The 230,686-nt window shown below is 47.6% G+C and carries 238 protein-coding genes, 1 pseudogene, 1 riboswitch and 1 other annotated feature (1 of these 241 cut by a window edge); of the genes and pseudogenes, 220 read left to right on the top strand and 19 right to left on the bottom strand.

Features of this window, described 5'->3' with window-relative positions; all coding sequences use genetic code 11:
• The 5 genes from ccpC to EXIG_RS10320 form a co-directional block, all read left to right on the top strand.
• Positions 1 to 122, top strand: partial view of a transcriptional regulator CcpC gene (gene ccpC / locus EXIG_RS10340; protein ID WP_012370890.1) — the 3' portion only. It extends 769 nt beyond the left edge of the window; the window shows 122 of its 891 coding nt (coding positions 770–891); the start codon falls outside the window, past its left edge; the stop codon is at positions 120 to 122.
• A complete protein-coding gene (locus EXIG_RS10335; RefSeq protein ID WP_012370889.1) occupies positions 106 to 1,218 on the top strand; it encodes an N-acetyldiaminopimelate deacetylase in 1,113 nt (370 codons plus the stop codon). The genes ccpC and EXIG_RS10335 overlap by 17 nt, the downstream gene beginning before the upstream one ends.
• A 221-nt stretch (positions 1,219 to 1,439) precedes the next feature.
• The gene (locus EXIG_RS10330; RefSeq protein ID WP_012370888.1) at positions 1,440 to 2,828 is read left to right on the top strand and encodes a cytochrome ubiquinol oxidase subunit I; all 1,389 of its coding nucleotides are present in this window, start codon (positions 1,440 to 1,442) and stop codon (positions 2,826 to 2,828) included.
• Between the two features lie 12 nt (positions 2,829 to 2,840).
• Entirely contained in the window at positions 2,841 to 3,863 is a 1,023-nt protein-coding gene (locus EXIG_RS10325; protein ID WP_012370887.1) for a cytochrome d ubiquinol oxidase subunit II, read from the top strand.
• A 310-nt stretch (positions 3,864 to 4,173) separates the two neighbouring features.
• Positions 4,174 to 4,842: a potassium channel family protein gene (locus tag EXIG_RS10320; RefSeq protein ID WP_012370886.1), complete on the top strand. Its 669-nt coding sequence runs from the start codon at positions 4,174 to 4,176 to the stop codon at positions 4,840 to 4,842.
• 43 nt (positions 4,843 to 4,885) lie between these two features.
• On the opposite strand, the gene EXIG_RS10315 is transcribed toward EXIG_RS10320, so the two are convergent.
• Positions 4,886 to 5,662: a Cof-type HAD-IIB family hydrolase gene (locus EXIG_RS10315; RefSeq protein WP_012370885.1), complete on the bottom strand. Its 777-nt coding sequence runs from the start codon at positions 5,660 to 5,662 to the stop codon at positions 4,886 to 4,888.
• A 170-nt stretch (positions 5,663 to 5,832) separates the two neighbouring features.
• Here EXIG_RS10315 and EXIG_RS10310 point away from each other — a divergent pair, with 170 nt between their 5' ends.
• Entirely contained in the window at positions 5,833 to 6,051 is a 219-nt protein-coding gene (locus EXIG_RS10310) for a DNA-directed RNA polymerase subunit epsilon (RefSeq protein WP_012370884.1), read from the top strand.
• Positions 6,048 to 7,715: a ribonuclease J1 gene (gene rnjA / locus EXIG_RS10305; RefSeq protein ID WP_012370883.1), complete on the top strand. Its 1,668-nt coding sequence runs from the start codon at positions 6,048 to 6,050 to the stop codon at positions 7,713 to 7,715. The genes EXIG_RS10310 and rnjA overlap by 4 nt, the downstream gene beginning before the upstream one ends.
• Before the next feature lie 56 nt (positions 7,716 to 7,771).
• Here rnjA and def (EXIG_RS10300) read toward each other — a convergent pair whose 3' ends face one another.
• Positions 7,772 to 8,311 (bottom strand): peptide deformylase, encoded by a 540-nt coding sequence (gene def, locus EXIG_RS10300; protein WP_012370882.1) that lies wholly within the window; start codon positions 8,309 to 8,311, stop codon positions 7,772 to 7,774.
• Between the two features lie 377 nt (positions 8,312 to 8,688).
• On the opposite strand from def (EXIG_RS10300), the gene pdhA reads away from it, so the two are divergent.
• The 5 genes from pdhA to EXIG_RS10275 all read left to right on the top strand — a co-directional run bounded on the left by pdhA (position 8,689) and on the right by EXIG_RS10275 (position 13,977).
• Positions 8,689 to 9,771, top strand: coding sequence for a pyruvate dehydrogenase (acetyl-transferring) E1 component subunit alpha (pdhA, locus tag EXIG_RS10295; RefSeq protein WP_012370881.1), 1,083 nt, complete (start codon positions 8,689 to 8,691; stop codon positions 9,769 to 9,771).
• Between the two features lie 3 nt (positions 9,772 to 9,774).
• Positions 9,775 to 10,752, top strand: a complete 978-nt coding sequence (locus EXIG_RS10290) for an alpha-ketoacid dehydrogenase subunit beta (protein ID WP_012370880.1) — start codon at positions 9,775 to 9,777, stop codon at positions 10,750 to 10,752.
• A 98-nt stretch (positions 10,753 to 10,850) separates the two neighbouring features.
• On the top strand, positions 10,851 to 12,149 hold the full coding sequence (locus EXIG_RS10285) for a dihydrolipoamide acetyltransferase family protein (protein WP_012370879.1): 1,299 nt from the start codon (positions 10,851 to 10,853) through the stop codon (positions 12,147 to 12,149).
• A gap of 3 nt (positions 12,150 to 12,152) precedes the next feature.
• On the top strand, positions 12,153 to 13,565 hold the full coding sequence (gene lpdA, locus EXIG_RS10280) for a dihydrolipoyl dehydrogenase (protein WP_012370878.1): 1,413 nt from the start codon (positions 12,153 to 12,155) through the stop codon (positions 13,563 to 13,565).
• Between the two features lie 103 nt (positions 13,566 to 13,668).
• Entirely contained in the window at positions 13,669 to 13,977 is a 309-nt protein-coding gene (locus EXIG_RS10275; protein ID WP_012370877.1) for an SAV0927 family protein, read from the top strand.
• 124 nt (positions 13,978 to 14,101) lie between these two features.
• Here the strand turns inward: EXIG_RS10275 and EXIG_RS10270 are convergent, their stop codons facing one another.
• Positions 14,102 to 15,589: an aminotransferase class I/II-fold pyridoxal phosphate-dependent enzyme gene (locus tag EXIG_RS10270; protein WP_012370876.1), complete on the bottom strand. Its 1,488-nt coding sequence runs from the start codon at positions 15,587 to 15,589 to the stop codon at positions 14,102 to 14,104.
• A gap of 132 nt (positions 15,590 to 15,721) precedes the next feature.
• Between EXIG_RS10270 and EXIG_RS10265 the strand changes: the two genes are divergently transcribed.
• The 3 genes from EXIG_RS10265 to EXIG_RS10255 all read left to right on the top strand — a co-directional run bounded on the left by EXIG_RS10265 (position 15,722) and on the right by EXIG_RS10255 (position 17,334).
• Positions 15,722 to 15,994 (top strand): UPF0223 family protein, encoded by a 273-nt coding sequence (locus tag EXIG_RS10265; RefSeq protein ID WP_012370875.1) that lies wholly within the window; start codon positions 15,722 to 15,724, stop codon positions 15,992 to 15,994.
• Positions 15,995 to 16,228: 234 nt separating this feature from the next.
• The gene (locus tag EXIG_RS10260; protein WP_012370874.1) at positions 16,229 to 16,417 is read left to right on the top strand and encodes a YkzI domain-containing protein; all 189 of its coding nucleotides are present in this window, start codon (positions 16,229 to 16,231) and stop codon (positions 16,415 to 16,417) included.
• Positions 16,418 to 16,554: 137 nt separating this feature from the next.
• Positions 16,555 to 17,334, top strand: a complete 780-nt coding sequence (locus tag EXIG_RS10255) for an inositol monophosphatase family protein (RefSeq protein ID WP_052294397.1) — start codon at positions 16,555 to 16,557, stop codon at positions 17,332 to 17,334.
• 18 nt (positions 17,335 to 17,352) lie between these two features.
• On the opposite strand, the gene EXIG_RS15940 is transcribed toward EXIG_RS10255, so the two are convergent.
• A complete protein-coding gene (locus EXIG_RS15940; protein ID WP_012370872.1) occupies positions 17,353 to 17,523 on the bottom strand; it encodes a DUF5325 family protein in 171 nt (56 codons plus the stop codon).
• 187 nt (positions 17,524 to 17,710) lie between these two features.
• Between EXIG_RS15940 and typA the strand changes: the two genes are divergently transcribed.
• From typA to EXIG_RS10240, 3 genes are all read left to right on the top strand, one after another.
• Positions 17,711 to 19,558: a translational GTPase TypA gene (gene typA / locus EXIG_RS10250; RefSeq protein WP_012370871.1), complete on the top strand. Its 1,848-nt coding sequence runs from the start codon at positions 17,711 to 17,713 to the stop codon at positions 19,556 to 19,558.
• 27 nt (positions 19,559 to 19,585) lie between these two features.
• Positions 19,586 to 19,939, top strand: coding sequence for a YlaH-like family protein (locus EXIG_RS10245; protein ID WP_012370870.1), 354 nt, complete (start codon positions 19,586 to 19,588; stop codon positions 19,937 to 19,939).
• Between the two features lie 138 nt (positions 19,940 to 20,077).
• Positions 20,078 to 21,127 (top strand): PQQ-dependent sugar dehydrogenase, encoded by a 1,050-nt coding sequence (locus tag EXIG_RS10240; RefSeq protein WP_012370869.1) that lies wholly within the window; start codon positions 20,078 to 20,080, stop codon positions 21,125 to 21,127.
• Positions 21,128 to 21,155: 28 nt separating this feature from the next.
• On the opposite strand, the gene EXIG_RS10235 is transcribed toward EXIG_RS10240, so the two are convergent.
• Positions 21,156 to 21,359, bottom strand: coding sequence for a YlaI family protein (locus EXIG_RS10235; RefSeq protein WP_012370868.1), 204 nt, complete (start codon positions 21,357 to 21,359; stop codon positions 21,156 to 21,158).
• A 116-nt stretch (positions 21,360 to 21,475) separates the two neighbouring features.
• Here EXIG_RS10235 and EXIG_RS10230 point away from each other — a divergent pair, with 116 nt between their 5' ends.
• Positions 21,476 to 21,928 (top strand): PNPOx family protein, encoded by a 453-nt coding sequence (locus EXIG_RS10230; protein ID WP_012370867.1) that lies wholly within the window; start codon positions 21,476 to 21,478, stop codon positions 21,926 to 21,928.
• Between the two features lie 39 nt (positions 21,929 to 21,967).
• Positions 21,968 to 23,284: a PhoH family protein gene (locus tag EXIG_RS10225; protein WP_012370866.1), complete on the top strand. Its 1,317-nt coding sequence runs from the start codon at positions 21,968 to 21,970 to the stop codon at positions 23,282 to 23,284.
• Positions 23,285 to 23,357: 73 nt separating this feature from the next.
• Here EXIG_RS10225 and EXIG_RS10220 read toward each other — a convergent pair whose 3' ends face one another.
• The gene (locus EXIG_RS10220; protein WP_012370865.1) at positions 23,358 to 23,819 is read right to left on the bottom strand and encodes a hypothetical protein; all 462 of its coding nucleotides are present in this window, start codon (positions 23,817 to 23,819) and stop codon (positions 23,358 to 23,360) included.
• A gap of 122 nt (positions 23,820 to 23,941) precedes the next feature.
• On the opposite strand from EXIG_RS10220, the gene EXIG_RS10215 reads away from it, so the two are divergent.
• From EXIG_RS10215 to EXIG_RS10200, 4 genes are all read left to right on the top strand, one after another.
• On the top strand, positions 23,942 to 24,220 hold the full coding sequence (locus EXIG_RS10215) for an Fpa/YlaN family protein (RefSeq protein WP_012370864.1): 279 nt from the start codon (positions 23,942 to 23,944) through the stop codon (positions 24,218 to 24,220).
• A 77-nt stretch (positions 24,221 to 24,297) separates the two neighbouring features.
• Positions 24,298 to 25,569 carry an FtsW/RodA/SpoVE family cell cycle protein gene (locus EXIG_RS10210; protein WP_012370863.1) on the top strand — a complete coding sequence of 424 codons (1,272 nt, stop codon included), beginning with the start codon at positions 24,298 to 24,300 and terminating at the stop codon, positions 25,567 to 25,569.
• Complete coding sequence (locus EXIG_RS10205; RefSeq protein WP_012370862.1) at positions 25,562 to 28,996, top strand: pyruvate carboxylase; 3,435 nt, start codon at positions 25,562 to 25,564, stop codon at positions 28,994 to 28,996. Before EXIG_RS10210 ends, EXIG_RS10205 begins: the two co-directional genes overlap by 8 nt.
• Positions 28,997 to 29,099: 103 nt before the next feature.
• A complete protein-coding gene (locus EXIG_RS10200) occupies positions 29,100 to 30,455 on the top strand; it encodes a cryptochrome/photolyase family protein (protein WP_012370861.1) in 1,356 nt (451 codons plus the stop codon).
• A 64-nt stretch (positions 30,456 to 30,519) separates the two neighbouring features.
• On the opposite strand, the gene EXIG_RS10195 is transcribed toward EXIG_RS10200, so the two are convergent.
• Positions 30,520 to 31,413: a COX15/CtaA family protein gene (locus tag EXIG_RS10195; RefSeq protein WP_012370860.1), complete on the bottom strand. Its 894-nt coding sequence runs from the start codon at positions 31,411 to 31,413 to the stop codon at positions 30,520 to 30,522.
• A gap of 325 nt (positions 31,414 to 31,738) precedes the next feature.
• On the opposite strand from EXIG_RS10195, the gene cyoE reads away from it, so the two are divergent.
• From cyoE to EXIG_RS10150, 9 genes are all read left to right on the top strand, one after another.
• Positions 31,739 to 32,671: a heme o synthase gene (gene cyoE / locus EXIG_RS10190; protein ID WP_012370859.1), complete on the top strand. Its 933-nt coding sequence runs from the start codon at positions 31,739 to 31,741 to the stop codon at positions 32,669 to 32,671.
• 65 nt (positions 32,672 to 32,736) lie between these two features.
• Entirely contained in the window at positions 32,737 to 33,768 is a 1,032-nt protein-coding gene (gene coxB / locus EXIG_RS10185) for a cytochrome c oxidase subunit II (protein WP_012370858.1), read from the top strand.
• 34 nt (positions 33,769 to 33,802) lie between these two features.
• A complete protein-coding gene (gene ctaD / locus EXIG_RS10180) occupies positions 33,803 to 35,671 on the top strand; it encodes a cytochrome c oxidase subunit I (RefSeq protein ID WP_026827913.1) in 1,869 nt (622 codons plus the stop codon).
• Between the two features lies 1 nt (position 35,672).
• Positions 35,673 to 36,302, top strand: a complete 630-nt coding sequence (locus EXIG_RS10175) for a cytochrome (ubi)quinol oxidase subunit III (protein WP_012370856.1) — start codon at positions 35,673 to 35,675, stop codon at positions 36,300 to 36,302.
• A 1-nt stretch (position 36,303) separates the two neighbouring features.
• Positions 36,304 to 36,633 (top strand): cytochrome C oxidase subunit IV family protein, encoded by a 330-nt coding sequence (locus tag EXIG_RS10170; protein WP_012370855.1) that lies wholly within the window; start codon positions 36,304 to 36,306, stop codon positions 36,631 to 36,633.
• A gap of 131 nt (positions 36,634 to 36,764) precedes the next feature.
• A complete protein-coding gene (gene ctaG / locus EXIG_RS10165; protein ID WP_041261986.1) occupies positions 36,765 to 37,670 on the top strand; it encodes a cytochrome c oxidase assembly factor CtaG in 906 nt (301 codons plus the stop codon).
• Between the two features lie 18 nt (positions 37,671 to 37,688).
• Entirely contained in the window at positions 37,689 to 38,150 is a 462-nt protein-coding gene (locus EXIG_RS10160) for a DUF420 domain-containing protein (protein ID WP_012370853.1), read from the top strand.
• Positions 38,151 to 38,162: 12 nt separating this feature from the next.
• Positions 38,163 to 38,768 carry an SCO family protein gene (locus tag EXIG_RS10155; protein ID WP_012370852.1) on the top strand — a complete coding sequence of 202 codons (606 nt, stop codon included), beginning with the start codon at positions 38,163 to 38,165 and terminating at the stop codon, positions 38,766 to 38,768.
• Positions 38,769 to 38,776: 8 nt separating this feature from the next.
• Complete coding sequence (locus EXIG_RS10150) at positions 38,777 to 39,034, top strand: hypothetical protein (RefSeq protein WP_012370851.1); 258 nt, start codon at positions 38,777 to 38,779, stop codon at positions 39,032 to 39,034.
• Positions 39,035 to 39,180: 146 nt separating this feature from the next.
• On the opposite strand, the gene EXIG_RS10145 is transcribed toward EXIG_RS10150, so the two are convergent.
• Together EXIG_RS10145 and EXIG_RS10140 are read right to left on the bottom strand one after the other, a co-directional pair.
• Positions 39,181 to 39,531, bottom strand: coding sequence for a YugN family protein (locus EXIG_RS10145; protein WP_012370850.1), 351 nt, complete (start codon positions 39,529 to 39,531; stop codon positions 39,181 to 39,183).
• Positions 39,532 to 39,641: 110 nt separating this feature from the next.
• A complete protein-coding gene (locus EXIG_RS10140; protein ID WP_234944529.1) occupies positions 39,642 to 40,409 on the bottom strand; it encodes an ATP-grasp domain-containing protein in 768 nt (255 codons plus the stop codon).
• 101 nt (positions 40,410 to 40,510) lie between these two features.
• Between EXIG_RS10140 and EXIG_RS10135 the strand changes: the two genes are divergently transcribed.
• From EXIG_RS10135 to EXIG_RS10115, 5 genes are read left to right on the top strand one after another with little or no spacing between them, the layout of a single operon-like run.
• Positions 40,511 to 40,951 (top strand): YlbF/YmcA family competence regulator, encoded by a 441-nt coding sequence (locus EXIG_RS10135; RefSeq protein WP_012370848.1) that lies wholly within the window; start codon positions 40,511 to 40,513, stop codon positions 40,949 to 40,951.
• A gap of 25 nt (positions 40,952 to 40,976) precedes the next feature.
• Positions 40,977 to 41,234: a YlbG family protein gene (locus EXIG_RS10130; RefSeq protein WP_012370847.1), complete on the top strand. Its 258-nt coding sequence runs from the start codon at positions 40,977 to 40,979 to the stop codon at positions 41,232 to 41,234.
• Between the two features lie 54 nt (positions 41,235 to 41,288).
• Positions 41,289 to 41,858: a 16S rRNA (guanine(966)-N(2))-methyltransferase RsmD gene (gene rsmD / locus EXIG_RS10125; protein ID WP_012370846.1), complete on the top strand. Its 570-nt coding sequence runs from the start codon at positions 41,289 to 41,291 to the stop codon at positions 41,856 to 41,858.
• Complete coding sequence (gene coaD / locus EXIG_RS10120; protein ID WP_012370845.1) at positions 41,855 to 42,349, top strand: pantetheine-phosphate adenylyltransferase; 495 nt, start codon at positions 41,855 to 41,857, stop codon at positions 42,347 to 42,349. Before rsmD ends, coaD begins: the two co-directional genes overlap by 4 nt.
• On the top strand, positions 42,346 to 43,344 hold the full coding sequence (locus tag EXIG_RS10115; protein ID WP_012370844.1) for a SepM family pheromone-processing serine protease: 999 nt from the start codon (positions 42,346 to 42,348) through the stop codon (positions 43,342 to 43,344). The genes coaD and EXIG_RS10115 overlap by 4 nt, the downstream gene beginning before the upstream one ends.
• Here the strand turns inward: EXIG_RS10115 and EXIG_RS10110 are convergent.
• Complete coding sequence (locus tag EXIG_RS10110) at positions 43,317 to 44,468, bottom strand: tRNA(Met) cytidine acetate ligase (RefSeq protein ID WP_012370843.1); 1,152 nt, start codon at positions 44,466 to 44,468, stop codon at positions 43,317 to 43,319. The genes EXIG_RS10115 and EXIG_RS10110 overlap by 28 nt on opposite strands.
• 170 nt (positions 44,469 to 44,638) lie before the next feature.
• Here EXIG_RS10110 and EXIG_RS10105 point away from each other — a divergent pair, with 170 nt between their 5' ends.
• From EXIG_RS10105 to EXIG_RS09940, 35 genes are all read left to right on the top strand, one after another.
• Entirely contained in the window at positions 44,639 to 45,148 is a 510-nt protein-coding gene (locus EXIG_RS10105) for a YceD family protein (RefSeq protein ID WP_234944528.1), read from the top strand.
• Positions 45,149 to 45,195: 47 nt separating this feature from the next.
• Positions 45,196 to 45,369: a 50S ribosomal protein L32 gene (gene rpmF / locus EXIG_RS15765; RefSeq protein ID WP_012370841.1), complete on the top strand. Its 174-nt coding sequence runs from the start codon at positions 45,196 to 45,198 to the stop codon at positions 45,367 to 45,369.
• Positions 45,370 to 45,456: 87 nt separating this feature from the next.
• Positions 45,457 to 46,278, top strand: a complete 822-nt coding sequence (locus tag EXIG_RS10100) for a ketopantoate reductase family protein (RefSeq protein ID WP_012370840.1) — start codon at positions 45,457 to 45,459, stop codon at positions 46,276 to 46,278.
• Positions 46,275 to 46,631 (top strand): DUF3397 domain-containing protein, encoded by a 357-nt coding sequence (locus EXIG_RS10095; RefSeq protein ID WP_012370839.1) that lies wholly within the window; start codon positions 46,275 to 46,277, stop codon positions 46,629 to 46,631. Before EXIG_RS10100 ends, EXIG_RS10095 begins: the two co-directional genes overlap by 4 nt.
• Before the next feature lie 25 nt (positions 46,632 to 46,656).
• Positions 46,657 to 48,216: a bacillithiol biosynthesis cysteine-adding enzyme BshC gene (gene bshC / locus EXIG_RS10090; RefSeq protein ID WP_012370838.1), complete on the top strand. Its 1,560-nt coding sequence runs from the start codon at positions 46,657 to 46,659 to the stop codon at positions 48,214 to 48,216.
• 160 nt (positions 48,217 to 48,376) lie between these two features.
• Entirely contained in the window at positions 48,377 to 49,315 is a 939-nt protein-coding gene (gene rsmH, locus EXIG_RS10085; RefSeq protein ID WP_012370837.1) for a 16S rRNA (cytosine(1402)-N(4))-methyltransferase RsmH, read from the top strand.
• A gap of 13 nt (positions 49,316 to 49,328) precedes the next feature.
• Complete coding sequence (gene ftsL, locus EXIG_RS10080) at positions 49,329 to 49,715, top strand: cell division protein FtsL (protein WP_012370836.1); 387 nt, start codon at positions 49,329 to 49,331, stop codon at positions 49,713 to 49,715.
• A complete protein-coding gene (locus EXIG_RS10075; protein WP_012370835.1) occupies positions 49,712 to 51,850 on the top strand; it encodes a penicillin-binding protein in 2,139 nt (712 codons plus the stop codon). The genes ftsL and EXIG_RS10075 overlap by 4 nt, the downstream gene beginning before the upstream one ends.
• Positions 51,851 to 51,954: 104 nt before the next feature.
• A complete protein-coding gene (locus EXIG_RS10070) occupies positions 51,955 to 53,274 on the top strand; it encodes a UDP-N-acetylmuramoyl-tripeptide--D-alanyl-D-alanine ligase (RefSeq protein WP_012370834.1) in 1,320 nt (439 codons plus the stop codon).
• Positions 53,275 to 53,296: 22 nt separating this feature from the next.
• Positions 53,297 to 54,259 carry a phospho-N-acetylmuramoyl-pentapeptide-transferase gene (mraY, locus tag EXIG_RS10065; RefSeq protein ID WP_012370833.1) on the top strand — a complete coding sequence of 321 codons (963 nt, stop codon included), beginning with the start codon at positions 53,297 to 53,299 and terminating at the stop codon, positions 54,257 to 54,259.
• 33 nt (positions 54,260 to 54,292) lie between these two features.
• Positions 54,293 to 55,642: a UDP-N-acetylmuramoyl-L-alanine--D-glutamate ligase gene (gene murD / locus EXIG_RS10060; RefSeq protein ID WP_012370832.1), complete on the top strand. Its 1,350-nt coding sequence runs from the start codon at positions 54,293 to 54,295 to the stop codon at positions 55,640 to 55,642.
• The gene (gene murG / locus EXIG_RS10055; protein WP_012370831.1) at positions 55,639 to 56,733 is read left to right on the top strand and encodes an undecaprenyldiphospho-muramoylpentapeptide beta-N-acetylglucosaminyltransferase; all 1,095 of its coding nucleotides are present in this window, start codon (positions 55,639 to 55,641) and stop codon (positions 56,731 to 56,733) included. The genes murD and murG overlap by 4 nt, the downstream gene beginning before the upstream one ends.
• 61 nt (positions 56,734 to 56,794) lie before the next feature.
• Entirely contained in the window at positions 56,795 to 57,574 is a 780-nt protein-coding gene (locus EXIG_RS10050; protein ID WP_012370830.1) for a cell division protein FtsQ/DivIB, read from the top strand.
• A gap of 229 nt (positions 57,575 to 57,803) precedes the next feature.
• A complete protein-coding gene (gene ftsA / locus EXIG_RS10045) occupies positions 57,804 to 59,108 on the top strand; it encodes a cell division protein FtsA (RefSeq protein ID WP_012370829.1) in 1,305 nt (434 codons plus the stop codon).
• A gap of 38 nt (positions 59,109 to 59,146) precedes the next feature.
• Entirely contained in the window at positions 59,147 to 60,307 is a 1,161-nt protein-coding gene (gene ftsZ / locus EXIG_RS10040) for a cell division protein FtsZ (RefSeq protein WP_012370828.1), read from the top strand.
• 82 nt (positions 60,308 to 60,389) lie between these two features.
• On the top strand, positions 60,390 to 61,166 hold the full coding sequence (gene pgeF / locus EXIG_RS10035) for a peptidoglycan editing factor PgeF (protein ID WP_012370827.1): 777 nt from the start codon (positions 60,390 to 60,392) through the stop codon (positions 61,164 to 61,166).
• Complete coding sequence (locus EXIG_RS10030) at positions 61,153 to 61,824, top strand: YggS family pyridoxal phosphate-dependent enzyme (RefSeq protein WP_012370826.1); 672 nt, start codon at positions 61,153 to 61,155, stop codon at positions 61,822 to 61,824. The genes pgeF and EXIG_RS10030 overlap by 14 nt, the downstream gene beginning before the upstream one ends.
• 201 nt (positions 61,825 to 62,025) lie before the next feature.
• Positions 62,026 to 62,349 carry a cell division protein SepF gene (locus tag EXIG_RS10025; protein ID WP_233550664.1) on the top strand — a complete coding sequence of 108 codons (324 nt, stop codon included), beginning with the start codon at positions 62,026 to 62,028 and terminating at the stop codon, positions 62,347 to 62,349.
• A gap of 2 nt (positions 62,350 to 62,351) precedes the next feature.
• A complete protein-coding gene (locus tag EXIG_RS10020) occupies positions 62,352 to 62,624 on the top strand; it encodes a YggT family protein (RefSeq protein ID WP_012370824.1) in 273 nt (90 codons plus the stop codon).
• On the top strand, positions 62,624 to 63,397 hold the full coding sequence (locus EXIG_RS10015) for a YlmH family RNA-binding protein (protein ID WP_012370823.1): 774 nt from the start codon (positions 62,624 to 62,626) through the stop codon (positions 63,395 to 63,397). The genes EXIG_RS10020 and EXIG_RS10015 overlap by 1 nt, the downstream gene beginning before the upstream one ends.
• A 26-nt stretch (positions 63,398 to 63,423) precedes the next feature.
• Positions 63,424 to 63,945, top strand: a complete 522-nt coding sequence (locus EXIG_RS10010) for a DivIVA domain-containing protein (RefSeq protein ID WP_012370822.1) — start codon at positions 63,424 to 63,426, stop codon at positions 63,943 to 63,945.
• Positions 63,946 to 64,173, top strand: a binding site (T-box leader).
• A gap of 57 nt (positions 64,174 to 64,230) precedes the next feature.
• Positions 64,231 to 66,966, top strand: a complete 2,736-nt coding sequence (gene ileS, locus EXIG_RS10005; RefSeq protein ID WP_012370821.1) for an isoleucine--tRNA ligase — start codon at positions 64,231 to 64,233, stop codon at positions 66,964 to 66,966.
• Positions 66,967 to 67,038: 72 nt separating this feature from the next.
• Positions 67,039 to 67,512, top strand: a complete 474-nt coding sequence (gene lspA, locus EXIG_RS10000) for a signal peptidase II (protein ID WP_012370820.1) — start codon at positions 67,039 to 67,041, stop codon at positions 67,510 to 67,512.
• Complete coding sequence (locus EXIG_RS09995) at positions 67,513 to 68,436, top strand: RluA family pseudouridine synthase (protein WP_012370819.1); 924 nt, start codon at positions 67,513 to 67,515, stop codon at positions 68,434 to 68,436.
• Positions 68,437 to 68,680: 244 nt separating this feature from the next.
• Positions 68,681 to 69,211, top strand: coding sequence for a bifunctional pyr operon transcriptional regulator/uracil phosphoribosyltransferase PyrR (pyrR, locus tag EXIG_RS09990; RefSeq protein ID WP_012370818.1), 531 nt, complete (start codon positions 68,681 to 68,683; stop codon positions 69,209 to 69,211).
• 51 nt (positions 69,212 to 69,262) lie between these two features.
• Positions 69,263 to 70,579, top strand: a complete 1,317-nt coding sequence (locus EXIG_RS09985) for a uracil-xanthine permease family protein (protein WP_012370817.1) — start codon at positions 69,263 to 69,265, stop codon at positions 70,577 to 70,579.
• Positions 70,580 to 70,718: 139 nt separating this feature from the next.
• Complete coding sequence (locus tag EXIG_RS09980; RefSeq protein WP_041261982.1) at positions 70,719 to 71,618, top strand: aspartate carbamoyltransferase catalytic subunit; 900 nt, start codon at positions 70,719 to 70,721, stop codon at positions 71,616 to 71,618.
• Position 71,619: 1 nt separating this feature from the next.
• The gene (pyrC, locus tag EXIG_RS09975; protein WP_012370815.1) at positions 71,620 to 72,891 is read left to right on the top strand and encodes a dihydroorotase; all 1,272 of its coding nucleotides are present in this window, start codon (positions 71,620 to 71,622) and stop codon (positions 72,889 to 72,891) included.
• Positions 72,884 to 73,972: a carbamoyl phosphate synthase small subunit gene (locus EXIG_RS09970; RefSeq protein ID WP_012370814.1), complete on the top strand. Its 1,089-nt coding sequence runs from the start codon at positions 72,884 to 72,886 to the stop codon at positions 73,970 to 73,972. The genes pyrC and EXIG_RS09970 overlap by 8 nt, the downstream gene beginning before the upstream one ends.
• On the top strand, positions 73,965 to 77,177 hold the full coding sequence (carB, locus tag EXIG_RS09965; RefSeq protein ID WP_012370813.1) for a carbamoyl-phosphate synthase large subunit: 3,213 nt from the start codon (positions 73,965 to 73,967) through the stop codon (positions 77,175 to 77,177). The genes EXIG_RS09970 and carB overlap by 8 nt, the downstream gene beginning before the upstream one ends.
• A complete protein-coding gene (locus tag EXIG_RS09960; RefSeq protein ID WP_012370812.1) occupies positions 77,174 to 77,905 on the top strand; it encodes a dihydroorotate dehydrogenase electron transfer subunit in 732 nt (243 codons plus the stop codon). The genes carB and EXIG_RS09960 overlap by 4 nt, the downstream gene beginning before the upstream one ends.
• A complete protein-coding gene (locus EXIG_RS09955; RefSeq protein ID WP_012370811.1) occupies positions 77,902 to 78,831 on the top strand; it encodes a dihydroorotate dehydrogenase in 930 nt (309 codons plus the stop codon). Before EXIG_RS09960 ends, EXIG_RS09955 begins: the two co-directional genes overlap by 4 nt.
• Complete coding sequence (gene pyrF / locus EXIG_RS09950; RefSeq protein WP_012370810.1) at positions 78,806 to 79,504, top strand: orotidine-5'-phosphate decarboxylase; 699 nt, start codon at positions 78,806 to 78,808, stop codon at positions 79,502 to 79,504. Before EXIG_RS09955 ends, pyrF begins: the two co-directional genes overlap by 26 nt.
• Entirely contained in the window at positions 79,501 to 80,145 is a 645-nt protein-coding gene (gene pyrE, locus EXIG_RS09945; RefSeq protein ID WP_012370809.1) for an orotate phosphoribosyltransferase, read from the top strand. The genes pyrF and pyrE overlap by 4 nt, the downstream gene beginning before the upstream one ends.
• 99 nt (positions 80,146 to 80,244) lie before the next feature.
• Positions 80,245 to 81,054: a GNAT family N-acetyltransferase gene (locus tag EXIG_RS09940; RefSeq protein WP_012370808.1), complete on the top strand. Its 810-nt coding sequence runs from the start codon at positions 80,245 to 80,247 to the stop codon at positions 81,052 to 81,054.
• Positions 81,055 to 81,134: 80 nt separating this feature from the next.
• On the opposite strand, the gene EXIG_RS09935 is transcribed toward EXIG_RS09940, so the two are convergent.
• Positions 81,135 to 82,106, bottom strand: a complete 972-nt coding sequence (locus EXIG_RS09935; protein ID WP_041261980.1) for a zinc-binding dehydrogenase — start codon at positions 82,104 to 82,106, stop codon at positions 81,135 to 81,137.
• Between the two features lie 2 nt (positions 82,107 to 82,108).
• Positions 82,109 to 82,600: a lactoylglutathione lyase family protein gene (locus EXIG_RS09930; RefSeq protein WP_012370806.1), complete on the bottom strand. Its 492-nt coding sequence runs from the start codon at positions 82,598 to 82,600 to the stop codon at positions 82,109 to 82,111.
• Between the two features lie 94 nt (positions 82,601 to 82,694).
• Here EXIG_RS09930 and EXIG_RS09925 point away from each other — a divergent pair, with 94 nt between their 5' ends.
• The 4 genes from EXIG_RS09925 to EXIG_RS09910 all read left to right on the top strand — a co-directional run bounded on the left by EXIG_RS09925 (position 82,695) and on the right by EXIG_RS09910 (position 85,738).
• Positions 82,695 to 82,994, top strand: coding sequence for a winged helix-turn-helix transcriptional regulator (locus EXIG_RS09925; RefSeq protein ID WP_012370805.1), 300 nt, complete (start codon positions 82,695 to 82,697; stop codon positions 82,992 to 82,994).
• 40 nt (positions 82,995 to 83,034) lie between these two features.
• Positions 83,035 to 83,724, top strand: coding sequence for a metal-dependent hydrolase (locus EXIG_RS09920; protein WP_012370804.1), 690 nt, complete (start codon positions 83,035 to 83,037; stop codon positions 83,722 to 83,724).
• 206 nt (positions 83,725 to 83,930) lie between these two features.
• Positions 83,931 to 84,830: a DUF4097 family beta strand repeat-containing protein gene (locus EXIG_RS09915; protein WP_012370803.1), complete on the top strand. Its 900-nt coding sequence runs from the start codon at positions 83,931 to 83,933 to the stop codon at positions 84,828 to 84,830.
• Positions 84,827 to 85,738, top strand: a complete 912-nt coding sequence (locus tag EXIG_RS09910; RefSeq protein ID WP_012370802.1) for an FUSC family protein — start codon at positions 84,827 to 84,829, stop codon at positions 85,736 to 85,738. The genes EXIG_RS09915 and EXIG_RS09910 overlap by 4 nt, the downstream gene beginning before the upstream one ends.
• Positions 85,739 to 85,796: 58 nt before the next feature.
• Here the strand turns inward: EXIG_RS09910 and EXIG_RS09905 are convergent, their stop codons facing one another.
• Positions 85,797 to 87,491, bottom strand: a complete 1,695-nt coding sequence (locus tag EXIG_RS09905; protein WP_012370801.1) for an Rqc2 family fibronectin-binding protein — start codon at positions 87,489 to 87,491, stop codon at positions 85,797 to 85,799.
• Between the two features lie 168 nt (positions 87,492 to 87,659).
• Between EXIG_RS09905 and gmk the strand changes: the two genes are divergently transcribed.
• The 13 genes and pseudogenes from gmk to EXIG_RS09840 all read left to right on the top strand — a co-directional run bounded on the left by gmk (position 87,660) and on the right by EXIG_RS09840 (position 100,434).
• Positions 87,660 to 88,277, top strand: coding sequence for a guanylate kinase (gene gmk, locus EXIG_RS09900; RefSeq protein ID WP_234944616.1), 618 nt, complete (start codon positions 87,660 to 87,662; stop codon positions 88,275 to 88,277).
• Between the two features lies 1 nt (position 88,278).
• Positions 88,279 to 88,482, top strand: coding sequence for a DNA-directed RNA polymerase subunit omega (gene rpoZ, locus EXIG_RS09895; protein ID WP_012370799.1), 204 nt, complete (start codon positions 88,279 to 88,281; stop codon positions 88,480 to 88,482).
• Positions 88,483 to 88,538: 56 nt separating this feature from the next.
• Complete coding sequence (gene coaBC / locus EXIG_RS09890) at positions 88,539 to 89,729, top strand: bifunctional phosphopantothenoylcysteine decarboxylase/phosphopantothenate--cysteine ligase CoaBC (RefSeq protein WP_012370798.1); 1,191 nt, start codon at positions 88,539 to 88,541, stop codon at positions 89,727 to 89,729.
• Positions 89,726 to 92,050, top strand: coding sequence for a primosomal protein N' (priA, locus tag EXIG_RS09885; RefSeq protein WP_012370797.1), 2,325 nt, complete (start codon positions 89,726 to 89,728; stop codon positions 92,048 to 92,050). The genes coaBC and priA overlap by 4 nt, the downstream gene beginning before the upstream one ends.
• A gap of 11 nt (positions 92,051 to 92,061) precedes the next feature.
• Positions 92,062 to 92,493: pseudogene (gene def, locus EXIG_RS16075) on the top strand (peptide deformylase); the annotation flags it as partial.
• Between the two features lie 33 nt (positions 92,494 to 92,526).
• Complete coding sequence (gene fmt / locus EXIG_RS09875) at positions 92,527 to 93,447, top strand: methionyl-tRNA formyltransferase (RefSeq protein ID WP_041261976.1); 921 nt, start codon at positions 92,527 to 92,529, stop codon at positions 93,445 to 93,447.
• The gene (rsmB, locus tag EXIG_RS09870; protein ID WP_012370795.1) at positions 93,444 to 94,784 is read left to right on the top strand and encodes a 16S rRNA (cytosine(967)-C(5))-methyltransferase RsmB; all 1,341 of its coding nucleotides are present in this window, start codon (positions 93,444 to 93,446) and stop codon (positions 94,782 to 94,784) included. Before fmt ends, rsmB begins: the two co-directional genes overlap by 4 nt.
• Positions 94,785 to 94,808: 24 nt before the next feature.
• Complete coding sequence (locus tag EXIG_RS09865) at positions 94,809 to 95,543, top strand: Stp1/IreP family PP2C-type Ser/Thr phosphatase (RefSeq protein ID WP_012370794.1); 735 nt, start codon at positions 94,809 to 94,811, stop codon at positions 95,541 to 95,543.
• A gap of 2 nt (positions 95,544 to 95,545) precedes the next feature.
• Complete coding sequence (gene pknB / locus EXIG_RS09860; RefSeq protein WP_012370793.1) at positions 95,546 to 97,471, top strand: Stk1 family PASTA domain-containing Ser/Thr kinase; 1,926 nt, start codon at positions 95,546 to 95,548, stop codon at positions 97,469 to 97,471.
• Between the two features lie 37 nt (positions 97,472 to 97,508).
• Positions 97,509 to 98,414, top strand: coding sequence for a ribosome small subunit-dependent GTPase A (gene rsgA, locus EXIG_RS09855; protein ID WP_012370792.1), 906 nt, complete (start codon positions 97,509 to 97,511; stop codon positions 98,412 to 98,414).
• A gap of 1 nt (position 98,415) precedes the next feature.
• Positions 98,416 to 99,072, top strand: coding sequence for a ribulose-phosphate 3-epimerase (gene rpe / locus EXIG_RS09850; protein ID WP_012370791.1), 657 nt, complete (start codon positions 98,416 to 98,418; stop codon positions 99,070 to 99,072).
• 23 nt (positions 99,073 to 99,095) lie between these two features.
• A riboswitch (TPP riboswitch) is annotated at positions 99,096 to 99,202 on the top strand.
• A gap of 63 nt (positions 99,203 to 99,265) precedes the next feature.
• Positions 99,266 to 99,826: an energy-coupled thiamine transporter ThiT gene (gene thiT / locus EXIG_RS09845; RefSeq protein WP_012370790.1), complete on the top strand. Its 561-nt coding sequence runs from the start codon at positions 99,266 to 99,268 to the stop codon at positions 99,824 to 99,826.
• Complete coding sequence (locus tag EXIG_RS09840) at positions 99,826 to 100,434, top strand: thiamine diphosphokinase (RefSeq protein WP_012370789.1); 609 nt, start codon at positions 99,826 to 99,828, stop codon at positions 100,432 to 100,434. The genes thiT and EXIG_RS09840 overlap by 1 nt, the downstream gene beginning before the upstream one ends.
• Before the next feature lie 65 nt (positions 100,435 to 100,499).
• On the opposite strand, the gene EXIG_RS09835 is transcribed toward EXIG_RS09840, so the two are convergent.
• Positions 100,500 to 101,903 carry an amino acid permease gene (locus tag EXIG_RS09835; RefSeq protein ID WP_012370788.1) on the bottom strand — a complete coding sequence of 468 codons (1,404 nt, stop codon included), beginning with the start codon at positions 101,901 to 101,903 and terminating at the stop codon, positions 100,500 to 100,502.
• Positions 101,904 to 102,045: 142 nt separating this feature from the next.
• Positions 102,046 to 102,234: a 50S ribosomal protein L28 gene (gene rpmB / locus EXIG_RS15760; RefSeq protein ID WP_012370787.1), complete on the bottom strand. Its 189-nt coding sequence runs from the start codon at positions 102,232 to 102,234 to the stop codon at positions 102,046 to 102,048.
• A gap of 283 nt (positions 102,235 to 102,517) precedes the next feature.
• Here rpmB and EXIG_RS09830 point away from each other — a divergent pair, with 283 nt between their 5' ends.
• The 11 genes from EXIG_RS09830 (at position 102,518) to rnc (ending at position 112,695) form a co-directional block, all read left to right on the top strand.
• A complete protein-coding gene (locus EXIG_RS09830; RefSeq protein ID WP_026827974.1) occupies positions 102,518 to 102,880 on the top strand; it encodes an Asp23/Gls24 family envelope stress response protein in 363 nt (120 codons plus the stop codon).
• Between the two features lie 25 nt (positions 102,881 to 102,905).
• Positions 102,906 to 104,579, top strand: coding sequence for a fatty acid kinase ATP-binding subunit FakA (locus tag EXIG_RS09825; RefSeq protein ID WP_438940143.1), 1,674 nt, complete (start codon positions 102,906 to 102,908; stop codon positions 104,577 to 104,579).
• A 91-nt stretch (positions 104,580 to 104,670) separates the two neighbouring features.
• Positions 104,671 to 105,333, top strand: coding sequence for an L-serine ammonia-lyase, iron-sulfur-dependent subunit beta (sdaAB, locus tag EXIG_RS09820; RefSeq protein ID WP_012370784.1), 663 nt, complete (start codon positions 104,671 to 104,673; stop codon positions 105,331 to 105,333).
• 4 nt (positions 105,334 to 105,337) lie between these two features.
• Positions 105,338 to 106,234: an L-serine ammonia-lyase, iron-sulfur-dependent, subunit alpha gene (gene sdaAA / locus EXIG_RS09815; RefSeq protein ID WP_012370783.1), complete on the top strand. Its 897-nt coding sequence runs from the start codon at positions 105,338 to 105,340 to the stop codon at positions 106,232 to 106,234.
• Positions 106,218 to 108,248: an ATP-dependent DNA helicase RecG gene (gene recG, locus EXIG_RS09810; protein ID WP_012370782.1), complete on the top strand. Its 2,031-nt coding sequence runs from the start codon at positions 106,218 to 106,220 to the stop codon at positions 108,246 to 108,248. The genes sdaAA and recG overlap by 17 nt, the downstream gene beginning before the upstream one ends.
• Before the next feature lie 85 nt (positions 108,249 to 108,333).
• Positions 108,334 to 108,903 carry a transcription factor FapR gene (fapR, locus tag EXIG_RS09805; protein ID WP_012370781.1) on the top strand — a complete coding sequence of 190 codons (570 nt, stop codon included), beginning with the start codon at positions 108,334 to 108,336 and terminating at the stop codon, positions 108,901 to 108,903.
• Positions 108,900 to 109,895, top strand: coding sequence for a phosphate acyltransferase PlsX (plsX, locus tag EXIG_RS09800; RefSeq protein ID WP_012370780.1), 996 nt, complete (start codon positions 108,900 to 108,902; stop codon positions 109,893 to 109,895). The genes fapR and plsX overlap by 4 nt, the downstream gene beginning before the upstream one ends.
• 13 nt (positions 109,896 to 109,908) lie before the next feature.
• Positions 109,909 to 110,829: an ACP S-malonyltransferase gene (gene fabD, locus EXIG_RS09795; protein ID WP_012370779.1), complete on the top strand. Its 921-nt coding sequence runs from the start codon at positions 109,909 to 109,911 to the stop codon at positions 110,827 to 110,829.
• Positions 110,826 to 111,557: a 3-oxoacyl-[acyl-carrier-protein] reductase gene (gene fabG / locus EXIG_RS09790; protein ID WP_012370778.1), complete on the top strand. Its 732-nt coding sequence runs from the start codon at positions 110,826 to 110,828 to the stop codon at positions 111,555 to 111,557. The genes fabD and fabG overlap by 4 nt, the downstream gene beginning before the upstream one ends.
• Positions 111,558 to 111,626: 69 nt before the next feature.
• Complete coding sequence (acpP, locus tag EXIG_RS09785) at positions 111,627 to 111,866, top strand: acyl carrier protein (RefSeq protein WP_012370777.1); 240 nt, start codon at positions 111,627 to 111,629, stop codon at positions 111,864 to 111,866.
• A gap of 58 nt (positions 111,867 to 111,924) precedes the next feature.
• Positions 111,925 to 112,695, top strand: coding sequence for a ribonuclease III (gene rnc, locus EXIG_RS09780; protein ID WP_012370776.1), 771 nt, complete (start codon positions 111,925 to 111,927; stop codon positions 112,693 to 112,695).
• Between the two features lie 50 nt (positions 112,696 to 112,745).
• Here the strand turns inward: rnc and EXIG_RS09775 are convergent, their stop codons facing one another.
• On the bottom strand, positions 112,746 to 112,946 hold the full coding sequence (locus EXIG_RS09775; RefSeq protein ID WP_012370775.1) for a DUF1128 family protein: 201 nt from the start codon (positions 112,944 to 112,946) through the stop codon (positions 112,746 to 112,748).
• A gap of 126 nt (positions 112,947 to 113,072) precedes the next feature.
• Here EXIG_RS09775 and smc point away from each other — a divergent pair, with 126 nt between their 5' ends.
• The 85 genes from smc to EXIG_RS09350 all read left to right on the top strand — a co-directional run bounded on the left by smc (position 113,073) and on the right by EXIG_RS09350 (position 198,974).
• Positions 113,073 to 116,642: a chromosome segregation protein SMC gene (gene smc / locus EXIG_RS09770; protein WP_012370774.1), complete on the top strand. Its 3,570-nt coding sequence runs from the start codon at positions 113,073 to 113,075 to the stop codon at positions 116,640 to 116,642.
• Entirely contained in the window at positions 116,639 to 117,643 is a 1,005-nt protein-coding gene (gene ftsY, locus EXIG_RS09765) for a signal recognition particle-docking protein FtsY (RefSeq protein WP_012370773.1), read from the top strand. The genes smc and ftsY overlap by 4 nt, the downstream gene beginning before the upstream one ends.
• 101 nt (positions 117,644 to 117,744) lie before the next feature.
• Entirely contained in the window at positions 117,745 to 118,065 is a 321-nt protein-coding gene (locus EXIG_RS09760; protein WP_012370772.1) for a putative DNA-binding protein, read from the top strand.
• Positions 118,066 to 118,076: 11 nt separating this feature from the next.
• Positions 118,077 to 119,429 (top strand): signal recognition particle protein, encoded by a 1,353-nt coding sequence (gene ffh / locus EXIG_RS09755; protein WP_012370771.1) that lies wholly within the window; start codon positions 118,077 to 118,079, stop codon positions 119,427 to 119,429.
• 94 nt (positions 119,430 to 119,523) lie between these two features.
• On the top strand, positions 119,524 to 119,799 hold the full coding sequence (gene rpsP / locus EXIG_RS09750) for a 30S ribosomal protein S16 (RefSeq protein WP_012370770.1): 276 nt from the start codon (positions 119,524 to 119,526) through the stop codon (positions 119,797 to 119,799).
• A gap of 89 nt (positions 119,800 to 119,888) precedes the next feature.
• Positions 119,889 to 120,398 carry a ribosome maturation factor RimM gene (rimM, locus tag EXIG_RS09745; protein WP_012370769.1) on the top strand — a complete coding sequence of 170 codons (510 nt, stop codon included), beginning with the start codon at positions 119,889 to 119,891 and terminating at the stop codon, positions 120,396 to 120,398.
• Positions 120,395 to 121,123 (top strand): tRNA (guanosine(37)-N1)-methyltransferase TrmD, encoded by a 729-nt coding sequence (trmD, locus tag EXIG_RS09740; RefSeq protein WP_012370768.1) that lies wholly within the window; start codon positions 120,395 to 120,397, stop codon positions 121,121 to 121,123. The genes rimM and trmD overlap by 4 nt, the downstream gene beginning before the upstream one ends.
• Positions 121,124 to 121,235: 112 nt before the next feature.
• Positions 121,236 to 121,589 (top strand): 50S ribosomal protein L19, encoded by a 354-nt coding sequence (gene rplS, locus EXIG_RS09735; protein ID WP_012370767.1) that lies wholly within the window; start codon positions 121,236 to 121,238, stop codon positions 121,587 to 121,589.
• 100 nt (positions 121,590 to 121,689) lie between these two features.
• The gene (lepB, locus tag EXIG_RS09730; RefSeq protein ID WP_012370766.1) at positions 121,690 to 122,229 is read left to right on the top strand and encodes a signal peptidase I; all 540 of its coding nucleotides are present in this window, start codon (positions 121,690 to 121,692) and stop codon (positions 122,227 to 122,229) included.
• 214 nt (positions 122,230 to 122,443) lie between these two features.
• The gene (gene ylqF / locus EXIG_RS09725) at positions 122,444 to 123,310 is read left to right on the top strand and encodes a ribosome biogenesis GTPase YlqF (protein WP_012370765.1); all 867 of its coding nucleotides are present in this window, start codon (positions 122,444 to 122,446) and stop codon (positions 123,308 to 123,310) included.
• A 59-nt stretch (positions 123,311 to 123,369) separates the two neighbouring features.
• Positions 123,370 to 124,122: a ribonuclease HII gene (gene rnhB, locus EXIG_RS09720; protein WP_012370764.1), complete on the top strand. Its 753-nt coding sequence runs from the start codon at positions 123,370 to 123,372 to the stop codon at positions 124,120 to 124,122.
• 13 nt (positions 124,123 to 124,135) lie between these two features.
• Positions 124,136 to 125,014: a TP0910 N-terminal domain-containing protein gene (locus EXIG_RS09715; protein ID WP_012370763.1), complete on the top strand. Its 879-nt coding sequence runs from the start codon at positions 124,136 to 124,138 to the stop codon at positions 125,012 to 125,014.
• Entirely contained in the window at positions 125,011 to 125,271 is a 261-nt protein-coding gene (locus EXIG_RS09710; protein WP_012370762.1) for an EscU/YscU/HrcU family type III secretion system export apparatus switch protein, read from the top strand. Before EXIG_RS09715 ends, EXIG_RS09710 begins: the two co-directional genes overlap by 4 nt.
• 88 nt (positions 125,272 to 125,359) lie before the next feature.
• Positions 125,360 to 126,520: an ADP-forming succinate--CoA ligase subunit beta gene (gene sucC / locus EXIG_RS09705; protein WP_012370761.1), complete on the top strand. Its 1,161-nt coding sequence runs from the start codon at positions 125,360 to 125,362 to the stop codon at positions 126,518 to 126,520.
• A gap of 13 nt (positions 126,521 to 126,533) precedes the next feature.
• Entirely contained in the window at positions 126,534 to 127,448 is a 915-nt protein-coding gene (gene sucD / locus EXIG_RS09700; protein WP_012370760.1) for a succinate--CoA ligase subunit alpha, read from the top strand.
• A 64-nt stretch (positions 127,449 to 127,512) separates the two neighbouring features.
• Positions 127,513 to 128,340 (top strand): DNA-processing protein DprA, encoded by an 828-nt coding sequence (gene dprA / locus EXIG_RS09695; protein WP_012370759.1) that lies wholly within the window; start codon positions 127,513 to 127,515, stop codon positions 128,338 to 128,340.
• 47 nt (positions 128,341 to 128,387) lie between these two features.
• Positions 128,388 to 130,484: a type I DNA topoisomerase gene (topA, locus tag EXIG_RS09690; RefSeq protein ID WP_012370758.1), complete on the top strand. Its 2,097-nt coding sequence runs from the start codon at positions 128,388 to 128,390 to the stop codon at positions 130,482 to 130,484.
• A gap of 3 nt (positions 130,485 to 130,487) precedes the next feature.
• The gene (trmFO, locus tag EXIG_RS09685) at positions 130,488 to 131,792 is read left to right on the top strand and encodes an FADH(2)-oxidizing methylenetetrahydrofolate--tRNA-(uracil(54)-C(5))-methyltransferase TrmFO (RefSeq protein ID WP_012370757.1); all 1,305 of its coding nucleotides are present in this window, start codon (positions 130,488 to 130,490) and stop codon (positions 131,790 to 131,792) included.
• A gap of 171 nt (positions 131,793 to 131,963) precedes the next feature.
• Complete coding sequence (locus EXIG_RS09680; RefSeq protein ID WP_012370756.1) at positions 131,964 to 132,842, top strand: tyrosine-type recombinase/integrase; 879 nt, start codon at positions 131,964 to 131,966, stop codon at positions 132,840 to 132,842.
• Positions 132,843 to 132,855: 13 nt separating this feature from the next.
• Positions 132,856 to 133,407, top strand: a complete 552-nt coding sequence (gene hslV, locus EXIG_RS09675) for an ATP-dependent protease subunit HslV (protein WP_012370755.1) — start codon at positions 132,856 to 132,858, stop codon at positions 133,405 to 133,407.
• Positions 133,400 to 134,770: an ATP-dependent protease ATPase subunit HslU gene (gene hslU, locus EXIG_RS09670; RefSeq protein WP_012370754.1), complete on the top strand. Its 1,371-nt coding sequence runs from the start codon at positions 133,400 to 133,402 to the stop codon at positions 134,768 to 134,770. Before hslV ends, hslU begins: the two co-directional genes overlap by 8 nt.
• Before the next feature lie 16 nt (positions 134,771 to 134,786).
• Positions 134,787 to 135,566 carry a GTP-sensing pleiotropic transcriptional regulator CodY gene (codY, locus tag EXIG_RS09665; RefSeq protein WP_012370753.1) on the top strand — a complete coding sequence of 260 codons (780 nt, stop codon included), beginning with the start codon at positions 134,787 to 134,789 and terminating at the stop codon, positions 135,564 to 135,566.
• A gap of 246 nt (positions 135,567 to 135,812) precedes the next feature.
• Positions 135,813 to 136,178: a flagellar basal body rod protein FlgB gene (flgB, locus tag EXIG_RS09660; RefSeq protein ID WP_234944526.1), complete on the top strand. Its 366-nt coding sequence runs from the start codon at positions 135,813 to 135,815 to the stop codon at positions 136,176 to 136,178.
• Positions 136,179 to 136,181: 3 nt separating this feature from the next.
• Positions 136,182 to 136,580 (top strand): flagellar basal body rod protein FlgC, encoded by a 399-nt coding sequence (gene flgC / locus EXIG_RS09655; protein WP_012370751.1) that lies wholly within the window; start codon positions 136,182 to 136,184, stop codon positions 136,578 to 136,580.
• Positions 136,581 to 136,596: 16 nt separating this feature from the next.
• Complete coding sequence (gene fliE, locus EXIG_RS09650) at positions 136,597 to 136,884, top strand: flagellar hook-basal body complex protein FliE (RefSeq protein WP_012370750.1); 288 nt, start codon at positions 136,597 to 136,599, stop codon at positions 136,882 to 136,884.
• Between the two features lie 28 nt (positions 136,885 to 136,912).
• On the top strand, positions 136,913 to 138,481 hold the full coding sequence (fliF, locus tag EXIG_RS09645) for a flagellar basal-body MS-ring/collar protein FliF (protein WP_012370749.1): 1,569 nt from the start codon (positions 136,913 to 136,915) through the stop codon (positions 138,479 to 138,481).
• A gap of 4 nt (positions 138,482 to 138,485) precedes the next feature.
• Positions 138,486 to 139,493, top strand: coding sequence for a flagellar motor switch protein FliG (gene fliG, locus EXIG_RS09640; protein WP_012370748.1), 1,008 nt, complete (start codon positions 138,486 to 138,488; stop codon positions 139,491 to 139,493).
• Positions 139,477 to 140,202, top strand: a complete 726-nt coding sequence (locus tag EXIG_RS09635) for a FliH/SctL family protein (RefSeq protein WP_012370747.1) — start codon at positions 139,477 to 139,479, stop codon at positions 140,200 to 140,202. The genes fliG and EXIG_RS09635 overlap by 17 nt, the downstream gene beginning before the upstream one ends.
• Positions 140,195 to 141,508: a flagellar protein export ATPase FliI gene (gene fliI / locus EXIG_RS09630; protein ID WP_012370746.1), complete on the top strand. Its 1,314-nt coding sequence runs from the start codon at positions 140,195 to 140,197 to the stop codon at positions 141,506 to 141,508. Before EXIG_RS09635 ends, fliI begins: the two co-directional genes overlap by 8 nt.
• A 13-nt stretch (positions 141,509 to 141,521) precedes the next feature.
• Complete coding sequence (locus EXIG_RS09625) at positions 141,522 to 141,956, top strand: flagellar export protein FliJ (protein ID WP_012370745.1); 435 nt, start codon at positions 141,522 to 141,524, stop codon at positions 141,954 to 141,956.
• On the top strand, positions 141,953 to 142,501 hold the full coding sequence (locus EXIG_RS09620) for a MotE family protein (protein WP_012370744.1): 549 nt from the start codon (positions 141,953 to 141,955) through the stop codon (positions 142,499 to 142,501). Before EXIG_RS09625 ends, EXIG_RS09620 begins: the two co-directional genes overlap by 4 nt.
• 16 nt (positions 142,502 to 142,517) lie before the next feature.
• Positions 142,518 to 143,717 carry a flagellar hook-length control protein FliK gene (locus tag EXIG_RS09615; protein WP_012370743.1) on the top strand — a complete coding sequence of 400 codons (1,200 nt, stop codon included), beginning with the start codon at positions 142,518 to 142,520 and terminating at the stop codon, positions 143,715 to 143,717.
• Positions 143,710 to 144,180, top strand: coding sequence for a flagellar hook capping FlgD N-terminal domain-containing protein (locus tag EXIG_RS09610; RefSeq protein ID WP_012370742.1), 471 nt, complete (start codon positions 143,710 to 143,712; stop codon positions 144,178 to 144,180). The genes EXIG_RS09615 and EXIG_RS09610 overlap by 8 nt, the downstream gene beginning before the upstream one ends.
• Positions 144,180 to 145,016, top strand: a complete 837-nt coding sequence (gene flgG / locus EXIG_RS09605) for a flagellar basal body rod protein FlgG (protein WP_012370741.1) — start codon at positions 144,180 to 144,182, stop codon at positions 145,014 to 145,016. Before EXIG_RS09610 ends, flgG begins: the two co-directional genes overlap by 1 nt.
• Entirely contained in the window at positions 145,013 to 145,249 is a 237-nt protein-coding gene (locus tag EXIG_RS09600; RefSeq protein WP_012370740.1) for a flagellar FlbD family protein, read from the top strand. Before flgG ends, EXIG_RS09600 begins: the two co-directional genes overlap by 4 nt.
• On the top strand, positions 145,224 to 145,673 hold the full coding sequence (locus tag EXIG_RS09595) for a flagellar basal body-associated FliL family protein (RefSeq protein ID WP_012370739.1): 450 nt from the start codon (positions 145,224 to 145,226) through the stop codon (positions 145,671 to 145,673). The genes EXIG_RS09600 and EXIG_RS09595 overlap by 26 nt, the downstream gene beginning before the upstream one ends.
• Before the next feature lie 9 nt (positions 145,674 to 145,682).
• Positions 145,683 to 146,666 (top strand): flagellar motor switch protein FliM, encoded by a 984-nt coding sequence (gene fliM / locus EXIG_RS09590; protein ID WP_012370738.1) that lies wholly within the window; start codon positions 145,683 to 145,685, stop codon positions 146,664 to 146,666.
• A 1-nt stretch (position 146,667) separates the two neighbouring features.
• Positions 146,668 to 147,798 (top strand): flagellar motor switch phosphatase FliY, encoded by a 1,131-nt coding sequence (gene fliY / locus EXIG_RS09585; protein ID WP_012370737.1) that lies wholly within the window; start codon positions 146,668 to 146,670, stop codon positions 147,796 to 147,798.
• A gap of 12 nt (positions 147,799 to 147,810) precedes the next feature.
• Positions 147,811 to 148,176: a response regulator gene (locus EXIG_RS09580; protein WP_012370736.1), complete on the top strand. Its 366-nt coding sequence runs from the start codon at positions 147,811 to 147,813 to the stop codon at positions 148,174 to 148,176.
• Between the two features lie 14 nt (positions 148,177 to 148,190).
• The gene (locus tag EXIG_RS09575) at positions 148,191 to 148,667 is read left to right on the top strand and encodes a flagellar biosynthetic protein FliO (RefSeq protein ID WP_234944525.1); all 477 of its coding nucleotides are present in this window, start codon (positions 148,191 to 148,193) and stop codon (positions 148,665 to 148,667) included.
• The gene (gene fliP / locus EXIG_RS09570; protein WP_012370734.1) at positions 148,664 to 149,332 is read left to right on the top strand and encodes a flagellar type III secretion system pore protein FliP; all 669 of its coding nucleotides are present in this window, start codon (positions 148,664 to 148,666) and stop codon (positions 149,330 to 149,332) included. The genes EXIG_RS09575 and fliP overlap by 4 nt, the downstream gene beginning before the upstream one ends.
• Before the next feature lie 11 nt (positions 149,333 to 149,343).
• Entirely contained in the window at positions 149,344 to 149,616 is a 273-nt protein-coding gene (gene fliQ / locus EXIG_RS09565) for a flagellar biosynthesis protein FliQ (RefSeq protein ID WP_012370733.1), read from the top strand.
• On the top strand, positions 149,613 to 150,380 hold the full coding sequence (gene fliR, locus EXIG_RS09560; protein WP_012370732.1) for a flagellar biosynthetic protein FliR: 768 nt from the start codon (positions 149,613 to 149,615) through the stop codon (positions 150,378 to 150,380). The genes fliQ and fliR overlap by 4 nt, the downstream gene beginning before the upstream one ends.
• A gap of 1 nt (position 150,381) precedes the next feature.
• On the top strand, positions 150,382 to 151,473 hold the full coding sequence (gene flhB / locus EXIG_RS09555; protein WP_012370731.1) for a flagellar biosynthesis protein FlhB: 1,092 nt from the start codon (positions 150,382 to 150,384) through the stop codon (positions 151,471 to 151,473).
• A 14-nt stretch (positions 151,474 to 151,487) separates the two neighbouring features.
• Positions 151,488 to 153,512: a flagellar biosynthesis protein FlhA gene (gene flhA, locus EXIG_RS09550; protein WP_012370730.1), complete on the top strand. Its 2,025-nt coding sequence runs from the start codon at positions 151,488 to 151,490 to the stop codon at positions 153,510 to 153,512.
• Positions 153,513 to 153,515: 3 nt separating this feature from the next.
• Positions 153,516 to 154,586, top strand: a complete 1,071-nt coding sequence (locus EXIG_RS09545; RefSeq protein WP_012370729.1) for a flagellar biosynthesis protein FlhF — start codon at positions 153,516 to 153,518, stop codon at positions 154,584 to 154,586.
• A complete protein-coding gene (locus EXIG_RS09540; RefSeq protein WP_012370728.1) occupies positions 154,583 to 155,437 on the top strand; it encodes a MinD/ParA family protein in 855 nt (284 codons plus the stop codon). Before EXIG_RS09545 ends, EXIG_RS09540 begins: the two co-directional genes overlap by 4 nt.
• 21 nt (positions 155,438 to 155,458) lie before the next feature.
• Positions 155,459 to 157,450 (top strand): chemotaxis protein CheA, encoded by a 1,992-nt coding sequence (locus EXIG_RS09535; RefSeq protein WP_012370727.1) that lies wholly within the window; start codon positions 155,459 to 155,461, stop codon positions 157,448 to 157,450.
• Positions 157,451 to 157,461: 11 nt separating this feature from the next.
• Positions 157,462 to 157,890 carry a chemotaxis protein CheW gene (locus tag EXIG_RS09530; RefSeq protein ID WP_012370726.1) on the top strand — a complete coding sequence of 143 codons (429 nt, stop codon included), beginning with the start codon at positions 157,462 to 157,464 and terminating at the stop codon, positions 157,888 to 157,890.
• Complete coding sequence (locus EXIG_RS09525; RefSeq protein ID WP_012370725.1) at positions 157,883 to 158,491, top strand: chemotaxis protein CheC; 609 nt, start codon at positions 157,883 to 157,885, stop codon at positions 158,489 to 158,491. Before EXIG_RS09530 ends, EXIG_RS09525 begins: the two co-directional genes overlap by 8 nt.
• Positions 158,484 to 158,966 carry a chemotaxis protein CheD gene (locus EXIG_RS09520; protein ID WP_012370724.1) on the top strand — a complete coding sequence of 161 codons (483 nt, stop codon included), beginning with the start codon at positions 158,484 to 158,486 and terminating at the stop codon, positions 158,964 to 158,966. Before EXIG_RS09525 ends, EXIG_RS09520 begins: the two co-directional genes overlap by 8 nt.
• A gap of 13 nt (positions 158,967 to 158,979) precedes the next feature.
• Positions 158,980 to 159,753 carry a FliA/WhiG family RNA polymerase sigma factor gene (locus tag EXIG_RS09515; protein ID WP_012370723.1) on the top strand — a complete coding sequence of 258 codons (774 nt, stop codon included), beginning with the start codon at positions 158,980 to 158,982 and terminating at the stop codon, positions 159,751 to 159,753.
• Positions 159,754 to 159,764: 11 nt separating this feature from the next.
• Positions 159,765 to 160,178, top strand: coding sequence for a hypothetical protein (locus tag EXIG_RS09510; protein ID WP_012370722.1), 414 nt, complete (start codon positions 159,765 to 159,767; stop codon positions 160,176 to 160,178).
• 129 nt (positions 160,179 to 160,307) lie between these two features.
• Positions 160,308 to 161,042: a 30S ribosomal protein S2 gene (rpsB, locus tag EXIG_RS09505; protein WP_012370721.1), complete on the top strand. Its 735-nt coding sequence runs from the start codon at positions 160,308 to 160,310 to the stop codon at positions 161,040 to 161,042.
• 82 nt (positions 161,043 to 161,124) lie between these two features.
• Positions 161,125 to 162,006, top strand: coding sequence for a translation elongation factor Ts (gene tsf, locus EXIG_RS09500; RefSeq protein WP_012370720.1), 882 nt, complete (start codon positions 161,125 to 161,127; stop codon positions 162,004 to 162,006).
• Between the two features lie 110 nt (positions 162,007 to 162,116).
• Positions 162,117 to 162,836 (top strand): UMP kinase, encoded by a 720-nt coding sequence (pyrH, locus tag EXIG_RS09495; protein WP_012370719.1) that lies wholly within the window; start codon positions 162,117 to 162,119, stop codon positions 162,834 to 162,836.
• A 1-nt stretch (position 162,837) separates the two neighbouring features.
• Complete coding sequence (gene frr / locus EXIG_RS09490; RefSeq protein WP_012370718.1) at positions 162,838 to 163,395, top strand: ribosome recycling factor; 558 nt, start codon at positions 162,838 to 162,840, stop codon at positions 163,393 to 163,395.
• A gap of 83 nt (positions 163,396 to 163,478) precedes the next feature.
• Complete coding sequence (uppS, locus tag EXIG_RS09485; protein ID WP_012370717.1) at positions 163,479 to 164,216, top strand: undecaprenyl pyrophosphate synthase; 738 nt, start codon at positions 163,479 to 163,481, stop codon at positions 164,214 to 164,216.
• A 19-nt stretch (positions 164,217 to 164,235) separates the two neighbouring features.
• Positions 164,236 to 165,036 (top strand): phosphatidate cytidylyltransferase, encoded by an 801-nt coding sequence (locus tag EXIG_RS09480; RefSeq protein WP_012370716.1) that lies wholly within the window; start codon positions 164,236 to 164,238, stop codon positions 165,034 to 165,036.
• Positions 165,037 to 165,048: 12 nt separating this feature from the next.
• Positions 165,049 to 166,203: a 1-deoxy-D-xylulose-5-phosphate reductoisomerase gene (locus EXIG_RS09475; protein ID WP_012370715.1), complete on the top strand. Its 1,155-nt coding sequence runs from the start codon at positions 165,049 to 165,051 to the stop codon at positions 166,201 to 166,203.
• A 13-nt stretch (positions 166,204 to 166,216) separates the two neighbouring features.
• Positions 166,217 to 167,458 carry an RIP metalloprotease RseP gene (gene rseP / locus EXIG_RS09470; protein ID WP_012370714.1) on the top strand — a complete coding sequence of 414 codons (1,242 nt, stop codon included), beginning with the start codon at positions 166,217 to 166,219 and terminating at the stop codon, positions 167,456 to 167,458.
• 29 nt (positions 167,459 to 167,487) lie between these two features.
• Positions 167,488 to 169,188: a proline--tRNA ligase gene (locus EXIG_RS09465; RefSeq protein WP_012370713.1), complete on the top strand. Its 1,701-nt coding sequence runs from the start codon at positions 167,488 to 167,490 to the stop codon at positions 169,186 to 169,188.
• A gap of 124 nt (positions 169,189 to 169,312) precedes the next feature.
• A complete protein-coding gene (locus tag EXIG_RS09460) occupies positions 169,313 to 173,608 on the top strand; it encodes a PolC-type DNA polymerase III (RefSeq protein WP_012370712.1) in 4,296 nt (1,431 codons plus the stop codon).
• Between the two features lie 129 nt (positions 173,609 to 173,737).
• On the top strand, positions 173,738 to 174,205 hold the full coding sequence (gene rimP / locus EXIG_RS09455) for a ribosome maturation factor RimP (protein ID WP_012370711.1): 468 nt from the start codon (positions 173,738 to 173,740) through the stop codon (positions 174,203 to 174,205).
• 16 nt (positions 174,206 to 174,221) lie between these two features.
• Positions 174,222 to 175,349, top strand: a complete 1,128-nt coding sequence (gene nusA / locus EXIG_RS09450) for a transcription termination factor NusA (RefSeq protein ID WP_012370710.1) — start codon at positions 174,222 to 174,224, stop codon at positions 175,347 to 175,349.
• A gap of 3 nt (positions 175,350 to 175,352) precedes the next feature.
• Positions 175,353 to 175,622: an RNase P modulator RnpM gene (gene rnpM, locus EXIG_RS09445; RefSeq protein ID WP_012370709.1), complete on the top strand. Its 270-nt coding sequence runs from the start codon at positions 175,353 to 175,355 to the stop codon at positions 175,620 to 175,622.
• Positions 175,615 to 175,917, top strand: a complete 303-nt coding sequence (locus EXIG_RS09440; RefSeq protein WP_012370708.1) for a YlxQ family RNA-binding protein — start codon at positions 175,615 to 175,617, stop codon at positions 175,915 to 175,917. Before rnpM ends, EXIG_RS09440 begins: the two co-directional genes overlap by 8 nt.
• A 15-nt stretch (positions 175,918 to 175,932) precedes the next feature.
• Positions 175,933 to 178,101 carry a translation initiation factor IF-2 gene (infB, locus tag EXIG_RS09435; RefSeq protein WP_012370707.1) on the top strand — a complete coding sequence of 723 codons (2,169 nt, stop codon included), beginning with the start codon at positions 175,933 to 175,935 and terminating at the stop codon, positions 178,099 to 178,101.
• Between the two features lie 36 nt (positions 178,102 to 178,137).
• Positions 178,138 to 178,479 (top strand): 30S ribosome-binding factor RbfA, encoded by a 342-nt coding sequence (rbfA, locus tag EXIG_RS09430; RefSeq protein WP_012370706.1) that lies wholly within the window; start codon positions 178,138 to 178,140, stop codon positions 178,477 to 178,479.
• Positions 178,480 to 178,530: 51 nt separating this feature from the next.
• The gene (gene truB / locus EXIG_RS09425) at positions 178,531 to 179,439 is read left to right on the top strand and encodes a tRNA pseudouridine(55) synthase TruB (protein WP_012370705.1); all 909 of its coding nucleotides are present in this window, start codon (positions 178,531 to 178,533) and stop codon (positions 179,437 to 179,439) included.
• Positions 179,440 to 179,456: 17 nt separating this feature from the next.
• Positions 179,457 to 180,386, top strand: coding sequence for a bifunctional riboflavin kinase/FAD synthetase (locus EXIG_RS09420; RefSeq protein ID WP_012370704.1), 930 nt, complete (start codon positions 179,457 to 179,459; stop codon positions 180,384 to 180,386).
• Between the two features lie 123 nt (positions 180,387 to 180,509).
• Positions 180,510 to 180,779, top strand: coding sequence for a 30S ribosomal protein S15 (gene rpsO, locus EXIG_RS09415; RefSeq protein WP_012370703.1), 270 nt, complete (start codon positions 180,510 to 180,512; stop codon positions 180,777 to 180,779).
• 135 nt (positions 180,780 to 180,914) lie between these two features.
• Positions 180,915 to 183,134, top strand: coding sequence for a polyribonucleotide nucleotidyltransferase (gene pnp / locus EXIG_RS09410; RefSeq protein WP_012370702.1), 2,220 nt, complete (start codon positions 180,915 to 180,917; stop codon positions 183,132 to 183,134).
• A 78-nt stretch (positions 183,135 to 183,212) separates the two neighbouring features.
• A complete protein-coding gene (locus EXIG_RS09405) occupies positions 183,213 to 184,454 on the top strand; it encodes a M16 family metallopeptidase (RefSeq protein WP_012370701.1) in 1,242 nt (413 codons plus the stop codon).
• 64 nt (positions 184,455 to 184,518) lie between these two features.
• On the top strand, positions 184,519 to 185,982 hold the full coding sequence (locus EXIG_RS09400; protein WP_012370700.1) for a UDP-N-acetylmuramoyl-L-alanyl-D-glutamate--2,6-diaminopimelate ligase: 1,464 nt from the start codon (positions 184,519 to 184,521) through the stop codon (positions 185,980 to 185,982).
• Positions 185,979 to 187,238 carry a lipid II:glycine glycyltransferase FemX gene (locus EXIG_RS09395; RefSeq protein WP_012370699.1) on the top strand — a complete coding sequence of 420 codons (1,260 nt, stop codon included), beginning with the start codon at positions 185,979 to 185,981 and terminating at the stop codon, positions 187,236 to 187,238. Before EXIG_RS09400 ends, EXIG_RS09395 begins: the two co-directional genes overlap by 4 nt.
• Positions 187,238 to 187,900, top strand: a complete 663-nt coding sequence (locus tag EXIG_RS09390; protein ID WP_012370698.1) for a M15 family metallopeptidase — start codon at positions 187,238 to 187,240, stop codon at positions 187,898 to 187,900. Before EXIG_RS09395 ends, EXIG_RS09390 begins: the two co-directional genes overlap by 1 nt.
• A gap of 152 nt (positions 187,901 to 188,052) precedes the next feature.
• Complete coding sequence (locus tag EXIG_RS09385; RefSeq protein WP_012370697.1) at positions 188,053 to 189,717, top strand: ribonuclease J; 1,665 nt, start codon at positions 188,053 to 188,055, stop codon at positions 189,715 to 189,717.
• 72 nt (positions 189,718 to 189,789) lie between these two features.
• Complete coding sequence (locus EXIG_RS09380) at positions 189,790 to 191,955, top strand: DNA translocase FtsK (protein WP_012370696.1); 2,166 nt, start codon at positions 189,790 to 189,792, stop codon at positions 191,953 to 191,955.
• A 231-nt stretch (positions 191,956 to 192,186) separates the two neighbouring features.
• The gene (locus tag EXIG_RS09375; RefSeq protein WP_012370695.1) at positions 192,187 to 193,206 is read left to right on the top strand and encodes a BMP family lipoprotein; all 1,020 of its coding nucleotides are present in this window, start codon (positions 192,187 to 192,189) and stop codon (positions 193,204 to 193,206) included.
• A 222-nt stretch (positions 193,207 to 193,428) separates the two neighbouring features.
• Positions 193,429 to 194,148, top strand: coding sequence for a GntR family transcriptional regulator (locus tag EXIG_RS09370; protein ID WP_012370694.1), 720 nt, complete (start codon positions 193,429 to 193,431; stop codon positions 194,146 to 194,148).
• Between the two features lie 128 nt (positions 194,149 to 194,276).
• The gene (locus tag EXIG_RS09365; protein WP_012370693.1) at positions 194,277 to 195,350 is read left to right on the top strand and encodes a BMP family lipoprotein; all 1,074 of its coding nucleotides are present in this window, start codon (positions 194,277 to 194,279) and stop codon (positions 195,348 to 195,350) included.
• 65 nt (positions 195,351 to 195,415) lie between these two features.
• Positions 195,416 to 196,945 carry an ABC transporter ATP-binding protein gene (locus EXIG_RS09360; protein WP_012370692.1) on the top strand — a complete coding sequence of 510 codons (1,530 nt, stop codon included), beginning with the start codon at positions 195,416 to 195,418 and terminating at the stop codon, positions 196,943 to 196,945.
• Complete coding sequence (locus EXIG_RS09355; protein WP_012370691.1) at positions 196,942 to 198,015, top strand: ABC transporter permease; 1,074 nt, start codon at positions 196,942 to 196,944, stop codon at positions 198,013 to 198,015. The genes EXIG_RS09360 and EXIG_RS09355 overlap by 4 nt, the downstream gene beginning before the upstream one ends.
• Positions 198,015 to 198,974 (top strand): ABC transporter permease, encoded by a 960-nt coding sequence (locus EXIG_RS09350; protein ID WP_012370690.1) that lies wholly within the window; start codon positions 198,015 to 198,017, stop codon positions 198,972 to 198,974. Before EXIG_RS09355 ends, EXIG_RS09350 begins: the two co-directional genes overlap by 1 nt.
• Before the next feature lie 100 nt (positions 198,975 to 199,074).
• On the opposite strand, the gene EXIG_RS09345 is transcribed toward EXIG_RS09350, so the two are convergent.
• The gene (locus EXIG_RS09345; protein ID WP_012370689.1) at positions 199,075 to 199,323 is read right to left on the bottom strand and encodes a ferredoxin; all 249 of its coding nucleotides are present in this window, start codon (positions 199,321 to 199,323) and stop codon (positions 199,075 to 199,077) included.
• Positions 199,324 to 199,608: 285 nt separating this feature from the next.
• On the opposite strand from EXIG_RS09345, the gene EXIG_RS09340 reads away from it, so the two are divergent.
• The 8 genes from EXIG_RS09340 (at position 199,609) to EXIG_RS09305 (ending at position 207,520) form a co-directional block, all read left to right on the top strand.
• A complete protein-coding gene (locus tag EXIG_RS09340; protein ID WP_012370688.1) occupies positions 199,609 to 200,622 on the top strand; it encodes a YpbB family protein in 1,014 nt (337 codons plus the stop codon).
• On the top strand, positions 200,619 to 202,052 hold the full coding sequence (locus EXIG_RS09335; RefSeq protein WP_012370687.1) for a RecQ family ATP-dependent DNA helicase: 1,434 nt from the start codon (positions 200,619 to 200,621) through the stop codon (positions 202,050 to 202,052). Before EXIG_RS09340 ends, EXIG_RS09335 begins: the two co-directional genes overlap by 4 nt.
• A 33-nt stretch (positions 202,053 to 202,085) precedes the next feature.
• A complete protein-coding gene (locus EXIG_RS09330) occupies positions 202,086 to 202,289 on the top strand; it encodes a hypothetical protein (RefSeq protein ID WP_148206623.1) in 204 nt (67 codons plus the stop codon).
• Positions 202,290 to 202,360: 71 nt separating this feature from the next.
• The gene (locus EXIG_RS09325) at positions 202,361 to 203,245 is read left to right on the top strand and encodes a MerR family transcriptional regulator (RefSeq protein ID WP_012370686.1); all 885 of its coding nucleotides are present in this window, start codon (positions 202,361 to 202,363) and stop codon (positions 203,243 to 203,245) included.
• A gap of 59 nt (positions 203,246 to 203,304) precedes the next feature.
• The gene (locus EXIG_RS09320) at positions 203,305 to 203,895 is read left to right on the top strand and encodes an adaptor protein MecA (protein WP_012370685.1); all 591 of its coding nucleotides are present in this window, start codon (positions 203,305 to 203,307) and stop codon (positions 203,893 to 203,895) included.
• Positions 203,896 to 204,072: 177 nt separating this feature from the next.
• Positions 204,073 to 205,020 (top strand): D-alanine--D-alanine ligase, encoded by a 948-nt coding sequence (locus tag EXIG_RS09315; RefSeq protein ID WP_012370684.1) that lies wholly within the window; start codon positions 204,073 to 204,075, stop codon positions 205,018 to 205,020.
• 131 nt (positions 205,021 to 205,151) lie between these two features.
• Positions 205,152 to 206,417, top strand: a complete 1,266-nt coding sequence (locus tag EXIG_RS09310; protein ID WP_012370683.1) for a Glu/Leu/Phe/Val family dehydrogenase — start codon at positions 205,152 to 205,154, stop codon at positions 206,415 to 206,417.
• 113 nt (positions 206,418 to 206,530) lie between these two features.
• Positions 206,531 to 207,520, top strand: coding sequence for a YpdA family putative bacillithiol disulfide reductase (locus tag EXIG_RS09305; RefSeq protein ID WP_012370682.1), 990 nt, complete (start codon positions 206,531 to 206,533; stop codon positions 207,518 to 207,520).
• Positions 207,521 to 207,580: 60 nt separating this feature from the next.
• Here EXIG_RS09305 and EXIG_RS09300 read toward each other — a convergent pair whose 3' ends face one another.
• Complete coding sequence (locus tag EXIG_RS09300; RefSeq protein WP_041261650.1) at positions 207,581 to 208,549, bottom strand: asparaginase; 969 nt, start codon at positions 208,547 to 208,549, stop codon at positions 207,581 to 207,583.
• A gap of 151 nt (positions 208,550 to 208,700) precedes the next feature.
• On the opposite strand from EXIG_RS09300, the gene prsW reads away from it, so the two are divergent.
• The 26 genes from prsW to EXIG_RS09170 all read left to right on the top strand — a co-directional run bounded on the left by prsW (position 208,701) and on the right by EXIG_RS09170 (position 229,712).
• Entirely contained in the window at positions 208,701 to 209,360 is a 660-nt protein-coding gene (gene prsW / locus EXIG_RS09295) for a glutamic-type intramembrane protease PrsW (protein WP_012370680.1), read from the top strand.
• Between the two features lie 25 nt (positions 209,361 to 209,385).
• Entirely contained in the window at positions 209,386 to 210,042 is a 657-nt protein-coding gene (locus tag EXIG_RS09290) for a flagellar brake protein (protein ID WP_012370679.1), read from the top strand.
• 77 nt (positions 210,043 to 210,119) lie between these two features.
• Positions 210,120 to 210,791, top strand: a complete 672-nt coding sequence (gene cmk / locus EXIG_RS09285) for a (d)CMP kinase (protein WP_012370678.1) — start codon at positions 210,120 to 210,122, stop codon at positions 210,789 to 210,791.
• The gene (locus tag EXIG_RS09280) at positions 210,788 to 211,387 is read left to right on the top strand and encodes a lysophospholipid acyltransferase family protein (RefSeq protein ID WP_012370677.1); all 600 of its coding nucleotides are present in this window, start codon (positions 210,788 to 210,790) and stop codon (positions 211,385 to 211,387) included. The genes cmk and EXIG_RS09280 overlap by 4 nt, the downstream gene beginning before the upstream one ends.
• A gap of 93 nt (positions 211,388 to 211,480) precedes the next feature.
• Complete coding sequence (gene rpsA, locus EXIG_RS09275; protein WP_012370676.1) at positions 211,481 to 212,614, top strand: 30S ribosomal protein S1; 1,134 nt, start codon at positions 211,481 to 211,483, stop codon at positions 212,612 to 212,614.
• A 123-nt stretch (positions 212,615 to 212,737) separates the two neighbouring features.
• Positions 212,738 to 214,048, top strand: a complete 1,311-nt coding sequence (gene der, locus EXIG_RS09270; RefSeq protein WP_012370675.1) for a ribosome biogenesis GTPase Der — start codon at positions 212,738 to 212,740, stop codon at positions 214,046 to 214,048.
• Between the two features lie 17 nt (positions 214,049 to 214,065).
• Entirely contained in the window at positions 214,066 to 215,091 is a 1,026-nt protein-coding gene (locus EXIG_RS09265; RefSeq protein ID WP_041261645.1) for an NAD(P)H-dependent glycerol-3-phosphate dehydrogenase, read from the top strand.
• 39 nt (positions 215,092 to 215,130) lie between these two features.
• Positions 215,131 to 215,307 carry a DUF2768 domain-containing protein gene (locus tag EXIG_RS15755; protein WP_012370673.1) on the top strand — a complete coding sequence of 59 codons (177 nt, stop codon included), beginning with the start codon at positions 215,131 to 215,133 and terminating at the stop codon, positions 215,305 to 215,307.
• Entirely contained in the window at positions 215,304 to 216,038 is a 735-nt protein-coding gene (locus EXIG_RS09255; RefSeq protein ID WP_012370672.1) for a YphF family lipoprotein, read from the top strand. The genes EXIG_RS15755 and EXIG_RS09255 overlap by 4 nt, the downstream gene beginning before the upstream one ends.
• An 85-nt stretch (positions 216,039 to 216,123) precedes the next feature.
• Positions 216,124 to 216,396, top strand: coding sequence for a non-specific DNA-binding protein Hbs (gene hbs / locus EXIG_RS09250; RefSeq protein WP_012370671.1), 273 nt, complete (start codon positions 216,124 to 216,126; stop codon positions 216,394 to 216,396).
• 142 nt (positions 216,397 to 216,538) lie between these two features.
• On the top strand, positions 216,539 to 217,117 hold the full coding sequence (locus tag EXIG_RS09245) for a heptaprenyl diphosphate synthase component 1 (protein WP_012370670.1): 579 nt from the start codon (positions 216,539 to 216,541) through the stop codon (positions 217,115 to 217,117).
• Between the two features lie 22 nt (positions 217,118 to 217,139).
• Positions 217,140 to 217,847, top strand: coding sequence for a demethylmenaquinone methyltransferase (locus EXIG_RS09240; protein ID WP_012370669.1), 708 nt, complete (start codon positions 217,140 to 217,142; stop codon positions 217,845 to 217,847).
• Positions 217,848 to 217,896: 49 nt separating this feature from the next.
• Positions 217,897 to 218,811: a polyprenyl synthetase family protein gene (locus EXIG_RS09235; protein WP_234944524.1), complete on the top strand. Its 915-nt coding sequence runs from the start codon at positions 217,897 to 217,899 to the stop codon at positions 218,809 to 218,811.
• A 94-nt stretch (positions 218,812 to 218,905) separates the two neighbouring features.
• Positions 218,906 to 219,322, top strand: a complete 417-nt coding sequence (ndk, locus tag EXIG_RS09230) for a nucleoside-diphosphate kinase (RefSeq protein WP_012370667.1) — start codon at positions 218,906 to 218,908, stop codon at positions 219,320 to 219,322.
• A gap of 139 nt (positions 219,323 to 219,461) precedes the next feature.
• Positions 219,462 to 220,235, top strand: a complete 774-nt coding sequence (locus EXIG_RS09225) for a CheR family methyltransferase (protein ID WP_012370666.1) — start codon at positions 219,462 to 219,464, stop codon at positions 220,233 to 220,235.
• Between the two features lie 23 nt (positions 220,236 to 220,258).
• Positions 220,259 to 221,413 (top strand): chorismate synthase, encoded by a 1,155-nt coding sequence (aroC, locus tag EXIG_RS09220; RefSeq protein ID WP_012370665.1) that lies wholly within the window; start codon positions 220,259 to 220,261, stop codon positions 221,411 to 221,413.
• Positions 221,410 to 222,468, top strand: coding sequence for a 3-dehydroquinate synthase (aroB, locus tag EXIG_RS09215; protein WP_012370664.1), 1,059 nt, complete (start codon positions 221,410 to 221,412; stop codon positions 222,466 to 222,468). Before aroC ends, aroB begins: the two co-directional genes overlap by 4 nt.
• Positions 222,459 to 223,712: a 3-phosphoshikimate 1-carboxyvinyltransferase gene (gene aroA / locus EXIG_RS09210; protein WP_012370663.1), complete on the top strand. Its 1,254-nt coding sequence runs from the start codon at positions 222,459 to 222,461 to the stop codon at positions 223,710 to 223,712. Before aroB ends, aroA begins: the two co-directional genes overlap by 10 nt.
• 43 nt (positions 223,713 to 223,755) lie before the next feature.
• On the top strand, positions 223,756 to 225,018 hold the full coding sequence (locus EXIG_RS09205) for a tetratricopeptide repeat protein (RefSeq protein WP_012370662.1): 1,263 nt from the start codon (positions 223,756 to 223,758) through the stop codon (positions 225,016 to 225,018).
• A 28-nt stretch (positions 225,019 to 225,046) separates the two neighbouring features.
• Positions 225,047 to 225,574, top strand: a complete 528-nt coding sequence (locus EXIG_RS09200) for a ReoY family proteolytic degradation factor (RefSeq protein WP_012370661.1) — start codon at positions 225,047 to 225,049, stop codon at positions 225,572 to 225,574.
• Between the two features lie 196 nt (positions 225,575 to 225,770).
• Positions 225,771 to 226,211, top strand: a complete 441-nt coding sequence (locus EXIG_RS09195; protein ID WP_012370660.1) for a DUF2487 family protein — start codon at positions 225,771 to 225,773, stop codon at positions 226,209 to 226,211.
• Between the two features lie 104 nt (positions 226,212 to 226,315).
• Positions 226,316 to 226,822, top strand: coding sequence for a ubiquinol-cytochrome c reductase iron-sulfur subunit (locus EXIG_RS09190; protein ID WP_012370659.1), 507 nt, complete (start codon positions 226,316 to 226,318; stop codon positions 226,820 to 226,822).
• Positions 226,823 to 226,825: 3 nt separating this feature from the next.
• Complete coding sequence (qcrB, locus tag EXIG_RS09185; protein ID WP_012370658.1) at positions 226,826 to 227,497, top strand: menaquinol-cytochrome c reductase cytochrome b subunit; 672 nt, start codon at positions 226,826 to 226,828, stop codon at positions 227,495 to 227,497.
• 40 nt (positions 227,498 to 227,537) lie between these two features.
• On the top strand, positions 227,538 to 228,329 hold the full coding sequence (locus EXIG_RS09180) for a menaquinol-cytochrome c reductase cytochrome b/c subunit (RefSeq protein WP_012370657.1): 792 nt from the start codon (positions 227,538 to 227,540) through the stop codon (positions 228,327 to 228,329).
• A gap of 56 nt (positions 228,330 to 228,385) precedes the next feature.
• The gene (locus EXIG_RS09175) at positions 228,386 to 228,985 is read left to right on the top strand and encodes a DUF1405 domain-containing protein (RefSeq protein WP_012370656.1); all 600 of its coding nucleotides are present in this window, start codon (positions 228,386 to 228,388) and stop codon (positions 228,983 to 228,985) included.
• 46 nt (positions 228,986 to 229,031) lie between these two features.
• On the top strand, positions 229,032 to 229,712 hold the full coding sequence (locus EXIG_RS09170; RefSeq protein WP_012370655.1) for a zinc metallopeptidase: 681 nt from the start codon (positions 229,032 to 229,034) through the stop codon (positions 229,710 to 229,712).
• Between the two features lie 66 nt (positions 229,713 to 229,778).
• On the opposite strand, the gene EXIG_RS09165 is transcribed toward EXIG_RS09170, so the two are convergent.
• Positions 229,779 to 230,666 carry a YitT family protein gene (locus EXIG_RS09165; RefSeq protein WP_012370654.1) on the bottom strand — a complete coding sequence of 296 codons (888 nt, stop codon included), beginning with the start codon at positions 230,664 to 230,666 and terminating at the stop codon, positions 229,779 to 229,781.
• Positions 230,667 to 230,686: the final 20 nt, after the last annotated feature.

The raw sequence follows: 230,686 nt of genomic DNA, 5'->3' as shown, positions 1-230,686 counted from the left end.
TTTTAAAGCGGGACACGTGGATTCTATCAACGGAGTCGATGCTTGAATTAAAACAAGTCCAAGCGTTTTGGGACATTGTCAAAGAAGAAGGAGGAAGTCAGTCAGATGGAATACGCAATTGAAATGCGCCGAGAACTTCATAAAATACCGGAACCTGGTTTTAAGGAGTTTAAAACGCAAGCATTTATCCTTGATCAAATCCGATCATACCCGGAAGATCGGGTCAGTTACGATACATTCGAAACAGGAGTATTTGTCCGTGTGAAAGGATTAACCGGAAATCGGACGATTGGATACCGGGCGGATATCGACGGATTACCGATTGAAGAAGCAACGGGACTGCCATTTTGTTCCGAGCATCCGGGGTTCATGCACGCCTGCGGCCATGATGTGCATGCATCAATTGCCCTCGGTCTGTTACGCCGAATCGTTGAACTGCCGGTCATGGATGATGTCGTTTTCCTGTTCCAACCAGCTGAAGAAGGTCCGGGTGGGGCAGAACCGATGATTAAAAGTCCGCTGTTTGAAAAATATCGTCCGAGTGAGATGTATGGTCTGCATGTCGCACCGGAGTATCCGGTCGGAACGATTGCCAGCCGTCCGGGTGTCTTGTTTGCGAGTGCACGGGAAGTTCATATCACGATTTATGGACAGAGCGGTCATGCTGCGTTCCCCCATTTGACGATTGATACAGTCGTTGCGCAGGCAGCGTTAATCATGCAGCTGCAGACGATTGTCAGCCGCTCGATCAATCCAATGAACTGCAGTGTCATCACGATCGGGAAAGTAGATGCAGGAATTCGGGAGAATGTCATTGCCGGTCGGGCGTTACTCGACGGAACGATGCGGGCGCTTAACGGAACAGATATGGAAAAGTTAGAGCAACGTGTCCGGGATATCATCCGCGGCATCGAAGCTTCATTCGGCGTCAAAATCGATCTGCAGTTCGGAAATCGGTATTATGAAGTCGTCAACGATCAACGCGTCGTTGATAAATTCTCATCCTTCGTCAAAATGAATGCGAATTACATTGAGTGTGATGCTGCCATGACGGGAGAAGATTTTGGTTTCATGTTAAAAGAAATTCCCGGCATGATGTTTTGGCTCGGGGTGAATAATGCAACATCCGGATTACATCAACCGACCTTGAATCCGGACGAAGAAGCCATCCCCTTCGTCATCAATTTACTGGATCATTATTTCCGCGAATACGTCTAAATAAAAGACGTGACAATCGGCTCTTTATTCATGAAAAAATGGATAAAGGGCTTTCATTTTATAGAAGAGAACAGTTTTCGAACGTTTTGTGAAATAAATCACGAGTATATGTGAACAATTTGTTACATCAAACATTTAAAACAGACACAAATGATTATGTTCTCTATGATACGGATATAAACAATATATAGAAGTACGTCTAGAAAGAGGGGGCTATACACATGTTCAATGATCCAGTCATGCTCAGTCGATTATTGACAGGGCTCACATTAGCATTCCACATCATCTTTGCGACGATTGGGGTAGGGGTTCCATTGATGGTACTCGCAGCTGAGTACATCGGTATTAAACGAAAAGATTCAGACTATATTCTTTTGGCACGTCGCTGGACGCGCGGTTATATCGTAACTGTAGCGGTAGGTGTCGTAACAGGAACAGCGATTGGTCTACAATTGTCGCTCTTATGGCCTTCCTTGATGCAAGTAGCCGGTCAAACGATTGCCTTACCGTTGTTCATGGAAACTTTCGCCTTCTTCTTTGAAGCGATTTTCCTCGGTATTTATCTCTACACATGGGACCGGTTTAAAAATCCATGGTTACACTGGTTAATCGGGATTCCCGTCGTCATCGGGGCGACATTATCTGCTTTCTTCATCACGACGGTCAACTCATTCATGAACTCGCCGGAAGGATTCAAAATCGTTAACGGAACGTTGACGCAAATCGAACCGTTGAAAGCGATGTTCAACACGGCGACACCAACGAAAGCAACGCACGTCATCGTATCCGCTTACTTGACGGTTGCCTTCATCTTGGCAGCAATCGCAGCGTTTCATCTGTTGCGCAAGAAAACTTTGTCGGCGGCAGAAACGGCTTATCACAAAAAAGCACTTCGCTTAACCGTCATGGCCGGCTTAATCTTTGCCTTCTCGACAGCATTGGTCGGTGATTTCTCCGGGAAATACCTGGCGAAATACCAACCTGAAAAACTCGCAGCGGCAGAATGGCATTTTGAAACGACAAACGAAGCCGAATTGATTTTCGGTGGTATTTTGGATGAACAGGCGGACGGCAGCTATGAAATTAAAGGTGCTGTCAAGATTCCGTATGCTTTATCCATTCTCGCAGGGGGAGCACCGGATACAGAGGTCATCGGTTTGAATGAATTCGCCAAAGAAGATCAGGCACCTCTGTTTGTCCACTATTTCTTCGATATCATGGTATCGATTGGCATGTACCTGGCTGCCATCTCAGCCTTGTTCATCTTGGCATTCCGACTCAAAAAGTTGAACCCGTACAACAAATGGTTACTGCGCGGTATTTTCATCGGTGGACCGCTTGCCATCGTCTCGATCGAAGCAGGATGGATGTATGCGGAAATCGGACGTCAGCCTTGGACGCTCTATGGTATTATGAGAACGGCTGATGCAGCGACGACTTCGACGGCTGTCGGACCGATGTTGATTTTATTCAGTTTACTTTATCTGTTGCTCGGAACGATTTGTACAGTCGTCTTGCTCCGGATGTTTAAAAATAATCCAGTCGGCAAAGAACTCGCGGACGATCATCACACACGTGGTGAAGCGATGTTTGCGGACGACAACAAATAAGGAGGGAACGAGTTGGACATTCAAACACTTGGAATAACCGTACTTTGGACGTTCCTTTATGGATATCTCATCGTTGCCTCAATTGACTTCGGTGCCGGTTTTTACGCGTTTTATTCAAAATATACGAAACGGGATCATCTGACGAACCGTTTGATTCTCCGTTATCTTTCTCCGGTCTGGGAAGTGACGAACGTCTTCTTCGTCTTCTTCTTCGTCGGACTTGTCGGATTCTTTCCGGATACGGCATATTATTACGGAACAGCTTTACTTGTTCCGGCTTCGATCGTGTTGGTATTGATTGCAATTCGCGGTAGCTTTTACGCATTTGCCAACTATGGTTCGAACGACAGCATGTTCTATACGTTCTTATACGGTGCGACAGGATTGCTGATTCCGGCAGCGATGTCGACGACACTGACAATCAGTCAGGGCGGTTTTATCCGGAAAACAAATGAGACAGTCGAATTCCTTGGGACGAAGCTGTTCACGAACTTTTATTCTTGGACGGTCGTTGCGCTTGCCATCGTATCGGTTCTTTATATCAGCGCGATGTTCCTGTTGTTCTATGCGGATAAAGCAAAGGATGAGAATGCAACACCATTGATTCGGAAATGGGCATTGTTCTGGAGTATTCCGACAATTGTTGTCTGTGCATTAGTCTTCTTCGGACTGAAGAATCAGGCAGCGTGGCATTATGAAAATATTTTAAACGGCAACTGGTGGTGGTTCGCAGCAAGTTTCCTATTCTTCTGCGTTGCTGTCACACTTGTTTACTTGAAGAAAAACTACGGGATTGCTTTCATCGCCGTGATGGCGCAATACGGTGTTGCCTGGTTCGGATACGGATACACACACCTTCCGTACATTCTTTATCCGTACATCGATATCAATAAAGCGGTCGTTAACGAAACGATGGCTACGGCACTTGTCGTCGTCTTCATCTTCGGACTGATGTTATTGATCCCTGCACTGTATTTGATTTTACGGTTGTTCCTGTTTGACAACGATTATGTCAGCGGGAAAAAAGCAAAATAAGTAGAACGTCTATCACGTAATCAGTTCGAGGCTGACTCAAAAGTCGGTTTCTCCAAAGAAAAGGGCGGCAGATTCAATTCTGCCGCTCTTTTCTTGTTTAATGTAGAACTCACGTACTTACGAGACTCCTACAGGAAATGGCGTGAAAGATCAAATGATTTCTTTTGGAGTCGACCCCTTTTTTTGATTAGATTTGTCGGTCGTTTTAAGGTGGGGAGAACCGAAAACTGTATTGTAAAAGCGTTCATAGTAATTTAGAAGTGAATCGGGTACACTACTACTGAAGCAGAAATGTGAAGGAGAGTTGAACATGAATGGAGAGTTTGCGGTAATCGGTTTAGGGCGTTTCGGGGGATCGATTGTTCGAGAGTTGTCGAAAAACGGATATGATGTTTTGGCGATTGATTCGGATGAAGAACGTGTGAATGAATATATGGGGATTGCGACGCATTCCGTCATTGCAGATACGACGGATGAGAACGTTCTAAAGAGTCTCGGAATCCGTAATTTTGATCATGTCATCGTTGCGATCGGGGAAAACATCCAAGCATCGATTTTGACGACTTTAATTTTAAAAGAACTGGGTGTCCAGTCGATTACGGTCAAGGCGACGAATGATTACCATGAAAAAGTGTTGCGTAAAATTGGTGCGGACTTCATCGTCCACCCCGAGCGGGACATGGGGGTCCGGATTGCCAACGGATTGATGAGTTCGAATATTTTAGATTATCTCGATTTATCACAAGAGTTCTCGATTGTCGAAATCAAAGTCAGTGACCGGATGGCGAACCAGACTTTGATTGATCTGGATTTACGAAGCAAGTACGGTGCGAACGTTGTTGCCATCAAGCGGGGCGAGAACGTCATGATTTCCTTACAAGCGGATGAATTGATTGAAAAAGGGGATTACCTCGTCGTCATTGGAGAAAACGATGACTTGGACCGCTTGGAGCGCGCCATTCATAAAGTGAAAAATTAATATCAAAAAAGGCTGAGGAATGATTCCTCGGCCTTTTGAGTAGTTAAATGAGTTGAAATTCCTTGAGACCGTGTTCGATGCCGTCTTCGAGAATATGTTTAGTGACGAAATCGGCGGCTGCTTTTGTTTCTGCAAGACCATTGCCCATCGCGATGCCGGTTCCGACATAACGCAACATTTCTAAATCATTTAACGCATCTCCGAAAGCAAACGTATCTTCGCGCCGGATATTGGTCAGCTTCAGAAATTGTTTGATGCCGTCCGCTTTGGATGAACCGACATTAATGACGTCCATTGCGTTCGGATGCCAGCGGATGAAGTCGAAGGCCTGATAGTTCTGAGTGTACTCGGCTTCTTCTTCAGCAGTACAATAGACAAGCGTCTGGAAGACATCATGTGTCGTAAACGCCTGGTCATTAAAAGCCGGTAAAGGAATATCCAGTTCGCCAAGTGACTCTTGGACTAACTGATCCGACGGTTTCGTTGAAAACCCCTGTGTTTCACCTAGATAAACAAGCGTATGACCATTTTTATGGGCCCGCTCTGTCAAATGCTTAAGATCTGCAATCGGTTGCGGACGTCTGTAAATGACCTCGTTCTGATGCACGACGATTTGACCATTGTACCCAATGATCGTATCGATATTGAGTAATTCGCGGACACCGGATAACATCGCCGGACCGCGTCCGGTTGCGATAGCTACATAGACACCATTTGCTTGTAATTGTTTAATTGCCTGTTTGGTCGACTCGGGAACAAAATGACCATCGTGAAGTAAGGTTCCATCGATATCGAAAAAGACGACTTTCTGATTTGCCATGGTTTCACCTTCTCTTTTTAATTGGCTGTTCAGCCGGATACATGTGGAATTATAGCACAGCGTTAACGTTTACGCCGACCTTGGATTAGGAATAGGATGAAAAAATAGTAGGATATCGTGTATACTAATCTAAGGACAAAAAACAATGGACTGATAAGGAGTTGCTAAACATGATTTTTAAAGTATTTTATCAACCGCTTCGTTCAGAAGCCCCGGTACGGGAACGGACAGAAGTGATGTATGTTGAGGGAGAGAACATTCGTGAAGTGCGAACAGCGATTGACCACCTCATCAAAGAAATTAACGTCGAATTCATCCGTGAGTTAAGCGGCGAATTCCTTGAATATGAAAAACTAAGCCCAGACTATAAGGTTGAAACGTTCGCATGAAGTTCGTTAAAAACCATCAAGCAGCCGTTTTCGCACTCGGCGGCTTAGGAGAGATCGGGAAGAACACATACGTCGTTCAATTTCAGGATGAGATCATCGTCATCGATGCCGGTGTCATGTTCCCTGAAGATGAACTGCTTGGAATCGACTATGTCATTCCAGATTACACATACTTGATCAAAAACAAGGACAAGGTAAAAGGTGTCTTCATCACTCACGGTCACGAAGACCACATCGGGGGATTGCCGTTTTTACTCAAACAAGTCAACTTACCGATTTATGCCGGAAAGATTGCACTTGGTCTCATTAAAGTAAAACTCGAAGAACACGGTTTATTGCGGACGGCCGAGTTGCATGAAATTGATGAAGATTCAATCATCAAATTCCGGAAGACGAGTATTTCATTTTTCCGGACGACTCACTCGATTCCAAACTCGTTCGGAGTTGTCGTCAAGACACCACAAGGTAACATCGTCCATACCGGCGACTTTAAGTTCGATTTTACACCCGTCGGAGAACCGGCTGATTTAACAAAAATGGCGGAACTCGGCAAGGAAGGTGTTCTCTGTCTATTGTCTGACTCGACGAATGCCGAGATTGAAGGCTTTACGATGAGTGAACGTGTCGTCGGAGATACGATTTCAAACATCTTCCGTAAAGCAGAGGGGCGGATCATCTTCGCGACTTTTGCCTCGAACATCTATCGCTTGCAACAAGTCGTCAATGCATCAGTCGAAGCCGGACGCAAAATCGTCGTCTTCGGTCGGAGCATGGATAAAGTCATGATGATTGGTCAGGAGCTTGATTTCATCAAAGCACCAAAGGGCACAATCATTGAACCGAACGAGATGAAACGGTACAAGTCAAATGAACTGACGATTCTTTGTACAGGTTCGCAAGGGGAGCCGATGGCAGCCCTTAGCCGGATCGCCAACGGAACACACCGTCAGATTTCCATCATTCCGGATGATTTGGTCATCTTCTCGTCTTCTCCGATTCCAGGAAACGTTGTTTCCGTCGGGAAAACGATTAACCAATTGTATAAAGCCGGTGCAGATGTCATGTACGGTAAATTGAATGACATCCATACATCAGGTCACGGCAGCCAACAGGAACAGTTGTTGATGCTCCGTCTCTTGCAACCTAAATACTTCATGCCAATCCACGGAGAGTACCGCATGTTGAAAAAACACATGTCACTTGCGATGGATGCCGGTGTGCCGGAAGAAAACTGTTTCGTCATGGACAACGGTGAAGTTCTGGCACTCGATGCCAATGCAGCCGCCATTACGGGTAAAATCCAAGCGAATGCCGTCTATGTAGATGGAAAAGGAATTGGAGATATTGGTAATATCGTCCTGCGTGACAGACGGATTCTTTCAGAAGAAGGACTGGTCGTCGTCGTCGTCACACTTGATTCTAAAACGAATCGTCTTGTTTCAGGACCGGACATCATTTCGCGCGGATTCGTGTACATGCGTGAATCCGGTAACCTGATCAAGGATGCGGAACGTCTGTTGAAACGTTCGCTTGAGCAATCTTTAGCGAACCGAAACACAAAATGGACGGATATCAAGCAAGTCATCAACGATACATTGACACCGTACCTGACTGAAAAAACACAACGTCATCCAATGATCATGCCGATCATCATGGAAGTATAAACAAAAAAGACATTTCCTTATTCTGGAAATGTCTTTTTTGTTACTTCATTCTTATTTTAGAGAGACGAACCATACTCCTTGAAGGGTTCTTTCGGATCGATTCGATCGTAAAACATGATCCCATCCAAATGATCATATTCATGTTGGCAAACGACGGCCTTTAATCCTTTTAATCTTAATTTTACAGGATTTCCGTTATGATCGATGCCAGACAGGGTAATACGCATATAGCGCGGCACATGACCTTCGACTTCCCGGTCAACGGACAAACAACCTTCTCCGCCGGCAAGATACGTTTGTTCAACGGAATGACTGACGATTTTAGGATTATAAATCCCGAACTCGAGAATGTCGTCCCCGTCTTGCAGACGAATGGCAAACATTCGTTTATTGACTCCGATTTGTGGAGCCGCCAGTCCAATCCCGCTACGTAAATCATATTTTTCGGCTAATTCATCGTCTTGACTGTTGGCGAGATATTCCATCATCAGACGCATCGTTTCCTTATCTTCCTCACTGAGAGGGAAGGTAACGTCGACAGAACGTTCGTGAAGCGAAGGGACATCTTCCCGAACGATCTCATTCATGGTAATCATGAACAGCACCCCTTTCATCTAAAAAAATTATAGCATATCAAAGGAGGAATATTAATAACTAACACAGTTGTGAATTGATGAATAGTACAGAAGTAAAGGCGTTCTTCATATGTGATGTCATTCACAAGAACATCCGCTAAAAAAAATAAAACATTTTCTTTGATTTTATAGGTGTTACAGTTTTATACTTGTAACGTAATGAACAAGACATGCTTGCGTGTCTCTTCATGTTAATACAGTTTACTCAACTGGATAGGTACACAGATATATGTTCAAGAAAAGGTCATACGGGACTTCATTTTTTGAACACTATTGGTATGTAGCAAGTCAGTAAGAGGAATATTTCGCTGAACACAGTGAAAGGATGAGGTGAAAAGATGAACTTAAACATGTTTAAAAACGTGGAAGAAAACTTTGAAACATTCCGCATTCTGGATGAGAAAGGTGAAGTCGTCAACAAAGACGCTATGCCGGACCTCTCAGATGAAGAACTTACGGAATTAATGCGTCGTCTCGTTTACACACGTATCTGGGACCAACGTGCAATCTCACTCAACCGTCAAGGACGTCTTGGTTTCTACGCGCCAGTCGCTGGACAAGAAGCGTCAATGATCGGTTCACAATTTGCTTTAGATAAAGATGACTGGATTCTTCCAGGATACCGTGATATCCCGCAAATGGTTTTCCATGGTTTCCCGCTTTACAAAGCATTCTTGTTCTCACGCGGACACATCACAGGCGGTAAGATTCCTGAGGGTGTTAACGTCTTAATGCCGCAAATCATCATCGGTGCACAAATCGTGCAAGCTGCCGGTGTTGCACTCGGCCTTAAGAAAAGTGGAAAAGAACAAGTCGCAATCACGTACACAGGTGATGGCGGATCGTCACAAGGTGACTTCTACGAAGGTATGAACTTTGCCGGAGCATTCAAAGCACCTGCGATCTTCGTTGTCCAAAACAACCGTTTTGCGATTTCTACACCGGTTGAAAAACAATCGATGGCGAAAACAATCGCTCAAAAAGCTGTTGCAGCCGGAATCAACGGAATCCAAGTTGACGGAATGGACGTTCTTGCCGTCTACGCAGCAACAAAACAAGCTCGTGTTGAAGCACTGAACGGTGTTCCGACATTGATCGAAACGCTCACATACCGTTACGGACCGCATACGCTCGCTGGAGATGATCCAACACGTTACCGTACAAAAGATATGGATGATGAGTACCAAGCACAAGATCCACTCGTTCGTTTCCGTGCGTTCATGGAAACAAAAGGTCTTTGGAACGAAGACAAAGAGAACGAAGTCATTGAACAAGCGAAAGCGGATGTAAAAGAAGCACTCGCTCAAGCAGATAAAGAACCAAAACAAAAAGTAACAGACTTCATCAACGTGATGGCTGAAAAGTTACCACAAAACCTGCAAGAGCAGCTTGATGAGTATACAGCAAAGGAGTCGAAATAACCCATGGCACAAATGACGATGATCCAAGCGATCACTGACGCAATGCGCGTCGAGATGAAACGCGACGAGCAAGTTCTCTTGTTCGGTGAAGACGTCGGTAAGAACGGTGGGGTATTCCGTGCGACAGAAGGTCTTCAAGATGAATTAGGCGAAGACCGTGTCTTCGATACACCACTTGCCGAGTCTGGTATTGGTGGCCTTGCAGTCGGATTCAGCTTAACTGGTTTCCGTCCAATCATGGAAATCCAATTCTTCGGTTTTGTTTTCGAAGTATTTGATTCTGTAGCGGCACAACTCGCACGTTTACGTTACCGTTCAGGCGGCACGTACAGTGCACCTGTTACAATCCGTTCACCATTCGGTGGCGGTGTTAAAACACCTGAGCTTCATGCAGATAACTTGGAAGGATTAATGGCTCAGTCACCAGGACTTAAAGTCGTCATCCCTTCAACTCCGTATGATGCAAAAGGTCTTTTGATCGCATCAATCCGCGATAACGACCCAGTCGTTTTCCTCGAGCACATGAAACTGTACCGTTCATTCCGCGGTGAAGTGCCAGAGGGCGACTACACGATCGAACTTGGAAAAGCAGACATCAAACGTGAAGGTACTGACGTGACAATCGTAACGTACGGTGCAATGGTTCACGCGTCACTCAAAGCTGCTGAAGAGCTTGAAAAAGAAAACATCAGCGTTGAAATTATCGATTTGATGACAATCAGCCCGATTGACATCGATACAATCGTTGAGTCAGTCAAGAAAACGAACCGTGTTGTCGTTGTTCAAGAAGCTCAAAAACAAGCAGGTGTGGCTGCAATGGTCGCAACTGAAATTCAAGAGCGCGCAATTCTTGACCTCGAAGCACCGATCCTTCGTGTTGCGGCACCTGACACAATCTTCCCGTTCGCACAAGGTGAAGATTCATGGCTTCCGGACCACAAAGATATCGTCGAAAAAGTAAAAACTGTTTACAACTTCTAAGAGTGAACCGGAAAAAAGGAGAGAGGCAATTCTCTCCTTGCTTCCGTTTTAAAGATAACAATCGACCAGAAGAGTGAAATAAAAGGAGGCTAATTCAAATGGGTTTATTTGAATTCAAATTACCGGATATCGGTGAGGGTATTCACGAAGGTGAAATCGTAAAGTGGTTCGTTAAAGCAGGCGACACAGTAAAAGAAGATGACATTCTTCTTGAAGTACAAAACGATAAAGCAGTCGTTGAAATCCCGTCACCAGTTGATGGCACAGTCAAAGAAGTAAAAGTCGACGAAGGCATCGTAGCCGTCGTTGGTGACGTATTGATCACGTTTGATGTGGAAGGCGAAGGTTCAGCTCCTTCTGAAGAAGAAGCACCGGAACAACCTAAAGCAGCAGACAACGCAAAAGATGTCCAAGACACAGATAAAAAAGTCGAAGACAAGCCAAATGAAGTTCAAATCCATAAATCAGAACGCGTTATCGCAATGCCTTCAGTGCGTAAATATGCACGCGAAAAAGGCGTCGACATCCGTGAAGTTCAAGGTTCTGGTGACAACGGTCGCGTTGTCAAAGAAGACATCGATGCATTTGCAAACGGTGGACAATCTTCAACTGCACCAGCAGCAGAAGAAAAAGCACCGGCAGCACAAGCTTCAGCATCTAAATCTGAAGTGAAACCGTATGTTGCAGCTCAACCTGAGCTCGAAACACGCGAGAAGATCAAAGGAATCCGTAAAGCGATTTCGAAAGCAATGGTCAACTCGAAACATACAGCCCCACACGTTACATTGATGGACGAAGTCGATGTTACGAATCTTGTTGCACTCCGTAAAAACTTCAAAGAAGTTGCGGCAGCACAAGGTACGAAATTGACGTATCTTCCATTCGTTGTAAAAGCATTGACTGCTGCAGCTAAAAAATACCCTGCAATCAACGCGTCAATCGACGATGTGAACGAAGAAGTTGTTTACAAAAACTACTTCAACATCGGTATCGCAGCAGACACAGACAATGGTCTTGTTGTTCCTGTCGTCAAAGATGCAGACCGTAAATCAATCTTCGGATTAGCAGATAACATTAACGACCTTGCTGGTAAAGCACGTGACGGTAAACTTTCTGGGGACGAAATGAAAGGCGGATCGATCACAATCACAAACATCGGTTCTGCTGGCGGACAATGGTTCACACCTGTCATCAACCACCCAGAAGTTGCAATCCTCGGTATTGGCCGTATCGCTGAAAAAGCGGTCGTCAAAAACGGTGAAATCGTTGCAGCACCAGTACTTGCTTTGTCATTCAGCTTCGACCACCGTCTCATCGATGGTGCTACAGCACAAAACGCGCTTAACTTGGTTAAACGTCTGTTAAACGACCCACAACTTCTCATTATGGAGGGATAAGCAATGGTAGTAGGTGAATTCGCACAAGAAACAGATTTACTCGTAATCGGGGCTGGCCCTGGTGGTTATGTCGCTGCAATCCGCGGTGCGCAACTCGGACTTAAAGTAACAATCGTCGAACGTGAAAACGTCGGTGGTGTTTGTTTGAACGTCGGATGTATCCCGTCAAAAGCCTTGATCACAGCTGGACACAACTTCCAACATGCAAAAGGTTCAGATTCAATGGGAATCACATCTGAGAACGTCGCTGTCGACTTCTCAAAAGTTCAATCTTGGAAACAATCAGTCGTCAACAAATTGACTGGTGGTGTCGGTGGCCTTCTTAAAGGTAACAACGTTGAAACAGTCGTTGGGGAAGCTTACTTCCAATCTGAAGATACAGTTCGTATCATCAATGAAGATTCTTCTACACCTTACAAATTCAAAAAATGTATCATCGCAACAGGTTCGACTCCAATCGAACTTCCAGCTTTCAAATGGTCAAAACGTGTCCTTTCTTCAACAGGCGCTTTGAACCTTCCTGAACTTCCGAAAAAACTCATCGTCATCGGCGGCGGGTACATCGGAATGGAACTCGGAACAGCGTATGCTAACTTTGACACTGAAGTTGTCATCTTAGAAGGTACAAAAGATATCCTTTCTGGATTCGAGCCTGCAATGACGCAAGTCGTTAAGAAAAAGCTTAAACAAAAAGGAAACATCACGATTCACAACGAAGCACTTGCACAAAGTGTCGAAGAGACAGAAGAAGGCGTGAAAGTTACGTTTGAAGTCAAAGGTGAAACACAAACTGTCGAAGCGGACTACGTCCTCGTCACAGTCGGTCGTCGCCCGAACACATCTGATCTCGGTCTTGAAATGGCAGAAGTTAAAGTCAGCGAACGTGGACTCGTCGAAATCGACGATCAGTGCCGTACGTCGAACGAAAACATCTACGCTATCGGGGACATCGTTCCTGGGCCGCCACTTGCACACAAAGCTTCATTCGAAGCAAAAATTGCTGCTGAAGCAGCTGCTGGACATCCGGCATACCTCGACTACAGCGCGATTCCTGCGGTTGTCTTCACAGACCCAGAACTCGCAACAGTCGGTTATACGGAAGCACAAGCAAAAGAAGAAGGACTCGACTATATTGCGTCTAAATTCCCTTACGCTGCAAACGGACGTGCTCTTGCACTCAACGAGCCAGACGGCTTCTTGAAAATGATCACACGTAAAGCAGACGGTCTCTTGATTGGTGCTCAAATCGCCGGTACAGGCGCATCTGACATGATCGCAGAGATGGGACTCGCAATCGAGTCTGGTATGACAGCTGAAGATATCGCACTCACAATCCACGCGCACCCTTCACTCGGTGAAATCGCAATGGAAACTGCTGAAGTTGCAATCGGTAGCCCAATCCACATCATGAAATAAGCCAAAAAACCTTAAGCGGGGAGCCGACCGCTTAAGGTTTTTTTGTGTCGTTTAATCTGTCTTTAAAACAGGAAAAGGATAAAAAAAGAAAGGGTGAGACAAGATGGAATCTCAACTGTCGCCACTTGAAGAACTGTATCATGTCTCAGAAACGGATAAAGTCAGGTTTATCGGGATGACAACGGAACAAGCGCGGTACGATTTTGGTGTCGTCTTTACCAAACAGTTTTTCGGGAAGGTGTTAGTTGTCAGTCTCACGAGCGGCCGGGCTGCTTTACTCGATCATACAGATGTTCTCGAGGCGGATGCCATGACGCGTCTGCTCGGGATCGAACCGGTGGATGCCGAGGCGGTCGGAGAATTTTTAGCGACGCTGTTGCCGGATGTACCGAGTTATGAGCAGGCAGATTAAACGAGGTTGACTTCTAAAAGAATAATTCCTGTTTAAACGAGACAAGGGGGCAGATTCGGAATCTGCCCCCTTTATCTATTGGAGAAGCTGACTTTTAGGGTCAGCCGCTTATTATGAACGAAACTTAACGAATTGCATTCGATTGTTGAATGACTTTAATGGTCTCAAGTGTATGATCTTCGAGTCCTTGGACAGGAAGACCGGCTTCGATATTTTCTTTGATGTACGCTAAATTGTCTGTCGTAATCATTTCACCCGGAATGAAAATCGGAATGCCGGGTGGATAGACCATCATGAACTCTGCCGAAATCCGGCCGACAGCGTCTGCAAGTGGAATGGTTTCCGTTTCTTCATAAAAAGCATCACGCGGACTGAGAGCGAGTGCCGGAATGTCGGGTAAGACGATCGAGTGAGAAGATGTTTTAGCCCCTGTATCCCGATGACGCTCTACGAGATCAGCCATTCCTGCAAGCAAGGCATCAATCGTCTCTTCCGAATCACCGGAAGTGATGATCAGCAAGATGTTGTTTAAGTCGGACAGTTCCACTTCGATGCGATGTTCGTCCCGTAAAAATTCTTCGACAAGATGACCGGAGATGCCGAGTCCTTTGACGGAAATCAGAACTTTTGTCGGATCAAAGGCAAATGTCGCACTGGAATGAAGGTCCGATTCACCAAATACTGCGAGATAAGGAAGTTTTGCCAGTCCCATCCGCATCCGTGTCGCCAGTTCGAGCGCGCGACGGTTCATCGCTTCTCCGTTGATCGCGAGATGCCGGCGGGCGCAGTCGAGTGATGCCAGTAAAAGATACGACGTAGAAGTCGTCGTCAACATCGACAGGACAGCTTGTACTTTATCCGGCGAGACGAGACCGCGGCGGACATTCAAGACGGAACTGCCGGTAAGTGATCCTCCTAATTTATGAACACTTGTCGCAGCAAGATCTGCACCAGCCTGCATCGCAGAAAGCGGCATATCATCGTGGAATGCGATGTGAACGCCGTGTGCTTCGTCGACGAGGACGGGGATGCCTTTGCTATGAGCAAGGGTGACGATGCTCTCTAAGTCACCTGCAACGCCGAAGTACGTCGGATTGATGACGAGGACCGCTTTTGTATCCGGGTGAAGACTGAGGGCACGCTCGACGGCGCTTGGTGTGATACCGTGAGCGATACCGAACATTTCGTCAAACTCCGGGTGAATGAAAATCGGGTGCGCTCCAGAAAGAACGATAGCCGACATGACCGATTTATGAACGTTCCGAGGAACTAGAATTTTATCATCCGGACCGACGACACTCATGATCATTGCCATGATGGCGGTCGAGGTTCCTTGAACGGAGAAAAATGTTTCGTCTGCATGAAAGGCTTGGGCTGCTAGTTGATGTGCATCCTTGATGATTCCTTTCGGATGATGTAAATCATCGAGTGGCGCGATATTGATTAAATCGATATCAAGCGCGTTTTGACCGATGAATGATCGAAAAGCAGGATCCATCCCTTGGCCATTTTTATGACCGGGAATATGAAATTGAATTGGTTGACGTTTCGCATGCGCAAGCAGCGCATCGAATAAAGGTGTATCGAGCTGTGTTAAGCTTTTTGTTTGCACCAGATTTCCCCCCTTAAAACCGAATAAAAAAACAATCAAACAAGCTAACTATAACAAGTTTTCATAAGGTTGCAACTGTTTTATGTTCGATTTCGTTGTAAAATAGGAAGCGTCAAGAAAGGAAGTGTCACAATGGCGGTCAATTATCCCATTAATCCGGACTGGTCGACGGACGAAATCGTAACAGTCATCCAATTTTTTAATACGGTCGAAGAGGCTTACGAAAAAGGAATCGATCGAACGTTCTTTTTAAAGGCCTACCAGGATTTTAAAACCATCGTCAATTCAAAGTCGGAAGAAAAACAGCTTGATCAGTTTTATTTTGAAGAGACTGGATGTTCGAGCTACCGTGCAGTTCAGCAGGCAAGAAAACAAACCGATGCTTTGTTACGTTTGAAAAAGTAACGAAATCCGTATCATCAAACAACCTCTTTTCTGACTGTCCAGAAGAGAGGTTGTTTGTTTAGAAAAAACAAAAACTGGTTATATACTACATACAAGACGATATCGTACAACTGTAAAATTTAAAAATAGACACTTTACATCTAAGTTAAATCGTACTATTATGGATTCAATCCACTAATTAGTCGCAATTGTCTGATAACTAAGTTTTTTATCCCGCGAAGGAGTGTGGTTACTGTGAAACAAGTGATTGAAGCATACAAAAGAAAAGATGCAGAAAAACGCATTCCTGTATTGCGCCTTGAAATCGATTATGAACTTGCGACTTTACATGATGCAATTGTAGCAAGTGATACGGAAGCGATGGGTGCCAGTAAGGAACGTCTTGAAAAATACCGCCAAGAGATGGTTCGTCTTGAAGCGTAATCAAGATGATCTTCTTAAAATAGAATAAACGATAATAAAATAATCCCAAAATCAACCAGCGAAATTTTTGTTGGTTGATTTTTTTTGTTATCATGAAAAGGTAGGACGGTCTAAAGGAGACGGAAAGGGTGAGTCGGATGCAAGGGATTGAGTTACATGCGATCGATCTAATCAAGCGGGCGGGAAAGTATATCCGTCAAAAGATGGATCAAGCGTATCATATAGAAGAAAAAACAAATAAAAGTGATCTTGTCACGGAAATTGATCAGCATGTGGAGGATTTACTGATTCGAGGAATTTTGGATCGGTATCCGGATCACCATGTGTACGGAGAAGAAGGACGAATTGTTCGTCCGGATACGTTAGAAGGCACGGTCTGGTTCGTGGATCCGATTGACGGGACGATGAACTTCATTCGTCAAAAACGGTTATTCGCCATCTCGATTGCCATTATGGTAGAAGGAGAATTACGTTACGGATTCGTCTATGACGTGATGGCAGATGAACTGTTTCATGCCATTAAAGGGCAGGGGGCTTACGAAAACGGAATCCGGCTTGCACCAATCAAGGAAAGACCGGTCAATGAAGCGATTATCTGCATGAATGCGACATGGGTGACGGCAAACCGGCGAATCGATTCCAACCTGCTCGCGCCTCTTGTCCGTGATGCGGTCGGTGTTCGGGCAGTCGGTGCGGCTTCACTCGAACTCGCCTGGGTTGCGGCAGGTCGGGTCGACGGATATATTACGATGCGGAACATGCCGTGGGATTATACAGGGGGACAAGTCTTGATTGAAGAACTCGGCGGACGTGTCGGGACAATCGAGGGAGCGGACATGACGTATCTTGAACAAACGAGTGTATTGGCAGGAAGCCGGCAATTCGTTGAGGATGTCTTAACGTACGTGCAAAAATAAAACGCCCCTAGAGGGCGTTTAAGCTTGTTTACGTAAACGAGCTTTCAAGACGAAGCCTACTCCCATTGTTCCGATAGTTAAAAGAAGTGAGACGACAATCATAAGAACGTTTTGCTCCGCGATAAAAATACCGATGGCAGCCATTGAACCGACTGCGATAATGGCTAACAATAAAAAAAGAATCCGCATTTGTCATTTCCCCCTCACGATACATAAACTCGTCTTTAGTTTAGCGTGAATCAGGGACAATGAAAAGGCTTTCGCTGTCATCTTCAATCGAAGTGATTGCCAACTACCAGTCAACCTGTGCTATACTCTTAAAGTTGACCGAAAGTATTAATGGATTATTTAAATGAACAGAAAGAGGTACACACCTATGACAACATTAGTAAGAAACGATTTACGCAACGTCGCGATCATCGCCCACGTTGACCATGGTAAAACGACACTCGTCGATGAGCTTTTAAAACAATCTGGAACATTCCGTGCGAATGAACTAGTCGAAGAACGCGCAATGGACTCAAATGATATCGAGCGTGAGCGCGGAATCACGATCCTTGCTAAAAATACCGCAATTGATTACAAAAATACACGTATCAACATCGTTGATACACCAGGTCACGCCGATTTCGGTGGTGAAGTAGAACGTATCATGCGTATGGTTGACGGCGTTATCCTCGTTGTCGATGCACGTGAAGGCTGTATGCCACAAACACGTTTCGTATTGAAAAAAGCACTTGAACAAGGTCTTCAACCAATCGTCGTCGTCAATAAAATTGACAAACCGATGGTCCGTCCACTCGAAGTTGTTGACGAAGTCGTCGACCTCTTGATCGATCTTGGAGCAGATGAAGATCAACTCGAATTCCCAGTCGTTTATGCATCGGCAGTCAACGGCTCAAGTTCATTTGACCCTGAACTTGAAAATCAAGAAGATACAATTACAAACGTTCTTGATTTGATTCTTGAACACACACCGGCTCCTGTTGACAACAGCATGGACCCGTTACAATTCCAAGTTACAATGCTCGACTACGATAACTATCTTGGTCGTATCGGAGTAGGACGCGTTTTCCGTGGAGAAATCAAAGTTGGAGACAGCGTTTCGCTTTCTAAACTTGATGGATCAATCAAAAACTTCCGTGTTACAAAATTATTCGGATACTTTGGTCTGAAACGTGTTGAAATTGAAGCTGCAAAAGCTGGAGATTTGATTGCAATCGCAGGTATGGAAGATATCAACGTCGGTGAAACGGTTTGCCCGACTTCACACGTCGATCCACTCCCATTACTTCGTATTGATGAGCCGACTCTTCAAATGACGTTCATCGTTAACAACTCGCCATTCGCTGGTCGTGAAGGTGACCTCGTCACTTCGCGTAAAATCGAAGAGCGTCTTGAAAAAGAACTTGAAACAGACGTTTCGCTCCGTATCGAAAACACAGATTCGCCGGACCGCTGGATCGTATCTGGCCGTGGTGAGCTTCACCTCGGGATTTTGATTGAAAACATGCGTCGTGAAGGATACGAAATTCAAGTATCTAAACCGCAGGTAATCATCAAAGTTGAAGACGGCGTTAAAGTTGAGCCGTTTGAGCGCGTTGTCATTGATACACCTGAAGAGTACACAGGTGGTGTCATGGAATCGATCGGTCTCCGTAAAGGTGAACTGACGAACATGCAGACAATGGATAACGGACAAACAAAAATGGAATTCATCGTTCCTTCACGTGGATTGATCGGATACCGGAATGAATTCTTATCTGCAACACGTGGATACGGAATCATGAACCACACGTTCGAAGAATACCGTCCGTTCATCAATGCAGACATCGGTGGACGCCGCAGTGGAGTTATGGTCTCAATCGAGACGGGTAAAGCGACTGCTTATGCAATCTCTGCACTCGAAGACCGCGGAACAATCTTCATCGAGCCAGGTCTTGAAGTTTACGAAGGAATGATCATCGGTGAATGTAACCGTGACGTCGACCTCGCTGTTAACGTTGTTAAAGCGAAACAATTGACGAACATGCGTGCATCTGCGAAAGATACAACAAACGTTCTTAAACGTCCACGTGTCTTCTCACTTGAAGAATCATTAACATTCCTGAATGAAGATGAGTACTGTGAAATCACACCGCAATCAGTTCGTCTTCGTAAACAAGTATTAAACAAAAACGAACGTGAAAAACAAGACAAGCGCCGTCGTCTTGGTAAAGACTGAGCTCTTAACACGTAAGGGGGACTGGCAATGACTGCACAACCTGCCGTTGCTTCTGATTTCTCGAAATTTGATATTCCTGCCGTTGCGAAATTGCTTGGTGTGGGAAGTGACCCGAACAACTTGAGTGCCGGATTTAATGCACTGATGATTACGGTCGTCATCTTGACGTTAATCGTTTTTAAATTAGGTTTTGCGAAAGAGTTAGCCTGGTGGAAATCACTGATTGTCTATTTGTTACTCGCGGTATTTTCTGCTGCTTTAACACTCGTCTTTTGGACATGGCCGATTCCTGAAGTCTTACTTGCGATGGTCGTCATTCTCGGAATTTACCGATTCCGGATGTGGATGGTCAAACGTGAGCGAGAACGAACTGCTTCTTGATCATAAATCAATAAAAAAGTCCCGTTTCCTTTTGGAAGCGGGACTTTTTTGTGTGAAATGAATGGAAACGTAATCCGTGTTCGATTGCAGGAATAGTTTGCGGCAGGTTCGGGAAAAAAACAGCAAGAGGTGATCGAGATGATAAACCGAAGCTTAGGCATTTCGTGTGGTCTTGTGATTGTATTAGCCGGATGTTCGGAAACGACGACTAAAGATTCATCAAAAACAGTTCCCAAAACATCGGAAACGGTCAAAAGTGATATCATTTTTAAAAATTTAAGGACACCATGGAATATTGAGAAAAACCAAGAAGTGTTTTATATTACCGAACGGGAAGGGACAATTGTCAAAGGCACTGAAGGAAACTACAGCCGGACGGATCTCGAACTGACCGAACCGGTTGTTGCGCAAGGGGAAGGCGGACTGCTCGGGATGGCGCTTGATCCGGACTTCTCAAAGAATCGAACAGCATATGTCTATCATACGTATGAGAAGGATGGCGCGCTCTGGAACCGCATCATAGCGATTAAGGAAGAAAAGGAATCCTGGAAAGAACAACGGGTACTGCTCGATAAGATCCCCGGTGCCACGATTCATAACGGTGGCCGCATCGAAATAGGACCGGACGGATTGTTGTATGTCACGGCCGGAGACGCGGCAGTCCCTGAAAACGCTCAAAAACTCTCTTCTTTATCCGGAAAAATTCTCCGGATGAAACTCGATGGAAAACCGGCGGACGGGAATGTAAAAGAGTACATCTACAGTTACGGTCACCGGAATCCACAAGGTTTGGTGTTTGTCGACCAAACCCTGTATGCAACGGAACACGGACAGAACGGACACGATGAAATTAACCGGATCGAACAAAAAAATTACGGGTGGCCGTTGATTGAAGGAACGGAAAAGCAACAAGGGCTCGTCACACCTTGGTATGAAGTGGGCGAAAAATCAATTGCGCCGAGCGGAGTAGCGGAACAAAACGGGAAACTGTATTTCGGGACGCTGGTCGGTCAAAGTCTCCGGTCGATTGAGACGGAGTCGTCGAAAGTGGAACAAATCGTGACGGATCGCGGGCGCATTCGGGACGTGATGACGGACGGGAAGGAACTTTATTATGTGACGAACAATACAGATGGACGAGGAAATTCGTCGGATGAAGACGATGTGCTGGTTCGTCTTAAGCCATAAAAAAACTACTTTGATCATTCAAAGTAGTTTACCATCTTTTTTTAGTTGTCGCCCATGTCGGATAAAGGTTAAAATGTCCGGTTTCTTGGCGCGCGATGGTCCGCTCAGTGACACGTTCATGACATTCATCGCATATGTAGACGCGTACCGGTTTATTTCGCAGTCTTTTTGCTGTAAAGGACCAGTCATCGATGGTTTCTCGTTTATCGCAGATGGTGCATTTGACACGCATGGGAGGTCCCCCTTTTTTTCTTAGTATATCATATTTAAGAATTGTTCAACTTGAAAAAGGGATGCGAATATATAGTATCGAATAGTAATAAAATAAGGAACAGAGGGGGTGGTACCATGGCAAATAAAGTGGAACATCGTCTGAGTGAACAGCAGATGAAGGCATTAACAGATTTACCGCTTGTGTTTTTAATCACACATGATCAGAGCAAAAGCTGGCCGATTACACATGCCATCAGTTGGGTGTATGCAAAAGACGAAACAACGATTCGCTTTGCGATTGAAGCAGATTCATTACTTGTCAAAACGTTAGCTGACCATCCTGTTTTTACACTTATTTTCTTTGCTGATCAGTCGACGTACAGTTTAACATGTACGGATGTCGCAGCCTGGGAAACGACAGCACGCTTACCGTTAAAGGTAGCGCTCTATGAAGGACAGATAAAAGAGGTCCGCGATATCTTATTCTACGGAGCCGCTGTGTCGGACCGGCCGCGTGTGTATAAAACGTACGATGAAGCAGCCGCGATGCAACTTGATCAACAAATTCAAGACATTTTAAAAGGATAACATTCATCAAAACTCGACTCTAAAGGAGCGAACGATGGAATGAAAAAAATATATGTGCTCGATACCAATGTCATGCTACATGATCCATTGTCTCTGTTTCAATTTCAAGAGCACGATGTCGTGATTCCGGCCATAGTCTTAGAAGAATTGGACGGAAAAAAACGAAATATGGATGAAGTCGGTCGAAATGCCCGGGAAACGGCACGGATTTTGGATCAATTGCGGGAAACGGGACACCTTCATGCCGGTGTTCCACTCGGGAACGGCGGAATTCTTCGGGTCGATATTGGAGATTCCATCAGTGAAGTGTCACCGTTTACGCATGAGTCCAACGACAATAAGATTCTGGAACTCGCCTGGTCGATTCACCGGGAACAAAAAGAACAGCAAAGCGGACGGGATGTCATCCTTGTTTCAAAAGATATCCTCGTCCGGGTTAAAGCGGATGCTTACGGATTAGTCGCAGAAGACTATTTGACCGATCACATCGCTGATCTGACCGGACTATATACGGGTTTTGTGGAATTGACCGTCGACCAAGAATACATCGATGCGTTTTATCAGGATAAACGATTATCGGTCGATGTTCTTCCGGAAAAAGTACATCCGAATCAATTCGTCATTTTAAAAAGTAATATGTCAAAAGCATCGGCAATTGCCGTCGTCGATCAGGAATTGCCGATCATCCGGGCTTTATCACTCGATATCGATCAAGTCTGGGGTGTCGTTCCGCGGAACGTTCAACAGCGGATGGCATTTGAACTGTTGCTTCGGGATGATGTGCCGCTTGTCACACTTGTCGGGAAAGCGGGAACCGGAAAAACATTACTGGCACTCGCAGCAGGGCTGTTACAGGTGGAAGATGAACACCGGTATAAAAAATTAGTTGTTGCCCGTCCGGTCGTACCGATGGGGAATGATATCGGATATTTGCCGGGAGAAATGGAAGAAAAGCTCCGGCCCTGGATGCAACCGATTTATGATAACTTGGAACATCTGTTCAATACGAGTTCCGGTGATGAGCTGGGGAACATTTTGGCAGGAATGAAATCGATTCAACTGGAAGCCCTGACTTACATCAGAGGTCGGAGCATGCCGGGACAATTCATCATTATCGATGAAGCGCAAAACCTGACGAAACACGAAGTGAAGACGATTTTGACCCGTGTCGGTGAAAACTCGAAAATTGTATTGGTCGGTGACCCGCAGCAAATTGATCATCCGTACCTGGATGAATATTCAAACGGATTGTCTTATGCAGTCGAGCGGTTGAAAGGTGAAAAGATGACAGGACATGTCAAACTGGTGAAAGGCGAGCGGTCAAGTCTGGCTCGTTTGGCAGCCGACTTGCTGTAAGCTCAACTACAAAAAAAGCCATTCTGTTTCCTTCAAGTCAGAAGAAACAGAACGGCTTTTTGTCGTTTCCGGATTACACGACAGTGATGCGAGTAACGGAGCGGACGATTTGATCACGATAAAGCAGATGGACAGGACCGTCGCTTAAAACTTTTCCGTCTTTTGAAAACTGTAAGTACAGTTCCGGTAACGTACTGAGATTGAGCTCGACTGTTTCTGTTCCTTCAAAGCGTAGCGCGGAGGCACCTTCAAGTGTCTCGGCATTTTGAATGAACGGTGCAAGCGGCATGGCAAACGTTCCCCGTAAGGCAGCATCTTTTTCTTCGCGCGTCATCGGTTTGTTGTGGTCCGTTCGACTGCCCTCTGTGATCCCTTTATCCCAAGCAGCCCCCATCTTGGCATAATAGGCTTCTTGTGCGTTATCCCCGACTTCTTTTCCAATATGGTCGACTTCAATCTTCCGTTCATCGAAGATCCAAACCGTCGGGTCGATTGTGAGTGGATAGCGGACGTTACCTGTAATCGGAAAAATCATCATTATTCCCCCTAAATGTATGAGTCGTGCAAATCCATTATACCGAAACGTTGAATTGTTGGCGAAAGTAAGGTAAAGTTTAGCTATAACAGGAACGCGTCATTTGATGAGGAGGGATTGGATTGTCAACTGAAATCGGGACAGTTCATCGCCAGCGCGCTCTTGAGCTACTAGAAGCGGATTCCCATAAAATCCGCCGGTTGATCGAGGTCCAGCTTGCGAATTTAACGATGCCACAATGTCCTCTTTATGAGGAAGTATTGGATACACAAATGTTCGGATTGTCACGCCAAATTGATTTTGCCGTTCGTCTCGAACTGATTGATGCGAGTGAAGGGAAACAATTACTCGACTCATTAGAACAGCAATTATCTGATTTACATGATGCGGAGACGTGCTGATTTTCTACTCAAACGTGAAATGCGGCGTTTGGGTATTTTTTTTTAGAACTAGGAATTAGAAAAAGGACGTGTACATAATGCAATCGAAGTTTAAGGAAAAACGTGCGTTTTTTGATTATCGCCTCTTCTTCACGATGCTGATCCTGATGGCCATCAGTACGGTGATGGTCTACAGTGCCAGTGTCTGGAACGGCGGCGATTACGCGAATACCTCATTTTTTGAAAAACAATTGATGTTTGACGTGATGGCGATTGTTGTCTTTTTGTTTGTCGCTCATTTAAATCATGAGACGTTCCGAGGACCGCTCGCTCGGTTGGGTTTATATCTCATTACATTCGGGATGTTGACGGCAACTCTGTTTGCTGCCCCGTTGAACGGAGCACGTGCCTGGTTAAATTTTGGGATTTTTTTGATTCAGCCGATTGAGCTGTGTAAATTTGTTCTTGTCATCGGTCTCGCCAACTACTTTGATCAAAAACATAAAGGACAGATGAACGGTGTGATTGGGATTGTCCATCATTTCATTCATCGGCAAATCGCACCCGATTCATCCGGCAAACGGATTTTGCTTAGTTTTACGGACTGGATCTTGATTCCGATGACCGTGTTGTTGGCTCCTTACGCCATTATTATCCGAATGCAGCCGGATGACGGAGGATTGTTTATCCTTCTTTTGATTTCGGCCATGATTCTTTTTGCAGTCGGCTTGCCGCGCGGGTATATCGCTGTTGCCATCGTATTTGCATCAGGAGTCGGTCTGTATGCCTGGAACAATTTTTCCGCCAATCAGATGGAACGGATTCAAGCCATCTTCAATCCATTTTTAGATGCCGAAGGAAAAGGGTATCAACTGATTAATTCGGTCATCTCGATCGCTCATGGAGGATTCTTCGGAGTCGGTTTGGGGAACAGCTTTCAAAAGTACGGTTATCTGCCGGAGCCGGAGACCGATTACATCATGTCAATCATCTCGGAAGAACTCGGATTCGTCGGGGTTCTCGTTGTTCTCGGACTGTTGTTCTTTTTAATGTGGCAAGGGGCGCTGATTGCCCGGCAATCTGCTTCGATTTATTCGAGTATGGTGGCGTTCGGCATTTCGTCGATCATCTTTATCCAAACCGGTATCAATATCGGGGCGATGTCCGGTCTGTTTCCGGGGACGGGTGTGACGTTACCGTTTATCAGTTACGGCGGGTCTTCACTGCTTGTCATGAGTACGATGCTTGGGGTCGTGGCAAATATTTCGATGCAAAACAAGCACCGGATAGCGTATCATAAAGAAGTACAGGAAGCACGAAAGATGAGTGTTACGAGTTCATTACTTAAAGGGGGAGCATCAGTTGACTAAAATCAAAAAGATTCTTGTCGCCAACCGCGGAGAAATCGCGATTCGCGTATTCCGTGCGGCAACCGAACTCGGGATTCGGACAGTCGCTATTTATTCACGAGAAGATATGGGGTCGCTTCACCGGTACAAAGCCGATGAAGCGTACCGAATCGGTGAGGGAAAAAAACCGATCGAAGCATACCTTGATATCGAAGGAATCATCGAGACTGCCAAGAAGGCACAATGTGATGCAATCCATCCAGGTTACGGATTTTTGTCAGAAAATATTGAACTCGCTACTCGCTGTCGGGAAGAGGGGATTATCTTTATCGGTCCCCGAGAAGAACATCTCTACAGCTTCGGTGATAAAGTCCGTGCGCGGACGACAGCCATCGAAGCCGGTTTACCCGTTATTCCGGGAACGGACGGTCCGATCACATCGATTGATGAAGCGTATGCTTTCGCTGAAAAAGCAGGTTATCCATTAATGGTCAAAGCTTCTCTAGGCGGCGGCGGACGCGGGATGCGTGTCGTCCGGACAGAAGAAGAGTTGCCGGAAATGATTGAGCGGGCAAAATCGGAAGCTTTAAAAGCATTTGGTTCAGATGAAATTTACGTTGAAAAATTGATTGAACGTCCGAAACATATCGAAGTTCAAATCATCGGGGATGCCCACGGCAATATCGTTCATTTGTTTGAACGCGATTGTTCCGTGCAACGCCGTCACCAAAAAGTCGTCGAAGTCGCGCCGTGTGTCACGTTATCGGACGAAGGACGCCAAAAGATCTGTGAAGCAGCGGTAACGTTGATGAAGCATGTCGGCTATGAGAATGCCGGTACGGTTGAATTTTTAGTGACACAAGACGAGTCCTTCTATTTCATCGAAGTCAATCCGCGTGTTCAAGTCGAACATACGATTACGGAAATGATTACGGGCATTGATATCGTCCAGACACAAATTCGAGTCGCGGAAGGGGAATCACTACATAGTGACCTGGTGGGTATTCCTGCGCAAGAAAATATTCAAATGTTAGGTTTCGCCATTCAGAGCCGGATTACGTCCGAAGACCCGGAGAACGGCTTCCTGCCGGATACGGGAAAAATCAAAGCATACCGTTCACCAGGCGGTTTTGGCGTTCGTCTTGACGGCGGAAATGCCTATGTCGGTGCTGAAATCTCGCCTTATTACGATTCCTTGCTCGTTAAGATTTCGACACACGGCTTAACATACGATCAAGCCGTTGCTAAAATGAGCCGAAACTTAAGCGAGTTCCGGATCCGGGGAATTAAAACCAACATCCCATTCTTAAGTAATGTTCTGAAGCACCACGCGTTCATCAGCGGAGATTACAATACATCGTTTATCGACGACACAAAAGAATTGTTCATCTTCCCGAAACGACAAGACCGTGGTACGAAGTTGCTGACATATATCGGAGAAGTATCCGTCAACGGTTTCCCGGGAATCGGCAAGATTGAAAAACCGCTTGCCCGCGACGTCCGGATTCCGAAAGATCTTCCGGCTGACTATCAAGCAGGTGCGAAAGCGATTCTTGATACGGAAGGCCCGCTTGGTGTCATCAACTGGCTGAAAGCACAAGAACGGGTTCAATTGACAGATACGACTTTCCGTGATGCGCATCAGTCGTTGCTTGCGACACGGATGCGGACAAAAGATTTAGTGGCAATTGCCGAGGCGGAAGCCAAACTGTTGCCGGAACTGTTCTCAGTAGAGGCCTGGGGCGGTGCAACGTTTGACGTGGCATACCGTTTCCTGTCAGAAGATCCGTGGGTTCGTTTGATGCAGTTGCGTGAAAAGATGCCGAATGTGTTGATTCAGATGTTGTTACGCGGAGCCAATGCAGTCGGCTATAAAAACTATCCGGACAATGTCATTCATGCATTCGTCAAGGAAGCCGCGCAAGCGGGTGTTGATGTGTTCCGGATTTTCGACAGCTTAAACAATCCTGAATCCATTCAGCTGGCCATCGATGCCGTCTTGCAGACGGGTAAAATCGCAGAGGCAGCAGTTTGTTATACAGGCGACTTGTTTGATGCGAACCGTCCGAAATATCATCTTCCGTATTACGTTAAACTGGCGAAACAACTCGAAGCGAGCGGTGCCCATATCATTGCCATCAAAGATATGGCAGGTCTGCTGAAACCGGAAGCTGCCTACGCATTAGTCTCGGCGTTAAAAGATGCTGTTGATTTGCCGATCCATCTGCATACGCATGACGCAAGCGGAAACGGTATTTATACGTACGCGCGAGCTGTTGATGCCGGTGTCGATATCGTTGACGTCGCTGCTTCAAGTATGGCGGGACTGACAAGTCAGCCTGCCGGAGGAAGTCTGATTCATGCCCTCAGTGGTCACAAGCGTCAACCGCTCGTGTCGGCACAAAAATTTGAGCAGGTATCGGATTACTGGCAGGATGTGCGCCACCTCTATCAAGCGTTTGAGCTTGATATGTTAGCACCGAACCCGACGGTCTATGATCATGAAATGCCGGGCGGTCAGTATTCGAATCTTCAACAACAAGCGAAAGCCGTTGGACTCGCGGATCGCTGGTCGGAAGTTAAAACGATGTATGCCCGCGTCAACATGTTGTTCGGCGACATCGTCAAAGTGACACCATCTTCGAAAGTCGTCGGTGATATGGCCTTATTCATGGTCCAACACCATCTGACGGAAGAAGATGTTCTGGAACGTGCCAGCAATCTTGACTTCCCGGATTCTGTCGTTGAATTGATGAAGGGCGAGCTGGGTACGCCACCGGACGGCTTCCCGAAACAAGTCCAAGCGGCAATCCTGAAAGGCGTTGAGCCGTTGACGGAACGTCCAGGGAAAATGATGGAGCCACTCAATTTTGATGCCATCAAACATGAGTTGTTCGAGAAACTAGAACGTCCGGTAACAGAATTCGATGCTCTGGCATATGCCCTGTATCCGAAGGTATTCCTTGATTACAGTTCGTATGTCGCACGTTACGGGGATATCTCCGTTCTCGATACGAGTACGTTCTTCCACGGTATGCGTCTCGGGGAAACCATCGAAGTCGAAATCGAGCGTGGAAAAACACTGTACCTGAAGTTGATCCAAATCGGTCAACCGGACGATCACGGTGTCCGTGTCATCTACTACGAGATGAACGGCGTCCCGCGTGAAGTCGAAGTAAAAGATATCAGCATCAAAGAAAGTTCGTCGAGCCGTCCGAAGGCCGATCGTTCGAACCCGAAACAGATTGGTGCTTCGATGCCCGGCAGCGTCTTGAAAGTCCTGGTCGAACCCGGTACCCGGATTCGTAAGGGAGAGCAGCTGCTTGTGACGGAAGCAATGAAAATGGAGACGACGATTCAAGCACCAGAAGACGGTGAGGTTAAATCGGTTCATGTCAAAGAAGGCGAAGCCATCGCGAGCCAAGATTTATTGATTGAATTCGTGTAATGCATAATATGTAACTTAGGATAAATACAGGGTGACGAAAACAGGCAAAACGCATGGCGGATTGCCTGTTTTTCGTTCATCGTCAGTTGATGGAGGAATGAATATGAATATCATCTGTTGGATTCGAAGTGATTTTCGGCTCGAGGACAATCATATGCTGGCACGAGCGGTCGAGTATCTCGAAAAGGACGAACAGGCAAATGTCGAGTTCGTTTTCTGGGTGAACCCGGACTACATCGGAGAGTATGACGCGAGGCAACAGTATTTTTTCCAGGCACTCGAACATTTCGCAAAAAACTGCAAGACCCATGATATGCCGATCCGTTTCATTGAAGGACAGGAAAAGGATTTTCTCGAAGCAACGGAAATGGCGGATGTTCTGTTGTTTAACGCCGAGTACGTCGAACCGTTCAAGAGCCGTGACGACGGCATCATGAAAAAACGGGGCGATAAAAAGACGGAGCGGTTGCTTGACCGCCATCTGCTTCATCCGCATGCCGTCAAAAAAAATGACGGATCCTATTACAAGGTATTTACACCGTATAAAAATGCTTTTTTGAAGAAAGATGTCGATAAACCGTATCCGGTCAAGCTGAATCTTTTAAAGGAACGTTATCACAAACGGCGGCAGAACAATGCCTTTATGCTGGATTATTTTAAGCGGGCGGCATCAGACACCGACTTCGCGGTCGGGGAAGAAACGGCTCGAAAACGTTTACGATCATTCCTTAAAAATAATTTATCTGCTTATGAGGAGCAACGGGATCTGCCGGCCGTCGACGGAACAAGCCTGATGTCCCGATATCTTCGGACTGGTGAAATCGGAATTCGGACGATTTTTGATGCGGTCCAGCAGGAACAGGATTCAAAAGGAAAACAGACCTATCTGACGGAATTGATCTGGCGGGAATTTTACTACACGATTCTCATGCATTATCCGGAATCCAAACGACTGCCGGTTAATGAACAGTATACGAAGATTGAGTGGGAAACGGATGAGAAGGGATTCAAAGCCTGGGCAGAAGGGAAAACCGGGTACCCGATCGTCGATGCAGCGATGCGTCAGCTCAATACGACTGGATGGATGCATAACCGCCTGCGAATGATTGTCGCATCTTTTTTGACGAAGGATTTATTAGTCGACTGGCAAAAAGGAGAACGCTACTTCCAACAGAAACTGGTGGACTATGAAGCAGCGTCGAATATCGGCGGGTGGCAGTGGGCGGCATCCGTCGGTACGGACGCTGTGCCGTATTTCCGTGTCTTCAATCCGACGACCCAGTCGAAGAAATTCGATAAGGATGGAACGTTCATCCGTACCTATTTGCCGGAACTGAAGGATTTGCCGAAAACATCGATTCATGAACCGACGGAACAACAACGAAAAGACTACGATTATCCGATGCCGATTGTCGAGCACGATATGGCCCGGAAACGAGCGATTGCCCGTTTTAAATAAAGCGTATAAAAAAAGGGAGGCGGATAGTTGAAAAATCCGCTTCCCTTTTTAGTTGAAGGTTTAATCAGCGCAGTCTAGAATCCTTTTTTCGCGTCCGGAATGCATGGTAAGCGAGGTAAGAGATGACTCCGAAATAACAAGTGATCAGGAATGCGTGTAATAACGGAACGTACGTGGCATGTCCACCAAGAACGATCCAGGCACCGGTTGCAACCTGACAAGAGATAAAGAAGGTTGCGAACAACATACCGGTACGCGAGGTCCGGTGTTTCAGGCGAATCGCCGTGTAGTGGACGAACAGCGTATAGAAGAACAACAGACCGGCCAAAATCCGGTGAATCATTTGCACCCACGCTTCGAACGTCATCGTCGGTTGCGAACAGACCGGCCAGCCGACGCAGGCATACGTCGCACCGACATGGCGGACGAACGCTCCGGTGTAAACGACGATTAACGTATAGATCAGTAAGCCGTACAACAGTTTACGCAAGAACGCTGGGACCGATTCCCTGAATTCTTGACCGGAACGCTCCATAATCAAGATCGTCAAGATAAGTAAGGAAGCAAAAGAAATCAATGAGATTCCAAAATGGAGTGCCATGACGAGATCCGACTGTTGCCAAACGACGGCACCTGCACCGACGATGGATTGAATCAACATGAAAATGAAGGCCAGGAAAGCGAAAATCTTGATATCCAGGCGATCTTTGAAAGCGACAAGTGTCCAAAGACACAAGGCGATGATCAATAAACCGACGACTCCTGTTACTGCGCGGTGACTATACTCAATCATCGTTTCGACACTTGGATTAGTTGGAATCAATTCTCCGTGACAGAGCGGCCAATCGGTCCCGCATCCGTTTCCGGAATCTGTTTTCGTGACGGTCCCCCCCATGAGAAGAACGATCATCATCGTGAATGTGACAAATGCTGAAAAAATCGAAAGTTTTCGATTCAAAACGCAGCCACCACCTTTCTAGAGAAAATACATGATACTTGAAATACCTAGCAATAGTATCGCATAAAAAATATCGAAACGCTTGCAATCTTTTAGAAGAACGCTATTCTAATATTAGGTAAATATGGTGAACTGTGAGGTTAATCACATAGAATTCACATTTTGTTCATTATGTCGAAAGTATTTTCATACGTCATGACCTTGAATATGTGGTATCTTTTATAGAGAAAAGGACGTTTCGTGGCGTGTCTGTGTTATTTCTGTGAAGAAAATACGTGAATCCTACGTACAGAAAGAACGCGGACGGTTAGAAGGAGGAAACAACATGGCGAAAGTAAACGGGGAGACCCTGGACATCATGATCGAGCAATCGGATCAGCCGACGTTCAAGGACTATGTCACCCTAGCAAAGATGGGAATCGTTCGTGCGAATCTCATCACCGTCTTCGCAGGTTATGTCGTGGCAGCATCATACTTAACGGATGATGTTCTACTGTACTTGTGGCAGACGAAGTTGACATTATTGTGGACGCTTCTCGGAAGTGGACTGGTCATTGCCGGTAGTTGTTACCTCAATAACTATATCGACCGTGACATTGATTACAAGATGGAGCGGACGATGGGAAGACCGAGTGTAACCGGTAAGATGGATGGGCAACGGATATTGGCATTAGGACTTGGCATACTGGCTACCGGTACCGTCCTGTTGCTGATCGTTAACCATGTCGCGGCAGTTTTCGGATTGATTGGTTCGTTTGTCTACGTCGTCATCTATACGATGTGGTTAAAGCGGACACATACGATCAATACAGTCGTAGGTGGTATTTCAGGAGCAGTGCCACCGATCATTGGATTTGCGGCAGTCACTCCGACACTTCATATCGATGCATGGATTTTGTTTCTCATCATGTTCGTATGGCAACCGCCTCACTTCCTTGCGCTCGCCATGAGACGGACGGAAGAGTACCGCGCTGCCGGTATTCCAATGTTACCTGTCGTCAATGGTTTTGCGATCACGAAACGACAAATTGTATGGTGGATTGCAGTTTTACTCCCATCATCACTTCTCCTTGCGCACTACGGCATCATTTATATGCTGGTCATGGCTGTGCTCGGCGGATACTGGCTCTACATGGGACTGAAAGGTCTCAAAATCAAGGAAGAACAAGCTGAGATTAAGTGGGCTTCGAAGATGTTTTTCTTCTCGCTCTTTTATTTCACGGCTTGGATCGTGACGGTCGTACTCGTTTCTCTCTAAAACGATTTGACATACTTCACGGACACCATTGAAGAAAGAAAAAAATTGGGGAAAAGAAAGTGGGGATGGTTGTGAAAAAATCAGGAAAAATGCTCTTCCGGCTTCTTCCGATCGGTTTGATGGCATTATTGTTATCAGGTTGTGGAATCCCGGAATTGTCCGCACTACAGCCTCGCGGGGAAGGCGCACAAATGCAACTTGAAATCATTAAGCTCAGCTTATGGGTCATGTTGTTTGTCCTTGCGATTGTAGCAGTCATCTATATTTACGTACTTATGAAATTCCGTCGTAAAGCTGGAGACAACACTGTTCCGAAACAAGTGGAAGGAAATCATACACTTGAAATCATTTGGACAGTCATTCCGATTCTCTTGTTAGTCGTTCTTGCCGTACCAACCATCAAAACGACGGTTGAATTAGCAGATGCGAAAGAAGCGAAGAAAAATGAAGTCATCAACGTTACAGCCAACTTGTACTGGTGGGAGTTCGAATATCCAGACAAAGGTGTTTCAACAGGACAAGAACTCGTTATTCCAGTCGGAAAACGTGTCGCTGTCAACTTAACTTCAAAAGACGTCATCCACTCATTCTGGGTACCGGCTCTTTCTGGTAAGACAGATACAAACCCGGGTCTCGATAACGAGATGTGGTTACAAGCACAAGAAGCCGGAACATACTACGGTAAATGTGCCGAGTTATGTGGACCTTCACATGCATTGATGGACTTCAAGGTCATCGCGCTTGAGCAAGATGATTACGATGCATGGCTTAAAGACATGAAATCAGCTAAAGAAGCAGAAACAAAACAATTGGATGCAAAAAACAAAAAGAACTGGACGACTGGCGAGCAAGTTTACGCACAAAACTGCCTCAGCTGTCACGGTGGCGGGAAAGTCGCGCCAAGCTTAACAAACTTTGGTGATCGTCAGCGTATCGCTGGATACCTCGACCATGACAAAGAAAATCTCGAAAAATGGATTCGCAACCCGCAAAAAGAAAAACAAGGAACAAAAATGCCTGGTTTCTCTGAAGATAAGATTAGCGATGAAGAGTTAAGCGAACTTGCAGACTACCTATTGGACAAAAAGCTCCAATAATATTTAAGGGGGAATCATAGTGGGGACACATACTATGGGTATGCCGAAGAAAAAAACCGGCATCATGGACTGGCTAACGACAGTCGACCATAAAAAAATCGGGGTTCTCTATATCATCTCTGGATTGTTTTTCCTTCTGGTTGGTGGCGTAGAAGCCTTAATGATTCGTTTTCAATTGATTAAACCGATGAACGATTTCGTCAGCGGTGAATTATTTAACCAGTTGATCACGATGCACGGTACGACCATGATCTTCCTGGCAGCCATGCCGATGTTGATCGGCTATATGAACGCTGCTGTTCCGCTTCAAATCGGAGCACGTGACGTTGCGTTTCCGTTTTTAAACGCACTTGGTTTTTGGTTGTTCTTCTTCGGGGGAGTTTTGTTGAACCTGTCATGGTTCTTCGGCGCAGCTCCGAACGCAGGGTGGACAGCATATGCTCCGCTTTCAACTGTTCCGGAATCTCTCGGTGTTGATTTCTACTCACTCGGATTACAGATTTCTGGTTTCGGTACACTCATGGGGGGGATTAACTTCCTCGTTACGATTTTGAACATGCGTGCACCAGGTATGAAACTGATGCGGATGCCATTGTTCACATGGACAGCATTCGTTGCATCAGCATTGATCGTTTTCGCATTCCCGCCACTTACGGTCGGATTGTTCCTCTTGACGTTTGAGCGTCTGTTCGGGGCACATTTCTTCGATCCGGCAGCCGGTGGTAACATCGTCATCTGGGAACACCTTTTCTGGATTTTCGGTCACCCGGAAGTATACATCTTGATCTTACCGGCCTTCGGTATCTTCTCTGAAATCATTCCTACATTTGCCCGTAAACGTCTCTTCGGTTACACGACGATGGTCTTTGCGACAATGTTAATCGGTTTCTTAGGATTCATGGTTTGGGTTCACCATATGTTCACAGTCGGACTTGGTCCAGTTGCGAATGCAATCTTCGCGGTTGCGACAATGGCGATCGCCGTTCCGACCGGGGTCAAAATCTTCAACTGGCTCTTTACGCTATGGGGCGGTAAATTGACGTTCCCAGTTGCGATGCTCTATTCGGTTGCCTTCATCCCATCATTCCTTGTTGGTGGTATGACAGGGGTTATGCTTTCTGTTGCTCCTGCCGATTATCAGTATCATGACAGCTACTTCGTAGTTGCCCACTTCCACTACGTTATCGTTGGTGGGGTTGTCTTCGGCCTCTTCGCAGGTCTGTACTACTGGTTCCCACTCATGTTCGGGAAACAGCTCAACGAGTTCTGGGGTAAAATTCAATTCTGGTTGTTCTTCATCGGCTTCCACTTGACGTTCTTCCCGCAACACATTCTCGGTCTGACTGGTATGCCACGTCGTGTCTTCACGTACTTGCCAAACCAAGGCTGGGAAACAATGAACTTACTGTCATCAATCGGAGCAGCCTTCATGGGTGTCTCGACAATCGTTCTTGTCGTATCCATCGTTGCAGCATTGATGTCAAAAGAATACGTTAAACGTGACGTCTGGGGCGACGGTCGTACCCTCGAGTGGACGCTTCCTGTTCCAACTCCAGAGTACAACTTTGCACAGATTCCACTTGTTAAAGGTCTTGACACATACTGGCTCGAAAAAATGGCTGGAAACAAAACGGTTTCGGTTTCGGAAGAAGTCGGCGATATCCACATGCCGAACAACTCGATCCTGCCATTCGTCATGTCAGTCGGTTTATTCCTTGCCGGTCTCGGATTCATTCTTCGCCTTGACTACGGTACAGTAGGTCTGATCATCGCCTTGATCGGTCTTGCGATGACACTCTTCGCAATGTTCCTCCGTTCTTGGATTGACGATGAAGGATACTACATCCCGAAAGCGGAAATCGAAAAAGATCTACGCCTTGAAGCTGAAAAGGAGGCGAAGTAAGATGGGACATCATTCAGTACCAAACAACCCGATCACGGGTATTCCGGATCATGTTGAAAAAGCAACACTTGAGGGTAAGAATAAATATGTAGCCTTCTGGTTCTTCCTTGGAGGAGAGACGACATTGTTCGCTTCTCTCTTCGGGACGTACATCGGTTTGCACAACTCTGGTGCAAAAGAAGGATTACGCAGTTACGATATTTTTGAAATGGGTCTTGTCTTCATCATGACGATGCTCCTTCTCACAAGCTCACTGACAAGTGTTCTTGCGATGATGGCGATGAAACGTAATGATGTCAAGAAAATGAAAATGTGGTTGATCATCACGCTTGCACTCGGTTTAGGGTTCCTCAGCGGTGAGATTTATGAGTTCAATCATTATTACCACATCGGTCACACGTTTACGTCAAGTGCTTTTGGATCAGCCTTCTACACACTCGTTGGTTTCCACGGAGCACACGTCTTGTTCGGTCTCCTCTGGATCTCGACATTGTTGATTCGGAACTGGAATCGCGGCATCACGGTCGTCAACGCACCGAAGTATTATGTTTCAAGTCTTTACTGGCACTTCATTGACGTCGTCTGGGTCTTTATCTTCTCAGTCGTCTACCTCATGGGGATGGTGAAATAAGATGGAAAAACACGAACCGCAATTAACACGTAATCAAGTTGAACTCGAGTTGAAAGCAGATCGCAGCCGCGAGATGCAGTTGCAACTCACGAGTTTCGCTTTGATGATCTTTCTCACACTGATTGCTTTTGGTGCGGTCATGGCAGAACTCATGCCACACTGGGCAGCGGGTGGATTCCTGATCATCATGGCAATCGTTCAAGTCTACTTGCAGCTTTATATGTTCATGCATATGAACAATAAAGGCAACACTTGGGTCAAAGTCATGATGGCACTCGGCATCTTCGTCGCCTTGACGATCGTCGCGACACTCCGTCTTTTGATCTGGTAATCAATTGTGACCATTCTGCTAACGTTTAGCAGGATGGTCTTTTATTTTGGAATCGTTTTATGAGAAACCTTTACAATGAAATAGGGGAACGGTAATCTTAATCTGTAGGAAAAAGGAACGGGGTGAAAAACATGTTAGGCAATTTAAGGGGATCCTTATCACAATTCGACTGGACCGTTTTATGGAGTCCATACTATGCATTACTTTTAATTGGTATATATGTTTTATACGCTGTATTGACGGAAAAAATCCGTCGACCTGATGAAGCGGAGACGACATTAGGACAAAAGTTTTCGATGCTTGCGGCTTTGTTTGTCTATTACATCGGTTTTGGCAGCCCGCTTGATGTCTTGGCCCATATCACGTTCTCTGCTCATATGTTGCAGATGGTCTTCGTGTACATGGTGGCACCGCCGCTCTTGATGATTGCGATTCCAGGGTGGGTGTTCAAACGGTTGTTTGAGGTACCGTATCTTGGACGGACATTACGATTTTTCATTTTGCCGTTGATTGCACTGATTTTGTTTAATTCACTGTTTACGTTTTATCACATGCCCTTCATCTTTGATTACGTCCTGACGAACTATACGGTGCACCGGATTTTCCACGGGACATTGATTTTCCTCAGTATGACGATGTGGTATCCGATTATCGCACCGGTCAATGAAGAAGACAGCTTGTCGGATTTGAAGAAAATGGTTTATATCGTCGCCAATGGTGTTTTGTTGACGCCGGCGTGTGCGTTCATGATCTTTAGTCAAAGTTTCCAGTACGACGCCTATCAGGATCCGGCAACATTCGCAAAAGTATTAGCATACTGTATGCCGAATAATGATTTGAGTGGACTCAACATGGAACGGCTGTTCGGAACAACAAAAGATTTGCTCGAAGACCAGCGTTTTGGTGGGGTTCTCATGAAACTTGGTCAAGAGTTAGTGTATGGGCTGTTCTTTGGTCTGACATTCTTTACTTGGGTCAGACGTTCTAAAAGTACTGCTGTCGATGAAGGTATGTCCTTCTCGCCAAAAGCGGATTAAATTGGGGGAAGTTGGAACATGAGTTATTTGCCGTTGATTTGTGTCTCGTTGATTGTCATCAGTGCGATTTTTGTCGCAATCGGTTGGTTTTTGATTGCGCAGACACGCCGAAATATGAAAGCACACCAATTCGTGATGACGATTGCTGCTGCATTAGCCTTACTATTCTTCATCATGTACGCGTTACGGACGATTCTGCTCGGTAACACGGCGTTTGGAGGACCGGATACGGTCAAACCGTACTACACAGGATTTTTGATTTTCCACATTTTGCTCGCGACATCAGGTGGTGTCCTTGGACTGATGGCTCTGTTCTTTGCCTATAAGAAAAACTTTGCAAAACACCGTAAAATCGGTCCGAAAGCATCGGTCATTTGGTTTTTAACGGCGATTACAGGTGTGATCGTCTACTGTCTGTTATACGTGGTCTACGAGCCGGGAGAGACAACAAATGTGTTCCGGGCCGTCTGGAACCATTAAGGAGGTCTTGATTTGAAGAAAAACAGTTATTTGACTGTCGCCGCAGTCGTGTTGATTTTAGTAGCTGCAACAGGCGGGTATTATTACTTCTTCATGAAAGAAAAATTACCCGTCATCGCGGAGCCGACACCATTTGAATTGACGAATGCAGTCGATGGGAAACAGTTTAGTTCGGAAGATGGAAAAGTCAAAGTACTGACGTTTTTCTACTCGAACTGTCCGGATATCTGTCCGTTGACGTTAAACGATTACCGTAAACTCGAAAAGCAGTTACGTGCGGAAGAGTTGTACGGAACAGATGTCGAACTGGTCGCGGTCACGGTCGATCCGAAAGTAGATACACAAAAAGTATTGAAAAAGTATGCTTCGAACTTTGAAGCAAATGCAAAAGGCTGGAAAGTGTTGACGGGAGATGATGTCGTCATTGATCGTCTGACACGCCAATTGAATTTCTATTATTCAAAAGCAGAAAGCGGCTTAGTCACACACGGTACGCAGATGTTCATACTCGACCGGGATAATAAAGTCCGGGCAATCTCTTCAATGGCAAAAACGACAGACGAACCGGTCGACTTAGAGGAAGTAATGACATCGGTCAAACAACTTGCGAAGGAGTGAATTCCGTGATGGAACAGCAGTATCAAGTAACGGGCGCAGTAACGGTCTCGGTTCAAGCGATTGAAGAACTTTTACTCTGTACAGTCCTTGATTTCGGTGCGACGGTAGCCCGGATCAAACGGTTATCCGGAGATTCGGTTTCGTTCAGCTTGAAAGTCCAGGTCGACGCCACACGGCTTCCGGACTTGTATCACTATTTGCGTGAACAAGTAAACATCCAATTAGGGGAAGATGTGTTGGACTATCTTCAGTTGGTAGCCAAGTAACCGGGACTCCTCGATTTCAGTGGGATATCCGTAAAAAGTAAAGGAGGCACTTTCTCGATTCGTGAGGAGGTGCCTCCTTTTTAGATAATTGTTACGCAATAAAAAAATCAAAATCCACGAAAGGTGAATTTTGATTCGTTGAGTGCTTATTTTTCGAGTGTTTCAAGCAATGCAGTTAAGCGGCGCTCGCAGTCTTTGACGATCTCAGGAGGGAACTCCTCATCGTATTCGACGCCGTGCGGATAGTAATGTTTTCCGAGTAACGGTGTCAACATCCGAACGACTGCTTGACGGTCTTCGATCTCACCTTGGATGGCATAGACCGGAATACGGAGGTAAAATACCTCGCCCGTCGATTGTTTTTCGTATTTCATGTCATACATGGCACGCTCATAATCCCATTGTCCTTCGCGGACGAAACGGTGATGCGCCATAATCGTTTCGAGTAACCCGAACTTCATTTCCTTATTTTCGATTCCGAACTGTTCAAACTTCATGTGTGAATCCCCCTATACCCCAGTTTGCTAGTGTACACTAGTCTTTCCAAGCTATCATACCATAATGAAACTACCGATAAAGAAAAAGTTGTGAAGTCAATTTGAAGAATTCATGAACTTCCGTATTTTCGCTCAACGTATTCAAGAATCGTATCCGGTGCATGGATGCCGAGGTGATTTAATCCTTCTCCGCCGAAGAAAACGTTAAATTCAAGCACATAAATATGACCGTCTCGGAAAATGAGATCAAATCCGGCATGATCGATATCGAGTTGCTTGGCGAGAGTCAGCACAAAATCAAGTGCCTCCTGTGGAATGTTCTCGAAATCAAGGACACCCCCTTGAGCGACGTTATTCAAAAACTCGGTACCTCCGACCCGCCAATAAGCAGCGAGAACCTGATCGCCGACGACGACGACACGTAAATCCTTTTCATTCGGAATATATTCCTGTACATAAAACGTATCATGTTGCGCCACGTATTTATCCCAGTCTGCGTCATTTTTGATCAGATGGACGCCTTGACCCATGGAACTGCGGACGGTCTTGGCGACGAACGGAAAACTGAACTGATCGAGCACACGGGAAATCGTGAATTCGTTTTTTCCGTAAATTTCTGTCCGGGGAATATTGTCGGGAATAACGGTTTTGAAAATCCGTGTCATTTCGATTTTATCGTGCCCTAAATGGAATGTTGCCGCTGACGGGAAAATCGGTTTTTTCATTCCGTAGATAATAGAATGGATCTGCCAATATTCCGGAAACAAGATAACATCTGCCTGGGCGATTTTATTTAATGAATCAAAATGATAATCCGACTTCGCATGCTCGGTTTTGATACCAATCGTCCGGAACATGTTAAATGATAAAAATTGCATACAATTCATTCCTTCCTTCTGAACAAATTATACACAATTCAGCGTGCTAGGAGCGAGATAAATGTTATGATATGATGGTTAAGTTAAGGAGGAGATTCGTTGTGATTTATTCAGATAAAACAATCGACCTCATCAACGCAGCGGAAGACCTTGCATACTCTCTCTCGCAAAGCGAAACAGGTCAAGCATATAGATTAGCAAAACAGGCACGTGCAAACTCAAGACAAGCACAGGACGTCATTCGTGATTTTAACCGCATTAAGGAAGAATACGAATTGGTGCAACGATTTGGCCGGTATCATCCGGACTATCAAACCATCACAAAAAAAGTGCATGAAATTAAACGTGCGCTTGATTTACAGGAAGAAGTCGCACAGTTTAAGAAGGCGGAGAAGCAATTGGAAACGCTCCTCGGACAAGTCAGTCTCGTCCTGGCCGGACAAGTCTCTCCTCAAATCAAAGTACCGACCGGAAATCCATTTTTCGATCAGGGATGCGCAGGCGGGTGTTCGACTGGCGGAAGCTGCAGCTGTAGCGGTTAAGAACGACACAAGGGAGGAACGGTGTGTGATCAAGGATCGAATCGGACTTATCGTCTATGTCAATGCGTTGAAGGCCTCACGTCAATTGCGTCGGTTCGGAAATGTCTATTTCACTTCAAAACGGGAACGGTACGTTTTCTTATACGTTGATTTGGAACGGCATGAACAGATAGTTGAACGGATTACGGAACTGCCGTTTGTCGAGAGCGTCATTCGATCAGAACGGCCGTTCATCAGCGAAACGTATGCGAATAAAAAAGGTAAGATACAAGAAGAAGTCTAACAGGTAGAGCGATGAGGTCATCCTCGTCGCTCTTTTTTGAAAGGATGAGAAGGCATGCGGGTCATATCAGGAGAACGAAAAGGTACACGAATCAAAGCGGTTCCGGGAGATCAGACACGACCGACGACAGATAAAGTCAAGGAGTCCTTATTCAATGTCATCGGACCGTATTTTGACGGAGGGAAGGCGCTTGATTTATTTGCGGGAAGCGGCGGTCTCGGAATCGAAGCTTTATCCCGGGGATGCGATGAAGCTGTTTTTGTCGATCAACATTTTAGAGCGGTTCAAACGATTAAAGAAAATTTACAAACAACACGTTTGACGGAGCGGAGCCGTGTCTTAAAAAAAGACGTGACGGTAGCCTTGGCGGAACTGGCGGGCGAATCGCCCTTTAAATTGATTTTTCTCGACCCCCCGTATGCGAAGGAACAACTCGCAGAGCAAGTGGCCTACATAGAGCAACATGACATGCTGACGGACAACGGCGTTATTGTTTGTGAACATGGATCAGAAACGGAGTTACCGGATGTCATCGGCCGTTTGCAGGTCATCAGACGGCTGCAGTATTCTACGGTCATCTCGATTACATTGTATGAATTTACAGAACTGGAGGAACGAGCATGAAACGAATCGCTATCTGTCCCGGGAGTTTTGATCCCATCACGAACGGGCATCTTGATATCATTGAACGGGCAGCGCCGATTTTTGACGAAATCATCGTTGCCGTATTAAACAATTCCTCCAAGCAACCGTTGTTTTCAGTTCAGGAACGAATGGAGCTGATTTCAGAAGTGACGGAACATTTACCCCATATCAAAGTCGATGCTTTTAACGGGCTACTTGTTGATTATGCTTCGACGGTCGGAGCGGATGTCATCGTCCGTGGCTTGCGCGCCGTGTCGGATTTCGAGTATGAGATGCAAGTCGCGTCCATCAATAAAAAAATGAATGATCAAATCGAGACGTTATTTATGATGACGAACAACCAGTATTCATTTTTAAGTTCATCAATCGTCAAGGAAGCAGCCAAATACGGAGCATCGGTTGCCGGTCTCGTGCCTCCTGCCGTCGAAGAAGCATTACGTCATAAATACAGCGAAGGAGAATTAAGATGAAGGCTTGGAAACCGGCACTGGCTGCTGTTCTCGCAGCGATGATTGCTTTTTTTGTTCCGCTTCCGTATTTCATTTCCTATCCTGGGGACGCGACATCGACAGAGCAACTGATTGACGTCAAAGGGGCGACAAAAGAACCGGGTGACCTGATGATGCTGACGATTGCCCAGCGGCGGGCGACACCCTATTTTCTCGTAGAGAGCCTGTTTCTGCCGTTTGCGGACCGTTCGAGCGTCAGTGACTATCTATATGACGGCGAGTCGGATACGCAGTATGAGAAACGTCAGAAGCTTTACATGGAAGAAGCCCAACATAACGCGACGATTGAAGGGTATGAACTTGCAGGGAAAAAAGCGACGGTCGATTTCAAGGGGATTTATGTCTCGGGAATCATTCCGGATGGTCCGGCAGATGGGAAGTTAAAAGCCGGGGATCAGATTACGACGGTTGGCGATAAAGCGATTACTTCGTTGAGCAGTTTCATGAAAACGATCAGCAGCAAAAAAGCAGGAACGAAAGTAAAGCTGACATACCTACGAAACAAAAAACAACGACAGACGAACATTACCGTCAGTCAGCTGACAAAGGGATCGGAGCGGGTCGGACTGGGAATTTATGAGCCGCTTCCGATATCTTCCGTAAAGACAGATCCGGAAGTCGATTTTAACGTCAAGGATGTCGGCGGTCCATCGGCCGGAATGATGTTCACGCTCGAAATTTATGATCAACTGACGAAAGGCGATTTAGCCAAAGGATATAAAATTGCCGGAACCGGTACGATTGAAGAGGGCGGAAAAGTCGGTCCGATCGGCGGAGCGTGGCAAAAAGTTGTCGCGGCAGACGAAGCCGATGCAGAAATCATGTTTGTCCCGGCGGGTGAAAATTACAAAGAAGCAAAACCGTCAATCCAAAAAATCGAGACGAGTATGAAACTCGTCCCGATCAAGACAGTGGAAGATGCACTAGATTATTTGGAAACACTGCCGGCAAAATGAGCGAAGCGGCGATGTTCTTCAAGCCTGTCATAACGAGCCAAGGGCACAGCGTATGCTGCTGTGACGTGGCTTTCTTTGATGAGCCAGGGATGTTTCTCGAATGTCGAAATGACCGGAATACGCTGTTTGATTTCGCGTAAGGCGAGACGCCCGTTGTCATTGAAGGCCAATGGACGGACGTAGTCGATCCGGTCGAATGCGATATTTTCGAACTCGCTTGATTTAGATGACGTCAACAGGTAGATCAGGACACGCTGCAGGCTGGTCCGGGTGTAACGACGTGTTTTAACAGCCGTCATGAAGTTATCGAACGTCTCGTTTTTACGTGCTCCTTCAATCAGGCGCGGGGCCAAAGAGGAATCGATCCCGTTAAATTGCATTAAATCATCGAGAGGGGTTGTCAGAAGGCGGTGGCGGATAAAAGGATAGTAGGGCTCAAATGAAGCAAAGACCGCATTCCGCAGCGTCTCAGCGGTCAGTTCCGGTAAACCGATCAATGAGTGATGCGTTGCGTGATAAGCACGGATTGCCGTGGCACTCATGATGTCACCGGTGGAAAGATCATGGTAGCCGCTCCCAATGCGTTTTGTCGTGTGCAAGGTGATCGTCGAGGCAGCCCGGGCGTAATAATATCCGAGTGTATTATTTGGTGTCGTCAAGTCCAGTGTCGTCGTCATCTCCCGGAATGCATGACTGGCGGCTGTTGCAGACGATAATCCACGGGCTAACCCTTCCTGCATCAGTTCTTGATAACGCGGAGTCGCTTCCTGATTTTCGGCAGCAGCCTCGATGAACGGCTCCAATTGACCGCATTCACTCCCGAACGATAAACTTTCCGCACCAATCGTCTCGGCAATCGTGACTCCCCCGAGGGCGAACCGGTCGGCCCGTTGGACGGCGAAATAAAACGGAAGTTCGAGGACGAGATCGATTTCGCCACTCGCGACTGCCGCCTGCGCCCGGGTCCATTTGTCTGTAAAAGCCGGTTCACCGCGCTGTGTGAACGTTCCGCTCATGATGGCGACAATCAAATCAGCGCCTGTTTCTTGACGTGCGATTTTTGCTTGATAAAGGTGTCCGTTGTGAAACGGATTGTACTCAGAAATAATTGCAGTCATTCTCATGAAACTTTCTCCTTTGCAAACCGAATTAAGTGCGGTAATATGGATGAAGACGTCCAAAAGTGTTCGTTCTCTAGCGATTTCAGTGTAAAGAAAAAACATTGACAAAACAAGATGTCCTCTCTATAATTCATATTGTTGCAATTGAGGTGATTCGGATGAAATGGTCCCTGATGCAATTGAATAAATTGCGCAATCTGGGTCAACTTCAGGTTAACGAGACGATTGAGCTTCCTGAGCTCATCGCCCTCCATCCGGATATCCGGGCGGTGCAACCTGTGCACGTTCGTGCAAATGCATCGTTTACATCGAATCAATTAATATTCAATCTCCGGATTACAGGCGAAATGACGCTTCCGGATGCCCGGACGCTGAGTGACGTCGCGTACCCGTTCGAGATTGAATCCATCGAGTCGTTCCTGCTCGAGGTTGATGCTGTTCCGAGTGATTCGGATGACATCAACTTACCGAACGGGAATACGGTTGATCTTCAACCACTCGTGCAAGAATTGATTTTACTTCATGTGCCAGTGCAAGTGCATGGGGATGATGAAGAAAATCAGTTGGTTCAAGGGGAAGGCTGGACGGTTCTCTCTGAAGAAGCGCCAGAAGAAGCTGAACCAAAAATTGATCCGCGACTTGCGGGTCTCGCTCAGTTCTTTAAAAAAGATCAGGATTCCTAATCTTTTCATAAAAAGACGAGTGTATTTTTTCAAGGAGGTGGACAACGATGGCAGTACCATTCCGCAGAACGTCGAAAACACGCAAACGTCTTCGCCGTACTCATTTCAAACTCCGTGTACCAGGTATGGTCGAGTGCCCAAACTGTGGTGAAATGAAACTTTCACACCGCGTTTGTAAAGCATGTGGCTCGTACAAAGGTAAAGAAATCGTCAGCAAGTAAGCTGAATGATCGGTATAAAAGCGACCCTAGAATCGAGCAATCGGTTTGACAGGTCGCTTTTTTTGATGAAAGAAGGAGCGTGGACAGATGAGTCAAGTAGGAATCATCGGTGCTGGATCGATTGGATTATTAATCGCATCCTACCTTGCAGAACAGCACAGTGTGACACTCTATACGAGACAAACGACAGGGCATGAAATCAAGATTATCCGGGATAACCAAGTCAGCCGACCTGTAGAGGTGCGGCCGCTTGAACAATTCGAGTCACAAGACTTGGTGTTCGTGACGACAAAGTCGTATGATATAAAAAGTGTGATGCCTTATCTGACGAACGGAAAGATGCCGGTCATGTTCTTACAGAACGGGATGGGGCATGTGAAAGAAGCGGAGCAAGTACCGCAGGCGTTGTTCGGGATCGTCGAGCATGGTGCCATGAGAACGGGACAATACGCGGTCCGACATACCGGAATGGGACGGATCCGCTACGGGCGGGTACCCGTCGCGATGTTTGAAGCGACACCGTTGCAGTTTGAGTATGTTCCGGACATCGCGCAGGTCATGTTAACGAAATTATTCATGAACGCCGTCATCAATCCATTAACTGCCTATTACCGGATTACGAACGGTCAATTACTGGAAGCACCTTACGCTGAAAAGGCACACGGTATTTTTGAAGAGTTGCGGAACGTCTTTCCGGAGCATCCGATCAGCTATGAAGAAATCGAACAGGTCATCAGACGAACCGCGCTGAATCGTTCGTCGATGCTTCAAGATATAGAGCAGGGAAGACAAACGGAAATTGAGCCGATTGTCGGTTTTGTCCTGGAACACGCGGTGAATCCGACACCCTTACTGACTTTTTATTTTAATCAGATTAAATCTCAGGAAAAAAGAGGGGATTCGATGTGACGTGGTTTATTATTTTTCCAATCTTCAGCTTAGTTAGCTTATACCTTATTTTTTTGATGGTCTTTCGCCAACACGGAAAAGCAGTCCGGTTGGCGCTTGATTTAGGTACATTCATCGTATTGTATGGAATTCACGTCGCCTTGATTGCCCTGACCGGTCAAAATTATTTAGGGTGGCTGTTAATCGCCGTCCTCTTGATTTTTGCAGTCAATGCCTTATGGCAACGGATCAAAAAGGTGGATGTGGATTATATACAGATGATTCGACACAGTTGGCGGATTACGATCTTGATTGCTCTTCCGGTTCAGTTGACGCTGTTTGGAATCGGAATTCAACAACTGTTCATTCATTGATTTTGTCAGAAAGAAGGGATTTTGTTTGAAGGTACAATCATTTGACGCCTTGTATGATGAAGATTCATTGATGCAGAAAGCTTCCCGTCAAGAATTTTCGAAATACGTTGATCATATTGGAACAGAAGGAATGCAGGCAAGAAGCGGCCTGTTGCAAGAAAGGCAGTATCCGCATCTGAATGCGCTTGTCGATGAATTGATGCGGCAAAACCCCCGGCTGAACGACAGCCTGAAGGAACGCCTCGAACTGTTGCGGACAGGTGAGGCGCAAGTCGTGATCACCGGTCAGCAAACGGGAATCTTTGGCGGGCCGATGTATGCCGTTTATAAATTGCTGACCTGTCTAAAGGTTGCCCGCCAAACGGAAGAACTGCTGAATCGTCCGGTTCTCCCGATTTTTTGGCTCGCAACCGAAGACCATGATTTTGATGAAATCAATCATCTGATTGTACCGACACATGATTTCCGGACACGCAAACTGGCAATCCAGGCACCGGATTCGATTTCGCGTTCTGTCAGTCGGCTGGCATTTGACCAGACGGCCGTCAAGGATATCGTTCGTCAGGCACTATGTACCGAACGGGAAACACCGTATACAAAAGAGTTACTGGCACTGTCGGACCGGTTAATCGAATCGAGTACGACATACGGAGAGTTTTTTGCTTCGTTCATGGGAGAACTTGTCGATCACGATATCATCTTCTTTGATGCAGATACGGAAGCAGTCCGCCAGCTTGAAATTCCGTTTTTCGAACGATTGATTCAGGACAATGCTGAAATCCGGCAAGCGTTATCGAAAGGCATCCAAGAAACAACCGAGTTGCCGGATACCTTTTTAAACGAAGAAGCGGCCCATCTGTTTGTGGAGGACATCGGACGTGATTTATTGTATCCGGGACAAGATTTTGTGACGAAACAAGGGAAGACCTATACGGAGCTTGAGCTGTTGGCATTACTGTATGCGAGTCCGGAACGTTTTTCAAACAGTGTCGTCACACGACCGTTGATGCAGGATTACTTATTCCCGACACTTGCTTACATCGGAGGACCGGGAGAAATTGCATACTGGACAAGATTACGGCCGTTGTTCCATCACTTCGATTGGACGATGCCGGTGCTGATTCCACGGATGGGAGCCGTCATGTTACAGGCGCGGGACGAGAAAGGACTTCGGCGTCATGGTCTGAGTCTCGAACAGGTGCTTCATACAGGCGTGCCGCTCACACCATTTGACGCGGCGGCAATAAAACGGCATTTGCATGACGCAACCCTCTTAGGAACAGTCCTGGTCGAGGAAGTCACGCGGATCGAACAACAGGAGTTGCGTACGACGGCTGTCGCAACGAAACTGAACAAACAGCTTCAACTTGCCGTAGAGACGATCGTCGATCAAAAGCGGCGTCTCCATGAACAGGCGAATCGTTCGGACCGCGCCTTGCAGTATCAGTTGGCACCCGATCATGCACCGCAGGAACGGATTCATTCGATATTGCCTTGGCTGAACCGATACGGTTTGAATTTAGTTCAGACCTTACGGATGCACTATGAACAAACCGAGGCGGAACAATTGAAAATTATGCTCTAAACCTGCGAAATAAGCAGGTTTTTTTGTTTTTTTAACGAAAGATACACAAAAGTTCAAAAAATCAAGGAAACTGTCTCATTTTCGTAACGTTTTCAAGAAAGAATATGATACATTGAAAAAGAGTAACGTCCAGTTTGGACAGTGAAAGGTGAGGCAGCACATGTTTGAGCATGAAACAGTATTAAAATGGGAGTCCATTAAAGGGCTGAATATCAAACCTGACGGGATTTATGTCGATTGTACGTTGGGTGGAGCAGGACACAGTGAAGAAATCGTCAAGCAGTTGACGACAGGACATCTGTACGCGTTTGATCAGGACGATGTCGCACTGGCACATGCAGCAGAACGTCTCGCGGCGTATGAAGGTCGCTTTACTTTAATAAAAAGTAATTTCGTACATTTAAAAGAGGAATTAGAAGCACGATCCGTAACAAAAGTGGACGGGATTTTATTTGATCTCGGCGTATCTTCTCCACAACTAGACGAAGGCGAACGTGGATTCAGCTACAACTTTGACGCCCGACTGGATATGCGAATGGACCAAACGTCACCGCTGTCTGCGTATGAAGTCGTCAATGAGTGGCCATATAACGATCTTGTTCGGATTTTGTTTACATATGGGGAAGAAAAGTTCTCCAAACAGATTGCCCGCAAGATTGAGAAGGCACGTGAGATTGCACCGATTGAAACGACATTTGAACTGGTCGAGTTAATCAAAGATGCGATTCCGGCACCAGCCCGCCGTAAAGGAGGGCATCCGGCCAAGCGGACGTTCCAAGCGATCCGGATTGCCGTCAATGACGAACTGAATGTTTTTGATCGAGCCGTGTATCAGGCGATTGATTTACTCGCCGTCGGTGGACGCCTATGTGTCATCACTTTCCATTCGCTCGAAGACCGGATGTGTAAGCAAGCATTCAAAGAAAAGTCATCTTTACCTGAGCTTCCGCAAGGATTGCCGATGATCCCAAAAGAATTTGAACCAGAACTGCGTCTGGTGACAAGAAAACCGATTACAGCAGGAGACGATGAACTCGATGATAATCGCCGGTCACGCTCCGCCAAATTACGAATTGTTGAAAAAATGAAGGAAAGTTGAGAGGAGCATTCAAATGGCAGAACCACTTCGTAAACCGATGCAATCCATGGAACCTGTTCGGCAGCAACCTATCCAAGAACCACGTAAGACGGAAGATATCGCACGTCGTGTTGCGGTTCGTCCAAAATATCGTTTGTATCCATTTGAAAAGTTTTTGTACAGTGCGATGATTGGCGGAATTGTCCTCTTTGGCAGTGTGACGATTGGTGCTCATAACGAAGCTTACAATGTCAGTCGCGATCTCGCGAAAGAAAACCAAGTGACGCAAGAGATGAAAAAAGAGAATGAACGTCTTCAACTTGAAGTGACCAACTTAAGCTCTCCAGAACGCATTTACAAGATTGCGAAAGAACAAGGTCTTGATATGCGAAAAGGGAACATTAAGGTGATTCCTAAATGAATCCATTATCTAAATCCCGACGGAGAGTAGCCTTTGTCATGTTGATATTTGCTGCTCTCTTTTTGGTGTTCATTTCACGCTTTTTATACTTATCGACGACAAAAAAATTCCACGGAGAAGACATGTTGGTCTACGCGGAAAAAAAACGTTGGGAGTCGCAATCGACATTATCGGCAGAACGTGGAGAAATCTTTGACCGGCTCGGTTCACCGATTGCGATCAACATCCCGTCCTATCACTTAGTGGCAATCTACCGGTTGGGCGGAGTGAAGGATCCGGACGAGACAGTGGTCGATTTCAAGAAAACAGCGACCGGACTGGCGCCGATTTTAGGCATGTCGGTGAAAGAGCTGGAAACGTATCTGATTGAAAATAAAGATCGGTCTCAAATCGAATTCGGTAAAAAAGGGAATGACTTGACGGTTGATCAGAAAGAACAGATCGATCGGTTGAAGTTGCCCGGAATTCGATTAATCGAGGAACCGAAACGCTATTATCCGAACGGGATTTTCCTGTCGGATACGCTAGGATTCGTCCAAAAAATTACAGAAGATAACGGGCGGGTTGTCTTAAAAGGACAGATGGGCATCGAAAAACAATACGATGAGGCCTTACGTGAATCGTTTGGCTCCCGTGTCTTTGAAAAAGATCGCAGTGGCGGAGAGTTGGTTCAAGGTACGTCAAAAATCTCAAATGAGCCGAAAGACGGATCCAATCTGTATCTGACGATTGATCACCGGATTCAGCAGGCGCTTGAGAAGCAGATGCAGAAGATGTACAACGAATACAAACCGAAAAATGCGACCGGAATCGTCATGGACGCCAAAACAGGTGAAATTTTGGCAATGACGGATCGTCCGTCATTTAACCCGAATTTACGTGATATGACGGATTTTACGAACTTTGCCGTCTCGTCTCGATTTGAACCCGGATCGACGATGAAGATTTTCACGTTGGCTGCTGCCATCGATGCAGGGGTCTTCCGTCCGAACGAACCTTATAAATCAGGAAGTTACAATTACAAGGGGACCGTCATTAAAGACTACAATGATGTCGGCTGGGGAACGATTCCGATGATTGAAGGGGTTTATCACTCCTCAAATGTCATGTTCTCGATTCTGACGGCTGAAAAGCTTGGAATCGAGCGCTATAAAGACTATTTCAAGAAGTTTCATTTCGATCAAAAAACGGGTATAGATATCTCGGGTGAAGTAAACAGTCAATCTGATCTGTCAAAACCGCTGAATACGCTGATTACATCGTGGGGACAATCGACGGCGGTAACGCCGATGCAAATTCTCCAAGGGGCGACAGCGATTGCCGGAGACGGTGAAATGGTCAAACCGCATATTATCCAAAAAGCGGACCATACGGACAAAGCGCCGTATAAAGCCAAGACAGAAGTAGTCGGAAAACCGATTTCCGCGGAAGCGGCAAAAGCGACCCGGGAAGCACTGGACGGTGTCGTCAACAGTAAAATCGGAACCGGACAGATGTACAAGCTGAAAGATTACCGTGTCATCGGGAAAACAGGGACGGCCCAGATTTCCGAGAACGGGAAATACATCCAAGGGCAGTTCATCCACTCCTTTATCGGAATGGCGCCAAAGGATGATCCGGAATTGATCATGTATATCGCGGTCGACCGGCCGTCGAAAAATGAATCGTCGGTTTCCGGTCCAAGCATCATGAGTCCTGTCTTCAAAAGTGTTATGAATACAGCATTACAGTATCGAAGCATTAAACCGGCGACTCAAAAAGAGTCGGTGGATGTCAAAGCGAAAATCATTCCGAGCTACATCGGGAAAAGTATGAATCAGGCGGAAGAGATGGCGAAAGAGCAAGGTGCCGTACCGGTCGTGTTAGGTGACGGGGTCGAAGTCGTCTCCCAAATTCCGACCCGCGGACAGGAATTCGTCAGCGGGGAACGTGTCCTCTTCAAAACAGGACGGACGTTTAAGATGCCTGATATCACCGGGTGGTCACAACGGGATGTCAAAAAGCTTGTCAGTCTCTATGATTTAAAGTTAGACGTGATTGGTAAAGGTTTTGTAACCAAACAATCGGCGCGAACTGGTACACTAGTGAAAGAAAATGGAAAGCTGACGGTGGAACTCGCTGAACCAAAAGAGTAAGAAACAGCGGTCTCCTGATTTCTGCAGTGAAACGAGGACGGACCGGAGTCATTCGTTGACTTCTGTTCGTCCTCGTTTTCTGTAATCGAGTGGAGGAAATAGTGATGGTGACAATTGCACAGATTGCCCAGTGGCTGGGCCTAGAAGAAACCGATACACGGGCTTTAAGAAATTTTGCGACAGATTCAAGAAGTATTCTGACAGAAGGATTGTATATCCCGATCCAGGGAGCACGTGTCGACGGACATACGTTCATCGAGGGAGCAGTTGCTCAAGGGGCCATCGCCACGTTGTGGAAAAAAGGTATTCCGCTTCCGGAGATGGACATCACGGTGCTTGAAGTCGAAGATCCGTTACAAGCGTTACAAATCATCGCCAAACGGTACTTACAACAAGTGGCCCCGAAAGTTATCGCGATTACAGGATCAAACGGCAAGACCTCAACAAAAGATATGATTGAGAGTGTTTTGAAACAGTCGTTCCGGACACATAAAACGGCAGGGAACTTCAATTCAGATATCGGAATGCCATTGACGATTTTGATGATGCCGATCGAGACGGAAGTCGCTGTTCTTGAAATGGGAATGAACGGGTTTGGAGATATCGAGCTGTTATCGAATCTTGCCGAACCGGATATTGCACTCGTGACGAACATTGGGGAGTCCCATGCCGAGCAAGTCGGCGGACGAACTGGAATCGCCCAGGCCAAACTGGAGATTCGCTCAGGATTAAAACCGAACGGTCATCTCTTCGTAGATGGCGACGAGCCGTTGTTAGGAGAAGTGCCGGCTGAACGGATCGGATATCATGCGACCAATACGTACGTCATCGAACAGGCGGAAGCGACGTTCATCGGAACGACGTTTAAATTTGACGGGACGACGTTCAGCATACCGGTCCTCGGTAAACATCAAGTCCGGAATGCAGCATACGCGATTGCGACAGCAAAAGCACTGGGACTTACCGATGACGTCATCCAGGCAGGATTGAATGACGTACAATTGACACCGATGCGGATGGAACGTTTAATGTACGGGCAAACGGCAATCATCAACGATGCCTATAATGCCAGTCCGACATCGATGAATGCGGCGATTGAAACGATTGCAACGCTCGACGGATTTACGAATAAGGTCGTTGTCCTCGGGGATATGTATGAACTGGGTCAACAGGAACGTCTGTTGCATGCCTCTGTCGGGAAGAAGATTGCACTTCCTGTATCCCATGCTATCCTTGTAGGGGGGAAAGGGCGTTATATTGCGGATGGAATTGCAGATCCGACCGTCCAAGTCCAATTTGCGGACACGGTCGAAGAGGCAGCACGTCTGCTCCAACCTTTGCTCGGCCAGCAAACCGTTATTTTGCTGAAAGCGTCGCGTGGACTGGCACTGGAACAAATTTTTACATTTCTAAATGAAACTTAATCCTTAAAAGTAGGTGTTTGCAATGATCACATTATTCATCAGTTTAATTATTGCGTTTTTGGTTGTCGTCCTCGTGATGCCAAAAGCGATTCCTTTTTTACACAGTCTTAAATTCGGTCAAGAGATTCGCGAAGAAGGTCCGGATTGGCACCAAGTGAAATCCGGGACGCCGACAATGGGTGGAATCGTCATATTGCTGGCGATGATCGGCAGCCTGCTTGTGCTCTTAGTGATGGGAGATCTGGACCGGAGCCATCTGTCGTTATTGTTCTTGACGCTTGCTTACGGAGCGATCGGTTTTATCGATGACTATATCAAAGTCGTTAAAAAACGTAATCTTGGTTTAAACTCAAAACAAAAATTAATCGGACAAATTGTCGTCGGTCTTTTGTTTGTCTGGTTGAGCGGCGGATTTTCGAGTCAAGCTACGTACCTGGCGATTCCTTTTACGACATGGTCGATTGACTTCGGTATTCTGTATCCGCTCGTCGCGTTATTCTGGCTCGTCGGATTCTCGAATGCGGTCAATCTGACGGACGGACTGGACGGACTCGTATCCTTTACGGCGATTCCGACATTCCTGTTCTTTGGTCTTTACGGTTGGTTTATCGCGGATGAGCCGGGGGTTGCCTTGTTTGCCTTTTCAGCTGTCGGTGCGTTGATCGGATTCCTTGTGTTTAATGTCTATCCAGCTAAAATCTTCATGGGCGATACGGGATCACTGGCTTTAGGAGCGGCGCTTGCCGGTTTATCGATCTTATTGAAACTGGAATTACTGTTAGTACTGATCGGCATTGTATTCGTTGTCGAGACATTATCGGTCATCCTGCAGGTTATTTCCTTCAAGACGACAGGGAAACGGATCTTTAAAATGAGTCCGATTCACCACCATTTCGAAATGGTCGGGTGGAGTGAGTGGCGTATCGTCGGAACATTTGCTTCGATTAGCTTAATCGTGGCGTTAATTGCCTATCTGTTCGTGTAATTGAAATTCGTGGTCAAGAAAGTGAGCGATTTAATGATGAAGAGTTCTGAGCTGGAGAAGAAAAAAGTATTGGTCCTTGGGACTGCGAAAAGCGGAATTGCGGCAGCGACCTATCTTGTGAAGGCAGGCGCTGTCGTGACGGTGAACGATGGTGGGACGCCTTCGGAAAATGACGTCCAAACGCTTGAATCCTTGAAGGTCGAAACCCTCTTCGGAAGTCATCCGTTATCCTTGTTGGATGGAACAGACTTAATCGTAAAAAACCCAGGGATCCCTTATCAGATTCCATTGTTACAGAAAGCACTGGAGCTTGGCATCCCGGTTTGGACGGAAGTGGAATTGGCTTATCGTTCAACAAAAGCGGACTGGGTGGCGATTACAGGATCAAACGGCAAGACAACGACGACGACGCTCGTTCATGAACTATTAAAACGGGGATCAAAACGTGTTCATCTGGCGGGGAATATCGGTTTCCCGGCAGTTGAGGTTGCCCAGCAGGCAGAAGCAGGCGATGTCATCGTCATTGAGTTGTCCAGTTTTCAATTGATGGGCATCGAATCCTTCTGTCCAGTCAGTGCGGCGTTCCTGAACCTGTCGCCGGCTCATCTTGATTACCATGGGGATGTTACATCTTATGCGGCAGCCAAAGCACGAATCTTTTCAAACATGGATGAAGCCGGACGACTGGTCGTCAATGCGGATGACGAGGAAGTCATGCGCCTAAGCGAAACAGCAGCAGCCGAACGGTTGACGTTCTCACGTCGCCAAGATGCGTATGCACACATCGAAAACGATATGATTTTTGTCGGTCAGACAGAAATTCTCCCGGTCCGTGAGCTGGCGCTCGGCGGTGGTCATAACCTCGAAAACGTCCTGGCTGCCTTGACATTGATTGAACCGTTCGGGATTTCCCTGACAGCGATTCAAGACGTCTTGCGGACGTTTGGCGGAGTAGCACACCGGACAGAATACATCGGTGAGTTTGCCGGACGAAAGGTCTACAATGATTCAAAAGCCACGAACAATGTTGCGACGGAAGCAGCACTGTCCGGTTTTCAATCGCCTATCATTTGGATTTGCGGTGGACTCGAACGCGGTGCAGATTTAACACCGTTGAAAAGTGCGATGACCCATGTCAAACATGTCATCGGACTCGGGGAGACCGGTCAACGCTTCGCCGATTTAGCGACCGAGCAACAGATTGCTTCGACGGTGACACGTGAGATGGAAGAAGCCGTTGCCACGGCATTTGATGTCTCGAAACCCGGGGATATCATTTTGCTGTCTCCGGCATCGGCCAGTTGGGACCAATACAAAACGTACGAAGAACGCGGCGAACATTTCATCCGTTCTGTCCAAAAAGTAGGAGGAATGATGAAATGAGAATCGTAGTTTCAGGTGGAGGCACCGGTGGACATATCTATCCGGCGTTGGCGATGATTCGAGAAATTGAACGTCGGACGCCATGCGAAGTGTTGTACATCGGAACAGAGAATGGACTCGAAGCAGATATCGTCCGTCGAGCGGGTATTCCTTTCGAATCGATTGAAATTTCGGGGATCCGCCGTTCCTTATCGTTTGAAAACGTCAAGACCGGTTTCCGCTTTTTAAAAAGTGTTGTCCGCGTCCGGAAGCTTTTGCGCGACTTCCAACCGGATATCGTGGTCGGAACGGGTGGTTTCGTCTGCGGTCCGGTTTTATACACAGCAGCGAAGATGGGATATAAAACACTCGTCCATGAACAAAACAGTTTACCGGGAATCACGAATAAGTTCCTGGCGCGTTATGTTGACCGAGTGGCCTTGTCCTTTAAGGGATCTGGTCATCATTTCGGCAAAAATAAAGGGAAGACGATTTTAATCGGGAATCCCCGTGCTTCGGAAGTTGCGATGCTGCAGATTGATCCAGTCGAAGAAAAACGAAAATACGGTTTTGAACAAGATCGTCCTCTGATTGTCGTTTACGGCGGCAGCCGGGGGGCACCAGCCATCAATAAAGCAGTCGTCGACATGATTCCCAAGCTGACAGAAACTGACTGGTCGTTATTGTTCGTCACGGGACAGGTGCACTACGAAGACATTCAGGCTCAGCTCGGCACATTACCCGACCGGATTCAATTGCGTCCGTTCATTTATGATCTGCCGTTAATTTTAAAAGCGAGTCAACTGGTCATCTCGCGTTCCGGTGCAAGTACGTTAGCTGAATTGACGACGCTCGGTTTGCCGAGTATCTTGATTCCAAGCCCGTACGTGACGGAAAATCATCAAGAAGTGAATGCTTCGTCACTCGTCGAGACAGGAGCCAGTCTGTTGATTCGGGAATCCGAGTTGACGGGAGACCGATTGTTCGACGCTTGTACGAAAGCAATTGCCGATCAAGCGGACATGTCAAAAGCGTCACTTGCGCTTGGTATGCCAAATGCGGCAAGTGATCTGGTCGATGAATTATTACGGTTGATTCAGCGAAAAAACTAAAGCATTGCAGGAATAGACCGATAAGGTACTGAAATTAAACATAATGGAGGGAGAGGCTTACGTGAAGGAACAACAACCGGCCAGACAGCCGAAGATGGATGCGACTGTCCGCAGCTTAGAAGATAAAATTCCATATGTCCGTGAGCAGCGTCGGAAAAAGGCGAACCGGCGTTTAATCTATGTCCTCATCCTGATCGGTCTATTGATTGGTGTCGTCTTCTATCTTCAATCGAGTTTCTCGCGTGTCGCGACATTTGATGTCACTGGCACCGTGAACGTCAAGAAGGAAGACATCATTCAAGCATCACGTATTAAGGTGAAGGAGACACATGCTTTCAATGTGTCGGAAGAAGCCGTGTTGGAACGGATTGAAGATGTTCCGGGTATTCGCGAAGCGACGATGAAAAAAACGTTTTTACACCATTATGAAGTGGATGTCGTCGAAGAAAAAGAAATCGCGTATGCCAAAGACAAACCGGGCGCCCGGATCGTCTTAGCGGACGGAACGATTATTCCCGGAAAGTCGAAGGAAGAATTGTTTGATGCACCGATTCTAACCGGATTTACGGATCAGTCCTTGGAACGTCTGACAAAGGAACTCGTTAAAATCGAGCCGAAAGTCCGGAGCCGGATTTCGGAAATCGTAGCCAATGACCAGACCGACAAAGGCGGATTAAAGTTATTCATGACGGACGGAAATACCGTCTTATTGAGTACATCGGCTTTTTCTAACTCGTTGAATGAATATGTCAAAGTGATTTCTGCATTGCCAAAAGGTAAAACAGGAACGATTACCATTGATGGGGGTATCTATTTCAAACCATATAAAGGTAAAAAATAGTAAATAACACCCTGTATTAGACGGGTTTGACAAACGTTTGTTTTCATTAGTAGGAAAGCGGACACATCGTCATCAAATCGTAATCTATTAGATGGGTAAGTTAGACAATAACTTCTTTTCGTGAGGTTTTTTATAGTGTAGACTTAAACGAGAAGAAGATTGTCTCGATTCCTGTAAATATAAACAGGAACGACAGGATTAGTATTATGAAAGTGGAGGTGTCACTCCCATGGAAACGAAAGGTACGATTGCCGCACTAGATATTGGGACATCGGAAGTGAAACTCATCGTCGGTGAACTTCTAGGTGGAACACTAAATGTCTTAGCGGAAGGGTCTGCACCATCTGCAGGCGTCAAGCGAGGTGTCATCGTCGACATCGATCAAACAGTAAATGCCATTAAACAAGCGGTTGCAGAAGTGGAGCGCACACTCGGTGAACCGATTGGTGAAGTATATGTAGCAATTTCCGGTGAGCACATCCAAGTCAAGGATTGCCAAGGGATGACATCAATCAAAGGGGAAGATAATGAAATCACGGATGATGATGTGAAGGATGTCCTTCATTCTGCCATGGTGATGCGGATTCCAAACGAATTGAGCGTTGTCGATGTTTTACCTAAAACGTTTACTGTCGATCAGCAGACGGAGATCACAGATCCACGTGGCATGATCGGTTATCGTCTAGAAGTGACAGGGAAGCTGATTATCGGAGCGAAGACGATTCTACATAGCATCAAACGTTCCATCGAACGAGCTGGGTTGGAACTTGCGGGGTATGTGCTGGAAAGTTTGGCCGTCTCACGAATTGCAGCTTCGATTGATGAATTGGAACTCGGTGTCGGAATCGTTGATATCGGACATGAAACGACCACTCTTTCAATTTACGAAAAAAATGATTTAGTGTACTCAACGACACTTTCGTATGGCGGAGATCATCTGACACGCGATTTGACGTATAAAATGAATTGTAAATACCAAGATGCAAAACTCGCCAAAGAAGAATATGGTGTCGCACTGGAAGCACTCGGAGACCCGGAAGAGAAAGTTTCCTACGTGACGATTAACGGAGAACACCGTTTCGAACCACAGACGGAGATCGGTTTTGTACTGGAAGCCCGTCTGGAAGAGATTTTTGAAATGATCCAGAAACGAATGACACAAGCCGGATATGCACAAATGAACAGCGGCATCATTCTTTGTGGCGGCAGTTCTTCCTTACCAGGAATTGACCAACTCGGTAAGCGGATCTTTAAACAAAGCGTGAACGTGTATCAACCATCCAGCTTAGGGATTCGTCATCCGAAGTATGCTGTCGCTGCCGGAATGTTACGCTACGTGCTGTCACGCAGTGCCGTTTCGAAGTCAGGGTTTGACCGGGCGGACGAAAAGGGAATAGCCGCACAAGGACGTGAGCAAGAAGAGTTACTTGCACATCCTTCCCAACCTTCAGTACGCGAAGAGCGACCACAGAAGGAACAGCCTCCAAAAGAGCGGAAGTCATTCAGCAGTTTCTTTGAGAAATTTTTCGGCTAAATAAAAAATTATCAGTAAAAAAATAGGGGGCCCCTTTTATGTTGCATTTTGATGAAATGATGGACCAAGTAGCTAAAATCAAAGTCATCGGAGTAGGTGGCGGTGGTTCAAACGCTGTCAACCGAATGATTGAACATGGTGTCCAAGGCGTAGAATTCATCGCTGTCAATACGGATGCACAAGCTCTAAACATGTCACAGGCGGATGTAAAACTTCAACTGGGAGCAAAACTGACACGTGGTCTTGGTGCCGGAGCAAATCCGGAAATCGGTAAGAAAGCTGCCGAAGAAAGCCGCGAACAGTTGACAGAAATTCTATCTGGTGCCGATATGGTTTTCGTAACAGCAGGAATGGGTGGCGGTACCGGAACAGGTGCAGCACCGGTCATCGCTGAAATTTCTAAAGAAATCGGTGCGTTGACAGTAGGTGTCGTCACAAAACCTTTCATGTTCGAAGGCCGCAAACGGATGCAACATGCTGTTTCAGGCGTGCAGAACTTTAAAGAAAAAGTCGATACACTCATCGTCATTCCGAATGATAAATTGCTTGAAATCGTCGATCGTAACACGCCGATGCTTGAAGCCTTTAAAGAAGCCGATAACGTGCTTCGTCAAGGTGTTCAAGGGATTACGGACTTAATCGCCGTTCCGGGTCTCATTAACTTGGACTTCGCGGATGTTAAAACGATCATGACGGAAAAAGGTTCAGCATTGATGGGTGTCGGTGTTGCAACGGGTGAACACCGTGCGACAGAAGCCGCGAAAAAAGCGATTTCGAGTCCATTGCTTGAAACATCGATCGAAGGTGCAAAAGGCGTCTTGATGAATATCACCGGTAGTGCGAACTTAAGCCTTTACGAAGTAACGGAAGCTGCTCAAATCGTTCAAAGCGCTGCGGACGAAGAAGTCAACTTAATCTTCGGATCAGTCATCAATGACAACTTGGAAGACGAAATCATTGTTACGGTCATCGCAACGGAATTCGAAAACGAGCCACTCGATTTTGAAATCCCGTCAGCACAAGAAATGATGAAAAACCTGCTCAAGAAAAAGCAGGCGTCGACACCATCACCAGTAGCTGAAGAACCTAAACCGCAAGTCGAAGAGACACCTATTAGCTCGAACCAAGAATCAGCAAAAGGGTCAGATGTCGAAGAGACGATGGATATTCCTTCTTTCCTTCGCCGGAATAATCGTTAATTCGATATTCCCGAGACACGACTGCTAGATCAAGAGGTGTCGCGTAAGCGACACCTCTTTTTTTAAAAAAGGATGGGATGAGATGTTTGGTCAATGGATAAAATGGGATACCCCGACAGGAACGGTCCGTGCAGCGTTTACGACAAAGTTTTCAGCACCTCACGGTCAAGGCAACTTAGGACTGCATGTAAAAGATGATCCGGAAGGTGTCATTAAAAATCGTGAAGTCATCGTGCGGCAACTGGATTTAGCCCTGGAAAACTCAGTATGGGCTGAACAGGTGCACGGCAATCATGTCGAGCAAGTAACGACCCTCGAGTCCGGTCGTGGAGCCTCAGATTATGAAACGGCAATCAAGGGTACAGATGGACTGGTGACAACGGATTCAAACGTCTTATTGATGATGCTGTTTGCAGACTGTGTGCCGCTCCTTTTCTGTGATCCGCGGACAGGTATCATTGCAAACGTTCACGCCGGCTGGCGCGGAACGGTTGCCAACATCGTCGAAGCCACATTGACAAAGATGGAACAAGCCGGTGCCGAACGTTCTTCGATTCAGATGGTGATCGGACCCTCGATCCGGGAATGTTGTTATGAAGTCGATGGTCCTGTTCTTGAGGCGGTTGACCAACTGAACTTGGAAGAGTCTCCTTATACTAAAAAAGAAGACGGAAAAGCTATGTTATCACTTCAAAAAACCAATGCCATGTTAGCCGAACGCAGTGGTGTCGGTGATGTGCTGGATACAGGAATCTGTACGAACTGCCAGGCGGAAGACTACTTCTCCTATCGTCATGGGGATCATGGTGGACGGTTTGCCAGTTTGATTGTAAAGGAGTCTCTCGATGTCAATTTCTGAAAATGTACAACAAGTCCGACAAAACATGAAACAGGCGTATGAAAAGACCGATCAAAAAAAGCAGGTACAATTGATCGGCGTGACGAAATCAGTTTCAAGTGAAGTGGCGGCGGAGTTGCTGGCGGCAGGTATAACGGCACTGGGTGAGAATCGTCCGGAAGGATTGACCGACAAACAAACGGTCTTAGGACGTGAGGCCTGTGAGTGGCATTTTATCGGAACACTGCAGACCCGTAAAGTCCGGCAAGTCATTGATCGGATTGACGTGTTACATTCCTTGGACCGCTTGCATCTTGCGGAAGAAATCAATAAACGTGCCAAGCAGCCAGTCGATTGTTTTGTGCAAGTCAACGTTTCTGGTGAAGAATCCAAGCAGGGGATTGATCCGGAAGATGTCCACTCATTTTTGCATGAGGTAGGACAATATCCGATGGTCCGTGTAATCGGACTGATGACGATGGCTCCGTTGACAGAAGACGAACAAGTACTCCGTTCGGTTTTTCGTTCACTTCGTGTCTTGCGAGACGAAGTGGCAACCCGTCAACTCCCGCATGCACCGTGCACGGAATTGTCGATGGGGATGTCATCGGACTATCAGATTGCCATTGAAGAAGGCGCGACATATGTCCGAATCGGTACGACGTTAGTCCAGTCATAAATTGCCTAGATATACGAAAGGAGAATTGATATGGGATTCAAAACAAAAATGCAAAATCTATTTCTCGGTAATACAGACGATTTAGATGAACTCGAATATGAAAATGATGCTACAATAAATAAAGGTAGAGGTGCATCACAGCAAGAATATGACGAGTATTATGAGGATTCTACCCCTACTGTTACTCAAAAGGAGGACCCTGTGAGACAATCGAACATCGTACCCATTCATACAAAAAAGGCGAAATCACAAGTCATTCTCAGTGAGCCACGTGTGTTTAACGAAGCACAGGAAATCGGCGAACATCTTCGTCAAAATCGTGCTGTCATCGTGAACATGCAACGGATGTCTAAAGATCAATCACGCCAAATGATTAATTTCCTGTCAGGTGTCGTGTTTGCTCTTGATGGAACGATTACGACTATCAGTCAAAATACACTCCTCTGTGTACCGAACAACGTCGAGCTGGCCGGAAGTATCTCAAATCTGCTCGGTGAAGATGATATCAACCATAAGGGGTGGTAAGCATGGATTCGCAAGTCATGTACGCAATCGGTCGTACACTCAGCACGTTACTTCAATATTACAGCTACGTCATGATTGCCTATATTTTATTATCGTGGTTCCCAAATGCACGTGAATCACGATTCGGTCAAGTCCTGGCCATGTTAGTCGAACCTTTCCTCGCACCGTTCCGACGGATTATCCCGCCCATCGGAGGTATGCTTGACATTTCACCTATCGTTGCCTTTTTAGTGCTTAATTTGGCACAGGCAGGCATTCGAGCGATCTTCTTCTAATGAGCGTTTATGATCATTATCGCGGACATGAGCGGGAGTTCGTCGATCTTGTCCTAAACTGGATCGACCATGTCGAAGCGACCTACACATTTAAAGTGACAGACTTTCTGGATCCGCGTGAACAACAGATTACCCGAGAACTTGTCGGAACAAAATGTGCCCTCTTTTTTGAGGGCGGTTTTGAAGGTGCGGAACGACAGCGTGCCCTCATTGCCCCTGATTATTACGAGCTTGATGCCAACGATTTTGATATCGCCATTTATCGTATCCATTATCCCACAAAATTCGTCGAGCTCTCGCATCGCCAGGTGACAGGGACATTACTAAACGTCGGATTAAAACGAGGGAAATTCGGTGACGTCGTCATCCAAGATCAACTCGTCCAGTTCGCCGTCGCGAAAGAAGTGGCTTCTTATATTGAAGCGAACGTCGATCGTGCGGGGAAAACCAAGATCCGGTTGTCACTCGTGGATTCAGAAGAACAGTTGAAAATCAAGGATCAAGAATGGCAGGAAGAACTGGGATTTGTCAGTTCGCTCCGTTTTGATACGGTCGTCAGTGAAATCCTTGGATTTTCAAGACAAAAAGCGCAAAGCCTGATTAAGCAGGGTGAAAGTAAAGTCAATTATAAAATCGTTGAAGATCCGAGCTTTTTGTTAGAGGAAGGCGATTTACTGTCACTTCGCGGAACGGGACGTGTCAAGTTAATTGCCGTACTCGGTTCAACGAAACGGGACCGGATCAAACTGCAATACGGTCTGCTAAAAGGATAACCAACAAGCTGAGGGAGGATTTCATCATGCCATTGACGCCACTTGATATTCACAATAAGGAATTTACACGTAAGTTTCGCGGCTATGACGAAGATGAGGTCAATGAATTTCTTGATCAAGTCATCAAAGATTTTGAATTGTTGCTCCGGGAAAACCGTCAACAGCAAGAAGTCATTCAAAACATGCAGTCTCGTGTCGATTACTTCAGCTCGATGGAGGAAACCCTAAACAAATCCATCATCGTGGCACAAGAAGCGGCAGAAGAAGTCAAAGCGAATGCGACGAAAGAAGCCAGCCTTATCGTCAAACAAGCAGAACGGGAAGCCGAACAACTGCAGGATGCGGCACAGCGCCGAGCGCAGCGGACTGATTTTGAAGTCGAACAGATGCGTAAAAAAATCGAATTGTACCGTAATCGATTCAAAGTATTGATCGACGCACAGATGGAATTGTTGACGAGCCACGACTGGGATGCATTTGATAGTTCGACCCGGGGTGTGCTTGACGAGATTCCGGCAGTTGCGTATAATGACGACGATGTCGTATAAGTTAAATCATTGAGAAGGACACGTCTTTTATCTAAATACTGTCAGCGAATCGGGGACCGGTGTGAGCCCGATCAGTCAAGGATAAAAGGTATCCCCTTTGAGTGTGGAACTGAACCTGTTCAGTAAGTTCCACCGTTTCGCCTCCGTTATCAGGCTCTTAAGTGGTAATCCGTTTTTCAGGGTTGCTAGTAGGGTGGTACCGCGAGTTCAAGCCAACTCGTCCCTATCAGGGGATGTGTTTGGCTTTTTTTGTACGCAAAATTCAGATAAGTGAGGGAATGCCAGATGGAATACAAAGATACGTTATTGATGATGAAAACGGAATTTCTAATGCGGGGAAACCTGCCGAAGCGTGAGCCGGATATGCAGGCACGTTGGAACGAGATGAATCTGTATGAAGCCGTCCAGGAGAAAAATGCCGGCAAGCCGACATTCATTCTTCATGATGGTCCTCCTTACGCTAACGGAGACATCCACATGGGACACGGATTAAACAAAGTCTTAAAAGACATCGTCGTCCGTTACAAGTCGATGAACGGGTTCCGTTCTCCGTATGTACCGGGTTGGGATACGCACGGACTTCCGATCGAAACAGCGCTTCAAAAAGCGGGTGTCGACCGGAAGTCGATGTCGGTCGCAGAATTCCGTGAGCTGTGTGCCAAATATGCATTAGAGCAAGTCGATCACCAACGGGAACAATTCAAGCGTCTTGGTGTTCTCGGTGACTACGACAATCCATACATCACGTTACAACCGGAATTCGAAGCGGCACAAATCCGTCTGTTCGGTGATATGGCGAATAAAGGATACATCTATAAAGGGAAAAAGCCGGTCTACTGGTCGCCGTCTTCGGAGTCTGCTCTCGCAGAAGCAGAAATCGAATATCAGGATAAACGTTCGGCTGCAATCTATGTGGCGTTCCAAGTCATGGACGGAAAAAACATCCTGGAGCCGACGGATCATTTCGTCATCTGGACGACAACACCTTGGACGATTCCGGCGAACCTCGGGATCTCTGTCAGCGGTGAGTTGACGTATGCTCGGATTGAGCACGAAGGAAAAGGCTATATCGTCGCCGAAACACTCGTACCGGAAGTCATCGAAGCCCTCGGCTGGGAAGGTGCGACGATTGGTCGTGTCTTCGACGGAGCCGACTTTGAATACATCAAAGCGAAACATCCGCTCTATGACCGCGAATCACTTGTCATGCTCGGCGATCATGTCACGGCAGAAGCGACGGGTGTCGTTCATACTGCGCCTGGACACGGGGAAGATGACTTCCGAATCGGTCAAGCGTACGGTCTTGATGTCCTTTGTCCGGTCGACGACAAAGGGGTCATGACGGCAGAAGCACCTGGTTTTGAAGGATTATTCTATGAAGATGCCAACAAAGAAATCGGTGTGGCACTAGAAGAAGCCGGTGCATTGTTAAAACTGTCGTTCATCAAACACTCGTATCCGCACGACTGGCGGACGAAAAAACCGGTTATCTTCCGGGCGACACCACAGTGGTTTGCTTCGATCAAAGATTTCCGGGCGGAGATCCTCGATGAAATCAAAGAAGTTCAGTGGGTACCGGAGTGGGGCGAAACACGTCTTCACAACATGTTCAAAGACCGCGGAGACTGGGTCATTTCCCGTCAACGCGCGTGGGGTGTCCCATTGCCGATCTTCTATGCTGAAGACGGTACGGAAATCGTCACACCGGAAACAATCGACCACATCGCCAATCTGTTTGCCGCTCACGGATCAAATGTCTGGTATGAGCGCGAAGCCGTTGATCTGTTACCGGAAGGCTTTACGCATCCGGCAAGCCCGAACGGCATCTTCAAAAAAGAGACGGATATCATGGACGTCTGGTTCGATTCCGGCTCATCCCATGCCGGTGTCCTCGCGACACGTCCGGAACTCGAGCGTCCGGCTGACTTGTACCTGGAAGGGTCTGACCAATATCGCGGATGGTTCAACTCGTCTCTTTCGACATCCGTCGCAACGACAGGGAAAGCACCTTATAAAGCGGTCGTCAGTCACGGATTCGTCCTTGACGGTCAAGGGCGGAAGATGTCGAAATCAATCGGAAACACGATTGCACCAATCCAAATCATGCAACAGTTCGGAGCGGAAATTCTTCGTCTTTGGGTGGCTTCCGTCGATTATCAATCAGATGTCCGTGCTTCAATGGACAACTTCAAACAAGTATCGGAATCTTACCGGAAAATCCGGAATACGGTTCGCTTCCTGCTCGGAAACCTCGACCAGTTCGATCACACGACGCACCGTGTGGCATTTAAAGACTTGCCGGAATCGGATCGCTTCATGCGGACGAAACTCGATCAACTTGTAGGTAAAGTAAAGGCAGCGTACGATGCGTACGACTTCATGGCGGTCTATCAACTGTTGCATAACTTCTGTGTCCTGGACTTGTCTTCGTTCTATCTCGATTACACGAAAGATATCTTGTACATCGAAAAAGAAGATGCACCGGCGCGTCGTGCCGTTCAAACAGTCATGTATGATACCGTCGTCACATTGTTACAACTGATGGCACCGGTCTTACCGCATACAGCCGACGAAGCGTGGGAATTCGTTCCCGGCGTCGAGACGGCGAGTATTTTCTTGACGGATCTTCCGGAAGCACCGGAAATGACGGAAGAAGGTCTTGCATTGATCGCGAAATGGAACAGTTTCCTCGTCTTCCGCGATGATGTCCTAAAAGCACTCGAAGAAGCACGTGCCGAGAAACTTGTCGGGAAAACGCTCGAAGCGAAACTCCTGCTTGCACCGAATGACGAAACGAAAGCGTTGCTTGCGACAATCGATCACCTCGAACAACTATTGCAAGTTTCGCAAATCGAGTTTGTCGCTTCGGCCGAGAAATCGTACGGAACGACAGGCATCACTGTTCTGAAAGCAGACGGCGAAAAATGTGAACGCTGCTGGACATATTCGACTGAACTTGGACAAGATCCGGCTCATCCGACACTTTGCCCACGTTGTACTGAAGTCGTCAATTCTTTATAATGAATCAGGGAGGGGCAGCTACGGCGACTTCGTAGCGGTCCCTCATTATTTTTGGATGTGGAGGAAAAAAGAATGTGGCTTTACTTAGCGATTGCTGCTGTACTCGTCGGAGTGGATCAATTGACGAAATGGATCGTCGTCCAACAGATGACGATTGGTCAAGCGATTGAGATCATTCCCAATTTCTTTTATTTAAATTCATACCGGAATCGTGGTGCCGCCTGGGGAATGCTTGAAGGGAAGTTCGGTTTTTTCTTCGTCATTACGCTGGTCGTCGTCATCGGGCTGATTTATTTTCTTTACAAAGAAGGCACAAAAAACAAAGTATTTGCTTGGAGTGTCGCCTTGTTACTCGGCGGTGCGGTCGGAAATTTCATCGACCGGATGGCCCGTGGAGAAGTCGTCGACTTTTTTCATTTTTATCCGTTCGGGTATAATTTCCCGATTTTTAATGTCGCAGACGTCAGTTTGACGTTTGGTGTTATTTTGATGCTGATCAGCGTCATGTTTGAAGAGCGTTTGACTAAGAAGGGAACGATTGATTAAATGAATGAACAAAATGAATGGGCTGTTAAAGCCAATGGTGCTACCGGTCGAATTGATAAATGGTTAGCCGAACAACAAGACTGGTCCCGGTCACAGGTCCAGGACTGGTTAAAAGCGGGTCACGTCGAAGTGGACGGACGGATCGTGAAACCGAACTACAAGATGTCCGGAACGGAAGAAATTCTTGTTCGAATCCCGGAAGCGGTCGAGCTTGAAGTCTTACCGGAAGATATCCCGCTGGATGTCGTCTATGAAGACAGTGATGTCATCGTCATCAATAAACCAAAAGGGATGGTCGTGCATCCGGCAGCCGGTCACGTATCAGGGACACTCGTCAATGCCTTGCTTCATCATTGCCAGGATTTATCCGGCATCAACGGCGTCAAACGTCCGGGGATTGTCCATCGGATCGATAAAGACACATCGGGTCTCTTGATGGTTGCTAAAAATGACTTGGCTCATGAATCGTTGGCGCAACAATTGAAAGACAAAACGACAGAGCGTCTTTATATCGCACTGGTCCACGGCGAGATTCCACATGAACTCGGGACGATTGAAGCACCGGTCGGCCGTGACAAAAATGACCGTCAACGGATGACGGTGACAGATAAAAACTCGAAAGCAGCTGTGACACATTTCCGTGTTCTCGAGCGGTATGAAGGCTTTACGGTCGTCGAATGTAAGCTCGAGACAGGACGGACGCACCAAATTCGTGTCCACATGCGTTACATCGGTTTCCCGCTTGCTGGAGATCCGAAATACGGTCCACGGAAAACGATGAAAATGAACGGTCAAGCGCTTCATGCTGCGGTTCTTGGATTCAAGCATCCGCGAACCGGCGAGATGTTGCATTTCGAAGCACCGTTGCCGGAAGAGATGACGTTTGAGATCAGCCAGTTGAAAAAACTTGAATTAGAGTCTTGACGTTTTTCTAATAAAACGGTAGAGTATCACCTAGAGAGCGATGCGAGACATCTGCCTCGAACAACCGGTCGTCCGCGTTGACGATCCTACCCATAGCACACCTTTAAACGAGTCCGGAGAGGCTACGAAAGGGAGACACTTCATTTGTGTAGATACGTGCAGTTTCGGCTGCCCAACACTTATTGTCTTCAACAACCTCCTGCGACTTAGCGCAGGAGGTTTTTTTTGCAGAAAGGAGCACCTCATGAAACCATCCGTCATTTTAGATGAAGCGGCAATCAGTCGTGCGTTGACACGCATCGCCCATGAAATCATCGAACGCAACAAAGGAATCGACCAACTGATGATTGTCGGCATCAAAACACGCGGTGAGACACTCGCCCGCCGTCTCGCCCGCCGGATTGAAGAAATTGAAGGAAAACCGGTCTTGCTCGGTGTCGTTGACATCTCGATGTACCGGGACGACTTATCGAAAAAAAGTCTCGAGCCGGAAATCAAAGGAACGGATATGCCGGAGACGGTGACCGGAAAAATCATCGTCCTCGTCGATGACGTCCTGTACACCGGACGAACCGTCCGCGCCGCAATGGATGCGCTCGTTGACCACGGTCGCCCGAGTATGATCCAGCTCGCGGTCCTCGTTGACCGGGGACACCGGGAACTGCCGATCCGCCCGGATTTCATCGGGAAGAATGTCCCGACCTCACGCGAAGAACAAGTTGTCGTCGCTTTATCCGAAGTCGATGACGCCGATCAAGTATTCATCAAACGTTAAACACAAATACCTTTAACGTGGTCCAGAGAGACCAGAAAGGGAGTTATCCTCATGCAAACACACAGACCAGTTCTCGATGTACAAGAACGACCAAAACATCCTCTTCAGTGGCTGATGCTCAGCCTCCAACATGTCTTCGCGATGTTTGGCGCGACGGTCCTTGTTCCGTTATTAACGGGATTAAACACATCCGTCGCCCTCGTCGCAAGCGGAGTCGGCACGTTGATCTTCCTCGCCGTCACCCGCTTTAAAGTCCCGACGTACTTAGGTTCAAGTTTCGCTTATATCGTCCCGATCATTGCCGTCAGTGAACGCTGGGGTGTCGAAGATGCGCTTGTCGGCGGAATGGTTGCAGGACTCGTCTACGGCATCGTTTCCCTCGTCATCACGTATACAGGTGTTGGCTGGTTAATGAAACTGTTGCCTCCGATCGTGATCGGTCCCGTCATCATGGTCATCGGATTATCGCTTGCTCCAACAGCCGTCAACATGGCGATGAACGGAGCGGACGGCAAGTACAACGGTACCTTCCTGCTCGTCGCCTTGACGACACTCGCTGTCACCTTGCTCGCGATGACGTACTTCAAAGGAATGTGGAGTACCGTCCCGATTCTGTTCGGTATCCTGACCGGGTATCTGGTTGCCGTCGCTGCCGGGATCGTCGACTTCACGTCACTGAAACAAGCGAGCTTCTTCCAGGTGCCGAACTTTACGGTGCCATTCCTTGACTACTCGCCGACACTAAACTGGGCGGCACTTGCGCTCATCGTTCCGGTCACACTGGTCACATTAACAGAGCATATCGGAGAACAAAAAGTGACATCACGGATTATCGGGCGCGAGACGCTTCTTGATCCGGGGATGCACCGGACGGTTCTCGGAGATGGATTGGCGAAGACGATTGCTTCGATCCTCGGCGGTCCGCCGGTCACGACGTACGGTGAAAACAACGGCGTCATGGCCATCACCCGCGTCTACAGTGTCTTTGTCCTCGGAGGCGCAGCGGTTCTCGCCATCAGCTTTGGCTTCCTCGGCTATGTCGAAGGGTTCATCAAGACGATACCGACACCTGTCATGGGCGGCATCAGTATCCTGTTGTTCGGGGTCATCGCTTCGAACGGTCTGCGGACACTGGTCGAAAGTAAGGTCGATCTTGCCGATAAACGGAACCTGACCATCACAGCGGTCATTCTGGTCATCGGGATTGGTGGAGCTGCCCTCAAAATCGGCAACTTCTCGCTCGAAGGCATGGCACTTGCCACGATCTTAGGGGTCCTTCTGAATTTGATCTTGCCAAAAACGAGTATCGAAGTCGCAGCACACGAACAAGAAACACCACAACCGAAACGAGCAGCTAACGACTTTTAAGACGTTCCAGAGAGAACGATAAAGTGGAGGCCCTTCAGAAACAGGTGGCGACATCTGTCTTCTTCAGCGCACCTTCACATCAGAAGGTGCGCTTTTTTTGCGACCCAAAGGAGAGAAAAACATGCAGACACGACAACGAATCGCCCATTTTACGAGTCTTGACGCATTAGCGACAGAAGACATCGAACAGTTGATTGAGCGGGCACTGCAGCTGAAACAAGGCGCATCTGTCCGACCACTTCCGACGAAAACCGTCGCCAACTTATTTTTTGAACATTCGACACGGACTAAATGTTCGTTTGACATGGCGGAACATCACCTCGGACTGCATGTGCTGCCGTTCGAAACGGCAACTTCATCCGTTCAAAAAGGGGAAACGTTGCTGGATACGTGCAAAACGTTACAAGCAATCGGCGTGGATGCCCTCGTCGTCCGGCACGGAGAGACCGGTTATTATGAACCGTTGCAACAACAGTTGTCAATTCCGATCATCAATGCCGGAGACGGTAGCGGGCAACATCCATCACAATCACTGCTCGATTTGATGACGATGTATGCGGAATACGGTCATGTCAGCGGAAAAACGATCGTCATCTGCGGTGATCTCCGGCACAGCCGGGTCGCCCGGTCAAACGCACACGTCTTGCAACGCTTGGGAGCGACCGTCATCGGTTCCGGACCGAGGGAATGGTTTGACGAGACGATGGGCATCACCTATCGGGAGATGGACGAGGCGGTGGCGACGAGTGACATCATCATGCTGCTCCGTGTCCAGCACGAGCGGCATACGGATGGCCGTCCGTTTGCAGCGGAAGAGTATCACGAACGGTACGGATTGACGGAACAACGGATGAAGCGGATTCAGCCGGAAGCGATTGTGTTACATCCGGCACCGGTCAACCGTGGTGTTGAGATTGCCGACGAATTGGTGGAGCATCCGCAATCACGCATCTTTGATCAGATGACGAACGGTGTGTTTGCCCGAATGGCGATTTTGGAACGGGCATTTGAGACAGCAACGATAAAGGAGACGAGATAAAATGGCGATTCGAATTGATCATGCAACATGGTATAAAAACGGGCAACTGCAAAAGTCGAGTATTCGCATGGAAGACGGTATTTTTACGGATCTTGATGCGACACCACTTGAGACGGATCAGGTAATTGATGCCACGGGATACACGGTGGCACCGGGATTTGTGGATGTTCATGTTCATTTACGCGAACCGGGCGGCGAACATAAAGAGACGATTGCGACCGGAACAGCAGCAGCGGCAGCCGGCGGATTTACAACGATTTGTCCGATGCCGAACACGCGACCGGTTCCGGACGACCGCGAGACGCTGGATGCGCTCTTTAAAAAGATTGAAGAAACGGCATCTGTCCGTGTTTTCCCTTATGCGGCGATTTCAAAAAATCAGCTAGGGCAGGAACTCGTCGCATTTGAACAACTGACTGATGCCTTTGCCTTCACGGACGATGGAGTCGGCGTCCAAAGTGCCGCCGTTATGCGGGAAGCGATGACACGCGCCGCCGCCGTCCATAAAAGTATCATCGCCCATTGTGAAGATGATTCGCTGAAAGCAGGCTGTGTCCATGAAGGGGCATACAGTGCACGGGAAGGATTGCAAGGGATTCCGTCACTGGCAGAAAGCATTCATATCGCCCGGGATGTCTTGATTGCGGAAGCGACCGGCTGTCATTATCATGTCTGCCACGTCTCGACAAAGGAATCCGTCCGGGTCATCCGGGATGCAAAACGGGCGGGAATTCGGGTGACGGCAGAAGTTACGCCGCACCATTTAGTGTTGACGGAAGACGATATCATCGGACGCGATCCGAACTTCAAGATGAATCCACCGCTTCGGAGCGAAGCGGATCGCCAAGCGTTGCTTGCAGGACTGCAGGACGGAACGATTGATTGCATCGCGACGGACCATGCGCCGCATGCCGCGGAGGAAAAAGCAATCGGCATCGAACGAGCACCGTTCGGGATTACCGGATTTGAAACGGCCTTTCCGCTGCTCTATACGAAACTGGTCGAACCCGGCATCTTTACGCTGAATCAGTTATTCGACTGGATGTCGCGTAATCCGGCCGATTTGTTTGACTTGCCGTTCGGACGGATTGAAGTCGGGGCGCCCGCCGATCTTGTCCTGCTTGATCTCGAGACGGTCCGCGCGGTACAACCGGACCAGTTCCTCTCAAAAGGAAAAAATACTCCGTTTGCCGGAGCATCACTAACCGGTTATCCGGTCCTGACACTCGTCGGTGGAGAAATCGTATTCAAGGGGGAAAAAGCACATGTCTAAACGGACGTTGATTTTAGAGGATGGAATGGTATTTGAAGGAGAAGCGTTTGGTTCAAGCGAGGTGACGATGGGAGAGGTGGTCTTCCAGACCGGGATGACCGGATACCAGGAGATGTTATCCGATCCGTCTTACTGCGATCAAATGATTGTGTTAACGAATCCGTTGATCGGCAACTATGGAATGAACCGCGACGACTATGAAACGACCCGACCGCTTGCGAAAGCACTGATTGTCCGGGAAGTCTGTCATACGCCATCGAACTTCCGCTCGCAGACATCTCTTGCGACGGCTTTGGAAGAATTCAACATTCCCGGCTTAACCGGCATCGATACGCGGCAATTGACGCGGCATCTGCGGTCAAAGGGTGTTATGCGGGGACTGCTCGTTGACGGTACGTACGATTTGACCGAGCAACTGGAGCGGCTCAAGCAAATGGCGCTTGCGACCGATCAGGTCAAACGGGCTTCGACGGAACGGGCCTATGTCATTCCGGGTGCCGGTCCGAGAATCGTCCTGGTCGATTTCGGCGCGAAACTGGGCATTATCCGCGAGCTCGTCCGACGCGGCTGTGAAGTCGTCGTCGTCCCGCACGACGTGACGGCAAAAGACGTCTTGCGTTACATGCCGGACGGTGTCATGTTATCAAACGGTCCCGGGAATCCAAAAGATGTTCCGACCGCCATTCCCTTGATTCAGGAACTGACGGGACAAGTTGTCATCTTCGGCATCTGTCTCGGTCATCAACTGATTGCCTTAGCACATGGCGCAGACACATTTAAGCTGCCGTTCGGTCACCGGGGAGCGAATCATCCGGTCGAAGATCTTCGGACGGGACAAGTCAGCATCACCTCACAAAATCATGGGTATGCCGTGGAGGACCAGTCGCTTGCCGGATTGAATCTCAAGCTGACGCACCGGGCGATCAATGATGGAACCGTCGAAGGAATCCGCCATACGACACATCCCGTCTTTTCGGTCCAATATCATCCAGAAGCTTCTCCCGGACCGATGGATGCCAACGATTTATTCGATCAGTTTTTAACAGAAATCACGAACCAACAGGAGGTCTCTCATGCCTAAACGTCAAGATATTCAAAAGATTCTCGTTATCGGATCCGGTCCAATCGTCATCGGACAAGCAGCAGAATTTGATTATGCCGGAACACAAGCCTGCCAAGCCTTGAAAGAGGAAGGGTACGAAGTCGTTCTCGTCAACTCGAATCCCGCCACCATCATGACGGATCCGACTGTAGCGGATCGGGTCTACATCGAACCGTTGCAAGCAGAGTTTGTTGCCCGCATCATTCGGAAAGAACGTCCAGATGCGTTACTTGCGACACTCGGCGGACAAACGGGACTGAATCTCGCCGTTGAACTGGATCGACTCGGTGTGCTCGCCGAATACGGCGTCGAACTGCTCGGGACGAAACTGACGGCAATCGAGGAAGCGGAAGATCGTGATTTGTTCAGAAAATTGATGTTTAAACTCGGTCACGGTGTACCGGAAAGTGAAATCGTGCATACGGTCGAAGAAGCTGAGCAGTTCTGTGCGAAGATCGGTCTGCCGATCATCATTCGACCAGCCTATACACTCGGTGGAACCGGCGGTGGTATCGCCGAAACGATGGATGAGTTCATCCGGATTGTCGAAGGTGGACTGAAAGCCAGTCCGGCGACCCAAGTCTTATTGGAAAAATCGATTGCCGGCATGAAAGAAGTCGAGTTCGAAGTCATGCGGGACGCGACGAACCAGGCAATCATCGTCTGTGCGATGGAAAACTTTGATCCGGTTGGTGTCCACACGGGGGATTCAATCGTCTTTGCCCCGACCCAAACATTATCCGACCGTGATTATCAGATGATGCGGAATGTATCGCTTGATATCATCCGTGTCCTCGGAATCGAAGGTGGATGTAACATCCAGTTCGCCCTCGATCCGGTCAGCTTCACGTATTATGTCATTGAAGTCAATCCGCGTGTCTCACGTTCGTCAGCACTGGCTTCAAAAGCGACGGGGTATCCGATTGCCAAACTGGCTGCCAAGATCGCCGTCGGGTATGCCTTATCCGAATTAAAAAATCCAATTACGGAAACGAGTTTTGCCTCGTTCGAACCGGCACTCGACTATGTCGTCGCCAAAATTCCCCGCTGGCCGTTTGATAAATTTGAATCGGCCGACCGGACGCTCGGTACCCAGATGAAAGCGACAGGTGAAGTCATGGCCATGGGCCGGACGATGGAGGAAGCTTTGCTGAAAGCGGTTCGTTCGCTTGAAATCGGACAAGCGGACTTGCACATGAACCGTTTTGCTGAGATGAATGAAGCCGACCTGCACCGTCATATCATCAAAGCGACAGATGAACGCCTGTTTGCCCTGTATGCCGGCATCGAACGTGGTCATACCGTCGAACAACTGCACGAATGGACGAGCATCGACCGGTTGTTCCTGGAAAAACTGCATCATATCCACCGGATCGAACAAGACATCGTCAAGCACGGGTTGACACCTGAACGCCTCCGTCATGCAAAACGTTACGGCTTCAGTGACCAGATGCTCGCCCGGATCACGCAACAGACCGAGACGGCAATCCGGCAGATCCGCAACGAATCCGGACTCCATCCCGTCTATAAAATGGTCGACACGTGTGCTGCGGAATTTGCCTCCGACACACCGTATTACTACGGAACATACGAAGTCGAAAATGAAGCGGTTCCGACGACACGGCCATCGATTCTTGTCCTCGGTTCCGGACCGATCCGAATCGGACAAGGGGTGGAATTTGACTATGCCACCGTCCATTCGATCCAAGCGATTCGTGAAGCCGGATACGAAGCCATCATCGTCAACAATAATCCGGAGACGGTTTCAACCGATTTTTCGATTTCCGACCGGCTCTATTTTGAACCATTGACGACGGAAGACGTACTCGAAGTCATCCGAAACGAACAGCCAATCGGTGTTATCGTCCAATTCGGCGGTCAGACGGCGATTAATCTCGCGGAATCACTGGAAGCCGAGGGCGTGAAGATCCTCGGAACGTCACTTGAAGATCTCGACCGGGCAGAAGACCGGAAACAGTTTGAAGCAGCCCTGACACAGCTCGATATTCCGCAGCCTCCCGGAAAAACAGCCGTTACAGTCACAGAGGCAACAGCAGCGGCAAGCGAGCTTGGCTATCCCGTCCTCGTCCGTCCGTCGTATGTCCTTGGTGGACGCGCGATGGAAATCGTCTACGGAGAACAAGAACTGGAGCATTATATGAAACATGCCGTCATCGCCTCACCGGAACGTCCGGTGCTCGTCGACCGTTACTTGACGGGAATGGAGCTTGAGGTGGATGCGATTTGCGACGGAACAGATGTCGTCATACCGGGCATCATGGAACATATCGAACGGGCTGGCATTCACTCGGGTGATTCGATCGGGGTCTATCCGCCGCAACGGGTACCGCAAGCGATCAAGGAGTTGATTGTCGATTACACGACACGCATTGCCAAGGCCTTCCGGATCAAAGGATTGCTCAATATCCAATTTGTCTTTGCTGACGGAGAACTGTATGTGCTGGAAGTCAACCCGCGGGCAAGCCGGACTGTTCCGTTCATCTCAAAAGTGACAGGGTTGCCGGTGGCACGTCTCGCGACGAACGTCATCTTAGGCGATACACTTGCGTCTTACGGATTGACGAGCGGTGTTTTACCGGAAGAAAAACTGGTTTCTGTTAAAGTACCGGTCTTCTCCTTTGCGAAGCTGAAAGAAGTGGATCCGTCGCTTGGACCGGAGATGAAGTCGACCGGCGAAGTCATCGGAACGGACCGGACACTTGAAAAAGCCCTTTATAAAGGACTGATTGCTTCCGGAATGGCGATTCCGGAACACGGCCGGGTGCTGCTGACAGTAGCGGATCAGGACAAACAAGAGATGCTTGATCTCGCCAAACGCTTTACGGCACTCGGGTTTACGCTGCTTGCCACGGCCGGAACAGCCAGCGTCCTGGAAGAACACGGATTGCGTGTTCAAGTCGTCGGCAAACTCGGTTCGGAACAAGGATCGATGCTCGAATGGATTGAAAAAGCAGAAGTCGAATATGTCATCAATACGATGAGCCGGGATTCACAAGTCACGAAAGACGGCTTCATCATCCGCCGGGCGGCAGCAGAAAACAATGTCGTCTGCCTGACTTCTCTCGATACAGCGGAAGCGTTGTTGCGGGTCATTGAAAGTCTGTCCTTTGAAGCGAGCGCGATTCAGCCATTCGATTACATGAAAAAGGCGGTGGCTCGATGATTCAACTCCTGACAGTTGTTTCACGCCGGGAAATCGCAAAAGGCGCGACAGAGTTAATCTGTCGCCGGCCTGACGCGACGGCTATCGAACCAGGTCGATTCATGCATTTACGGGTTGGTCCATTGTTACGTCGTCCCATCTCGATTGCCAACGTGGAAGGAGATTTAATCACGTTTTTATTCAAAGAAATTGGTCAAGGCACAAAAGAACTGGCCCGTCTCCGTGCCGGCGATCAAATCGATGCGCTCGGTCCGCTCGGAAACGGATTTCCGGTCGAACACGTTGCGCGTGAGGCGAAGATCGTCTTAGTCGGGGGAGGGATTGGTGTTCCGCCGCTCTACTATACAATGCGTCGGTTGGTCGAACGGGGAATTGCCTGCGAAGCGATTTTAGGATTTGATACGGCAGACAGCGTCTTTTATGAAGCTGAGTTTCAAAAGCTTGGTCCGACGACCGTGACGACCGTCGACGGGACAGCGGGCATCGCAGGATTCGTAACCGCCGCGCTCGACAGCAGCCGGTTTGATACGTTATTCGCCTGTGGGCCGGAACCGATGTTACGTTCGATCCAGCAGGTGCCGGTCGAACACAAGTTTTTATCGATTGAGAACCGGATGGGATGCGGTATCGGAGCCTGTTTCGCTTGTGTCTGTCCGACACCGGACGGGCATTATGTCAAAACCTGTTCTGATGGTCCGGTCTTCCGGGCGGAAGAGGTGATCCTATGAATCGTTTGCAAGTGGTCTTGCCCGGTCTGAATTTAAAAAACCCGATCATTCCGGCATCCGGATGTTTCGGATTCGGCGAAGAGTTTGCCAAGCTGTATGACTTATCGGTGCTTGGCGGCATCATGATCAAAGCGGCGACCGGAGAAGAACGGTACGGGAATCCGACACCGCGCGTCGCGGAAAGCGGAATGGGCATGCTGAATGCGATCGGCTTACAAAATCCCGGAGTGGAAGGAATCATTGCACAGAAGTTACCGTTCCTCCGTCAGTTTGATACCGAAATCATCGCGAACGTAGCCGGGTCAACGCCGGAAGAATACGAAGACGTCACAAGACGAATCAGCCGTGATCCGGTCGTCAAAGCCATCGAACTGAATATCTCCTGCCCGAACGTCAAGTCCGGCGGATTACAGTTCGGAACGGATCCACAGATGGCAGCCGAGCTGACGAGACGTGTCAAGGCAGTGTCCGAAAAGCCGGTTTATGTCAAATTATCGCCGAACGTCACATCGATCGTCGAGATGGCCCAAGCGGTTGAACAGGCGGGAGCGGATGGACTGACGATGATCAATACACTGGTCGGGATGCGGATCGACGTTCGGACGGGTCAGCCGATTTTGGCCAACCGGATCGGCGGTTTGTCCGGACCGGCCATTAAACCGGTCGCCGTCCGAATGATTCACGACGTCGCCCAAGTCGTCACGATTCCCATCATCGGGATGGGCGGTGTCATGGAAGTGGATGATGTGCTGGAGATGATTTATGCAGGAGCATCGGCAGTAGCAATCGGCACGGCCAATTTCGTCAATCCGTTCATTTGTCAGGAATTGATTACGGATTTACCAAAACGGATGGACGAGTTGGGCATCGAACACATCATGGATATCAGGGGGAAAGCATATGGAGCAACTTTACATCGCGCTTGATTTTCAGTCAGCCGATCAAGTCGAACGGTTTTTAGAAAAATTGGCACCACACCGGCCGGCACTTAAAGTCGGGATGGAGCTGTATTATGCGGAAGGTCCCGCCTTTGTCCGTCATTTGGTCCGGCAAGGACATGATGTCTTTCTCGATTTAAAAGTCCATGACATTCCGGAGACTGCCCGGCGGACGATGCGTGTCATTGGTCAACTCGGTGTTGAACTGACAAATGTCCACGCTGCAGGCGGGAAAGCGATGATGGAGGCAGCCCTTGCCGGACTACGCGAGACGTCGCCCAAGACACGGCTGATTGCCGTCACCCAACTGACCTCAACGGATCAAGACATGTTAACCGATCTGATGATTCCACATGCGATGGACGAAGTCGTTGCCCATTATGCCCGCGAAGCCGACCAGGCCGGTCTTGACGGAGTCGTGTGCTCGGCTCTGGATACGACACATATCAAAGCAACCTGCCGCTCCGGCTTCCAACTTGTCACGCCGGGAATCCGGCCGAACGGGACGGATGCGAATGACCAAAAACGGATTGCGACAGTAACGGATGCACGCCGGAACGGGGCAACGGATCTCGTCATCGGACGTGCCATCACACAGGCAAAAGATCCGAAAGTCGTTTATGAAGGATTGCTCTCAGAATGGAAGGGGATTAAACAATGAATCAACTCGCACAGGCATTACTTGAAATCGAAGCGGTCACGTTGGCACCGACGGCTCCTTATACATGGGCAAGCGGATTACGTTCGCCGATTTATTGTGATAACCGGCTGACTTTATCGAGTCCGGCGGTCCGGACTTTGATTGCCGACAAATTGGCGGAACGAATCCGGCCGTTAAACGCCGACGTCATCGCCGGGACGGCGACAGCCGGTATTCCGCATGCGGCGCTCGTCGCGGAACGACTTGGTCTCCCAATGGTGTACATCCGGGGAAGTGCGAAGGGACACGGGAAAGGAAATCAGATTGAAGGGCGTTTGCAGGCCGGACAACGTGTCATCGTCGTCGAAGACTTGTTGTCGACGGGGATGTCTTCGATTGAAGCGACGCAAGCCGTCGAAGCCGCCGGTGCTTCAGTCATCCGGATTCAGGCGATTTTCTCTTACGGGATGACCCGACTGAAGGAAAACTTAACGGCCGCCGGAGTGGAAGCTGATGCTTTACTGACGTTCACGGAATTACTGGAGACGGCTGTCGAGACCGCCTATATTTCAAAAGAAGAGCAGGAAGGATTACAAACCTGGTCGATTGATCCGGTGAAGTGGAGTGAATCTTTCCTGATCGGAACGAAACAGAATTCATAATCAGGAAACTCACCCGAGCATGGCGGAAAAGATTCGATTCGTCCGTCATGTGTTCTTTTTTTTGATACACTGAAAACAAAGAAAAGGAGCTGTTTTCAGATGTTGACCCATTATCGTGATTATGAGAGTTTCAAACAGGTGGCGATTCCGTTGCTTGAGCGACGACCCGATGTCCATCAGTTACCGCTCGGGATACTCGAACGGGGAGATGTGCCGATTTTAATGGCGATTGCGGAAGAAGGGGACCGGACGATCGTTGTGCTGCAAACGATTGAAGAACAGGCCATCTTAGCAGGTGATGTCTTTACATACGAAGGAATCCGAAAATTATCGCGGATTTTGAACTGTCCCGGATATGTCGGAGAGCAGGCGATCATCGAGCCGTTGCTTGCTTCGCACAGTCCGTTTCAAATTAAGATGGATCAAGGGATTTATACATTGACGACGGTCATTCCTCCTGTGACGCTTGACTACGAATTCCGATTGATCGAGGAACGGTTTGCACCACAGGCTGTTGCGTTCGGTTGGTCGTTCATACAGGAGACCGGTGCCCTGCCGGCGACGGAACGCAGTCGTTTGAAGAATGAGCAAACGATACGTAAACACATTGAAGCCGAAACATTATTTGGTTTGTTTGACGGGGAACAGTTATTGGCAATGGCTTCATCGAGTCGGCCAACTGCTTCCGGTGTGACGATTTCCTATGTCTTCACCCCACCAAAATGGCGAAAACAAGGGATTGCGTCTTATCTCGTGGCCTGTCTGTCCGAACATCTGTTACAACAGTATCCGATGGTATCGCTCTACACGGACTGGTCCAATAAAACATCAAACAAAATCTATCAGGCAGTCGGATTTGAACTCGCCGGACGTTCCATGCAAATCACGAAACGTCCGAAATACCAATGACCGGCTGACGACATACAAACAAAAAGCAGAGATACTCTCCTTGAATGAAGGAAAATATCTCTGCTTTTTGTATACAGATTTTAGAATGTTGCGATGAGCTTTCCGCGGACATGTCGTTCAGACAGCCGCTGTAAGCCTTTGACAAGATCTGCCGCCGGAATCTCTTCCGTAACGAGCGGGTCCAGTTCTTTTGCAGCAACCAGTTTCAAAAGCTCATCTGCCATATGACCGAGATTCCGGATGGCCCGGTCGTCTTCGATTGCATAAGCAGCAGCGAGTGCGACTTCATGGATGGATGGTGAGAGCGTAAACGGTTTAACGACCGATTGATCGGGACCGCCGGCGATGAAAGCCAGTTGTCCGGAAAAAGCGAGTCGTCCAAGATCAGCGGTCGCTTCATCTCGACCTACTGTATTGAAAATCAGATCCGCACCACGACCGTTCGTCCAGTCGCGGATGACTTCCGTCACATTTTCTGTTTTATAGTCGATGGCAAGATCAGCACCAAGCTTCTTGACCCAGTCATGATTCTCTGTCGAGGCCGTCGTCGCGACGGCAAGTCCGAGTCGTTTCGCGAGCTGAATCCCGATTCCGCCGACACCACCGGCTCCGGCATGAATCAGGATGGTCTCTTTACCTGTCGTGTTCATCTTTTGAATGATGGCTTCATAGGCTGTCATACCGGCGCAGAGAATGGCAGCTGCCTCCGAAAAGCTGACAGCATCCGGAATTTTCGCCAACGCACGGGCATCGACGACGGCATATTCCGCAAATGCCCCGTTTTTTTGAAGATTCGTATGAACGGCGATACGTTCTCCGACTTTGATACCCGTTACATTCGGTCCTGTTTGTTCGACGATACCGGTTAAATCGACACCCGGCACATGCGGATACGTCCAGGCCGGATTTTTGATTGCTTTGTAATCGACGGGGTTCAAGGCAACTGACTTGACGCGGATCAACGCCTGACCTGCACCGGGCGTCGGCGTTTCGATCTCCTCGAACGTCCATTGATCAATTGCTTCACCTGTGTGGTTTAACCATGCTTTCATCATTAATACGCTCCTTCCGAATACGTCAGTTCATATGAGTGGGAATACAGTTCGACCAGGTTACCGAACGGGTCTTCGCAATAGACCATCCGGTAAGGTTTTTCACCCGGATAATATTCGCGAATCGGCATCCGTTGTTTACCACCATGGGCAACAATTTTTTCGACCATGCCCTCGATATCCGGATCCTGAATGGCGTAATGAAAAATGCCGGTCTTCCAGAATTCGAAATTGTTGTCTGGTTGTTCATTGTTCGGGAATTCAAATAACTCGATTCCGACCCGGTCGCCGGTCGCCATATGAGCAATCCGGAATTTTCCCCAGCCGGCGCCAAAGACATCCGTACACATGACCCCGATCGGTGAGTCATCCTCGACGACGTCCGACGGTTCCATGATGATATACCAGCCCATCACCTCCGAGTAAAATGAGATAGCTTGTTCTAGATTCGGAACAGACAGTCCGATGTGTGAGAAATTACGTGGGTACGTCATAACATCCAACTGATTTACGATTACGATAACTTACGATACACTCGACTGCATAGTACGCACTTTGAAGTAACTACCTGAAGGAGAGACAAAAGCAATGACGACAGAACAGTTCCCAGTCAATCGGGCGCTCGCCATCATCGGCGGAAAATGGCGTCCACAGTTATATTGCACGTTAGAAGATGGTCCGAAACGTTTTTTAGAACTGCAACGCGCAATTCCCGGTATTTCACGGAAAGTGTTGACCGATCAATTGAAAGAACTTGAACGGCTCGGAATGGTCGAACGGATCGAATTCGACGAAGCTGTCTTACATGTCGAGTACCGGTTGACAGATGCCGCTTATACGCTGCAACCTGCGATAAAAGGTTTATGCGCCTGGGGAGAAGGGAACTAAATTCTTTGTTGATACCACTAATCTCAGGAGGTCCTTTTAGATGAAACTGACTTATCACGGGCAGTCTACTGTCACGATCGAAACGAACGGGCACCACATCGTCATTGATCCGTTTTTCAGCGGCAACGATCAGGCGATGACAAAACCGGAAGACGTCAAAGCAGACTTTATCCTGTTAACGCATGCGCATGCCGATCATATGCTGGATGCCGAAGACATCGCCAAAGCGACAGGCGCGACGATTGTCGCGACACATGAACTGGCGACGTACCTGAGCTTTAAAGGATTGAATGTTCATCCGATGAATCTCGGCGGACAGTTTGAGTTTCCGTTCGGAAAAGTCAAAATGACGCAGGCGTTCCATTCTTCAAGCATCATCGATGAAAAAAAACAGACGATCACGTACATGGGAATGCCGGCCGGCTTCTTATTGACGATTGAAGATAAAGTCATCTATCATGCGGGAGATACGGCACTGTTTGGTGATATGGCGCTCTACGGTGCACATTACGACATCGATCTTGCGTTCCTGCCGATCGGTGATAACTATACGATGGGTCCGGATGATGCCTTGGTGGCAGCAGACATGTTGCAGGCGAAAACGGTTGTGCCGGTCCATTACGACACGTTTGATCTCATCAAGCAGGATGCCGCGGCTTTCTGTGCGAATTTGGAAGCGCAGGGCCAAACCGGTCAAGCCTTGAAAATCGATGAGTCAATCGAACTGTAATTAACAGTGCAAACCAGTCAGACCGGTTTGCACTGTTAAAAACGAATCATTCTTCCGGAAGCTTGGAAAGAATGATTCGTTTTTTTGTCATGCTCCATCTTCCGCCCGATGGTATTATGTGAACAATTTCGTATGATAAAGAAGGAATGTTGACAGACGAATCATAAATTCGGAATAATGGGAGAGAATTGGATGGAGGTAGACCAATGAAGGAGAACACAAGCAGAACAGAACGAAAGCGGAAACAATCATCGTTTACGCGACTAAAAGACAAACGGCGGGAAATGACGGCTTCATTCGACCGGATCGGTGCCCGTAAACCGATTCGCCGCCCGCTCATCGTCTACGGTTCGGTTATCTTAAGTCTGATGATTTTATATACGGTGACCTTATTTTTGACGACGGATTCCTTATCAAGGGGAGAAGCGTTTAAAACAACAAACCGGTATAAAACGCTTCAGATCGACGCACCGAACGGTACAATCAACTTTGTCCGGAGTACGGACGGAAACGTTCAATTGAAATTGGTTGATAGTGCGTCAAGTCAAAAACGATTAAAGATCGGGACGTCAGGAAATACATTGACGGTGACAGGACGTGATGGGTTTGCCGCACGACTTGGGAACCGTCCGAGTGAGAAGCCGGGTGATTTTTCAATTCAGGTCGGGTTACCGAACTACATGAATCGAATCGATGTCGACGCTCGGTCCATTAAAGGAATGGGCGTGTATGCGAAATCAATCCGGATGTCAGCTGAGACGATGGATATAAACAAAATGGACGCCGACGATATCGTCCTGACAGCTCAAGGTAACGTCAAAGCAACGAATATGAATGCCGTCCATGCGGAAGTAACCGCAGAATCAGTTAACTTATCCGAATACGGTGCCAAACTGGACTTATCCGTCTCGACGATTGACGGCCCGGTTCGATTGAAACCAACAAAAGCGGCCGGTACGATTGCTGTAACGACGGAAGGTGACATCAAAGCGTCAGACCGGTATACGAAACGAAAAGACGACGATACCGCTTTATTTGAGTTATCGAAACAAGAAAAACCGGAAGTGACTGTCGAAAGTGAAGTCGGGCAGGTGACGCTCGAGTGAAATTCCAATTTCGGATTGGTCTCCGGACAATCAAGACCGGAATCGCTGTAGCGATTGCCCTCAGTTTTTCTTGGTATGTCTTCGGAATTTATTCCGGTATGGGAGCGGTTGCCGCAATCGTCGCCATGCAACCGACGATTCACCGGTCGTTTAAAATCGTCTTCAACCGGATTTTAGGGACGATTCTCGGTTTAGTCTGTGGACTCGCGGTCGTCGCGACCCTCGGAGCGAATCCGTTGACGATCGGGTTGGCCGTCATCGTGTCGCTTGTCTTCAACTCGATGATTGGGCGGACCGATATGTCGACGTTTGCCGCTTTTGCCATCGTGCTGATGTTTGAAAGTCCAACCGCTGACTATGTCCATTATGCATTGACGCGTTCCTTATTGACGGTCGTCGGTGTCTTATCCGCAGTCGCCGTCAACTACATCGTGTTTCCTCCTCACTATGAAGACCGTTTACTGTTGTTCGTCAAAAAGACGACCAAACAATTGATGGAGGACTGGCGCAGTCTGGTCAAAGACGATGCAAAATTACTGACAGTCCGCAAACAGGTTTTAAAGCATGAGGAAATGATTATCATGCTGCAGGAGGATCAGAAATATCCGCTTGTCGCCAGCGGTCAGAGTAAAGCATTCATTCAATTGAAGCAGCTGGTTGATCTGGAGGACAAACTTCTGTTACTGCTTGAAAGTATCGCCAGTCATCGCGACTTGCCGATGTCAGACGAGCAGGAGAAGATACTCGGACAAGAAATCGATTTTCTGCTCAGCCATCATTATGATGTGATTTTTTCACACGACCGGGATCAGCCGATGTTCAGCTTTGACCAGGAAGTCAGTGAAGTGGACGATATCATCAACGGTCATTTGCTCGATTACCGAGAACAGCTGGAAAAAATGAAATAAAAAAACGTCGTCCTCGTGAATCTTTTTCAATTGAAAAAGAGCGAAGACGACGTTTTTTTTAAGGTGTCCGCAATGACTGGACAAGATCGGCATCTGGAGTGACGTAAAGTGTCGTTTGATCCGTATAGATGACGAATCCCGGTTTGGCACCACTCGGTTTTTTGACGTAACGGAGTTCTGTGAAATCGACCGGCACCTGGCTCGATTCCCGGGCCTTGGAATAATAGGCGGCGACCACCGCGGCTTCTTTTAATGTGGTCTCATCCGGCTGGTCACTGCGGATGATGACATGTGAACCGGGGATATCTTTTGTATGCAACCATGTCTCGGACCGGCGTCCGAATTTAAACGTCGCATAATCATTTTGTTTGTTGTTTTTGCCGACAAAAAATGGAATCCCGGTCGAAGATTGGTAGGCCTCAAGTTTAGGGATAAGAGGTTTCTTTTTCTTTTTGCTGCGTTCCCGGACGTATCCTTCTTCGACGAGCTCTTCCCGCATCTCTCGAATATCCTCCGGAGAAGCGACATCGAGTTGTGCCAGTAGCGACTCAAAATAATTGATTTCGAGCTGGTTTTTCTCGAGCTGCTTCGCGACTTCGATTTTAGCAGTCTTCAGTTTGTTGTAACGTTTGTAGTACCGCTGGGCATTTTCGTTCGGTGAAAAGCGGGGATCAAGGGAAATCGTAATTTCCTTCCCGTCTTCGTCATAATAATCGACGACCGTCGCCTCTTTCATACCGCGTTCGAGCTGATACAGGTAGGTCGTTAATAATTCGCCTTTGTGTTTCAATTCGTCCATCTTTTCGGTAGCAGCCAGGTCACGTTCGAGTTTCGTACGTTTCAGAATATTTTTATCATATTCGCTTTTGATGAAACGCTCCAAGTCAGCCGCCTGTTGTTTGACGCGATCCCGATTTGATTTCTGGTGGAAAAACGCATCGAGGACGTCTCCGCTTGTCGCAAAGGTCTTTTCTTCAACGATTTCCCCGTAGTGCAACGCGACAGGGGAGAAACGTTCCTTCCCGTTTGCGAGACGTTGGAAATAATAAGGACCTGTCAGTTCATCCAGAACGGAATGAATGGCCTCTGCAAGTGATGTCCGGTTCGAAAGACCGGCCCGCGACACGATTTCAGCAGTGATTTGCGGTGAAAAACCACTGAACAAACCTAATAACTGACGGTCGATCTTTCCGGCGTTCCAATCAATCCGGTGTAACGTCTGTTCGATGTCACCGGTCAGAGGATCGACTTTATCTTGTTCCGGCGGCAAGTGATACTGCAGACCCGGCATGATGGTCCGGAATGTATTCTGGCTGAGCGGAAGATGTTTGATCGCATCCAAGATTTTATCCTGTCCATCTGTCAGGAGGATGTTGGAATGGCGGCCCATCAGTTCGATGTACAGTTTTTTCGCTTCTTCATCCCCGAGTTCATTTCGTGAGCGGACACGCATTAAGATGACCCGGTCACGTCCGAGCTGCTCGATTGATTCGATGAAGCCGCCTTCGAGATGCTTTCGGAGCATCATACAAAACATCGGCGGTTCGCTTGGATTGCTCGTCGACTCCGATGTCAGATGAAGCCGCGCGTACATCGCATTGGCCGATGCGAGCAACATCACGTTTTTTCGTTCTGCCCGGACACTGAAAATTAAATCGAGTGCATACGGTTGGTGTATTTTATTAATCCGTGCCCCAACGAGCGGTTGGAGTTCCTGGACGACACGTGTTGTCATTAGTCCGTCAAAAGCCATGATATTACCTTCTTTCCTGATTTCGTTTCCACTTTCTAAAGGTAACAGAAAGTGCCCGGTTATGGTATGATTAAGCAGTCGAGCTGAAAAAGACCACTTGCGAACTTCCTGTCTCTACTGCTAATATGAAACAATGTGAAGTTTGTTAGATGGAGGGGTTCTGAAGTGATTTTTAAAGAGCGTGGCTTATTACTCGTATTGTCTGGTCCGAGTGGTGTTGGTAAAGGAACGGTTTGCCGTGCCTTGCGCGAAGATGAAGACAATAATTTGCACTATTCTGTGTCATGTACGACACGTAAACCGCGTGAGGGAGAAGTGGACGGTGTCCATTATTTCTTCAAGACACGTGAAGAATTCGAAAGTATGATTGCGAACAACCAATTGCTCGAGCATGCGGAATTTGTCGGTAACTATTATGGTACACCCGTCGAATGGGTCAACAAAATCTTAGATGAAGGAAAAGATGTCATCTTGGAAATTGAAGTACAGGGTGCGATGCAGGTGAAGGAACATTTTCCGGAAGCTGTTTTTCTGTTTTTGGCTCCGCCAAGTTTACAGGAACTTCGCAACCGTCTTGTCGGGCGTGGAACAGAATCAGAAGAGGTCATCAAACAACGTCTTCTTGTCGCGAAAGAAGAGATTGAAATGATGGATGCTTATGATTACGTCGTCACGAATGACGAGATCCACAAAGCATGTGACAGAATTCAAGCAATCGTCACTGCAGAACATTGTAGCCGGGAACGCGTTGCGTCCTTGTATAAAAAAGCCATGGAGGTCAAATAACATGTTATATCCATCAGTAGACAAGCTTCAAAAGACGGTCCCTTCGAAATACACAATCGTGACGGTTGCAGCAAAACGTGCACGTCAAATCCAAGACGGGAAACGCGTGAAAGTAGCGAACCCGAAATCATACAAACCAGTCGGAAAAGCGCTCGAAGAACTCTTTTCTGGTGAAGTCGTGGTTACGAACCAACCGCAAGACTAATTTTGAAGCAGCCACTCCTCATTGTGGCTGTTTTTTTCAATAAGGAGGAATTCATCATGCTAACGAATCGTAACATTTTATTATGTGTCGGAGGAGGAATCGCCTCGTACAAAGCGGCGGCTTTGGCATCGAAACTCGTTCAGGCCGGAGCGAACGTTCAAGTCGCGATGACGAAGAATGCCCAACAATTCGTCGGGAAAACGACGTTTGCCGCGCTGACGCGGAAACCGGTCTATGATGATGTCTTCATTGAGCATGATGCATCCAAGATTGCCCACATCGATTTAGCAGATGAAGCTGATTTGATTGTCGTGGCTCCTGCGACGGCGAATCTGATTGCGAAACTTGCGCACGGAATCGCCGATGATTTTATTACGACGACGATTTTAGCAGCGACGTGTCCGGTCGTTGTTGCTCCGGCGATGAACGTCAATATGCTCGAACATCCGGCGACGGTGCGAAATATGGAACGGCTGATGGCAGACGGAGTCCACTTGATCGCACCCGGAGTCGGTAACTTGGCATGTGGCTGGATCGGAAAGGGACGGTTGCCTGAACCGGAAGAGTTGGTCGAAACGTTATCCGGCTTGTTCCAACCGAAACCGCTCGCGAATCGCCATGTCCTGATCAGTGCCGGTCCGACCGTCGAACGGATTGATCCGGTTCGTTATTTGACGAACGATTCGTCCGGTAAAATGGGCATTGCACTTGCAGAAGCGGCCCGGGATGCCGGAGCAACCGTCACGCTTGTTCATGGTCCGGTTCGAGAAGCCTTGCCGACCGGTATAACGACGAAGGCTGTCGAGTCCGGTGACGAGATGCTTGAAGCGATGTTAGCTGACTATGACAAACAGGATCTGGTCATCATGGCAGCGGCGGTGGCAGATTATCGTCCGACCGTCCGGTATGACCGCAAACAAAAGAAAATTGACGGACCGTTACGGATTGAACTGGAAGAGACGACAGATATCTTACGTACGCTTGGTGAGCGGAAGACAAACCAGATTTTAGTAGGGTTTGCAGCCGAAACTGAAAATCTGGAAAAACATGCGCAACAAAAACTGATTCGAAAACAGGCGGATTTCATCGTCGCAAATGATGTCTCCCGTGCAGACATCGGTTTTTCAAGTGATGAGAATCAAGTCACGGTTTACGGGAATAATCATCCGGCCGTTCATTATGATCAACAATCGAAAACCCGATTGGCAGCCGCATTGATTGAACAGTTCACGGAGGCATTACAATGATTGCCGAAGTCATCGTCGATGTCGCGGCGGCGACGGTCGACCGGCCATTTGATTATGAAGTACCGGATTTATGGCGTGATCTCGTTGTTCCCGGTATGCGTGTCGAAGTGCCGTTCGGTCCGCGGGCGTTGCTCGGAATCGTCGTAGCCGTGAAGGACGAGACGGATCTCGCGCGCATCAAACCGATTGTACGCGTTCTCGATGAGACACCGACGTACACGGAAGAATTGCTCCAACTATCGAGTTACCTGTCCGAGACGACCCTTTGCTATCAGGCAACGGCACTACTTGCGATGTTGCCCGCTGCTTTGAAAGTCAGTTATGATAAACTGATTTTGGCGGAAAATCCGCGGCTGATTCACTGGAACCAGAAGAAAATCAGCCAGTTTCCGAGTGAGGTCCAACAACAGATATTAGTGGCTGCCCAAAATGGGGATATCCGACTGCAACCGATCGTCAAAGAAAAGAAGACGTCCAAAACCGACAAGCGGATTCGTCTGCTCGATTCGACGATTGAATTATCGAAACAAGCGACAAAACAGATTCTGCTCCGTGAGTATCTGATGGCACGTCCGGAAGTGTTATGGAGTGAAGTGATGCATGAACTGGATTTGACTGTCAGCATCCTTAACAGTTTAGAGAAAAAAGGTGTCATTACGGTCGAGACAATTGATGTAAATCGCAATCCGTACGAACATCTCGTCCAAGATATCTTTGTTCCGTCCACCCTGACGACACATCAGCAGGATGCGGTCGATGCGATCACGGCATCGGAAGAGACGAGTACGTTTTTACTCCACGGGGTGACCGGCAGCGGGAAAACGGAAGTCTATTTGGAATCGATTCATACAATGCTTCAGCGGGGGCGCCAAGCGATTTTGCTCGTACCGGAAATCAGTTTGACGCCGATGATGGTCAAACGTTTTAAACGCCGGTTCGGGGATCGGGTGGCTGTGCTGCACAGCGGTCTGTCGTTAGGTGAAAAATACGATGAATGGCGGAAAATTTCCCACGGAGAAGTTGATGTCGTGGTCGGGGCACGTTCTGCGATTTTTGCACCGTTGACGAATATCGGTGTCATCATTTTGGATGAAGAACATGAAACGACGTATAAACAGGAAGAAAATCCGCGGTATCATACCCGGGATGTGGCCACGTGGCGAGCGGCATATCACAAATGTCCCGTCGTCCTTGGAAGTGCGACGCCGATTCTAGAAACGTATGCACGTTCTCAGAAAGGGGTCTATCGTTACCTCCCTCTAAAAGAACGATTCGGAGGCGAACTTCCACCGGTCGAGATCATCGATATGCGAAAAGAACTGGAACGCAGCAATCGAACACCGTTCAGCCTGCCTCTTGTCGAAGGAATCAAACAACGCATCGAACGGGGCGAACAGACGGTCCTGCTCCTCAATCGACGGGGATACACGACGTTTGTCCTGTGTCGGGATTGTGGTGAAACGCTTCAATGCCCACATTGCGCCGTCAATCTGACCTATCATCAACACCAGGATTGTCTGAAATGTCATTATTGTGGATTTGAAGCAGCCATGCCGAAAACCTGTCCGTCCTGTGAATCGAAAAAAATTCGGCAGTTCGGTACCGGGACGCAAAAAATCGAAGAAGAACTGGCCCATTTGATTCCGGAAGCCAAAATCATCCGCATGGATCAAGATACGACGTCACGCAAAGGCGCGCATGAAAAATTATTGAATGCGTTTGAGCGCGGTGAAGGAAACATCCTGCTCGGAACCCAAATGATTGCCAAAGGGCTTGATTTTCCGAACGTGACACTGGTCGGTGTCATTGCGGCGGATGCAACACTCGGGATTCCTGATTTCCGGGCGAGTGAACGAACGTTTCAACTGATTACGCAAGTTTCAGGTCGTGCCGGCCGGGGAGCGCTTGCCGGACAATCGATTATTCAGACTTATAATCCGGATCATTACGTCATCCAGACGGCGAAACGTCATGATTATGAAGCGTTTTATCAGCGAGAAATGCAGTTACGTAAGTTAGGCGGACACCCTCCGTTCTGGTTTTTAGGACTAGTGACGATTTCAGCAGCTCATCCGCTCGAAGCACAAGCGGAAGCAGAAGCGATTGCAGGAGAACTCCGGCATCTGGAATCAGACGATTTAATTGTCAACGGTCCGCTTGAAGCACCGCTGGCACGGCTAAAAAACATGTACCGATACCAGGTGATTCTAAAACATAAAGGTCAAGAAGAAGTGCGGGAGGCACTCCGTGCGATGCTTGCATTACGCATCAAACAAAAAGTCCAAGTAACAGTGGATTTGAATCCATTTGTATTCATGTGAGGTGGCAAACTATGTACAAAGTTGTGGAAGTACCAAATGAAGTGTTGCGTCAAAAATGCCAACGTGTAACGAAGTTTGATAAGAAATTAGGAAAAATGATTGATCGGATGTTCGATACGATGTATGAATATGACGGCGTCGGATTAGCAGCGCCACAAATCAACCAACCGATTCGTGTCGCTGTCGTCCATACGGATGATGAGACGGGACCAATCGAGCTGATTAATCCGGAAATCATCGAAGCAACCGGATCGGAAATCGACGACGAAGGCTGTTTGAGCATGCCGGGGATTTTCGGACCCGTGGAACGCTTTGAACAGATTGTCGTCAAATCACAGGACCGTCTTGGACGAAGTGTCAAAATTAAGGCGAACGGCTTTTTTGCACGGGCCATCCAGCACGAAATGGATCATTTGGACGGTGTGTTGTTCACGGACAAATTAGTGGAGACGGAAGCAACGCCTCGTGTCGTTTTCATGGGAACACCAGAGTTTGCTGCAAATACACTCCGGGAAGTGATTGACGCCGGATATAACGTCGTCGGTGTCGTTTCCCAGCCGGACAAACCTGTCGGACGCAAACGTGAAATCAAACCGACACCAGTGAAAGAAGTGGCATTAGCTCACGATATTCCTGTCTTACAACCCGCTAAAATCCGGGAAGACTATCAAGGCTTGCTCGACTTGAAACCGGACCTGATCATTACGGCTGCTTACGGACAAATCGTTCCGATGGCAGTGCTCGAAGCCCCACAATACGGCGCGATTAATGTCCACGCGTCCTTATTGCCGAAGTATCGCGGCGGAGCCCCGATTCACCAGGCGATCATCGACGGGGAAACAGAAACAGGGGTCACGATCATGTATATGGTCGACAAGCTGGATGCTGGAGATATGTTATCAAAAATCATCGTACCGATTGAAGAGCGTGACACGGTCGGAACGATGTTTGACAAGCTCAGCGCTGCCGGTGCCAAATTATTAATCGAAACATTACCGCAGTTGATTGCAGGCACGTCGACACCTGAAGCACAACGGGAAGAAGATGTTACGTTTTCTCCGAATATCAGCCGGGAACGGGAACGACTCGATTTTTCACGTTCCGGAGAAGAATTATATAATCAAATCCGCGGCATGAATCCATTCCCGAGCGCCTATACGCTGCTCGGTTCAGATCGTCTGAAAGTATACTTTGCTGAAAAAGTGCCGGGTCGCGGAAGCGCAGGCGAAATCATTGCCTTGGAAGCGGATGGACCTGTCGTTGCAACCGGTTCAGACACAGCCTTGAAGTTAGTCGACGTACAGCCGGCCGGTAAAAAACGGATGGACGGTGCAACGTTCATGCGAGGTGTCGGACAGACACTGACGATTGGACAGAAAGTAGGCGAACAAGCATGAATGTCAGAGATGCAGCAGTCACAACTTTATTAAAAATCGGCCAGGGCGGCGCTTTTTCCACAATTTCCGTCCACCAGATGCTTGAAAAACGTGCTATCTCAAAAGCAGATGTCGGTTTATATACAGAACTGGTTTACGGTACACTCAGTCGTGAACTGACACTGGACTATATTTTGGAACCTTTCTTAACGAAACAAAAAAAGTTGGACCCTTTCATGCGTCCGTTATTACGGATGAGTGTTTACCAACTGTTTTATCTCGACCGGATTCCGGATCATGCGGTCATCAACGAAGCAGTCGAGATTGCCAAGACACGCGGGAAACCGCACATCGCCAAGGTCGTCAACGGTGTGCTGCGGAACGTGCTTCGGACTGGAAAACCGGATTTCTCAGCGATTCCTTCGACGGTTGACCGGATCAGCATCGAAACGAGTCATCCGGTCTGGCTGGTCAAGCGATGGCTGGAACTGTTTGGAGAAGAAGAGACATGGAAGATGTGCCGACTGAATAATGAACCGGCACCCGTCACCGTCCGTGTTAATCGGACCCGGACAGACCAACAAGAAGCGATTGTATTGCTGGAAGAACAAGGAGTCATTGCAAAACCGGCTCATGCGGCACCAGACGGACTTGAAATCGTCAGTGGCAGCGTGCAACAGACGGATTTGTTGGAACGCGGTTATTTGTCGCTCCAAGATGAAAGTTCGATGTTGGTCGCTGCCGCTTTAGGTGCACAACCGACGGATCATGTCTTGGACAGTTGCGCGGCACCGGGCGGAAAAGCGATGCATATCGCGGAAGGTTTGGCGACGGGATCGTTAGTCGCATTGGATCTTCATCCACATAAAGTAAAATTATTAGAAAAGCAGGCAACTCGTCTTGGCCTGCACAATGTGCAGGCGGAGGCACTGGATGCCCGTCAGGCAGGCACACGTTTTGAGACGGCATCATTTGATCGGATATTGGTCGATGCACCATGTTCCGGACTTGGTGTCATTCGCCGGAAACCCGATATCAAGTGGACGAAACGTCCCGAAGATTTAACGCAATTGCCGGTCATTCAACGGCAAATCCTTGAAGCGGTTCTTCCGCTCGTCAAACCGGACGGAACCTTCGTCTATTCGACTTGTACGATGGATCCGCTCGAAAATGAACAGCAAACGGAATTCATCCTCAGCCAAGGATTTGTTTTTGACGAGACGTTCAAAACACGGATGCCGGAAGCGGTTCAATCATTGATTGGTGAACGGGCTGAATTGAAATTACTCCCTACATCGCTTGGCACAGATGGTTTTTATATCGCTGCATTCAAAAAAATGAATGAAACAATGGGATAATCAAAAACGAAGAGGAGGACAGGTATGGAGTTAGCTTATTTGACGACGACTGGAAAGGTCCGTTCAAAAAATGAGGATACGGTTTTATTGGTAGGCGATGCCACACAAGGATTGGCCGTCGTCGCTGACGGCATGGGAGGGCATGCGGCCGGTGAAACGGCGAGTGCCATCGTCAAACAGACTTTTGCCGAAGCATACGCAGACATGCCAAGCCGACCGATGGAGTTATCTTCCTGGATCGAGCGGTTAGTGAAAGAAGCCAATACGCAGATTCTACGTTTTTCTCAAGTCGAAAATTTATCGATTGTCGGCACGACGATGGCCTGCGTCTGTTGGTCGGATGATTTACTGGTGATTGGTCACGTTGGCGACAGCCGCGTGTATGCACTGGAAGCAGGACACCTGAAACAACTGACGGATGATCATTCCTATGTCAACATGCTTAAACAGTTGGGGGAATTATCGGAAGCAGAGCTTGAAAATCATCCCCGTCGTAATGTCATTACACGATCCGTCGGTTCGAACGAATCCGTTGATGTCGACATTCAAGTTCGGGATGCACCGGACTATGATATCGTGTTAGTGTGCAGCGACGGTTTGTCGGATGAAGTTCCCCATGAAGTCATCGAGCGGTTGCTTCAAGAAGATGCACCGCTCGATACGATTGTCGAACGTCTCGTATCAGAGGCAAATGACCGGGGAGGCGCAGACAATATCACGCTTGCTGCAATCCGTTTTAAAGAAAGAGAGAGGATCTGAATATGCGTTACGGAGATCGATTGAACGACCGCTACCGCATAGAACGGTTAGTTGGAAATGGCGGAATGGCAAACGTTTATCAGGCATATGATGAAATCTTGAATCGAACTGTCGCAATCAAAATTTTACGTACCGAGTTTTCGCATGATGAACAATTCATCCGCCGGTTTGAACGAGAGGCCCATGCTGCGACGAGTTTAAATCATCCCAACATCGTCGCGGTCTATGATGTAGGAGAAGAAGAAGCGATTTATTATATCGTGATGGAATATATCGATGGTATGACACTGAAAACGTATTGTGAAGGGCGGGCACTGCCCGTCACAAAAGCGATTGACATCATCAGTCAAATTTGTGATGCGATCGATCATGCCCATGCCCACCGGATCATCCACCGGGATATCAAACCTCAAAATATGTTGATTCGTGAGGATGGAACCGTCAAGGTGACAGATTTCGGAATTGCGGTCGCGATGTCGAATGCGACCCTTACCCATACGATGTCAGTACTTGGGTCCGTTCATTATTTTTCGCCGGAACAGGCAAAAGGGAAATTTGCGGATGAAAAATCAGATATCTATTCACTTGGAGCAGTGTTATATGAACTCGTGACGGGACAGGTTCCGTTTGAAGGCGATTCACCGGTGGCGGTTGCCCTGAAGCATCTGCAAGATACCGCCCGCCGTCCGACCGCATTGAATCCGGCCGTACCGCAAGCTTTAGAAAATTGCATCATGCAGGCGCTCTCTAAAGCACCGCACGACCGGCAACAAACGGTCGCTGCCTTTAAAGAAGATATGGTGACGGCGATGTCAGCCGAACGGGCGAACGAAGGAATTCGCGGTGACGATCTGATGGAAAAAACGATGGTGCTCAGTCCCGTATCGTTGCCATCAGAAGAACTCGAACAAACCGCACCGGTTCCGAATGTCGCGACCGTTCTGCCTAAACCCGAGAAAAAAAAGAAACGCGCATGGTGGATCATTTTATTATTGGTAGTCCTAATCGGTGGAGCTGCCACGACTTTTGCCATGTGGCCAGACCCAACTGTCGTCGTTCCGGATGTAACAGGCAAGGACGCCGACGAGGCGGAAACGAAGCTTGAAAAAATGGGGTTCATTGTGGAATCGACTGAACGCTCAAGTGATACGGTCGAAGAAGGGGCCGTCATCAGTCAGTCTCCTCGCGAACAAGCGACCGTCAAAAAAGGATCGACGGTGGATTTGATTGTCTCGACTGGCAGTGATCCGGTCGAAGTACCGGATGTTTCGGATGAGACAGAGAAAAAAGCAATCGCCATCTTGAAGGACAGCGGGTTTGAAAAAGTCGACGTTGAACGGGAAGAATCCGAAGACATCAAACGCGGGAACGTCATCCGACAGTCGATTTCAGCAGGAACGGAAGTCATTGCGAAGGAACAGATGATCACCATCACGGTCTCAAATGGATCGCCGGCGTTTGTCCTGAAAGACTTGACGGACTTATCGAGTACAGAAGCGAAAGCCTACCTCGATGAGATGGGACTCGACGGCACTTTTGAGCAAGAGTTTTCGAGCGACGTCGCTCTTGATCAAGTCATTCGTCAATATCCGCAAGCCGGTGCGCAAGTCGAGCCGAATGATTCCGTCACGGTCTTTATTTCACGGGGAGAGGAAGAAAAAACCGTCACAGCGACGTTCCCTGAAAAAGTCGTATATGATGGCGTCAGTGAAGAAGACGAGCCCGCTCCACGTCAACTCGTCCGGATTGAGACGGAAGATGCCAAAGGGAAACGGACGGTCATCGAAGAATCGATCGATCAGGACGAAACGTTTGATGTTCCGTTAACGATTGATCCGGGAGAAGAAGGTAAGATCACCATCTATAAAGATGACGAAGTTTACCGGGCGAAGACGATTACGTACAATCAGGCAAAATCACAAGAATAATGAGCAGGAAGTTGATCCTGACAAAGGAGGGCATAGGATGGCAGAAAATCGAATTGAAGACAATCGGGAAGGAACGATCATTCGGCTTCAGGGTGGATTTTATGATGTCATGACACCTCAAGGCGAGATTCGTTCACGGGCACGCGGTAATTTCAGAAAACGGGGCATCAGCCCGGTTGTTGGGGATGAAGTCGTTCTACACATTGAAAGTGAGACCGGATATATCCTGGAAGTAAAGGACCGTCAAAACTTCCTCGTTCGCCCGCCGGTTGCCAACATTGATCAAGCATTGTTGGTTGTTTCAGCAGCAGAACCTGATTTTTCTGCCCATCTTCTCGATCGGTTTTTGGTACTGATCGAAGCAAAAGAGATTCAACCGATCATTATCTTGACGAAGATGGACTTGCTGCAAGGAGAAGCCGAACAGCATGTATCCGAAGCGATTGCTGCCTACCGGACAATCGGCTACCAGGTCATCGAAACGTCAAGTGAGACCTTGACCGGAGTCGAATCCGTCCGTCCGTTGCTGAAAGATAAAACGAGTGTCCTGGCCGGACAGTCCGGTGTAGGAAAAAGTTCGTTGCTGAATGCTTTAGAACCTTCATTGGCACTGGAAACAAGTCATATCTCGAAGGCACTTGGACGCGGACGCCATACGACCCGCCACGTGACCCTGATGCCGCTCGGTGATGGATTAATTGCGGATACTCCGGGATTTTCGAATCTCGATTTTCCGCATGAAATGGAACTGGAAGAGTTACGTTGGTGTTTTCCTGAATTCGTTGCTTTACAGGATGATTGCAAATACCGCGGCTGCCTGCATCTGAATGAGCCCGGTTGTGCCGTTAAGCAGGCTGTCGAGGCACATGAAATCATGAGTTCGCGGTATACGAATTATGGTATGTTTGTAGAGGAAATCAAGAATCGGACACGGAGGTATTAACATGATTAAAATCGCCCCATCAATCTTATCAGCGGATTTTGCAAATTTAGAGCGGGATGTCAAAGCAGTAAAAGCGGCAGGTGCCGACTACATTCATTTTGATGTCATGGACGGTCAATTTGTTCCGAATATCTCATTCGGACTTCCTGTCTTAAGCAGTTTACGTCAAAAAACAGACATGATTTTGGATGTGCATTTAATGATTGACCGTCCGGAAAACTTTGTCGAAGCATTCGTTGAAGCAGGGGCTGATATCGTGACATTCCACGTCGAGGCAACGAATCACGTCCACCGTGTCCTGCAACAGATCAAAGCAGCCGGTGCGAAAGCGGGCGTCGTGCTCAATCCGCATACACCACTTTCGATGATTGAACACGTGCTGGAAGAAGTCGATATGGTGTTGTTGATGACGGTCAATCCAGGTTTCGGTGGTCAAGCCTTTATTCCGGGTGTCATGAAGAAATTAAGTCAACTGGCTGCGCTGAAAGCGGAACATGATCTATCGTTTGAGATTGAAATCGATGGCGGAGTCAACGCAGAGACGGCCAAATTATGTATCGAAAACGGTGCAAATGTTTTGGTCGCAGGTTCGGCGATTTATAATGCGCCGGATTATTCAGAAGCAATCACTAGTATTCGGAATGCCGCTCACGTATAATAAGAGCAGAATCAAAATTGAATGAAGACCGCAAGGGGTGTCGCGTCAAGCGGCTGAGAGAAGTGATTGGACTTTAACCCTTCGAACCTGTTCCGTTCAGACGGACGTAGGGATGTGGCGCACGCAGGCAGTACGGCGTTCGTCGTACTGTCTTTTTGCCGTCCTGCGATTTTATTTTTAGGAGGAAAAAAGGATGAAACGGCTACAAATGTTAATGGAAATTGCAATCTTTGCAAGTCTTGGTGTGGTGTTCGATTTATTGATCCCGTTTAAAATGCCTCAAGGAGGTTCCATCAGTTTGGCAATGTTACCGATTTTCGTCATGGCGTTTCGTCACGGCGTTGTCGGTGGGGTCGTGACGGGAGCACTCGTTGGAACAATCCAACTGATGTTCGCTCCACAAATTCTGACGGTCGTTCAGCCGTTACTCGATTATACGATTGCGTTCGGAGTCGTCGGACTGAGCGGACTGTTTGCCCGTCAAGTTAAAAAAGCAGCAGCAGCCGGGAAGAACGGCCGTTTGATGGCGATTGTATTAGGTGCGACATTGTTAGGTGCGGGCTTACGTTATGTCTGTCACGTCATCAGCGGAATCGTCTTCTTTGCTGAATATGCGGAAGGTCCGGTCGTTCCGTATTCCTTGATCTATAACGCGACGTATATGGTTCCGTCCTATCTGTTATGCGGTATTGTCGCAGGGCTCCTGTTTACGACGGCGCCACGGCTTCTTCGTTATTCGGCACGAGGTGTCTGATGCGGGTCGTGATTGTAGCAGCCGGTCCGGCGGAAGACATTCCATCCTTACAACCGTTTATGGAGGAGAAGCCGGTTGTCATTGCTGTCGACGGCGGGGTCACCGTATTGGCGCAACAAGGTCTCGCTTTTGACTTGGCCATCGGTGACTTTGATTCGCTCGGATACAAACCGGAAGGGGCAATCATTCATCCGGCTGAAAAGGATGAGACCGATTTGGAACTGGCATTACGTTACGTCAGTCAACATTATGAAGCAACGGAAGTGCTGGTATTCGGTGCGACCGGCGGACGACTGGATATGACGCTTCAAAATGTCTATCTGTTAAAGCAATTCCCGCTCGTCCGTTTGATGACGAAGCGGGAAGAGATCCGTTTCCTGCAACAGGGACAGTATGACATCAAAGCAGACCAGTATCATTATCTGTCCTTCATTCCGCTCGTCCCGACGCGTTTGACGCTCCAAAGGGTCAAGTATCCGTTGACACAACACGATGTCCCGGTCGGCGGATCGTTGACCGTTAGCAATGAATGGACGAATCAGGGACCGGCAAAAGTGACGGTGCACACAGGTGAAGTTATCGCATTACGGAGTTTGTCGGACCATTGAAAAAGCGTGTTCGTTAGGATTGCCTAACGAACACGCTTTTTTAGGATTCTGTAGGTGGAGGCAGTTCAAGATTCTAACGTGGAACTGGCTGCCTGACGCTCGGTTTGAGCTGCAATATGTTTTCCTTTGACGAACAGATGGTAACAACCCCATGTCAAGAGGAAGAACGGAACACCGATATACAGCGCAATCCGTTGATCCGCCTGAAACGCCAAGCTGATCAATACGAGCATATTCAGAGAAAACGAGATGATCGGCAAGACCGGGAAGAACGGTGTCTTGAATTTTAATTCACTGACAGTATGCCCGTTTTTGATGAATTGACGACGGAACGCAATCTGCGAAGCGGAAATTGAAATCCATCCGACTTGTGCACCGAGTCCTGCTAGTGACAACAACCAGATGAAGACGGTATCTTCCGCGAAAAAGGCGGTCAGAAGCGATAACATCGCAAACAGCATCGTAAAACATAACGCCCGCATCGGTACACCACGCGAGTTGACGATCGCAAGTTTTTTCGAAATCATGCCTTCTTGAGACATCGACCATAACATCCGGGTAGCAGCGTATAATCCCGAGTTCCCGACCGACAGTAAGGCAGTCAGAACGACGATGTTCATCAAATCGGCCGCGTACGGAATCCCGATCGCATCAAAGACCATGATGAACGGACTGCTGATACCGCCGGCTGTTTCATAAGGAATCAAGGCGCCGACGATTGTAATCGAAAGAACAAAAAAGATGAACGTCCGCCAAACCGTATTGCGGATCGCTTTCGGAATCGATTTTTCGGGATCGTTCGACTCTCCGGCCGCAACCCCGATCAGTTCCGTCCCCTGGAATGCGAAGTTGACGGCGATCATCGTCGTCAAGACTCCGAGCGCACCGTTCGGGAACAATCCGTTTGAAGTAAAGTTGGCGAATAAACTTTCCGGGCGTGCTGCCGTCATATCAATCCAGCCAAACCAAGCCGCTCCCCCGAGCGCGATGAAAAATAGAATGGCCAGGACTTTCAGGCTCGAGAACCAGAATTCAGCCTCCCCAAAGGCTTTGGCAGATACGGCGTTAAGTCCGAATAAAATGACGGTGAAGATGGCACACCAGATGACGATAGGGGTGTTCGGAAACCACCGATCCATCAGACTTCCGGCTGCCGTGATTTCAAGTGCCACCGTCACGGCCCATCCGAGCCAGTAAATCCAGCCGACGGCAAATCCGATACCCGGTCCGATGAAACGTGTCGTATACGTTTGAAATGATCCGGAAACCGGCATATGGACAGCCATCTCTCCTAAACATAACATTGTCAGATACATAATGGTCCCACCCACGATGTAACTGAGGACCGCCCCGAGCGGTCCTGCTTGCGAAATCGTTAATCCGGAACCGAGGAACAGTCCCGTACCGATAATCCCTCCGAGTGAAATCATGAAGAGATGCCGGCTTGTCATTTCTCTTTTTAACTGCATGTCTGACCCTTCCCCCCTTGAAAAAAATAACTGCTCACTTATTGTAAGCGTTTTCAATTATTCGGACAATTAGTTTATAAGAAAAATAAAAAAAGGACAAAAAAAGAACCGGAAGGGAAGATTCCCATCCGGTTACTGCGCCTTATACGCGTTCGACTTTACCTGATTTGAGCGCTCGAGCTGAAACCCAAACCTTTTTAGGTTTACCGTCAACGAGAATACGTACTTTTTGTACGTTGATTCCCCAAGTGCGTTTCGTTTTGTTCAATGCGTGTGAACGGTTGTTTCCCGACTTCGGCGATTTCCCAGTAACGTAGCATTTACGTGCCATGTGTTCCGCCTCCTTTTATGTTGTTTTGCGTTCGTCCTAATAGACACTTTGCTATCTTAGCATGCTGTTAAGACGGTTGCAACATAAAAAAAGTAGCTGACAAGAAAAAAACTTGACAGACAACCTCAAAATTTAAAATAATGAATGAGGATGATGGTAAAAGTTCATTTGACCGCTACTATTTTTCACATATTCATTGTATAGTCAGTACGGCGACTTTTCAATAGTAGGTCCTTATAGTAGAATTATGGGAAGAACACAATTAACAAAGGGGGCTACTCAGGTGGCGATCGAGATGAAAACGACCTATGGAAAAATTGATGTAGACAACGATGTCGTTGCGCAACTTGCAGGCGGAGCGGCGATGGAATGTTTTGGTGTCGTTGGTATGGCGTCCCAGTCACAAATCAAAGACGGGCTGGCTGAACTGCTGAAACGCGAAAACTTTGCACGCGGTGTCATCGTACGTCAGGTATCGGAACAAGTTCACATCGATATGCATATCATTGTTAGTTACGGTACGAAAATCTCAGAAGTCGCAAACAACGTCCAGAGCCGTGTGAAATATTCACTCAGCCAGGCACTTGGTTTAGAAGTGACATCTGTAAATATTTTTGTCCAAGGAGTCCGCTTGACGAATGTCTAAGGCGGGAATAGAGGAGGAAACTTTAGTGAGTGTAGATCGTTTAACAGGAGCGCAACTGGTCAAGATGATTCAGAATGGCGCAGCGAATCTCTATCAAAATGCGGATTTTGTCGATTCGCTGAACGTTTTCCCGGTCCCAGATGGTGACACGGGAACAAACATGAATTTGACGATGACGTCGGGTTCAAAAGAAGCAGCCAAAACAACAACAGACTCGGTCTCAGAAGTTGCCACGGTCTTTGCACGAGGTCTTTTAATGGGAGCGCGCGGAAACTCAGGCGTTATCTTAAGCCAATTGTTCCGTGGTTTCTCAAAATCAATCGAAGGAAAAGATGCGATTGATACAAAGGAATTCGCAGATGCCTTACAAAAAGGGGTCGACACAGCATATAAAGCAGTCATGAAACCGGTTGAAGGAACGATTTTGACGGTAGCACGCGAGACAGCTGTCGCAGCGATCGCCCAGTCCGAGACAACAACGGATTTACTCGAACTGATGCGCGGTGTCGTTGAAGCTTCAAAAGTGTCACTCGAAGGCACACCGGACCTGTTACCTGTACTTAAAGAAGTCGGCGTCGTCGATTCCGGTGGTCAAGGACTGGTTTGTATCTATGAAGGATTCCTTGCGACACTCGAAGGGAAAGAGCTTGAGAAACCGCATGTGCCTGTCATGGAAGCACTCGTCGAAGCAGAGCATCACAAATCGGCTCAAAGCTTCATGTCGACGGAAGAAATTCATTACGGTTACTGCACGGAAATCATGGTGCGTTTCCAGGACGATAAATTAGCAGATACGCCGTTCAGTGAAGAAGCATTCCGGAACGAACTCGCGGAATTCGGTGATTCATTACTCGTCGTTGCAGACGAAGAGTTACTGAAGGTTCATGTTCACGTGGAAACACCGGGTGAAGTCATCACGAAAGGTCAACGTTTTGGTGAACTTGTTGCCGTCAAGATTGAAAACATGCGTCAACAGCACTCGACGATCCTCGAAGAAGAAGGCGTCAATCAAATGGCGGCTCCGGTTGCGACAAAAGCAAAAGCCCAGTCAGCGCTTGTAACGGTAGCAATGGGTGAAGGAATCAGCGAACTCTTTAAATCACTTGGCGTCAGTATCGTCATCGAAGGCGGACAAACGATGAACCCGTCAACGGAAGACATCGTCAAAGCAATTGAAGATGCCCATGCGGAACACGTCTACGTCTATCCGAACAACTCGAATATCATCATGGCAGCAGAACAAGCGGCATCAGTTGCTTCTTGTGGTGTGACGGTTGTGAAGTCGAAGACCGTACCTCAAGGACTTGCGGCGACCATCGTCTACAATCCGGAAGCGACCGTCGCTGAAAACGAACGTCATATGACGGATGCGATCGCAGCCGTTAAATCCGGTCAAGTCACATATGCCGTCCGCGATACAAGCATCGATGGTGTCGAGATTAAAAAAGACGATCATATGGCGATTGCCGAAAAACAAATCATCGCAACGGATCATTCGAGCCTCGGGGCTGTCAAGAAACTCGTGGATACACTTGTGACAGACGAAGATGAAATCATCACGGTCCTGTTTGGTGAAGGAGTGGCACAAGAAGAAGTTGACGAACTTGTCGCTTACATCGAATCCATCAATCCGGAAGCGGAAGTAGAAGTCCATGACGGAAAACAACCGCTCTACTCGTATATCTTAAGCGTCGAATAATATAAAACGTGAACGTACCTTTTCACATATCCCACCATCTGCGATAATAGAGGTGGGATTTTTGTTTAGTTGAAAGAGAGGGGAAAAGAAGATGAAGTATCGGAGTGTATTTGATATCATCGGTCCAATCATGGTCGGACCATCCAGTTCGCATACGGCGGGGGCAGCACGGATTGGATTGATGGCGGGGAAATTGTTTGGCGAACAGCCGACGGATATTACGATTACGTTTTATGGGTCATTTGCAGACACTTACCGGGGACACGGAACGGACGTCGCCATTATCGGCGGTGTCCTCGGCTATGATACGTTTGACGACCGGATTCCGGAATCAATTAAAATTGCGGAACAAAAAGGAATCCGGATTCATTTTGAAACGAGTGAGGCATTGACGGATCATCCGAATACGGCACGTGTTCATTTGACGGATGGACAGGCGGAGTTTGAACTCGTAGGCATTTCAATCGGTGGGGGAACGATTGAGATTACTGAGTTGAACGGAGTACCATTGAAGCTGTCAGGCGGTGGACCGGCCCTGATCGTCCTGCACCATGACCGCTTTGGGGCCATCGCAGCCGTCACAAGTATTTTGGCCGATTATGAAATCAACATCGGTCACATGGAAGTATCGCGGCACGAAAAAGGCAAGCAGGCATTAATGGCGATCGAAATCGACGACCGCATGCCGACTGCTGTACTCGAAGAAATCAACCGTTTACCACAAGTCGAGCGTTCTGTCATGATGGGAGAGTGAAGAGATGTTTAAATCCGTAAAAGAACTCGTCGCACTGGCGACTGAAAAAAATGTACCGATTTCAGAAATCATGATTGAACAGGAAATGACGGTCCGGCACCTCGAACGTGATGAAGTCCTCGGGATGATGGAACGGAATCTTGAAGTCATGGAAGCAGCAGTCGAACGGTCACTGACAGGAGATGGTGTCGAATCGGTTACTGGTCTGACCGGTGGCGATGCTGTGTTGTTACAGCGATACCGGGCAAGCGGGCGAGGATTATCCGGCGATCTGTTGTTAGACGCCGTCAGCAAGGCGATTGGCACAAATGAAGTCAATGCGGCCATGGGAAAAATCTGTGCCACACCGACAGCCGGTAGTGCAGGCGTCGTTCCGGGAACGTTATTCGCAGTTCGGGAACGTTTGAATCCGAGTCGCGAACAGATGCTGCGCTTCCTGTTTACATCCGGTGCGTTCGGTTTTGTTGTAGCGAACAACGCGTCCATTTCCGGCGCGGCAGGCGGATGTCAGGCGGAAGTCGGTTCGGCAACTGCCATGGCAGCGGCGGCAATCGTTGAAATGGCAGGTGGAACACCTGATCAATCGGCCCACGCGTTTGCGATTGCCCTTAAGAACATGCTCGGACTCGTCTGCGATCCGGTTGCCGGACTTGTTGAAGTACCATGTGTGAAACGAAATGCCATGGGCGGAGCGAACGCGCTTGTTGCAGCCGATATGGCGTTAGCCGGTATCACGTCACGGATTCCGTGTGACGAAGTCATCGGAGCGATGTATGAAATCGGTCAAATGATGCCGTCCGCCTTACGGGAAACCGCGAAAGGCGGACTCGCCAACACACCGACAGGGCGTTGGCTCGAATCAAAAATCTTTGGGGAACTCTCGAATGAATCCATCAAATAAAGTAACCGCCTTAAAAGGAGTCGGGCGCGATTTAGCCCGTAAACTCGAAGAAATGGATATGCTGACGATTGCGGACGTGCTTGAGCACGTCCCGTTTCGTTATGACGATTTTGTGACCGGCAGTCTGACAGAGGCAATCCATGAAGACAAGGTGAAATTCACAGGACAGGTTCAATCGGAAGCGCTTGTCCGGTATTACGGAAAAGGAAAAAACCGACTCACGTTCCGTCTGCTTGTCGAAGACCGTTACAGCGTCACTGTGACGATGTTCAACCGTGCCTTTTATAAAGATCAGTTGAAACTCGGAGAAGAAGTGACGGTCAGCGGCAAATGGGATTTACACCGGATGACGATCTCAGCGACAGAATTACAATTCGGAGCGATTGAAGGGGAATTGACACCGGTCTATTCGCTCAAAGGGGACATGCGGATGAAGACGTTCCGGCGGGTCGTCGAACTGGCTTTTGCCGAATGCGAAGCGCTCGAGGAACGAATTCCGGAGAACATTCGTAAGACATATCGACTGCTGGACCGGATGACGATGTTGCGCCGGTTGCACTTCCCGACAACCCGGCAAGATTTGACGACTGCACGGAGAAGTTATGTCTATGAAGAATGTCTCTACTTCCAACTGAAGTTACAGACGTTACGCCTCGGGAAACGAAAGGGACAAGGTCTTGCTTTACCGTTGTTCCAGCAAGAAATCGATCAATTCATTGCCACGTTACCGTTTCCGCTCACCGGAGCACAAAAGCGGGTGACGGACGAAATTTTGGCTGATATGCATCGACCGGAACGGATGAACCGGCTTCTCCAAGGAGACGTTGGAAGCGGAAAAACGGTCGTGGCGGCGATTGCCCTCTTTGCAGCGGTCCGTGCGAATAAACAAGGGGCCTTGATGGTGCCGACGGAAATTTTAGCGGAACAGCATGCCTCTTCGCTTGCACCGCTCCTCGAGCCGCTCGGCATTAAAGTCGGATTATTGACGAGTTCCGTCAAAGGAAAAAGCCGGCTCCTTCTGCTGGAAGCGTTACGGCAAGGGAAAATCGATGTATTGGTCGGGACCCATGCCTTGATTCAAGATACGGTCGTCTTCAAGGACCTTCATCTCGTCATCACGGATGAACAACACCGGTTTGGAGTCGAACAACGAAAACGCCTGCGGGCGAAAGCAGAACAGGCAGATGTTCTTTACATGACGGCAACACCGATTCCGCGGACGTTAGCGATTTCCGTGTTTGGAGATATGGATGTCTCAATCATTGACGAGATGCCAGCAGGCAGAAAAGAGATCGAAACTTACTGGGCAAAACCGGAACAGATTGATCGTGTATTTGGTTTTGTCGAAAAAGAGTTGCTGCTCGGTCATCAAGCGTATGTCATCACGCCACTGATTGAGGAATCTGAATCGCTTGATGTTCAAAATGCCATTGAACTGCACGTGCTTTTGACGGAACGTTTTTCGACACATCAAGTCGGTCTGATGCACGGACGACTCAGTTCGTCTGAAAAAGACGACGTCATGCAGGCCTTTAAGGAAAATCAAGTCCAAGTTCTCGTCTCGACGACCGTCGTCGAAGTCGGCGTCAACGTTCCAAACGCATCGATCATCGTCATTTACGACGCGGAACGCTTTGGACTGGCACAATTACACCAGTTGCGCGGTCGGGTCGGTCGGGGCGCAACCCAGTCTTTTTGTATCTTGATCGCCGATCCGTCTTCCGATACCGGAAAAGAACGGATTAAAACGATGACGGAAACGAACGACGGATTTAAGTTGGCAGAAAAGGACCTTGAGTTACGCGGAGCCGGAAACTTTTTTGGGACCGAGCAAAGCGGGTTGCCCCGTTTCATCTTGACGGATCCGGCACTCGACATCCAGGTGATGGAGACTGCGCGAAACGACGCGGTTCGTCTGCTCCGTTCCGATGCCTTTTGGCAACATCCGGAGTACGCGGTTTTACGCCGATATATCGAACAGCAGGGACTACTGGACGGAGAAAGAATCGAATAATACTTGAAAGTGAACAACAAGGGATATATACTACTATTAGTACCAGGTAATAATGGTAGTTATCCTTCTTGTGGGAGGAACGTACATGCGGGTACCTAAAAAAGAGCGACAAACTGAACTACAGCATACAATTGAACAAAATCCGTTCATTACGGATGAAGCATTAGCCACTCATTTCAATGTCAGTATCCAGACCATTCGACTGGACCGGATGGAAATGAAGATTCCGGAATTACGTGAACGGATTAAACACGTCGCGACGGAACGGCTAGATGATGTGCGTACATTGACTGAAAATGAAGTCATTGGTGATATGATTGACCTGAAACTAGATACATCGGCAATTTCGATTTTAGAAATCCTACCGGAACACGCGTTCAGCCGAAATGCCATTGCCCGCGGACATATTTTGTTTGCCCAAGCCAATTCATTAGCCATCGCCTTGATTGATGATGAACTGGCTTTGACGACAAAAGCCAACGTCCAGTTTACACGGTCCGTTCACGTCGGTGAACGTGTCGTGGCAAAAGCATTCGTCAGTTCGCACCGGCAGGATGGCCGATCGGACATCAACGTCGAGAGTTTTGTCGGCGATGAGTGTGTGTTCATCGGTGAATTTACGGTGTATCGAAGTAGTAAGGAGGAGTCAAAATGATTTTAGCAGTAGACGCAATGGGAGGAGATCATGCTCCACGCGCCATCGTAGAAGGAGTCGTTCAATTTTTAGCAGAGCGTCCGACGGAACAAATTGAAATCCGTCTGGTCGGCGACGAATTGAAATTACGTTCGTATGACATCAAGGATCCGCGTGTGAAAATCGTTCACGCCGCATCCGTCATTACCGGAGAAGACGAACCGGTCCGAGCAATCCGTCGCAAGAAAGACAGCTCACTCGTGGTGGCTGCAAACCTGGTGAAATCAAATGAAGCAGATGCTTTGATTTCAGCAGGCAACACGGGTGCACTCATGACAGCCGGATTGTTCGTGATTGGTCGGATTGAAGGGATTGACCGTCCGGCATTAGCGCCGACGTTCCCGACACGAAATGGAAAAGGGGTCGTCATCTTGGATGTCGGTGCCAATCCAGACGCAAAAGCCGAACATCTTTTGGATTATGCGATCATGGGGTCGGTCTACGCAGAACAAGTCAGAGGAATCAAACAACCGAAAGTGGCCTTGCTGAATATCGGATCAGAAGCCGGTAAAGGGAATGCCCTGACGAAAGAGACCTATCCTCTGCTTGAGACCGCGCCCATCCATTTTGTCGGGAATGTCGAAGCGCGAGAAGCGATGAGCGGGGAAGTGGATGTCATCGTGACGGAAGGCTTCGCCGGAAACACGCTGTTAAAGAGCACAGAAGGCGCCGCCAGTATGATCATGGGCGTCATGAAAGAACAATTCATGAGTTCATTCAGTTCAAAAATCGCGGCTTTGATTTTAAAACCGAAGCTGAAAAAAATGAAACAACTGCTTGCTTATGAAGAATACGGCGGAGCCGGATTATTCGGGATTGCCGCTCCGGTCATCAAAGCCCACGGTTCGAGTAATGCCTACGCGTTCAGCAGGGCGTTGGTACAAGCAGAGCAGATGGTCGAACAGCAGGTAGTTACAAAAATCATCGAGGCAAAAAAAACGAAAGAAATCTAAAGGGGTGAGACGGATGGGTAAAACGGTTTGGATGTTCCCAGGTCAAGGATCACAAATGCCAGGAATGGGACAAACACTTCTCCATCATGAAGAGTCACGTCAAGCATTGATGGACCTCGGGACACGGATTGGTCTTGATTTAACGGATCTGTTGACGACAGGGACAAAAGAAGATTTGAAACCGACGGAAATCGCACAACCTGCCATCGTTGCACACAGTACGTTGCTTGCGAATCGTTATGCGGCGCTTGGTCATCGGCCGGACTTCGTACTCGGACATAGCGTCGGAGAGTACAGTGCACTCGTTGCCGCATCTGTCTTAACGGCAAGTGAAGCAGTTTATCTCGTACGCGAACGAGGAAATCTGATGAATCAAGTGACGGGCGGGACGATGGCAGCTGTCATCGGTTTAAACGACGTCGAAGCAGCCCATCATGCTGTCGAGTCCATTGCGGCAACGGGAGAAATCGTTCAAATCGCCAATTACAACTGTCCCGGACAATTCGTGATTTCAGGACAAGTTGCAGCTGTCGAGACGGCGACTGCGAAATTAAAAGAGTTGGGCGCGAAACGTGTCCTGCCGCTTGATGTATCAGGAGCATTCCACTCGTCGTTAATGACACCGTTTGCCTCACGGTTCGAAGATATCTTAGTTTCTTCACCATTCCAGGCGGCAAAAACGAAATTCATCTCGAATGTCGACAGTGATTTCCACGATCAGCCGGATGAGTTGATCCGTTTACTTGTCCAACAATTGTATTCACCGGTTCGTTTTGAAGCCTGTGTGGAAAAATTGATTGCAGAAGGTGCGGATACATTCATTGAATTCGGTCCTTCGTCACCGCTCAGCGGTCTCGTCAAGCGGATTAAAAAAGACGTCAAGATTGTCAGCATCACGACACTTGAACAATTGGAAGCGGAGGCGATTCGTTGAATAAGGTAGCACTCGTCACAGGCGCCTCACGTGGAATCGGAGCCGCTATCGCCAAACGGTTGGCGGCAGACGGATTCCGGATCGTCGTGAACTACGCCGGGAATACAGCAAAAGCAGAAGAAGTTGTTTCGGCTATCGTCGATGCGGGCGGTGAGGCCATCGCCGTCCAGGCAGACGTGGCTGATGCCGAGCAAGTCAAGGCATTGCTGAAAACGGCACTCGATACTTACGGTCAGTTGGATTGTGTCGTCAACAATGCCGGAATCACGCGTGACGGTCTGTTAATGCGAATGAAAGAAGCAGATTTCGATGCGGTTCTAAACACCAATTTAAAAGGTGCGTTTCTTGTGACACAAGCGGCGACGCGGCCATTATTAAAAACGAGCGGTCGCATCATCAATATTGCTTCCGTCGTCGGCATTACCGGTAATCCCGGTCAAGCTAACTATGTAGCGGCGAAAGCGGGACTGATCGGATTTACGAAGTCGGTCGCACGTGAACTGGCAAGTAAAGGCGTTACGGCAAATGCGATTTGTCCCGGTTTCATTGAAACCGATATGACGGATGAATTGACAGAAGCGCAACGTAATCAGACGCTCGATCAAATTCCGTTAAAACGATTTGGTCAGACGGACGATATCGCATCGCTCGTCAGTTTCATCGCATCAGACAATGCCCGTTACATCACTGGTCAAACTTTGGCAGTCGATGGCGGCATGACAATGTAAGTGAACTGTGGTAGTACTTTGCCAAATTGGCAATCATCTTATATACTCAACTCATGGAGGGATTTTAAAATGACAAAAGAACAAATTTTAGTAGACGTGCAAGAAGCAATCGCAGAGAAGTTAGGGAAAGAACAGAGTGAAATCACACTCGACAAATCGTTTAAAGACGATCTCGGAGCAGATTCACTTGAAGTCATGGAACTCGTCATGGATCTCGAAGATAAATTCGAAATCACAATCGAAGATGACCAAGCAGAAAACTTAAAAACAGTCGGCGATGTCGTTAGCTACATCGAAACACAAGTCTAATATATGAAGCTGAACCCACCGCGTATTTGCGGTGGGATTTAGCTGTTTAGGAGGCATTATGACAAATCAAAAAGGACGTCGTGTCCGAAAAGGACCCTATGTAAAGCGACGCAAAGACTCACGGGCTTTGGCGCAAATTGAACAGAAGTTCGGACAGCTCCAGGAACGGCTGGATATTCATTTTGCGAATGTAGAACTATTAAAACAAGCATTTACACATTCTTCGTTTGTGAATGAGCAGCGTGAATCAGACGGGGATAATGAACGTCTTGAATTTCTGGGTGACGCGGTACTTGAATTGACAGTCTCCCGTTATCTCTTTCAACACTACCCGGAACGTTCCGAGGGGGAATTAACAAAGCTGCGTGCGGCCATCGTCTGTGAGCCGTCACTGGTCCAGTTCGCGAATCATTATGAGTTTTCTGAAATGATTCTACTTGGTAAAGGAGAGGAACTGACAGGGGGAAGAAATCGTCCGGCACTACTCGCGGATGTATTTGAAGCCTTCATCGGTGCCTTATACCTCGATCAAGGGATTGAAGCTGCAGAACGATTCCTCGCCGAAGCGGTTTTTCCGAAAGTGGCGTCTGGATTTTTTGAAGAACAAACTGATTTTAAAAGTCAGCTCCAAGAAGCAATCCAGCGGGTCGGACTGGGACAAATCGAGTATGAAATCATCGAAGAACGCGGACCGGCACACAGTCGGGAGTTTATTTCACGCGTGCACATCGCGGATAAGCTGGAAGGCATCGGGACCGGCCGCTCGAAAAAAGAAGCAGAACAGCAAGCTGCCAAACAAGCCTTGCTTGAACTGAAAAACAGCTTTTGACATGAAAAAAGGCACCCATTTCAAAATGGAGTGCCTTTTTGTGAGGAATCTTAAACAGTTTTCAGTGATTTCAGTTCATCGACGATGGCATCGACTTCTGCCAATGTCAACGACTCACGCATCATGACGAAATCATAAATCTCTTTTAAATCGTCATTTTTTGTTCCGTCGAATTGTTCCGCCTTGATGACGCCTTTGTTAATGATGTTCAATTTATCCAGGATCTCTACGATCATTTGTTCAATTGTCATGTCTTAAAATCTCCTCTTCATCTCTTTAAGCCTAACATTACCATAAAAGCTACCATTTTGTAGACCTTTCGGCTATGGTAAACTAAAAGAAAATCAAAAAGAAATTTAAACATATGGGTGGTCAAGATGTACTTAAAACGAATTGAAATCAATGGCTTCAAGTCATTTGCTAGTCGGACGGAGCTCGACTTCCTTCCGGGAGTCACGGCTGTCGTCGGACCAAATGGCAGCGGGAAGTCCAATATATCGGATGCAGTGCGTTGGGTGCTCGGTGAGCAGTCGGCTAAATCATTACGTGGTGCGAAGATGGAAGATGTCATCTTTGCCGGAAGTATCTCGGAACATCGGAAACAATTTGCGGAAGTCACCCTTGTGCTCGACAATGAATCGGGGACGGTCGCTTTGCCGTATCAAGAAATCAATGTAACGCGGCGTGTCACGCGAAACGGAGACAGTGATTACTTCTTAAATAAAAAACCGTGTCGTTTAAAAGACGTGCTTGATTTATTCATGGATACCGGGTTGTCCCGCGATGCGTTTGCCATCATCGGTCAAGGACGGGTCGAACAAGTCATTTCCGGGAAACCGGAAGAACGGCGCTCTGTCATCGAAGAGGCAGCCGGTGTTTTGAAATACCGGAACCGTAAAAAACAAGCCGAAAGAAAGCTGACGGATACAGAAACAAATCTTTCCCGTGTCGATGATATTCTGTACGAACTGGGTGGACGAATTGAGCCGTTACGGGAACAAGCGTCACTGGCAAAAGAATTTTTAGTAGCCCGTGAACGGTATGACTTCTTGGAACGGGGAATCATTGCGACCGAAATCGAGCAGTATATGACGCAACTCACTGACGTGTCGACGGAAATCGAATCCTGCCAAGCCCAACTGCTTGCGGAGCAGGAGCGGTTGCAAGAAACAATAGCGACAAGGGAAACACAAGAAACATCGTTAGAAGAGAAGCGGCGCTTAGAAACGGAAATGCAGGACCGCCTGCGGCTCGTATCGACGAAACTCGTTGAAATCGAAGGGGCTTTAAACCTGGCGAAAGAAAGGGAAAAGCACGGAGCGGAAATGAAGGCGCGTCTCGAACAGGAAGTAACGGTTGCAGAACAACGGGTAGCACAAATCGAACAAGAAGAACAGACGGTGCTGAAGCAACAGCAAGAGACACAACAATTGTACCTTCAAACAGTCGCAAAACGGGAACAAGCCGATGCCGCCTTATCTTACTCCGACCGGGACTTTGAAAAAGAAGCCGAACAATTGCGTTCGGAAGCGTTTGAAGTAGCGAGCCGGTTGGCAGCGACGACCAATGCATACCATCGGGCGCAACAAGATCTGTTACATGCCGAAGAGCAGCAACGGAGTTTTTCGGAAAACGTCGGCTCAAAACAAACGGATCGTTCGACGTATGAAGCCGAAACCATTCGTCTTGCAGAACAGGTAGAAGAATTACGGAATCGCTTGGAAACATTGCGTCAGGAAGAAAAGACACAGCAAGACCAGCATCGCCAGCAACAGGATACGTTGCGCCAAATGGAACAATCGATCATCGACCTTCACCGACGCCGCGATAAGACCGAAGACCGGATTGAATTTCTGGAATCCGTCAAAGCCGACTACAGTGGTTATTTCGGAGCCGTCAAAACCGTCTTAAAACAGCGGGACCGGATTGCCGGTATCCACGGTGCCGTCGCGGAACTGATCACCGTTCCCGCCCGCTTCGAGGCGGCGATTGAGACCGCACTGGGCGGCGCGATGCAAAACGTCGTCGTCGATACCGATGTGACGGGACGGAAACTGATCCAAGAGTTGCGCCGGCTGAATGCGGGGCGTGCGACATTTATGCCGCTCTCGTCGATTCAGCGCCGGGAACTGAGTGCTTCCGTTCAACAAAGCGTGTCAGGGATGCCAGGATATCTCGGTGTCGCAAGTCAACTGGTCACGACGCGGGAAGACTTTACGAAATTAAAAGATAATCTGCTTGGGACGACACTCGTTGTCGAATCACTTGAACAAGCCAATGCCATCGCCCGTTCCACCGGACACCGTTACCGGATCGTGACGCTCGAGGGTGACGTCGTTAACGTCGGCGGATCGATGACGGGAGGCAGTCGTAAAAAAGGAACACCGCTCTTCAGCCAATCCCGTGAACTGGAAGAGTTGCAGGCGGGATTGAAACAAGGTCAAGCTGTCATTCGTGAACAAGAGCGTCGGCGTGATGAAATGAAAACAGCCATGCAACAACTCGTCGGCTCGCTGGAAACAAATACCCGTGATATTCAATTGGTTCAAGCACAGTTGGAAAGTGTTCGCGAAGCCTACACGGATGCGAAGCGCAGTCTAGCCGTCACATCTTCTGAATTATCGGTCCACGACGGTCAATTGACCCGTCTCGCTGAACAAGCGGCAGAGGCGAAGTCCATCATCGCGGCATCAGAGCAGGACATGGAACGGTTAACGAACCGGCAAGCGGAATTGCGGCAAGCGATCGATCAACTGAAGGAAGCACAGTCACGCGGAGCAGTTGCGGTCGAAGAATTAAAGCAACAGCAAGCGGAAGCCTTGCTTGAGGAACGGACGGTCAGCATGACACATGACCAAATCGACCGTGAGGTAACACGCCTCCGTGAGACATTGAGTCATGCAAAATTAGAACGAAGTCATAAACGCCGTGATCTGAAGCATGTCCTGGAAGGATTCGACGAAGCGAAGATTGATGCCCTGCACACTGAGAAAACGCAGATGCAACAGGAACAAACTTCAGTCGAACGCGAATTGACGCATGTGACGGCAGAAATTCAGCAGGCGGCAGAAAACTTACGTCTGTTACGGATTCAGGAAGCGAAACTGGCAGAAGCCCGGCAAGCAACGACACAGCGTCTCGATCAAGCCCGGCTTACTCAGGGACGGCTCAGTACACGCCTTGAGACCCGTCATGAGACACTTGAAGAAATGGGGCTGGTTGCCGAGTTGATTCAACCGCTGACGATCTCTTTCGAGGAGGCAAAGGAAGAATTGCATCTTCTGAAACGACAACTCGAGGAAATCGGGATTGTCAATCTTGGTGCGATTGAAGAGTTTGCCGAAGTCGATCAACGTTTTACGTTCCTGTCCACGCAACGCGACGATCTGGTCAGTGCGAAGACCGATTTATATGCGGTCATCGAAGAAATGGACCGGGAAGTCATCCGGCTGTTCAAACAGACGTACACAGCGGTCCGGGAACATTTCCGGGAAACGTTCCGCGAACTGTTTGGCGGCGGAGAAGCCGACTTGATTCTCGTCGACCCTACAGATCTGTTGACAAGCGGTATTGATATCGTGGCTAAACCGCCCGGTAAAAAGTTACAGAACCTGTCCTTGTTGTCGGGCGGAGAACGAGCACTGACAGCGATTGCTTTATTGTTTGCTATCTTAAAAACACGACCGGTTCCGTTCTGTGTTCTTGATGAGGTCGAAGCAGCCCTCGATGAGGCGAACGTCGCCCGATTCGGAGAGTTCGTTCATCAACTGGCACGTGAGACCCAGTTCATCATCATCACCCACCGTAAGGGAACGATGGAGTCAGCTGATGTCCTGTATGGTGTGACGATGCAACAAAACGGTATTTCCGAAGTATTATCCGTTAAACTGGAAGAAGCGAGACGGACATTAAGCGAAGAAGTAGAACCAAAGGGGATAAAAAAATGAGTTTCTTTAAAAAGTTAAAAGACCGGTTGACGACTTCGACACAAGAAGTGACATCGAAGTTTACGGAAGGTTTGACGAAAACACGGGACGGACTGGCGAATGCCGTCAATGATCTCGTCTACCGCTTCCGGGAAGTCGACGAAGATTTTTTCGAAGAGTTGGAAGAAGTATTGATTCAGGCCGATGTCGGTGTCACGACGACGATGGATCTTGTCGAAAAGTTAAAAGTTGAAGTCAAACGTAAAAACGTTAAGGATACAAAAGAAGTGCGTGACGTACTTGTCGAAGTTGTCGCCAACATGCTGGTGGAAGAAGAAGAGTCCGAACTTGATCTCAGTCATGAACTCAATGTGATCTTATTTGTCGGTGTCAACGGCGTCGGGAAAACGACGACAATCGGTAAACTGGCGAATCGTCTGAAAAACGAAGGCAAAACGGTAATGCTCGCAGCCGGCGATACATTCCGGGCCGGTGCAATCGACCAACTTCAAGTCTGGGGTGAACGTTCCGGTGTTCCGGTCATCCGTCAGGGAGAAGGATCGGATCCGGCGGCAGTCATCTATGATGCTGTCCAGGCCGCAAAAGCACGCCGTGTCGATGTGCTGATTTGCGATACAGCCGGTCGTCTGCAAAACAAAGTCAATTTAATGAATGAACTTGAAAAAGTAAAACGTGTCATCGAACGGGAAATTCCGGGAGCACCGCATGAAGTATTGCTTGCGCTTGACGCGACGACGGGTCAAAATGCAATGGTTCAAGCCAAAGCCTTTAAACAGGCGACCGATGTCAGCGGAATCGTTCTGACGAAGCTTGACGGAACGGCGAAAGGCGGAATCGTTCTTGCGATTAAGAATGAGCTGGATCTGCCGGTGAAATTCGTCGGTCTCGGTGAAAAAATCGATGACTTACAACCGTTCGATGCCGAACAATTCGTCTATGGATTATTCGGGGATGTCTTTGAAGAAAAAGAAACAGTCGAAGAAGTCCGAGAAGAGGACTGACCTCGATTTCCTTGTAAAGAAAAAAACTTGACAACACACTGTGAGGGCTGTACTATACTATCTGTAAAGGAATTTCACTTAACAACCGTGGAGGTGCTCGAATGACACTTGATAAGACGAACCGGATGAATTATCTGATTGACTTTTATCAGGAGCTTTTGACGCCGAAACAACGGAATTATATGTCACTCTATTATCTGGATGACTTTTCGTTAGGTGAGATCGCCGATGAGTTTGAAGTCAGCCGACAAGCAGTCTACGACAACATAAAACGTACGGAAGCGATGCTTGAACAATATGAAGAACGACTGGGTCTGTTTGCAAAGTATGAACAGAGAAAGTTACTCCTTGATCAGTTAAAGCAACTTGACCTTCCGAGCGAAGCTCACGTGACCATTGCGGCACTTGAGCAATTAGAGTAGGGGGCAATTTCATGGCATTCGAAGGATTATCGGAACGGCTTCAAGCCAGCCTCGCTAAAATGCGGGGTAAAGGTAAGATTTCTGAAGCGGACGTAAAAGAAATGATGCGTGAGGTCCGCCTTGCGTTATTAGAAGCTGACGTCAACTTCAAAGTCGTTAAACAATTCGTAAATGATGTGAAAGAACGTGCAGTCGGGCAAGATGTCATGACGTCTCTCACACCAGGTCAGCAAGTCGTCAAAATCGTCCATGACGAATTGACGAAACTGATGGGGTCAGAAGTTTCTCCGTTGACGTTATCGAACCGTCCGCCAACCGTCATCATGATGACCGGTTTACAAGGGGCAGGTAAGACGACGACGGTCGGAAAACTCGCGAATCATTTACGGAAGAAACAAAATCGCAGTCCACTGCTCGTCGCAGCGGATATTTACCGACCGGCTGCGATCAAACAGCTCGAGACGTTAGGGAAACAACTCGAACTGCCGGTTTTCTCAATGGGAGATCAGGTCAGTCCACAAGAGATTGTTACGAACGCTCTCGACTATGCAAAAGAGCATCACCACGATATCGTGTTGATCGATACGGCGGGACGCTTACATATCGACGAGGACCTGATGCAGGAACTGGTTGATGTGAAAGAAATCGCCAAACCAAATGAAATTTTCCTTGTCGTCGATTCAATGACGGGTCAGGACGCTGTCAATGTCGCGCAAAGCTTTAATGAAAAGCTGGGTGTGACAGGTGTCGTCTTGACGAAGCTCGACGGGGATACTCGAGGCGGAGCAGCACTCTCCATCAAGGCAGTCACCGGAGCACCGATTAAATTCGTCGGTCTTGGAGAGAAGCTGGACGCAATCGAGCCATTCTATCCAGAGCGGATGGCGTCACGGATTCTCGGCATGGGAGATATGCTGACGCTGATTGAAAAAGCGGAGTCTCAAATGGACGCAACACGCGCCAAAGAGCTCGAAGGCAAAATGCGCGATGCATCGTTCACGTTTGACGATTTCATCGAGCAGTTACAGCAAGTGAAACAGATGGGTCCTTTGGATGAGTTGTTAGGAATGATTCCGGGTGCCGGTAAAGGAAAGATGAAGGGTCTGAAAAATGCCCAAATCGATGAGAAGCAACTCGTCTATGTCGAAGCGATTATTCAATCGATGACAAAACGAGAGCGGACTGAACCGGAAATTCTCAATGCCAGTCGTCGGAAACGGATTGCGCGCGGCAGTGGTCGCAGCATTCAAGAAGTAAACCGATTGATTAAGCAATTTGAAGACATGCGGAAGATGATGAAACAATTCTCCGGCCAAATGGGCAAAGGGAAAAAGAAAGGCGGCTTTGGCCTCCCATTCTTCTAAAAGTCTTTTCACTTTTGCTGGAACGTTGTATACTAGTGAAGTTGTCAATTTGACTAAACGAAAAAAATTATTTACTATTTGGAGGGACTTACGAATGGCAGTTAAAATTCGTCTTAAGCGCATGGGCGCAAACAAATCACCTTTCTACCGTGTGGTAGTAGCAGACTCACGTGCACCACGTGATGGTCGTTTCATCGAGCAAATCGGATACTACAACCCGGTTGCTAAACCAGAAGCAGAAGTAAAACTTAACGAAGAGCTTGCTCTTAAATGGCTCGCTGAAGGTGCTAAACCTTCGGACACAGTTCGTAACCTCTTCTCAAAAGCTGGTATCATGGAGAAATTCCACAACGCGAAACTCGCGAAGTAAGACTATTGGAGGTGAGCGAAAGCTTACCTCCTTTTTGTATGGCAAAATAATAACAAGAAATAAGACTTGTGGATAAGGAAGTGAAACAGATGGAATGGTTGGAAGTCGCAAAAATCGCCAACACGCACGGTTTGAAAGGCGAATTGAAACTCCTCGCAAGCACGGATTTTCCGGAACAGCGTTTTAAAGTCGGTAATGAGGTATTTCTTGAGTCGAACGGAATCTACACGCCGTTTATGATCAGCAGTTACCGCAAACATAAACAATTCATCATGGTGACGTTTAAAGGCATGCAACACATCAATGATGTCGAGAAATATAAAGGCTTGAAACTGTATGTGCATCCGGAAGCCTTACAAGAGCTCGGAGAACATGAATTTTATTACCATGAAATCATCGGCTGTACCGTCTTTGACGGTGAGGATGAAATTGGTGTCGTATCCGAGATTCTCGAGACGGGCGCAAACGACGTCTGGACGATCAAACGTCCCGGCAAAAAAGATGTGCTGATTCCCTATATCGAACAAGTCGTCGCTTCAATTGACGTCGAAGCCAAACGGATTCAAATCACACCGTTACCGGGTTTGATAGAAGGATGAACATCACGGTCCTGACGCTATTTCCGGAAATGTTCACGGCACTGAATCACTCGATTGTCGCCCGTGCGCAAGAGGAGAAACGGATTGAACTCAACTATGTCAATTTTCGGGACTACTCGACGAATCGTCATGGTCGTGTCGATGATTCCCCCTACGGCGGTGGGGCAGGCATGTTATTGATGCCCCAACCGATTTTTGACGCAATCGCCGACTTGCCTGAAGCAAAACGGCGTATCATTGCGTTGACACCAACAGGGCGTCGGTTTGATCAACGTCTTGCGGAAGAATGGTCCAAAGAAACGGATCTTGTCTTTTTATGCGGTCATTATGAAGGGTTCGACCAACGGGTTCATGATGAACTGGTGACAGATGAAGTCTCACTTGGCGATTTTGTTCTGACCGGCGGCGAACTTGCAGCCATGACGATGATCGATGCGACGGTTCGCCTGTTGCCGGATGTTCTCGGAAAGGCCGCGAGCCATGAAGACGACTCGTTTTCGACCGGTCTGCTCGAATACCCGCATTACACACGGCCGGCTGATTTTCGCGGTTTGACGGTCCCGGAAGTTTTATTGTCGGGTAATCATGCCCGGATTGAAACTTGGCGCCGTGAACAGGCATTGAGACGGACGCTTGAGCGGCGACCGGATTTACTCGAAACGGCCGACCTGTCCGAGACCGACCGCCGTTACCTGCAATCAATTTCAGGATTGTCAAACGACTGAAACTGTGATAAGTTAAAACATGTGGCAAAAGCCACCTATTAACGATGTTCCGCTGTTGGATGCCAGAGGCAAATGAAGATACGAACATTGGTGAAAAAAGGAGAAATCATTCATGAACACACAACAATTGTTCCGTGAAATTACACAAGAACAAATCAAGTCAGACGTCCCTGCATTCCGTCCTGGTGATACAGTCCGCGTCCACGTTAAAGTCGTCGAGGGAACGCGTGAGCGGATCCAGCTTTTCGAAGGCGTAGTCATCAAACGTCACGGTGGCGGCATCAGCGAAACGTTTACAGTTCGTAAGATTTCTTACGGAGTTGGCGTTGAGCGTGCATTCCCGCTTCACTCACCACGTGTTGCGCAAATCGAAGTCGTTCGTTACGGTAAAGTCCGTCGTGCGAAACTTTACTACCTCCGTAACCTTCGTGGTAAAGCGGCTCGTATTAAAGAAATTCGTCGTTAATCATGTGAAAAAGTGGCTTGTCTCCGGACAAGCTTCTTTTTTTTATCGTTTATGCGTATACTAGGTTTAGGCAAGAGATTGAGTTGAAGGAGTGGAACGCGTGAAGGAGTTATTTAGTTGGATTAAGGCGCTAGTCGTGGCGCTCGTAATTGCGTTCATCATCCGAACGTTTTTATTCGTCCCGGTTATCGTGGACGGCGAATCGATGATGCCGACCTTACACAATTCGGACCGAATGATTGTCAATAAGGTTCCTTATTATTTCAATGAACCGGAACGGGGGGACATCGTGGTCTTCCATGCGACAGAAACACGGGACTACATCAAACGTGTGATTGCTGTTCCAGGTGATACGATGTACTACAAAGATGATACGTTATACGTCAACGATAAAAAAGTCGAGGAACCTTATCTGAACGAATTTAAGGCACAGATGAACGGTGTTCCTTTAACAGAAGACTTTACATTGGAAGAAAAAACAGCGCAAAAGACTGTTCCAAAAGGAAAAGTGTTTGTGATGGGAGATAACCGTCAAAACTCGAAAGACAGCCGTGATATCGGTTTTGTGGACGAGGATCAAATCGTCGGTACGACGAATTTCGTCTTCTACCCGTTTAATGATGTCCGGTCCGTTGATTGATGACGGCGATCCTCTTTCAAGAAACGAAGTTCACAAAATGTGGACTTCGTTTTTTTGTTCGGACGGGGACAGGGTTCTTTTCTGTCGAAAAGTTGCGTATACTAGAGAATGGATCGTTTCTCTCGAACAGACGGTGAATCGGTAACACGGGACACGACGTATATATCGTTCATTATTAGCAGTCCAAGCACTATGAAAACTTGAGGTGGAAGAAATGACAATACAATGGTTCCCGGGACACATGGCGAAAGCACGCCGTGAAGTGACGGAAAAATTAAAATTGATTGATGTCGTCATCGAATTAGTCGACGCACGTTTACCGATGTCGAGCCGTAATCCGATGGTCGAACAAATCACAGCAGGCAAACCACGACTGATCGTCCTGAATAAATCAGATATGGCGGATGCCCGGCTGACGGAAAAATGGATGCATGCACTCCGTAAAGACGGTGTCGACGTCATCGCCGTGGATGCGAAGCACAGTAAAGGGTTGGGTCAGATTCATGAAGGTGCCTTACGCTTGATGAAAGACAAACATGACCGGATGCGGGATAAGGGACGGAACCCGAGTGCGATTCGCGCGTTGATCATCGGGATTCCGAACGTCGGAAAATCAACCTTGATCAATCGGTTGGCCGGACGGAACATCGCAATCACAGGCGACCGTCCAGGTGTAACGAAACGTCAACAATGGATCAAAATGAAAACAGGTGAAATGGAACTACTCGATACACCGGGAATTCTTTGGCCGAAGTTCGATGACCAGCTTGTCGGTTACCGTTTAGCGGCGACGGGTGCCATTAAAGATGATATCCTGAATATCGATGATATCGCCTTGTTTGCAATCCGAGAGCTCAAGTCCCGTTATCCGGAGCAACTGAAAGCCCGTTATCGGTTACAGGATGTGTCAGGTGAAGCCGTCGAAGTGCTCGAAGCGATCGGTAAAAACCGCGGTTTCGTAACAGGCGGTTATGTCGACTTTGAACGGACAAGTGAAATGTTGCTTCATGAGCTACGGACGGAGAAAATTGGTCGTGTCACGCTCGAGACCGTCGAAGAGTGGGCAACCGTCACAGAATAAGACAGGCTTGGGTTTCTCATGATGAGAAATCCAAGCTTTTTTCAAAAAGGAGCTACGTCATGAACATAACGGAAATCAAAACCCGATTGGCACACGTTTCGCAGGAAGAATTGGAACAATTTAAAAAGGAATTCGCCGAAGATGGCCGAAAAGGTGTTGTCACGGCCTTGAAACAAGCAGAACGCCGATTGTTACAGGAAGAGCAGCAACGTGTCCAGTTCCAGGAACGGTCCCTGTTCGAAGACCGGTACCGTGCACAAGGGCATCAGCGAATTGCCGGAGTGGATGAAGTCGGCCGTGGACCGCTCGCCGGTCCCGTTGTCGCAGCAGCCGTCATCCTGCCGGCCGGCTTTTATCATCCCGGATTGACGGATTCAAAACAGATGTCCAAAAAGCAACGAAGCGCCGCTTATCAACATATTCAGGAGGTCGCAGAAGTCGCAATCGGTATCATCGAGCCGGAAGAGATCGACCGGATCAACATCTATCAGGCCTCGAAGCAAGCGATGCAACAGGCTGTTGCTCAGTTGACACCGGATGCCTTGTTAGTGGATGCAATGACACTCGATGTCGATCTTCCGCAAGAGTCCCTGATCAAAGGAGATGCGCGGAGCGTCTCGATTGCAGCGGCGAGTGTCATCGCTAAAGAAACACGGGATACGATGATGGAACAATACGCCGTTCTCTATCCGGAGTACGGTTTTGATCAACATGCCGGGTACGGGACAGCACAACACTTACAGGCACTCGATCGTGTCGGGGTGACACCGATTCACCGGAAGACATTTAAACCGGTCCTCGACCGACTTTAGGAGGTAAACCATCGTGCAGATTGAACATCGGGCCTTACTGCCTTTTAAAATCATTGATGCGACCAACCAACCGTTGCGTGAAGGGGCCAACGTCATCGGCAAAGTATTGAAGCTGCTTCCGGACGGTCTGATGGAACTGCAGGTTGGTCAACGTGTCTTGACGGCAGGAACGACAGCCGAGCTGAAAGAAGGTGCGACCTACCGTTTTACCGTCACGAGCACAGATGGACAACCGGTTCTAAAAATCATAGCAGAAGAGTCCGCACCAAATAAGGCGACAGTCTTACCGGCCTTTAACCGGTTAACCCACTTTTCGAATGACTCGATCCCGCAAACGACGCGGGATGTGTTGCAACAGCTGGGGCAAAAAGTGATGGAAGGATCCGGAACGGCATTTAAACAAGCAATCATCGAATTGGTCCAACTCGCTCGGCATGCGGACGGCATGACGGAAGGACAATTGGACCGGAAGACCAGTGATCAAGTGCTCGCCCAACAAGTCATTCAAGCAACGAATGAAACCGGGCGCGGTATTTTTTTGTTTCAATTACCGCAATTCGGCCCTTTTGAGGAAGTCGATATCACAATGGAAGCGCCGTTTGATCAAAAAGAATTTAATCCCGATCACGCCCGCATCGCTTTTTACTTAAAACTGCCGAAAACCGGTGAAATCGCATTGGATTTATTAATTACGGATCGAAAGATTGCGATTTCCGTTTTTCATCCGGATGAGCGGATAGCAACGTTCATGTCCCATTATCAGCCGACTATCGAGCAGCGTCTGCACGAGCAAGGGTATGATTTGATTCGTTTTGAACAGATCGAATCGGAAAAAGAACGGATTTCATTTCAACCGACGGATCGAAACGGAAGGGTGGACTATCAGATATGAAAAAAGCCATCGCCTTATCGTATGAGGAACAGATGCAGGCGCCTAAGGTCGTCGCGAAAGGATCGGAACGGGTCGCGGAACGAATTCTTGAAGAGGCGTTACAGCACAACATTCCAATCCGTGAAGACGCGACACTGATTACATTGCTCAATACCGTTCAAGTCTCGGAACAAATTCCAAACGAATTATACGGAGTCATTGCCGAGTTGTTTGCCTTTTTATATCAGCTCGATCAAACGGAAATTTTGAAGAAATAAATGCTTTCGGTCGATAACGATAGACAGCGCTTCCAATTTTAACTACAATGAAAGAGCCGAAACTAAAGGGGTTAAGGGGGATTTTTTCATGAATGTACATGAATATCAGGCAAAAGAGTTACTTCGTTCGTACGGTGTACCTGTTCCGAACGGAATTGCAGCATTTACAGTCGAAGAGGCAGTCGATGCAGCAGAACAATTGTCAGGTCCGATCAAAGTCGTAAAAGCACAGATTCACGCAGGGGGTCGCGGTAAAGCCGGTGGTGTTAAATTGGCTAAATCGCAAGAAGAAGTGAAAGAATTCGCGACAGAGTTACTCGGCAAAACACTCGTCACGCATCAAACAGGTCCAGAAGGTAAAGTCATTCAACGTCTTCTTGTTGAAGAAGGTTGTGCGATTGACAAAGAATACTATCTCGGGATTGTCCTTGACCGTGTAACGGGACGTGTCGTCATCATGGGTTCAAGTGAAGGCGGAATGGATATCGAGGAAGTCGCAGAAGCAACTCCGGAAAAAATTATCAAAGAAGTAGTGGATCCGGCAGTCGGCTTACAAGCTTTCCAAGCGCGTAAACTGGCGTTTGCAATGGGTGTTCCGGTTAAGCTTGTCAACAAGTTCGTCGGCATGGTGACGAAATTGTATACATTCTTCGTCGATAAAGACTGTTCAATCGCTGAGATCAATCCACTCGTCACAACAAAAGACGGTGATGTTTTGGCACTTGATGCAAAACTGAACTTTGATTCAAACGCGTTATACCGTCATGCCGATGTCGTTGCACTTCGTGACGAAACGGAAGAAGATCCACGCGAAGTGGAAGCTTCTAAAAATGACTTAAACTATATTGCACTTGACGGAAACATCGGATGTCTCGTCAACGGTGCAGGACTTGCCATGGCGACGATGGATATCATCAAGCACTTCAGCGGCGATCCGGCAAACTTCCTTGATGTTGGCGGCGGTGCGACGAAAGAGAAAGTAACAGAAGCCTTTAAATTGATTTTGTCGGATGAGAACGTCAAAGGAATTTTCGTTAACATTTTTGGTGGAATCATGAAATGTGACGTCATTGCAGAAGGTATCGTTGCAGCAACAAAAGAAGTGGGCTTAGAATTGCCACTCGTCGTCCGTCTCGAAGGAACAAACGTCGATGCCGGAAAACAAATTCTCAAAGATTCAGGTCTAGCGATTACAGCAGCTACATCAATGGCAGACGGCGCAGAAAAAATTGCTGCGCTCGTGAAGTAAGGGGGAGCTAAGGATGAGTATTTGGGTAAATGAATCAACAAAAGTCATCATTCAAGGAATTACAGGGAATCAAGGAATGTTCCACGGTGAACAGATGATTGATTACGGAACGAACCTCGTCGGTGGTGTGACACCAGGAAAGGGCGGCACAGAAGTATTAGGTGTACCGGTCTTCGATACAGTCGCTCAAGCAGTCGAAAAAACAGGTGCCAATGCTTCGATCATCTATGTACCGCCTGCATTTGCAGCGGATGCCATCATGGAAGCGGCAGATGCGAACATCGCCTTGATCATCTGTATCACGGAAGGAATTCCGGTTCTTGATATGGTCAAAGTAAAACGTTACCTGGACGGAAAACCCGTTCGTCTGATTGGACCAAACTGTCCGGGTGTGATTACACCGGGCGTTGCGAAACTCGGAATCATGCCTGGATACATTCATACACCAGGTCACGTTGGTATCGTTTCTCGTTCTGGAACGTTGACGTACGAAGCGGTTCATCAATTGACGACAGCAGGAATTGGTCAATCTACTGCAGTCGGAATCGGTGGCGATCCGGTCAACGGAACAGACTTCATCGATACGCTCAAAGCGTTCAATGAAGATCCGGAAACAAAAGCCGTCATCATGCTTGGTGAAATCGGTGGAACGGCAGAAGAAGAAGCGGCAGAGTGGGTCAAAGCCAACATGACGAAGCCGGTCATCGGATTCATCGGTGGACAGACAGCGCCTGAAGGCAAACGGATGGGTCATGCCGGTGCTATCATTTCAGGTGGTAAAGGAACTGCTGCAGAAAAAATCAAAACACTTCGTGCCAACGGGATCGAAGTGGCAGAAACACCAGCAATCATTGGTGAGACGTTAATTCGTGTCATTAAAGAAGCCGGTATTTACGATGAATGTGTCACAGGTTCAACTGTGAACTAAACAAGATGTCAGCTGTCCTGATCTAATCAGGACGGCTTTCTTCTATATAAAAGGAGCGTAATGAATGGAGAGAGAACTGTATGCACGTTTTGCGACTTGCCGGGTTCCGTATTCAATCGTTGTCTTGATCGAGCAGTACGGTCTTTTACCGGTAGAGGATTTGCCTGTGTCGAGATCCATCAAAAACCGCTATCAGCAAGCCCTACAATTGGATCAAGTCCCAACGAACCTTCTTGTTCCGGGAGATCCGTATTTCCCAATGCCGTTACTTCAGATTCCTCAACCCGTCTATGGACTTTTCTTCAGTGGTGATCCTTCCTTATTGAGACAGCCGATGATCAGTATCATCGGAAGCCGTCAACCTTCTCCTTCTCACTCAAAACGTCTATCTTTCTTACGTCCATTTTTTGAATCGCCGTTCGTTACCGTGTCGGGTGGCGCACTTGGTATTGATTCTCTCGTACACCGTCTTTCCCTCAAACATCATCAGGCGACGATTGCCGTACTAGCGAGCGGGTTTGACTTTTTGTATCCTGCAAGGCATGCGCCGTTGTTTCAACGGATTCAACAAGACGGACTGCTTTTATCGGAATATCCTGCTCCGACACCCGTCAAAAAACATCAATTTTTAGAAAGAAACCGGATCATCTCAGGTTTGGCATCAGGATTGATCATCGTCGAAGCGACACGGAAAAGTGGGACGATGAATACAGCCGGACATGCGCTTGAACAAGGAAAAGACGTGTACTGCATTCCGGGATGTCCGACGGAAAAACACTTTCAAGGAACAAATCAATTGATTGCAGAAGGCGCGATTCCACTCTTAAATCCGGAAGAAGTTTCAAAAAGTATCTTGATGAACGTTGACAAATGGGAATCGAGACTACTATGATAAGTGAGATTAAAATACGAGTACGCCTCTAATAGGGAGCGATTGTAATGGCAAAATATTTAGTAATTGTCGAATCACCTGCAAAGGCAAAAACCATCAAACGTTATCTCGGTTCAAACTATACCGTGAAAGCTTCGATGGGACATGTCATCGACTTACCGAAAAGTCAAATGGGTGTTGACGTAGAACATGACTATGAACCAAAGTATATTACGATTCGTGGTAAAGGGCCGGTTTTAAAGGAATTGAAAACGGCCGCTAAAAAAGCACAAAAAATTTATCTCGCAGCCGACCCGGACCGTGAAGGGGAAGCGATCGCTTGGCACTTAGCGAAAGCCCTCGGTGTCGATGAATCGACAGAATGCCGGGTTGTCTTTAATGAAATCACAAAAGACGCCATCAAAGATTCGTTCAAGAGACCCCGCAAGATCAACTACGATCTTGTCGATGCACAACAGGCACGGCGTATCTTGGACCGTCTTGTCGGTTACAGCATGAGTCCGTTACTTTGGAAGAAAATTAAAAAAGGTTTGTCAGCAGGACGTGTTCAATCGGTTGCCGTGAAGATGATCATCGACCGCGAACAGGAAATCAACGCCTTTTTACCGGAAGAATATTGGACGATCAAACTGGAGCTTGATGCAAACGGCGAAAAGCTGGAAGCGAATTTTTACGGAATTGACGGAAAGAAACGTGAACTGCACTCGGAAGAAGAAGTCAATGAAGTATTGGCTAAACTATCCAAGTCCTTTACGGTCGATTCCGTGACGAAAAAAGAACGCCGGCGTAATCCGGCCTTGCCGTTTACGACGAGTTCGCTCCAACAGGAAGCAGCCCGTAAGCTGAACTTCCGTGCGAAAAAGACGATGATGATTGCCCAGCAGTTATATGAAGGAATCGAGCTCGGAAAAGAAGGGACAGTCGGTTTGATCACCTACATGCGAACAGACTCGACACGAACTTCTGAAACGGCGAATCTCGAAGCGCACGGCTTCATTGAAAATGCGTACGGAAAAGAATATATCGCTGTTGAGAAACGGAAAGAGAAAAAAGCGGCAAATTCGCAAGATGCCCACGAAGCCGTTCGTCCGACGTCGACGATGCGTGATCCGCAGCTTGTCAAATCGTATTTGTCCCGGGATCAGTTCCGGTTATACAAATTGATTTGGGAACGGTTTGTTGCCAGTCAGATGGCTCCGGCTGTTCTCGATACTGTAAAAGTGGATTTGGTTTCAAACGATGTCATGTTCCGCGCAAACGGTTCAACGGTTAAATTTGCTGGATTCATGAAAGTCTATATTGAAGACACAGATGATGAGACGGTAACGGACGTCAAGGACGGATTATTACCGGCGCTTGAAGACGGAGAAGTCTTGGAACAGGAAATGATTGAACCGAAACAGCATTTTACGCAACCACCACCGCGGTATACAGAGGCACGCCTCGTCCGGGCGATGGAAGAACTCGGAATCGGTCGTCCGTCGACCTATGCCCCGACACTGGATACGATTCAAAAACGCGGCTATGTGACGCTGGAAGAGAAAAAATTCCTGCCGACTGAACTCGGAGAGCTGGTCATCGACATGATCAGTGATTATTTCCAAGAATTTATCACCGTTCAATTTACGGCGGATATGGAAGCCTTACTTGACGCGATTGAAAAAGGTGACATGCAGTGGACCGAAGTCGTTGATCCGATTTATAAATCGTTCGAAAAACGACTGACGCGTGCTGAAGCCGAAATCGAAAAAATCGAAATCAAAGATGAACCAGCCGGAGAAGATTGTGAAGTCTGCGGTCACGCGATGGTCATCAAGATGGGACGTTACGGTAAATTCATGGCGTGTTCGAACTTCCCCGAATGTCGGAACACCAAACCGATTCAAGTTGAAATCGGTGTCAAATGTCCGACGTGCGGAACAGGTGAGATCGTCGAACGCCGGAGTAAAAAAGGCCGTTTGTTCTATGGCTGTTCCAATTATCCGGAATGTGAATTCGTCTCATGGGATAAACCGGTTGAAGAACCATGTCCGGTTTGTAGCAGTATGATGGTACAAAAGAAAATCAAGAACGGTGTGAAAGTAGAATGTACGTCTTGTGGACATCATGAAACACGCATCGATCAGGAGCAAGAGGAGGAATGACCGATGAAACGGGTAACCGTAATCGGCGCCGGACTCGCAGGTTCTGAAGCAGCATGGCAACTTGCGAAACGCGGTGTACAAGTAGATTTATATGAAATGCGACCAGTCAAGCAGACACCTGCTCACCATACGGATCAGTTTGCCGAACTCGTCTGCTCGAACTCACTGCGGGCGAATCAACTGACGAATGCAGTCGGCGTATTAAAAGAAGAAATGCGACAACTTGACTCACTCATCATGAAAGCAGCTGACTTGGCAAGTGTGCCGGCAGGCGGAGCACTCGCTGTCGACCGGCATGACTTTGCCGGATATGTGACGGAAACATTAAAAAATCATCCAAACGTCACGGTTCATCATGAAGAACTTGAAGCGATTCCGGAAGGTCCGACCATCGTTGCAACAGGTCCCCTTACAAGTGCCGCTTTGTCCGAATCACTGAAGCAGTTTACCGGAGAAGACTATCTGTACTTCTTTGATGCTGCCGCGCCGATTCTTGACGGTGATACGATTGACCGCGATAAGGTGTATTTAAAGTCACGTTACGATAAAGGAGAAGCGGCTTACTTGAACTGTCCGATGACAGAAGAGGAGTTTACGCATTTCCATAACGAGTTGATCAAAGCGGAAGTCGTTCCTTTAAAGGAATTCGAGAAGGAAATCTACTTCGAAGGGTGTATGCCGTTTGAAGTACTGGCGTCACGCGGACCGAAGACACTGTTATTCGGACCGATGAAACCGGTTGGTCTCGAAGATCCGAAAACCGGTAAACGTCCGTATGCCGTTGTTCAATTGCGTCAGGATAACTCAGCCGGGACACTGTTTAACCTGGTCGGTTTCCAAACGCATTTGAAGTGGGGCGAGCAAAAACGGATCATCCGTTTGATTCCGGGTCTTGAAAATGCCGAAATCGTCCGTTACGGTGTCATGCACCGGAACACGTTCGTCAATTCACCGAACCTGTTGCAACCGACGTATCAAACGCGGACACGTCATGACCTGTTCTTTGCCGGTCAGATGACAGGGGTTGAAGGATACGTTGAATCGGCGGCATCCGGTTTGACGGCAGGAATCAATGCGGCACGTCTCGTCAATGAGGCGGAACCGGTCGCTTTCCCGAAAGAGACGATGATGGGTGCAATGGCACATTACATCACGACGACGGAAGGAAAGAACTTCCAGCCGATGAACGCAAACTTCGGATTGGTACCGGGACTTGTCGGACAGACAGGTCGTATGAAGAAACCTGAAAAATATGCGCTCCTTGCCGAGCGGGCATTAGAAGCGATTAAAGACTTTACCGATATGTAAGTGAGATGGGGGAGAAGACGCAATCCAGCGTTCTTTTCTCCCATTTCTTGATTTGTCATAAAAGCGTGATAATTTTGTCATTTTTCCGATTTTTGGTCTATTGTCAGACTACTTACGGTGTGCTATGCTAAGGGCGATTCGAGTATGAAATGGTTAGAAGGGGGCTCATCCATGGGAGTAGACTTAGAGTTTGACGTACTGCGAAAATCGTTTTTACGGTATGTACACATCGAACGTCAATTATCTCCAAATACGGGCCGTTCTTATGATCAAACACTTCGACAATACGCCGCTTTTTGCCTCGATCATCAGCTGGGATCGATTGAATTGGCAACTGCACGGCGTTATTTGTTTGCTCTTTATGATCAAAAAGCATCTAAATCAACGATTGCTCAAAAAGTATCTTGTTTGAAACAGTTCGGGCGTTTTGTGACACGGGATACAAATGATGTCAATCCATTTGAAGGATTAAAGGCACCAAAGCGTGTCCAAACGCTGCCGACGTTTTTAGTCCCATCAGAATACGAACGATTTTTAGAAGTCTTCCGAACGTCGGATGCATTAGGTGTACGGAATGTGGCATTGATTGAGTTGCTATATGCAACAGGGATGCGTGTCAGTGAATTAGCCGGATTGAACGTAAAAGATTTAGATTCGGACTTGGAATATGTTCATGTATACGGAAAAGGACGAAAAGAACGGATTACACCGATCGGGTCATTTGCGAGAAAAGCCTTGACCGACTATTTGGCAGAACGACAACCGACCGAGGACGAGGAACAAGCCGTTTTTCTTTCCCGTTCAGGCCGTCGTCTGACAACGGACGGAATTCGGAAAATCTTAAAAAAGGCAGACCCCTTTTTATCGAAACATGTGACACCACATGCTCTACGACATAGTTTCGCGACCGACTTACTGGAACGTGGAGCAGATTTACGAGCGGTGCAAGAATTGCTTGGGCATGCTTCATTATCGACGACAGGGCAATATACACACGTCACGACGGAGCGGCTACGACATGTTTATCAGCAAGCGCATCCGCGTGCCTAAGGGAGGAAATAGGATGTTTCATGCAACGACGATTTTTGCGATTCAACATAACGGTCAATCTGCCATGAGCGGAGATGGACAAGTGACTTTCGGTAATCAGGTCATCATGAAGAAAAGTGCAAAAAAAGTCCGGCGTCTCTATGGTGGAAAAGTGATTGCAGGATTTGCCGGAAGTGTAGCTGATGCGTTTACGCTATTCGAAAAGTTTGAAGCAAAACTTGAGATGTACAACGGGAACCTGCAACGGGCAGCCGTGGAATTAGCAAAGGAATGGCGCGGCGATAAAATGTTACGCCAACTTGAAGCCTTGTTGCTTGTCATGGACGGAACACATTTACTGCTTGTTTCCGGTAACGGAGAAGTAATCGAACCGGATGACGGTATTTTAGCCATCGGTTCAGGCGGCAACTATGCTCTCGCGGCGGGTCGTGCACTTGCTCGGCATGCCGGACATATGACGGCTGAGCAAATCGCCCGTGCAGCTCTTGAAACAGCGGGAGAGTTATGTGTATTCACAAATGATCAAATCATTTTAGAGACGATTGGGGGAAGTGCAGATGCATGAATTTACACCGAGACAAATCGTGGAAAAACTAAATGAACATGTCATTGGTCAGGCGGATGCAAAACGAGCCGTCGCGATTGCACTTCGAAATCGTTACCGCCGGCAACTGCTCGATCCGAGCCTGCGTGATGAAGTGACACCAAAGAATATCCTGATGATCGGACCGACGGGTGTCGGGAAAACAGAAATTGCCCGTCGACTTGCTAAACTGGTCCGCGCACCATTCGTTAAAATTGAAGCGACGAAGTTTACAGAAGTCGGTTATGTCGGTCGGGACGTTGAATCAATGGTCCGTGATCTAGTCGAAGCTTCACTCCGCCTCGTCAAGGATGAGAAAAAGGAAGCTTTAAAAGAACGGGCTGAAGCGGTCGCGAATGAACGGATTGTGGATGCACTTGTCGGTAAAAAAGCGTCGACAGGTCTCGGTGGAGGAAATCCGTTCGAGATGTTATTCGGTGGCACCCAAAAACCGCCTGAACAAGAAACTGCGAATGACACCGCCGATCGCTCTGTCATTCGACAACAGCTGTTCCAAGGTCAACTAGAAGACCGCATGATTGATGTGGACATTGAAGAACGTCAAATGGATTTGTTCTCCGGACAACAAGGTATGGAAGGTCTTGCGAATCTGCAGGATATGCTCGGACAAGTCATGCCGAAAAAAACAAAAAAACGTCAGCTGAGCGTTAAAGAGGCACGTCCGATTTTGACAGCAGAAGAAGCAGAACGTTTACTCGATTTAAATGAAGTCCATGATGAAGCCGTTCGTCGTGCAGAACAGATGGGTATCATCTTCGTTGATGAAATCGATAAGATTGCCACGAAGGGACAAGACAGCGCCGGTGTATCGCGCGAAGGTGTCCAGCGTGATATCCTTCCAATCGTCGAAGGTTCGACTGTCGTAACGAAGTACGGTCCTGTGAAGACCGATCATATGTTATTCATTGCAGCCGGGGCTTTCCACATGGCAAAACCATCCGATCTGATTCCGGAGTTACAAGGACGTTTCCCGATTCGGGTCGAACTCGACAGTCTGACGGAAGATGACTTCGTCAAAATTTTGACAGAACCAAACCAAGCATTGCTCAAGCAATATAAAGCTTTACTTGGGGCAGAGCAAGTCCATGTCACATTTACGGAAGACGCGATTCGTCAAATTGCACGGATTGCGGCACAAGTAAATGATGAAACAGATAATATCGGTGCTCGCCGTTTATATACCATCATGGAACGTGTATTAGAAGAATTATCGTTTGAAGCGGCAGAGATGCCGGAGACAGACGTCACCATCACACCTCAATATGTCATGGACCGCGTCGGAAAAGTAGCAGATGATCGTGACTTAAGTCAGTTCATCTTATAAGTGGAGGAAGAAAATCATGAATTTACTGGCAAAAACACGAAAGCTCAACACGATGTTACAACAAGAAGCAAGCACACATGTCGACTTTAAGGTCATGGCAGATCGGTTAAGCGAAGTCATGGAATCAAATACCTTTATCGTCAGCCGTCGTGGAAAGTTGTTAGGGATTGCAATTAAACAACAAATCGAGAATGCACGGATTCGTGGATTCCTCGAAGAGCGCCAGTTCCCGGAAGATTACACCAAAAAATTATTTAACGTCACGGAAACGACTGCGAACATCGCGATTGACAGTGAGCACACAGCGTTCCCGATCGATAACCGTGATATGTTTGAAACTTCAAAAACGACAATCGTTCCAATTATCGGTGGCGGGGAGCGCCTTGGAACACTTGTCCTTGGCCGGATGCTCGAAGACTTTAATGAAGAAGACTTAGTCCTTGCTGAATACGGAGCAACCGTCGTCGGAATGGAAATCTTACGCGAGAAAGCCCATGAAGCGGAAGATAAGGCGCGGAAAAAAGCCGTCGTCCAAATGGCGATCAATTCCTTATCTTATTCGGAGCTTGAAGCGATTGAACATATCTTTGAGGAATTGGACGGAAACGAAGGGTTACTCGTCGCCTCTAAAATTGCCGATCGTGTCGGTATTACTCGTTCCGTCATCGTCAACGCCCTGCGTAAGCTTGAAAGCGCCGGTGTCATCGAGTCCCGTTCACTTGGGATGAAGGGGACGTATATCAAAATTTTAAACGATAATTTCCTTTATGAGTTAGAGCGTATTAAATCGAACTAAAAAAAGGAAAAGCTAGAATTTTAAAGAAGACCTAGTAATGTACTAGGTCTTCTTTTTTTTATAGGTATTATTTATCATTTTTATAAGAAAAGGGTTTAAAAAGCGAAAAATTAACATCTCATTCCCCTCTTTTTCAAAAAACTTCTTTTCAAACATTGACCTATTTGTTTCAATTATTTCAGATATGTTACTAACCGCTTACGGTATAATACTAAGTTTTACGAGATAAATAGGGGTGGAGGTTGAATGATGAACTGGCTTGGTTCAGATTATGCAACAATGACACAGGCCGTCGATCGGACGGTGGCAGCGCAGAAAGTAATTTCAACAAACATTGCAAATGTCGATACGCCTGGATATAAAGCAAAACGTGTCGTGTTCAGCGATGTGTTGGACTCCGAAATGAAGATGAGTCTAAAACGACACGCGACAATCGGCACTTCAGGAAGTATCGTTGAACAATCGTCTGCTATGCGTAACGATGGCAACGGGGTCGATATTGACCTCGAAATGTCTGAATTATCACGCAATCAAATTGAGTATGAAGCACTGGTCGAACAATTGAATCGGAAATTTTCCGGCATTCAATCTGTCATCCGGGGAGGACGTTAAACCATGAGTATGTTTTCAGGTTTTCATACATCTGCAACAGGACTGACGGCACAGCGGCTGCGACTTGATACCGTCTCTGCCAATATCGCCAATGCCCAGACGACACGCGGTGAGCTGGTTAACGGAGAGTGGCAACCTTACGCCCGTAAATTGGCGGTCTTAAAAGAGACCGGTTCCGGCGTGACAGTCAGTGAGATTCGAAAAGATCAGGAACCGTTTAAGCTGGAATACAATCCGAATCATCCTGATGCGGATGAACTCGGATACGTTAAAATGCCAAACGTGGATTTATTGAAGGAAATGGTTGATATGATGGGGGCGACGCGTTCTTACGAAGCCAACGTCACGGCATTGAATGCAACAAAAGCAATGTTAGTCAAAGCGATGGAAATCGGCAAGTAATGAAGGAGATGACACGATGGCGATTCAACCGATTCAAAGCATGCAGATGGTCTTACCGTCTCAATCTGTTGCCAAAACGACACCAAGTGATTTCAGTGAAGTACTCAGCCAGGCCATGAATGGTCTGAATGACGCACAACAAGCTTCATCGCAGGCAAGGGTGGATCTTGCGACTGGAAAAACGACGGACTTACATAACATCATGATCAAAACAGAAGAAGCATCGCTTTCTATGCAACTCGCTATCGAAGTCCGAAATAAAGGCATCGAAGCATACCAAGAAATGATGCGTATGCAACTGTGATTGTTAAGGAAAGCGTGGGAGATGTTTGATGAATGAAGGACTGAAAACGCGCTTTGGCGCATTAAAAACAACATGGCAGGAATGGTCGCTCGTCAAAAAGGCAACAATCATCGGAATCATCTTATTTTTAATCGCTGCGATCATTGTTGCAGCGATTTGGCTAAGTAAACCGACGATGACACCGCTGTACTCGAAGTTGTCTCCCCAAGAGGCAGGTCAAGTGACGGAGAAATTAAATGAAGACGGTGTAAAGTCTGAAGTCGTCAGTGGAACAGATGGTGTAACGATTCTTGTACCAGAAGAAAGTGCCGAAAACTTAAAAGTTGAATTGGCGACAGCCGGAATACCAAAATCAGGACAAATCGATTATTCCTTCTTTAGTGAAAACGCCGGTTTTGGAACAACGGATAAGGAAATGAATATTCTCGAGCGGGACACGATGCAGACGGAGTTAGAAAACCTGATTACACAAGTCAATGGAATCGATGCAGCAAAAGTTATGATTACATTACCGGAAAAGAGTGTCTTCTTGTCAGATAAAGAAGAGACGTCAACTGTCTCAGTCGTTTTGACATCGAGCGCCGGCAGTGACTTGAATCAGCAGACAGTTCAAGGGTTGTATCATCTGATTGCGAAAAGTATCCCGAATTTAAAAGAAGAAAATATTACCATCATGGATCAGTACTTTACGTATTATGAACCGGGCAAGGGAGCACAGACTGCGGGCGGAACGGATCCGATGCAGCTGAAGAAAACGACAGAAAAAGATTTGCGTCAACAAATTCAGCAAATGTTGTCGGTTGTTCTTGGTCCGCAAAAAGCATTGGTTTCTGTTACGGCAGACGTCGATGTCACGCAACGTCAAGAAGAACAAAAACTGGTCGAACCGGTTGATCCCGATAAAATCGAGGGAATTGTTACATCGGCAGAAAAAGTTGCCGAAGCATACACCGGTGCTGCCAACGAAGGAACTGCAGGAACGGGTGAAAATGAGACAATCAATTTCCCGCAAGGTACAGGAACAACAGGTGATACCAGTGAAAAGACACACGATATCATCAATTATGAAGTCAACCGGATCACCAAACAGATTACCGGTGCTCCTTATGAAATCCGTGACTTAGGAATTCAAGTCATCGTCGAGCCACCTAAAGGACAAAATCAGATTGATCCGCAACTTCAAACTGATCTGCAGACGATGATGTATTCAATCATCCGGACTTCATTGACGAAGACCGATGCGAAAACGACCTTGACTGATGCAGAACTTGCGAATAAAGTCGTCGTCATGTCAAGACCGTTTGCCGAGACACCAAAACAGACAGTCACAACGGAAACAACACCGATGTGGGTCTGGTTTGCATTAGGTGCCGCAGCACTCGTTGTAATCGGGGCGATCTTCCTCTTGATGCGTAGAAGAAAAACAGCTGAAATTGAGGAACTGGAAGAATGGACACCAATCGAGACAGAAGTTCCTGAACTGTCGACAGAGGACACAAGTGACGGAGCAGTTAAACGGAAACAGCTTGAGAAGCTTGCCGCATCCAATCCGGATGAATTTGCGAAGTTGTTACGCACCTGGTTAGCGGAGGATTGATGAAATGAAGAAGTTAGAGATGAGTAGTCGGGAAAAAGCCGCTATTTTAATGATTTCGCTTGGACCGGAAGTCGCGGCCAGCGTATATAAACATTTATCCGAAGAAGAAATGGAATGGCTGACATTACAGATTTCGAGCATGAAGCGGATTGATCCGGAGGAAAAGCTCGAAGTATTGGAAGAGTTCCATGAACTCGCGACAGCACAAAACTATATTACGCAAGGTGGTATCGGATTCGCTAAATCGGTCTTGGAAAAAGCATTAGGGGAAGAGAAAGCAATGGAACTCATCTATCGTTTGACATCGACACTTCAAGTCAGACCGTTTGAGTTTGCCCGGAAAGCAGATCCAAAACAATTGCTGAACTTCATTCAAAATGAGCATCCGCAGACGATTGCGTTAGTCTTGGCCCATCTGGACCCGGTTAAATCAGGACAGATTTTATCAGAACTGCCGGCAGAGTCCCAGTCCGATGTCGCGAGACGGATTGCGACGATGGACCGGATGAATCCGGAAATCATCAGTGAAGTCGAACAGATTCTTGAACGTAATCTGTCTCAAGCGGGAATGCAGGATTATGCTCAATCAGGCGGAATCGAAGCTGTGGTTCAAGTCTTGAACGGTGTCGACCGGACGACGGAACGAACGATTCTCGATACGCTCGAAATTCAGGATCCAGAGTTGGCGGAAGAAATCAAGAAGCGGATGTTTGTCTTTGAGGATATCGTTACGCTTGACGCCCGGGCCATCCAACGGATTATCCGCGAAGTTTCGAATGAAGACTTGTTACTATCACTTAAAGTCTCATCAGAAGACGTCAAGGAAATGGTATACCGGAACATGTCCCAACGAATGGTCGAATCATTCAAAGAGGATATGGAGTTCATGGGGCCTGTCCGGTTACGGGACGTCGAAGAAGCACAAAGCCGGATTGTCGGCATTATCCGCCGCCTAGAAGATATGGGTGAAATCGTAGTCGCCCGTGGTGGAGGAGATGATATCGTTGTCTAATGTCATTAAACGTCAAGTCGTCTTCGACCGGACGCAACGAACGATTTTTCATCAGACGGAAACCGAACCAGTGATCGAAACCGAACCGCTTGTTTCTTATGAAGAAATGATGCGGGAAGGTCAAGCTCAGCTTAACCAACAGCAACTGTTGATTGAACAGCAGGAACAAACGCGTCAGGCTGCGTTGGAGCAAGAGCGGATCCGTGTTCTGGAAGAAGCGAGACAACAAGGGTACGAAGCAGGTTTTCAGGCGGGACAACAGGCCGGACGAATCCAATTTGAACAACGGATTGAGGAGACGAACCAATTTTCGAACCGGCTCGAACAGATGTATGCAGAACGCATCATCCTGATGGAAGATGAAATGTGTGCACTTGCCCTGCAATTGACACATCAGTTTTTGGAGCAGCTTCACGACACAGATGAAGAAGCCCTTTATCAGACCATTCAGCAGTTGATTCTTCAGTTCAGAGACCGCGAAAAATTAATCGTCTACACTTCAGCCGAAGACTTTGAACGGGTTGTCCTGTTGGATGAACGGTTACAGACGATTCTAGGCGGAAGCGCAACCATCAGTTTACGGATTGATCCGGAACTGGCGGCACGTGACTTCCGGATTGACTCGGAGAACGGTGCCATCACAGGCGGACTTTCAATCGGATATCAAAGATTGATGGAACAACTTAACGAGGTGGTACGTGATGTATAAGCTCAAGCAACTCCAAGCCGCAATACGAGATGTTCGCCGGGAAGAGCTGGTCGAGCATTCCGGTAAAGTCGTTCAAGTCATCGGGTTGATGATTGAATCACGTGGTCCGACAGCTGTCGCCATCGGAGAACGGTGCTTGATCCGGATTCATCGTGGTGACGAAATCGAGGCAGAGGTCGTCGGTTTTCGGGAAGGACACGTCTTACTGATGCCATATGGTGAAACAACGGCCATTGCACCGGGGTCGATCGTCATTGCGACCGGCAAACCGCTTCATGTTCCGGTCGGAGATGATCTGATCGGAACTGTCCTCGACGGTCTCGGACGTTCCTTGGACGGGAAGTCACTGGCGCATTTACGGACGACTTCGATTGTCCGGAAACCGCCAAGTCCACTCGATCGTCCGCGGATAGATGAGGTGTTATCGACAGGAATCCGTGCCATCGACGGTTTATTGACCGTCGGACAAGGTCAACGGGTCGGCTTATTTGCAGGATCCGGTGTCGGTAAATCGACTTTACTCGGTATGATTGCCAAACGATCAATGGCTGATATCAATGTCATTGCCTTGATTGGTGAGCGGGGCCGTGAAGTGAAAGAGTTTATTGAGGCAGAGTTGGGTGAGGAAGGGATGAGCCGTTCGATCATCGTCGTAGCGACAAGTGATCAGCCGCCGCTCGTCCGACTCAAAGGGGCGTACACGGCGACGGCCATTGCTGAATATTTTCGGGATCAAGGGAAAAATGTCGTACTGATGATGGATTCCGTCACACGGTTTGCCATGGCCCAGCGTGAAATTGGTCTTGCGACCGGCGAACCGCCTGCTTCAAAGGGGTATACGCCCAGTGTATTCGCCTTACTTCCGCAACTGTTGGAACGAAGCGGGAAAACGACAGAAGGTTCCATCACGGCATTTTATACCGTCTTAGTGGATGGGGATGACATGAATGAACCGATTGCAGATGCTGTCCGCGGGATTCTCGATGGTCACTTTGTTCTTGACCGGAATCTGGCCAACAAAGGACAATATCCGGCGATTCATATCTTACGTTCCATCAGTCGGGTCATGAATCAAATTACCTCGACCGAACATAAGGATAGTGCCATTACGTTCAGACAGTTATTGTCCACTTATCTTGATGCGGAAGATTTGATCAATATCGGTGCATACAAAAGCGGTACGAATCCAGACATTGACCGGGCCGTTGAAAAATATCCTGAATTGATTGGGTTTTTGAAACAACGGGTCGAAGAAAAAAGTCATTTCGAAGACGGGATGAGTCGTCTGATTTCGACAATCCGTTAAGGGAGGTTCACGAATGAAAACCATATATGAACGCATCATTCCTTTAGCGGAAGCGGAGAAGGATCGTGTTTCGAAACATACTGCCGAAAAAAAGAAGCAATACGAAGTCGAGGTCGAGAAGCTGTATCATTTGCTCGTTCGTTATGAGGCCTTCTTGAAAGCACAAAACGAAACCGGTACGGTTGAACTGTTAGCGTCCCAATACCGGGAGCGGGCACGAGATGTCGTCAAACAACAGATTGAACGCCAACAATTGTATGTTACCCAGGCGAAAAATCAGTATGAGCGGGCTCAAATCGATCTAAAAGAGGCGCTGATTGAAGAAAAGAAATTTACACGATTGCAATCAAATCAATTAGAAGAAAATCGGCGGACACTCGCTTTGGTGGAACAGAACCAAATGGATGAATTAGCATTATTGCAGTTTGGAAGAAGGCGAACGACATGAGTGAGAACAAGTCATCAAAACAATGGATTTTGCCCTTATTAATCATCCCGTTGTTATTGTTATTATTTACAGCCTATCTCGTATTAAATTACGCTAATGGGCGCCCGATTTTTTCATTACCTTTCGCTTCGGAAGAAGTGACGGATTCCAAAGTAACGTCTTCAAAAAATTCAGAGATCGAACAACGCTTGAAATTAGCCAATGCTGAAATCAAAAAGCTGCGGGCGAAGACAACGGATCAGGCAGAACTCATCCAAGCAAAAGAACAGGAAGTCGTACGGTTGATTGCGGAACGGGATCGGTTGAAAAACACGCCGGCTACACCGGCAACTGCAGATAAACCGGCTCCAAAAAAAACGGCTGATGTGACGGATGTGTATGCAGAAATGACACCAAAAGATGCGGCTAATATCTTTAACGAATTGAGTCCGACGGAAGTCGTCACGATCATTAAAGAAATTGATGCCGAGCAACAAGCGGCGATCATGGCAAAGATGGATCCTAAAAAAGCAGCGGCATTGACACAATTATTGGCAGTCCAATAAGGGGTGAGTAAACAAGATGAACTTGACGGATGTACAGCAAACACAAACGGCTAAACCGCTTACGAAGTTTAACGGGAAAGAGCTGCCGGCAAGCGGAGTCGGGAATTTTGCTTCATTGCTTCAATATTTAGTACAACCTTCAGTTGAGACCGGACAGAACACTCCACTCGATCCACAAACGATGCCGGCGGATGAGACAACGGATCTTGAAGTCAAACCGTTGGTGGAGCAATTGACGGCACAGCCGGAAAAAGTATTGCAACTTCTGGAACAACCCGATGTGGAAAAAATGACCCATGATTCGAAAAAAGCGATGGAACTGCTTCATTTCATCAAGACGATTCAAGACGGACAACCAGGGCAAGCACTGGAGTTATTCGAACAATTCCCTGCTTCGATCCAACAAGTTTTGACAGCCGCTATGTCGACTGTCGTCGGGACAACTAAAGAACAGGTAAAAGCAAATGAATTGCCGGTTGGAATGAATACGCCGGTCATACACAAAATGGATCCTTCAGGAACTATCCTGCCGTCTCCAATCCTGGCATTGCCGACAGTAACCGCCGTACCGGTGAATAATCCGATGTTGACCGAAGCGGCAGTCGTTAAAAAGGAAATCGTCGTACCTTCGTCGTCGAACCGCCTTGTTTCTTCTGAATCACCGGCATCGATCCTAAAGACTGCCGGCTTGACTAAAAAGGGGGTTGAACCTATACCGGTCGTTGCCGATCCGGAAGGGAAGGAACAACCAGCACCACTGACCGGATTGAAGCTTGAACGAATGACCAGTGCCGGACCCACGATTGTTCGTCCGCCAGTCATGCATTCGAGTGTCGACGAACAACTCACGTCACGCATTGAAGCAGCGATGAAACAAGCACCTTTTTTGAAAGGGGCCGACGGTTCAACAAGGATGTCAATCCGGTTGTATCCGGAACAATTGGGTGAAGTCGTCATTCAGTTGGACAAAAAAGACGGATTACTGACGGTGAAGCTTTTTGCGGCGACGGAACAAGCGAAACAACTGCTCGATCAGCAACTCGGAAAGTTACATACGTCCTTGCAACCGCAAGCACCACTCGTGAAGGTCGAAACCGGAATGTTAGCAGCGAGCGTCAAAGACTTTGAACAAGGTTTACCGCAAGAACGACGGGAACGTCAGCAGGAAGAACCCACGCCGTACGAGGAAGAATTAGAGGAGGATGAGGATGACTGATTCCATCAAAAATGATGCATCGTCCTACCAGTTACCGGATAAAACGAAAGTACCGTCCAGTAATTCGATGGATAAAGACATGTTCATGAAAATTCTGATCGCCCAATTATCCAATCAAGATCCGACGGCACCGATGGAAGACAAGGAGTTCATTTCTCAAATGGCTCAGTTTTCTTCGCTTGAACAGATGCAATCCATCGGTAAAGGAATCGAGACGATGATGTTAAACCAACATGCTGCCGCTTTGATGAATTACAGTAATCTGATTGGAAATAAGGTCAGCTATGAGAGTGAAACCGTCACAAAAGATGCGACAGGAGCCGATGTGACATCAACTGTCAAAGAGACGGCCAACGTCCTCAGTGTCAAACGCGACGGAGTCGATATCCTCGCTGAATTATCGAACGGAAAAAGTGTCAGTGTCTATGACCTGACAGAGATCAAACCAAAGGAGGAAAAATAATGTTACGTTCAATGTATTCAGGAATCAGTGGGTTAAAGAACTTCCAAACAAAATTAGACGTTGTCGGGAATAACATCGCCAACGTCAATACGTTTGGGTACAAAAAAGGCCGTGTCACGTTTAAAGATCTTGTCAGTCAATCTGTCGGTTCGGCATCAGGCAATGGCGGTGGCGTCGGCGGGGCAAACCCGAAACAGGTCGGACTTGGAGCGTCGATGGCAACCGTTGACAGTGTTTCAAACCAGGGAGCTTTACAAAATACAGGCCGTACATTGGATGTGGCCATCTCAGGTGAAGGATTCTTCCAAATTCAAACAGCTGACGGTATCCGTTATGCTCGGTCAGGAAACTTTTACACGGATCTTGACGGGAATTTAGTAACAGGAGACGGGAACTATGTCATCGGATCAGACAATGCGGGACCATTAGGTCAACCGACGATTCCGCTCGGTGGGGGCTACAAGACGATCAATATCCCGGCTAATGCACAAAATTTATCGATTGGAAAAGACGGTCTCGTTACGTATGTCGATCCGGCAGGGACGCTTCAACAGGCAGGATATATCTCATTGGCAAATTTCCCGAACCCAGGTGGTCTTGAAAAGTCCGGTTCGAATATGTACTCGATTTCTCAAAACTCGGGTCAGCCGACATCCGCAACACCAAGCACAAATGGTCTTGGACAATTAACATCCGGAACACTTGAAATGTCGAACGTCGACTTATCGGAAGAGTTTACGGAAATGATCATCGCGCAACGCGGATTTCAGGCGAATACCCGGATCATTACGACATCCGATCAGATTTTAGAAGAACTCGTTAACCTGAAACGATGATTACCTTAACGACATTACGTGAAACGCCGCTCGTCTTAAATGCAATTTTGATTGAAGCGGTCCGGTCGACACCTGATACGACGATCCAGTTGGTCGGGGGACAGACTTATGTCGTTAAAGAAACGTTAGAAGAGGTAAAAGACGCCACAATCGATTTTTACCGACAAGTCGGTTTAACGGGCTTGAACAGTGCTAGGAGGCTCGAAGATGGCAGAAGAAAAGAAGAAGAGTAAGTTGAAATTACCGCTCATCATGATTGTCGTCGCCATCATGATGGTGGGCGCCGGTTATATGCTTTCGAAATATTTATTGACGAGTGATCCGACTGAAGCGAAAGTCGAACAGCCGACAGGCGCGGAACTCGAAGAGCGAAGCTTTCAAACAGATGATTTGACGACGAACATTGCAGACGAACGATTCTTAAATGTTCAGTTTACAATCGTCACGGATGATGCAGCGACGCGGGAAGAACTTGAGTTACGCAAGTTTCAAATCAACAATATCATCTTAGGGGATTTAGCTTCGATGAAAAAACAAGATTTAGATTCTAAACAAGACATGGCGAAACTCGAAGAAAAATTACGGGGGCAATTTAAAAAGCTTCTGCAAGAAGGCGATGTTCAACGTGTCTACACGACGAAAAAAATCATCCAGTGAGGTGGCCGCATGAGCGAAGTATTATCACAACATGAAATTGACGCCCTGCTATCAGCCATTTCAAGCGGAGATATGGAAGTCGAGGAAATACGCAGTCAAGAAGAAGAACGTCGTGTGAAAGTGTATGACTTTAAACGGGCGTTACGATTCTCAAAAGACCAGATGCGAAACTTAACGCGAATTCATGAACAGTTCGCCCGAGTCTTGACGACCCATTTCTCAGCACAGCTCAGAACATATGTCCAGTTTACGGTCAATACGGTCGAGCAACTGCCATATGATGAATTCATTCATTCCATTCCGAATATGACACTGATCAATCTGGTGAACCTTCATCCGTTAGACGGACGAGTGATCTTCGAAGTGAATCCGAACATTGCTTATGCGATGCTCGATCGGTTACTCGGTGGACCGGGGGAAGGCATGAATAAGATTGAGAACTTGACGGAAATCGAAACCCGGATCTTGACGCAGTTATTCAAACGAGCTTTTGTTCAATACGGGGCAGCGTGGGAATCGATTGCCGAAATCGAAGCCGAGTATGACGATTTGGAAATCAATCCACAATTTCTTCAACTTGTCTCACCGAATGAAACGGTCATTCTCGTCTCGATCTACGTGACGGTCGGAGAAGTGAGCGGAACGCTTAACGTCTGTCTGCCGTTCGTGACACTCGAACCAATCATTCCGAAACTATCGAGTCACTTTTGGATGCAACAAGAAAAACGAAAGTCAGCCGATAACCAAGAGTCAGAACATATGCAAACACAGTTGATGGGATCCATCGTCGATTTGAAAGCAGTGCTCGGCCAGACGGAACTTTCGTTTGGAGAATTGTTACACCTCGAGGTAGGCGATTGCCTGTCCCTCCAGACACGTACATCCGATCCGGTTGAATTGTTCGTCGATGATCGGAAAATGTTCAAAGCGCGGCCTGGTCTGAACGGGAAGCATCTCGCTTTACAAGTCTTACAACGAATTGAGGAGGAATAACATGAGCGATATGCTTTCGCAAGATGAAATCGATGCCTTATTACGGGGAACCCCATCGGCTGAAGAACCAGCCGATACCCATTTAACGGATGATTTACATCAATTGGATGAGATGGAGATTGATGCACTTGGAGAAGTCGGGAACATCTCGTTAGGGAATTCCGCGACAGCCCTTTCTGCATTGTTGAATCAAAAAGTCGAAATCACAACACCACACGTCCGGATGATTACGATGGAAGAACTGCGGAGCCGTTATCCGATTCCACACGTCGCCCTTCGTGTCGGATATACAGAAGGATTCAAGGGAGAAAACGTGTTGATTTTGACACAACGGGATGCGTCCGTCATTGCGAACCTGATGATGGGCGGCGACGGTGTCGTGGACGAGAGTCTCGAGATGGAACCGATTGCGTTATCTGCCGTTCAGGAAGCAATGAATCAGATGATGGGCGCAGCGGCGACTTCGATGTCGACCGTCTTCTCGATGCGGATTGATATCTCGCCTCCTGCAGTCGAAATCTTTGATTTCTCACAAGAAAAAACAATTGTTGATAGCTTCTCACTATGGGAGAGCATGGTCATCATCGAATTTGATTTGAAAATCGGGACGTTGATCGACTCGAAAATCGTACAGTTGGCACCACTTGATTTTTCTAAACAATTGATTCAGAAATTATTCAGTGCCAGTACGACAACGACTGAATCAGCGCCAATAGCTCCAACCAGTTCACAAGAACCGGTCCGGGAACAGCCGACCGCTCCTCAACAGCAACCGGAACCCCGGTATGAAGCACCGCCGGAACAGAAAAAAGAGCCGGTAGGCGTCAGTCCTGTCCAATTCGGTCAGTTTTCGGAAGTACAACAAGAGGGGCCACCGGGCAACATCGGGATGCTTTACGATGTACCGCTGAATGTGACGGTCGAGCTGGGGCGGACACGCCGATCTGTCCGGGATATTTTAGAACTGACACAAGGCTCGATCATTGAACTGGATAAATTAGCAGGAGAACCCGTTGATGTGTTCGTCAATAACACGTTGATTGCAACGGGAGAAGTCGTTGTCATCGAAGAAAATTTTGGTGTCCGGATTACAGAGATCGTCAATACAAAAGAACGTCTTCGGATGTTCTAAGGAGGAAATAGGATGAGTGCAAAAGTTTTGATTGTAGATGATGCAGCTTTCATGCGAATGATGATTAAGGAAATTTTATCGAAGAACGGCTATGACGTCGTCGGAGAAGCAGAAAACGGTCGGGAAGCCGTTTCGAAATATAAAGAGTTAACGCCGGATCTCGTTACACTAGATATCACGATGCCGGAAATGGACGGAATTTCCGCTTTAAAAGAAATTAAAGCGTTTAACCCGGCCGCTAAAGTCATCATGTGTTCTGCCATGGGTCAACAATCGATGGTCATCGATGCGATCCAAGCTGGAGCAAAAGACTTCATCGTTAAACCGTTCCAGGCTGACCGCGTACTCGAAGCTGTTTCGAAAACCATTTCATCATGAGAAGACTGACCTGTTTGACCTGTCTTCTCCTGTTCCTGCTGACGCATCAGGTCGGTGCCGAAACAGTGGAAGAGAAGCTCAACCCATCTAAGAACAATGAACCTACAACACAACAGGTCGACGGGTCATCGACAGTCGTCACGGTCGTAAAGATTGTCGTGACGCTCGCAGTTTTGATTGGCGGATTTCTGTTAGCCGTCCGTTTCATCAATGAGCGGACAAAAGGAGTCCGTCAATCGAGCCGCCTGTCTCATCTCGGAGGTGTCCCGCTTGGCAAAGATCGTTCCGTTCAGCTTGTAAGAGTTCACGGTAAGATTTACGTTGTCGGTGTCGGTCAGAACGTTGAACTGCTGGATACGATTGAGGAAGACGACGACTGGTCGGCAATGGATACATCCGACAGCCCATCACATACGTCAAACACGTCTCCGTTTCTGGAATCCTTTAAGCAACAGCTTGATCAGTTCCAGAAGAAACGAGGACGATCATGACGACGATTGAAAATTTGATTTCCTTGGATACGCCGTCCGGGACGGCGACTTCCGTTAAACTGTTGGTTTTACTTACGCTTTTATCATTAGCACCATCCCTGCTGATTCTGATGACCTGCTTCACACGCGTCATCGTCGTCTTGTCCTTTGTGCGGTCGGCACTGGGAACGCAACAAACACCGCCGAACCAACTGCTCGTCGGATTGGCATTATTCATCACATTGTTCGTCATGGCGCCTGTCCTGACCGAATTGAACACGACGGCGTTACAACCGTACATGGATGAAAAAATCAGTCAGGATGAAGCCTTCGATCAAGCGGGCGGAACAATGAAACGTTTCATGTCCCAGTACACGCGGAGCAATGATTTAGAACTATTCCTGAAGTACGGCAATTATGAAAAGCCGGAGAAGGTGGAAGATATTCCGCTCGTCGCTTTAGTACCGGCTTACGCCATCAGTGAGTTAAAGACGGCATTTCAAATCGGATTCATGATTTTCATCCCGTTCCTCGTTATCGATATGGTTGTCTCGAGTGTCTTGATGTCGATGGGGATGATGATGTTGCCGCCGGTCATGATTGCCTTACCGTTTAAATTATTATTGTTTATTTTAGTGGATGGTTGGCATTTGATTGTCGAATCACTGCTCGTCAGCATGCGATAGGGAGGGACGACATGACGCAGGAAATGATTATTCAATTAGCCAGTTCGGCCGTATGGACCTTGTTAAAGGTTTCAGCCCCGCTCTTGCTCGTCTCACTCGTCGTTGGACTTCTCGTCAGCATCTTACAGGCGACGACCCAAATCCAAGAGCAGACCTTATCGTTTGTGCCAAAGATTGTTGCCGTATTTTTAGCACTCGTCTTTTTTGGACCATGGATTATGGAAGAGCTCAAAACGTTTACGATTGAAATCTTCAAACAGATTGCCGAGGTTTCACGAAAATGACGTTACTGTCCTTTGTCAGCGTGTTTTTACTTGTATTTGGTCGACTTGTCGGATTTTTAGTGGCAGCACCTCTGTTTTCATCCAAGCAGTTACCTGCCCAGCATAAGTTGGCCATTGCGGCCGGACTCGCCTATTTTGCCAGTTATGCGGTCAAGACGACCGTTCAAGTCGATGACATCGATTTCTTTTTTCGGATGGGGACAGAAGTCATTATCGGACTCGCCCTCGGTCTGCTCGCCAGTTTTTTACTGTATGCCCCGCAAATCGCCGGATCCATCATCGATTTACAGATGGGTCTAGCCATGGCCTCGGCATATGATCCGATGTTCGGCGGACAGTCGCCGATTGTCGGTCGATTTTATTACATGTTGACGTTGCTTGTATTGCTGGCTTCCGATATGCATTTGATTTTACTGGACGGGATTTATACGAGCTTTAAAATCTTTCCGCCCGGTAGTGCGATTGATGTTTCCGGAGAAGCCGGCATGAGTTTAGTCGTGCGGGTTGTGGGTCTAGCCATGCTCACGGCGCTTCAAATTGCGATGCCGCTAGTTGTCGCTTTATTTTTAGTAGACCTGGCGCTTGGTTTTTTAGCAAAAACGGCGCCTCAGTTCAATATTTTTGCGATTGGATTTTCCGTTAAATTGTTGATGGGTTATGCAATTTTGTTTTTGCTTGCTGGAGCAACCATTACCGGAATTTCGCGATTTGTTCCTTTACTACAAGAAGTACTGTCCGATGCGGTTCATTTACTAGGAGGTTGAGATGGGAAAATATACATTAACGCTTGACCTCCAGTATTTCGCAGGTGAAAAAACGGAAAAAGCATCACCCCGAAAACGTGATGACTCCCGTAAAAAAGGTCAGGTGGCAAAGTCAGCCGACTTAACAAGCAGTTTGATGTTGTTTGGCATGTTTTTGATTTTATTTTTCTTTGGGCCGTTTCTCGGAAAACGGTTCGTCATGGTGCTTGAGAATGGACTGAGTGCCCAAACGGTGTTAGTCGCCGTTGAAGAGGGGCGTATTCAGGAAGTCATGATTGAAATGCTGGTTCAAATGGGCATCCTAGTGGCTCCATTTTTTGTGACGGCCGTCGTCATCGGTATTTTAGGGAATTTCGTACAGATTGGAGCTTTGCTCAGTACGGAATCGATTCAACCGAAACTTGACCGGATCAATCCGCTGCAAGGAATCAAACGGATCGTCAGCATGAAAGCATTGATTGAATTCTTGAAATCCGTTTTTAAATTGCTTGTCATCGGTGCGACAAGCGGAACCGTCTTATGGAATAACAAAGTGGAAATTTCACGTTTAACGTCAGAACCGATTGGTGACGCCTTGGCGATTATCGGTCATCTGACTTTCCTGTTAGGGATTTCGGTCAGTATCGCGTTGATTGTCCTTGCTGTACTGGATTTCGCTTATCAAAAATTCGATTTTGAAAAGTCGATTCGGATGAGTAAACAGGATTTAAAGGATGAACATAAGAATACGGAAGGTGACCCGCAAATCAAAGGGAAAATTAAACAGCAACAACGGGAGATGGCGATGCGGCGGATGATGCAGGAAATACCGAACGCCGATGTTGTCATTACGAACCCGACCCATTATGCCGTCGCGATTCAATATGATGACGGCAAACATGCCGCCCCAATTGTCGTCGCCAAGGGAGTGGATGCTGTCGCATTCCGGATTCGGGAGAAGGCGACAGCAGCTGAGATCCCGATTATCGAAAACAGACCGCTCGCACGAGCATTATTCGCAAAATCAGAAATAGGAATGGCAGTGGATGAATCATTTTATCAGGCACTCGCTGAAACACTCGCCTTTGTCTATCAAATGAAACAAGCGAAATGAAAGGATGAAGCATCATGACCATTTCAACACGAGATTTATCTGTCCTGCTAGGCGTCATTATGATTGTCTTCATGCTCGTCATTCCACTGCCAGGATTTTTACTCGATTTTCTTATCATCATCAACATCTTGATTGCCTTAATGGTGTTACTTGTCGCCATGAATGCGAAGGAAGCACTGGAGTTTTCAGTTTTTCCAACACTCTTATTGATCGTGACTTTGTTCCGGCTGGCTCTGAACGTCTCGACAACCCGATCGATTCTCTCGAACGGGAACGGTGGGGAAGTCATTGAAGCATTCGGTGATTTCGTTGTCGGCGGAAATGCGCTCGTCGGATTCGTCGTCTTCCTGATTCTTGTTTTGATTCAGTTTCTGGTCATTACAAAAGGGTCTGAGCGGGTATCGGAAGTATCCGCCCGCTTTACCCTCGATGCGATGCCCGGAAAGCAGATGGCCATCGATGCCGATTTGAACTCCGGTATGATCGATGAATTACAGGCCCGGACACGCCGTCAGAAAATCCAATCGGAAGCGGATTTTTACGGCGCGATGGACGGAGCATCAAAGTTCGTTAAAGGAGATGCGATTGCCGGAATCATCATCGTCATCATCAACTTGATTTTCGGAATGATCATCGGTGTCGTCCAACAAGGATTACCGATGGCAGATTCCGTAAAACTCTACACGCTGTTGACGGTCGGTGACGGTCTGGTCAGTCAAATTCCGGCATTGTTGATTTCCGTTGCGACCGGTATCATCGTTACCCGTTCGACTTCGGACGGAAATTTAGGAGAAGACATCATCGGTCAGCTCTCCCGGACACCGCTTCTCGTCATGATTGGAGCCGGTGCCATCTTCCTGTTAGGTCTCTTTACGGCAATTCCCGATTACGTGACGATTCCTGTCGCGGCTGCAGCGGCCTTCTTCGCTTGGCGATTGACACGAACGTCAAAAGCAACGCAGGAAGAAGTCGCTGTCGAAGAAGCACCGACTGAAAATCTGCGATCGAGCGAATCGGTCATTTCACTTTTGAATGTCGATACGATTGAATTTGAATTCGGCTACGGCTTGATCCCGCTCGCCGATGAAGCACAGGGCGGCGACTTACTTGACCGGGTCGTTATGATTCGGAGACAGCTGGCTCTTGAACTCGGGTTCGTCTTACCGACGGTCCGGATTCGCGACCATCTGCAACTCCCGCCAAACCATTACCGGATCAAAATCCGCGGAAGTGAGATGGCAACCGGTGAACTGTTGCTTGATCATTATCTGGCGATGAGTCCCGGTGTCGATGATCCGGAAATTCAAGGCATCGAGACGGTTGAACCCGCGTTCGGGATGCCGGCCTTATGGATTGACGAACGGACGAGAAGCCGGGCCGAGATGTCCGGATACACGGTCGTTGATCCGCCGTCTGTCGTTGCAACGCACTTAACCGAACTTTTGAAAAAACATGCGGCCGATTTACTCGGTCGGGAAGAGACGAAACAACTGGTCGATCATTTGAAGGAGTCGCATCCGATTTTAGTCGACGAAGTGACACCACAATTGTTGTCAGTCGGCGAATTACAAAAAGTATTCGTTCAGTTGTTAAAAGAAAAAATTTCGATTCGAAATTTGCCGCTTATTTTTGAAACACTTGCTGATTATGCCACTGTGACGAAAGACAGTGATTTGCTGGCCGAATACGTCCGTCAAGCCTTGGCACGACAAATTACGGAACAGGTCTTGCAAGGAGACGTCTTACACGTCGTAACGGTATCGAGTGAGCTGGAGATGGATATCCAGTCAGCGATCCAAAAAACAGAGTTCGGTAATTATTTGGCACTTGATCCTGATAAAGCAACACGTTTCATCGAATCATTAAATGAATTGACGGCAGAATTCGAACGATACGGGGCTCAGCCAATCGTCTTGGCATCGCCAAGTATTCGGATGTTTGTTCGTCAATTGACAGAACGGTATTTCCCGGATGTACCCGTCCTGTCCTATAACGAACTGATTCCGACCATTGAAGTCAAGAGTATTGGGGTGATTTAACACATGATGGTAAAACGAATTGTCGCAAATTCTGTCAGCGAAGCCATGGAACTGGTCAAACAGGACTTAGGAAACGATGCCATTATTTTGAACACGCGCCAGATTAAAGTAGGCGGATTGTTTGGTCTATTTGCACAAAAGAAAGTGGAGTTGGTCGCTTCAGTAGAAGAGCATCCGGTAGTGAAAACAGTCCAACCGGTTGCTCCGCAAGCTTCATCCGAACCACGTCCGATTAAACCGGTAGTGGAAAAACGGGCATTGTCTGTAGAAACGGTCAGTCCAAAAATTGTTTCGTTTGCGTCACGCCGGTTGCCGGAAGCACTCTGTGCCTATGAAGTTCTACTCGCTGAACCGGCCTTGCAACACGAAGCGGAAGCGCTTTATGACTTGTTAGTGTCGACCTATTACAAAACAAATGATTTAGACCAGGTCGAGCAAGTTTTCGCTGCGACCGTGACGGATTCGATTCGAGTCACGGCGGCGACTTCACGTTTCATCATGGTGACAGGACCGACGGGAGTCGGGAAAACGACTACACTGGCTAAACTGGCTGCTTATTACCGTTTGACGAAACAACAAAAAGTCGGATTGATCACGACGGATACATACCGGATTTCAGCTGTTGAACAATTACGGACGTATGCCGACATCATCGATATTCCGTTGCGCGTCGCATACGATTTACAGGAGTTTGAACAAGCGAAAGTCGACTTGTCAGATTGTGATGTCATTCTGATTGATACGGCAGGACGAAATTTTCTGGACGCAGGTTATGTCGAGCAGTTAAAAAAACGACATGATTTTTCAGAGACCGATGTGTTTCTTGTACTCAGCCTAACGTCGAAGTACCGTGATTTAGAACAAATCCAACAACGGTTCGATCAAGTGCCGCTGTCCGGTTTTATTTTTACCAAAGCTGATGAAACGATAGATTTGTGGTCGATTTACGGACTTACGAAGAAAACGCAGTTGCCGCTGTTTTGTCTGACGACTGGACAAGAAGTGCCTGAAGACATCATTTGGCCGACAAGTGCAGAAGTTTCCCGAATGATTGTAGAAAGAGGGTTAAGATGATGCCGGAAGATCAGGCACGTGCGTTAAGATCAAAAGTTTCCGTCCGCCAAACGAAGACCATTGCCATCGTCAGTGGTAAAGGCGGTGTCGGTAAAACGAATGTGGCGGTAAACCTCGGTGTCGCGCTATCGTTGCAGGCTAAAAAAGTACTGATCATTGATTTGGACATCGGAATGGCGAATGTCGGGGTATTGCTAGGAAAATCGTCCAAACTGTCACTGATGGATTGTGTCAAGGAGCGGTCCCCGTTGAGCCAAGCCGTCGTCGAAGCGACGCCGGAATTACATTTCATCCATGGCGGGAGCGGGTTTACAGAACTGATGGACCTGACGGATCATGATGTCGAATTCATGATGAGCGAGTTTCGGTTTTTTTATGAGTATGATTTCGTGTTACTTGATTTAGGAGCGGGGGCGACGCACCAGACCTTTGATTTCATCAGCAGTGCCGACGAAGCCTGGCTGGTCGTGACGCCTGAACCAACGTCCATCATGGACGGATACGCCTTTGTCAAACTGGCGCATCATCATGCAAACGAACTTCCGGTCGCTGTCATTGTCAATCGGGCGACAAACGGTCAAGAAGCACTTGAGACGTTTGACCGGTTACAACAGGTAAGTCAGAACTTTTTGGGAAAATCATTGCGTTTCGTTGGTTTTTTACCGGACGATCCGACCGTCATGAAGGCAGTCAAAGCCCAACGCCCCTTTTATCTATTTGATCGGACGAGTGATGTCAGTTGGCGGCTCGACCATATCACGACATCGCTGACAGGACTTCAGGTCCAGGAACAGAAATTTTTAGACCGGTTACTGAATCGTTTGAAAAAACGGCATAACCGTGTCCGTTAATCATGAAGGAGGATACGTTTCATGGATTTAAATGAATATTTAGGATTGTTTCTTGATGAATCGATTGAACATTTACAAGCCATTAACTCGAGTCTGCTGATTTTTGAACAACGACTCGACGATGAAGCCGTCATCGATCAAATTTTCCGCTCCGCCCATACCTTAAAAGGGATGTCCGGAACGATGGGATATGATGCGATTGCCGATTTAACACACGAAATGGAAAGTGCACTGGATTTGGTCCGTTCAAAAACACAACCGGCTACACCGGAATTGATCGATGTGCTGTTTGTCGCAGCTGAACAGCTTGAAACGATGGTCGAAGATATCAGTCAAGGCGGAACAGGAAAGTTGGATGTCACCACAACCGTCATTCGTTTGAAACAGTTTATCGATCCGGATACCGAATCAGGTAAGGACACGGTTAAAGCTGCCGGGACGGTCATGATGAATTTTGAGTGTGACGTTTATTCCGAGTCGGTTGTCCGTCAATCAATGGCTTCCGGTTATCAGGCGTACGTCATTACAGTTGAATTATCAGCGGATGTCATCTTGAAGGCAGCCCGTGTCTACATGGTATTCGACCGGCTGCAAAACCTCGGAGATGTCATCTTGTCGAATCCGACATCGGATGAGCTGGAACAAGAACAGTTCGAGACCCGTTTTGATGTCTTGTTTGTGACGATGAAAACGGCAGAAGACATTCAACAGGAAATCAAAGCCGTTTCGGAAGTTGCGCAAGTCTTGATTCAGCCATTTGAGGTGTCGGTGGAACCGGCAGCAGCAGCGACGTTGCTCGAACCGGTGGAAGAGACACCGGCAGTCAATACTTCGATAGAGACTTCAACTGAGACGCAAACACCAATCGCGGCAAAAACGATTCGTGTCAACCTCGAACGAATTGATCGGCTGATGAATCTGTTTGAAGAATTCATCATTGACCGTGGACGTCTCGAACGAATTGCGGCAGAGGTCGGTTCGTCTGATTTGACGGAGACGGTTGAACGGATTAAACGCGGGACAAATGAATTACAGTCACTGGTTCTGACGTTACGGATGATGCCGATCGAACAAGTCTTCAATCGTTTTCCACGGATGGTACGTTCGGTATCAAAAGATGTCGGCAAAAACATCAAGCTTCACATTACAGGAGCAGAAACGGAACTCGACCGGACGGTCATCGATGAAATTGGCGACCCGCTTGTCCACTTGATCCGAAATGCTGTCGATCATGGAATCGAGAGTAAAGCCGACCGGATTTCAGCCGGAAAACCAGTCGAAGGTAATCTGTCACTTCGGGCCTATCATTCCGGAAACCGTGTCTTCATCGAGATTGAAGATGACGGCGCAGGGATCAATCAGGAACGGGTGACGAAAATCGCACTGGAAAAAGGATTGTTGACGGAAGAAGAGGCGACACTATTGACGCCGGAAGAAGCGGCAATGTTATTATTCGCCCCTGGATTCTCGACAGCGGAAACCGTCACCGACTTATCCGGACGCGGTGTCGGACTGGACGTCGTCAAATCGAAAATCGAATCACTCGGCGGAGAAGTTTTTGTTGAGACGAAACGCGGGGAAGGAACGATTTTCAGAATCAGTTTACCGCTGACGTTATCAATCATTTCGGCAATGCTCGTCAAGCTGGACCAAGAAACCTACGCGATTCCTTTGACGGCCATCATTGAGACAACATCTTTGAAGCAGGACGTCATTTTACAAGCCCACCGGGAAAAAGTATTCGATTTCCGGGGACAGCTCGTTCCGTTAATCTCATTAAATCAAGTATACGGATTACCGCATGTGGAGGCCGACGCTTATTCTGTCGTCGTTGTCCGAAGCGGAGAAAAACTAGCCGGGTTAATGGTTTCTGAACTGATTGGTCAGCAGGAAATCGTCATGAAGCCGTTAGGAAGTTATCTTGAGGGAATTCGTGCGATTTCAGGTGCGACGATTCTGGGTGACGGGCAAGTTGCGTTAATCATTGACAGCAATGCACTGTTACGAAAGTGAGGGAATGAAGAATGGAACAGAAATGGGTCGTCTTTCAATTAGAAGAAAATGCATACGGGATTGATGTGCAATCGGTCCGTTCAATCGAGCGTGTCATTCCGATTACACGGATTCCGAATGCAGCATCTTATGTCAAAGGTGTCATCAACCTGCGCGGTGTCGTGACACCCGTGATCGATTTGCGGACACGTTTAGGATTTGAAGCGATTGAGGAAACAGAAGAAACACGCATCATCATCGCGACACTGGAACACGGGGATGCAGGATTCATCGTGGACTGTGCAAATGAAGTCGTGGAAGCTGCAGATGTCCGGATTGAACCGCTGACAGATCAAAAACAAGACGAAATGACTTATTTGACGGCCATCGCTAAAGGAGAAGATCAATTATTCTCTTTACTCGAACCGAATCGTCTATTTGAAGAGATCATCCATGCTTAATCGGATGGAACAGGATGTCTTTCGGGAAATCGGCAATATCGGGGCAGCGCATGCGGCGACCGCATTATCCACTTTACTCGGACAACCGATTGAAATCGCAGTCCCTTCGGCAGAATTGGAAGGATTCACAACCATCATCGAACGGGTGGGAGGCGCTGAAGCTTATACGGCAGGAGCACTCCTTCGGTTTTCCGGTGATATTAAAGCCTCCTTACTGTTTTTGATGCCGCTTCACGATGCTGAAAAACTGATTTCACAGTTGTTGCAACAGCCGTTTCAATTTTTCTCTGACCACCATGCGCTCGGCGTTTCGGCATGGGAAGAGATCGGGAACATTTTGATCGGAGCGTATGCCCGTGCGATTTCGGATTGGTTGGATTTGTCTGTTCATGTCACGGTTCCGGCGTCAGCTTTTGATATGGTGGGAGCAATTTTGGAAGTTGCCTTACTTGAGTCGACAAAATTTGGTAACATGGCAGTATACATCGATACACGCTTATCCAGTTCAGGTAATGATTTGAATGGTCATTTACTGTTACTACCTGAAGAAGGTGCCTTTAGTTCGGTATTTCAGCGATTGGGTGTGGATATTGATGGATGAAGTCGTTCGGATTGGAATTGCAGAATATGCAGTCAGCCAAAAACCGATCATTCTTCGGACGGCTGGTTTAGGTTCTTGTGTCGGTGTCATCATCTACGACCAAGAACGTGGACTGTCGAGTATGGCCCACGTCATGTTACCGGATTCGACCATCAGCCGGAATATCGCACTGGAAATCGGGAAATTCGCCGATACGGCCGTCGTCGAGTTGGCACGTCGTCTTCGTCAAAGCGGAGCGATTCGTCTCCGGGCGAAAATTGCCGGCGGTGCACAGATGTTTCAATTTAAATACGAACACGAATCGATGCGAATCGGCGAACGGAATATTGCAGCTGTAAAATTGGCTTTACGAAAAGCGAACGTCCCACTCGTTGCGGAAGACGTTGGTGGAACAAACGGTCGAACGATCGAGTTCCATTCTCAGACAGGCCGGTTAGTCATCCGGACGGTTAACGTCGGAACGCTGGAAATTTAGAGGAGGAATGGTCATGCGTGAGGAATTACAACAACTTTGGAATCAATGGCTATCGACGCGTGATATAGCGGTAGCTGACCGGTTACTGCAAAATTATGAACCTCTTGTGCACTACCACGTTCAGCGTCTCAGCGCGACACTTCCGAAAAGTGTCGATCGTGATGAATTAAAGAGTCTTGGAATGATGGGACTGTATGATGCTCTTCAAAAATTTGATCAAAATCACAACAATAAATTTGATACATATGCAGCTTTCCGGATTCGTGGCGCCATTTTGGACGGATTACGAAAAATTGATTGGTTGCCCCGGTCGTTACGGGAAAAATCAAAACGGGTCGAAGCTGCTGTTGAGATTTTAGAACAAAGTCTTCAACGGACGCCGACGATTGATGAAGTCTCGTCGATTGTTGATATGAGTCCGGAAGAAGTCAAGACGGCACTCGCTGAGAGTTATTTTGCGAATATTCTTTCGATCGACGAAGCGGTGACGCTACAAGACGAAGGGAAGGCGATGGCTGTTTCCTACCTCGATCCGGATACCGCGACACCTGAGGATACACTTTTGATGCGAGAATTGATTTCGAAGCTTGCGGAAGAAGTGGAACAGTTGTCCGAAAAGGAACAATATGTCGTATCCCTCTTTTACTTTGAAGAACTGACGTTGACGGAAATCGGAGAGGTCCTCGGATTATCCACTTCACGGATTTCCCAGATTCATTCGAAAGCGCTCAGAAAACTGAAACAAGCGCTTGGAAGCGCCTATCTTTCTGACCGCGTCGCGATGTGAAAGGACAGACCATGACACTTTTTTATATTTTACTGGCAGCACTCATTTGCTACGGCCTTTTATTACTATTTAAACAACAGGCACTTTTGAAGGATCGCGTTACCAACCTGGAACGACAGAAGCAGGAAACGGAAGCAATTCTGTTACAATTCATGCAACAAGTGAATGAGTTGACGGACGGGGAAGAAAAATCCCGCCCGGCGGCTCCTGTTCAACAGCAGTCGCGGGTCGAGGTCGTTTTAGCAGAAGAATCAGGACGGCCGGAGCATCCGTCTGACCTGGAAGAACCGGAACTGTTAGACGTAAAAGACCAGCTCGAAAAAGGTGCTGATTTGGATCAGTTGGCACGTTCATTGAATCGGGGAGCAGGAGAAGTCGCACTGATTGCTAAACTTTCTCGGAAAACGAAGGTTGCCCGGCGCTAAACTTTATGCTATATTAGTCTACGGTGTTAATTACGCACGCATGTATCGCCGGCTGCGGTGCCTTTAATAGGTTAGCTGGAACAACGATCATCGCGGAGGACATCCAAAACCCAAAAGGAGGAATTCATCATGGCAGTAATCTCGATGAAACAATTGTTAGAAGCTGGTGTACACTTCGGTCACCAAACACGCCGTTGGAACCCAAAAATGGCAAAATACATCTTCACAGAACGTAACGGAATCTACATCATTGACCTACAAAAAACGGTTAAAAAAGTAGACGAAGCTTACAACTTCATCCGTGAAGTAGCGTCTGAAGGCGGAAACGTTCTTTTCGTTGGTACGAAAAAACAAGCTCAAGACACTGTGAAAGAAGAAGCGATCCGTGCAGGTCAATACTTCATCAACGAACGTTGGTTAGGTGGAACACTCACGAACTTCTCTACAATCAAAAAACGTATCAACCGTTTAAAACAACTCGAAAAAATGGAAGAGAACGGTACATTCGAAGTTCTTCCTAAAAAAGAAGTCATCATTCTTAAAAAAGAAATGACTCGTCTTGAGAAATTCCTCGGCGGTATCAAAGATATGCCAGGCGTTCCAGATGCACTCTTCATCGTTGACCCACGCAAAGAGCGTATCGCGATTGCAGAAGCACACAAACTCAACATCCCAATCGTTGCGATCGTTGACACAAACTGTGATCCGGACGAAATCGACTACGTCATCCCAGCAAACGACGATGCGATCCGTGCAGTCAAATTGCTTACTGGTAAAATGGCTGACGCAATCCTCGAAGTTAAACAAGGCGAAGATAACGTAGCACCTGAAACTACTGAAGAAGTAGTAGCAGACGCTGAGTAATTCGTGATGCCAGGTGATAAAGGGAATTGACCTTTTATCACCTTTTTTTTGAAAATAAGGACGTTATAAGGAGGAATATCGAATGGCTATTACAGCAGCTATGGTAAAAGAACTTCGTGAAAAAACTGGTGCAGGGATGCTTGACTGCAAAAAAGCACTCGTCGAAGCTGATGGGGACATGAACGCAGCAATCGACTTCTTGCGTGAAAAAGGAATCGCGAAAGCGGCAGCGAAAGGCGACCGGATTGCAGCAGAAGGTTTGACAGCTGTTGCAGTTAACGGAAACAAAGCAGCACTTGTTGAAATCAACTCAGAAACTGACTTCGTTGCGAAAAACGAACGGTTCCAATCACTCGTTCAAAACATTGCAGATGCAGTACTCCGCAATGGTTCTGAAACGGCTGAAGCAGCACTTGCTTCTGAATACGAAGCAGGAAAAACAATCGACACATACATCTCAGAAGAAGCATCAACAATCGGAGAGAAAATTTCACTCCGCCGTGTAGCTCTCTTCACTAAAGAAGACAATGCAGCATTCGGTTCTTACCTCCACATGGGCGGTCGTATCGGTTCTGTCGTCGTCGTCGAAGGTACAACTGACGAGACGGTTGCAAAAGATATCGCAATGCACATCGCTGCAGCACGTCCGCTTTACGTCGACCGTTCTTCTGTTACAGAAGAAGAAAAAGCACGTGAAGAAAAAGTGTTGACAGAGCAAGCACTCAACGAAGGCAAACCTGCTAACATCGTTGAAAAAATGATTGCTGGTCGTATGAACAAATTCTACGAAGAAATCTGCCTCGTTGACCAAACATTCGTCAAAGATCCAGACTTCAAAGTTGGTAAATACGTAGAATCTAAAGGCGGAAAAATCGTTTCATTCGTACGCTTCGAAGTTGGAGAAGGTATGGAGAAACGTGAAGAAAACTTCGCTGAAGAAGTAATGAACCAGCTTAAAAAATAAGAATCAGGATTTCCTGATGACAAGAGAAGGAACACGTATGCTTCAATCCACTTTCGTGTGGAAGTGGGTCGTGTTCCTTTTTTACGGAATTTAGCAAGGGGGACATAGTCATGCAACCGAAATATAACCGGATTGTGTTAAAATTGAGCGGAGAAGCGCTCGCAGGAGATCAAGGGTTCGGAATTCATCCTGGTATTGTCAATTCGATTTCGAATCAGATTAAGGAATTAGTCGAATTGAACGTAGAAGTCGCAGTCGTCGTAGGTGCAGGAAACATTTGGCGCGGTAAGACGGGAGCGGAGCTTGGGATGGACCGGGCAAATGCCGATTATATGGGAATGCTTGCGACCGTCATGAACTCGCTCGCTTTACAAGATAGCCTGGAGTCTGTTGGTGTCGAAACACGTGTTCAGACGTCGATTGAGATGCGACAAGTCGCTGAACCATACATCCGCCGCCGGGCAATGCGTCATCTTGAAAAAGGACGGGTTGTTATCTTTGCAGCCGGAACAGGAAATCCTTATTTCTCAACAGATACGACAGCAGCGCTTCGGGCAGCTGAAATCGAGGCGGAAGTCATCCTGATGGCGAAAAACAACGTCGACGGTGTCTATTCAGCTGATCCAAACGTCGATCCGGACGCGAAGAAATTTGAGACATTGTCTTACCTCGATGTTCTTAAAGACGGCCTTCAAGTTATGGATTCAACGGCAACATCACTTTGTATGGATAATGATATCCCGCTCATCGTCTTCTCGTTGATGGAAGAAGGAAACATTAAACGGGTCGTCACCGGTGATGAAATCGGGACACTTGTAAGGGGGAAATAACATGTCACAAGCAATCATGAAACAAGCAGAAGAGCGGATGGAGAAAGCACATCTGTCATTAAAAAAAGAACTTGCAACATTACGTGCAGGACGTGCAAACGTCTCAATCCTTGATCCGGTTCAAGTGGACTACTACGGTTCACCGACACCGCTCAATCAAGTCGCAAACGTCAATACGCCGGAAGCGCGTTTGATTTTGATTACACCATGGGATAAATCGATGGTGACAGAAATCGAAAAAGCGATTCAACGTGCAGACCTCGGACTGGCTCCTTCTTCAGACGGAACTGTCATTCGTTTGGCGATTCCGCCACTGACAGAAGATCGTCGGAAAGAACTCGTGAAACTTGTCAAGAAGTACACGGAAGAAGGAAAAGTTGCACTTCGGAACATCCGTCGTGATACGAACGAACAATTGAAAAAGCAAGAAAAAGATGGCGTATTGACGGAAGACGATCTGCGCGGTTACACGGAAGATGTTCAAACTTTGACGGATAAATTCGTTAAAGTACTTGATCAAACTGCCGCGGATAAAGAACAAGAAATTATGGAAGTATGACACGCTATATCGTCAGGTTGGGGACTCTTTGTCACACGAAGAGTCCCTTTCTTCTTAAACTAAACGAGGGGAGGAAGAAGTAAATGTTTCAATGGTTAAATCAGACTAAAGAAGTAATTGAACAACAAGTTCCTGAACACATTGCGATTATTATGGATGGAAACGGACGTTGGGCAAAAAAACGAGGCCTTCCCCGGATCATGGGGCATCGTGAAGGGATGAAATCTGTCCGGGAAGTTGTTCGGACGGCAAATGAATTAGGTGTGAAAAGTTTGACGTTATATGCTTTTTCGACCGAAAATTGGACGCGTCCTGAAGAAGAAGTCAGTTTCCTGATGAAACTGCCGGCCCAGTTTTTAGAATCCGATTTAAAGGACTTAAATGAACGTAATGTCAAAGTCGAAGTGGCGGGAGAAGTATCACGTCTGCCGATTTATACGCGGGAAGCCGTTCAACAAGCGAAAACAGATACAGCAAACAATACAGGACTTCGGCTGATTTTCGCCCTCAATTATGGAGGACGGGATGAAATCGTCCAAGTCATGCAGAAAATTGCTGAAAAAGTCCAGGCCGGTTTGTTGCAACCCGACATGATTACAAATGAAATCATTGAACAGGAATTGATGACAGGTTCGATGACGGATGTTGATCTCGTCATCCGGACGAGTGGGGAACAACGACTTTCAAACTTTTTATTATGGCAAGCTGCCTATGCCGAATTTTACTTTACCGATGTCTTATGGCCCGAGTTCCGGCGTGACCAGTTCTTAGCGGCAATTGAAGACTATAATCAACGGACCCGTCGTTTTGGCGGAGTCTGACTAAACGAGGACATTTCTTATGAAAACACGAATTATTACAGGAATCTGGGCAGGTGCCATCTTTTTAGGTTTGCTTTATCTAGGAGGACTCCCATTCCTTGCTTTTATGGCAATCTTGACACTCATCGGGTATACCGAAATGGTTAAAATGCGGCAATTGTCGTTCAAGTCGATTCCGGTGCTGTTGTTTGGAGCAGGTACATTACTTCCGTTCATCAGTTTGTACGAACAGGCAAGCGACCAGTTGCTGTCACTGGGACTGACACCGATTGCTTGGGGAATGTTGATTGTCTTGATCGGGTTATTTTGGACAGTATTCTCAAAGAACATGTTCACTTTTGACGATGTCGCCTTCCTGTTGCTGACTGCTGTGTATGTCGGTGTAGGATTTGCATCGTTTACTTACATTCGTCTGCTTGAGAACGGATTAATCTTTTCTTTACTGATTATTCTGCTGATCTGGTTTACGGATTCGGGTGCTTACTTCGTCGGAAAAAGTCTCGGGAAAACAAAACTGTGGCCGGCAATCAGCCCCAATAAGACGGTTGAAGGGGCACTTGGCGGTGTTGTTCTTGCCATTCTGCTCGGAGTAGTCTTTGAGCTGATTCATCCGACAGTTGGCATGGGAACAGTTGTATTATTGGCACTGATCGTTGCCGTAGTCGGCCAACTTGGGGATTTAGTTCAGTCCGCGTACAAACGTCATTACGGCGTAAAAGATTCCGGAGCATTATTACCCGGACACGGTGGGATTCTTGACCGGTTCGACAGTATGATCATTGTGTTTACCGTTCTGATCGTACTCGGTATATTCGGATAAGGAGGAAAAATGATGAAACAGGTTAGTATCATTGGGGGAACCGGATCGATCGGCACCCAGACGTTAGATGTCATCGCAGCAAATCCGGACCGTTTCCAACTGGTCAGCTTTGCGTTCGGGAAAAACATCGAGGTTGCTTTACCCTGGCTGAATCGTTTACGTCCGGAGCTGGTAGCGGTCTTAGACGAGACTGTAAAAGAGCAATTGGAAGCAGTACTTGACTATTCGCCGACAGTACTTGTCGGGGAGGACGGATTGATTGCTGTTGCGACAGCCGACCAAGCGGATATCGTCATTACAGCCGTCGTCGGTGCAGTAGGTCTTCGACCGACATTGGCTGCAATCGAAGCGGGAAAATCAATTGGATTGGCAAACAAAGAGACATTGGTGACTGCCGGACACCTCGTCATGAAAAAAGCACGCGAAAAAGGTGTCGCGATTCTTCCGGTCGACAGTGAACATGCTGCCATCTTCCAGTGCTTGAATGGTGAACGGCGTCAGGATGTTCGACAAATCATTTTAACTGCATCGGGCGGCAGTTTCCGTGACCAAACACGGGAACAGTTGGCAAACGTGACGGTGGAACAAGCGCTGAATCATCCGAACTGGTCGATGGGTGCAAAAATCACGATTGACTCGGCGACGATGATGAACAAAGGGTTTGAAGTCATCGAAGCGCACTGGTTATTTGATGTGACGTATGACGAAATTGATGTGGTCCTCCACCGAGAATCCATCATCCACTCGATGGTCGAATTCAATGACGGTGCAGTGATGGCTCAACTCGGAATGCCGGACATGCGTGAACCGATTCAATATGCCCTTACATATCCGTCCCGCCTTGAAATCAAAGGGGGAGAACGGTTAAACTTAAAACAAATCGGACGCCTGAATTTTGCGGAAGCTTCATTTGAACGGTATCCACTGCTTCGTCTTGCGTTTGAGGCAGGACGTGCCGGCGGATCGATGCCTTCCGTGCTCAATGCTGCGAACGAACAAGCTGTCGACCGTTTTTTAAAAGGGGAAATCAGCTTTTTAGAAATTGAAGCGAGCGTTGAGGCGGCTCTTCAAGCACATGAAAACATCGAAGATCCGTCTTTGGACCAGATTTTGGAGTCGGATCGTTGGGCCCGTGCGTTTGTTGCTTCTCTCTCACTCGCTAACTAAGGATGGGATAACAATGACGACCTTTATATCAATCGTATTGATGTTCGGTGTACTTGTTGCCGTACATGAATGGGGTCATCTCGTTATGGCCAAACGGGCAGGAATTCTCTGCCGTGAATTTGCCATCGGATTTGGTCCGAAAATTTTTTCTTTTTTCAAAAATGAGACACTGTATACGGTCCGCCTGTTACCAATCGGCGGATATGTCAAAATGGCTGGTGAAGAACCGGAATTCGTCGTAGTCAAGCCCGGTCAGACAATCGGATTGGGACTTCGTGACGGTGTCGTCGAAACGATGTATCTGGATGCTTCGCGTCCGGAAGCAGATCAAGTCGTCACCGTTGAAAAAATTGACTTGCTGCACAAGTTAGAAGTCATTGCGTTACAAGATGAAGTGTCGACACGTTATCCTGTCTCAAAGACTGCCTTTCTTGTCGAGGGACAAACGAAAACACAGATTGCGCCTTACGATCGGACGTTTGGATCGAAATCCGTGTTCAAGCGTGTCTTAGCCATTGCTGCGGGTCCGGCAATGAACTTCGTCCTCGCGTTTGTCATTCTGTTCGGCCTGGCATTGTATAACGGTTCACCGACTGGGGACAGTGTCATCGGAACGGTTCAAAAAGGTTCTCCGGCCGACAAGGCAGGTCTTGTCGAAGGAGACCGGATCGTTTCCGTCAATGGGACAGAAACGGATAAATGGACGGATTTACGGGCAGGTTTCCAAGATCAGGCCGGAAAAAAGACGACGGTCGTCTATGAACGAGACGGTCAGGAACAAACGACGTCCATCACACCGAAAGTCCAACAGCAAGGTGATCAAAAAGTCGGAATCATCGGTGTGACGAATGAAACAGAAAAATCATTCGGAACTGCTTTACAGACAGGGGTTTCTGAAACATGGCGGATGTCGACCTTAATCGTCGGAGCGGTCGGAGATCTCGTAACAGGTGTCGTCGGCGTCGATCAATTATCCGGTCCGGTCGGGATTGTCAAAATGACGGATCAAGTCGCAGATAGCGGATTTTCTATGTTGCTCACGTGGACTGCACTGCTCTCGGTTAACTTGGCTGTATTCAACTTGTTACCACTACCTGCTTTAGACGGCGGCCGATTATTGTTCCTATTTTTAGAAGCGTTGCGCGGGAAACCTGTCGATCCGCAAAAAGAAGGCCTGGTCCATTTTGTTGGATTTGCACTGTTGATGCTTTTGATGTTGGTCGTCACATGGAACGATATTCAGAAGTTCTTTTAAATTATTAGTCAAAGGGGTTCACGACTCACATGAAACAATCCAAACTATTTATGCCAACTTTGCGTGAAGTACCATCCGATGCAGAAGCCATCAGTCATCAACTTTTGTTACGGGCGGGGTTCATGCGTCAAAATGCAGCTGGAATCTATTCTTACCTTCCACTGGCAAAACGTGTTCTGTCAAAAATCGAGACGATCATTCGTCAAGAAATGGAGGGCGCTGGTGCGCAGGAATTGTTGATGCCAGCCATTCAGCCGGCAGAACTATGGGAAGAAACCGGACGCTGGGATATTTACGGTCCGGAACTGATGCGTCTGACCGACCGTCACGATCGTCGGTTTGCGCTGGGTGCGACACATGAAGAGTTGATTACGTCCATCGTCCGTGATGAACTGAACTCCTATAAAAAATTACCGGTCAACTTGTTCCAGATTCAAATGAAGTACCGGGATGAGCGTCGTCCACGCTTCGGATTGCTCCGCGGCCGTGAGTTTATCATGAAAGATGCGTATTCGTTCCATTCGACGCAAGAGAGTCTGGAAGAGGAGTATCAAAACATGTTTGATGCCTATACAAAAATCTTCACGCGTGTCGGACTTGAATTCCGTCCGGTCGTCGCAGATTCCGGTGCAATCGGTGGAAGCGGAACACATGAGTTCCATGCGTTAGCTGCCATCGGAGAAGATACGATCGTCTACTCCGATCAGTCGGATTATGCCGCAAACTTGGAGATGGCAGAATCCGTCGATCAGTATACGAAGCAGGATAAAGCACCGGAAGCGCTCGAAGAAGTCCACACTGGAGACGCCAAAACGATTGAAGCAGTCAGTTCAGTGCTTGGATTACCGGAACAGGAGTCCATTAAGACCGTTGTCTTCAAGACAGAACAGGGTCTCGTGATGGCACTTGTTCGCGGTGATCATGAAGTCAACGACATTAAGCTGAAAAACTATCTCGGAGCACTCGATATCATGATGGCGACGGATGAAGAAATCGAACAGGCCCTCCATTCGACGCCGGGCACGCTCGGACCGATTGGAGCCGACATGAAGATTGTAGCGGATTATGCAGTTCGGGCATTGACGAATTCGGTTTGCGGCGCAAACAAGTCGGAAACACATTACGTGCATGTCGATCCAAGCCGTGATTTTGAAGCGGAGTATACGGATTTACGATTCGTCGAAGAAGGGGACGTGTCGCCAGACGGACAAGGGCACGTGAAGTTCGCCCGCGGAATCGAAGTCGGACAAGTCTTTAAACTCGGAACTCGTTATTCAGAAGGCATGAATGCGACCTTCCTCGATGAAGGCGGAAAAGCCCAACCGTTGATCATGGGTTGCTACGGAATCGGCGTTTCGCGAACGATGTCTGCCGTCGTCGAACAACATTACGACGAGCGAGGAATCATCTGGCCGAAAGCGATCGCACCATTTGATGTTCATTTGATTGCCGTTAACGGTAAAAATGCAGAACAGTTGGAAGTGGCAGAAACGGTTTACCGTGAACTGACGGCTGCCGGATTCTCGGTCCTCTTTGATGATCGTAAAGAACGCGCCGGTGTCAAATTTGCCGACGCAGACTTGATCGGACTGCCTGTCCGAATCAATGTTGGTAAAAAAGCACCGGACGGTATCGTGGAACTGAAAGCACGACGCGGTGGTGAAGCAGAGGAAATTCAACAAGCAGATCTTCTTGAAGCTGTTCGTTCGCTTTATGAAGGTTTACAATAAGTAATGGGAACGGTCACTTTTCGTAAAGTGACTGTTTTCTTGTCTCACACCCATTCGCCCCTTGGGCAATCTGCAAGAGGAGGAGGAGTGGCTGTCATGGTGTGAAGCAACAACGACAGCACAAATGCGAGTGGATACACAACAACGCATGGCGCTCTTGATGAGCGATTTAGAATTACCGACCGGCATCGTCGAAGAGTTTTTTACAGATGCTTCCCTTGAAAAATTACGGGTCCAAAAAGCAACTGCAACGTGGACTTTCCATATTCGGTTGACACAAATTTTACCTCAGAACGTCTATCAAATGTTTAACAGTCGGTTGAAGAGCCGTTATCAACAGTTTGCAGAGGTCAAACTGCTGCTTGAATCCGAGCAACGTCCCGATGCCAAACTGTTTATTGATTATTGGCCGTATATCGTCGAAGACCTGGCCGATGCTTCGTCAGCGATGCGGAGTCACCTGAGTCGGGTTCTACCAGAATACCGGGACAATAAATTGTTTATTCCAGTCCGCAGTGAACCGGAAGCCGGATTTTTGAAAAACGATCTGTGCAGTGAAATGCAATTGTTATACGGGGCATATGGTTTCCCGAAATTCGTGTGTGAACCGGTCGTCCAGATGGATCAGACCGAGCAGGAAGAGTTACGGAACCAGGTGAAGCAGGAAGATATTGATGAAGCAAAACGGATGCTTGAACTGCAATTCAAACGGGAACAATCCCGTGACGATGATGAAGGTCCGATTGATATCCGGATCGGAAAACCGATTCAGGACGAAGTCGTACCGATCAAGACGATTCAAGATGAAGAGCGCCGGATTGCCATCCGCGGACTTGTTTTTGCGGCGGAAAGCCGTGAACTCCGCAGCGGGAAAACAATTTTTACCTTTAAACTGACCGACTATACGGATTCACTTGTCGTCAAAATGTTTGCCCGGGACGAGACCGATGTCAAAATCTTGTCGGCGATCAAAAAAGGCATGTGGATTCAAGTGGCGGGTCGTGTTGAATTTGATACGTTCTTACGTGACTTATGTATGATGATTGCTCAATTGTCCGAAGTCAAAATGGAATTGCCGGCTGATCCGTGGGCCGGTGAAAAACGGGTCGAGTTGCATGCCCACTCCCAAATGAGTCAGATGGATGCCGTCATGAACGTGACGAAGTACGTCGAACGGGCGGCCGCCTGGGGACATCCGGCAGTTGCGATCACGGATCATGCCGGTGCTCAGAGTTTTCCGGACGCGTATTATGCCGGAAAGAAAAATGATATCAAGATTTTATACGGGATTGAAGCGAACGTCGTCAACGACGGCGTGCAAGTCGCCTATCATCCGGTGGATCAAGAATTAGAAAAAGCAACATTCGTCGTCTTTGACGTCGAGACGACCGGGTTGTCTGCCATGTACAACAAAATCATCGAGCTCGCTGCCGTCAAGATTTATGACGGTGACGTCATTGACAAGTTTGAAGCTTTTGCCGATCCGAAACATTTGTTGTCGGCGACGACGATTGACTTAACGGGAATTACCGATGAAATGGTTCGCGGAAAACCGGATCCGGAACAAGTCGTCAAAGAGTTCATGGACTGGGCGGGAGGTTCGATCCTCGTTGCCCATAATGCGTCATTTGACATTGGGTTCCTGAATGCGACACTGCGGTCCGGTAACCATGAAGAATCAACGTTACCGGTCATCGATACGCTGGAACTGGCACGTGTCCTGATGCCGAGCCTCAAGAATCACCGGCTGAATACGCTCGCGAAACGCTTTGATATCGAATTGACCCAGCATCACCGGGCGATTTACGATGCGGAAGCAACCGGCTACTTGATGCTCAAACTGCTGCAGATGGCAGATGAGATGTTTAATATGAAAACGCACCTTTCGCTGAACCGGGAAATGGGTAAAGACATCTCGCGGGCTCGTCCGTATCATGCGACGGTCTATGCGAAAAACCGGACCGGGCTCAAAAATCTGTATCAATTGATTTCGCTTGCGCATACGAAGCACGTTCACCGGGTCGTCCGGACGCCGCGTTCGCAACTGGTCGCACACCGGGACGGATTAATTATCGGTTCCGCTTGTGACAACGGGGAAGTGTTTGATGCTGCCCTTAACAAGTCGGACGAGGATTTAGCGAAGGTCATGCGTTTTTATGATTTTATTGAAATTCAGCCTCCGGCGATGTATGGTCATTTGATTGAACGGGAAATCGTTCAAAATGAACTGGAGCTGCGGGAACTGATCAAAAAAGTTATCCGCGTGGCGGAAGAAAATGATATCTTGCCGGTTGCGACAGGAAACGTTCATTATCTTGATCAACATGATGCAACATACCGGGAAGTCTTGATTCGGACCCAAGGCGGCGCCAATATGCTTAATATGCGAAAACAACTGCCGCCGGCTCATTTCCGGACGACGCAGGAAATGATGAGTGACTTTAAGTTTTTAGGACCGGATGTATCGGAACGACTCGTCATTACGAACAGCCAGCAAGTGGCCGGATGGTTCGAAAATATCGATATCATTCCGAAAGATCTGTTCACTCCGAAAATCGAAGGTGCTGATGAAGAAGTCCGCTCACTGTCGTATGATATGGCGCATCAGATTTACGGTGATGTGTTGCCGGAAATCGTCGAGGCCCGATTGGAAAAAGAACTCAAGTCGATTATCGGACACGGATTTGCCGTCATCTATCTGATTTCGCACAAACTTGTCAAGAAATCACTTGATGACGGATATCTTGTCGGTTCGCGAGGATCAGTCGGGTCAAGCCTTGTCGCGACGATGACGGAGATTACGGAAGTGAATCCGTTGCCGCCGCATTATGTCTGTCCGAATTGTAAGGAATCGGAATTCTTTGATGACGGATCGGTTGGTTCCGGATTCGACTTACCGGATAAAACGTGTAAGACGTGTGATGTGCCGTTAATTAAAGACGGGCATGACATTCCGTTTGAGACCTTCCTCGGATTCAAAGGGGATAAAGTCCCGGATATCGATTTGAACTTCAGCGGAGAATACCAGCCGAAAGCCCACGCCTATACAAAAGTTTTGTTCGGGGATGATTATGTTTACCGTGCCGGAACGATTGGTACAATTGCTGAGAAAACGGCATATGGGTATGTCAAAGGTTATCAGTCGGAAAATGACCTCAATTACCGGAATGCCGAAGTCGACCGGCTCGTCAGCGGAGTGACCGGTGTCAAACGGACGACCGGACAGCACCCAGGGGGAATCATCGTTGTTCCGGACTATATGGACATTTATGATATCAGTCCGATCCAGTTCCCGGCGGATGATATGGGATCCGAGTGGAAGACAACTCACTTTGACTTCCATTCGATTCACGATAACCTGTTGAAACTCGATATTCTCGGACATGATGATCCGACGATGATCCGGATGCTACAGGATTTATCGGGACGTGATCCGAAAACGATTCCGGTCGACGATGCCGAAGTCATGAAGATCTTCAGTTCGACAGAATCAATCGGCGTGACGCCGGAACAGATCGATTCGAAAACCGGAACGCTCGGAATTCCCGAGTTCGGAACTAAATTCGTCCGGCAGATGCTCGAAGAAACAAAACCGACGACGTTTTCAGAGCTCGTCCAGATTTCCGGTCTGTCCCACGGAACGGATGTCTGGCTCGGTAATGCCAGTGAACTGATTTATAACGGAACATGTGAACTAAAAGACGTCATCGGGTGCCGGGATGATATCATGGTCTACTTGATTTACGCCGGTCTTGAACCGTCGCTGGCCTTTAAAATCATGGAGTCGGTCCGTAAAGGGAAGGGTCTGTCGATTGAGATGGAAGAAGCGATGATTGAGAACCATGTCCCGCTCTGGTACATCGATTCGTGTAAAAAAATCAAGTACATGTTCCCGAAAGCCCACGCCGCAGCCTATGTATTGATGGCTGTCCGGATTGCCTATTATAAAGTCCATCATCCGATGTACTACTATGCTTCTTACTTCACGGTCCGGGCCGGTGATTTTGATATCGGTGCGATGAATAAAGGGTCGGCCGCGGTCCGGAAAGTGTTGCAGGACATCAAGGACAAAGGATTTGAAGCGACAGCGAAAGACAAAGGACTCTACACCGTCCTTGAAATTGCGCTTGAAATGATCGAACGTGGTTTCACCTTCAGCAAAGTTGATTTGTATAAATCGAGCGCATCCGAATTTCTGATTGACGGAGACGCGTTGCTACCGCCATTTGATGCCGTCACCGGACTCGGGACGAATGCAGCGAAACAGATTGTCGAAGCCCGAAAAGGTGGCGAGTTCTTATCAAAAGAGGATCTTCAAAAACGGGCGAAGTTATCCAAATCGATCATCGAAACACTCGATAATCTCGGGTGCCTCGAAGGTCTTCCGGATGAGAACCAGCTCTCGTTATTTGACCTCTAAAGCCTTGCGAATGCTTGCTTAAGACGGTGCATTATGCTATATTGAGTAAGGAAATGTTTTTTATACTACGACTTGGAAGGAGTAGGGGGACCTGCTCCTTTCTTGTTGGTTTTTTGAAGGAGGATGAAGATGACGAACGTAACTGAGAAGGTCGAACAACTCGCAAAACCGATCGTAGAACGTGAGGGGATGGAGCTTGTCGACGTCGAATTCGTCAAAGAGGGGGCGGATTGGTTCCTACGTGTCTCCATCGATAAAGACGGTGGCGTTGACCTGGAAGACTGTGTCAACATCAATGAAAAGTTGTCGGAAGCATTGAACCAGGATGATCCGATCGACGAACCCTACTATTTAGATGTTGCGAGTCCAGGTGCCGAACGACCACTCAAAAAAACTGAGGATTTCGAGAAGGCAATCGGGAAACATGTCTATATCAAAACCCATGACCCGGTTAAAGACGCAACAGAATTCGAAGGCACATTACTGACTTATTCTGAAGAAATGCTGGAACTCGAAGTCCGTGTGAAGACACGTAAATTGAAAATTGAAATACCGGTGAACAAGATCGCGATGGCGCGGCTTGCGGTAGTGTTCTAAGGAAAGGAAGAGAACGATGGGACCACAGTTACTTGAAGCAATCGAACAAATCGCTAAAGAAAAAGAGATTGATAAGAATATCATCATCGATGCGCTCGAACAGGCATTGATTTCCGCTTACCGTCGCAACTTTGGAAAAGAGTCGGAGGCAGTAAAAGTCGAGTTTGATCAACAGACAGGAGATATCCGTGTCTTCGCCTTGAAAGAGGTCGTTGAACGCTTGACGCAGCCGGAAGAACAGCTTTCACTCGAGGAAGCACACGAAATCGATCCGACGTATGAACTCGGTGATTTCCACAAAGTTGAAGTGACACCAGGTGATTTTGGACGTGTTGCAGCACAAACGGCCAAACAAATCGTCACACAAAAGATGCGCGAAGCAGAACGGGAACGCATTTACAATCATTTCGCGGACCGGGAAGATGAAATCATGACGGGGATGGTCGAACGTCAAGATGCGCGTAATCTATACGTTAACCTCGAAGGTATTGAAGCGGTCTTGACGACACACGAACAGATGCCGAATGAACGTTTTGGAATTCGGGAATACATCAAAGTATACGTGACGAAAGTCGATCCGATGGTCAAAGGATCAGGCGCATCGATTCTCGTATCGCGGACGCACCCGGGCTTATTAAAACGACTGTTTGAAATCGAAGTACCGGAAATCGCGAGCGGCGAAGTCGAAGTGAAGTCGGTGGCACGTGAAGCCGGCGACCGTTCGAAAATTGCCGTTGCTTCTGACGAAATCGATCCTGTCGGCGCATGTGTAGGTCAAAAAGGCGCACGTGTTCAACGCATCGTCAACGAATTGAACGGTGAAAAGATTGATATCGTCCGTTATTCAGATGATCCGAAAGAATACGTTGCCAATGCTTTAAGCCCGGCACAAGTTGTTGCTGTATACGTCAACGAACCGGCTAAAGCAACAATCGTCGTCGTCCCTGACTTCCAATTGTCACTCGCAATCGGAAAACGCGGTCAAAATGCCCGTCTGGCCGCCAAGTTGACAGGATGGAAAATCGACATCAAGAGCGAATCAGAAGCAGAATCGATGGAATTGAAGGATGTCTTCATGAAAGTCGAACCTGCGACAGCAGAAGCAGTTGGCGTGGAAACGGTCCAAGTCGAAGGCGAGGAATAATTCGTGCAAAAAAAGGTACCATTACGCAAATGTGTCATCACACAAGAAATGCGTCCTAAAAAAGAGTTAATTCGGGTCGTCCGGACACCTGACAGTGAGGTTGTCGTCGATCTTAATGGTAAAATGAATGGGCGAGGCGCCTATTTGACGAAAGATGCAACTGTCATTGCGACAGCCAAAAAGAAGCGCACACTCGATCATCATCTGAAAGTCAAGACAACAGATGCGTTATATGATCAATTGCTTGCGATCGCGGGAGGTACACATGAGTAAATGGGAATCGCTCCTTGGTCTCGCGAACCGAGCGCGGAAAGTGACGACTGGAGAAGAACTCGTACTGAAAGAAGTACGGGGAGGACAAGCCAAACTCGTCCTCTTAGCAGCAGATGCGGGGGCTGCCACGCGTAAGAAAGTGACGGATAAATGTACAAGTTATCGTGTTCCGTACATCGAAGTCGGAGATCGAAACATTCTTGGACATGCACTTGGGAAAGATGCGCGTGTAGTCGTATCAGTCAACGAAGCCGGATTTGCGAAAAAGCTAACGGAACTCCTCTCGAACGATTAACTGGAGGTGGATCTTTTGGGTAAACGTGTATACGAATTCGCGAAAGAACAGAATGTAACGAGTAAGCAGGTCATCGCCCAGCTCGAAAAACTGGAAAAACCGGTCAAGAATCACATGGCGGTTTTAGATGAACAGACAGTACAGCAACTCGACAAAGTATTTAATCCCGAGAAACATCGGGTCCAAAAAACGGAGGCTCCAAAACAAGTGAAATCAGACAATAAACCGAACAGACCAGGAACAACTAACAAACCAGCAGGGAACCAATCACGCAATTCAAAAGGCGGACGTCCAGAATTCGGAAACCGTAATAACCGCGGTGGAAAACGTCGTCCCCAGAAGAAAGTAGAACCACGTAAATTGGAAGTAGCAGATCCAAATTCAAAATCAAGCCAACGAAAAGCAGCACGTCGGGCGCAAGAAGAAGCAATGGCGAACGTCGTTCAATATGCAGACAACTTAACAGTCGGCGAATTGGCTGAAAAAATGGATAAAAAACCAAACGAACTCATCATGAAATTGATGGGAATGGGCGTTATGGCGACCATTAACCAAGATCTCGATGATGAGACAGTTGAATTGCTTGCTTCTGACTTCGGATTTGAAGTCGAGAAAACGGTTCAAGTCGATGAAACAGACTTCGATGCATACGAATTGAATCTCGATAACTACGAATTGTCAGAACGTCCACCGGTCGTTACGATCATGGGACACGTCGACCACGGTAAAACGACATTGCTGGACTCGATCCGAAACACAAAAGTCACAGCAGGCGAAGCCGGCGGAATCACACAGCACATCGGGGCTTACCAAGTTGAAATCGAAGGAAAGAAAATCACATTCCTCGATACACCAGGTCACGCCGCGTTTACAACGATGCGGGCACGTGGAGCAGATGTCACAGACATCGCAATCATCGTCGTCGCAGCGGATGACGGTGTCATGCCGCAAACGGAAGAAGCCATCAGCCATGCGAAGGCAGCCGGTGTTCCAATCATCGTTGCAGTCAACAAGATGGATAAAGAAGGCGCTAACCCGGACCGTGTCAAACAAGAATTGACGGAATTCGAACTCGTTGCCGAGGACTGGGGCGGCGACACGATCTTCGTACCGGTTTCAGCACTTAAGGGAGACGGAATCGACGAGTTACTCGAAATGATTCTGCTTGTTTCGGAAGTCCAAGAATACAAATCAACACCGGATATGCACGGACGCGGAACAGTCATCGAAGCGAAACTCGACAAAGGACGCGGACCAGTCGCGACATTGCTTGTCCAACACGGAACACTTCGTGTCGGCGATCCAATCGTTGTCGGTCATACGTTCGGTCGTATCCGGGCCATGGTCAACGATATCGGTCGTCGTGTCAAAGAAGTCGGTCCATCGACACCAATCGAAATCACAGGATTAAACGACGTGCCAAAAGCCGGCGATCAATTCTTTGCGTTTGAAGATGAGAAAAAAGCCCGTCAAATCGGGGAAGCACGTTACCAACGCGAAATCGAGGCACAACGCCGCGATTCAGCGAAAGTCAGCTTAGAAGATCTCTTCGACCGGATCAAAGAAGGCGAAGTCAAAGATCTTAACATCATCATCAAAGGTGACGTTCAAGGTTCTGTCGAAGCACTTGCCGGTTCACTCAAGAAAATCGATGTCGAAGGCGCGAAAATCAACATCGTCCACTCAGGTGTTGGTGCGATTACAGAAGGTGACGTCATCTTGGCTTCAGCAGCCAACGCGATCATCATCGGCTTTAACGTCCGTCCGGATGGTAACGCTAAATCGATGGCAGACCAAGAGAAGGTTGAGATTCGCCTTCACAAAATCATCTACAATGCCATCGAAGAAATCGAACAAGCGATGAAAGGTCTTCTTGATCCTGAATTCGTTGAGAAAATTATCGGTCAAGCTGAAGTTCGTGACGTCATCAAAGTCTCGAAAGTCGGAACGATCGCAGGTGGTTATGTCACAGAAGGTAAGTTAACACGTGCTGCAGGTGTTCGTGTCGTCCGTGACAGCATCGTTATTTACGAAGGAAAACTCGATACGTTGCGCCGCTTCAAAGACGACGTTAAAGAAGTCGCAGCCGGTTACGAGTGTGGAATTAAGATTGAACGGTACGACGACATCAAAGTCGACGATGTCATCGAAGCGTTCATCATGGAAGAAGTAAAACGTAAGTAACAGAACGGATCAGAATCCGAACTGGAGGGATATAGAATGAGCGTACGTTCCAATCGTGTAGCAGAACAGGTGCGTAAAGAAATTACGCAAATGTTGATCAAAGATGTGAACGATCCGCGTGTCAAGGCGGTTACGGTAACTGGTGTTGAAGTCACAGGCGACTTACAACAAGCAACGATCTTTTATTCGGTGCTCGGTGATGAAACAGTGCGCGAAGAAGCGCGCGTTGGTCTTGAAAAGTCAAAAGGGTTCATGCGCAAAGAAATCGGATCACGCATCCGTTTACGCAAGACACCTGAATTGCTGTTTGAGATCGATACATCTGTCGAGTATGGATCACGGATTGATGAGTTGCTCCGGAACTTGAACAAGGATTAACAAGACGAGGGCAACCACAGGTGTGGTTGCCCTTTTTTAGGAGGGAAAAAGATGGAACCCATAGGAGTATTACCGCTGGACAAACCGGCAGGCATGACGAGTCACGACTGTGTCTTTCGACTGCGCCGGCTCTTTCAGACAAAAAAAGTCGGGCATACCGGAACACTTGACCCGGAAGTGACAGGTGTCTTACCGATCTGTCTCGGACGTGCTACAAAACTTGCACGTTTCATTACAGACGAAGGAAAGAGATATGTGGCAGAAGTGACGATCGGATATGCGACGACGACCGAAGACGCCCACGGTGAAACCGTCCGCGAAACACCGGTCACGCCCGCGTCAATTACGGAGCAACAAGTAGATGAAATTCTACAGCAACTGACCGGACAGATTGAACAGACCCCACCGTATTATTCGGCGGTCAAAGTAAACGGGAAAAAATTGTATGAATATGCCCGTAAAGGCATTGAAGTGGAACGTCCGACCCGAACGGTTCAAATTGATACGTTGGAACGGACATCCGGGCTGACTTTTGCAGACGGACTCTGCCGGTTTCAAATCGAGATTGCTTGCGGAAAAGGAACTTATATCCGGACGCTTGCCGTTGAAATCGGTGAACAGTTGGGTTATGCGGCCCACATGAGTGAATTGCGCCGAACGAGTTCAGGAATGATGTCTGAAACAGAAGCAGTGACGCTGGCTACGCTTGAAGCCTGTGAGACTGTCGAAGAGCGGATGCAATACGTCTTACCGATTGAACAAGTCATTCAAAAGTGGCCGCGGTTGACTGTAAATGCCGAGACGGCGGCTCGTGTATTGAATGGGGCAAAATTACCAGGCATTCCGGTCGAATTTGAACGATTTACTGTCTATAATGAAGAGGGCATCCCTTTAGCGATCTACCGGCTTGATTCCGAGATCAATATGGGACGCGTTGAAGTCATGTTACAAATCGATTAGGATCGGAGCGATCAGGAATGGACATCATTCACTTAACATACCCAGAACAACCAACAGAAGATCCGGCGGTCATCGCACTCGGATTTTTTGACGGTGTTCATCTTGGACACCAACGTGTTTTACAAACCGCAATTGAAAAAAGCCGTGAGCTCAATCTGCCAGTAGCAGTGATGACGTTTGATCCTCATCCGAAACAAGTTCTTGGCAACGGGACGGAACAGATTCTCTACATTACGCCACTTGACCGGAAACTCGAAAAAATGGCACAACTCGGCATTGACCGGGTATATGTCATCGAATTTACAGTCGCTTTTTCCGAACTGTCTCCGCAAGATTTCGTCGATCATTATTTAATTGCTGCCGGAGCACGCCACATTGTGGCCGGATTTGATTATTCGTATGGACGGTTCGGGGCAGGCAAGATGGCGACGCTTGATTTCCACAGCCGTGGACGATTTGATCATACGACGGTTTCCGAACATCAGGCAGACGATGAAAAGGTCAGTTCGACACGGATTCGTCGTTTGCTTGCGGATGGAGCGGTCGCGGAAGCAGCTCTGTTATTAGGGGAACCGTATCAAACGAAAGGGATTGTCATTCACGGTGACGCCCGAGGTCGGCAGATTGGTTTTCCGACGGCCAACATCCGTCCGGAATTTGCCTATGTCATTCCGAAACTTGGGGTCTATGCGACGTTCGTCCATCTTGAAGACGGGCGCAAGTTTCCGGCGATGACGAATATCGGACGGAGACCGACGTTTTATGAGACGGGAGAAGTCAGCATCGAAACCCACTTGCTTGCCTTTGACGAGGATTTATATGGACAAGAACTGAAACTCGAGTGGATGGCATACTTACGCGATGAACGTGCGTTTGACGGGATTGAAAGCTTAAAAACACAGCTTGCCCAAGATAAAATTCATGCGATGCAAGCATTAACGGTTTGACAGACGATGACGGGTTCGTTATGATGAGTCAGTACGAATACGTACAGCCGGTTGGCTTGGCATCAGGTCTCACCATCCGATGCTCGGCAATACGGTCATTCAAAAGATGGAGGTGGAGTGACAATGGCACTCACTAAAGAACGTAAAAACGAAATTATCGAAGCTTATGCTACGAAACAAGGCGATACTGGTTCGCCGGAAGTACAAGTTGCTGTTTTAACTGAACAGATCACAACTTTAAACGATCACTTACGTACACACAAAAAGGATCACCACTCACGTCGTGGTCTCTTGAAAATGGTTGGTCGTCGTCGTAACTTGCTCACATACCTTCGTAACAAGGATGTTTCACGTTACCGTTCATTGATCGAGCGTCTTGGTCTTCGTCGCTAATCCGAACAGATCAACAAGGAAGCAGGAGCATCGTCTCCTGCTTCTTTTTTTTGCCGATTCATGGACATTTGGCGCAAGAACATCCATAATTAGATTTGAATGAAAAAACGGATAGAAGTGAGAGGGGATTTGTGCATGTCACAAACAAAGCAGACGTTTTCGACCGAACTCGGTGGACGTCCATTAACAATTGAAATCGGTCAACTGGCCAAACAAGCAAACGGAGCAGCATTGATCCGTTACGGTGAGACAGCAGTCCTTGCGACGGTCGTCGCATCCAAACAACCAAAAGACTTAGATTTCTTCCCATTAACTGTGAACTATGAAGAAAAACTATATGCAGCAGGTAAGATTCCAGGTGGTTTCCTAAAACGTGAAGGACGTCCGGGTGAAAATGCGATTTTGACATCACGTTTGATTGACCGTCCGATCCGTCCGTTGTTCCCAGACGGTTTCCGTCATGATATCCAAGTCGCAACGACAGTTTTGTCTTCTGACGAAGATAATTCACCGGAAGTGGCAGCAATGATTGGGGCATCGATTGCTTTGTCGATTTCAGACATTCCATTTGACGGTCCGATTGCCGGCGTGACGATTGGTCGTGTGAACGGTGAGTTCATCATCAATCCGACGATGAGTCAAGCATCTGAAAGTGATATCGACCTTCAAGTTGCCGGAACGAAACATGCGGTCAACATGGTAGAAGCCGGAGCAAAAGAAGTTTCGGAACAAGCAATGCTTGAAGCGATTCTCCTCGGACATGACGTCATTAAGGAATTGATTGCGTTCCAAGAAGAAATCGTCGCAGCAGTCGGACAAGAAAAGTTCGCTTACACGGTTGCTTCGTTTGACGAAACACTCGTCAACCGCTTGAAAGCAGAGGCGCTTGCAGAAGTCACGACAGCCGTTCAAGTCGAAGAAAAACAAGCACGTGATCTTGCTATCAATGAAGTCATTTCGAAATACATCGATCAGTACGCAGCGGATGACTCAATTACGGAAGCTCAATTAGCTGAAGTATCCGGTGTCTTAAATAAATTCGTTAAGACAGAAGTCCGCCGCTTGATCACAGAAGATAAAGTCCGTCCAGATGGTCGTGGTCTTGCTGAAATCCGTCCGCTTGATTCGGAAATTGGACTGTTGCCACGGGCACACGGTTCAGGTCTGTTCACACGCGGTCAAACACAAGTCTTGTCCGTCGCAACGCTTGGTGTTGCTGGAGATGCACAAATCATTGACGGTCTTGGACTTAAAGCAGAGAAACGTTTTATGCACCATTATAACTTCCCGCCGTTCTCTGTCGGGGAAGCTCGTCCGATGCGCGCACCAGGTCGTCGTGAAATTGGTCACGGAGCACTCGGTGAACGTGCCTTGTTACCGGTTCTTCCGTCAGAAACAGATTTCCCGTACACGATTCGTCTCGTTTCGGAAGTCCTCGAATCAAACGGTTCGTCTTCACAGGCGTCAATTTGTGGATCAATTCTTGCGATGATGGATGCGGGTGTGCCGTTGAAAGCACCGGTTGCCGGAATTGCAATGGGCTTGATCAAAGAAGGCGAAAATTACTCAATCTTGACAGATATCCAAGGAATGGAAGATCACCTCGGCGATATGGACTTTAAAGTTGCTGGAACAAAAGATGGTGTGACGGCTTTGCAAATGGATATGAAGATTGGCGGAATCACGCGTCAGATTTTAGAAGAGGCGCTTGAACAAGCACGTCTTGGTCGTTTACACATCCTGGAACACATGAATTCAGTCATTGCTGAACCACGTGTCGAGTTGTCTAAATATGCACCAAAAATCGTCACATTGAAAATCAATCCTGATAAAATCCGTGATGTGATTGGGCCCGGCGGTAAAGTCATCAACGGTATCATCGATGAGACAGGTGTCAAAATCGATATCGATCAAGACGGTACAGTCTTTATCGCGTCAACGGATCAAGACGGTATCAACCATGCGCGTCAGTTGATTGAAGATATCGTTCGTGAAGTCGTCATCGGAGAAGAATTTGACGGTACGGTTCGCCGCGTCGAAAAATTCGGAGCTTTCGTCGAATTGTTCAAAGGGAAAGATGCCCTCGTGCATATCTCGGAACTGGCGCTTGAACGTGTTGGTCAAACCGAAGATGTCGTCAAATTAGGCGATAAATTGAAAGTACGTGTCACGGAAGTCGATGATAAAGGACGTGTCAATGCGTCGCATAAAGTCCTTCTCGTGGAAGGTATGAGTCCAGAAGATCGTGCCGCATATGATGAAAAGAAAAAAACAGAGCGTGACAGCCGCCCGCCGCGTCGGGATACTGGATCTCGCCCACCACGTGACGGACAACGTCCACCACGTCGTAACTAATGAAAACAAAGGTGGCTCAACGGTGCGAATACGTGCACCGCGGGCCACCTTGTTTCATATTTCAAGGAGGAATGAACGATGGTCGAAAGACTCGTATTAGAGAACGGCGTTCGAATTGTCAGTGAACGGATTGAGAACGCCCGAAGTGTGGCAACCGGAATTTTCATTAAAGCTGGTTCACGGACGGAAACAAAAGAAGAGCATGGAATCAGCCATTTGATTGAACATATGATGTTTAAAGGAACAAAAAAACAATCGGCAAAAGAAATTGCCGTTTATTTTGACCGCTTGGGTGGTAATATTAATGCATTCACGAGTAAAGATCAGACCTGCTATTATGTGAAGACATTGGACGAACATGCCATTACGGCGTTTGATGTTTTGGCAGACATGTTTTTGGAGTCAACCTTTGATGAAGAGGAACTCGAAAAAGAAAAACGGGTCGTGATTGAAGAAATTAAAATGTATGAAGATACACCGGACGACCTTGTACATGAACTGTTAGCCGTTGCGGCTTACGGAGAAGACGTGATGGCACGCCCGATTCTCGGTACAGAGGAGAGCGTCAAACAACTCAGCCGGCAAATGATTGTCGAATACCTGCAAGAAGCCTATGCACCGGAACAAATCGTTATTTCCGTTGCAGGACATGTGACAGATGAACTGATTACACAAATTAAAAATCGATTCGGTTCGTTGCAGTCAAGTGGCAAGATCCGACAAATTACTGAACCTGTCTTAAAAAGTGACGCGTTACGAAAAGAAAAAGACACGGAACAAGTGCATGTCTGTTATAATTTCCGGGCGATTCCGTCTGCTGACGACCGTTTACCGACGCTTGCCTTACTCAATAATGCATTTGGGGCGACGATGTCGAGCCGTCTGTTCCAATCGATTCGTGAAGACCGCGGATTGGCCTATTCTGTTTTTTCGTACTATACGACGTTTGATGATCATGGAACGTTTACGATTTATGTCGGGACATCAAAAGAAACGTTGGAAGAAGTCGAGACGGTTCTTTCGGCGGAAATCAAACAGTTGCTCGAACATGGTCTGACAACGAAAGAGCTGGAAGACGGCATCGAGCAGTTAAAAGGATCATTGATTTTAGGAAATGAGAGTATATCGAGTCACATGAACCGTAATGCCCGGAATGAACTCCATCTTGGCATGCATCCGACATTAGAAGATGTTCTTACGGAAGTGGAGCAGATTACGCCTGCTGACGTTCAGGAAATGATTGCGTATATCTTTAGTGAACCGCCGGCGAAAGCATACATCTTGCCGGAAATCGATGAGGCAGACCTTGAAACCGAGTGAGGCTTACCCTACACTGAAATAGCATGTAATTGAAAAACAAGTTGTTGAGAAAGAAGGAATACCCTTGAATTTAGCTGAACTAATCGAAGTCATTCAGACTCAAAAAACGGAACGTATGGTAGAGGCAGTCGTGACCTCCTTAACAACCGATTCACGTGATGTGAAGCCGGGAACGTTATTTGTCGCCATTAAAGGTTATACAGTGGATGGACACGATTATGCCAAACAGGCCGAAGCACAGGGGGCTGTCGCCATCGTGTCAGAACGGTTGCTCGATGTGACGATTCCTGTCATTCTTGTCCGGAGTACAACCCGAGCGATGGCAGAACTTGCCGGGAAGTTTTATGATTATCCTTCTGAAAAGATGCGGATGATCGGAATCACTGGAACGAACGGAAAAACAACGACGACGACCATCGTACGTGACGTCTTGGCTCAGCTGGGGCGGAAAACGGGAATCATTGGTACCGTTGAAGTCAAAATTGGGGACCGGGTCGTCCCGAGTCGCAACACGACACCTCAAAGTTCGGAATTACAGGCCTTTTTCCATCAGATGCATCAAGAGGGCGTCGAAGACGTCATCATGGAAGTTTCTTCGCATGGATTAGAGCTCGGTCGTGTGACCGGAACGGATTTTGATGTTGCTGGGTTTACGAATTTGACGCACGACCACCTGGATTTCCATAAGACGTTCGAGAACTATGCACGAGCAAAAGGTCTGCTCTTTGCGCAACTCGGACAACGGCTGTCGGATAAGAAAGTAGCAGTCTTGAATGCAGATGATGAGATCAGCCATTTATTTGAGATGATGACGGGTGCCCGCGTACTGACATATGGCATTGAGCAGCCGGCCGACTTACAGGCTAAAAATATTACACAAACCCTTCAGGAAACGACCTTTACGATGGTCTATCAAGAGCAGGCAGTCGAATTGACCGTTCAGTTCATCGGTCGATTCAATGTCTATAATTTACTGCTTGCAACGGGTATCCTGCTGTCAATCGGCTACAGTTTAACTGAGATTTCGAATGCGATCACTCAGATACAGCCGGCAAAAGGCCGGATGCAACGATTGCCGATTGACGGGTACAACATTTATGTGGATTATGCCCATACGCCGGACGGCATTGAACAATGTCTGAAAGCACTGGTCGATGTTCCGAAAGAAAACATTATCTTCTTGATTGGAACAGGCGGTAATCGCGATGTGACGAAACGGCCGATGATGGGTCAACTTGCATCGACGTATGCGGGAACTGTCGTCATCACGACGGACGATCCCCGTTTTGAATCGTATGAGTCGATTACATCCGGTATCGCCTCCGGAATGCTTCACGATCAATTCGTTGAAATCGGAGACCGGGAAGAAGCGGTCCGCTATGCAGCGAGCCTCGCCCGTCCGGATAACATCGTCATCCTGGCAGGAAAAGGGCATGAAAAATATCAAATCATTGGGGATGAGAAAACACCCCTCGACGAAGAAGCACTCGTCAAAGAGATGATACGCCAATTGGAGGAAAAGAAGTGACTTATCAACAACTTGAAATTGAACAGGCTCAGTTTGAACAGTTTGTAAAAACCCATCCTAAAGGAGACCTCTTGCAGTTACCGGCTTGGGGATCCGTCAAGGCAGCGACCGGCTGGACACATGAACGGATTGCAGTCGGGACAGCGAGTGGTCAACTGGTCGGGGTCGCACTGTTATTGTTTAAAAAAGTTCCGAAATTACCGTTTACGTTATGTTATGCTCCGCGCGGATTTGTCGTCGATTATACAGATCAGGCAGCTGTTGCCGCATTACGGGATGCAGCGATCCAAGTCGCGAAAAAGCGAAAAGCAATCACAATTAAACTCGATCCAAACGTTGATCGGACGGAATATCCGAATTTACTTCAAGAAATGAAGGCGTTAGGGTTTAAGCACAACGGATTCGGAGGCGGATTTGATTATGCGCAACCGCGTTTTACGATGGAGACAAGTCTTGAAGGGTCGGAAAAAGAAATCTTTGACCGCTTCCATTCGAAGTTCCGTTACAATGTCCGTTTGGCCGAACGAAAAGGAATCGTGTGTTACGAAGCATCACGGGAAGAGTTGAAAATATTCGCCAACCTGATGGTCGAAACGGGTGAACGCGACGGGTTCTCCATCCGCGGTCTTGATTACTTTGAAAATCTATACGACCATCTTCGTCCAACCGGAGATGCGGCATTGTTTTTGACGAAATTGGATGTCGTCCGGGCGCTTGAAAATACGGAAGCGGCCTTATTACAAGCAGAGAAGGAATTGGTGAAGATTCATCGTCAACTTGAAAAAGAAACGGTCGAGAAAAAAATCAACAGTTTGAATAATCGACTGGAACAAACGACTGCTCAGATTGAAAAAGCAGAGAAGTCGAAAACTGAATTGATGGCGATTGCGGCAAAACACCCGAACGGAGTGATTCTGTCGGGCGGTTTGTTGACGTTAGCCGGTCGACGGTCGTATTACCTGTATGGTGCGTCGTCAAACGAATACCGTGAGTTCATGCCGAACCATTTAATGCAGTGGACCATGATGCGTCATGCAAAAGCGCACGGCGCCCTCTCATACGACTTTGGTGGTGTCAGCGGGTCAACGGATCCGGATGACCACTATGCCGGATTGTATGCCTTTAAGTCCGGTTGGGGCAGTGAAATGATTGAAAAAATCGGAGAGTTTGACTATGTCCTGAACAAGCCGTTGTATCTGTTGCTTGAAACAGGATTACCGATTCTTCAAAAAATCCGGAAGAAGTTACGCCGCTAATGAAGCGGGGAACAATCTTCATTTGGATTTTGTTCCTGCTGGTCATGTTTGCCATCGGCTCCTTTCTGGCAGCGTCGACTAATCGCATGCCAAGCATTTTAATCGATCAGCCGGAGCTGGGACTGGAGAGTTGTCCCCGCGACCGCGCTGGTGAGAACCGTCTCATCAACGACAGTTCGGATCAGTTAAAGCAACTTCATCCGGCAGTCCGTGCAGGTGCCAAGGATTTGATTCGTCTCAGTCATTCCTGCTACAACATCGACATCCGGATCACCCAAGGATACCGGACGAAAAAACAGCAGGACGCATTGTATGAACAAGGACGCTCGCAAGCCGGAGAAGTCGTGACGAACGCCCGGGGCGGGGAATCGATGCATAACTATGGTTTAGCGATTGACTTCGTTCAAATGATAGACGGGGACATTTCTTACGATTTAGAGTATGACGGAAATCAATCCGGTAAAAGTGACTGGCGTGAGGTCGCTGCTGTCGGAAAGGCGCTTGGCTTTGAATGGGGAGGGGATTGGAAACGTTTTGTTGACTATCCGCACTTCGAGATGACATTCGGCTATTCCTTGAATGAACTTCAAGCAGGTGAAAAACCGGGCAGGCAGGAAAAAGCGAACCGAACAGAAGAAATCGAGAAGCTGTTGAATCCGTAAAACGAACATCGTGTGGACCGAAAGAAGGTCCGCGCGATGTTTTTTTCGTTTTCACCATCCCTGTTGTTGGCAGAATGGCAAAGTTCGGCTAGAATAGTGATAGTGATAAGTGGACGGCTCACGAAAAGTGAATACAAATAGGAGGTCATATCGTGTCAAAGAAAAAGACGGAAAAGGTAAGCGTCTTTGCTCTTGGTGGCGCCGGTGAAATCGGTAAGAACATGTACGTCGTCGAACTCGACGAGGACATCTTCGTAATCGATGCCGGATTAATGTTCCCAGGAGATGAGATGCTTGGAATTGATAAAGTCATTCCAGACATTAGTTATTTAAAAGAAAACAAAGAGCGGATCCAAGGGATTTTCATCACGCATGGACACGAGGACCATATTGGTGCCCTCAGTTATGTCTTACGGGACTTAAAAGTGCCGGTGTATGGAACACGCTTAACACTGGGTTTAATTGAAATTAAATTAAAAGAAGCCGGTTTATTGAAAAAGGCAGATCTTCGTCCAATTGATGCCAAGACGAAATTAACCGTAGCAGGTCATTTCATTACATTTTTCCGTGTCAATCACTCGATTCCGGATGCAGTCGGGGTATGTATCCAAACATCGCAAGGGGCAATCGTACACACGGGAGATTTTAAATTTGATTACACACCGGTTGATGGAAAACAAGCTGATTTCGGAAAAATTGCCGCAATTGGTCAGCGGGGAGTCCTTTGTCTCTTATCAGACTCAACTAACGCTGAACGTCCCGGAATGTCCGGATCGGAATCAACGGTCGGGTCGGAACTCAACGACGTCATCTACGAGGCACCGGGTCGCGTGATCGTTGCGTCATTCGCATCAAACGTCCATCGTCTGCAACAAGTCTTTGCAGCGGCAGAAGCTAACAACCGTAAAGTGGCCGTTGTCGGTCGCAGTATGGTCAATATCGTCGAAGTGGCACAACGCCTGAACTACTTGCGTTTCAAACAAAAGACGTTGGTCGAACTGTCGGATATCAATCGACTCGATGACAATCAAGTCGTGATTTTAACAACGGGCTCGCAAGGCGAACCGATGGCAGCACTCACACGCATGGCACGGAATGCACACAAGCAGGTCAACATCCGTTTAAATGATACAGTCGTCGTCGCGGCGTCTCCGATTCCCGGAAACGAAAAATCCGTTTCGAAAACGATTGATTTGTTGTTCCGCGCCGGTGCAAACGTCATCTATAACCAGCGGAAAGTGCATGTATCCGGTCACGGACATGCCGAAGATTTGAAGTTGATGCTGAACTTGATCAAACCAAAATTCTTCGTCCCGATCCACGGGGAATTCCGGATGCAGAAGGCACACAGCCGTTTAGCACAAACAATTGGTGTCAATGCAAATAACATCTTCATCATTGAAAATGGGGATGTCGTCGAGTTCGAGAAACGTAAAGCCCGGATGTCACGTAAAGTGAATGCCGGAAACGTCTTGATTGACGGAATCGGTGTCGGTGATGTCGGAAACATCGTGTTACGCGATCGTCGTCTTCTGTCGCAAGACGGTGTCGTCCTTTGTGTCATCACGATCAGCCGTAAAAACAAAACGATCGTCTCCGGACCAGAAATCATTTCACGTGGATTCGTCTACATGCGTGAATCAGAAGATATGATCAACGAAGCGAACCGGATTGTTGCCAAGCAACTGCAAGGTAAATTAACAGGTGAGCTTGACTGGACGGAAATGAAGTCATTGATTCGTGACAAGTTAAGTTCGTATCTTTATGAACAAACGAAACGTCGTCCGATGATTTTACCGATCATCATGGAAATCTAACAAAAAGGAGCGACTCAGGGAGGCCGATGGATGGTCAGCTGAGTCGTTTTTTTATCAGGAGGTCAGAAAAAGATGGCAACGACAAAAAAAGGACCGGTCCGGAAAACCCCGCCGCGAAAACGTACACCGGCTAAAAAACGGCCACCAGCGAAAAAGCAACGTCAGCCGATTCAATACCGTACATATGCAGCCATCATTGCGGTCTTATCGCTGCTTTCGTATGTATTGGCACTTGGACAGTTTGGACGTGTCGGAGAAGTACTGGCCGAGTTTGCGAAAGATCAGGTCGGACAGTTTGGTTCACTCCTGTACGGATTGATTGGCGGACTGCTGTTGCTGATTTTGTCGAATCAACCACGGTTAAACAAATGGGCCTGGTCGTTTTTGATTCTCGGCGGATTAATCTGGATTGACTTGCTGCTTGGTCAACCGCGCGGAGCCATGAATGCGTGGTTGTATCAAGGTTCGTCCTATTATATTTCGAGTTTTGGCGCATTCATGATCGGTTTATTTCTGATTGTGGCAGGGATTCATTTGCTGCAACCGACGTTTTTCAGTGAACTGGCTTTAGGAATCAGAGAACGGATTCAAGAATTCCAGCAACGTGAACGGCAGACTGTCGTCAAAGAACGTCCTGAGAAAAAGAAACCAGACCGGTCAGAAGCGGTGGTGCAACCGGTCAATGATAAGAAGACACTGAAAAGACAGGCCATTGAAGAAATTGTGGCGGAAGAAGCTCCTGTCACTCTTCAGGACGTCCCGATTATCGGCTTTGCAGATCATGTCGAACCACAGGCAAAAGAGACACAAGGACCATTGACGATGACGGAGACGCCGGACGGCTATCAGTTGCCGTCGCTTGATTTACTGGCAGAACCTGTCACAAAAGATTTATCAGGAGAAAATAAACGATTAAAAGACAATGCGACAAAATTGATTGCGACGTTAAAATCTTTCGGAATCGGAGCAAAAGTCTTGAAAATTCATCTCGGTCCCAGTGTGACGAAATATGAGATTGAACCGGATCAAGGCATCAAACTGAGTCGAATTACCGGACTAGCCGATGATTTGGCGCTTGCGCTCGCCGCAAAAGATATCCGGATCGAAGCACCGATTCCCGGTAAGGCTGCCGTCGGAATCGAAGTTCCGAACCGGGAGGTCGCCATGGTTTCCCTACGGGAGGTCTTAGGTGCAGAGAGTGTCCAGGCCGATCCGGACCGCTTGCTCGTGGCACTTGGTCGAAGTATTTCCGGTGAGACGGTCACGGCGAAACTGAATAAGATGCCGCACGTCTTAGTCGCCGGCTCAACCGGATCGGGAAAATCCGTCTGCATCAACGGGATGATTGTCTCAATTTTGATGCGGGCCCGCCCGGATGAAGTCCGGTTGATGATGATCGATCCGAAGATGGTTGAATTGAATGTCTACAACGGTATTCCCCATCTGCTGGCACCGGTCGTGACCGATCCGAAGAAAGCGGCTCAAGCGTTAAAACAGGTCGTATCGGAGATGGAACGGCGTTATGAAATCTTCAGTCAGAACGGGGCGCGGAATATCGAAGGATACAATGCCCTGATTGATAAGATGAACGCCGAAGAAAAAGTCCATCAACGTCTGCCGTACATCGTCGTCATCGTCGATGAGTTAGCCGATTTGATGATGGTCGCCTCAAACGAAGTCGAAGATGCCATCATGCGTCTTGCCCAGATGGCACGGGCAGCCGGAATTCATATGGTCATCGCGACGCAACGACCGAGCGTTGACATCATTACCGGTGTCATCAAGGCAAACATCCCATCGAGGATTGCCTTCAGTGTCTCGAGCGGGACGGATTCCCGGACGATTCTTGATACGAGCGGGGCAGACAAACTACTTGGACGAGGAGATATGCTGTTGCTTGGAAACGGCATGAATAAACCGGTCCGTGTCCAAGGGGCGTTCTTGTCGGATGAAGAAGTCGAAACAATCGTCAACCATGTCATCTCCCAGCAAAAAGCCCAATATGTTGAAGCGATGATTCCAAAGGATCTTCCGGAAGGGGAGACGGAAGTCGACGATCCGCTATATGATGAAGTCGTCCAGTTCATTTTGACACAAGAAACAGCGTCAACTTCGATGATCCAACGGAAATACCGGATTGGTTACAACCGGGCCGCCCGTCTGATTGATGCACTAGAAGAAAATGGTTTAATCGGTCCGTCGGAAGGCTCAAAACCACGTCGCGTCATGGGTCACTAATAATCGGAAAGAGGATAAAGCCGGGTGCTTTATCCTCTTTTTGACGGTGAAAACAAAAAAAAGAAAACTTAAACCGTTTTCATGAAAATAGTTGTCAGACGTCTGTTGATTTTGCGCGAAATATTTGTCATACTCAGTCATATGAGTTGGCGTACCCGATAAAAGGTACGTGAGCGACTTTTTCACAAATAGATAATGAAAGCGCTCACATAATAGGAAGAGGAGTTGGCGATGATGAAAAAACAGTATGCATTCGTATCAATGATGACTGTTGCGACAGTCGGATTAGCAGCATGTGGAGGTTCAGCAGACAAAGATTCGAGTAAAAAGGATGAATTTTCTGTAGCAATGGTTGCCGATAAAGGCGGAATCGACGACAAGTCGTTTAACCAATCAGCATGGGAAGGTCTACAGGCATATGGAAAAGAAAATCAGCTCAAGAAAAATGAAGGCTACTCTTATCTTCAATCGAAATCCCAACAAGACTACCAACCGAACTTGTCTCGACTTGCACGAAGCGGGGAAGACTTAGTGTTCGGAATCGGGAATACCTTTAACGAAGACATCGAAACGGTATCAAAACAATTCAAAGACACACAGTTTGCCATCGTGGATAATGTCGTTCCGGGTAAAAACGTCACATCGATTACATTCAAAGAGAATGAAGGCGCGTATCTTGCGGGAATCGTCGCGGCAATGCAGACGAAAACGGATCATATCGGTTTTGTCGGCGGCATGAAGATGGATGTCATTGAACGGTTCCGTGCTGGATTTGAAGCAGGTGCAAAATCCGTGAATCCGAAAATTAAAGTCGATGTACAATACGCGGAAGACTTTGCAGCTCCGGAAAAAGGACAGGCGATCGCAGCCGGAATGTACGGAAAAGGCGCAGACATTATTTTCCCGGCAGCGGGCGGAACAGGGAACGGTGTCTTCACGGAAGCGAAAAACCGTAAGAAAAACGGGGAAGACGTTTCAGTCATCGGAGTTGACCGGGACCAAAAAGAAGAAGGTATGCCGGAAGACGTAACGTTGACATCGGTTATCAAACGGGTGGACCGCGCAGTGGAAGACACAGCGAATGCAGCCAAAAACGGAAAATTAACGGGTGGAAAAACAATCCGTTACGGTTTAAAAGAACAAGGTGTCGATTTAGTGGAGTCAGACAAGTTGTCAAAAGAGACGTTGAAAAAAGTTGAACAAGCGAAAAAAGCTGTCATTAAAGGGGAAACAGTTGTCCCTGAACAATAAGCGGTAAGAGAAAAGAGGGTGTTCTTAGGTAGAATGCCCTATTTTCTTCCAAACTTATTTACGTTATGAAAAGGGTTACAAAAGCGCCAGAAGTCAGACTTCCAACCTGTTACAAAATGATTGCAGGATTGAGTCCGGCATCATATACTTATCTTGGCTGGAGTTCTCATACGTCAGAAGTCTGAGCACTGGTTACAACTAGATAGAGGATGGAGATGCGTCATGTCGATTAAATTAGATCATCGTTTGCTTTATTTACGTGTGATTGAAAAAATCAAGTCTGACATCGATGACGGCGTTTACAAGGAAGGCGAAAAGCTACCTTCAGAGTTTGAACTTTCAAAGCAACTTGGCGTTAGTCGAGCGACTCTTCGAGAGGCTTTACGAATTCTTGAAGATGAGAACATCGTCATCCGTAAACACGGTGTCGGTACGTTTATCAATGCAAGACCACCGTTTACTTCAGGGATTGAGGAGCTTTACAGTGTTACAGAGATGATTGCACGTGCAGGTATGATTCCGACCTCAGAAGTATTGTCATCAGAAATGGTGCAACCAACTGAACGTGACCGAGAACGTTTTCAGTTAGGACCGGATGAACTGGTTTATCGAATCGAACGAATCCGACTTGCGGGAGATGTTCCTGTCGTTTATTGTGTCGATAAGATTCCGAGCCATTATATTAAAAACGAAGAACAGTTTACGTCTTCGACATCACTGTTTGACGCACTAGAAAAAGAATTAGGACGCCGTGTCACTCATGCGGTTACGCATATCGAGCCGCGGATTGATCCAAAGATCGCTGAACAATTACATACGGACCAACCGTTACTCGTACTGCGCCAGACGCATTATGATGAGCTTGACCGATCCGTTCTTTATTCAGCGAACTATTTCCGTGCGGACAAGTTTGATTTCCATGTCATCCGTAAGCGTGTTTAACCACTCGTTTTAGGGGTTTTACTGAAAGCGCTTTCCGCCTACCTACGTAACGCTCCTCATCACCAGCCTCAGGTGCTTGACGTAGTCAGGAACTTTGTATGACCATATTCGAAAGGGGATTATTTCAGATGAAAAAGAAGTCACTTCTCGCATTAGCAGCAACAGGTTTAGCAATGAGTTCGGTACTCGCAGCATGTGGTGGTAACGATGATTCGAAAGATTCAAGCGGCGGAGACAAAAAAGAAGGCTTCAAAGTAGGTATGGTTACAGATACGGGCGGTGTTGACGATAAATCGTTCAACCAATCAGCGTGGGAAGGGATTCAAAAATTCGGTAAAGACAACGACTTAAAAGAAGGTACGGGCTACAAGTATCTTCAGTCGGCAAAACAATCGGATTACCAACCGAACCTTCAGCAATTGGCGCGTGCGAAATATGATCTGATTCTCGGAATCGGATTCTTGATGGCAGAAGATATCGGTAAAGTTGCGGATCAATTCAAAGACAACAACTTTGCACTTGTTGATATGGTCGTTGATAAACCAAACGTTGCGTCAATCGTCTTCAAAGAAAACGAAGGATCATTCCTCGTTGGTGTTGTTGCCGGTTTGACTACGAAATCGGACAAAGTCGGTTTCGTCGGTGGTGTTAACTCAGACTTGATCAAAAAGTTCGAAAGTGGATTTAAAGCCGGCGTTAAAGCCGTCAATCCAAAAGCGGATATCCAAGTTCAATACGCAGAAGATTTCAACGCTGCTGAAAAAGGACAAGCAATTGCTTCAGGTATGTACGGTAAAAAAGTTGACGTCATCTATCACGCTGCCGGTGGAACAGGACAAGGTGTCTTCACGGAAGCGAAAAACCGTAAGAAAAACGGCGAAGATGTTTGGGTAATCGGTGTTGACCGTGACCAAGTAGAAGAAGGTATGCCGGAAAACGTTACATTGACTTCGATGGTCAAACGTGTTGATACAGCAGTTGAACAAGTAGCTAAAGATACAAAAGACGGTAACTTCCCGGCTGGTAAAGTTGTTGAGTTCGGTCTTAAAGACGGCGGAGTTGATATCGCGCCATCACAAGACAATATTGCGAAAGACGTCTTGACGAAAGTGGAAGACTACAAAAAACAAATCATCGCTGGTGACATCAAAGTTCCGTCTACTGACGACGAGTACAAAGAATACGAAGCGTCACTGAAATAAAATGGAAGCGGGGGTCGCTAGTACTGCGGCCTCCCCTTTTAAACTAAACATGGGAGTGGATTTTCTTGGAATACGTCATTGAGATGCTAAACATACGAAAAGAGTTTGGCAGTTTCGTCGCAAATGATAACATCACGCTCCAGCTTCGGAAAGGTGAGATTCACGCTTTACTTGGTGAAAACGGTGCCGGAAAATCGACGCTGATGAACGTCTTATTTGGTTTGTATCAGCCTGAGGCTGGAGAGATTCGTGTACGTGGTGAAAAAGTGAATATTACGAGTCCGAACGTTGCGAATGATCTGGGAATCGGAATGGTACACCAACATTTCATGCTCGTTCAAAATTTCACGGTAACAGAAAACATCATCTTAGGTGCTGAGCCGAAAGCCGGTTTGAAAATCGACCGAGCAGCAGCGCGGGAAAAAGTCCGTCAAATTTCGGAACAGTATGGTCTTGCCGTTGATCCAGATGCAAAAATCGAAGATATTTCGGTCGGGATGCAACAGCGTGTTGAAATTTTAAAAACACTATACCGCGGTGCTGATATTCTAATCTTCGATGAACCATCTGCTGTTTTAACCCCACAAGAAATCAAAGAATTGATTCAGATCATGAATCGCTTGATTGCTGAAGGGAAATCGATTATCTTGATTACCCACAAATTGAAGGAAATCATGGAAGTCGCCGATCGTTGTACAACGATTCGTCGTGGTAAATACATCGGAACAGTTGATATCGATGAAACAATGACCCAATCAAGATTAGCCGAGATGATGGTAGGGCGGGAAGTAAACTTTAATGCGGAGTATTCCAAGGCAACTCCACAAGAACTGGTGCTCGACATCAAAGACTTGGTTGTCAAAGACAGTCGCGGCATCAAGGCAGTAGACGGATTAAACCTCGATATCCGAGCCGGTGAAATTGTCGGGATCGCTGGAATCGACGGAAACGGACAAACGGAATTGATCGAAGCCATTACCGGTTTGCGTAAAGCGGACAGCGGAGAGATTTTCCTCAATAACAAATCCATTAAAAACTTAAAACCACGAAAAGTGACGGAAGCCGGAGTCGGACACATCCCGCAAGACCGTCATAAGCATGGACTGGTCCTCGATTACTCAATCGGTCACAATATGGTATTGCAAACGTATTATCAAAAACCGTATTCAAAAGCAGGCATCATGAACTACGGTCAGGTCATGGATAAAGCAAAAACCTTAATCGAGAAGTTCGACGTCCGAACTCCAAGTCCGGAAACATTTGCCCGCGCTCTGTCAGGCGGAAACCAGCAAAAGGCGATCATCGCCCGGGAAGTGGACCGTTCACCTGACTTATTGATTGCAGCACAGCCGACCCGTGGATTGGACGTCGGTGCCATTGAATTCATTCACGAACAATTGGTACTCGAACGTGAAAAAGGCCGCGCCGTTCTTCTGATTTCATTTGAACTAGAAGAAATCCTGCAAGTATCGGACCGGATTGCGGTTCTTTACGAAGGACGGACAGTCGCCTTCCTTGATCCAAAAGAAACAAACGAAATCGAACTTGGCTTCTTGATGGCCGGCGGTAAGAAAGAGGAGGTCGGTCGTTCATGAAACTAGAACGTTTTTACGGAATATTGATTCCGATTCTTTCCATCATCTTGGGAATGGTCGTCGGTGCGATTGTTATGCTCGCCGGCGGTTACAATCCGGTTGACGGATTTGATCAATTGTTTTACGGCATATTCGGGGAACCGTACAGCATCGGTGAAACATTACGAGCTGCTGCCCCGTTGATTTTTGCAGGTCTTGCTGTTGCCTTCGCTTTCCGGACTGGATTGTTTAACATCGGAGTCGAGGGACAAGTATTGGTCGGCTGGATGGTTGCAGTCTGGATCGGGATTGAGTTTGATCTTCCGACAGCGATTCACCTGCCGCTTGCTTTAATCGGAGCAGGACTCGCAGGAGCACTGTGGGCATCGATTCCGGGTATCCTAAAAGCGAAATTCCATGTCCACGAAGTTATCACATCCATCATGATGAACTATATCGCACTGTACGTGACAAACGATATTCTTCGGAATGTCATCGGGATTGAAAACGAACGGACGGAATCAGTAAAAGAATCCGCTTCGCTTGCGTCACCTTTCCTGCAAGAGTTGACAGATTTCTCACGTCTGCATAATGGGATTTTCATTGCCGTGATCGCAGCACTCGTCTTCTGGTTCATCCTTTGGAAAACGACGCTTGGTTACGAATTACGGGCCGTTGGATTCAACAAGAGTGCCGCAGAATATGCCGGTATGGGCGTCAATAAGAACATTGTTCTTTCGTTCGTCATCTCAGGTGTATTTGCCGGACTCGCAGGAGCAATGGAAGGTTTGGGGACATTCCAGAATATGACGTTAAACGCTTCATTCACGGGTGTCGGATTTGACGGGATTGCCGTTGCCTTACTTGGTGCCAACAATCCGATTGGTGTCGTACTCGCCGCCTTGCTGTTTGCCGGTCTGAATATCGGTGGTCTTTCGATGCAACAAATCGGAATCCCGCCGGAGTTAATTAAAATCATCATCGCGTTTATCATTATCTTCGTCGCTTCTGGATATGCGATCCGTCTCTTGATCGAGAAATTCACGGTCAAGAAATCCGAAGATAAAAAAGTGAAAGGAGCCGATAAATAATGGGCTTTTTAGAAGTACTGTATATTATCGTACCGATCGCACTTGCCTATTCGGCTCCGTTGATCATTGCGGCACTCGGCGGAATTTTCAGTGAGCGCTCCGGTGTCGTCAATATCGCACTTGAAGGACTAATGGTCATGGGGGCGTTCTCGGGTATCGTCTCAGCCTTGACGTTATCGAAAATGGGCTTAGGTGCTGCCAGTCCTTGGATTGCCATGCTGATTGCAATCATCGTTGGAGCAGTGTTCTCCTTGTTCCTCGCGATTCCCGCCATTTTGTTCCGGGCCGATCAAACGGTTCTTGGAGTAGCGATTAATATGTTAGCAGTCGGTCTCGCGATTTTCCTTGTCCGGGCATTCTACGGAAAAGGGCAGACCGATTCGATTCCGAACCGGATTTCGAAAGAAAACGTTCCATTTTTATCGGATATTCCGGTACTGAAGATGTTTTTTGCCAACGTCTATTACACATCGTACATTGCGATTGCTTTAGCATTCGTTGCATGGTACGTCATCTTTAAAACACCGTTTGGTCTTCGTCTTCGTTCAGTCGGGGAACACCCGATGGCAGCGGACACGATGGGAATCAACGTTACAAAAATGCGTTTCATCGGTGTCATGATTTCAGGTGGTTTCGGTGGTCTTGCCGGCGCTGTTTACGCGACGTCGATTTCACTGAACTTCAGCGTGACGACGATTCTTGGACAAGGTTTCCTCGCTATTGCAGCGATGATTTTTGGGAAATGGAATCCACTCGGAGCGATGGGAGCGGCCCTGTTCTTCGGATTCGCTCAAGCGATTTCGATCATCGGGCAACAGTTACCGCTTCTTGATCAAATTCCACAAGTTTACTTGTTGATTGCACCATATTTGTTGACGATTCTTGCCCTTGCCGGTGTCGTTGGACGGGCGGATGCACCGAAAGCTGTTGGTGTACCGTATATTAAAGGAAAACGCTGACGTTTTCTGAGAATCACTTTTCTGCGCTTGTCGCGGGAAAGTGATTTTTTTACGACAAAAAAAGATCTGCTCGTGTAAGAGCAGACCGGTGAAGCGAATATTATTCGTATTTAAGTGCGTCGCCTTCGAATGATTCATCTGCGACTTTGATTGAATCCGTCGGGCATCCTTCGAATGCATCGATCATATCATCGAATAATGCTTCTGGAATTTCAGCTGTTCCCTTGTTATCATCTAAAATGACGTAAGCCAAGCCCTCATCATCGTAATCATAAATATCTGGGGCAGCTGCGCCACAAGCACCACATGCGATACATGTGTCTTTGTCAACAATTGTAAATTTAGCCATCGGTCATTCTCCTCTCGATTCGAAAACATTGGAAACTAAGTACTGTTCTCATCTATAAGTCATTGTATCGGACTCATGCGCGCATTTCAATGAGGAAGAGGCAGAAGTATGTGAATAAACCGATTGTCGGAGCGAAATCACCTTTTCTGTTTCTTTAATCGATTCAACATGGCATAAATCTGATTGGAAATGTAAAATAAGAACAAGTGTACGAAACAGGAGCCAGATGTATCCTGATGATAAACTAAAGTTAAAACGGGTGATGTAACGGAGGGGAGGGCTGACATGGAAAAAACGATTGTGAGACAGGTAGTACTGGAAGCCATTAGTCGATTACAAAATGAACGGACGGATCGAAGCTTGTTCCATCTGCTGCAAGGAAAGCGGTCCGCTACTTCCTTACAAGATGCACACTTTTATGGACTGGAAGCAGTTTTTGGAATGCTTCCATTAAAAAAAGACCGGTTTGAGCAAGTCTTACACGAACTGGAGCATGCCGGATGGATTAAGCGGGAACAGAATCTGCTGATGACAGATGCCGGAAAAGCACAACTTGGTTCTCCTTTTCTACTGGATGACTTAGGTGGAGAACTGCGCGGCTATCCGATGCAGTTGTGGAAACGGGTCAGTCTGATGATCCAATCAATCGTTTGTCTGGATGAAAAAACCTTTTTTATTCCGGTGCAACAAGACAGCGGCGTAAAGGAATGGGTCAAACAACAAATCCGTCAGGTAGCTGAACGGTCCGTCTGGAAAGCGGCCGTCTATCAGGAACTGAATCAGGCGTTACATCAATTGACAGAACGAGAAGCGATTCTGATCACTTACCGGTTGTCGGGATTAAAGACAGGATTATCGTTTCCTCAATTGAGTGAACGGCTGGGAACGGATTTACTTTCACTCCAGTTGGAATTCGTGATTGCATGGCGAAGATGTTTACGTGTCTTGCCTGAAGACAGTCTGATTTTATCTTTAGGAAACGACATCAATCATTTCAAAATGACACAGTCTGCGCAAAAAACCTGGGATCTGCTGAAACAGGGCTACACGGTTCCGCAAATTGCTGAACGACGGCGTTTGAAAAAAAGTACAATGGAGGATCATCTGGTGGAAATTGCGATGTATGCTCCCGTTTTCCCGATCGAGCAGTTTGTTGCTGCTGCACAGTATGAAGAGGTCATTCAAATCACCGACCGGCTCCAAACGTTTTCGCTGAAACGGATCAAGCAAGAGTTGACACAGGAAATGGACTATTTTCAAATTCGTATCGTTTTAGCAAGAAAGGTGGTGCATTCATGATGGAGGAAGTATTAAAACGAGTCTTTCGGTATGGTGCGTTTCGAGACGGACAGCGGCAAATCGTCGAGTCGGTCCTCGCCGGTCACGATACAGTCGCCATTCTGCCGACAGGAGGCGGGAAATCAATTTGTTACCAACTGCCGTCTTATCTGCAACCGGCCGGATTGACGGTGATTGTATCCCCGTTATTATCGCTGATCGAAGACCAAATCATGCAGATTAAACGCCGCGGGGAACGAGCCGTCGCTAAGTTGACGTCTCTTGAATCCCGCGATCAAAAGGAAGAAATTTTACGTCATCTGAATCAATTGCGTTATTTGTATCTGTCACCCGAACAATTGGCCGCCCCGCAAATTCAACAGCGATTAGCGGAAATTAAAATTAATCTGTTTGTCGTTGATGAAGCTCATTGTATCTCGCAGTGGGGACATGAGTTCCGGACGGACTACGCTAAACTGGGTGAGATTCGCCAACGACTCAGCAATCCAACTTGCTTAGCCTTGACGGCAACGGCAACGGCACAAGTCGAACAAGACATCATTCGGGGACTGGCGCTGACGCAAGCGAAGCGGATTCGCCATTCCGTCAACCGGCCGGAAATTCAACTCATCGTCGAGCAAACCGAGCCGAGTAAAAAAGATGAGGTCTTGAGCCGACGATTGGAAACCGTCAATCGTCCATGTGTCATTTATACGACGACACGCAAAGAAGCAGAACGGATTGCATCGATTGTTCCTCAGGCCGCTTATTATCATGCCGGTCTTGAACCGGAAGATCGCCAACTGATCCAACAACAGTTTCTGCACGACGAAATCGACTGTCTCGTCTGTACCAGTGCTTTTGGTATGGGGGTCGACAAAGGGAACGTCCGGACGGTTATTCATTACACGATGCCGGCGACGATTGAAGCCTATATGCAGGAAATCGGTCGAGCGGGACGGGACGGGCAACCGTCGACCGCAGTATTGCTTTATGCACCGGGAGATCAGCAACTTCAACAATTTTTAGTGGATAAACAATATGCGTCTCTGCTTTGGATTGATCAAGTGACGCAATACCGCGGACGAGGGGAGTCGTTTGAGGCGATTGAGCAACGCCTGCATCTCGATCCGGACGATCCGGCTTATCGTCTGCTAAAAGGTCAGCTTACGGAAGGGAAAACAAAATCCCAAATCATCGAGTGGCAGGAGGAACGGAAAAAAATACGTTTACGTGAACTCATGCAAATGATAAATTATATTCAAAATATGTTTTGCCGCCGAGCATTCATATTGGAACATTTTGACGAACGTCCCGTTGTACAAGACCGGTGTTGTGACAATTGCGGCACGATTACGATGGATGAACCTGTCGTCCGGACCGGTTTTGCCCAACTGGACTGGAAGAACCGGCTAGAAGAAGTCTTTTTTTCATCCCGTCCTTCAGTGTAAACTAATAGTAGTCCTTATTTTTTAGAAAAGGTGATGAAATTGAGTAAACAGGATCAACGAAAAAATCGGCAAGATGAACAACAACGCACGTCATTACCTCCTCGATCCTCAAGAATCGAACACGTTCGCAATGAACGATTAAAACAACCATTTGCTAAAAATCCACTCGCGATTACACTCACAGTTTTGATGATTACAATTATCATTGCCTTTGTCTCCATCGGTTTCATGATGTAAGCGCACATTATGAACGGAGATTTTTTTCCTTTACGGGTATACTAAAGGGAAGAAGAAAGGAGGCACGGTGCATGGATCGTGGGAAATATAATATCAAAGCAGTTGCTGCATTGGTGGGACTCAATCCGACGACCATTCGTGCTTGGGAACGGCGGTATCAAGTATTGGATCCGGATCGGAGCGAATCAGGCCATCGTATTTACAGTGATAACGATGTTGCCAAGCTGCGTTGGATCGTTGATAAACAAAAAGAAGGGCTGTCGGTTTCAAAAGCCATTCAATTATATGAAATGCCCGTGAATCGAACGGAGGTTCCGATTGATTATGGAATCGAGCTGCGGGATCAATTGTTCGAAGCACTGACGAATTTCGAAGAACGACATGCCCATGACATTATGAACAAAGCATTTTCGATGTTCAGCTTTGATAAGGTCATCCAAGACATCGTCGGTCCGTTGTTACATGAAATCGGGATGCGATGGGAAAAGGGAACGATTACGATTGCCCATGAACATTTCGCGACCGCTTTTTTACGGGCACGTCTCTCGACATTGTCTCTTCAAATGCCGATCAATCCATTTTTACCACGCATCTTGTGTGTCTGCGCGCCGGAAGAAGAACATGAACTCGGATTGCTGTTTTTTACGCTGTACCTCCGTCAGAGCGGATTCGATGTCATCTTCCTTGGAGCGGGTATTCCTGTACCGGATCTTGTAACAGTGACGAAACAGCTGACGCCTCGAGCAGTCGTGCTATCATGTACAATCTCGGATCATTTGAAGGACTTAGATGAAGCAATTGACCAGATTCAAAAGCAGGCACCACAAACGGAAATTGGTTTAGGCGGCTATGCCGTTGAGCAACATCCGGAAAAGTACGGAGATATGTTACTTGGATCCGATGACAACGCTTGGAAAAGTTGGTTAAGTCGACTCACTCCGACAACTGGTGTATAGTGTGAGTCATATCGAACGGAGAGCATTTGTACTCTGCCGAGTAACTGGAGGAGTCTAACATGAGGTTTGAGCAATTTAAGCAAGGTCATTTACGGGTCTTCGTATCAAAACAAGAACTGTCGGTCCATGACGTTCGACCGGAGACATTGGCTGTCGGCAAAGGCCAGGCTTTATTACGTAATTTACTGGAAGAAGCTGAATCGAATTATGGATTTCATGCAGTCGGGACACTCGACTTTTTTGTAACATTTTTCCCGAACGACGGTATGTTGGTCGACGTTCGGCGTGAAGGTGCCCTGCCGGAAGAAACGTTTGAGGAATTTGATCAAGTTGAGATTCGGATGACGGTCGATATCGTCCATCATGTCCTCTATCAACTCGACCAATTGGAAGATGTCATTCAGGCGAGTCATGGTTTGGCACGTCACATCGATCAAACGGAAACGGGTGGCACACTGTATTTCTTCGAAGACCGCTATTATTTATACTTCCAAGAACAAATGAAGCAACATGTCGAGCAGACTGTAACGACGATTTTGTCGGAATACGGTGTACCCAGTCCGAAAAGTCCGCTCGTGATGTCCGAATACGGAAAAACCATCCTGTTGGAACAAGCCGTTCCAACAATGATCGCAAGCTTTACACCTTGATTCCGATGACTGTCGTTAACGGGAATTTTCAAGATGTAACTAAAAAGTCACTTCACCGAACGCAATCGGGAAGTGACTTTTTATATGTCCGGACGGTGGTTGCGACCAATTTGTGTTTTTTCATACAAAAAGTGATGGTATGATAAGCATTGAACGTAAGATGAAGGAGTGAACAAGATGAAAGTGGCAGTATTGTTTGGCGGAATTTCCGGTGAACGGGAAGTTTCATTAAATAGTGGGAAATCGGTAATTAATGCGCTGGAAAGTAAAGGGCATGAAGTCGTTGCCGTCGACTTTCATCCAGAGCGTGCAGAAGAAATTTTAAATCTACAAGTAGAGGCCGCTGTCATTGCCCTTCACGGCAAATATGGTGAGGATGGCCGTGTCCAGGCGCTGCTCGAGATGGCGGGTATTCCATATACCGGTTCAGGAGTGTTGGCATCCGCGTTAGCGATGGATAAAGCGCGCTCTAAGGTACATTTTGAAAAGGCGGGAATCCGGATTGCACGTGATGTCTTGGTCGAGCGTGGAGATGACATCGAACAAAAAATTAAACAGTGGGACGCCCAGTTTCCTTGTGTCGTCAAACCGGCCCAAGAAGGTTCTTCGAATGGGTTGACGATTGCGATGGATGAGCAGATGTTACGTCAAGGTATTGAACTGGCTTTCCAGGCGGATGATGCCGTCTTGATTGAACAATTCATCAAAGGACGTGAAGTGACGGTACCGGTTCTCGGGGCAAAAGGACAAGAAAAAGCATTGCCGGTCATCGAGATTATCCCGAAAAATGAATTCTATGACTATGAGTCGAAATATGCCATCGGCGGATCGGAGCACATCTGTCCGGCACAGTTCGATGAGAAGACGACGCAAACATTACAGGAATGGGCTGTTTTGGCCCATCAAGTATTAGGATGCGCCGGCTATTCCCGGACCGATTTCCTCGTTCCCGATGAAGGGGCACCGGTTATTTTAGAAACGAATACGTTGCCGGGAATGACATCTACGAGTCTGTTCCCGGATGGTGCTCGGGCCGTCGGAATCGACTATCCGGAACTTGTGGAAACGTTTATTGAACTGGCAATCACACGTCATGAAAGCGAATCGGCCAGTAGAAAAAACTGAAAATGAAGTAGATGGTAGAAAGCGCTTACAAATATGATGGGAACCCCTTTCATTACGGCTCGGAAAAAGGTATACTTTATCCGAACAAGGAAACGGCATAGGGGATGCCACTTATGGGGAGGAACGTTGGAATGATCACTGACCAACAACACGCAAATCATCGCAAGAATGTACTCGAAGCAACACAAGAAATCGTCAAGGAAGCTCTTGAGAAGCTGGGTTATCCAGACGAAATGTATGAATTGTTGAAAGAACCACTTCGGATGCTGACGGTCCGGATTCCGGTTCGGATGGATGACGGATCGACAAAAATCTTTACCGGATACCGTGCCCAGCACAATGATGCGGTCGGTCCGACAAAAGGCGGAATTCGTTTCCACCCGAATGTCACGGAAGTCGAAGTCAAGGCCTTGTCCGTCTGGATGAGTCTAAAAGCGGGAATCGTCGATCTGCCTTATGGTGGTGGTAAAGGCGGAATCATTTGTGATCCGCGTGAGATGAGTTTCCGTGAGATTGAACGATTAAGCCGCGGTTATGTCCGTGCCATCAGTCAAATCGTTGGTCCGACGAAAGACATTCCAGCACCGGACGTCTTTACGAATTCACAAATCATGGCTTGGATGATGGATGAGTACAGTCGAATCGATGAATTCAACTCACCAGGCTTCATTACAGGGAAACCATTAGTCCTTGGTGGTTCGCATGGTCGTGAGACGGCGACGGCAAAAGGTGTCGCCATCATGATTCGTGAAGCGGCTGCTAAAAAAGGAATTACACTTGAAGGAGCACGTGTTGTCGTTCAGGGATTCGGTAATGCCGGAAGCTTCTTGTCGAAGTTCATGCATGATCTTGGTGCAAAAGTCATCGCCATTAGTGATGCGTACGGTGCGTTACATGATCCGAACGGTCTTGATATTCCGTATCTGCTCGATCGCCGGGACTCATTTGGTACCGTCACGACACTTTTCAAAAATACCATTTCGAATAAAGAGTTGCTTGAACTGGAATGTGACATTTTAGTACCGGCAGCCATCGAAAATCAAATTACAGAAGATAACGCCCATGACATTAAAGCAAGTATCGTCGTCGAAGCAGCGAACGGTCCAACGACTAACGAAGCGACGAAAATTTTAGCGGAACGTGATATCTTGATTGTTCCGGATGTCCTTGCTTCGAGTGGTGGCGTTACCGTCTCTTACTTTGAATGGGTGCAGAATAACCAAGGATATTACTGGACGGAAGAAGAAGTTCATGAAAAACTTGAAAAAGTGCTTGTCAATTCCTTTAACCAGGTGTATCAGACGGCACAGACAAGAAATGTCGACATGCGACTTGCGGCATACATGGTCGGTGTCCGGAAAATGGCGGAAGCATCACGATTCCGCGGTTGGGTTTAATCTCAGTCAGCTCACTTCGTCTAGAAGTGGGCTTTTTTGTATGGTTATTTCTTTCTTCGACGGGAAAGATTTGCTAAGATGAAAAAAAAGCAAGTGGAAGAGGCGAAAGAGATATGTTGGATTGTATCGTCATCGGCGCAGGACCTTGCGGATTATCCGCGGCAATTGAAATGCAGGACCTTGGACTGACTGTCGAAGTCATTGAAAAAGGAAACATCGTGGAAGCGATTTATCAGTATCCGACACACCAGACATTTTTTTCAAGCAGTGAAAAATTAGAAATCGGCGGTGTGCCTTTCATCAATAAAGAATTAAAACCGAAACGGCAAGATGCCCTTGTCTATTACCGGGAAGTCGTGCGGCGAAAAGAGGTCACTGTGCGACCGTTTGAGACGGTTCAAGACGTCGCACGTATTGAAGGTGGGTTTAACGTGACATCGCTCCGGAACGGGCAAGTTGTGACGCGGACGGCCAAATCAGTGGTGCTGGCGACCGGTTACTACGGATTGCCGAACCTGATGAACATTCCGGGCGAAGACTTACCGCATGTTTTCCATTACTTTAAAGAAGGCCATCCGTTTTACGGTCAGGATGTCGTCGTCATCGGCGGAAAAAATTCGAGTGTCGATGCGGCCATCGAGCTCGAAAAGGCAGGCGCCCGTGTGACGATGCTGTATCGCGGGGAATCCTATAGTCCGTCCATCAAACCGTGGGTCCTGCCGAATTTCGAATCGTTGGTACGGGCAGAAAAAGTAACGATGGTGTTTGACGCGACGATTGATGAAATTACAAATACGGAAGTGCGATATTCCGTTCATAGTGAACAATCTGCTGTCAAAGCAGATTTTATATTTGCGATGACAGGATATACACCGGACATCGGTCTTTTCGCCGATGCGGGCATCGAAATCGATCCGGAAACAGGGATTCCCGCATTTGACGAAACGACAATGGAGTCGAACGTTCCGGGAATCTACATTGCCGGTGTCGTGGCCGCTGGTTATGATGCCAATAAAATCTTTATTGAAAACGGACGATTCCACGGCGGGTTGATTGCAGACAGTCTCAAACACCGCCTGAAACCGGAAACAGCTCGACCGTGATTCATAAGCAATAAAAGGGAGAGGCCTCTACGGAAGCCTCTCCCTTTTGCCTGCATAATTTTATTCGACGCGGAAAGATTCTTCCAAAGCATGATGATTGGCACCGATTTCAAGTTCAATCATTAACTTCAACCGTGCTTTTTGAGAATTCAATCCATTCGAGAAGATCACGCCCAGTTCTTTTAACTGTTGACCGCCTCCCGTATAGCCGTATACGTCCTGGACAATCCCGTTAAAACAACGGCTGACGATGACGACAGGCATCTGTTCGGTTAACGACTGGATCGCATCGACCAGGCTAGGCGGCACGTTTCCTTGACCGAGAACTTCGAGCACTAGACCGTCGTATCCGAGTTCGCTGATCGCAAGCAGTAAGTCCGGTTCCATCCCGGCATAGACTTTCAAGACAGCGACACGTTTACTCAATTGTGTCACCATATGAGTCGGTTTAAGAAGCGGAGTATTAAATAAGTACACGTGATCTTTTGTGACCATCCCTAAATTTCCAAAATGGACGGATTTGAACGTATCGACTGAAGAAGTATGGGTTTTCGTGACATTAAACGCCGAGTGGATTTCTCCGTTAAAGACGACGAGGACGCCTTTGTCTTGAGCAGCCGCACTGACGGCAACCCGTAAGGCGGTAATCAAATTAAATTCACCGTCTGATCCGACTTCGTTAGACGAACGCATGGCACCGGTCAAGACGATTGGGATAGGAGCTCCGATTGTGAGCTGAAGAAAATAAGCGGTTTCTTCCAATGTATCTGTGCCGTGCGTGATGACGACTCCGTCATATCCACCGGTCTGTAACTCCTCTTTAATGAAATGAGCCAGCCGCAACATGATTTCCGGTGTGATGTGTGGAGACGGCAGGTTCGAGAAGTGACGCGTCGTAATGTCGGCGATATCGGTCGCACGTGGCAACGAGGCGTCCAGAGGATTGATCTCATTCGGTAAAACGTGACCGGAATGATTTTGCGCCATCGCGATGGTGCCTCCGGTATGAATCAAAAGTAATTTTTTCATTAAACAGTTGTCGTCGGATAACGAACAACCTTCACCTTCTTTCCGGTCATTTTCATTAACATTGTACCCTTTTTTTCAAGAGAAACAATGGGTGCGGTTTTCTTTTCCGTGAGAAACCTTTATTCTAAGAGAATAGGAAGGGGGAGGAGACGTGTTACCAATCGTTTTCTCAGGAATTGCCCCAGGAATTGCATTGCTGACATATTTTTATTTACGCCACGAACACGAGTCAGAACCCGTAGGCTATATCCTACGTAGTTTTATTTTCGGGATACTTCTTGTTTTTCCTTTAATGTTCGTTGAATACATCATCCAAAGTGAATTTGGTGGACTCGAATCGATTCAATTGGTTCGTTCGGCCGTGACGGAAGAGTTTGCAAAATGGTTTGTTGTCTTTTATACCGTGTATATTCACCAACGGTTTAATGATTATTATGACGGAATCATTTATGCCGTCGCTTGTTCCTTAGGATTTGCGACACTGGAAAATATTTTATATTTAATGGTCAACGGGACGGTTGAACATATGGTTTTCCGTGCCTTGTTACCGGTCTCAGGGCATGCTTTATTTGCAGTCATCATGGGATTTTTTATGGGAAAAGCCAAGTTCTCGACGCATCCGTATCGTTGGCTCGCCTTATCAATTTTCGTTCCGATGATTGTACACACCATCTTTAATTTGTTAATATTGGAAAATGGTGGTATATCGGTTGTGCCGATTTTATTTATGATCGGATTATGGATTGTCGGCCTGTATCAAATTCGAAGCGCCAATCGCTTGAACCAACGACACAACAGAAAAAGTAACTGAATAGAATGGGCTGGGAGAGAGTAAGATGATAGAAACTGGAGATTTAGTCATGTTGGCTAACCAAGAGGACCGTCAAGGACGGACGAAAGTGACGGCCGTGACCAACCGGTTAATCTGGATCGAAGCACCGAGTGAAGTTTCGACGTTAAAAACCTTTATTTTATCGGATCAGGAACAAGTTGGATTTTATTTTTTTAAGGAAAAAGGAAAGCTGTATGGATTTGAGACCGAAGTCGTCGAACGTCAAAATGATCCGTTAAGAGGTCAGCGGTATGCGTTACGCCGGCCGAAGGAAGAAATGATCCAGCGTGTTCAGCGCCGGCAGTTCGTCCGGGTGCCTCAATTGTTGGATGTAGCAGTTCACCCGCACAAAACAGCGTTTGAACCGTTCACTTCCGTCACGCTCGATTTATCGGCAGGCGGTATTTTAGTATTGGCAAATCAAATTCCGATCGAAGTAAAGGATGAGCTCGAATTAACCTTCATACTGCCGACGGGAGACGGTGTGACACATACGGTTGATGTATTGGCAGAACTTGTTCGTGTTGACCCGCGAGAGACGCGGTATGAACTGGCCTTTCAATTTACCCGGATCAATGACCGGAGTCGGGAACTAGTCTTACGGCACTGTTACCAAGCGCAAATGAAAAACTCACGGCGTGGAACGAACCCATTCACGTAAGCGTATTTTTTTGCTATGATAACGGTCGATACTATACACCACTTAAGTTGGTGAAGATGGAAGGAACGAAGTCACTCATGAAGAAGATTCAAATTGCCTTAGACGGACCTGCAGGTGCCGGGAAAAGTACGATTGCCAAACAGTTAGCATCACATCTTGATTATGTTTATATCGATACGGGAGCCATGTATCGTGCGGTCACACTGGCTGCATTGGAACAAGGACTTGATTTAGAGAACGGACCGGTTCTTGGAGAATTGATGAAATCACTTGATATCCGACTGACGCCGGGCGAACAGGGACAACGTGTGTTCATCGGAGAACGGGAAGTGACGGATGCGATTCGGACAAATGAAGTCACGAACAATGTTTCATTTGTCGCCCGCCAAGCAGAAGTCCGGTCAGCACTGGTCATCGCACAACGTAAACTGGCGGAACGGGGAGGCATCGTCATGGATGGACGTGACATTGGGACGGTCGTCTTGCCGGAAGCCGAGCTGAAGGTCTTTTTGACGGCATCGGTCGAAGAACGGGCCAGCCGCCGTCACCGGGAGAACATTGCCCGTGGAATGGACAGCGATTTAAAGGGATTACAGGATGAAATCGCGTTGCGCGACAAGCGGGACAGTGAACGAACGGTCTCACCGCTCAAACAGGCAGATGATGCGATTTATCTCGATACGACAGAACTGAACATTGATCAAGTCGTTGCGCGACTGACTGAACTGGCAGAGGGTGCCTTAAAATGAAACGAAACGAATTTGTCTATCGGCTTGCACGATTCATCGTTCTGATCATTGCCAAAACGGTGTTTCGTTTAAAGGTGACAGGTAAGGAAAATATTCCGTCGGACGGATCGCTTTTAGTCTGTGCCAATCACAGTTCCAACTGGGATCCGGTGTTCTTGGTCAGTGCCATTCCGACAAGTCGCTCTGTCCGCTACATGGCGAAAGAGGAATTGTTCAACATTCCGGTTCTCAAACAAATCATGATTTCAGCCGGAACGTATCCGGTCGGTCGCGGACAAGGCGATCGCCAAGCGTTGAAGCGGACGATTGAATTGCTGAATTCGGATGAAACGGTCGGAATTTTCCCGGAAGGAACGCGGTCGGCTCCCGGCGAGTTTACATCTGCTCAACCCGGCGTCGGATTCTTTGCTTTACGTTCGCCGGCCCAAATCTTACCGATCGCCATCATCGGCGATTACCGTCCGTTCCGCCGGATGCGTGTTGCCATTGGAAAACCGGTTGATATTTCGGATTTAAGAGATCAACGGGGAGCGGCAAAGGCAATTTCCGAACGGATTTTGGAAGAAGTTAAAACCGTCTACTTCAATCACGCGTAATGCCTTGACAAATAGTCAGAATTGTAAGAAGTTAGAAGAAGGTTAAACGTATTCATACGTTTCTTGTACTCATCGTGAGGAGGTTGTGTTGGAATGGTCGAAGAAATGAAAGATATGCCTGATTTTGAAATTCATCGGGACCAGGTAGTAACCGGAACGGTCGTGAAGATTGAAGACAAGCAAGCACTCATTGATATCGGATATAAGACAGAAGCAATCCTGCCGATTAGCGAAGTATCGAGTCTCCATCTGGATGACATTCAAGGTGCACTCAAAGTCGGTGATGAACTACAAGTAAAGGTCAAGAAAATTACAGATGAAGAAGTAGTCGTTTCCAAACGTGAAGTCGATGCCTTACAGGCATGGGAAAAAGTTGAGGCGAAATACGCATCGGGTGAAATTTTTGAAGTCGTTGTGAAAGATATTGTCAAAGGCGGACTGGTCGTCGATATTGGTGTCCGCGGATTCATTCCTGCTTCGCTTGTCGAACGCCACTACGTGGAAGACTTTTCGGATTATATCGGTCGGACGATTGCCGTTAAAGTCGTCGAACTGGATCAAGAAAAAAATCGTGTCATTCTTTCGCATAAAGCCGTTGTCGAAGGCGAACTGAATGCAAAGAAAAAAGAGACACTGGAACATCTTGAAGTCGGACAGGTTCTAGAAGGAACCGTCCAACGTCTGACGGACTTCGGAGCATTCGTTGACATCGGCGGTGTTGACGGGTTGGTTCACATTTCAGAAATGGCACATCACCGCGTGGAACGTCCGTCGGATATCGTGACGGAAGGACAAAAAGTTGAAGTGAAGGTCCTAGGTGTTGATCGGGACACGGAAAAAGTCAAACTCTCGATCAAAGAAACGCAACCGGGTCCATGGCAACAGATGGAAGGCAAAATTGAAGCGGGAGACATCGTCAAAGGACGTGTCCGCCGGATCGTTCAATTTGGTGCTTTCGTTGAGTTGGCACCTCAGGTCGAAGGATTACTTCATATTTCGCAAATTGCCAACCGCCATATCGGCTCGCCGTCCGAAGTGCTTGAAGAAGGTCAGGAAATTGAAGCAAAAGTTCTCGAGGTTCATCTCGCGGAACATAAGATTTCCTTATCGACACGTGTGCTTGAACAGGAAGATTCGTCGAATGATGACTACTCTCAGTACACGGATCAAAACGAAGGATTTTCGGTAGCCGATCTTTCTGAGAAGGAATCGGATACAAAAGAATAAGGCAGTAAAAGTGAACACGAAACGTGTTCACTTTTTTTATGTTCCGATAGATATGGTATAAAACCGCTTCATTTGGTACAATAGAACGGCTATGAAGCGAGAGAAGAGAAAGAAGGTGTTGGGATGGCAATTCCAGTAGTGGCGATCGTAGGTCGCCCAAATATCGGAAAGTCGACGATTTTTAACCGGGTGATTGGAGATCGGGTTTCGATCGTAGAAGACAAGCCAGGTGTTACCCGCGACCGTATATACGGAACTGGAGAATGGCTGAATCGTCATTTTCATTTGATTGATACAGGTGGAATCGAAGTCGGGGATGAGCCCTTACTTCAAATGATGCGTCATCAGGCGGAGCTCGCCATTGATGAAGCGGACGTCATTATCTTTATGGTCAACGGCCGTGAAGGGATTACGGCAGCGGATGAAGAAGTGGCGAACATGTTATTCCGTTCAAATAAACCGGTTGTCGTCGCTGTTAACAAAGTGGACAATTTTGAAATGCGCGATTTAATGTATGAATTTTATTCGCTCGGATTCGGTGATTTATATCCGATTTCCGGTACACACGGTTTAGGACTCGGAGATATGCTCGACCGCGTGCTTGAACTGGCACCGGATAAAGAAGATATCGAGTACGATGAGGATACGATTAAATTTGCTTTAGTCGGACGTCCGAACGTCGGAAAATCAAGCATGACGAATTCGATTCTCGGTGAAGAACGTGTCATCGTTTCGAGTATCGCTGGTACGACACGCGATGCGATTGATACACCGTTCTCACGGGATGAGCAGGAATATGTCATCATCGATACAGCCGGTATGCGTAAACGCGGAAAAGTCTATGAATCAACAGAACGATTCAGTGTTATGCGTGCACAAAAAGCCATCGAACGGGCAGATGTCGTCTGTGTCGTATTAGATGGTGAAGAAGGAATCATCGAACAAGATAAGAAAGTCGCCGGTTATGCCCATGAAGCAGGCCGTGCCATCGTCATCGTCGTCAACAAATGGGATGCCGTTGAAAAAGACGATAAAACAATGAAAAAAATGGAAGAGGAAATTCGCGAAGAATTCCGGTTCCTTGATTATGCCCCAATCGTTTTCGTCTCTGCGAAAACAAAACGTCGTTTACAAACGTTACTTCCTGTCATCAAACAAGCAGCGAAGAGCCATGCCCAACGTATTCAGACAAGTGTCTTGAATGATGTCATCGTAGACGCTGTAGCGATGAATCCTGCACCAACGGATAAAGGGGTTCGTCTGCGGATCAACTATGCAACACAGGTCGCTTCCCGTCCGCCGACATTCGTTTTATTCGTCAATGATCCGGAATTGTTACACTTCTCATACAAACGTTATCTGGATAACCGGATTCGTGAAGCCTTTGATTTTACAGGAACACCGATTCGGATTCTGGCACGTCAAAAACAATAAGGACAAGGTGAATCATGATGAAAAAAATTGCAGTCATTGGAGCCGGGAGTTGGGGAACCGCACTCTCGCTCGTTTTAGCCGATAACGGTCATGAGGTCATTCTTTATGGTCGGGATCAAAAAAATGTTGATGCCATTAATCAAAATCATGAAAATACGCAGTTCTTACCAGGTGTGACGTTGCCGGAATCACTTCGGGCAACTACTGTTTTAAGCGAAGCTGTCGAAGGGGTATCCCATATCTTGATTGTGACGCCTTCTTCTGCGATTCGTTCTGTATCGCGTCAATTAAACGAATTGTTGACGGAACCGGTCGTGCTGATTCATGCCTCAAAAGGGATTGAACCGAAAACACACTTACGGTTGTCAGAATTGATGGAGCAGGAAATCGATGCCTCCAAACGTTCGGCGATTTGTGTGTTGACCGGTCCATCCCATGCGGAAGAAGTCGCATTACGTAAGCCGACGACCGTAACGGTTGCTTCCACTGACATGGAAGAGGCAGGACGAGTACAGGAATTGTTTACGAATGATAACTTCCGTGTCTATTTAAACGCCGATATTATCGGAGCAGAACTGGGCGGAGCGTTCAAAAACATCATTGCCTTAGCAGCCGGAATGGCTGATGGATTAGGGTACGGTGATAATGCCAAAGCAGCCTTGATCACCCGCGGGATGGTCGAAATTGCCCGACTAGGCACATTGTTCGGTGCAAATCCGATGACGTTCACCGGTTTAACGGGAATGGGCGACTTAATCGTGACCTGTACATCGGTCCACAGTCGGAACTGGCGCGCCGGAAATGCGATCGGCCGGGGCGAAAAACTTGAAACCGTTCTTGAGAACATGGGAATGGTCGTCGAGGGCGTCCGGGCGACACAAGCCGCTTACGATTTAGCAGAAACGAAACAATGTGAGTTACCCATCACGACAGCGCTCTATCATGTCTTATTCGACGGACATACTCCGGCAGAAGAAGTACAGAAATTGATGCGCCGTCCGCAGAAAAATGAGATTGAACATCTGTTTACGATGAAAGATTAACGGAGTGGGGTGGAAACCTTGAGTCCTGGATTACTAAAAATGTGGATTTCGTTTGCCGGGATCGGTTTGTTTGCGATCAGTGTCTTATTGGTCACAATCAGTCGGACGAAATTATCCGGTGCTTGGCAATTCTTGATGTCGACCATTGCTTTTCTTTGTTTTATCGTGGCATCGATCATCATGGTCTTTATCGTCATGGCAGGTCCGAGTGCATGAAAAAACTTTTAATAGTCTTTATGCTGATTCCGGTCATGTTGTTGTCGGGCTGTTTATTTCCGGACAGTCAAAAACCGTCGAATCGGGTTCCGTATCCGGAACAAATTCGAACGGTTCAAAATGCAGTAGACGCCTATCAAAAAGATACCGGCGTTTTGCCGATTAAAACAAGAGAAGCGGATACACCATTAATGGAACGGTATCAAATCGAACTCGGACGTCTGATTCCACGCTATATGAGCGACCCTCCTCCCAACAGTTTTGAAGGGGGCGGGACCTTCATTTATTTACTCGTGGATGTCGAGAAAAAGCCGACGGTTAAATTGATGGACTTGCTTGTAGCAGAAGAACTTCAAAAGCTTCAAGTCCGCATTGATACGTACCGTAAGAAAAATGACAAATATCCTTTCAAAGGTTCGATCGGGAAAAATCAGTTTACGCTTGATTATAAGAAGCTGTTTATCAAAGAGGAACCGAAAGTACCGAGTCCGTATTCCGATGAAAAACTGTCGATCTATGTAGACGGTCAGGGGCAGTTGTTTATCAACTATTTGCCTGAACTTAAAAAAGCGGTCGAAACAGCGAAGAAAAAGCCGAAAGTCGGCCAAGATATTCGGCATTTGCTCTACGATGAGCAACCATTTGTTCCTGCATACTCCCAAAGTTACACAATCAACAAAAAAGGCGAACCTGTGTTTTCTGAGAAATCGATCGAAGAATCAGAAAATTAATGGGGATTCTAACGAAAATGTTGTAATATCAACGTTTATAAGGTATGATTAGCCTCGAAGAAGTGATTGGGAGGGGGTGAACGTAATGAACAAAACTGAACTCATTCAAGCAGTTGTCGAAAAATCAGGTCTGACTAAAAAAGACGTGACGAAAGTTGTCGAATCAACATTCGAATCGATCACTGAGACACTTCAGTCTGGAGAGAAAGTCCAATTGATTGGCTTTGGTAACTTCGAAGTCCGTGAACGCGCAGCTCGTAAAGGTCGCAACCCACGTACAAAAGAAGATATCGAAATCCCAGCAAGCAAAGTACCGGCTTTCAAACCAGGTAAAGCATTGAAAGATGCTGTTAAGTAATTCGGCTACATAGTCGTTCGAGGAATTCCTCGGACGGCTTTTTTTGTGGACATTGAGAGACGAGAAAACGAACTGATTATGGTATATTAAAAAAGAAGAAAATCCATCAACGAGATGGCACTGGAGATCGGGGGGTAAAAGCATGAATCATCAAGAGCTGCTCGTGGAAGAAATGATCACCGCACTCACTACAAAACAAACGACACAATTGGCTCGGCATGTGGATTTCCCTTCCATCAATCGTGAACAAATCAGTTGGTTGATCGATGTCGCCCAAAATGAAACGTTGGCTTGGCAATCACTTGTCAAAGGTGTGCATTATGCACAGGTGGCCTTACTGTTACATGAACGTGTCGGAGAGACCAAAAGAGGTTCGAAAGAACGACAACTGCTGGTTCTGGCGGGAGATTTATTTTCGAGCTACTTCTTTGAAGAATTGGCGTCGCTTCCCCAAACGGCACTCGTAACACTCGGGCGGACCGTTCAGCATGTGAACGAAGCGAAATGTGCCCTTCATGAGGAAAACTACGATTCAACTGAAGAGTATGTCTTATTATGGTTAAAGGCAGAATTCGGATTGGTTCAAGGACTAGCAGCGATTAGCGGAAGAGACTGGTTGACGGAGGACGGACAACGTTTGATTCGTCAACGGGCACAAAGCTTACAATCAAGTGCTCAACAACTGTTATTATCTCATCTGGAACAGATGGCAGTAGCGTAATATCTTCGAAAGGGTGAACTGCGTGCAGACACAAGAAAAAGAGAAAAAAGTATATGAAGTGTTTCAATCGATTTCAAGCAATTATGATCAAATGAACTCCATCATCAGCTTCCGCCTTCATAAATTGTGGAGAAAAGAAACGATGCGCCGGATGAACGTATTTCCAGGTGCAAAGTGTCTCGACTTATGTTGTGGAACCGCTGATTGGACGATTCAGCTTGCGAAAGCAGCCGGTCCGACCGGTGTCATCAAAGGACTTGATTTTTCCGAGAACATGCTGAAAGTTGGTGTCGAAAAAGTTGAAGCGCTTGAGATGAAAAATGTCGAGTTGATTCACGGGAACGCGATGGAGCTTCCGTTTGGCGATCATTCGTTTGATTTCGTGACAATCGGATTTGGACTGCGGAATGTACCGGATTATTTGCAGGTCATCAAAGAAATGCACCGTGTCCTAAAACCGGGCGGGACGGTCGTCTGCCTTGAGACAAGTCAACCGACAGCACCGCTGTTTAAGGAAGCTTACTCCCTGTATTTCGGAAAAATCATGCCGCAGGTTGGTCGTTTGTTTGCCAAATCCTACGATCAATACAACTGGTTGCAAGAGTCAACTGAAGTTTTCCTTGATCGTGTCGAACTGAAACAACTGTTTGAACAAGCCGGATTCATGCAAGTGGAAGTCAAAGCATTTGCAGGTGGGGCAGCTGCAATGCACCTCGGAAAGAAGTGGTGAGATGTCACTGCATTCTATTTATCGAGACGTAACCAAAGAAGTAAGTTTAGTGGATCAATTTTTGATCCGTCATATCGCATCGAGCGATCCGACCATCGATGCTGCCGGACAACAATTGCTTCAAGCAGGCGGTAAACGCATTCGGCCGGCCTTTGTGTTGCTCGCATCAAAGTTCGGTCAGGCCGATCGTGATGAGCTTGTGCGTGTTGCAGCCAGTCTTGAACTGGTCCATATGGCTTCACTTGTCCATGATGATGTGATTGATGACGCTGAACTGCGGCGCGGCAAACCAACCGTCATGCAACACTTTGATGAAGAAGTTGCACTCTATTCCGGTAACTTTTTATTTGGTGAGGCAGTTAAACTGATTGGGGAAGTTGGCAAACCGGAACTGGTTCAGGTGATGGTCCATGCGATGCGTGAAATCTGTGAAGGCGAAATCGAGCAGATTTACGATCAGTATGACTGGGAACAATCGATCAAACGGTATATTAAACGGATCGAGCGGAAAACGGCCATCCTGATTGAAGCCAGCTGTCATCTCGGGGCGATTGTCGCGAACTGTTCACCGGAAGATACGAAGGCGTTACGACAATTTGGGCGTGACATTGGTCTAGCTTTCCAAATTGCAGATGATTTGCTTGATTTTACAGCGAAACGGACTGAACTTGGAAAACCTGTCGCAGAAGATTTGCGTCATGGTCATAAAACATTGCCTGTATTTTATGCGTCGGAAGATCGAGAATTTTTCCGGGAATTACAAAAGATCCGTTCAATGCCGAGTCATGAAGAGGTGGCTCCTTTACTGGACCGGTTGCAACGATCAGATGCGTTGGAACGAACGCAACAAACCGTTGATTTATACATTCGGCGGGCGATTCTCCGCTTGAATCATCTCCCGAAATCATCAGCGAAACGGTCCTTGGAAGAAGTCGCCCGGTATGTCGGGAAACGTAAAGGTTGAAAAAATGTAAAAATTTCTTGCCGCTTGTCCATTTACGCAGTAAACTTACTATGTAAGCGCTTTTTTTATCTGTATTTCATAGGGGGAACTAGTAATGGAGCAAACGTTTTTAATGGTAAAACCGGATGGCGTTGAACGAGGTTTGATTGGGGAAATTATCGCTCGTATCGAACGTAAGGGATTCGTAATTCGTGAAATGAAAATGATGCAGGTGACTGAAGAATTAGCACAGGCTCATTACGCGGAACACGCAGAAAAACCATTTTTCGGAGAGTTGGTCACTTTCTTGACATCTGGTCCTGTCGTCGCACTTCGTGTTGAAGGCGAAGATGTAGTCACGGTTTCGCGGATGATGATTGGTAAAACGAAACCGACGGAAGCACTACCGGGAACGATTCGGGGCGATTTTGCAAACACGATGAGCGAGAATGTCATTCACGGTTCAGACAGTGTTGAAAGTGCCGAGCGTGAACTCGGTCTTTGGTTTCAAGGACAACCGTTAAACGTTTGAGGTCAGCAAGACGATTGAGCAACTGCTCAATCGTCTTTTTTGTTTTTTGGAAAGGAAATGGCTTTATGCTAAGATAGAAAATAAGACAGGGAGTGCCTGAAAAGCAATCCCACCAGAGAGAGGATTTGTGAGGTGGACTATGCAGGACTATGAGCTTTTCATCCAACGTTTCTTGAAAAAATCAGGAATTGATTTAGGACAATATAAAGAAGCCCAGATGAAGCGGCGATTAACAGCATTACGTGATAAAAAAGGATACAGTACATTTGCTTCTTATATGCAGGCGATGGAAAAAAGTTCAACTTTGTATGAAGAATTTTTGGATCGGATGACGATTAACGTCAGTGAGTTTTTCCGGAACCCGATTCGATGGCAGCAACTGGAGCAAGATATCTTGCCGGTGTTGCAAGCCCGTGCCCACGGACGGATTCGGACGTGGAGTGCCGCCTGTTCGACAGGTGAAGAGCCGTATTCGTTGGCGATGATCCTAAACGAAAAGCTCGATCCGGCACAATTTACGATTCAAGCAACGGACTTAGATGAGTTAGTCCTTGAGAAGGCAAAACAAGGCCGCTACGGAGCGTCCGCTCTGAATGAAGTGGAAGCAGGACGGAAAAAACGTTATTTCATCGAACAAGAACAACAGTTTGAAGTCGTTCCTGAAATCAGACGTCTCGTTCGATTCAGTAAACATAATTTACTCGGTGACCGGTATGATACAGGATTTGATTTGATCATCTGCCGGAATGTCTTGATTTATTTTACTGAGGAAGCCAAGGCACATGTCTATCGGTCATTCGTCGACGCTTTAAAACCGGGAGGCATTTTGTTTGTCGGCGGAACAGAACAGATTTTCCAACCGGAACGATTTGGCTTAAAAATGAAACAAAGCTTTTTTTATGAAAAAATCTAACGGATAGAAGGGGATGAGGCAACATGCGTTACATGACAGCAGGTGAATCACACGGTAAAGGATTATCGGTCATCATCGAAGGAATCCCTTCTGGTCTCATCATTGATTTTGATCAAGTGCAACGTGAGATGACACGACGTCAAGGTGGTTACGGTCGTGGACGGAGAATGCAAATCGAACAGGACGCGGTGGATGTCCGCGGGGGGATCCGGCACGGCTATACGACGGGCGCACCGATCAGTCTGTTCATTGAGAATAAAGACCATACGCACTGGACGAAAGTCATGCAGGCCGAACCGTTGCAGGAGGAACTGGAACGTCCGCGGACACTGACACGTCCACGCCCGGGTCATGCTGATTTGGTCGGCGGATTAAAATACGGACACCGGGATTTACGCGATGTCCTGGAGCGTTCGTCCGCCCGGGAAACGGCAGCGCGTGTCGCGGTCGGTGCCATTGCCAAACAACTGCTCGGTCAACTGGGGATTGATGTGTTTTCTCATGTCCGCTCCATCGGAGGCATCGATGCGGATTTCGTCAACCCGATGGAGTACCGGGAAGTGATTGAGGCGTCGCCTGTTCGCTGTGCCGACGAAGCGGCAGCAGAGCGGATGATGGCAGCGATTGACCAAGCTAAAAAAGACGGGGACACATTAGGCGGAGAAGTCGAAGTCGTCGTGACAGATATGATGCCGGGAATCGGCTCCTTTACACAAAATGAGACGAAACTTGACAGCCGGATCGCCCGTGCCGTCATCAGTGTCAATGCGATGAAAGCAGTCGGGTTTGGCGACGGATTTGATTTGGCGCGCAGAAAAGGTAGTACGGTCCAGGATGAAATCCTGCATGACGAAACCGGGTATTTCCGTAAGACGAATCATCTGGGCGGGATTGAAGGCGGAATGTCGACCGGAATGCCTATTCGGGTCCAAGTGGCGATGAAGCCGATTCCGACGTTATATCGTCCTCTCCAGTCCGTCGATATCGAAACAAAGGAGCCATTCGTCGCTCAGGTCGAACGCAGTGACGCCTGTGCCGTTCCGGCGGCAGCGGTCGTACTGGAAGCCGTCGTAGCCGTCGAGATTGCGGCAGCTGTTCTTGAGATGTTCGGTACATCGACGCTTGACCGCCTGAAACAGGCTGTCACAGCTTACCGGGAGGAGGTGCGTCTCTTTTGACGCATCTGACTATCCGGGCGAGCCGTCCTTATTCCGTCTATGTTGAACCGGATGCCATCCGACGGATTCATGAAGTGAAACAAGCGCAGGAAGCGGATCGGTTCTGGATCATTACGGATCAGACCGTGGCGGATCTGCATATGGCGTCAATCCGCCGTCAACTTGAGAATGTTTTTCCGGTGACGGCTCAGCATGTCAGTACCGTCGAGCCGGGGGAAGGAAGTAAATCCTTATCCGTCTATCAACGGTTGCTGGAAGAAGGAATTGAGCAGGGTGCAACACGAAAGACGATGATTCTTGCCGTCGGAGGCGGTATGATCGGTGATTTAGCGGGATTCGTTGCAGCGACTTTCCTACGTGGTGTTCCTTTCCTTCAAATCCCGACGACATTGCTCGCGCATGATTCGAGTGTCGGCGGAAAGGTTGGATTAAACTTACGTTGGGGTAAGAACTTAGTAGGTGCTTTTTATCAGCCGTCTGCCGTTTTATACGATCCAGCCTTTTTACAAACGTTGTCCGACCGCGAATGGAGAAGCGGTTTTTTTGAATTACTGAAGCATGGATTATTGGCGCGTCCGACTTTTGCGGAAGAGCTGATCGGACTGGGACTTTCAGATATCAAACAATTACCGCTCGCTGACTGGATTTCAGCCGGCATACAGGTGAAACAGCATATCGTAGAACAGGATGAACGGGAAACCGGCATCCGTGCCTTTTTAAACTACGGGCATACTTTCGGCCATGCCGTCGAATATGCGAGTGAGGATCTGTCCCACGGAGAAGCAGTCGGGATCGGGCTGGTTTTTGTATCAATCCTTGAAGGCAACGAATACCAAACCAACCGATTGGTCGAGCTGATTCACCGGCTTGGTGTTGTGTTACCGGAACGTCAACCGTTTGAAAGATACTTGGAATTGATGAAACGCGACAAAAAAAATGATGTATCGATTCGATTTGTAGTAAAAGGTCAAGATGGATTTTCTTTGGAAGCAATCGATCAGAAACGTCTAAAGAATGCATATGATCAAACAGTGAGGTGTTTACATTGGGCTTAAGAGGGACGGTACGTGTACCGGGCGATAAATCGATGACCCATCGTGCTTTTTTGATGGGTGGAATCGCAGAAGGAACAACAGTGATTTCGAATGCCTTGTTAGGGGCAGATTGTCTGGCGTCACTCGCAGCAGTCGAGGCACTTGGCGCACACGTTCAGCAGACGGAACAAGAAATTCGGATTACCGGGACCACTGCTCTAAAGGCAGCGACGATTGACTGCGGTAATTCAGGAACGACGATTCGTTTACTGAGCGGTATTTTGGCAGGTAGTCAGGAAACGTACACCTTGACAGGAGACGAGTCATTACAACGACGGCCGATGGACCGGGTGACCGTCCCGCTTGCGACACTCGGAGCGGACATTGAAGGGACATACGCGCCGCTGACGATCCATGGTCAACCGCTTGTCGGGACAACCTATACGTTGCCTGTTGCGAGCGCTCAAGTCAAAAGTGCGGTTTTACTGGCCGGATTGTTTGCGACCGGCGAGACGACAGTTGTCGAACCGATTCTGTCACGGGATCATACAGAACGGATGTTGCCGAAATTCGGAACCGACCTGACTATTCAAGAACAGGAGCAGGGACGGAAAATCCGTCTGCAAGGACCGGTCCGCCTGCAAGCCACAGAAATCGACATTCCGGGTGATCCTTCTTCTGCTGCTTTTTGGTGGGCGGCAGCTATCTTAGGAGCCGACAGTCGGATCACGACGGAACATGTCTTGATGAATCCGACCCGGACAGGATTTTTACAAGTCTTACGGCAGATGGGAGCCAGTGTCGAAATCACGAACCGTCGGGAAACGGCGGGGGAAGAGACGGCTGACGTGACGCTGATGACGACTTCCCTGCAAGCTGTAGCGATTGAAGGGGAGCAAATTCCTTCGTTGATCGACGAAATTCCGTTGCTTGCCCTGCTTGCGACACAAGCCGAAGGACGGACCGTCATCCGGGATGCAGCGGAACTGCGTGTTAAAGAGACGGACCGGATCGAGACGGTCGTTTCAACGCTGCGAAAGATTGGTGCGCAGATTGAAGCGACGGAAGACGGCATGATTATTGACGGACCGACACCACTTGTCGGAGCGACGGTCGACAGTGCAGGAGACCATCGTCTGGCGATGATGCTGACGATTGCTGCGACATTACAGCCGGAAATCGAGGTCCTTGGGAATGAAGTAGTTGAAGTCAGCTACCCGACGTTTTATGATGATTTAAAGACACTGCAACAAACGAATCCCTGAAAAGATCTCGAACAGTGAAATAGAGGAAAGTGAGGCGTTTGCCTTGAACGAACACGTATTAAAAGAAATAGTCGAGAGTCTCGAACACGGTCATACGTCTGAAGCGTTAGTCGCACTCGAACAACTCGAAAAAACAGGAACGGACGAAGATCGTCTGGCGGTGGCTGATTTGTACATCGAATTAGGATTATCCGACCGTGCCGTCGATCTGTTGGCTCCGTTGTACGTCGATTACTCAGGGAATGCCGGTGTGGCCTTATTGCTTGCCGAATGTTACATCGATCTCGACCGGGAAGAAGAGGCCATCACCGTCCTGGAACAGGTGGATGTGACGGATATCGAAAATGGTCCCCGGACGTTGGTCCTGCTCGCCGACTTGTATCAGTCGCAAGGACTTGATGAAGTAGCATTGGCCAAATTAAAGGAGGCCCGGGAATTAGCACCAAATGAACCGTTGCTTGCTTATGGACTGGCTGAACTGTATATGACACTCGGTGCATTTGATCAAGCGGTTCCTTTGTTTGCTGAAATTGCGGCTGATCCGGTCTTGCGGGAAGAATTGCCGCTGGATGCCCTCTATGCGGAAGCATTGGCCATGATCGGGGAGTTCGAAGAAGCGATTCCACTGTATGAACGCGCCGTGGCGGAACGGTCGGATCTGCATACATTGTTCGGACTCGCGATGACGGCTCACCGGGTCGGACAACATCAAAAAGCGGTCGAGACATTCCAGCAATTGATTGCTCAGGATCCTGATTATACGTCGGCGTATGTCCCGTACGCGGAAAGTCAGGCTGAACTCGGACTGACGAAAGAAGCGCTTAATGTCATCAAACAGGGAATCGAGCGCGACGATTACAACGATGAGTTGCGAACGATGGAAGCATTGTTCCTCTTGAAACTTGGAGACCGGGAAGGCAGTGTGAAAGCATTGCGTGAAGCCCTGGCCCTCAATCCGGAATCGCTCGTCGCGGCCGAAAGACTGCTTGCACTGCTCGCGGAAGATGAAGATCACGATGCGACGCTTGAGACGATTTCCGCCATCGAAGAACATGTGACGGCACCGATTCTGACCTGGTACCGGGCACGCTCCTTATATGCATTAGAAGAGTATACGCAAGCGATGGAGAAATATGCGCAAGTAGAGGCTGCTTTTGCGGATGATGCGTTATTCTTAAAAGAGTATGGATATGCGCTCGTGGAAGAAGGACGCCGGGACGAAGGGCTGATCTTATTACGCCGGGCGGCTGCACTGACACCGGAAGATGCCGATTTAGTCGACTATGTCGAACGAATGGATGGATGACTTCACTGGAGAAGGGAGTAGGATTAAGATGACAGAGAGAAAGCAGCGTTTCTTGCGCCGCATCTTGACCTATTATACGTTGAAACGTCGGGAATCAAAGTGGATCATCGATTATTGGCTTCGAAACGATTCGAAGCTCGAACAGGTTCACTTTGTTCAAAATGCCATGTTTGCGCCAAAAGCAATGATCATTACGACCTATGGATTTGATGCAGACCCGTTTCTCTTTAAAAAAGGAGAGGTCAAAACGACCGATCCGGAAAAAGCCTACCATGATATTCGATTGACGGATGAGCCGCTTTATATCGAGTTGAACTTTCAAGGGATGATGATGGATGACGAGTACCTCTCGCTGTTGGAGGAAAATCCGTTCCGACCGGAAGTAGCCGTTGAACCGAAACTGGCCGATGCTGCGATGAATTTCATTGCGGCGACGGTCAACCGTCAAGAAGAAGAACGTTTGGTCCGGTTGATCGACGAGGCGCTTGACGCCCGGGATAAACATCGTTTCCAATCGCTTTCGGACGAATTGCGAATCATCCGCAGCCAACTCTGATCGAAAAATCGAGTCGTTTGCCTTCCTTCGACTGTACTGAAGGGAGGCTTTTTTTCGAAATCGAAACTAAGGGGAAAATATGAAGAAAAATTGTAGCTAATTTCATAAAACGTTCACATTAAAGAAGCAGTAACAAAAGCGGATATGATACATTAAATGTGACGAAATGTAAGTGAACAGGAAAGGGGGGAATGACTTGCGTTTCAAACCATCCGATGTTCAAAGGACAAGAAACGAACAAGCGTATATCGATACGTTGATTGTCCCATTGATTCCCGTCGGATTCGACGAAGCGATGCATGCTTTCTCGGAATGTGCAGATATGACGATGACCGTCGCGACGGAAGTCGAACGGCAATTGTCGGGACGGGCGATGCTTGTACCGGCGATGACGTATATCGGTGAACCGTCCATCGACCAGCTTACGAGTTGGCAACAGGCGGCATCTTCAGAACAGTTTCGATTTGTGACGTTCATTACTGCCGATTTACGGTGGAAAGAGACATCGGTCACGGACATTATTTATGTCCCGCGTTTATCGCTTGAGACGATGAGCCGAGATCAACAAGGTCAGATGGTCGGGAATTTTGTCGGGCAAGTCTTAGAGCAGTTAGGAAACCGCTGGACCGCGCTATGAAGCGGTTGACGCAATGATTTTATTAAGATACTATTACCATGTGAGAAATTTGTGTGAAGTACCGTGGTCTTGGGGCACAGTGTACATCACGAGGGGGGATCGAGATGGCTCAAAACGGGTCTAACGTAACACGTCGTCAATTCTTGACGTATACATTGACTGGAGTCGGCGGCTTTATGGCGGCGACGATGGTCATGCCGATGGTCAACTTCGCAGTTGATCCAGTCCTGAAGAAATCAGGAGCAGGCGATAAAGTAAAAGTAATGAAGTTGTCGGATATCACGACAGAACCAAAACGGGTTGACTTCAAGAAACAAACACAGGATGCATGGTATGAGTTTGAAGAAACATTGTCTGCATGGGTGTTTAAAAACGATAAAGGTGAGATTTTAGCATTATCACCGATTTGTAAACACTTAGGTTGCCAAGTCAGTTTCGGATCTGATCCGACGCACCCGGAACAATTCTATTGCCCATGCCACTTCGGTCGTTATACGAAAGATGGCGTCAACGTACCAGGTACGCCTCCGACGAAACCGCTCGATGGCTATGAAATGCAAGAGAAAGATGGTTTCCTCTACTTAGGTAAACCAGTCGAAAGAGGTGCGTAAGCGATGATGCAAAAAATTTATGATTGGATTGATGAGCGGGTAGACATTACACCGCTTTGGCGAGATATCGCTGATCATGAAGTTCCAGAACACGTTAACCCGGCCCATAACTTCTCCGCATTCGTTTATTGTTTTGGCGGGTTGACATTCTTCACGATTGTCATCCAGATTCTTTCAGGAATGTTCTTGACGATGTATTACGTACCAGATATCATCAATGCGCATGCGTCCGTGTACTATCTTCAAAATGAAGTGGCACACGGTCAAATCGTCCGTGGTATGCATCACTGGGGTGCATCGGTCGTCATCGTAATGTTGTTCTTACATACATTACGTGTCTTCTTCACAGGTTCATACAAAAAACCACGTGAATTGAACTGGGTTGTCGGCGTACTGTTATTCTTCGTCGTCTTAGCACTTGGTCTGACAGGATATCTGTTGCCATGGGATATGAAAGCATTGTTCGCAACGAAAGTTACGATCCAAATTGCCGAAAGTATTCCTGTCATCGGTGGTATCGCAAAAACACTCCTGGCGGGTGGAGAAATCGTCGGTGCAAGTACGATCGCTCGATTCTTTGCGATTCACGTCTTCTTCCTTCCTGCAGCATTGTTCGTCTTGCTCGGGGCCCACTTCATGATGATCCGCAAACAAGGGATCTCTGGACCACTTTAAACCGACAATTACTTTAGACAACTAAAAGGGGGAGAACACGATGCATCGTGGTAAAGGAATGAAATTCGTCACCGATTCACGGGTGTCGATCAACAACCGGATGCCGAACAAGTCAAAAGACTATTCGGAATATCCAGGTCGGACGGAAGCGTTTTGGCCAAACTTCTTACTTCGCGAATGGATGGTAGGAGCGGTCTTCCTGATCGGCTTCATGACTCTGACAATCGTTGAAGCAGCACCGCTTCAAAATATTGCTGACCCGACGAATACGTCGTACATTCCACTTCCGGACTGGTACTTCCTATTCCTCTATCAGCTCTTGAAATATCAATTTGCAGCGGGTCCGTACATTTTAATGGGGACAGTCATCCTTCCAGGTCTAGCGTTTACAGCACTGCTTGTTGCGCCATGGCTTGACCAAGGACTGGAACGTCGCCCGGCAAAACGTCCGATTGCTGTCAGCATGATGCTTCTTGCAGTCGTCTCGATTGTCTTCTTGACATGGGAATCAGTTCAGACAACACACTGGGATACGATCCATAAACAAGGTGAGTTGACGATGAACGAAGGTCCTGAAATCGATACGGCAGCTAAAGGGTTCGAGATCTATTCGAATCAGTCATGTGTCAACTGTCATGGTAAGAACCTCGAAGGCGGCGCAGCAGCTCCAGCCCTCGTCGGGACGAAAAAGACAGAAAAAGAAATTTATGATATCGCAGTCAAAGGTGTCGGTTCGATGCCTGCTGGACAGTTCAAAGGTTCAGATGCCGAACATAAAGAACTTGCTAAATTCATCGCTTCATACGGTGAAGGCGGAGAAAACAATAAATAAGACAACCGGCCGGGGGAATTTTCCTCCGGTTTTTGTCTATCATGAGGTGACAATACATGCCGTTCATTCATCTGTTAAAACATAAAGCTGTGCTTTGGCCGCTCGCTTTGATTAATTTGGGCGGAACATTATACGGCTATTACTGGTATCAACCCCAACTGGCGCAGTCGAAGTGGTACTATTATCCGTTCATTCCGGACAGTCCGACAGCCTCGCTCTTTTTTACGATTATTGTCTTTTTATGGATTTTCAACCGCCGTTCCCGTTTATTTGAAGCCCTTGCCTTTGTGACGTTAATCAAATACGGGGTGTGGGCGGTCGTCATGAATGCCTTGATGTTACGGGAACTCGGGACGGAGAATTCTTATTTGACGGCCATGGCGTTGATGCTGATGGTCTCGCACGGGGCGATGGCGTTTCAGGCATTGCTTTACGCGCCGGTCATGACGTTTCGGGTCAAAGAGCTGCTCCTTGTCGCAATTTGGGTCGTCCATAACGATGTCGTCGATTACGTTCTCGGACAGTGGCCGCGGTATCCGGCACTCGCCGAACATATCCAGTGGATCGGGTACGGCTCGTTCTGGCTGACTGGATTATGTCTTTTGATGGGATATTGGTTTGTGGCACGCGATTCGATTGACAATAAGGTCGCTTGAACATAAAATAAGACTATAATCTTTTTTTTTGAAAGGAAGCGACGACATGGCGAACTATTTGATTTATCTGGCCATCATCATCATCGTGCCGATTTGGGCGCAGATGCGTGTCAGAAAAACGTACAAGAAATATCAGGAAGTTCCGATTCACAGCGGCGTGACCGGAGCACAGGTCGCAGATTTCATCATGAAGCAAAACGGAATCACGAATGTGCGTCTAGAACCAATCGGCGGAACGATGTCCGATCATTACGATCCAACGAATAAAGTCGTCCGTTTGTCAGAAGATGTTTACTACGGTTCGACCGTCTCAGCCGTCTCGATTGCTGCCCACGAAATCGGGCACGTCATTCAAGATGCAACCGACTATGGCATGATGCGGGTTCGTCACCGGATTGCGCCAGTGGCTTCGATCACGTCCAACTTATCGTTCCCGTTGTTACTGATCGGTTTCCTCGCCGGAATGAGCGGACTTGCCATGCTTGGGGTCATCCTGATGCTCGGAGCCGTCATCTTCCAACTCGTCACGTTACCGGTCGAGTTTGATGCGTCGAACCGGGCGATGGCCCAGTTGACGGAACACGGAATCATCGATGCGGAAGAAGAGCGCGGCTCACGCCGTGTCTTGAATGCTGCAGCTTGGACATACGTTGCTGCGACACTCGTCGCGATTGCTGAGTTCGTCCGTTTGGCTTTGATTGTCTTTGCACCGTCAAGTGATGACTAACTAATCGAATCGAAAAAAATGACGAGAAGTCCGCAATGGATTTCTCGTCATTTTTATTGTCATTGATTACGTTTCTTTAATCGGGACCCGGTTTTCATCAAAGGTAAACCCTTCACCGGTCACTTCATAGACATCGTGCAGAGTGATGAACGCGTGCTGATCGATTGATTTGACAAGTGTCTTCAACCGTGTGATTTCATTGCGGGCGACGACGACGTACAAGACTTCCAAGTCGCGTCCCGAATAGCCACCTTTGGCGATCAGGCGGGTCGTCCCGCGGTTCATCGTCGCATGGATACCGTCTGCAATTTCCGTCCGTTGATCGCTGATGATCATCGCGGCTTTTCCGGCATAGGTGCCTTCTTGCATCCAGTCAATGACCCGGGCTCCGACGTAGACGGCAAGTAATGTATACATCGCCTGTTTATAGTCGAGATAGCTCAGTGAAGCGACGATGACAAAAAAGTCGAAGACCATAAACGTTCTGCCGATCGACCAACCAAAATACCGTTTGGTCAAGCGGGCGATGATATCGACCCCGCCGGTCGTCCCGCCATTATTGAAAATGATACCGAGCCCGACACCGATGAAAACCCCGGCAAACAAGGCTGCGAGAACCATATCGTCTTTCAAGAAAATTTCAAGCGGAGAATATTTTGCAATCAATCCATACCAAATCGAGAAACTGAACGTTCCGATCAATGTATAGACGAACGTCGTCCGTCCGAGCAGTTTATAACTGACGAGAAATAACGGAATGTTGAGCAACAAGTTCGTAACGGACGGGGAAAAACCGAACAGTCCTTTTAAGATCAAGGTGATTCCTGTAAATCCTCCTTCTGCCAACTCATTTTGCACGTTAAAATGATAAATACCAAAAGCGAAAATAAAGGATCCGATCAAAATCCAGATGATGTTTTGAATACGAATCGGAAACTGAAATGGGGGTGCCATCTGATTGCTCCTCTCTACAT

This window comes from Exiguobacterium artemiae 255-15 (assembly GCF_000019905.1).
Classification (GTDB): domain Bacteria; phylum Bacillota; class Bacilli; order Exiguobacteriales; family Exiguobacteriaceae; genus Exiguobacterium_A; species Exiguobacterium_A artemiae.
Note: the sequence above shows the minus strand (reverse complement) of the source record. Positions and strands in the feature narration are given on the sequence as shown.

Coding starts and splice junctions, on each gene's coding strand:
- pyrH (WP_012370719.1), top strand. CDS start 162,117: ATGCAACCGAAATATAACCGGATTGTGTTAAAATTGAGCGGAGAAGCG.
- fliP (WP_012370734.1), top strand. CDS start 148,664: ATGACGACGATTGAAAATTTGATTTCCTTGGATACGCCGTCCGGGACG.
- EXIG_RS09355 (WP_012370691.1), top strand. CDS start 196,942: ATGAAACTAGAACGTTTTTACGGAATATTGATTCCGATTCTTTCCATC.
- def (WP_012370882.1), bottom strand. CDS start 8,311: ATGATTACCATGAATGAGATCGTTCGGGAAGATGTCCCTTCGCTTCAC.
- fapR (WP_012370781.1), top strand. CDS start 108,334: ATGCGGGTACCTAAAAAAGAGCGACAAACTGAACTACAGCATACAATT.
- EXIG_RS09930 (WP_012370806.1), bottom strand. CDS start 82,600: ATGACGTACCCACGTAATTTCTCACACATCGGACTGTCTGTTCCGAAT.
- cmk (WP_012370678.1), top strand. CDS start 210,120: ATGAAGAAGATTCAAATTGCCTTAGACGGACCTGCAGGTGCCGGGAAA.
- EXIG_RS09710 (WP_012370762.1), top strand. CDS start 125,011: ATGAAAAAAGCCATCGCCTTATCGTATGAGGAACAGATGCAGGCGCCT.
- rnhB (WP_012370764.1), top strand. CDS start 123,370: ATGAACATAACGGAAATCAAAACCCGATTGGCACACGTTTCGCAGGAA.
- sdaAB (WP_012370784.1), top strand. CDS start 104,671: ATGAAGTATCGGAGTGTATTTGATATCATCGGTCCAATCATGGTCGGA.
- EXIG_RS10160 (WP_012370853.1), top strand. CDS start 37,689: ATGAGTTATTTGCCGTTGATTTGTGTCTCGTTGATTGTCATCAGTGCG.
- EXIG_RS09775 (WP_012370775.1), bottom strand. CDS start 112,946: ATGACAATTGAACAAATGATCGTAGAGATCCTGGATAAATTGAACATC.
- hslV (WP_012370755.1), top strand. CDS start 132,856: ATGTTTCATGCAACGACGATTTTTGCGATTCAACATAACGGTCAATCT.
- rsmB (WP_012370795.1), top strand. CDS start 93,444: ATGAATGTCAGAGATGCAGCAGTCACAACTTTATTAAAAATCGGCCAG.
- EXIG_RS10290 (WP_012370880.1), top strand. CDS start 9,775: ATGGCACAAATGACGATGATCCAAGCGATCACTGACGCAATGCGCGTC.
- EXIG_RS09305 (WP_012370682.1), top strand. CDS start 206,531: ATGTTGGATTGTATCGTCATCGGCGCAGGACCTTGCGGATTATCCGCG.
- EXIG_RS09985 (WP_012370817.1), top strand. CDS start 69,263: ATGCAAACACACAGACCAGTTCTCGATGTACAAGAACGACCAAAACAT.
- EXIG_RS09955 (WP_012370811.1), top strand. CDS start 77,902: ATGAATCGTTTGCAAGTGGTCTTGCCCGGTCTGAATTTAAAAAACCCG.
- flhA (WP_012370730.1), top strand. CDS start 151,488: ATGACCATTTCAACACGAGATTTATCTGTCCTGCTAGGCGTCATTATG.
- EXIG_RS09620 (WP_012370744.1), top strand. CDS start 141,953: ATGAGTGAGAACAAGTCATCAAAACAATGGATTTTGCCCTTATTAATC.
- EXIG_RS09380 (WP_012370696.1), top strand. CDS start 189,790: ATGGCAACGACAAAAAAAGGACCGGTCCGGAAAACCCCGCCGCGAAAA.
- rsgA (WP_012370792.1), top strand. CDS start 97,509: ATGGCAGAAAATCGAATTGAAGACAATCGGGAAGGAACGATCATTCGG.
- coaD (WP_012370845.1), top strand. CDS start 41,855: ATGAAACGAATCGCTATCTGTCCCGGGAGTTTTGATCCCATCACGAAC.
- EXIG_RS10100 (WP_012370840.1), top strand. CDS start 45,457: ATGAGTCAAGTAGGAATCATCGGTGCTGGATCGATTGGATTATTAATC.
- ileS (WP_012370821.1), top strand. CDS start 64,231: ATGGAATACAAAGATACGTTATTGATGATGAAAACGGAATTTCTAATG.
- ndk (WP_012370667.1), top strand. CDS start 218,906: ATGGAGCAAACGTTTTTAATGGTAAAACCGGATGGCGTTGAACGAGGT.
- EXIG_RS09540 (WP_012370728.1), top strand. CDS start 154,583: ATGATGCCGGAAGATCAGGCACGTGCGTTAAGATCAAAAGTTTCCGTC.
- EXIG_RS09960 (WP_012370812.1), top strand. CDS start 77,174: ATGATTCAACTCCTGACAGTTGTTTCACGCCGGGAAATCGCAAAAGGC.
- der (WP_012370675.1), top strand. CDS start 212,738: ATGGCAATTCCAGTAGTGGCGATCGTAGGTCGCCCAAATATCGGAAAG.
- flgG (WP_012370741.1), top strand. CDS start 144,180: ATGTTACGTTCAATGTATTCAGGAATCAGTGGGTTAAAGAACTTCCAA.
- sucD (WP_012370760.1), top strand. CDS start 126,534: ATGAGTATTTGGGTAAATGAATCAACAAAAGTCATCATTCAAGGAATT.
- EXIG_RS09530 (WP_012370726.1), top strand. CDS start 157,462: ATGGAACAGAAATGGGTCGTCTTTCAATTAGAAGAAAATGCATACGGG.
- EXIG_RS09225 (WP_012370666.1), top strand. CDS start 219,462: ATGCAGGACTATGAGCTTTTCATCCAACGTTTCTTGAAAAAATCAGGA.
- pgeF (WP_012370827.1), top strand. CDS start 60,390: ATGTTTGGTCAATGGATAAAATGGGATACCCCGACAGGAACGGTCCGT.
- EXIG_RS09840 (WP_012370789.1), top strand. CDS start 99,826: ATGCGGGTCGTGATTGTAGCAGCCGGTCCGGCGGAAGACATTCCATCC.
- rpoZ (WP_012370799.1), top strand. CDS start 88,279: ATGTTATATCCATCAGTAGACAAGCTTCAAAAGACGGTCCCTTCGAAA.
- EXIG_RS10210 (WP_012370863.1), top strand. CDS start 24,298: ATGCAATCGAAGTTTAAGGAAAAACGTGCGTTTTTTGATTATCGCCTC.
- thiT (WP_012370790.1), top strand. CDS start 99,266: ATGAAACGGCTACAAATGTTAATGGAAATTGCAATCTTTGCAAGTCTT.
- EXIG_RS09635 (WP_012370747.1), top strand. CDS start 139,477: ATGATATCGTTGTCTAATGTCATTAAACGTCAAGTCGTCTTCGACCGG.
- EXIG_RS09420 (WP_012370704.1), top strand. CDS start 179,457: ATGGACATCATTCACTTAACATACCCAGAACAACCAACAGAAGATCCG.
- rseP (WP_012370714.1), top strand. CDS start 166,217: ATGACGACCTTTATATCAATCGTATTGATGTTCGGTGTACTTGTTGCC.
- EXIG_RS10170 (WP_012370855.1), top strand. CDS start 36,304: ATGGAAAAACACGAACCGCAATTAACACGTAATCAAGTTGAACTCGAG.
- hbs (WP_012370671.1), top strand. CDS start 216,124: ATGAACAAAACTGAACTCATTCAAGCAGTTGTCGAAAAATCAGGTCTG.
- EXIG_RS10030 (WP_012370826.1), top strand. CDS start 61,153: ATGTCAATTTCTGAAAATGTACAACAAGTCCGACAAAACATGAAACAG.
- coaBC (WP_012370798.1), top strand. CDS start 88,539: ATGCTAACGAATCGTAACATTTTATTATGTGTCGGAGGAGGAATCGCC.
- EXIG_RS09300 (WP_041261650.1), bottom strand. CDS start 208,549: ATGAAAAAATTACTTTTGATTCATACCGGAGGCACCATCGCGATGGCG.
- fliF (WP_012370749.1), top strand. CDS start 136,913: ATGAATGAAGGACTGAAAACGCGCTTTGGCGCATTAAAAACAACATGG.
- pknB (WP_012370793.1), top strand. CDS start 95,546: ATGCGTTACGGAGATCGATTGAACGACCGCTACCGCATAGAACGGTTA.
- rpsA (WP_012370676.1), top strand. CDS start 211,481: ATGGTCGAAGAAATGAAAGATATGCCTGATTTTGAAATTCATCGGGAC.
- EXIG_RS10315 (WP_012370885.1), bottom strand. CDS start 5,662: ATGGCAAATCAGAAAGTCGTCTTTTTCGATATCGATGGAACCTTACTT.
- dprA (WP_012370759.1), top strand. CDS start 127,513: ATGGAGAGAGAACTGTATGCACGTTTTGCGACTTGCCGGGTTCCGTAT.
- rpe (WP_012370791.1), top strand. CDS start 98,416: ATGATTAAAATCGCCCCATCAATCTTATCAGCGGATTTTGCAAATTTA.
- EXIG_RS09475 (WP_012370715.1), top strand. CDS start 165,049: ATGAAACAGGTTAGTATCATTGGGGGAACCGGATCGATCGGCACCCAG.
- ftsZ (WP_012370828.1), top strand. CDS start 59,147: ATGTTGCATTTTGATGAAATGATGGACCAAGTAGCTAAAATCAAAGTC.
- EXIG_RS10200 (WP_012370861.1), top strand. CDS start 29,100: ATGAATATCATCTGTTGGATTCGAAGTGATTTTCGGCTCGAGGACAAT.
- EXIG_RS10010 (WP_012370822.1), top strand. CDS start 63,424: ATGCCATTGACGCCACTTGATATTCACAATAAGGAATTTACACGTAAG.
- EXIG_RS09345 (WP_012370689.1), bottom strand. CDS start 199,323: ATGGCTAAATTTACAATTGTTGACAAAGACACATGTATCGCATGTGGT.
- flgB (WP_234944526.1), top strand. CDS start 135,813: ATGATGAACTGGCTTGGTTCAGATTATGCAACAATGACACAGGCCGTC.
- ftsL (WP_012370836.1), top strand. CDS start 49,329: ATGGCAGAACCACTTCGTAAACCGATGCAATCCATGGAACCTGTTCGG.
- sdaAA (WP_012370783.1), top strand. CDS start 105,338: ATGTTTAAATCCGTAAAAGAACTCGTCGCACTGGCGACTGAAAAAAAT.
- EXIG_RS09905 (WP_012370801.1), bottom strand. CDS start 87,491: ATGGCTTTTGACGGACTAATGACAACACGTGTCGTCCAGGAACTCCAA.
- EXIG_RS10175 (WP_012370856.1), top strand. CDS start 35,673: ATGGGACATCATTCAGTACCAAACAACCCGATCACGGGTATTCCGGAT.
- pyrF (WP_012370810.1), top strand. CDS start 78,806: ATGGAGCAACTTTACATCGCGCTTGATTTTCAGTCAGCCGATCAAGTC.
- EXIG_RS09255 (WP_012370672.1), top strand. CDS start 215,304: ATGAAAAAACTTTTAATAGTCTTTATGCTGATTCCGGTCATGTTGTTG.
- rimP (WP_012370711.1), top strand. CDS start 173,738: ATGACGAACGTAACTGAGAAGGTCGAACAACTCGCAAAACCGATCGTA.
- lspA (WP_012370820.1), top strand. CDS start 67,039: ATGTGGCTTTACTTAGCGATTGCTGCTGTACTCGTCGGAGTGGATCAA.
- EXIG_RS09390 (WP_012370698.1), top strand. CDS start 187,238: ATGAAGCGGGGAACAATCTTCATTTGGATTTTGTTCCTGCTGGTCATG.
- EXIG_RS09350 (WP_012370690.1), top strand. CDS start 198,015: ATGGGCTTTTTAGAAGTACTGTATATTATCGTACCGATCGCACTTGCC.
- EXIG_RS15940 (WP_012370872.1), bottom strand. CDS start 17,523: ATGCGGATTCTTTTTTTATTGTTAGCCATTATCGCAGTCGGTTCAATG.
- EXIG_RS09970 (WP_012370814.1), top strand. CDS start 72,884: ATGTCTAAACGGACGTTGATTTTAGAGGATGGAATGGTATTTGAAGGA.
- rnc (WP_012370776.1), top strand. CDS start 111,925: ATGACAAATCAAAAAGGACGTCGTGTCCGAAAAGGACCCTATGTAAAG.
- fliY (WP_012370737.1), top strand. CDS start 146,668: ATGAGCGATATGCTTTCGCAAGATGAAATCGATGCCTTATTACGGGGA.
- rpsB (WP_012370721.1), top strand. CDS start 160,308: ATGGCAGTAATCTCGATGAAACAATTGTTAGAAGCTGGTGTACACTTC.
- uppS (WP_012370717.1), top strand. CDS start 163,479: ATGTTTCAATGGTTAAATCAGACTAAAGAAGTAATTGAACAACAAGTT.
- murD (WP_012370832.1), top strand. CDS start 54,293: ATGATGAAGAGTTCTGAGCTGGAGAAGAAAAAAGTATTGGTCCTTGGG.
- EXIG_RS10320 (WP_012370886.1), top strand. CDS start 4,174: ATGAATGGAGAGTTTGCGGTAATCGGTTTAGGGCGTTTCGGGGGATCG.
- EXIG_RS10075 (WP_012370835.1), top strand. CDS start 49,712: ATGAATCCATTATCTAAATCCCGACGGAGAGTAGCCTTTGTCATGTTG.
- EXIG_RS10265 (WP_012370875.1), top strand. CDS start 15,722: ATGGCGGTCAATTATCCCATTAATCCGGACTGGTCGACGGACGAAATC.
- EXIG_RS09245 (WP_012370670.1), top strand. CDS start 216,539: ATGAATCATCAAGAGCTGCTCGTGGAAGAAATGATCACCGCACTCACT.
- EXIG_RS09290 (WP_012370679.1), top strand. CDS start 209,386: ATGATAGAAACTGGAGATTTAGTCATGTTGGCTAACCAAGAGGACCGT.
- fliI (WP_012370746.1), top strand. CDS start 140,195: ATGTATAAGCTCAAGCAACTCCAAGCCGCAATACGAGATGTTCGCCGG.
- codY (WP_012370753.1), top strand. CDS start 134,787: ATGAATTTACTGGCAAAAACACGAAAGCTCAACACGATGTTACAACAA.
- EXIG_RS10240 (WP_012370869.1), top strand. CDS start 20,078: ATGATAAACCGAAGCTTAGGCATTTCGTGTGGTCTTGTGATTGTATTA.
- murG (WP_012370831.1), top strand. CDS start 55,639: ATGAGAATCGTAGTTTCAGGTGGAGGCACCGGTGGACATATCTATCCG.
- EXIG_RS09335 (WP_012370687.1), top strand. CDS start 200,619: ATGATGGAGGAAGTATTAAAACGAGTCTTTCGGTATGGTGCGTTTCGA.
- smc (WP_012370774.1), top strand. CDS start 113,073: ATGTACTTAAAACGAATTGAAATCAATGGCTTCAAGTCATTTGCTAGT.
- rpmB (WP_012370787.1), bottom strand. CDS start 102,234: ATGGCACGTAAATGCTACGTTACTGGGAAATCGCCGAAGTCGGGAAAC.
- rnjA (WP_012370883.1), top strand. CDS start 6,048: ATGAAGTTCGTTAAAAACCATCAAGCAGCCGTTTTCGCACTCGGCGGC.
- EXIG_RS10275 (WP_012370877.1), top strand. CDS start 13,669: ATGGAATCTCAACTGTCGCCACTTGAAGAACTGTATCATGTCTCAGAA.
- priA (WP_012370797.1), top strand. CDS start 89,726: ATGATTGCCGAAGTCATCGTCGATGTCGCGGCGGCGACGGTCGACCGG.
- EXIG_RS09835 (WP_012370788.1), bottom strand. CDS start 101,903: ATGCAGTTAAAAAGAGAAATGACAAGCCGGCATCTCTTCATGATTTCA.
- EXIG_RS10285 (WP_012370879.1), top strand. CDS start 10,851: ATGGGTTTATTTGAATTCAAATTACCGGATATCGGTGAGGGTATTCAC.
- pyrE (WP_012370809.1), top strand. CDS start 79,501: ATGAATCAACTCGCACAGGCATTACTTGAAATCGAAGCGGTCACGTTG.
- EXIG_RS09190 (WP_012370659.1), top strand. CDS start 226,316: ATGGCTCAAAACGGGTCTAACGTAACACGTCGTCAATTCTTGACGTAT.
- EXIG_RS10150 (WP_012370851.1), top strand. CDS start 38,777: ATGGAACAGCAGTATCAAGTAACGGGCGCAGTAACGGTCTCGGTTCAA.
- EXIG_RS10070 (WP_012370834.1), top strand. CDS start 51,955: ATGGTGACAATTGCACAGATTGCCCAGTGGCTGGGCCTAGAAGAAACC.
- pyrR (WP_012370818.1), top strand. CDS start 68,681: ATGAAACCATCCGTCATTTTAGATGAAGCGGCAATCAGTCGTGCGTTG.
- cyoE (WP_012370859.1), top strand. CDS start 31,739: ATGGCGAAAGTAAACGGGGAGACCCTGGACATCATGATCGAGCAATCG.
- EXIG_RS15755 (WP_012370673.1), top strand. CDS start 215,131: ATGTGGATTTCGTTTGCCGGGATCGGTTTGTTTGCGATCAGTGTCTTA.
- rbfA (WP_012370706.1), top strand. CDS start 178,138: ATGAGCGTACGTTCCAATCGTGTAGCAGAACAGGTGCGTAAAGAAATT.
- qcrB (WP_012370658.1), top strand. CDS start 226,826: ATGATGCAAAAAATTTATGATTGGATTGATGAGCGGGTAGACATTACA.
- EXIG_RS10220 (WP_012370865.1), bottom strand. CDS start 23,819: ATGATTTTTCCGATTACAGGTAACGTCCGCTATCCACTCACAATCGAC.
- pyrC (WP_012370815.1), top strand. CDS start 71,620: ATGGCGATTCGAATTGATCATGCAACATGGTATAAAAACGGGCAACTG.
- EXIG_RS09340 (WP_012370688.1), top strand. CDS start 199,609: ATGGAAAAAACGATTGTGAGACAGGTAGTACTGGAAGCCATTAGTCGA.
- trmD (WP_012370768.1), top strand. CDS start 120,395: ATGAACATCACGGTCCTGACGCTATTTCCGGAAATGTTCACGGCACTG.
- nusA (WP_012370710.1), top strand. CDS start 174,222: ATGGGACCACAGTTACTTGAAGCAATCGAACAAATCGCTAAAGAAAAA.
- ftsA (WP_012370829.1), top strand. CDS start 57,804: ATGGAAACGAAAGGTACGATTGCCGCACTAGATATTGGGACATCGGAA.
- plsX (WP_012370780.1), top strand. CDS start 108,900: ATGATTTTAGCAGTAGACGCAATGGGAGGAGATCATGCTCCACGCGCC.
- EXIG_RS09925 (WP_012370805.1), top strand. CDS start 82,695: ATGACGACAGAACAGTTCCCAGTCAATCGGGCGCTCGCCATCATCGGC.
- EXIG_RS10235 (WP_012370868.1), bottom strand. CDS start 21,359: ATGCGTGTCAAATGCACCATCTGCGATAAACGAGAAACCATCGATGAC.
- EXIG_RS09280 (WP_012370677.1), top strand. CDS start 210,788: ATGAAACGAAACGAATTTGTCTATCGGCTTGCACGATTCATCGTTCTG.
- EXIG_RS09525 (WP_012370725.1), top strand. CDS start 157,883: ATGCTTAATCGGATGGAACAGGATGTCTTTCGGGAAATCGGCAATATC.
- fmt (WP_041261976.1), top strand. CDS start 92,527: ATGGGAACACCAGAGTTTGCTGCAAATACACTCCGGGAAGTGATTGAC.
- EXIG_RS10310 (WP_012370884.1), top strand. CDS start 5,833: ATGATTTTTAAAGTATTTTATCAACCGCTTCGTTCAGAAGCCCCGGTA.
- EXIG_RS10110 (WP_012370843.1), bottom strand. CDS start 44,468: ATGAGAATGACTGCAATTATTTCTGAGTACAATCCGTTTCACAACGGA.
- EXIG_RS09480 (WP_012370716.1), top strand. CDS start 164,236: ATGAAAACACGAATTATTACAGGAATCTGGGCAGGTGCCATCTTTTTA.
- rsmH (WP_012370837.1), top strand. CDS start 48,377: ATGTTTGAGCATGAAACAGTATTAAAATGGGAGTCCATTAAAGGGCTG.
- coxB (WP_012370858.1), top strand. CDS start 32,737: ATGGTTGTGAAAAAATCAGGAAAAATGCTCTTCCGGCTTCTTCCGATC.
- EXIG_RS10015 (WP_012370823.1), top strand. CDS start 62,624: ATGAGCGTTTATGATCATTATCGCGGACATGAGCGGGAGTTCGTCGAT.
- EXIG_RS10245 (WP_012370870.1), top strand. CDS start 19,586: ATGACTGCACAACCTGCCGTTGCTTCTGATTTCTCGAAATTTGATATT.
- fliG (WP_012370748.1), top strand. CDS start 138,486: ATGAAGAAGTTAGAGATGAGTAGTCGGGAAAAAGCCGCTATTTTAATG.
- fliR (WP_012370732.1), top strand. CDS start 149,613: ATGACGTTACTGTCCTTTGTCAGCGTGTTTTTACTTGTATTTGGTCGA.
- truB (WP_012370705.1), top strand. CDS start 178,531: ATGGAACCCATAGGAGTATTACCGCTGGACAAACCGGCAGGCATGACG.
- typA (WP_012370871.1), top strand. CDS start 17,711: ATGACAACATTAGTAAGAAACGATTTACGCAACGTCGCGATCATCGCC.
- EXIG_RS09310 (WP_012370683.1), top strand. CDS start 205,152: ATGATCACTGACCAACAACACGCAAATCATCGCAAGAATGTACTCGAA.
- EXIG_RS09940 (WP_012370808.1), top strand. CDS start 80,245: ATGTTGACCCATTATCGTGATTATGAGAGTTTCAAACAGGTGGCGATT.
- EXIG_RS09265 (WP_041261645.1), top strand. CDS start 214,066: ATGAAAAAAATTGCAGTCATTGGAGCCGGGAGTTGGGGAACCGCACTC.
- EXIG_RS09365 (WP_012370693.1), top strand. CDS start 194,277: ATGAAAAAGAAGTCACTTCTCGCATTAGCAGCAACAGGTTTAGCAATG.
- EXIG_RS09915 (WP_012370803.1), top strand. CDS start 83,931: ATGAAGGAGAACACAAGCAGAACAGAACGAAAGCGGAAACAATCATCG.
- rpsO (WP_012370703.1), top strand. CDS start 180,510: ATGGCACTCACTAAAGAACGTAAAAACGAAATTATCGAAGCTTATGCT.
- ctaD (WP_026827913.1), top strand. CDS start 33,803: ATGGGTATGCCGAAGAAAAAAACCGGCATCATGGACTGGCTAACGACA.
- EXIG_RS09545 (WP_012370729.1), top strand. CDS start 153,516: ATGATGGTAAAACGAATTGTCGCAAATTCTGTCAGCGAAGCCATGGAA.
- EXIG_RS10115 (WP_012370844.1), top strand. CDS start 42,346: ATGAAGGCTTGGAAACCGGCACTGGCTGCTGTTCTCGCAGCGATGATT.
- EXIG_RS09200 (WP_012370661.1), top strand. CDS start 225,047: ATGACAGAGAGAAAGCAGCGTTTCTTGCGCCGCATCTTGACCTATTAT.
- EXIG_RS09515 (WP_012370723.1), top strand. CDS start 158,980: ATGCGTGAGGAATTACAACAACTTTGGAATCAATGGCTATCGACGCGT.
- EXIG_RS09315 (WP_012370684.1), top strand. CDS start 204,073: ATGAAAGTGGCAGTATTGTTTGGCGGAATTTCCGGTGAACGGGAAGTT.
- acpP (WP_012370777.1), top strand. CDS start 111,627: ATGACAAAAGAACAAATTTTAGTAGACGTGCAAGAAGCAATCGCAGAG.
- aroC (WP_012370665.1), top strand. CDS start 220,259: ATGCGTTACATGACAGCAGGTGAATCACACGGTAAAGGATTATCGGTC.
- rsmD (WP_012370846.1), top strand. CDS start 41,289: ATGCGGGTCATATCAGGAGAACGAAAAGGTACACGAATCAAAGCGGTT.
- EXIG_RS09580 (WP_012370736.1), top strand. CDS start 147,811: ATGAGTGCAAAAGTTTTGATTGTAGATGATGCAGCTTTCATGCGAATG.
- EXIG_RS09325 (WP_012370686.1), top strand. CDS start 202,361: ATGGATCGTGGGAAATATAATATCAAAGCAGTTGCTGCATTGGTGGGA.
- EXIG_RS09625 (WP_012370745.1), top strand. CDS start 141,522: ATGAAAACCATATATGAACGCATCATTCCTTTAGCGGAAGCGGAGAAG.
- EXIG_RS10335 (WP_012370889.1), top strand. CDS start 106: ATGGAATACGCAATTGAAATGCGCCGAGAACTTCATAAAATACCGGAA.
- EXIG_RS09320 (WP_012370685.1), top strand. CDS start 203,305: ATGAGGTTTGAGCAATTTAAGCAAGGTCATTTACGGGTCTTCGTATCA.
- pnp (WP_012370702.1), top strand. CDS start 180,915: ATGTCACAAACAAAGCAGACGTTTTCGACCGAACTCGGTGGACGTCCA.
- EXIG_RS09615 (WP_012370743.1), top strand. CDS start 142,518: ATGAACTTGACGGATGTACAGCAAACACAAACGGCTAAACCGCTTACG.
- EXIG_RS09760 (WP_012370772.1), top strand. CDS start 117,745: ATGACACTTGATAAGACGAACCGGATGAATTATCTGATTGACTTTTAT.
- tsf (WP_012370720.1), top strand. CDS start 161,125: ATGGCTATTACAGCAGCTATGGTAAAAGAACTTCGTGAAAAAACTGGT.
- EXIG_RS09170 (WP_012370655.1), top strand. CDS start 229,032: ATGGCGAACTATTTGATTTATCTGGCCATCATCATCATCGTGCCGATT.
- fabD (WP_012370779.1), top strand. CDS start 109,909: ATGGGTAAAACGGTTTGGATGTTCCCAGGTCAAGGATCACAAATGCCA.
- trmFO (WP_012370757.1), top strand. CDS start 130,488: ATGAAACGGGTAACCGTAATCGGCGCCGGACTCGCAGGTTCTGAAGCA.
- lpdA (WP_012370878.1), top strand. CDS start 12,153: ATGGTAGTAGGTGAATTCGCACAAGAAACAGATTTACTCGTAATCGGG.
- EXIG_RS09595 (WP_012370739.1), top strand. CDS start 145,224: ATGGCAGAAGAAAAGAAGAAGAGTAAGTTGAAATTACCGCTCATCATG.
- EXIG_RS10255 (WP_052294397.1), top strand. CDS start 16,555: ATGCAAGGGATTGAGTTACATGCGATCGATCTAATCAAGCGGGCGGGA.
- frr (WP_012370718.1), top strand. CDS start 162,838: ATGTCACAAGCAATCATGAAACAAGCAGAAGAGCGGATGGAGAAAGCA.
- EXIG_RS10145 (WP_012370850.1), bottom strand. CDS start 39,531: ATGAAGTTTGAACAGTTCGGAATCGAAAATAAGGAAATGAAGTTCGGG.
- EXIG_RS09600 (WP_012370740.1), top strand. CDS start 145,013: ATGATTACCTTAACGACATTACGTGAAACGCCGCTCGTCTTAAATGCA.
- EXIG_RS10330 (WP_012370888.1), top strand. CDS start 1,440: ATGTTCAATGATCCAGTCATGCTCAGTCGATTATTGACAGGGCTCACA.
- rplS (WP_012370767.1), top strand. CDS start 121,236: ATGAACACACAACAATTGTTCCGTGAAATTACACAAGAACAAATCAAG.
- EXIG_RS09175 (WP_012370656.1), top strand. CDS start 228,386: ATGCCGTTCATTCATCTGTTAAAACATAAAGCTGTGCTTTGGCCGCTC.
- EXIG_RS09520 (WP_012370724.1), top strand. CDS start 158,484: ATGGATGAAGTCGTTCGGATTGGAATTGCAGAATATGCAGTCAGCCAA.
- EXIG_RS10230 (WP_012370867.1), top strand. CDS start 21,476: ATGGCAAATAAAGTGGAACATCGTCTGAGTGAACAGCAGATGAAGGCA.
- EXIG_RS09465 (WP_012370713.1), top strand. CDS start 167,488: ATGAAACAATCCAAACTATTTATGCCAACTTTGCGTGAAGTACCATCC.
- topA (WP_012370758.1), top strand. CDS start 128,388: ATGGCAAAATATTTAGTAATTGTCGAATCACCTGCAAAGGCAAAAACC.
- fliM (WP_012370738.1), top strand. CDS start 145,683: ATGAGCGAAGTATTATCACAACATGAAATTGACGCCCTGCTATCAGCC.
- EXIG_RS09935 (WP_041261980.1), bottom strand. CDS start 82,106: ATGAAAGCATGGTTAAACCACACAGGTGAAGCAATTGATCAATGGACG.
- ftsY (WP_012370773.1), top strand. CDS start 116,639: ATGAGTTTCTTTAAAAAGTTAAAAGACCGGTTGACGACTTCGACACAA.
- EXIG_RS09370 (WP_012370694.1), top strand. CDS start 193,429: ATGTCGATTAAATTAGATCATCGTTTGCTTTATTTACGTGTGATTGAA.
- EXIG_RS10020 (WP_012370824.1), top strand. CDS start 62,352: ATGGATTCGCAAGTCATGTACGCAATCGGTCGTACACTCAGCACGTTA.
- EXIG_RS09535 (WP_012370727.1), top strand. CDS start 155,459: ATGGATTTAAATGAATATTTAGGATTGTTTCTTGATGAATCGATTGAA.
- pdhA (WP_012370881.1), top strand. CDS start 8,689: ATGAACTTAAACATGTTTAAAAACGTGGAAGAAAACTTTGAAACATTC.
- EXIG_RS09330 (WP_148206623.1), top strand. CDS start 202,086: ATGAAATTGAGTAAACAGGATCAACGAAAAAATCGGCAAGATGAACAA.
- rpmF (WP_012370841.1), top strand. CDS start 45,196: ATGGCAGTACCATTCCGCAGAACGTCGAAAACACGCAAACGTCTTCGC.
- hslU (WP_012370754.1), top strand. CDS start 133,400: ATGCATGAATTTACACCGAGACAAATCGTGGAAAAACTAAATGAACAT.
- EXIG_RS09405 (WP_012370701.1), top strand. CDS start 183,213: ATGGTCGAAAGACTCGTATTAGAGAACGGCGTTCGAATTGTCAGTGAA.
- carB (WP_012370813.1), top strand. CDS start 73,965: ATGCCTAAACGTCAAGATATTCAAAAGATTCTCGTTATCGGATCCGGT.
- EXIG_RS09865 (WP_012370794.1), top strand. CDS start 94,809: ATGGAGTTAGCTTATTTGACGACGACTGGAAAGGTCCGTTCAAAAAAT.
- EXIG_RS09920 (WP_012370804.1), top strand. CDS start 83,035: ATGAAACTGACTTATCACGGGCAGTCTACTGTCACGATCGAAACGAAC.
- flhB (WP_012370731.1), top strand. CDS start 150,382: ATGGGAAAATATACATTAACGCTTGACCTCCAGTATTTCGCAGGTGAA.
- flgC (WP_012370751.1), top strand. CDS start 136,182: ATGAGTATGTTTTCAGGTTTTCATACATCTGCAACAGGACTGACGGCA.
- EXIG_RS09995 (WP_012370819.1), top strand. CDS start 67,513: ATGAATGAACAAAATGAATGGGCTGTTAAAGCCAATGGTGCTACCGGT.
- EXIG_RS09165 (WP_012370654.1), bottom strand. CDS start 230,666: ATGGCACCCCCATTTCAGTTTCCGATTCGTATTCAAAACATCATCTGG.
- recG (WP_012370782.1), top strand. CDS start 106,218: ATGAATCCATCAAATAAAGTAACCGCCTTAAAAGGAGTCGGGCGCGAT.
- EXIG_RS09680 (WP_012370756.1), top strand. CDS start 131,964: ATGGGAGTAGACTTAGAGTTTGACGTACTGCGAAAATCGTTTTTACGG.
- rimM (WP_012370769.1), top strand. CDS start 119,889: ATGGAATGGTTGGAAGTCGCAAAAATCGCCAACACGCACGGTTTGAAA.
- ffh (WP_012370771.1), top strand. CDS start 118,077: ATGGCATTCGAAGGATTATCGGAACGGCTTCAAGCCAGCCTCGCTAAA.
- EXIG_RS09440 (WP_012370708.1), top strand. CDS start 175,615: ATGAGTAAATGGGAATCGCTCCTTGGTCTCGCGAACCGAGCGCGGAAA.
- fliE (WP_012370750.1), top strand. CDS start 136,597: ATGGCGATTCAACCGATTCAAAGCATGCAGATGGTCTTACCGTCTCAA.
- rpsP (WP_012370770.1), top strand. CDS start 119,524: ATGGCAGTTAAAATTCGTCTTAAGCGCATGGGCGCAAACAAATCACCT.
- EXIG_RS09460 (WP_012370712.1), top strand. CDS start 169,313: ATGCGAGTGGATACACAACAACGCATGGCGCTCTTGATGAGCGATTTA.
- ylqF (WP_012370765.1), top strand. CDS start 122,444: ATGACAATACAATGGTTCCCGGGACACATGGCGAAAGCACGCCGTGAA.
- EXIG_RS09510 (WP_012370722.1), top strand. CDS start 159,765: ATGACACTTTTTTATATTTTACTGGCAGCACTCATTTGCTACGGCCTT.
- EXIG_RS09180 (WP_012370657.1), top strand. CDS start 227,538: ATGCATCGTGGTAAAGGAATGAAATTCGTCACCGATTCACGGGTGTCG.
- mraY (WP_012370833.1), top strand. CDS start 53,297: ATGATCACATTATTCATCAGTTTAATTATTGCGTTTTTGGTTGTCGTC.
- EXIG_RS10225 (WP_012370866.1), top strand. CDS start 21,968: ATGAAAAAAATATATGTGCTCGATACCAATGTCATGCTACATGATCCA.
- EXIG_RS10105 (WP_234944528.1), top strand. CDS start 44,639: ATGCAATTGAATAAATTGCGCAATCTGGGTCAACTTCAGGTTAACGAG.
- ctaG (WP_041261986.1), top strand. CDS start 36,765: ATGTTAGGCAATTTAAGGGGATCCTTATCACAATTCGACTGGACCGTT.
- fliQ (WP_012370733.1), top strand. CDS start 149,344: ATGACGCAGGAAATGATTATTCAATTAGCCAGTTCGGCCGTATGGACC.
- EXIG_RS09375 (WP_012370695.1), top strand. CDS start 192,187: ATGATGAAAAAACAGTATGCATTCGTATCAATGATGACTGTTGCGACA.
- EXIG_RS09610 (WP_012370742.1), top strand. CDS start 143,710: ATGACTGATTCCATCAAAAATGATGCATCGTCCTACCAGTTACCGGAT.
- EXIG_RS10140 (WP_234944529.1), bottom strand. CDS start 40,409: ATGCAATTTTTATCATTTAACATGTTCCGGACGATTGGTATCAAAACC.
- sucC (WP_012370761.1), top strand. CDS start 125,360: ATGAATGTACATGAATATCAGGCAAAAGAGTTACTTCGTTCGTACGGT.